Origin of the sequence: Paracandidimonas lactea, from assembly GCF_021653995.1 — a bacterium.
GTDB classification, from domain to species: domain Bacteria; phylum Pseudomonadota; class Gammaproteobacteria; order Burkholderiales; family Burkholderiaceae_B; genus Allopusillimonas; species Allopusillimonas lactea.
Window position 1 is genome coordinate 55,161 of record NZ_JAJJOZ010000003.1, and the last position, 230,686, is coordinate 285,846.

The 230,686-nt window shown below is 58.7% G+C and carries 206 protein-coding genes, 1 tRNA gene and 5 pseudogenes (2 of these 212 only partly in view); 136 read left to right on the plus strand and 76 right to left on the minus strand.

Going from position 1 to position 230,686, the window contains the following annotated elements; translation table 11 throughout:
• Positions 1–3,545, minus strand: the 5' portion of a protein-coding gene (locus tag LOL23_RS07125) for a glutamate synthase-related protein (protein ID WP_160977063.1). Its footprint begins 1,219 nt before the window's first position; the window shows 3,545 of its 4,764 coding nt (coding positions 1–3,545); it begins with the start codon at positions 3,543–3,545; its stop codon lies beyond the left edge, outside the window.
• 372 nt (positions 3,546–3,917) lie between these two features.
• Positions 3,918–4,808: a LysR family transcriptional regulator gene (locus LOL23_RS07130; protein WP_160977061.1), complete on the minus strand. Its 891-nt coding sequence runs from the start codon at positions 4,806–4,808 to the stop codon at positions 3,918–3,920.
• Between the two features lie 336 nt (positions 4,809–5,144).
• Between LOL23_RS07130 and LOL23_RS07135 the strand changes: the two genes are divergently transcribed.
• From LOL23_RS07135 to LOL23_RS07170, 8 genes are all read left to right on the plus strand, one after another.
• Positions 5,145–5,900 (plus strand): succinate dehydrogenase/fumarate reductase iron-sulfur subunit, encoded by a 756-nt coding sequence (locus tag LOL23_RS07135; RefSeq protein WP_237173360.1) that lies wholly within the window; start codon positions 5,145–5,147, stop codon positions 5,898–5,900.
• The gene (locus tag LOL23_RS07140; RefSeq protein ID WP_160977057.1) at positions 5,893–6,255 is read left to right on the plus strand and encodes a succinate dehydrogenase/fumarate reductase transmembrane subunit; all 363 of its coding nucleotides are present in this window, start codon (positions 5,893–5,895) and stop codon (positions 6,253–6,255) included. The genes LOL23_RS07135 and LOL23_RS07140 overlap by 8 nt, the downstream gene beginning before the upstream one ends.
• Entirely contained in the window at positions 6,255–6,608 is a 354-nt protein-coding gene (gene sdhC, locus LOL23_RS07145; protein WP_160977055.1) for a succinate dehydrogenase, cytochrome b556 subunit, read from the plus strand. The genes LOL23_RS07140 and sdhC overlap by 1 nt, the downstream gene beginning before the upstream one ends.
• Positions 6,609–6,744: 136 nt before the next feature.
• Positions 6,745–7,623: a fumarate hydratase gene (locus tag LOL23_RS07150; protein WP_160977793.1), complete on the plus strand. Its 879-nt coding sequence runs from the start codon at positions 6,745–6,747 to the stop codon at positions 7,621–7,623.
• 16 nt (positions 7,624–7,639) lie between these two features.
• Positions 7,640–8,248, plus strand: coding sequence for a fumarate hydratase C-terminal domain-containing protein (locus tag LOL23_RS07155; protein WP_160977053.1), 609 nt, complete (start codon positions 7,640–7,642; stop codon positions 8,246–8,248).
• 169 nt (positions 8,249–8,417) lie between these two features.
• Positions 8,418–10,148: an L-aspartate oxidase gene (locus LOL23_RS07160; protein ID WP_160977051.1), complete on the plus strand. Its 1,731-nt coding sequence runs from the start codon at positions 8,418–8,420 to the stop codon at positions 10,146–10,148.
• A complete protein-coding gene (locus LOL23_RS07165; protein ID WP_237173361.1) occupies positions 10,145–11,779 on the plus strand; it encodes a thiamine pyrophosphate-binding protein in 1,635 nt (544 codons plus the stop codon). Before LOL23_RS07160 ends, LOL23_RS07165 begins: the two co-directional genes overlap by 4 nt.
• A gap of 2 nt (positions 11,780–11,781) precedes the next feature.
• Positions 11,782–12,543, plus strand: a complete 762-nt coding sequence (locus LOL23_RS07170; RefSeq protein WP_160977047.1) for a sulfite exporter TauE/SafE family protein — start codon at positions 11,782–11,784, stop codon at positions 12,541–12,543.
• A gap of 75 nt (positions 12,544–12,618) precedes the next feature.
• Here the strand turns inward: LOL23_RS07170 and LOL23_RS07175 are convergent, their stop codons facing one another.
• The 3 genes from LOL23_RS07175 to LOL23_RS07185 all read right to left on the minus strand — a co-directional run bounded on the left by LOL23_RS07175 (position 12,619) and on the right by LOL23_RS07185 (position 15,191).
• Positions 12,619–13,614: a Bug family tripartite tricarboxylate transporter substrate binding protein gene (locus tag LOL23_RS07175; RefSeq protein ID WP_160977045.1), complete on the minus strand. Its 996-nt coding sequence runs from the start codon at positions 13,612–13,614 to the stop codon at positions 12,619–12,621.
• A 41-nt stretch (positions 13,615–13,655) separates the two neighbouring features.
• On the minus strand, positions 13,656–14,831 hold the full coding sequence (locus LOL23_RS07180; RefSeq protein ID WP_160977043.1) for a UxaA family hydrolase: 1,176 nt from the start codon (positions 14,829–14,831) through the stop codon (positions 13,656–13,658).
• A gap of 78 nt (positions 14,832–14,909) precedes the next feature.
• On the minus strand, positions 14,910–15,191 hold the full coding sequence (locus LOL23_RS07185; RefSeq protein ID WP_160977791.1) for a UxaA family hydrolase: 282 nt from the start codon (positions 15,189–15,191) through the stop codon (positions 14,910–14,912).
• 333 nt (positions 15,192–15,524) lie between these two features.
• Here LOL23_RS07185 and LOL23_RS07190 point away from each other — a divergent pair, with 333 nt between their 5' ends.
• The 8 genes from LOL23_RS07190 (at position 15,525) to LOL23_RS07225 (ending at position 24,132) form a co-directional block, all read left to right on the plus strand.
• A complete protein-coding gene (locus LOL23_RS07190) occupies positions 15,525–16,280 on the plus strand; it encodes a GntR family transcriptional regulator (protein WP_237173362.1) in 756 nt (251 codons plus the stop codon).
• Between the two features lie 52 nt (positions 16,281–16,332).
• Positions 16,333–17,322: an Ldh family oxidoreductase gene (locus LOL23_RS07195; RefSeq protein WP_237173363.1), complete on the plus strand. Its 990-nt coding sequence runs from the start codon at positions 16,333–16,335 to the stop codon at positions 17,320–17,322.
• A 212-nt stretch (positions 17,323–17,534) separates the two neighbouring features.
• A complete protein-coding gene (locus LOL23_RS07200) occupies positions 17,535–19,094 on the plus strand; it encodes an amidase (protein WP_237173364.1) in 1,560 nt (519 codons plus the stop codon).
• A 93-nt stretch (positions 19,095–19,187) separates the two neighbouring features.
• Positions 19,188–20,414, plus strand: coding sequence for an ABC transporter substrate-binding protein (locus LOL23_RS07205; protein ID WP_160977037.1), 1,227 nt, complete (start codon positions 19,188–19,190; stop codon positions 20,412–20,414).
• Positions 20,415–20,625: 211 nt separating this feature from the next.
• The gene (locus tag LOL23_RS07210; RefSeq protein WP_237173365.1) at positions 20,626–21,516 is read left to right on the plus strand and encodes a branched-chain amino acid ABC transporter permease; all 891 of its coding nucleotides are present in this window, start codon (positions 20,626–20,628) and stop codon (positions 21,514–21,516) included.
• A gap of 6 nt (positions 21,517–21,522) precedes the next feature.
• Positions 21,523–22,515 carry a branched-chain amino acid ABC transporter permease gene (locus LOL23_RS07215; RefSeq protein WP_237173366.1) on the plus strand — a complete coding sequence of 331 codons (993 nt, stop codon included), beginning with the start codon at positions 21,523–21,525 and terminating at the stop codon, positions 22,513–22,515.
• Entirely contained in the window at positions 22,512–23,261 is a 750-nt protein-coding gene (locus LOL23_RS07220) for an ABC transporter ATP-binding protein (protein ID WP_160977031.1), read from the plus strand. Before LOL23_RS07215 ends, LOL23_RS07220 begins: the two co-directional genes overlap by 4 nt.
• Positions 23,262–23,397: 136 nt before the next feature.
• Complete coding sequence (locus tag LOL23_RS07225; protein ID WP_160977029.1) at positions 23,398–24,132, plus strand: ABC transporter ATP-binding protein; 735 nt, start codon at positions 23,398–23,400, stop codon at positions 24,130–24,132.
• A 78-nt stretch (positions 24,133–24,210) separates the two neighbouring features.
• On the opposite strand, the pseudogene LOL23_RS19125 reads toward LOL23_RS07225, so the two are convergent.
• Positions 24,211–24,282 (minus strand): annotated as a pseudogene (locus LOL23_RS19125) (IS200/IS605 family transposase); the annotation flags it as partial.
• A gap of 499 nt (positions 24,283–24,781) precedes the next feature.
• Here LOL23_RS19125 and infA point away from each other — a divergent pair.
• The 10 genes from infA (at position 24,782) to LOL23_RS07280 (ending at position 35,388) form a co-directional block, all read left to right on the plus strand.
• Positions 24,782–25,036: a translation initiation factor IF-1 gene (gene infA / locus LOL23_RS07235; protein WP_160977027.1), complete on the plus strand. Its 255-nt coding sequence runs from the start codon at positions 24,782–24,784 to the stop codon at positions 25,034–25,036.
• A gap of 233 nt (positions 25,037–25,269) precedes the next feature.
• On the plus strand, positions 25,270–26,862 hold the full coding sequence (gene pgi, locus LOL23_RS07240; RefSeq protein WP_237173368.1) for a glucose-6-phosphate isomerase: 1,593 nt from the start codon (positions 25,270–25,272) through the stop codon (positions 26,860–26,862).
• A gap of 337 nt (positions 26,863–27,199) precedes the next feature.
• Positions 27,200–28,120, plus strand: a complete 921-nt coding sequence (locus LOL23_RS07245; protein ID WP_439652074.1) for a branched-chain amino acid ABC transporter permease — start codon at positions 27,200–27,202, stop codon at positions 28,118–28,120.
• Positions 28,120–29,091 (plus strand): branched-chain amino acid ABC transporter permease, encoded by a 972-nt coding sequence (locus tag LOL23_RS07250; RefSeq protein ID WP_237173369.1) that lies wholly within the window; start codon positions 28,120–28,122, stop codon positions 29,089–29,091. The genes LOL23_RS07245 and LOL23_RS07250 overlap by 1 nt, the downstream gene beginning before the upstream one ends.
• 9 nt (positions 29,092–29,100) lie before the next feature.
• On the plus strand, positions 29,101–29,841 hold the full coding sequence (locus LOL23_RS07255; protein ID WP_160977023.1) for an ABC transporter ATP-binding protein: 741 nt from the start codon (positions 29,101–29,103) through the stop codon (positions 29,839–29,841).
• Between the two features lie 3 nt (positions 29,842–29,844).
• Complete coding sequence (locus tag LOL23_RS07260; RefSeq protein WP_160977021.1) at positions 29,845–30,525, plus strand: ABC transporter ATP-binding protein; 681 nt, start codon at positions 29,845–29,847, stop codon at positions 30,523–30,525.
• Positions 30,522–31,958, plus strand: a complete 1,437-nt coding sequence (locus LOL23_RS07265; RefSeq protein WP_160977019.1) for an aldehyde dehydrogenase family protein — start codon at positions 30,522–30,524, stop codon at positions 31,956–31,958. Before LOL23_RS07260 ends, LOL23_RS07265 begins: the two co-directional genes overlap by 4 nt.
• 15 nt (positions 31,959–31,973) lie before the next feature.
• Positions 31,974–32,726, plus strand: coding sequence for an SDR family oxidoreductase (locus LOL23_RS07270; protein ID WP_160977017.1), 753 nt, complete (start codon positions 31,974–31,976; stop codon positions 32,724–32,726).
• Between the two features lie 111 nt (positions 32,727–32,837).
• Positions 32,838–33,965 (plus strand): zinc-dependent alcohol dehydrogenase family protein, encoded by a 1,128-nt coding sequence (locus tag LOL23_RS07275; protein WP_237173370.1) that lies wholly within the window; start codon positions 32,838–32,840, stop codon positions 33,963–33,965.
• Positions 33,966–34,086: 121 nt separating this feature from the next.
• Positions 34,087–35,388 carry an ABC transporter substrate-binding protein gene (locus LOL23_RS07280; protein ID WP_237173371.1) on the plus strand — a complete coding sequence of 434 codons (1,302 nt, stop codon included), beginning with the start codon at positions 34,087–34,089 and terminating at the stop codon, positions 35,386–35,388.
• Between the two features lie 249 nt (positions 35,389–35,637).
• Here the strand turns inward: LOL23_RS07280 and LOL23_RS07285 are convergent, their stop codons facing one another.
• Positions 35,638–36,534, minus strand: coding sequence for a LysR family transcriptional regulator (locus LOL23_RS07285; RefSeq protein ID WP_160977011.1), 897 nt, complete (start codon positions 36,532–36,534; stop codon positions 35,638–35,640).
• Positions 36,524–36,826, minus strand: coding sequence for a hypothetical protein (locus LOL23_RS07290; protein ID WP_237173372.1), 303 nt, complete (start codon positions 36,824–36,826; stop codon positions 36,524–36,526). The genes LOL23_RS07285 and LOL23_RS07290 overlap by 11 nt, the downstream gene beginning before the upstream one ends.
• A 189-nt stretch (positions 36,827–37,015) precedes the next feature.
• Between LOL23_RS07290 and LOL23_RS07295 the strand changes: the two genes are divergently transcribed.
• Both LOL23_RS07295 and LOL23_RS07300 read left to right on the plus strand, forming a co-directional pair.
• Positions 37,016–38,011, plus strand: a complete 996-nt coding sequence (locus tag LOL23_RS07295; RefSeq protein WP_237173373.1) for an alpha/beta fold hydrolase — start codon at positions 37,016–37,018, stop codon at positions 38,009–38,011.
• Positions 38,012–38,034: 23 nt separating this feature from the next.
• Complete coding sequence (locus LOL23_RS07300; protein ID WP_237173374.1) at positions 38,035–39,015, plus strand: tripartite tricarboxylate transporter substrate binding protein BugE; 981 nt, start codon at positions 38,035–38,037, stop codon at positions 39,013–39,015.
• Positions 39,016–39,221: 206 nt separating this feature from the next.
• Here the strand turns inward: LOL23_RS07300 and LOL23_RS07305 are convergent, their stop codons facing one another.
• From LOL23_RS07305 to LOL23_RS07325, 5 genes are all read right to left on the minus strand, one after another.
• Positions 39,222–40,538 carry an acetyl-CoA C-acetyltransferase gene (locus tag LOL23_RS07305; protein WP_237173375.1) on the minus strand — a complete coding sequence of 439 codons (1,317 nt, stop codon included), beginning with the start codon at positions 40,536–40,538 and terminating at the stop codon, positions 39,222–39,224.
• A gap of 139 nt (positions 40,539–40,677) precedes the next feature.
• Positions 40,678–43,104 (minus strand): 3-hydroxyacyl-CoA dehydrogenase/enoyl-CoA hydratase family protein, encoded by a 2,427-nt coding sequence (locus tag LOL23_RS07310; protein ID WP_237173376.1) that lies wholly within the window; start codon positions 43,102–43,104, stop codon positions 40,678–40,680.
• A 144-nt stretch (positions 43,105–43,248) separates the two neighbouring features.
• Positions 43,249–43,641, minus strand: coding sequence for a helix-turn-helix domain-containing protein (locus LOL23_RS07315; RefSeq protein WP_160977003.1), 393 nt, complete (start codon positions 43,639–43,641; stop codon positions 43,249–43,251).
• A gap of 11 nt (positions 43,642–43,652) precedes the next feature.
• Positions 43,653–43,946 (minus strand): type II toxin-antitoxin system HigB family toxin, encoded by a 294-nt coding sequence (locus LOL23_RS07320; RefSeq protein WP_160977001.1) that lies wholly within the window; start codon positions 43,944–43,946, stop codon positions 43,653–43,655.
• Between the two features lie 361 nt (positions 43,947–44,307).
• Complete coding sequence (locus LOL23_RS07325) at positions 44,308–45,246, minus strand: LysR family transcriptional regulator (protein ID WP_237173491.1); 939 nt, start codon at positions 45,244–45,246, stop codon at positions 44,308–44,310.
• Positions 45,247–45,384: 138 nt separating this feature from the next.
• On the opposite strand from LOL23_RS07325, the gene LOL23_RS07330 reads away from it, so the two are divergent.
• From LOL23_RS07330 to LOL23_RS07345, 4 genes are all read left to right on the plus strand, one after another.
• Positions 45,385–46,362 carry a Bug family tripartite tricarboxylate transporter substrate binding protein gene (locus tag LOL23_RS07330; RefSeq protein ID WP_237173377.1) on the plus strand — a complete coding sequence of 326 codons (978 nt, stop codon included), beginning with the start codon at positions 45,385–45,387 and terminating at the stop codon, positions 46,360–46,362.
• Positions 46,359–47,960 carry a sulfatase family protein gene (locus tag LOL23_RS07335; protein ID WP_237173378.1) on the plus strand — a complete coding sequence of 534 codons (1,602 nt, stop codon included), beginning with the start codon at positions 46,359–46,361 and terminating at the stop codon, positions 47,958–47,960. The genes LOL23_RS07330 and LOL23_RS07335 overlap by 4 nt, the downstream gene beginning before the upstream one ends.
• Before the next feature lie 159 nt (positions 47,961–48,119).
• Positions 48,120–48,824 carry a hypothetical protein gene (locus LOL23_RS07340; RefSeq protein ID WP_237173379.1) on the plus strand — a complete coding sequence of 235 codons (705 nt, stop codon included), beginning with the start codon at positions 48,120–48,122 and terminating at the stop codon, positions 48,822–48,824.
• A 383-nt stretch (positions 48,825–49,207) separates the two neighbouring features.
• Positions 49,208–50,458, plus strand: coding sequence for an O-antigen ligase family protein (locus LOL23_RS07345; protein ID WP_237173380.1), 1,251 nt, complete (start codon positions 49,208–49,210; stop codon positions 50,456–50,458).
• A gap of 25 nt (positions 50,459–50,483) precedes the next feature.
• On the opposite strand, the pseudogene LOL23_RS07350 reads toward LOL23_RS07345, so the two are convergent.
• Positions 50,484–51,572, minus strand: a pseudogene (locus LOL23_RS07350) (glycosyltransferase family 4 protein); the annotation flags it as partial.
• 183 nt (positions 51,573–51,755) lie between these two features.
• Here LOL23_RS07350 and LOL23_RS07355 point away from each other — a divergent pair.
• The 11 genes from LOL23_RS07355 (at position 51,756) to LOL23_RS07405 (ending at position 65,628) form a co-directional block, all read left to right on the plus strand.
• Positions 51,756–53,033 (plus strand): flippase, encoded by a 1,278-nt coding sequence (locus tag LOL23_RS07355; protein WP_237173381.1) that lies wholly within the window; start codon positions 51,756–51,758, stop codon positions 53,031–53,033.
• A gap of 169 nt (positions 53,034–53,202) precedes the next feature.
• Positions 53,203–54,624 carry a mannose-1-phosphate guanylyltransferase/mannose-6-phosphate isomerase gene (locus tag LOL23_RS07360; RefSeq protein WP_237173382.1) on the plus strand — a complete coding sequence of 474 codons (1,422 nt, stop codon included), beginning with the start codon at positions 53,203–53,205 and terminating at the stop codon, positions 54,622–54,624.
• Between the two features lie 2 nt (positions 54,625–54,626).
• The gene (locus tag LOL23_RS07365) at positions 54,627–55,424 is read left to right on the plus strand and encodes an ABC transporter permease (protein WP_237173383.1); all 798 of its coding nucleotides are present in this window, start codon (positions 54,627–54,629) and stop codon (positions 55,422–55,424) included.
• Positions 55,424–56,665 carry an ABC transporter ATP-binding protein gene (locus tag LOL23_RS07370; RefSeq protein WP_237173384.1) on the plus strand — a complete coding sequence of 414 codons (1,242 nt, stop codon included), beginning with the start codon at positions 55,424–55,426 and terminating at the stop codon, positions 56,663–56,665. Before LOL23_RS07365 ends, LOL23_RS07370 begins: the two co-directional genes overlap by 1 nt.
• A 48-nt stretch (positions 56,666–56,713) precedes the next feature.
• Positions 56,714–57,754 carry a GDP-mannose 4,6-dehydratase gene (gene gmd, locus LOL23_RS07375; protein ID WP_237173385.1) on the plus strand — a complete coding sequence of 347 codons (1,041 nt, stop codon included), beginning with the start codon at positions 56,714–56,716 and terminating at the stop codon, positions 57,752–57,754.
• 99 nt (positions 57,755–57,853) lie between these two features.
• Entirely contained in the window at positions 57,854–58,987 is a 1,134-nt protein-coding gene (locus LOL23_RS07380; RefSeq protein WP_255772724.1) for a glycosyltransferase family 4 protein, read from the plus strand.
• Positions 58,988–59,062: 75 nt separating this feature from the next.
• The gene (locus LOL23_RS07385) at positions 59,063–60,160 is read left to right on the plus strand and encodes a class I SAM-dependent methyltransferase (protein WP_237173387.1); all 1,098 of its coding nucleotides are present in this window, start codon (positions 59,063–59,065) and stop codon (positions 60,158–60,160) included.
• A gap of 20 nt (positions 60,161–60,180) precedes the next feature.
• Positions 60,181–62,490 (plus strand): glycosyltransferase, encoded by a 2,310-nt coding sequence (locus LOL23_RS07390; protein WP_237173388.1) that lies wholly within the window; start codon positions 60,181–60,183, stop codon positions 62,488–62,490.
• A 5-nt stretch (positions 62,491–62,495) separates the two neighbouring features.
• Positions 62,496–63,611: a glycosyltransferase gene (locus LOL23_RS07395; RefSeq protein WP_237173389.1), complete on the plus strand. Its 1,116-nt coding sequence runs from the start codon at positions 62,496–62,498 to the stop codon at positions 63,609–63,611.
• Between the two features lie 48 nt (positions 63,612–63,659).
• Positions 63,660–64,625, plus strand: a complete 966-nt coding sequence (locus tag LOL23_RS07400; RefSeq protein WP_237173390.1) for a GDP-L-fucose synthase family protein — start codon at positions 63,660–63,662, stop codon at positions 64,623–64,625.
• Positions 64,626–64,737: 112 nt separating this feature from the next.
• Entirely contained in the window at positions 64,738–65,628 is an 891-nt protein-coding gene (locus tag LOL23_RS07405; protein ID WP_237173391.1) for a GDP-mannose 4,6-dehydratase, read from the plus strand.
• A gap of 110 nt (positions 65,629–65,738) precedes the next feature.
• Here LOL23_RS07405 and LOL23_RS19185 read toward each other — a convergent pair whose 3' ends face one another.
• From LOL23_RS19185 to LOL23_RS07445, 9 genes and pseudogenes are all read right to left on the minus strand, one after another.
• Positions 65,739–66,155 carry a hypothetical protein gene (locus LOL23_RS19185; protein WP_500797215.1) on the minus strand — a complete coding sequence of 139 codons (417 nt, stop codon included), beginning with the start codon at positions 66,153–66,155 and terminating at the stop codon, positions 65,739–65,741.
• Between the two features lie 19 nt (positions 66,156–66,174).
• Positions 66,175–66,459: pseudogene (locus tag LOL23_RS07410) on the minus strand (IS3 family transposase); the annotation flags it as partial.
• Positions 66,460–66,618: 159 nt separating this feature from the next.
• A complete protein-coding gene (locus tag LOL23_RS07415) occupies positions 66,619–68,484 on the minus strand; it encodes a hypothetical protein (RefSeq protein WP_237173392.1) in 1,866 nt (621 codons plus the stop codon).
• 91 nt (positions 68,485–68,575) lie between these two features.
• Complete coding sequence (locus LOL23_RS07420; protein ID WP_237173393.1) at positions 68,576–69,394, minus strand: glycosyltransferase family 2 protein; 819 nt, start codon at positions 69,392–69,394, stop codon at positions 68,576–68,578.
• Positions 69,395–69,398: 4 nt separating this feature from the next.
• On the minus strand, positions 69,399–69,755 hold the full coding sequence (locus LOL23_RS07425) for an EamA family transporter (RefSeq protein ID WP_237173394.1): 357 nt from the start codon (positions 69,753–69,755) through the stop codon (positions 69,399–69,401).
• A complete protein-coding gene (locus tag LOL23_RS07430; protein WP_237173395.1) occupies positions 69,752–70,585 on the minus strand; it encodes a sugar phosphate isomerase/epimerase family protein in 834 nt (277 codons plus the stop codon). Before LOL23_RS07430 ends, LOL23_RS07425 begins: the two co-directional genes overlap by 4 nt.
• Positions 70,582–71,376 carry an NAD-dependent epimerase/dehydratase family protein gene (locus LOL23_RS07435; protein WP_237173396.1) on the minus strand — a complete coding sequence of 265 codons (795 nt, stop codon included), beginning with the start codon at positions 71,374–71,376 and terminating at the stop codon, positions 70,582–70,584. The genes LOL23_RS07430 and LOL23_RS07435 overlap by 4 nt, the downstream gene beginning before the upstream one ends.
• Before the next feature lie 2 nt (positions 71,377–71,378).
• On the minus strand, positions 71,379–72,521 hold the full coding sequence (locus tag LOL23_RS07440; protein WP_237173397.1) for an FAD-dependent oxidoreductase: 1,143 nt from the start codon (positions 72,519–72,521) through the stop codon (positions 71,379–71,381).
• Positions 72,518–73,543, minus strand: a complete 1,026-nt coding sequence (locus LOL23_RS07445) for a glycosyltransferase (protein WP_237173398.1) — start codon at positions 73,541–73,543, stop codon at positions 72,518–72,520. The genes LOL23_RS07440 and LOL23_RS07445 overlap by 4 nt, the downstream gene beginning before the upstream one ends.
• Before the next feature lie 497 nt (positions 73,544–74,040).
• Here LOL23_RS07445 and LOL23_RS07450 point away from each other — a divergent pair, with 497 nt between their 5' ends.
• Both LOL23_RS07450 and rfbB read left to right on the plus strand, forming a co-directional pair.
• Positions 74,041–75,420 carry an undecaprenyl-phosphate glucose phosphotransferase gene (locus LOL23_RS07450; protein WP_237173399.1) on the plus strand — a complete coding sequence of 460 codons (1,380 nt, stop codon included), beginning with the start codon at positions 74,041–74,043 and terminating at the stop codon, positions 75,418–75,420.
• A gap of 30 nt (positions 75,421–75,450) precedes the next feature.
• Positions 75,451–76,530: a dTDP-glucose 4,6-dehydratase gene (gene rfbB, locus LOL23_RS07455; RefSeq protein WP_237173400.1), complete on the plus strand. Its 1,080-nt coding sequence runs from the start codon at positions 75,451–75,453 to the stop codon at positions 76,528–76,530.
• Here the strand turns inward: rfbB and rfbC are convergent.
• Genes rfbC through galU (LOL23_RS07475) form a run of 4 tightly spaced genes read right to left on the minus strand, consistent with a single transcriptional unit; the run spans position 76,523 to position 79,802 of the window.
• Positions 76,523–77,068, minus strand: coding sequence for a dTDP-4-dehydrorhamnose 3,5-epimerase (rfbC, locus tag LOL23_RS07460; protein WP_237173401.1), 546 nt, complete (start codon positions 77,066–77,068; stop codon positions 76,523–76,525). The genes rfbB and rfbC overlap by 8 nt on opposite strands.
• Positions 77,065–77,964: a glucose-1-phosphate thymidylyltransferase RfbA gene (rfbA, locus tag LOL23_RS07465; RefSeq protein ID WP_237173402.1), complete on the minus strand. Its 900-nt coding sequence runs from the start codon at positions 77,962–77,964 to the stop codon at positions 77,065–77,067. Before rfbA ends, rfbC begins: the two co-directional genes overlap by 4 nt.
• Before the next feature lie 4 nt (positions 77,965–77,968).
• Positions 77,969–78,868, minus strand: coding sequence for a dTDP-4-dehydrorhamnose reductase (rfbD, locus tag LOL23_RS07470; RefSeq protein ID WP_237173403.1), 900 nt, complete (start codon positions 78,866–78,868; stop codon positions 77,969–77,971).
• A gap of 46 nt (positions 78,869–78,914) precedes the next feature.
• Complete coding sequence (gene galU / locus LOL23_RS07475; RefSeq protein WP_237173404.1) at positions 78,915–79,802, minus strand: UTP--glucose-1-phosphate uridylyltransferase GalU; 888 nt, start codon at positions 79,800–79,802, stop codon at positions 78,915–78,917.
• A gap of 233 nt (positions 79,803–80,035) precedes the next feature.
• On the opposite strand from galU (LOL23_RS07475), the gene acuR reads away from it, so the two are divergent.
• Genes acuR through LOL23_RS07500 form a run of 5 tightly spaced genes read left to right on the plus strand, consistent with a single transcriptional unit; the run spans position 80,036 to position 85,538 of the window.
• Entirely contained in the window at positions 80,036–80,638 is a 603-nt protein-coding gene (gene acuR, locus LOL23_RS07480; RefSeq protein WP_160980046.1) for an acrylate utilization transcriptional regulator AcuR, read from the plus strand.
• A 54-nt stretch (positions 80,639–80,692) separates the two neighbouring features.
• Complete coding sequence (acuI, locus tag LOL23_RS07485; RefSeq protein ID WP_237173405.1) at positions 80,693–81,679, plus strand: acrylyl-CoA reductase (NADPH); 987 nt, start codon at positions 80,693–80,695, stop codon at positions 81,677–81,679.
• A gap of 1 nt (position 81,680) precedes the next feature.
• A complete protein-coding gene (locus tag LOL23_RS07490; protein ID WP_237173406.1) occupies positions 81,681–82,838 on the plus strand; it encodes an acyl-CoA dehydrogenase family protein in 1,158 nt (385 codons plus the stop codon).
• A gap of 48 nt (positions 82,839–82,886) precedes the next feature.
• Positions 82,887–83,864, plus strand: a complete 978-nt coding sequence (locus tag LOL23_RS07495) for a Bug family tripartite tricarboxylate transporter substrate binding protein (RefSeq protein ID WP_160980052.1) — start codon at positions 82,887–82,889, stop codon at positions 83,862–83,864.
• 39 nt (positions 83,865–83,903) lie between these two features.
• Entirely contained in the window at positions 83,904–85,538 is a 1,635-nt protein-coding gene (locus tag LOL23_RS07500; RefSeq protein WP_237173407.1) for an AMP-binding protein, read from the plus strand.
• 185 nt (positions 85,539–85,723) lie between these two features.
• Here the strand turns inward: LOL23_RS07500 and LOL23_RS07505 are convergent, their stop codons facing one another.
• The 3 genes from LOL23_RS07505 to LOL23_RS07515 all read right to left on the minus strand — a co-directional run bounded on the left by LOL23_RS07505 (position 85,724) and on the right by LOL23_RS07515 (position 88,222).
• Positions 85,724–86,704, minus strand: coding sequence for a Bug family tripartite tricarboxylate transporter substrate binding protein (locus LOL23_RS07505; protein WP_237173408.1), 981 nt, complete (start codon positions 86,702–86,704; stop codon positions 85,724–85,726).
• A gap of 133 nt (positions 86,705–86,837) precedes the next feature.
• Positions 86,838–87,788 carry a PDR/VanB family oxidoreductase gene (locus LOL23_RS07510; protein ID WP_237173409.1) on the minus strand — a complete coding sequence of 317 codons (951 nt, stop codon included), beginning with the start codon at positions 87,786–87,788 and terminating at the stop codon, positions 86,838–86,840.
• Positions 87,785–88,222, minus strand: coding sequence for an MOSC domain-containing protein (locus tag LOL23_RS07515; RefSeq protein ID WP_237173410.1), 438 nt, complete (start codon positions 88,220–88,222; stop codon positions 87,785–87,787). The genes LOL23_RS07510 and LOL23_RS07515 overlap by 4 nt, the downstream gene beginning before the upstream one ends.
• Positions 88,223–88,546: 324 nt before the next feature.
• Here LOL23_RS07515 and LOL23_RS07520 point away from each other — a divergent pair, with 324 nt between their 5' ends.
• The 4 genes from LOL23_RS07520 (at position 88,547) to LOL23_RS07535 (ending at position 91,193) form a co-directional block, all read left to right on the plus strand.
• Entirely contained in the window at positions 88,547–88,903 is a 357-nt protein-coding gene (locus LOL23_RS07520; RefSeq protein ID WP_160980060.1) for a RidA family protein, read from the plus strand.
• Positions 88,904–89,016: 113 nt separating this feature from the next.
• On the plus strand, positions 89,017–89,643 hold the full coding sequence (locus LOL23_RS07525; protein WP_237173411.1) for a glutathione S-transferase family protein: 627 nt from the start codon (positions 89,017–89,019) through the stop codon (positions 89,641–89,643).
• 69 nt (positions 89,644–89,712) lie between these two features.
• Positions 89,713–90,495 carry an aldolase gene (locus tag LOL23_RS07530; RefSeq protein ID WP_160980064.1) on the plus strand — a complete coding sequence of 261 codons (783 nt, stop codon included), beginning with the start codon at positions 89,713–89,715 and terminating at the stop codon, positions 90,493–90,495.
• Between the two features lie 116 nt (positions 90,496–90,611).
• Complete coding sequence (locus LOL23_RS07535; protein ID WP_160980066.1) at positions 90,612–91,193, plus strand: helix-turn-helix domain-containing protein; 582 nt, start codon at positions 90,612–90,614, stop codon at positions 91,191–91,193.
• Between the two features lie 133 nt (positions 91,194–91,326).
• Here LOL23_RS07535 and LOL23_RS07540 read toward each other — a convergent pair whose 3' ends face one another.
• From LOL23_RS07540 to LOL23_RS07560, 5 genes are read right to left on the minus strand one after another with little or no spacing between them, the layout of a single operon-like run.
• A complete protein-coding gene (locus LOL23_RS07540) occupies positions 91,327–92,034 on the minus strand; it encodes an ABC transporter ATP-binding protein (protein ID WP_160980092.1) in 708 nt (235 codons plus the stop codon).
• Entirely contained in the window at positions 92,031–92,792 is a 762-nt protein-coding gene (locus LOL23_RS07545) for an ABC transporter ATP-binding protein (protein ID WP_237173412.1), read from the minus strand. Before LOL23_RS07545 ends, LOL23_RS07540 begins: the two co-directional genes overlap by 4 nt.
• Positions 92,789–93,688 (minus strand): branched-chain amino acid ABC transporter permease, encoded by a 900-nt coding sequence (locus tag LOL23_RS07550; RefSeq protein WP_160980096.1) that lies wholly within the window; start codon positions 93,686–93,688, stop codon positions 92,789–92,791. The genes LOL23_RS07545 and LOL23_RS07550 overlap by 4 nt, the downstream gene beginning before the upstream one ends.
• A 1-nt stretch (position 93,689) precedes the next feature.
• Positions 93,690–94,556 carry a branched-chain amino acid ABC transporter permease gene (locus tag LOL23_RS07555; RefSeq protein WP_237173492.1) on the minus strand — a complete coding sequence of 289 codons (867 nt, stop codon included), beginning with the start codon at positions 94,554–94,556 and terminating at the stop codon, positions 93,690–93,692.
• Positions 94,557–94,578: 22 nt separating this feature from the next.
• Positions 94,579–95,901: an ABC transporter substrate-binding protein gene (locus LOL23_RS07560; RefSeq protein WP_237173413.1), complete on the minus strand. Its 1,323-nt coding sequence runs from the start codon at positions 95,899–95,901 to the stop codon at positions 94,579–94,581.
• Positions 95,902–96,050: 149 nt separating this feature from the next.
• On the opposite strand from LOL23_RS07560, the gene LOL23_RS07565 reads away from it, so the two are divergent.
• From LOL23_RS07565 to LOL23_RS07580, 4 genes are read left to right on the plus strand one after another with little or no spacing between them, the layout of a single operon-like run.
• Positions 96,051–96,842 (plus strand): enoyl-CoA hydratase-related protein, encoded by a 792-nt coding sequence (locus LOL23_RS07565; RefSeq protein ID WP_160980100.1) that lies wholly within the window; start codon positions 96,051–96,053, stop codon positions 96,840–96,842.
• 1 nt (position 96,843) lies between these two features.
• The gene (locus LOL23_RS07570; protein WP_160980102.1) at positions 96,844–97,785 is read left to right on the plus strand and encodes an NAD-dependent epimerase/dehydratase family protein; all 942 of its coding nucleotides are present in this window, start codon (positions 96,844–96,846) and stop codon (positions 97,783–97,785) included.
• A complete protein-coding gene (locus tag LOL23_RS07575) occupies positions 97,782–98,522 on the plus strand; it encodes an SDR family NAD(P)-dependent oxidoreductase (protein ID WP_160980104.1) in 741 nt (246 codons plus the stop codon). Before LOL23_RS07570 ends, LOL23_RS07575 begins: the two co-directional genes overlap by 4 nt.
• Positions 98,523–98,564: 42 nt before the next feature.
• A complete protein-coding gene (locus LOL23_RS07580) occupies positions 98,565–99,455 on the plus strand; it encodes an alpha/beta fold hydrolase (RefSeq protein ID WP_160980106.1) in 891 nt (296 codons plus the stop codon).
• Between the two features lie 9 nt (positions 99,456–99,464).
• Here LOL23_RS07580 and LOL23_RS07585 read toward each other — a convergent pair whose 3' ends face one another.
• The gene (locus tag LOL23_RS07585) at positions 99,465–100,127 is read right to left on the minus strand and encodes a GntR family transcriptional regulator (RefSeq protein WP_160980108.1); all 663 of its coding nucleotides are present in this window, start codon (positions 100,125–100,127) and stop codon (positions 99,465–99,467) included.
• A gap of 238 nt (positions 100,128–100,365) precedes the next feature.
• Between LOL23_RS07585 and LOL23_RS07590 the strand changes: the two genes are divergently transcribed.
• The 3 genes from LOL23_RS07590 (at position 100,366) to LOL23_RS07600 (ending at position 103,455) form a co-directional block, all read left to right on the plus strand.
• Complete coding sequence (locus LOL23_RS07590) at positions 100,366–101,778, plus strand: amidase family protein (RefSeq protein ID WP_160980110.1); 1,413 nt, start codon at positions 100,366–100,368, stop codon at positions 101,776–101,778.
• A 5-nt stretch (positions 101,779–101,783) separates the two neighbouring features.
• Positions 101,784–102,980 carry a CaiB/BaiF CoA transferase family protein gene (locus LOL23_RS07595; protein WP_160980112.1) on the plus strand — a complete coding sequence of 399 codons (1,197 nt, stop codon included), beginning with the start codon at positions 101,784–101,786 and terminating at the stop codon, positions 102,978–102,980.
• Positions 102,981–103,263: 283 nt separating this feature from the next.
• Positions 103,264–103,455: a hypothetical protein gene (locus tag LOL23_RS07600; RefSeq protein WP_160980114.1), complete on the plus strand. Its 192-nt coding sequence runs from the start codon at positions 103,264–103,266 to the stop codon at positions 103,453–103,455.
• Between the two features lie 102 nt (positions 103,456–103,557).
• On the opposite strand, the gene LOL23_RS07605 is transcribed toward LOL23_RS07600, so the two are convergent.
• Together LOL23_RS07605 and LOL23_RS07610 are read right to left on the minus strand one after the other, a co-directional pair.
• Positions 103,558–104,235 carry an RloB family protein gene (locus LOL23_RS07605; RefSeq protein ID WP_160980116.1) on the minus strand — a complete coding sequence of 226 codons (678 nt, stop codon included), beginning with the start codon at positions 104,233–104,235 and terminating at the stop codon, positions 103,558–103,560.
• Entirely contained in the window at positions 104,225–105,508 is a 1,284-nt protein-coding gene (locus LOL23_RS07610; RefSeq protein ID WP_160980118.1) for an AAA family ATPase, read from the minus strand. Before LOL23_RS07610 ends, LOL23_RS07605 begins: the two co-directional genes overlap by 11 nt.
• A 316-nt stretch (positions 105,509–105,824) precedes the next feature.
• Here LOL23_RS07610 and LOL23_RS07615 point away from each other — a divergent pair, with 316 nt between their 5' ends.
• On the plus strand, positions 105,825–106,523 hold the full coding sequence (locus LOL23_RS07615; RefSeq protein WP_160980120.1) for a GntR family transcriptional regulator: 699 nt from the start codon (positions 105,825–105,827) through the stop codon (positions 106,521–106,523).
• Positions 106,524–106,601: 78 nt separating this feature from the next.
• Here the strand turns inward: LOL23_RS07615 and LOL23_RS07620 are convergent, their stop codons facing one another.
• A complete protein-coding gene (locus LOL23_RS07620; RefSeq protein ID WP_369414102.1) occupies positions 106,602–107,906 on the minus strand; it encodes a CaiB/BaiF CoA transferase family protein in 1,305 nt (434 codons plus the stop codon).
• A gap of 188 nt (positions 107,907–108,094) precedes the next feature.
• Between LOL23_RS07620 and LOL23_RS07625 the strand changes: the two genes are divergently transcribed.
• From LOL23_RS07625 to LOL23_RS07655, 7 genes are all read left to right on the plus strand, one after another.
• Entirely contained in the window at positions 108,095–109,504 is a 1,410-nt protein-coding gene (locus tag LOL23_RS07625) for an MmgE/PrpD family protein (protein WP_237173414.1), read from the plus strand.
• A 16-nt stretch (positions 109,505–109,520) separates the two neighbouring features.
• Positions 109,521–109,955: a Zn-ribbon domain-containing OB-fold protein gene (locus tag LOL23_RS07630; protein ID WP_160980124.1), complete on the plus strand. Its 435-nt coding sequence runs from the start codon at positions 109,521–109,523 to the stop codon at positions 109,953–109,955.
• Between the two features lie 2 nt (positions 109,956–109,957).
• Complete coding sequence (locus LOL23_RS07635) at positions 109,958–111,097, plus strand: thiolase family protein (RefSeq protein WP_237173415.1); 1,140 nt, start codon at positions 109,958–109,960, stop codon at positions 111,095–111,097.
• A gap of 101 nt (positions 111,098–111,198) precedes the next feature.
• On the plus strand, positions 111,199–112,227 hold the full coding sequence (locus tag LOL23_RS07640; RefSeq protein WP_237173416.1) for a Bug family tripartite tricarboxylate transporter substrate binding protein: 1,029 nt from the start codon (positions 111,199–111,201) through the stop codon (positions 112,225–112,227).
• A gap of 467 nt (positions 112,228–112,694) precedes the next feature.
• Positions 112,695–112,958 carry a hypothetical protein gene (locus LOL23_RS07645; RefSeq protein ID WP_160980619.1) on the plus strand — a complete coding sequence of 88 codons (264 nt, stop codon included), beginning with the start codon at positions 112,695–112,697 and terminating at the stop codon, positions 112,956–112,958.
• Complete coding sequence (locus LOL23_RS07650; RefSeq protein ID WP_160980130.1) at positions 112,955–113,914, plus strand: cytochrome c; 960 nt, start codon at positions 112,955–112,957, stop codon at positions 113,912–113,914. Before LOL23_RS07645 ends, LOL23_RS07650 begins: the two co-directional genes overlap by 4 nt.
• A 13-nt stretch (positions 113,915–113,927) precedes the next feature.
• Positions 113,928–115,631 carry a cbb3-type cytochrome c oxidase subunit I gene (locus LOL23_RS07655; RefSeq protein ID WP_237173417.1) on the plus strand — a complete coding sequence of 568 codons (1,704 nt, stop codon included), beginning with the start codon at positions 113,928–113,930 and terminating at the stop codon, positions 115,629–115,631.
• A gap of 7 nt (positions 115,632–115,638) precedes the next feature.
• Here the strand turns inward: LOL23_RS07655 and LOL23_RS07660 are convergent, their stop codons facing one another.
• From LOL23_RS07660 to LOL23_RS07675, 4 genes are read right to left on the minus strand one after another with little or no spacing between them, the layout of a single operon-like run.
• Positions 115,639–116,769: an ABC transporter permease gene (locus LOL23_RS07660; RefSeq protein ID WP_237173493.1), complete on the minus strand. Its 1,131-nt coding sequence runs from the start codon at positions 116,767–116,769 to the stop codon at positions 115,639–115,641.
• A 1-nt stretch (position 116,770) separates the two neighbouring features.
• The gene (rbbA, locus tag LOL23_RS07665) at positions 116,771–119,611 is read right to left on the minus strand and encodes a ribosome-associated ATPase/putative transporter RbbA (protein ID WP_237173418.1); all 2,841 of its coding nucleotides are present in this window, start codon (positions 119,609–119,611) and stop codon (positions 116,771–116,773) included.
• Positions 119,612–119,626: 15 nt separating this feature from the next.
• Positions 119,627–120,709 (minus strand): HlyD family secretion protein, encoded by a 1,083-nt coding sequence (locus LOL23_RS07670; RefSeq protein ID WP_160980134.1) that lies wholly within the window; start codon positions 120,707–120,709, stop codon positions 119,627–119,629.
• Between the two features lie 14 nt (positions 120,710–120,723).
• Positions 120,724–122,220, minus strand: coding sequence for an efflux transporter outer membrane subunit (locus LOL23_RS07675; RefSeq protein ID WP_160980136.1), 1,497 nt, complete (start codon positions 122,218–122,220; stop codon positions 120,724–120,726).
• A gap of 96 nt (positions 122,221–122,316) precedes the next feature.
• Here LOL23_RS07675 and LOL23_RS18965 point away from each other — a divergent pair.
• Positions 122,317–122,553: pseudogene (locus LOL23_RS18965) on the plus strand (helix-turn-helix domain-containing protein); the annotation flags it as partial.
• Positions 122,554–122,565: 12 nt separating this feature from the next.
• The gene (locus LOL23_RS07685; RefSeq protein ID WP_237173503.1) at positions 122,566–123,024 is read left to right on the plus strand and encodes a hypothetical protein; all 459 of its coding nucleotides are present in this window, start codon (positions 122,566–122,568) and stop codon (positions 123,022–123,024) included.
• 16 nt (positions 123,025–123,040) lie between these two features.
• Here LOL23_RS07685 and LOL23_RS07690 read toward each other — a convergent pair whose 3' ends face one another.
• Positions 123,041–124,573, minus strand: coding sequence for a hypothetical protein (locus LOL23_RS07690; protein WP_160980140.1), 1,533 nt, complete (start codon positions 124,571–124,573; stop codon positions 123,041–123,043).
• A gap of 338 nt (positions 124,574–124,911) precedes the next feature.
• Between LOL23_RS07690 and LOL23_RS07695 the strand changes: the two genes are divergently transcribed.
• Complete coding sequence (locus LOL23_RS07695) at positions 124,912–125,859, plus strand: LysR family transcriptional regulator (RefSeq protein ID WP_369414103.1); 948 nt, start codon at positions 124,912–124,914, stop codon at positions 125,857–125,859.
• A 17-nt stretch (positions 125,860–125,876) separates the two neighbouring features.
• Here the strand turns inward: LOL23_RS07695 and selB are convergent, their stop codons facing one another.
• From selB to LOL23_RS07710, 3 genes are all read right to left on the minus strand, one after another.
• Positions 125,877–127,811, minus strand: a complete 1,935-nt coding sequence (selB, locus tag LOL23_RS07700; RefSeq protein ID WP_237173419.1) for a selenocysteine-specific translation elongation factor — start codon at positions 127,809–127,811, stop codon at positions 125,877–125,879.
• A gap of 97 nt (positions 127,812–127,908) precedes the next feature.
• A tRNA-Sec gene (locus LOL23_RS07705) sits at positions 127,909–128,004 on the minus strand.
• A gap of 12 nt (positions 128,005–128,016) precedes the next feature.
• Complete coding sequence (locus LOL23_RS07710) at positions 128,017–128,928, minus strand: NAD(P)/FAD-dependent oxidoreductase (protein ID WP_160980146.1); 912 nt, start codon at positions 128,926–128,928, stop codon at positions 128,017–128,019.
• Between the two features lie 360 nt (positions 128,929–129,288).
• Here LOL23_RS07710 and LOL23_RS07715 point away from each other — a divergent pair, with 360 nt between their 5' ends.
• From LOL23_RS07715 to LOL23_RS07770, 11 genes are all read left to right on the plus strand, one after another.
• Positions 129,289–130,326, plus strand: coding sequence for a hypothetical protein (locus tag LOL23_RS07715; RefSeq protein WP_160980148.1), 1,038 nt, complete (start codon positions 129,289–129,291; stop codon positions 130,324–130,326).
• A 71-nt stretch (positions 130,327–130,397) separates the two neighbouring features.
• A complete protein-coding gene (locus LOL23_RS19015; RefSeq protein ID WP_305072116.1) occupies positions 130,398–130,928 on the plus strand; it encodes a UGSC family (seleno)protein in 531 nt (176 codons plus the stop codon).
• 76 nt (positions 130,929–131,004) lie between these two features.
• Positions 131,005–132,240, plus strand: coding sequence for a CaiB/BaiF CoA transferase family protein (locus LOL23_RS07730; RefSeq protein ID WP_160980154.1), 1,236 nt, complete (start codon positions 131,005–131,007; stop codon positions 132,238–132,240).
• Between the two features lie 74 nt (positions 132,241–132,314).
• The gene (locus LOL23_RS07735; RefSeq protein ID WP_160980156.1) at positions 132,315–133,316 is read left to right on the plus strand and encodes a Bug family tripartite tricarboxylate transporter substrate binding protein; all 1,002 of its coding nucleotides are present in this window, start codon (positions 132,315–132,317) and stop codon (positions 133,314–133,316) included.
• A 204-nt stretch (positions 133,317–133,520) separates the two neighbouring features.
• Positions 133,521–133,901: a VOC family protein gene (locus tag LOL23_RS07740; RefSeq protein WP_237173420.1), complete on the plus strand. Its 381-nt coding sequence runs from the start codon at positions 133,521–133,523 to the stop codon at positions 133,899–133,901.
• A gap of 276 nt (positions 133,902–134,177) precedes the next feature.
• The gene (locus LOL23_RS07745; protein WP_237173421.1) at positions 134,178–135,143 is read left to right on the plus strand and encodes a Bug family tripartite tricarboxylate transporter substrate binding protein; all 966 of its coding nucleotides are present in this window, start codon (positions 134,178–134,180) and stop codon (positions 135,141–135,143) included.
• A 110-nt stretch (positions 135,144–135,253) separates the two neighbouring features.
• On the plus strand, positions 135,254–137,317 hold the full coding sequence (locus LOL23_RS07750) for a hydantoinase/oxoprolinase family protein (RefSeq protein WP_237173422.1): 2,064 nt from the start codon (positions 135,254–135,256) through the stop codon (positions 137,315–137,317).
• Positions 137,281–139,020 carry a hydantoinase B/oxoprolinase family protein gene (locus LOL23_RS07755; RefSeq protein ID WP_237173423.1) on the plus strand — a complete coding sequence of 580 codons (1,740 nt, stop codon included), beginning with the start codon at positions 137,281–137,283 and terminating at the stop codon, positions 139,018–139,020. The genes LOL23_RS07750 and LOL23_RS07755 overlap by 37 nt, the downstream gene beginning before the upstream one ends.
• Positions 139,001–139,924: a LysR family transcriptional regulator gene (locus LOL23_RS07760; RefSeq protein ID WP_237173424.1), complete on the plus strand. Its 924-nt coding sequence runs from the start codon at positions 139,001–139,003 to the stop codon at positions 139,922–139,924. Before LOL23_RS07755 ends, LOL23_RS07760 begins: the two co-directional genes overlap by 20 nt.
• Positions 139,836–140,996, plus strand: coding sequence for a Bug family tripartite tricarboxylate transporter substrate binding protein (locus LOL23_RS07765; protein WP_237173425.1), 1,161 nt, complete (start codon positions 139,836–139,838; stop codon positions 140,994–140,996). The genes LOL23_RS07760 and LOL23_RS07765 overlap by 89 nt, the downstream gene beginning before the upstream one ends.
• A gap of 2 nt (positions 140,997–140,998) precedes the next feature.
• Entirely contained in the window at positions 140,999–142,201 is a 1,203-nt protein-coding gene (locus tag LOL23_RS07770; RefSeq protein ID WP_237173426.1) for a M24 family metallopeptidase, read from the plus strand.
• A 134-nt stretch (positions 142,202–142,335) separates the two neighbouring features.
• Here LOL23_RS07770 and LOL23_RS07775 read toward each other — a convergent pair whose 3' ends face one another.
• The 11 genes and pseudogenes from LOL23_RS07775 to LOL23_RS07820 form a co-directional block, all read right to left on the minus strand.
• Positions 142,336–143,190 carry an amidohydrolase family protein gene (locus LOL23_RS07775; protein ID WP_237173427.1) on the minus strand — a complete coding sequence of 285 codons (855 nt, stop codon included), beginning with the start codon at positions 143,188–143,190 and terminating at the stop codon, positions 142,336–142,338.
• 13 nt (positions 143,191–143,203) lie between these two features.
• Complete coding sequence (locus tag LOL23_RS07780; RefSeq protein ID WP_237173428.1) at positions 143,204–144,178, minus strand: Bug family tripartite tricarboxylate transporter substrate binding protein; 975 nt, start codon at positions 144,176–144,178, stop codon at positions 143,204–143,206.
• 31 nt (positions 144,179–144,209) lie between these two features.
• Complete coding sequence (locus tag LOL23_RS07785; protein ID WP_237173429.1) at positions 144,210–145,154, minus strand: polysaccharide deacetylase family protein; 945 nt, start codon at positions 145,152–145,154, stop codon at positions 144,210–144,212.
• Positions 145,154–146,095 carry a polysaccharide deacetylase family protein gene (locus LOL23_RS07790; protein ID WP_369414104.1) on the minus strand — a complete coding sequence of 314 codons (942 nt, stop codon included), beginning with the start codon at positions 146,093–146,095 and terminating at the stop codon, positions 145,154–145,156. Before LOL23_RS07790 ends, LOL23_RS07785 begins: the two co-directional genes overlap by 1 nt.
• Positions 146,071–146,739, minus strand: coding sequence for an isochorismatase family protein (locus tag LOL23_RS07795; protein WP_237173431.1), 669 nt, complete (start codon positions 146,737–146,739; stop codon positions 146,071–146,073). The genes LOL23_RS07790 and LOL23_RS07795 overlap by 25 nt, the downstream gene beginning before the upstream one ends.
• A gap of 69 nt (positions 146,740–146,808) precedes the next feature.
• Entirely contained in the window at positions 146,809–147,804 is a 996-nt protein-coding gene (locus tag LOL23_RS07800; protein ID WP_237173432.1) for a tripartite tricarboxylate transporter substrate binding protein, read from the minus strand.
• A 54-nt stretch (positions 147,805–147,858) separates the two neighbouring features.
• Positions 147,859–148,560 (minus strand): amidohydrolase family protein, encoded by a 702-nt coding sequence (locus LOL23_RS07805; RefSeq protein ID WP_237173433.1) that lies wholly within the window; start codon positions 148,558–148,560, stop codon positions 147,859–147,861.
• Positions 148,561–148,703: 143 nt separating this feature from the next.
• Positions 148,704–149,528: a GntR family transcriptional regulator gene (locus tag LOL23_RS07810; RefSeq protein ID WP_237173434.1), complete on the minus strand. Its 825-nt coding sequence runs from the start codon at positions 149,526–149,528 to the stop codon at positions 148,704–148,706.
• 298 nt (positions 149,529–149,826) lie between these two features.
• Entirely contained in the window at positions 149,827–150,276 is a 450-nt protein-coding gene (locus LOL23_RS07815; RefSeq protein ID WP_160980158.1) for an acyl-CoA thioesterase, read from the minus strand.
• A 358-nt stretch (positions 150,277–150,634) separates the two neighbouring features.
• A pseudogene (locus LOL23_RS18970) lies at positions 150,635–150,730 on the minus strand (helix-turn-helix domain-containing protein); the annotation flags it as partial.
• A gap of 67 nt (positions 150,731–150,797) precedes the next feature.
• Positions 150,798–151,514: a GntR family transcriptional regulator gene (locus LOL23_RS07820; protein WP_160980160.1), complete on the minus strand. Its 717-nt coding sequence runs from the start codon at positions 151,512–151,514 to the stop codon at positions 150,798–150,800.
• A 107-nt stretch (positions 151,515–151,621) separates the two neighbouring features.
• Here LOL23_RS07820 and LOL23_RS07825 point away from each other — a divergent pair, with 107 nt between their 5' ends.
• From LOL23_RS07825 to LOL23_RS07870, 10 genes are all read left to right on the plus strand, one after another.
• Positions 151,622–153,361 (plus strand): acetolactate synthase catalytic subunit, encoded by a 1,740-nt coding sequence (locus LOL23_RS07825; RefSeq protein WP_160980162.1) that lies wholly within the window; start codon positions 151,622–151,624, stop codon positions 153,359–153,361.
• A 37-nt stretch (positions 153,362–153,398) separates the two neighbouring features.
• Positions 153,399–154,283: a branched-chain amino acid ABC transporter permease gene (locus LOL23_RS07830; protein ID WP_160980164.1), complete on the plus strand. Its 885-nt coding sequence runs from the start codon at positions 153,399–153,401 to the stop codon at positions 154,281–154,283.
• Positions 154,280–155,272 carry a branched-chain amino acid ABC transporter permease gene (locus LOL23_RS07835; RefSeq protein ID WP_160980166.1) on the plus strand — a complete coding sequence of 331 codons (993 nt, stop codon included), beginning with the start codon at positions 154,280–154,282 and terminating at the stop codon, positions 155,270–155,272. The genes LOL23_RS07830 and LOL23_RS07835 overlap by 4 nt, the downstream gene beginning before the upstream one ends.
• Positions 155,265–155,984, plus strand: coding sequence for an ABC transporter ATP-binding protein (locus LOL23_RS07840; RefSeq protein WP_160980168.1), 720 nt, complete (start codon positions 155,265–155,267; stop codon positions 155,982–155,984). The genes LOL23_RS07835 and LOL23_RS07840 overlap by 8 nt, the downstream gene beginning before the upstream one ends.
• A complete protein-coding gene (locus LOL23_RS07845; protein WP_160980170.1) occupies positions 155,971–156,681 on the plus strand; it encodes an ABC transporter ATP-binding protein in 711 nt (236 codons plus the stop codon). The genes LOL23_RS07840 and LOL23_RS07845 overlap by 14 nt, the downstream gene beginning before the upstream one ends.
• A gap of 57 nt (positions 156,682–156,738) precedes the next feature.
• Complete coding sequence (locus tag LOL23_RS07850) at positions 156,739–157,986, plus strand: ABC transporter substrate-binding protein (protein ID WP_160980172.1); 1,248 nt, start codon at positions 156,739–156,741, stop codon at positions 157,984–157,986.
• A gap of 30 nt (positions 157,987–158,016) precedes the next feature.
• Complete coding sequence (locus LOL23_RS07855; RefSeq protein WP_160980174.1) at positions 158,017–159,063, plus strand: zinc-dependent alcohol dehydrogenase; 1,047 nt, start codon at positions 158,017–158,019, stop codon at positions 159,061–159,063.
• A gap of 144 nt (positions 159,064–159,207) precedes the next feature.
• Positions 159,208–160,227: a cyclase family protein gene (locus tag LOL23_RS07860; protein ID WP_160980176.1), complete on the plus strand. Its 1,020-nt coding sequence runs from the start codon at positions 159,208–159,210 to the stop codon at positions 160,225–160,227.
• Between the two features lie 4 nt (positions 160,228–160,231).
• The gene (locus LOL23_RS07865; RefSeq protein WP_237173435.1) at positions 160,232–161,008 is read left to right on the plus strand and encodes an SDR family oxidoreductase; all 777 of its coding nucleotides are present in this window, start codon (positions 160,232–160,234) and stop codon (positions 161,006–161,008) included.
• A gap of 86 nt (positions 161,009–161,094) precedes the next feature.
• Positions 161,095–162,072 (plus strand): tripartite tricarboxylate transporter substrate binding protein, encoded by a 978-nt coding sequence (locus tag LOL23_RS07870; protein WP_160980180.1) that lies wholly within the window; start codon positions 161,095–161,097, stop codon positions 162,070–162,072.
• A gap of 23 nt (positions 162,073–162,095) precedes the next feature.
• Here LOL23_RS07870 and LOL23_RS07875 read toward each other — a convergent pair whose 3' ends face one another.
• Complete coding sequence (locus LOL23_RS07875) at positions 162,096–162,998, minus strand: LysR substrate-binding domain-containing protein (protein ID WP_160980182.1); 903 nt, start codon at positions 162,996–162,998, stop codon at positions 162,096–162,098.
• Between the two features lie 161 nt (positions 162,999–163,159).
• Here LOL23_RS07875 and LOL23_RS07880 point away from each other — a divergent pair, with 161 nt between their 5' ends.
• Both LOL23_RS07880 and LOL23_RS07885 read left to right on the plus strand, forming a co-directional pair.
• Positions 163,160–164,146 carry a Bug family tripartite tricarboxylate transporter substrate binding protein gene (locus tag LOL23_RS07880; RefSeq protein WP_237173436.1) on the plus strand — a complete coding sequence of 329 codons (987 nt, stop codon included), beginning with the start codon at positions 163,160–163,162 and terminating at the stop codon, positions 164,144–164,146.
• A complete protein-coding gene (locus LOL23_RS07885; protein WP_237173437.1) occupies positions 164,143–165,423 on the plus strand; it encodes an amidase in 1,281 nt (426 codons plus the stop codon). The genes LOL23_RS07880 and LOL23_RS07885 overlap by 4 nt, the downstream gene beginning before the upstream one ends.
• Before the next feature lie 44 nt (positions 165,424–165,467).
• On the opposite strand, the gene LOL23_RS07890 is transcribed toward LOL23_RS07885, so the two are convergent.
• The gene (locus LOL23_RS07890; RefSeq protein WP_160980188.1) at positions 165,468–166,391 is read right to left on the minus strand and encodes a LysR family transcriptional regulator; all 924 of its coding nucleotides are present in this window, start codon (positions 166,389–166,391) and stop codon (positions 165,468–165,470) included.
• 157 nt (positions 166,392–166,548) lie between these two features.
• On the opposite strand from LOL23_RS07890, the gene LOL23_RS07895 reads away from it, so the two are divergent.
• From LOL23_RS07895 to LOL23_RS07925, 7 genes are all read left to right on the plus strand, one after another.
• Positions 166,549–167,526, plus strand: a complete 978-nt coding sequence (locus LOL23_RS07895; protein WP_160980190.1) for a tripartite tricarboxylate transporter substrate binding protein — start codon at positions 166,549–166,551, stop codon at positions 167,524–167,526.
• Between the two features lie 23 nt (positions 167,527–167,549).
• The gene (locus LOL23_RS07900; RefSeq protein ID WP_160980192.1) at positions 167,550–168,281 is read left to right on the plus strand and encodes an HpcH/HpaI aldolase family protein; all 732 of its coding nucleotides are present in this window, start codon (positions 167,550–167,552) and stop codon (positions 168,279–168,281) included.
• A 34-nt stretch (positions 168,282–168,315) separates the two neighbouring features.
• Complete coding sequence (locus LOL23_RS07905) at positions 168,316–169,155, plus strand: carbon-nitrogen hydrolase family protein (RefSeq protein WP_202411744.1); 840 nt, start codon at positions 168,316–168,318, stop codon at positions 169,153–169,155.
• Entirely contained in the window at positions 169,143–169,814 is a 672-nt protein-coding gene (locus LOL23_RS07910; RefSeq protein WP_237173438.1) for an RraA family protein, read from the plus strand. Before LOL23_RS07905 ends, LOL23_RS07910 begins: the two co-directional genes overlap by 13 nt.
• A 270-nt stretch (positions 169,815–170,084) precedes the next feature.
• Positions 170,085–170,624 carry a cysteine dioxygenase family protein gene (locus LOL23_RS07915; RefSeq protein WP_237173439.1) on the plus strand — a complete coding sequence of 180 codons (540 nt, stop codon included), beginning with the start codon at positions 170,085–170,087 and terminating at the stop codon, positions 170,622–170,624.
• Positions 170,625–170,651: 27 nt separating this feature from the next.
• Positions 170,652–171,752: a Bug family tripartite tricarboxylate transporter substrate binding protein gene (locus tag LOL23_RS07920; protein WP_237173440.1), complete on the plus strand. Its 1,101-nt coding sequence runs from the start codon at positions 170,652–170,654 to the stop codon at positions 171,750–171,752.
• Positions 171,753–171,818: 66 nt separating this feature from the next.
• Positions 171,819–172,754 carry a uroporphyrinogen decarboxylase family protein gene (locus LOL23_RS07925; protein WP_160980200.1) on the plus strand — a complete coding sequence of 312 codons (936 nt, stop codon included), beginning with the start codon at positions 171,819–171,821 and terminating at the stop codon, positions 172,752–172,754.
• A 106-nt stretch (positions 172,755–172,860) separates the two neighbouring features.
• On the opposite strand, the gene LOL23_RS07930 is transcribed toward LOL23_RS07925, so the two are convergent.
• The 4 genes from LOL23_RS07930 to LOL23_RS07945 form a co-directional block, all read right to left on the minus strand.
• Positions 172,861–173,832: a transketolase family protein gene (locus LOL23_RS07930; RefSeq protein WP_160980202.1), complete on the minus strand. Its 972-nt coding sequence runs from the start codon at positions 173,830–173,832 to the stop codon at positions 172,861–172,863.
• Positions 173,833–173,836: 4 nt separating this feature from the next.
• Entirely contained in the window at positions 173,837–174,700 is an 864-nt protein-coding gene (locus LOL23_RS07935; RefSeq protein ID WP_160980204.1) for a transketolase, read from the minus strand.
• Between the two features lie 23 nt (positions 174,701–174,723).
• A complete protein-coding gene (locus LOL23_RS07940) occupies positions 174,724–175,977 on the minus strand; it encodes an aspartate aminotransferase family protein (protein ID WP_237173441.1) in 1,254 nt (417 codons plus the stop codon).
• A 200-nt stretch (positions 175,978–176,177) separates the two neighbouring features.
• Positions 176,178–176,912, minus strand: a complete 735-nt coding sequence (locus LOL23_RS07945; RefSeq protein WP_160980208.1) for a GntR family transcriptional regulator — start codon at positions 176,910–176,912, stop codon at positions 176,178–176,180.
• A 166-nt stretch (positions 176,913–177,078) separates the two neighbouring features.
• Between LOL23_RS07945 and LOL23_RS07950 the strand changes: the two genes are divergently transcribed.
• The 7 genes from LOL23_RS07950 (at position 177,079) to LOL23_RS07980 (ending at position 186,460) form a co-directional block, all read left to right on the plus strand.
• Positions 177,079–179,337: a penicillin acylase family protein gene (locus tag LOL23_RS07950; protein WP_237173442.1), complete on the plus strand. Its 2,259-nt coding sequence runs from the start codon at positions 177,079–177,081 to the stop codon at positions 179,335–179,337.
• A gap of 67 nt (positions 179,338–179,404) precedes the next feature.
• The gene (locus LOL23_RS07955) at positions 179,405–180,973 is read left to right on the plus strand and encodes an ABC transporter substrate-binding protein (protein ID WP_237173443.1); all 1,569 of its coding nucleotides are present in this window, start codon (positions 179,405–179,407) and stop codon (positions 180,971–180,973) included.
• 17 nt (positions 180,974–180,990) lie between these two features.
• The gene (locus tag LOL23_RS07960) at positions 180,991–181,932 is read left to right on the plus strand and encodes an ABC transporter permease (RefSeq protein WP_202411746.1); all 942 of its coding nucleotides are present in this window, start codon (positions 180,991–180,993) and stop codon (positions 181,930–181,932) included.
• A complete protein-coding gene (locus LOL23_RS07965; RefSeq protein ID WP_160980212.1) occupies positions 181,925–182,818 on the plus strand; it encodes an ABC transporter permease in 894 nt (297 codons plus the stop codon). Before LOL23_RS07960 ends, LOL23_RS07965 begins: the two co-directional genes overlap by 8 nt.
• Positions 182,818–183,807, plus strand: a complete 990-nt coding sequence (locus LOL23_RS07970) for an ABC transporter ATP-binding protein (RefSeq protein ID WP_237173444.1) — start codon at positions 182,818–182,820, stop codon at positions 183,805–183,807. Before LOL23_RS07965 ends, LOL23_RS07970 begins: the two co-directional genes overlap by 1 nt.
• Positions 183,801–184,778, plus strand: a complete 978-nt coding sequence (locus LOL23_RS07975; RefSeq protein ID WP_160980216.1) for an ABC transporter ATP-binding protein — start codon at positions 183,801–183,803, stop codon at positions 184,776–184,778. Before LOL23_RS07970 ends, LOL23_RS07975 begins: the two co-directional genes overlap by 7 nt.
• Positions 184,775–186,460, plus strand: a complete 1,686-nt coding sequence (locus LOL23_RS07980) for a N,N-dimethylformamidase beta subunit family domain-containing protein (RefSeq protein ID WP_160980218.1) — start codon at positions 184,775–184,777, stop codon at positions 186,458–186,460. The genes LOL23_RS07975 and LOL23_RS07980 overlap by 4 nt, the downstream gene beginning before the upstream one ends.
• A gap of 46 nt (positions 186,461–186,506) precedes the next feature.
• Here LOL23_RS07980 and LOL23_RS07985 read toward each other — a convergent pair whose 3' ends face one another.
• From LOL23_RS07985 to LOL23_RS07995, 3 genes are all read right to left on the minus strand, one after another.
• A complete protein-coding gene (locus LOL23_RS07985; RefSeq protein WP_160980220.1) occupies positions 186,507–187,718 on the minus strand; it encodes a CaiB/BaiF CoA transferase family protein in 1,212 nt (403 codons plus the stop codon).
• 91 nt (positions 187,719–187,809) lie between these two features.
• Positions 187,810–188,823: a tripartite tricarboxylate transporter substrate binding protein gene (locus tag LOL23_RS07990; RefSeq protein ID WP_237173445.1), complete on the minus strand. Its 1,014-nt coding sequence runs from the start codon at positions 188,821–188,823 to the stop codon at positions 187,810–187,812.
• 140 nt (positions 188,824–188,963) lie between these two features.
• Positions 188,964–189,830 carry an HpcH/HpaI aldolase/citrate lyase family protein gene (locus LOL23_RS07995; protein ID WP_160980224.1) on the minus strand — a complete coding sequence of 289 codons (867 nt, stop codon included), beginning with the start codon at positions 189,828–189,830 and terminating at the stop codon, positions 188,964–188,966.
• Positions 189,831–189,923: 93 nt separating this feature from the next.
• Here LOL23_RS07995 and LOL23_RS08000 point away from each other — a divergent pair, with 93 nt between their 5' ends.
• The gene (locus tag LOL23_RS08000) at positions 189,924–190,793 is read left to right on the plus strand and encodes a LysR family transcriptional regulator (RefSeq protein ID WP_160980226.1); all 870 of its coding nucleotides are present in this window, start codon (positions 189,924–189,926) and stop codon (positions 190,791–190,793) included.
• 88 nt (positions 190,794–190,881) lie between these two features.
• Here the strand turns inward: LOL23_RS08000 and kch are convergent, their stop codons facing one another.
• Positions 190,882–192,207 carry a voltage-gated potassium channel protein gene (kch, locus tag LOL23_RS08005; protein WP_439652075.1) on the minus strand — a complete coding sequence of 442 codons (1,326 nt, stop codon included), beginning with the start codon at positions 192,205–192,207 and terminating at the stop codon, positions 190,882–190,884.
• 316 nt (positions 192,208–192,523) lie between these two features.
• Between kch and LOL23_RS08010 the strand changes: the two genes are divergently transcribed.
• From LOL23_RS08010 to LOL23_RS08020, 3 genes are read left to right on the plus strand one after another with little or no spacing between them, the layout of a single operon-like run.
• Positions 192,524–193,813 carry an SLC13 family permease gene (locus LOL23_RS08010; protein WP_160980228.1) on the plus strand — a complete coding sequence of 430 codons (1,290 nt, stop codon included), beginning with the start codon at positions 192,524–192,526 and terminating at the stop codon, positions 193,811–193,813.
• A gap of 17 nt (positions 193,814–193,830) precedes the next feature.
• The gene (locus LOL23_RS08015; RefSeq protein WP_237173446.1) at positions 193,831–194,640 is read left to right on the plus strand and encodes an amidohydrolase family protein; all 810 of its coding nucleotides are present in this window, start codon (positions 193,831–193,833) and stop codon (positions 194,638–194,640) included.
• Positions 194,641–194,655: 15 nt separating this feature from the next.
• Positions 194,656–195,399, plus strand: coding sequence for a GntR family transcriptional regulator (locus tag LOL23_RS08020; protein WP_160980232.1), 744 nt, complete (start codon positions 194,656–194,658; stop codon positions 195,397–195,399).
• 64 nt (positions 195,400–195,463) lie between these two features.
• Here the strand turns inward: LOL23_RS08020 and LOL23_RS08025 are convergent, their stop codons facing one another.
• Both LOL23_RS08025 and LOL23_RS08030 read right to left on the minus strand, forming a co-directional pair.
• Entirely contained in the window at positions 195,464–196,423 is a 960-nt protein-coding gene (locus tag LOL23_RS08025; protein WP_160980234.1) for an alpha/beta hydrolase, read from the minus strand.
• A 5-nt stretch (positions 196,424–196,428) separates the two neighbouring features.
• A complete protein-coding gene (locus tag LOL23_RS08030; RefSeq protein WP_237173447.1) occupies positions 196,429–197,421 on the minus strand; it encodes a tripartite tricarboxylate transporter substrate binding protein in 993 nt (330 codons plus the stop codon).
• A 148-nt stretch (positions 197,422–197,569) separates the two neighbouring features.
• Between LOL23_RS08030 and LOL23_RS08035 the strand changes: the two genes are divergently transcribed.
• Together LOL23_RS08035 and LOL23_RS08040 are read left to right on the plus strand one after the other, a co-directional pair.
• Complete coding sequence (locus LOL23_RS08035) at positions 197,570–198,517, plus strand: LysR family transcriptional regulator (RefSeq protein ID WP_237173448.1); 948 nt, start codon at positions 197,570–197,572, stop codon at positions 198,515–198,517.
• Between the two features lie 126 nt (positions 198,518–198,643).
• Positions 198,644–199,045 (plus strand): hypothetical protein, encoded by a 402-nt coding sequence (locus LOL23_RS08040; protein ID WP_160980238.1) that lies wholly within the window; start codon positions 198,644–198,646, stop codon positions 199,043–199,045.
• A 78-nt stretch (positions 199,046–199,123) separates the two neighbouring features.
• Here LOL23_RS08040 and LOL23_RS08045 read toward each other — a convergent pair whose 3' ends face one another.
• Genes LOL23_RS08045 through LOL23_RS08055 form a run of 3 tightly spaced genes read right to left on the minus strand, consistent with a single transcriptional unit; the run spans position 199,124 to position 203,782 of the window.
• The gene (locus LOL23_RS08045; protein ID WP_237173449.1) at positions 199,124–200,668 is read right to left on the minus strand and encodes a TolC family outer membrane protein; all 1,545 of its coding nucleotides are present in this window, start codon (positions 200,666–200,668) and stop codon (positions 199,124–199,126) included.
• Complete coding sequence (locus tag LOL23_RS08050) at positions 200,668–202,005, minus strand: HlyD family type I secretion periplasmic adaptor subunit (RefSeq protein ID WP_160980242.1); 1,338 nt, start codon at positions 202,003–202,005, stop codon at positions 200,668–200,670. Before LOL23_RS08050 ends, LOL23_RS08045 begins: the two co-directional genes overlap by 1 nt.
• Before the next feature lies 1 nt (position 202,006).
• A complete protein-coding gene (locus tag LOL23_RS08055; protein ID WP_160980244.1) occupies positions 202,007–203,782 on the minus strand; it encodes a type I secretion system permease/ATPase in 1,776 nt (591 codons plus the stop codon).
• A gap of 462 nt (positions 203,783–204,244) precedes the next feature.
• On the opposite strand from LOL23_RS08055, the gene LOL23_RS08060 reads away from it, so the two are divergent.
• From LOL23_RS08060 to LOL23_RS08085, 6 genes are all read left to right on the plus strand, one after another.
• Positions 204,245–205,888: a TolC family outer membrane protein gene (locus LOL23_RS08060; RefSeq protein ID WP_160980246.1), complete on the plus strand. Its 1,644-nt coding sequence runs from the start codon at positions 204,245–204,247 to the stop codon at positions 205,886–205,888.
• A 498-nt stretch (positions 205,889–206,386) separates the two neighbouring features.
• Entirely contained in the window at positions 206,387–207,811 is a 1,425-nt protein-coding gene (locus tag LOL23_RS08065; RefSeq protein WP_160980248.1) for a hypothetical protein, read from the plus strand.
• Between the two features lie 210 nt (positions 207,812–208,021).
• Positions 208,022–208,543, plus strand: a complete 522-nt coding sequence (locus LOL23_RS08070; protein ID WP_160980250.1) for a gamma carbonic anhydrase family protein — start codon at positions 208,022–208,024, stop codon at positions 208,541–208,543.
• 100 nt (positions 208,544–208,643) lie between these two features.
• Entirely contained in the window at positions 208,644–209,570 is a 927-nt protein-coding gene (locus tag LOL23_RS08075; protein WP_160980252.1) for a DMT family transporter, read from the plus strand.
• 14 nt (positions 209,571–209,584) lie between these two features.
• Positions 209,585–210,583: a lipopolysaccharide heptosyltransferase I gene (waaC, locus tag LOL23_RS08080; RefSeq protein WP_160980254.1), complete on the plus strand. Its 999-nt coding sequence runs from the start codon at positions 209,585–209,587 to the stop codon at positions 210,581–210,583.
• Positions 210,584–210,672: 89 nt separating this feature from the next.
• The gene (locus LOL23_RS08085; protein WP_237173450.1) at positions 210,673–212,010 is read left to right on the plus strand and encodes a 3-deoxy-D-manno-octulosonic acid transferase; all 1,338 of its coding nucleotides are present in this window, start codon (positions 210,673–210,675) and stop codon (positions 212,008–212,010) included.
• A 12-nt stretch (positions 212,011–212,022) separates the two neighbouring features.
• Here the strand turns inward: LOL23_RS08085 and galU (LOL23_RS08090) are convergent, their stop codons facing one another.
• Positions 212,023–212,859 carry a UTP--glucose-1-phosphate uridylyltransferase GalU gene (gene galU / locus LOL23_RS08090; protein WP_160980258.1) on the minus strand — a complete coding sequence of 279 codons (837 nt, stop codon included), beginning with the start codon at positions 212,857–212,859 and terminating at the stop codon, positions 212,023–212,025.
• A gap of 115 nt (positions 212,860–212,974) precedes the next feature.
• On the opposite strand from galU (LOL23_RS08090), the gene LOL23_RS08095 reads away from it, so the two are divergent.
• The gene (locus LOL23_RS08095) at positions 212,975–213,247 is read left to right on the plus strand and encodes a hypothetical protein (protein ID WP_237173504.1); all 273 of its coding nucleotides are present in this window, start codon (positions 212,975–212,977) and stop codon (positions 213,245–213,247) included.
• A gap of 108 nt (positions 213,248–213,355) precedes the next feature.
• Here LOL23_RS08095 and LOL23_RS08100 read toward each other — a convergent pair whose 3' ends face one another.
• Positions 213,356–214,162 (minus strand): type III pantothenate kinase, encoded by an 807-nt coding sequence (locus LOL23_RS08100; RefSeq protein WP_160980260.1) that lies wholly within the window; start codon positions 214,160–214,162, stop codon positions 213,356–213,358.
• Positions 214,159–215,037: a biotin--[acetyl-CoA-carboxylase] ligase gene (locus LOL23_RS08105; protein WP_160980262.1), complete on the minus strand. Its 879-nt coding sequence runs from the start codon at positions 215,035–215,037 to the stop codon at positions 214,159–214,161. The genes LOL23_RS08100 and LOL23_RS08105 overlap by 4 nt, the downstream gene beginning before the upstream one ends.
• A 156-nt stretch (positions 215,038–215,193) precedes the next feature.
• Here LOL23_RS08105 and LOL23_RS08110 point away from each other — a divergent pair, with 156 nt between their 5' ends.
• From LOL23_RS08110 to LOL23_RS08175, 14 genes are all read left to right on the plus strand, one after another.
• Positions 215,194–215,838, plus strand: a complete 645-nt coding sequence (locus tag LOL23_RS08110; protein WP_160980264.1) for an alpha/beta hydrolase — start codon at positions 215,194–215,196, stop codon at positions 215,836–215,838.
• Positions 215,839–215,924: 86 nt separating this feature from the next.
• On the plus strand, positions 215,925–217,166 hold the full coding sequence (locus tag LOL23_RS08115; protein WP_160980266.1) for a D-alanyl-D-alanine carboxypeptidase family protein: 1,242 nt from the start codon (positions 215,925–215,927) through the stop codon (positions 217,164–217,166).
• Positions 217,167–217,278: 112 nt separating this feature from the next.
• Positions 217,279–218,157, plus strand: a complete 879-nt coding sequence (locus LOL23_RS08120; RefSeq protein ID WP_160980268.1) for a D-amino acid aminotransferase — start codon at positions 217,279–217,281, stop codon at positions 218,155–218,157.
• A gap of 34 nt (positions 218,158–218,191) precedes the next feature.
• Positions 218,192–218,467, plus strand: a complete 276-nt coding sequence (locus tag LOL23_RS08125; protein WP_160980270.1) for a DUF493 family protein — start codon at positions 218,192–218,194, stop codon at positions 218,465–218,467.
• A 112-nt stretch (positions 218,468–218,579) separates the two neighbouring features.
• Positions 218,580–219,251: a lipoyl(octanoyl) transferase LipB gene (gene lipB / locus LOL23_RS08130; RefSeq protein ID WP_160980635.1), complete on the plus strand. Its 672-nt coding sequence runs from the start codon at positions 218,580–218,582 to the stop codon at positions 219,249–219,251.
• A 334-nt stretch (positions 219,252–219,585) separates the two neighbouring features.
• Entirely contained in the window at positions 219,586–220,344 is a 759-nt protein-coding gene (locus LOL23_RS08135; protein ID WP_160980637.1) for an enoyl-CoA hydratase, read from the plus strand.
• Between the two features lie 488 nt (positions 220,345–220,832).
• Positions 220,833–221,963, plus strand: coding sequence for a C4-dicarboxylate TRAP transporter substrate-binding protein (locus tag LOL23_RS08140; protein WP_160980272.1), 1,131 nt, complete (start codon positions 220,833–220,835; stop codon positions 221,961–221,963).
• A 106-nt stretch (positions 221,964–222,069) separates the two neighbouring features.
• Positions 222,070–224,097 carry a hydantoinase/oxoprolinase family protein gene (locus LOL23_RS08145; RefSeq protein WP_160980274.1) on the plus strand — a complete coding sequence of 676 codons (2,028 nt, stop codon included), beginning with the start codon at positions 222,070–222,072 and terminating at the stop codon, positions 224,095–224,097.
• Positions 224,090–225,781, plus strand: a complete 1,692-nt coding sequence (locus LOL23_RS08150) for a hydantoinase B/oxoprolinase family protein (RefSeq protein WP_237173451.1) — start codon at positions 224,090–224,092, stop codon at positions 225,779–225,781. The genes LOL23_RS08145 and LOL23_RS08150 overlap by 8 nt, the downstream gene beginning before the upstream one ends.
• A 9-nt stretch (positions 225,782–225,790) precedes the next feature.
• Entirely contained in the window at positions 225,791–226,318 is a 528-nt protein-coding gene (locus LOL23_RS08155; protein WP_160980278.1) for a TRAP transporter small permease, read from the plus strand.
• 57 nt (positions 226,319–226,375) lie between these two features.
• Positions 226,376–227,683, plus strand: coding sequence for a TRAP transporter large permease (locus tag LOL23_RS08160; protein WP_160980280.1), 1,308 nt, complete (start codon positions 226,376–226,378; stop codon positions 227,681–227,683).
• A 37-nt stretch (positions 227,684–227,720) separates the two neighbouring features.
• On the plus strand, positions 227,721–228,371 hold the full coding sequence (locus LOL23_RS08165) for a helix-turn-helix domain-containing protein (RefSeq protein WP_202411747.1): 651 nt from the start codon (positions 227,721–227,723) through the stop codon (positions 228,369–228,371).
• 54 nt (positions 228,372–228,425) lie between these two features.
• Positions 228,426–230,198, plus strand: coding sequence for a gamma-glutamyltransferase (locus LOL23_RS08170; RefSeq protein ID WP_160980282.1), 1,773 nt, complete (start codon positions 228,426–228,428; stop codon positions 230,196–230,198).
• Positions 230,195–230,686, plus strand: partial view of an NAD(P)/FAD-dependent oxidoreductase gene (locus LOL23_RS08175; protein WP_160980284.1) — the 5' end (the start) only. The gene runs 801 nt beyond the window's last position; only the first 492 of its 1,293 coding nucleotides appear in the window; the start codon lies at positions 230,195–230,197; the stop codon falls past the right edge of the window. The genes LOL23_RS08170 and LOL23_RS08175 overlap by 4 nt, the downstream gene beginning before the upstream one ends.

Consider the following 230,686-nt stretch of genomic DNA (forward strand, 5'->3'; position numbering starts at 1 on the left):
AGCGGCGCAGTGGCAAAGCCGAATTCGTCCGCGCCCAGCAGCGCACCGATCACGACGTCGCGGCCGGTTTTCATCTGGCCGTCGGCCTGCACGCGGATGCGGCTGCGCAAATTGTTCAACAGCAGCGTTTGCTGGGTTTCAGCCAGGCCCAGCTCCCAAGGCGTGCCGGCGTGTTTGATGGACGAAACCGGGGAAGCGCCTGTGCCGCCGTCGTGGCCGGCGATCACCACGTGATCGGCCTTGGCCTTGGCAACGCCTGTGGCCACAGTGCCTACGCCCACTTCCGACACCAGCTTCACCGAGATCGATGCCTGCGGGTTGACGTTCTTCAGGTCGTGGATGAGCTGGGCCAGATCCTCAATGGAATAGATGTCGTGGTGCGGCGGGGGTGAAATCAGGCCCACGCCCGGCACCGAGTAGCGCAGCTTGGCGATGTACTCGCTGACCTTGTGGCCGGGCAACTGGCCGCCTTCCCCGGGCTTGGCACCCTGTGCCATTTTGATCTGAATCTGGTCCGCGCTGCTGAGGTATTCGGCGGATACGCCGAAACGCCCCGATGCTACCTGCTTAATGCGCGAGCGCAGCGAATCGCCCGCGGCCAGCGGCACGTTGGCTTCGATGCGTTCGTGGCCCAGCACCGAGGCCAGCGTATCGCCCTTCTTGATCGTGCGTTTGCCGGTGCGCATCTCGTCGCGGTAGCGCAGCTCGTCTTCGCCGCCCTCGCCGGTGTTGGATTTGCCGCCGATGCGGTTCATGGCCACGGCCAGCACCGTGTGGGCTTCGGTGGAGATTGAACCCAGCGACATGGCGCCAGTGGCAAAGCGCTTGACGATTTCTTTGGCCGGCTCGACTTCGCTCAGCGCAATGGCGCGCGAAGGGTCGACCTTGAACTCGAACAGGCCGCGCAGCGTCATGTGCCGGCGCGTTTGGTCATTGATGAGCTGCGCGTATTCTTTGTAGGTGTTGTAGTTGTTGGCGCGCGCCGAATGCTGCAGCTTGGCAATGGAGTCGGGCGTCCACATGTGATCTTCGCCGCGTACGCGCCAGGCGTAATCGCCGCCGGTGTCCAATGCATTGGACAGCACCGGGTCGTCGCTGAAGGCGGCGCGGTGCGTGCGCAGGACTTCTTCGGCTACTTCGAAAATACCGATGCCTTCAATGTTGCTGGGCGTGCCGGCAAAGTACTTATTGACGAGGCTGCTGCTCAGGCCAACGGCCTCGAAAATCTGGGCGCCGGTGTACGACATATAGGTGGAGATGCCCATCTTGGACATCACCTTGTTCAGGCCTTTGCCGATCGCCTTGATGTAGTTTTTGGTGGCTTGCTGCGGCTGCGGCATGGCGGCCAGGGTCTCCAGCGCCAAATACGGGTGAATGGCCTCGGCGCCGTAGCCGCCCAGCAAGGCGAAATGGTGCACTTCGCGCGCCGAACCGGTTTCCACCACCAGGCCAGTGCCGGTGCGCAGGCCCGCGCGGATCAGATGCTGGTGGATGGCCGATGTGGCCAGCAGCGCCGGGATGGCCACATGCTCGCTGTCCATGTTGCGGTCGGTGATCAGCAGGATGTTGTAGCCGCTGCGTACGGCGTCGGCCGCGTTTGAACAGAGCGCGGCGATACAGGCTTCGATGCCGTCCGGGCCCCAGGCAACCGGGTAGGTAATGTCGAGCTCGTAGCAGCGGAACTTGTCGGTCGTCAGTGCCGAGATATTGCGGATCTGCGCCATGGCGGCAAAGTCCAGCACAGGCTGGCTTACTTCCAGGCGCAGCGGCGGGTTGACGTTATTGATATCGAGCAGGTTGGGCTTGGGCCCAATGAACGACACCAGCGACATGACAAGCTGTTCGCGGATCGGATCGATAGGCGGGTTGGTTACCTGTGCGAACAACTGCCGGAAATAGTTATAGAAGGGCTTTGATTTGTTCGACAGCACCGCCAGCGGTGCGTCGTTACCCATGGAGCCGGTGACTTCCTCGCCGTTGGCGGCCATGGGCTGAAGGATGAATTTGAAGTCTTCTTGCGTCCAGCCGAAGGCCTGCTGGCGATCCAGCAAGGCTACGTCTTTGCGCGGTGGCTCGGCCTGCTGTATGGGCAGCGACTCAAGCTTCATGCGCAGCCGCTCGATCCACTGGCGGTAGGGGTGCATATTGGCCAGTTGCGACTTGATCTCGGTGTCGTCGATGATGCGGCCTTGCTGCAGGTCGATCAGGAACATCTTGCCTGGCTGCAAGCGCCATTTCTTGACGATGCGGTGTTCGGGCACCTGCAGTGTGCCAGCTTCGGACGCCATGATGACCATATCGTCGTCGGTGATCAGGTAGCGTGCCGGCCGCAGGCCATTGCGGTCTAGCGTGGCGCCGATCTGGCGGCCGTCTGTGAATGCAACAGCGGCGGGGCCATCCCAGGGCTCCATCATGGCAGCGTGGTACTCGTAGAAGGCGCGGCGGTTTTCGTCCATGTCGGCGTGCTGCTCCCACGCTTCGGGGATCATCATCATCATGGCGTGGGCCAGCGAGTAGCCCGACATCACCAGCAGCTCAAGGCAGTTGTCGAAGGTGGCCGTATCAGACTGGCCTTCGTACACGATGGGGTAGAGCTTGGGCAAGTCGCTGCCCAGCACGGCCGACTGCATCATGCCTTCGCGGGCGCGCAGCCAGTTGAAGTTGCCTTTTACCGTATTGATTTCGCCGTTGTGGGCGATCATGCGGTAGGGGTGGGCCAGCGGCCAGGCCGGGAACGTGTTGGTGGAGAAGCGCTGGTGAACCAGGGCCAGGGCGGACACAGCACGGGTGTCGGCCAGGTCGCGGTAATAAACGCCGACCTGATTGGCCAGCAGCAAGCCCTTGTAGACGACGGTGCGCACCGAGATGGAGGGCACAAAATATTCTTGCCCGTGCGCAAGCTGCATACGCTGGATGGCATGGCTGGCGGTTTTGCGGATGACATACAGTTTGCGCTCGAGGGCATCGGGCACCATGATGTCTGGGCCGCGGCCAATGAACAACTGGCGAATGACGGGCTCACAGGCGCGGACGGTGGGCGACATGGGCATATCGGAATCGATGGGCACGTCGCGCCAACCGAGCACGACCTGGCCTTCGTCGCGCACGGCGCGTTCGAGCTCTTGCTGACAGGCCAGGCGCGAGGCGGTTTCTTTGGGCAGGAAAACCATAGCGACGCCGTATTCGTCTACCGGCGGCAATTCGACCCCTTGTGCGGCGAGGTCTTCGCGGTAGAGCTGGTCGGGGATCTGGATGAGGATGCCCGCGCCATCACCCATGAGCTCGTCGGCGCCGACGGCGCCGCGGTGGTCGAGATTTTCGAGGATCTTCAGGCCCTGCTGGATGATGGCGTGGTTTTTGCGGCCCTTGATGTGGGCCACAAAACCGACGCCACAGGCGTCGTGCTCGTTATGGGGGGAGTACAGGCCTTGCGCGGCGGGGGCGGTGGCGCGCGGGGTGCCGGCTGCGCTGGTAGCGTTGGCGGCAGGCTGGGCGGCGGCGACGCGGGGCACGACGGTGGGGGCGTGGCGGTGATCTTGAGGCATGGCGGGAGACTCTAGGAATCTTGATGATGGTGCGGTGCAATAACAAAGACCGCACTCCGAATGGTGAAGATATACGCTAACTCTCTGCCATGCAACAGAAAATTTAGTGGTGCGTCCCTAATTAAATAATTTATTATTCCTGCTCAAATTAAAAAGGGACGCATCTAAGTTATTAAATTTATTTGAGGTGTATTGTTGGTGTTAACCCCGATACGTTGTCCGCGAAGGGTAAATTTTTTGTTGTTTGGCACTGGTTTGGTGCTTGGTTAAGTGCGGGTTTTGCGACAACTTCAGCGCGGCCATGTTGCGATGCGGAAACTGTCGTGTACCACCGCTTGCGGTTTGCGCACGTTCCGTACACGGCGGCGCTGGCTAAGCAGTTTGAGCTGGCGCGTGTTTTTGCCGTGCGGCGAGCAGGGCGCACAGTGCGGCCGTCACCGGCTTTTTGTCGTGCACATGCCGCTCCAGCATGCCGACGGCGCGCATGATGGGGCGGCCGGGCAAGGTTTTGACGGCTAACTGTTGGTCAGCCCATTCGGCGTTGGCCAGATGGGGCACGATGGCCACACCATAGTGTTGCCGCACGAGCTGGGCAATGGCCTCGATAGAGTTAAGTTCCAACGTTACGTGGGGTTGGACGTCCAGCATTTTCAGGGCGTATTCCACCAGTCGGCCCGTCCATAGGCTGCGGTCGAACTGTACAAAGGGTTCGTTGTGCAGCAGGTCCATCACGCTTTGGCGGGCGAGGTCTTGATGCGCGATCAGTACCAGAGGTTCTTCATAGAAGGGGGTCCATACCAGCCCGCCGGGCGCGCCGTCGGGCGGCTCGGTGACGACGGCCGCATCCAGTTCGCCGCGCGCCACCATGTCAGCGAAGTTGCCGGATTGGCCGGCGAACAGGCGCAGATCCAGGTCGGGGTAGTTGCTCTTGATGTCGGCCAGCGCGGCGCCGAAGGAACCCATCAGTGCGGAAACCAGCGCGCCCACGTGCAGGGTGCCGCGCAGGGCGCTGTCGGGCCGCACCCGCAAGCGCTCATACTCGCCCACGATGGCGGCCAGGCGATCCAGCGCCTGCCGGCCATCGCGCGTCACTGCAAGCGAATGCGCGCCGCGCTCGAACAGCCGTAGGCCCAGGTCGTTTTCCAGGTTCTTGATCTGCAGGCTGACGGCGGCCTGTGTCAGCCCGACCTGCCGGCCAGTTTCGGCGAAGCTGCCCAGGCGTGCGGCGGCCAGTGCGGTTTTGAATTGCCGGATCGAGGACATAAGCGAGATAAAGAATGAAGCAGGCAGCCGCAAGGCAAGGACGCGTTGCGGGTGGAAGCGGCGACATATTAAAAATACTTGGCCTAGCCACAATAATTAATAGTTTTACTTTCGTCAACAAACGCGCCATGATGGCTTCACCGATAGGCTTGGCATTCGGTCGGCCGCCCGTAGCAGCCGGTGGCCGTCATCACGGACATAAAGTAAAGCACCGCCACCTTTGCGGCGGCGCGATGCGAATTGCTTCCGTCCGCGCACGGCGAGCCTTGGGTGATGCATCGGCGCGGACAGGCAGTTCACGAAGGTTTTACGTTCCACGAACTTATTACACGAAACATGCCTACTTCATCATCGATTCTGCAGGTGCAGGTATGGCGGGGTACTGATAACGGCGCATACCAGACATTCGAGGTGCCGCGTCGGGAAAGCCAGACGGTGCTGGACGTGGTTACGCACATCCAGCGCTATCTCGATCCCACGCTTTCCTATCGTTATGCCTGTCGTGTCGGTATGTGCGGCTCCTGTGCCATGCAGGTCAATGGCGTGGCGCGTTGGACATGCCGCACACACGTGTCCAGCGTATGCGCGGGCAACAGGCTCCAGTTGGCGCCGTTGTCCAATCTGCCGTTGATCAAGGATCTGGTCGTCAATATGGACGATTTCTTCGGCAAGCTGCAGGCCGCCCACGGGCGCTTCAAAGGTGAGCGCACCCGCAATGATCCAGTGGTGCCGGTCAACCCGGCCTCGCCGCAACGCCAGGAGGCCGAGGCGGGTATCGAATGCATAGGCTGCGGCGTATGTTACTCATCCTGTGATGTGGTGAGCTGGCGGCCGGATTACCTCGGCCCGGCCGCGCTGAACCGCGCCTGGACACTGATGAATGATGTAAGAGACGTCGACCGCGCCCGTCTGGCCGCCGTGGCGGGCGACGCGGGCTGCCATAGCTGCCATTCGCTCGGCTCCTGTACAGAACGCTGTCCCAAGCATATTTCGCCGACGCGCAGCATTGCGGGACTGAAGCGCGCCACCGCGCGCGCTGCCATGCGCGGGGAGCTTGCCGTGGAGACGGGCGATGGAGCCGGACATGATTGATGCACTTCACGCCGCCGTGCGCTCGGCGCAGCGCTGGTATTGGCAGCGCGTCACGGCCATGGTGATGGCCTTGTTTGTGGCGATTCACCTTGCAGTGATGATCTATGCCATCAACGGCGGCCTATCCGCGGCCGAGGTGTTGGGCCGTACGCGTGGCAGCGTGCTGTGGGCCGGTTTCTACGGGATTTTTGTGTTGCTCGTAGCGGTGCATGCATCGATCGGCATCCGCAACATACTGGTGGAGGCTACCGCCATGAAGGATGCCATCGCGGGTGCCCTTGCCCATGCGGTAGCCCTGCTGTTGCTCGGCATGGGCCTGCGCGCCGTGTGGGCTGTTACGTTTGGGGCGGCGTGATGAAAACCAATGACATGCGCGCCCGCCGCCACACGAGCTGGGTGGCCTTTGCCGTGCACCGTGTATCGGGCCTGCTGCTTACGCTGTTTCTGCCCGTGCATTTCTGGACACTGAGTCTGGCGCTGAAGGGCGAGGCCGCGCTGGATAACGCGCTGCGCTGGTATCAGGCGCCGGCCTATAAATTCGGCGAATGGGCGCTGGTGCTGCTGCTGACTGTGCATGCACTGGGCGGCATACGTATTCTGCTGCTGGAGTTCAAACCCTGGCAGGGCGCGCGCAAGAACCTTGTGCGCATGGCCTTCGGCGCCGCGGCGGCTGTGTCGGCGGTATTTGTGGTGGCGATGCTGATGTAGCGCGGCAAGCGCAATGGCGACAGCGCCAAGCACAGCGACGCCAGTCGAGCCCAAGCCTGCGGGTGTCTATATCGGTATTGATGCCGTGGTGACGCGCATGTCGCCGTGCACGACATTGAACAAATGGGATGAAGCGATGAAAACCGTAGATTACGAACAAGTTGAGGAAGCTGCCCGCAACCTATACATACGCGCGCTCAAGCTGCTGCCCGACGATATCAAGACCGGCTTTGGCAAGCTGCAGGAAATGGAAACGTCGGAACGCGCGCGATCCATCCTTGACACCATGGTGGTCAATATTGCGGTGGCCGAGCAAAACGAGAACCTGCTGTGCCAGGATACCGGTATCCCAATCTACAACGTATTGATTGGCCGCGAAGTCGTGGTGGACGGCTGGCGCCTCAAGCAAGCCATCCGCAAGGGCTGTGAGCGCGCCACACGCGAACATCCGCTGCGCTCCAGCGTCGTGCATCCTATCAGCCGCCAGAATGAACACACGTCCTGTGGCCCCGGCGTGCCTGTGATTCACATTGACTACACCGATGCGCCGGACACGCTCGACATTCAGATGATCCCCAAGGGCAGTGGTTCGGAAAACAATTCCTTCCTGCGCATGGCCATCCCCGCCGAAGGCTTGGCGGCCGTCAAGCGTTTTGTGATCGACTGTGTCATCAATGCCGGCGGCAAGACCTGTCCGCCAACCATTGTGGGCGTGGGTGTGGGCGGCACCTCTGATCTGTGCGTGCACCTGGCCAAGAAAGCGGCCACACGCCCGTTAGGCTCTGCGTGCGAAGACCCGCTCGGCGCTGAGCTGGAGCGCGAACTGTCGCAAGCGGTGAATCAACTGGGCGTAGGCCCGCAAGGCCTGGGCGGTGACGCCACTGCCTTTGCGGTACATGTGGAATTGGCCGCCACGCACATCACCATGAACCCTGTGGCCGTCAACATGCAATGCCATTCGGCGCGGCGTGCGACGGCGCATCTAGGCGGCGGCATCATCGAGTACGGTTTTTGAGAAAGGGGCATCAACCATGGCACATTACGAATTGGACATGCCCATCACCGAAGCGCAGGTGCGCCAATTGCGCGTGGGCGACACGGTTACTTTGCAGAAAACCCTGTTCGGCATCCGCGATGCCACCTACATCGCCATGTTCGACAAGGGCCGTACGACCCGTTTCGACCTCAATGGCCATGCAGTCATCCACACTGCGCCCAATGTACGCAAAGTGCAGGTGTCGGCGGAATTTCCCGCAGGCTATCAGTCCATATGCATCGGCACCACCACATCATCCCGCATGGAGCGTTTTACGCGCCAACTGATTGCGCAATGCGGTGTGCGCATCATCATCGGCAAGGGCGGCATGCACGAAGGCTCGCAGGCGGCGTTCAAGGAACTGGGCGGTGTCTACCTGGGTATCGTCGGCGGCACCGCGGCGCTTGAAACCACCTGGATCGAACAGATCGAAGATGTGGATCTGGATGACTTGAACCCTGAATCGCTGTGGAAGTTTCGCATCCGCGACTTCGGGCCGCTGCTGGTAGGCATGGACAGCGAAGGCAACTCGCTTTATGACGATGTCAACGCCGAGGTGCAAAGCCGCCGCGACGCGGTACTGAAGTCGCTGGGGGCGGCGTAATGGCAATCCTTTCACAGCACTTCGGCGGTGCCAGGGGACAGGCCGCGCAAGGCATGCAAGTCACGCGAGGCATACAGCGCTTGCGCGGCATATACGGCCTACCGGGCCATTATGCATGCGAGCACGGGGATACCCAGCCAATCACAAGCAACCCAAGCGGAGACGCACCATGGCAAAACTGGACGTCGTAACCACAGACGTACTTATCCTGGGTTCTGGCGGCGCGGGCTTGTTTGCCGCGCTGCATGCCTACGATGCCGATCCCGCCCTGGACATCACCGTGGCCGTGAAAGGCCTGCTGGGCAAGTGCGGATGCACGCGCATGGTGCAGGGTGGCTATAACGTCGCACTGGCGCAAGGTGATTCGCCTGAACGGCACTTCATGGACACGATTACAGGCGGCAAATGGCTGCCGGACCAGGACTTGGCCTGGACCCTGGTGAACACCGCCATCACGCGCATTCACGAGTTGGAAAACGAGCTAGGCTGCTTCTTTGACCGTAATGCGGACGGCACGCTGCATCAGAAAGCCTTCGCGGGGCAAACCTTTGATCGCACTGTGCACAAGGGCGACCTCACCGGCATCGAGATCATTAACAGGCTTGCAGAACAGGTGTGGGCGCGCAACATTCGCCGTCTGGAAGAGCACCGCGCCATTGCGTTGATACCGTCCGCTGATGGCACCGCCATTGCCGGCGCGCTGATGATAGACCTGCGCACCGGCTTGTACCGTCTGGTGCGCGCCAAGGCGGTTCTGTTGGCCACGGGCGGCGGGCCCACCATGTACAAGTTCCACACGCCCTCAGGCGACAAGAGCTGCGACGGCCTGGCCATGGCCTTGCGTGTGGGCTTGCCGCTGCGCGATATGGAAATGGTGCAGTTCCACCCCACCGGGCTGCTCGCGGGGCTAGACACGCGCATGACAGGCACGGTGCTCGAAGAAGGCCTGCGCGGCGCCGGCGGCTACTTGCTCAACGGCGACAACGAACGCTTCATGCACAACTATGATGAGCGCGGCGAGCGCGCCACGCGCGATGTTGTCTCCCGCGGCATCTACAGCGAAATGCGCGCCGGCCGCACCACACCCAATGGCGGCGTCTATATCAGCATGAGCCATCTGGGGCCGGACAAGGTGCGCAAACAGTTCAAGGGCATGGTGGAACGCTGCGCGGATTGCGGTTTTGACCTGGCTGGCGGGTTGGTCGAAGTGGTGCCCACTGCTCACTACATGATGGGCGGCGTGGTCTTCAAGCCTGACTGCGCCACAGACCTGCCGGGCCTGTTCGCCGCCGGCGAGGATACCGGCGGCGTGCATGGCGCCAACCGGCTGGGCGGCAATGGTGTGGCCAACTCCACCGTATTTGGCGGCATTGCGGGTGACAGCATTGCCCAGTGGGTGCAGGGCCGCGCCCTGCAGGATCACGATGCCGGCAGTGTTGAAGCCGCGATCAGGGCGGCCGAACGCCCATACGCTATGCCTGCGGGCGATTTGTACGCGCTGCGCGCACGGCTGGCCGACTGCATGTGGGATGACGCCGGTATTGTGCGCGACGAGGCAGGGTTGAAGCGTGCTGCCGCTGCGCTGGAGATCCTGCACGACGATCTGCTGCAGACCGGTGTCGACGACAGCAACCGCGCCTACAACCTAACGTGGCAGGACTGGCTCAATCTCGATAGCCTGATTCTCGTCAGCAAGGCCATCGTCAGTGCCGCGCTGGCACGCGAAGACTCGCGCGGCGCACACTTCCGTGAAGACTTCCCCGAGGTGCGCGACCTGGAAAACTCTTGGTTCTCGGTGGTGCGTATGGAGGCGGGCGCCCTGACGCTGACGCGGCGGCCCGTTGCATTCAATCGTGTGGCACCCGGCCAAACTATTCTGCAAGAGATGCACACTGCATGAGCACATCGACACCGCGCGGCGCGCAGGCGCTCGTCCAGGCCATCCTGCAATCGGGCGCTGATACTGTCTTCAGCCTATCGGGCAACCATATCATGCCGGTGTACGAGGCGCTGCGCGAAGCGCGCGTGGACTTGCTGCATACGCGGCACGAGGCCGCTGCGGTGCATATGGCCGATGCCTGGGCGCGCCTGACCGGCAAGGTTGGCATCGCGCTGGTAACGGGTGGCCCGGGCCACGCCAACGCCGTGTCCGCGCTTTATACCGCTGCAATGTCGGAGTCGCCCGTGGTGCTGTTGTCGGGCCATGCACCCGCCGCCATGCAGGGCTGGGGCGCCTTCCAGGAAATGGATCAGGTGGCCATGGCCCGCCCGGTCACCAAGGCTGCGTGGGCCGTCACATCGGCCAATACCATTGCCGATGACTTTGCCCGCGCCTGCCGCATCGCGTTGTCCGGCAGGCCGGGCCCGGTACATCTCAGCCTGCCCACCGATGTGCTGGAGGGCGATGCACGCGAAGCAAAACGGCCCGATCCCGATGCATTCGAACCGATGGTTACGCCGCTGCCCGCCGCGTTGGCCGGGCCACTCCTCCAGCGCCTGCGCAGAGCCCAGCGGCCACTGGTGCTGGTGGGTCCGCAGGGCCTTACCGGGTCGGGCCGTCAGGCCGTAGCGCAATTGCGCGTGCAGTCCGGCATCCCCGTGATCGCCACCGAAAGTCCTCGCGGCGTCAACGATCCGGCGTTGGGGGCATTTGCCACGGTATTGGCCGAGGCCGACTGCGTGCTGCTGGCTGGCAAGCGGCTGGACTTCACCTTGGGCTTTGGCCGCGACACCGTGTTTGCGCAGGACTGCGCCTTTTTGCAGGTGGACGCCGACACCTCGGAATTCGATCGCACGCGACAGGCCGTCGGTCAGCGCCTCGAAACCGCGCATCAGGCTGACTTGCTGCCCGCGTTGCAGATGCTGGCGCGCGAGGCCGCGCATGGGCCCGCGCCCCACAGGGCCTGGCTGGCACGCGTGGATGCCTGCCTGGCTTACCGCCAGCCCGATGCGCAACGCCACGCGCAGCAGGGCGGCGGCACCCACCCCACAGCGGTGTGCGCGCCCATCCAGGCGCTGTTGGATCAACACCCCGATGCGGTGCTGGTGATCGACGGCGGCGAGTTTGGCCAATGGGGCCAGGCGTGCCTGGATGCCCGGCATCGCATCACAAACGGGGCGGCTGGTGCAATCGGGGCGGCGTTGCCTATGGCGCTGGGCGCCAAGCGGGCGCGGCCCGATGCGCCAGTGATTGCATTGATGGGGGATGGGACTTTCGGTTTTCATTGCGCGGAGCTGGACACCGCGCACCGCTATGGCCTGCATATTCTGTGTGTCGTTGGTAACGATGCACGGTGGAATGCGGAATATCAGATACAGCTGCGCGACTATGGTCCGGGCAAGACATACGGCTGTGAGCTGTTGCCCTCGCGTTACGACCATGTAGCGGCGGCATTGGGCTGCCATGGCGAGCAGGTGCTGGACGCGGCGCAATTGCCGGACGCACTGGCGCGCGCGATGGCATCGGGGCGCGCCTCCTGCCTCAATGTGATGGTAGCCGGGCTGCCGGCGCCCACCTTGCGCATGGCCTGAGCATGGCGCTGGAAATCTGGCTCAGTATTGCGGTGGGTGGTGCGTTGGCGGCGTTTGTGCAGGGCCTGTCGGGCTTTGGCTTCGGTCTCGTCGCGCTATCGGTCTGGTCATGGGTGATGGAGCCCGCACTGGCGGTACCCGTGGTCGTATTCGGATCGCTGGTGGGGCAATTGCTGGCCGTGGGCTCGCTGCGTGATGGTTTCAGCGGGCGACGCCTGTTCCCCTTTGTTGTGGGCGGCGTGCTGGGTGTGCCCACCGGCATCTGGCTGCTGCGTGTATTCGACCCCTTGCTGTTCAAGTTTGGCGTCGGGTTGCTGCTGGCGGTGTTTTGCTCCATGCGTCTTTTTCTGGCGCACCTGCCCGCCATACACTGGGGTGGCCGTGCGGCCGATGGCATCGTGGGGTGGGTGGGCGGCACCATGAGCGGCTTTGGCGGCCTGCCTGGCGTGGTGCCCACGCTCTGGTGCACGCTGCGCGGCTGGCCGCGAGATCAGCAGCGCACTACGTTCCAGGCCTTCAATCTCTTTATGCACATCGTTACGCTTACGGCGCTGCTGGCGCATGGCATGATTACGCGCGAGCTGGTGGGTCCATTCCTGGTGTTGGTGCCTGCGATTCTGCTGCCTTCTCTGCTGGGCATACGGCTGTTCCGACGTTTCAGCGATAGTTCTTTCACCAGTATCGTGCTGGTGCTGTTGGCAACATCGGGCTTTATGCTGCTGGTATCCACCGCGCCGCAGGTATTCAGGTTGTTGATGGGTTGATACGTTGATGGGTATGGGGCGGCGCGGGCCGCCCCATACCCGTGGCGTTGAATCACACCTACTGCTGAATCACACCTACTGCTGAATCACGATTTTCCTTTCCTTGATGATCTTGGCCCACTGCTTTGACTCATCAGCTACTTCCTGTTTGAAGGCTTGCGGTGTGTTGCCCACGCCTTCCATACCTAATGAGGCCAGCTTCTCCTTCACTGCCGGCATGGCTAGAACCTTGGTGGTGTCCGTCTGGATTTTCTTCACAACATCGGCAGGTGTGCCTTTAGGCGCCAGAAAGCCGAACCAGCCATAGTTGGTAAAGCCTTTAAGGCCGGCCTCGTCCGCCGTTGGCACATCAGGCAGCATGGCGGCCCGCTTGGCGCTTGCCACTGCAAGCGCTTTCACGCGGCCATCCTTTACCAGTGGGGTTGCTGCGCCGATATTGCCTACGATCACATCGATTTGGCCCGCCATCAGATCCGCCAGCGCGGCCGCCTCGCCGCGATAAGGCACGTGAGTCATGGCGATGTCGGCCGAATAGCCGAAGTTCTCGCCTGCCATGTGCACTTGGCTGCCCAGGCCGGCCGAGCCCAGATTCAGTTGTTTGGGGTGATTTTCTGCGTACTCAATCAAATCCTTGAGGTTCTTGGCCTTCACTTTCTTGGCGGTGACAATCACCATCGGCCCGCGTGCCACGTTCGTTACCAACTCGAAGTCTTTCTCCGCATCAAAGGGCAGGTTTTTATACAGATGCGGGTTCACGGTAAGAATGCTGCCCGATGCCATCAGCAGTGTATTGCCATCGGGTTTTGCCTGAGCCACTGCGGCCGTGCCAATATTGCCGCCCGCGCCCAGCTTGTTTTCAATGACCACTGACTGGCCCCACATCTCTCCCAGTTTCTGGCCCACCAGGCGTGCAACAACGTCAGTGGTGCCTCCGGCGGAGAAAGGTACGACAATGGTAACCGGTTGAGTAGGCCAGCTTGCCGCACAGACAGGCGCGGCAAGGCCGGTGGAAATGGCAGCGACCGCCAGCGCGCGCTGTATGTGCCGCAAAGGGTTGCGTTGATGTTGCATGAGTCGTCTCCAATGTAGTTATGCTTGCGTGCCTTGAAGGCTCAGGCACTTTCGTACAGACGGGTTAGTACAAACTCACGATGTCCCAGCGCTTCGGCGGCGGTCCATCGGCCGTTTGCCGTGGCCAGCATGCATTCCAGCAGCATGTCTCCCGCCTTGTCCAAGTCAATGCCGCGCTGCAGCAGCGCCGATGTGTCAACGTCGATATGCTCGGACATGGTGCGCACCGTACGCGGGTTGGCGCAAATCTTGATCACCGGCAGGATCGGGTTGCCGATCACATTGCCTTGGCCGGTGGGGAAGAAGTGCACCGCATAGCCCGAGGCTGCGCACAGCGTCACCATTTCGGCGGCGGCCGACGAAGAATCCATGAACCACAGGCCGCTGCCGCTGGGTACCTCGGCCTTGTCCAGCACGCCGTCCACCTTGCACTGCTTGCCGATCTTTTGGATATTGCCCAGCGCTTTTTCCTCAATGGTTGTCAGGCCGCCCGCGATATTCCCCTTGGTGGGCTGTGATTCTGACAAATCGCTGGTCTTCCAGCGGTTGATCATCTCTTGATAGCGGTTGAACATGAACATGAAGCGCTCGCGCACCTCGGGGCTGGCGCAGCGCGCCGCCACAATGTCTTCGCCGCCTGTGATTTCCGACGTCTCGCCAAACACCAGGGTATTGCCCAGTTTGTAGAGCTTGTCGAAGGCATTGCCCACGGTGGGGTTGGAGCCGCAGCCCGAGGTGGTGTCGGATTCGCCGCATTTGGTCGACACCCAAAGCTCGCTGATGGGGCAGGTTTCGCGCTGCAGGCCGGTGGCGTAGTGCACGAACTCCTTGGCTTTGCGCGAGGCCCGCATGATGGTGTCGTGGTCGCCGTGCAATTCGATGCTGAATCCCGCCACCGGCTTGCCCGTTGCCGCGATGCCGTCCACCACCCGTTGCGTCCAGCCTTCCTCGATGCCGATCACGATCACGGCGGCGACATTGGGGTTGCTGCCGGTGCCAATCAGTGTGCGAAAGTGCAGTTCCAGATCTTCGCCGAACTGCAGGCGGCCATAGGGGTGGGGCAGGGCCAGAGTGCCCTTGATGTTGTTGGCGACGGCTTCCGTGGCCGCATTGGAGATATCGTCCACCGGCAGGATGATGACATGGTTGCGGACACCGACGCGGCCGTTGTCGCGGCGGTAGCCCATGAAGGTGGTGGAGGCGTTGATGACTGACATGCTGGGTTCCTTTTGCTGGTTCTTTGCGGCCTGCTTGCGGGCCTGACGTGGTGCGGGGTAGATGGCCGTTTGGCCCCCTTACCAGCGCTTGGTCTTGATGTTGTGTACGTGTGCGTGCTCACCGGCGGCGATCGGCGCCACCACCTTGCCGATATCGACGCCGTATTTGTAGACCGTGTCGCCTTCTTTCATGTCTTTGAGTGCAACCTTGTGGCCGATAGGGATGTCCTGGCGTGCTGTCAGGTTGATGATGCGGTCTTCGTCCATCAGCCAGGCGCGCAGCTCGGTGCCGGCCTGTATGCCTTCCACCACAGCCACGGCCACCGTGTCTTTCGGGTCGTGCAGGATTGCATGGATCATGGGAGAGTCTCCTTGGGGGGTGACGGCCGCAGGGGCGGTGTCATCGAGAACAGTGTTGCTCATGTGTATTCCTAGTGTGCGAAGCGTGCGCCGCCGAACGTCGGGCGCGAATGGCATGAGGAGATGCGAGATGCAGGATGCTGTGGCCCTACGGGCCATTTTTCTTGATACGGATTCATCTTATTTTGCGATATCATCCATGTCAAGCAGATCATCTAGATGAATTGTAAAGGGGGAGTAAAATGCTATGTTCTCGGTTCAGCCGCGCGGTCGGCACGGCATACCGGCTCGATGGCGCGCTGCTTTGAAGAAACAGATTTTTTGGAAGACCCTATGAGTGCAAGAATTTCGGCCTTGAGTCCGTCCGGTGTGCCGCTGTACCAGCAGGTAAAGCGAGCCGTGCTGGCTGCCTTGGCCAATGGCGAATGGCCGCAGGGTGAAGCCATTCCGCCTGAGAAAAACCTGGCCGAACGCTTCAGCGTGTCCATTGGCACGCTGCGCAAGGCCATCGACGAGTTGGTGCTGGAAAACATCCTGGTGCGGCATCAAGGCAGGGGCACCTTTGTTGCCCTGCATGCGCACAATCAGTACTTCTTCCGCTATTTTCGCGTCGTCCGGCATGACGGCGTTAAAGGCTACCCCACGCCCGAGCTGTTGGGCTTTCGCCGCACGCGGGCCAGCGGAGAGGCGCGCGAGAAGCTGGCGCTCGCGCAGGGTGCCTATGTATTCGAATTCGTCAACGGCCTGTCGCTGCATGGCGAGCGCGTGCAGGTCGACACCATCTGCGTGCCCGAGGCATTGTTCAGCGGCCTTACACGCGAACAACTGCGCGACCGGCCGGGCACTATCTACAGTTTCTACCAAGAATATTTCGGCGTAAACGTCATCGGCACCGCCGAAAGCGTCCGTGCAACGTCGGCCGACGATATCCACGCCGAGTGGTTGGGCGTGGAAAAAGGCACCCCGCTGCTCAACGTAAGGCGTGTGGCCTACACCTACAACGGACGGCCGGTGGAATGGCGCGTCTCACGCGTCAACACCGAACGTTATGAATATATCGGGCAGGAGCACGAACCCGGCCAAACGTAAAAAAGTACGCCGCGCGGGCACGTCACGCGGCCGCATGCCAAGGAGACCTTAGATGCCCACCTTCACCATCGAAGCGCTTGAAACCCGGGCCGCCGCCGCGCTGGAGCGGGCCGGCGCCAGCCCAGCCATGGCCCGCAGCACCGCGCGTGCCCTGGTGGCGGCCGAAGCGCAAGGCTTGGCCTCGCATGGCCTGTCGCGCGTTCCCCAGTACGCCTCGCATCTGCGCAGCGGGCGTGTCAATGGCGCCGCCGTCCCGGCAGTGCTGCGCGCCCACGGCGGCGGTGTGCTCATCGATGCGGATGAAGGCTTGGCCTTCCCCGCCTGCGATTTGGCCGTCGAGCAGGCCATAGAGCGCGCCCGCCAATATACGATCGCGTTCGCAGGCGTCACGCGCAGCCATCATTTCGGCGTCGCGGCTGGGCATCTGGATGCTGTCGCACGCGCGGGGATGGTGGGTTTTGCTTTCAGCAATTCGCCTGCGGCCATGCCAGCGTGGGGCGGCACTCGTGCATTGTTCGGCACCAATCCCATTGCCGCCGTGTTTCCGCGTCGCTCAGGCGACCCGATTGTCATTGACCTGTCGCTGTCGGAAGTCGCACGCGGCAAGCTGATGGTGGCCGCACGTGAAGGCCGCAGCATCCCCGAAGGCTGGGCGCTCGATAAAAACGGCCAACCCACCACCGATCCCAAGGCTGGCCTCGAAGGCATGATGTGTCCAGCGGGAGGCATCAAAGGCGCACTGCTCGCCCTCATGGTCGAGTTGCTCTGCGTTGCGCTTACGGGTGCATCCTTTGGCTACGAGGCCGATTCCTTTTTCCAGGCGGAGGGCAACCGGCCGCACACCGGCCATGTCTTCCTGGTTATCGACCCACGCTCATTGGCGGGACGCTCCGGGTACGAGTCCCGTGTCGAAGACCTGATCTCCGCCATGTTGGCCGATAGCAAGGTGCGCCTGCCCGGCGCCCGCCGCTTGGACATCGCCCGCCAGGCACAGGCGGGTATCAACGTCAGCGACGCCACATTGGCAGCGCTTGATGCATAAGAACCGCGCATCTCGCGATCCATCATTGACAGCGCGTATCGCGCCGTGCATCATGCCCGTACGCTGGCTTCGCAGCCAGCAAATCCGGTCATCAGATACATAACAAATCAACACCGGCGGAGACAACACGCGTAGCCCGCACCGCGCTGTAATGCGCAGGGGCGCGGCTACACGCCCCCGCCCGGTCGCAGTGTTCCGGAGGGCAGGCATCCATGGCTGTAGCGTCAGAGGTCGTCAGGCATCTCATGGGTATCGCAGGCGGCATGGCCGCACTGCATGGCTACCCGCATGCCGATCGCCAGGCCCAGTGGGTCGCGCGTTTCGGGCTCAACATCCCAGAATTGCAATACCTCGCGTCCATGGCCGACGCTCACGGCGCGCACTATGTGGCCCGCGTGGGGCCGCTCGCGGGGCAGGGGCGGCCGCCCGACAGCGAAACACAAGGCATTTCCGCCATTGCCCGCCAGGCACGCGTCGGCGGGCAGGCACTGCTTGAGCCGACCATGCAGGCCGCGCAGGCGGCACACGAGCAAGACGGGCTCAACGCCTTCACCCAATTGGTGGACGAGGCCAGCCTGAGGCAGCAACTGCAGGCTGCCGAGGCTGCGCAGCACAGCGGGCAGCCCTGTGCGCTGCTGGGTGTGCCGATTACCGTCAAAGACCTGATGCACGTACGCGGGTTCAGGATGACGGGTGGCTCTGGTGCGGATACCGCGCCTTGCGCCAGCGATGCCTTGGCCGTGGCGCGCCTCCGGCAAGCTGGTGCCAGTGTCATAGGCATGGCCAACCTTCACGAACTGGCCTATGGCATCACCAGTGCCAACCCGCACTTTGGCACGGTGGGCAACCCGCGCGGTGTGGGCCATACGGCGGGCGGCTCCAGTGGTGGCTCGGCGGCTGCCGTGGCGGCGGGCATCGTACGCGCCGCCGTGGGCAGCGACACAGCAGGCTCAATACGTATACCGGCCGCCTGTTGCGGTGTCGTTGGGTTCAAGCCCAGCTACGACGCCATACCCCGCCAGGGCGCGATGGATCTTGGGCCCTCGCTCGATCATCTTGGGCCTATCGCCCAATCGGTGGACGACGCTGCCTTGATGTTTTCTATCATGGCCGGCCTACCGCCGCAGGTGCCGCGTGCCCTGCAAACACTGCGCGGCCTTCGTATTGGCATTCCCCGCGAATACTTCTATGACCCGCTCGCGCCGGATGTACTGCGTGCCGTCCAGGCGGCGGCTGATTTGCTCGAAGCGGACGGAGCCGTCACGCGCGAGGTCAGTATTGCGGGCATTGAGCACAGCGCCGCGCTGCAGTTTGCCACGCTCTGCAGCGAGGCCACCGCCATCCACTGGAACCGGCTCGTCAATATGCCGCAAACCTTGGGGGAGGATGTGCGTGTGCGGCTGGAGATCGGGCAATTCTTTCCCGCGATCTGGTACACCCGTGCGCAGGGCGGCAGGGCGCAGTTGGCGCGCGCCATGGCCGAGGCCATGTCCGGCGTGGACGTGCTGCTGACGCCCACCTTGCGCACCACGGCGCCACGCAATGGTGTGACGGCTGTGGACATCAACGGCGTCAGCCTGCCTACACACGCCGCCATGACCAGCCTGACACTGCCCTTCAACCTGACCGGCATGCCGGCCATCACACTGCCTTGCGGTACGGGCGACAGTGGGCTGCCCATCGGCATGCAGTTCGCTGCCTTGCCAGGACAGGACTGGACAGTGCTGGAAACCGCGGCGCGGGCGGAGAAGCTGTTGGCAATGCGTACATAGCGCCGTTAGGGCGAGTGCAGCGCAGAAAAACCCATGCCACCGCACCTCGCGCGGCGGCGGCATAAAAACCGGGGTACACAAAGGAGGATGACAATGCATATCCACAACAAGTTCTATACAGCATTGGCTGCTGCGGCCGCCCTGATGGGCATGGCTGCGGCGCCAGCGCAGGCCGCTGAGCCTATCGTCATCGGCGTCAGCATCGCGCAATCGCCCCCGGGCTCGGTGGTGCAGGGTACGCAGGTGAAAGACGGCGTCGAGATCATCACCAAGATGATCAATGATGACGGCGGCGTGCTGGGTCGCCCCCTCAAGATCGTGTATGAAGACAACCAGGGCATCCCCGAAAAAGGCCGCGCCGCAGTTGAAAAACTGATCTCGCGCGACAAGGTGGTGGCCGTCACTGGCGGCCACCAGAGCTCGGTCTGCCTGGCCGAGATCGAAGTGGCGCATCGCTACAAGATCCCGTATCTCAACACCAACTGCTGGTCCGACGATATTCGCAAGAAAGGCTACGCGGAAGTCTTCAACCCCGGCAACTACAACACCCGCGTTTCCACCGCCATGGCGGAAACCATTGCCGCCATGGGCGTCAAGAACGTGGTGGCGTTTGCTGAAAACACCGACTACGGCATTGGCCAGGCCAAGCTGCTGGGCGAGCTGCTCAAAGAAAAGGCGCCGGGCGTCAAATACAAGTATGAGGCGCTGGACCGTGCAGGCAAGGACTTTACCCCCGCCGTGCTGCCGCTGCGTGCCAACCCACCCGACATGGTGGTGAACATCATGCTGCCGCCCGCCGCGTACATCCTGATGAACCAGTTGTACGAACAGGGCGTGGCGCCCAGCGCCAAGACGTGGTTCTACGATGGCGCCGGCATCGCCGACTACCCGGACTTCTGGCAGAACGTAAAAGAAGCGGGTAAGTACATGCTGGCTTTCGGCTTGTACCACCCCAAAATGCCCATGCCCGAAATGGGCCAGAAAGTAACCAAGGCCTATGAAGCGCAATACAAGCGCGAGCCCAATCGCCTGATCTTCCAGGCTGCGGATTCTGTGCTGCAGCTTGCCAAAGCGATCGAGCAGGCCAAGTCCACCGACAGCGCCGCCATCATCGATGCGCTCAAGGCTATGGACTACACGGGTGTGCGCGGCACGTTCAAGTTCTCGCAAGAGCCGGGCTACAAATACCAGCAGTGGGTAGACATCCCCTACGTCACCTACCAGCTTACCGAGATCGACCAGCCGCTGAGCAAGACCACGCTGATCCAGGTGAGCGGCGAGCCGCTACATGCGGACCGGCTCGTGAAACCCGCCAAATAGCGGTAAGCGGCAGGGCGGCAAGGCGGCTGGCGGTGCGGCTACCTTGGCGTTGCGGCAGGCTCGCCGGAAGGCTGGCGGCACTGCCCAGAGGGCTGATGTGCATCGATCGCGGCGACGTCCCGCCGCGATCAGCGCCCGCCGCGGAACACATCGGGGCAAACGAAGTGCTGGGGCATAAGGCCCCGGTGCCACGCAAACGGGAGACCGCATAGTGCTTGCGCTGGACCTGTTCGTCAACGGCCTGATCATCGGCCTGTACTACGCCCTCATGGCCGTCGGTCTGGCCATGATTTTCGGGATCCTCAAGATCGTCAACTTCGCCCACGGCGAGTTCTATATGATCGGCGCGTATACCTACACGCTGATCGCGCTGGGCCTGGGTGTCCCGCCCTGGCTGGCGCTACCGCTGGCGGCCCTTGCGGGCGCCATGACGGGATGGGCCACTGAACGTCTGCTGATGCGTCCGCTCTATGCCGGGTATGGATCGTGGGGCCTGATGAAAGACGAATACGCGGTCGTCGTCACGTTTGGCTTGTCGCTGCTGCTCATCAACTTGTTCGACAAAGTTATCGGCCCCTATCCCATGCGCGGCCCCGCACTCTGGGACGCCACGCGCATCAGCCTCGGCCCTTTCATGATGAGCGGGCAAAAGCTGGTGACGGCGGGGCTGGCCATCGTGCTGATGATAGGGTTGGCGCTGTTCCTGAAGCGTTCTTTGTGGGGGCGACAGATACAGGCCGTGGCGCAGAACCGCCTGGGGGCTTCGATTGCGGGCATCGATACGGCGCGCGCCAGCAGCATTGTTTTCATGGTGTCGGGCGTATTGGCCGCGCTGGCGGGCGCACTGCTCGCGCCCGTCATCAACCCCGCGCCCGATGTCGGCATTTTCCCCGCCATCAAGTCGTATGTCATCGTCGTCATCGGTGGCATGGGGTCTGTACCGGGCAGCATCATCGCGGCCCTGCTGCTGGGTGTGCTGGAGAGCTTTGGCGCGGTGTATATCTCGTACGACTACCGCGACACCTACGGCCTGGTGCTGCTGATTGTGATTTTGTTGTTCCGCCCCCAAGGCATTTTCGGCGAACGCGCGCGCGAGGTGTAAGCACATATGCGAAGCCATACCCACCCCAATCTTCACGCCCGCAAACTGCGCGGCGAATTCGTGCTCAGCCTGATCGTGCTTGCCGTACTGGCGGTGTTGCCGGTCGTGGTGCAGTCGCAATACTGGCTGGGCGTGCTGATCGTGAGCATGTACTTTGCGATGCTGTCGTCGGGCTGGAACCTGCTGGCGGGCTACGCCGGGCAGTTCTCCCTGGCGCCGGCGGCCTTTGCCATGCTGGGCGGCTACAGCACCGGCCTGCTGGCCCACCATTACCAGGTGCCGCTGTGGATAGGCCTGCCGATGGCCATCATCATCCCCGGCGTCATCGGGCTGGTGCTGGGCCGCATTGTGCTGCGCCTGAGCGGCGCCTACCTGGCGCTTACCACACTGTCTTTCGCCGAGATCCTGCGGCTGGTCATCTACAACTCAATCGATTTCACGCGTGGCGACCAGGGGCTCAACGTGCCGGCCATTGTGGACGGCCGGGTGGCCTATTACTACATCTTCGTGGCCGCGTTGGCGCTGGTCACCGGTGTCATCTACATTACTTTGCGCATGCCGTTGGGTCGCTTTCTGCAGGCCATACGCGACGATGAGATCGGCGCCGCCAGCCGCGGCATCGACACTGTGCGGTGCAAGACGATCTGTTTCTTCATGAGCTGCGCCATCTGTGGCTTTGCAGGTGGCTTGTACGGCACCTTCGCGCGCCTCGTCAGCCCCGAGCTGGGCCTGATCGCGCAAACCGGCCTGGTCATTGCCATGGTCGTCATCGGTGGTATGAATACCTTGGTGGGCCCGCTCATTGGTGCGTTGCTGGTGTACGTGCTGTCCGAATTGCTGCGCGATGTGGGCGGCATACAGATGATTGTGTTCGCACTGCTGGTCATCATCTTTGCGCGCTTCTTCCGCGAAGGCCTGTGGGGCCTGGTGCGGCGCCTCTTCTCCGGTAAACCTGCCGCCGGCGGCGGCACGCCCATCACCCGCAAGGAGGCATCATGACGCTGATGGTGGTAGAAGGCCTCGCCCGCAGCTTCGGCGGCTTGCGCGCCGTTGACGGCGTGAGCATGGAAGTGCATGACAGCGAACTGCTCGGCCTGATCGGGCCCAATGGCTCGGGCAAAACCACGCTGCTCAATATGCTGTCGGGCCACTTGTCGGCCGATCGCGGCGCCATCCGCCTCGATGGCGTAGACGTATTGGGCAAGAACCCCACCCAGCTCGCGCGCCTGGGCGTACAGCGCATGTTCCAGATGACGCGCGTCTTCAACCGCATGAGCGCCTTCGACAATCTGGTGGTGTGCGGCTTGGCGCAGGGCTTGTCTCAGACACAGTCATACGATCGTGCCGACGCGCTTTTGGCCGAGCTGAAACTGGAACACGTGATGTATTTGGACGCCGGGCAGTTGTCGGGGGGGCAGCGCAAGCTGCTGGAGTTTGGCGCCTGCTTTATGGTGCCGCCCCGCATCGCCTTGCTGGACGAGCCTTTCGCTGCCGTGCACCCGGTGATGAAGGACATCATGTCCGCATTCATCCGCCGCCGCAACGAGGCGGGGCAGACCTTTGTACTGGTAAGCCACGACATGCCGGTGATTGTCGACCTGTGTCCGCGCTCGGTGTGCATGAATGCGGGCAAAGTGCTGGCCGAAGGCCCCACGCACGACGTGCTGCAGTCCACCGCCGTGATCGAAGCTTACCTTGGCGAAACACCTGTGGGCGAGGCGGCGGAGCATTCCTTGACGGGGTGAGTGCAAAGCCCTATGCGGACGCAGGCGCGGGCGATGGCTTGAAAAATGCAGCAAACGTGCAACCCGCCAAGGTGCTTCAACGGGACAATAAACATCAGTTCTGGACAATAAACATCAGTCGCACAGGAAACGTGGAATGCCCGAAACAGTGCTAGAAATGGAAAATGTCACCTCAGGCTATATGGGCGACATCGACGTGCTGCGCAACGTATCGCTGGCCGTGCACGCCGGCGCCATTGCCGGCCTCATCGGCTTGAACGGCGCCGGTAAATCCACCTTGTTCAAAACAATCTACGGCTTCCTCACCCCCAAGGCAGGCGCCGTGCGCCTGAATGGCAAGCCCATTACCGGCCGCGCCCCGCACACCCTCATTGACGAAGGCCTCTGGTACATCCCGCAGGAGTCCAGCCTGTTTCCCTTCATGAGCGTGCGCGACAACTTGCGTCTGGCCCTCGAAGGCCGCAGCAAAACCTTCGGCAAGGTGCTTGAGCAGCGCTTTGACGACACCCTGCAGCGCTTCCCCATGCTGCGCGAGAAACTGAACGCCCAGGCCGGCGACCTATCGGGCGGGCAACAGAAATCCCTGGAATTCGCCAAAGCCTACATGATGCGGCCGCGCGTCTGCTTGATCGACGAGCCCAGCATCGGCCTCGCGCCCAAGGTTGCCGGGGAAATCTTCCAATGGATCCGCCAGTTCGCCGAAGACGGCATGGGTATCCTGCTCGTCGACCACAACGTGCGCCGCGTAGTCGGCATGGCCGACCACGTCTACGTCCTTAGCCTGGGCGAAATCACCGCCTCTGGCTCCCCGGACGAGTTCCGCGGTGACTTGCATGCACAGGTGAAGGAATGGCTGGGCATCAACTTTTGATTTGATCAGATGCGCGGCAAACCTCCCCCTTCAGGGCGGGGAAGGATAGCGCGGACGCCGTAGGCGTCCTACACGCAGCTAATGCGGCGTCCGCTGCTGTTCGATGTACTGGCGGATGACTTCAATGGGCGCACCGCCACAGCTACCGGCATCGACATCTGCCACGGTTACAGCACAGGCGCAGGCACGGGTTCAGGCGCAGGCACGGGTTCAGGCACGGACTTCCACGCGGGTGTTGAAGATGGGGCACTGAGGGCTGGCCTTGAAACCGGTTGCGTGGTAACATAGCGCTTCTAACTGCTTGCCCCGCAAGCAAAAAGTAGCCTCCACAAGGTTCCCTCGACACCAAGCCATCACGGTCGGCCGCAAGGCTCTCAGGCTTGTCAACCGCGTACCGCAGTACCGCCACGCGCCTTTCCGCTTCGTCGCACGGTAAACCAGCAGGTCTTGCGCGCTGCTTCGCATTTCCCTTACACGTTCGCGCCTGGCGCGAGCGCAGCATGTGGCGCTTCATTGCAAGCGCCGCACAGCATTCTACTACCCCGCATCGCGCGGTGGCGGCCCTTGCACCTGCAAGGGCCAGCCTGTGGCAATGGCACATTGCGTGCCGTGGCCGCGCACCGCTATTGGCATTTTTACAGGAGAAATTATGGCTAAAGAAGAACTCATCGAAATGGGTGGTCTCGTTACCGAAGTGCTGCCCGATTCCCGCTTCCGCGTCACCCTGGACAACGGCCACCCTATCGTCGCCTACACCGGCGGCAAAATGCGCAAGCACCATATCCGTATCCTCGCCGGCGACAAAGTTTCGCTCGAGATGTCGCCCTACGACTTGACCAAAGGCCGCATCACCTTCCGTCACATTGCAGGCCGCGCCCCCGGTCCAGCGACCCGCCGCCGCTAAGACATGGCCTGCAATCATCAGTTGGCAGGCACGCTGTTGCAGCGGTTGCCGGCCGCTTGGTGATTGCGGCGCTGTAGCCGCTACACCCCGCACCCAACACCCAATACCCGCGTCAGGGGCTGCTCGCCATCTGTACGGCGCCTGCGTCGTACCGTCTCTTTCTCTCTGGGCCTCTAATTTGCTGGCATTACAATGCCGAAAACAACAGCAAGACAGACACCCAGGGGTATGCATTGAACAGCGATTCGCTCACCAGCCAGCTCGAGAACTTTCAGCCGCTGCACACATTGCCGCAATGGGCCGCGTTTGAGCGCGCCGCTGCCAATTCGCCTATCCATACCGGCCGCTTGCGCGTGCTGAGCGCGGCCGGGCTGGATGTGGACATCAGCGGCCAGGGCTATTCGCCCGAACTGGCGCAGGCAGCGCGCGCGCTGCTCGAGGTGCGCAAATTCGAGGCCGTGCGGGCGCAATTGCTGGACGGCGGCATCGTCAATATCACCGAAGGGCGTGCCGCCTGGCATACCAGCCTGCGCGAGCCGGACCCCGACGAAGAGGTAACGACCGAGCGCCAACGTCTCACCGAATTCGTGCGCCAGGCAGATTCCGAGCGCCGCTGGCGCAGCATCGTCCACATTGGCATCGGCGGCAGTGATTGGGGTGTGCGGCTGGCCGTCAATGCCTTCGGCTATGCCCGCGCCTGGCGCACAGCCCATTTCGTTGCCAATATCGACGGCCACGCCATGCAGGGCGGGTTGGCGGGGTTCGATCCGCACGACACCCTTATCGTCATGGCGTCCAAATCCTTCACCACCACCGAAACGCTCAAGAACGGCGAACGCGCGCTGGAGTGGCTGCGCGCAGCAGGTATCCAGAATCCCCATGACCACATCGTGGCCATCACCGCGCGGCCCGATGTGGCCGAAAAATGGGGTGTGCCCAGCGCCCAGGTCTTCAAGTTGTGGGATTGGGTCGGCGGCCGCTTCTCGTTGTGGTCGGCCGTCAGCCTCACCACCGGCCTGGCGTGCGATATGGACGTCATCGCCGGCATGCAGGCCGGCGCTGCCGCCATGGACGCGCACTTCGCACAGGCCGATATCGACGACAACGCCCCGGTGCAGATGGCCATTTCGGGTATCGTGAACCGCAGCGTGCTGGGCTATGGCTCGCTCAACATCGCCCCCTACGACTTCCGCCTTGCAGATTTGGTGCCCTATATCCAGCAACTCGAAATGGAATCGCTGGGCAAGTCCGCAAACCTGGCTGGCGGTCGGGTAGAGGTGCCAACCGGCCCCGCCGTGTGGGGCATGCCAGGCACCGACGCGCAACACACCTTCTTCCAGTGGCTGCACCAGGGCAGCGACGGCGCGCCCGTCGATTTCATCGTATGCCGTCACGCGGATCACGGTTGGGCCGAACACCATCGCATCCTCTTGGCCAACTGCCTGGCCCAGCGCGAGGCGCTGCTCAAGGGCAAATCGTACGACAACGCGCTGCGCGAATGCCTGGACGCCGGCATGCCGCAAGATCGCGCTCAATGGCTCGCCCATCACAAGGTGCACGCGGGCGGCCGCCCCTCCAACCTCATTATGTTGCCCCGCCTGTCCCCCTACGCCCTCGGTGCGCTGTTGGCCCTTTATGAGCACAAGGTCTTTGTGCAAGGCTTGATCTGGGGCATCAACCCTTTCGATCAGTGGGGGGTTGAATTTGGCAAAGTGCTGGCCACGGGTATCGCCAATGAGCTGGCCGGCGCAGTTCCCGCCGATCCGGGGCACGATGCTTCAACGGCTTATTGGGTGCAGCAGCTGGCGGGCACAGCGCAGCGCTGACCGACCATTGCCGCGCCACCGCATGCAGTGGCGCGGCGCCTTGCCTTGTCCTTCAAAGCGCCACATAATGAATAACAATGGTTTGCCGCCAGACGCCGTCCTCGCGCACTTCAAGGCCTTCTCCGTGTTATCCCTAGCGTAAACAGGCCAAAAACCCCGCCTTTCAAAAAGAGAAATACCGGGCGTGGATTGATCCCTCTACACTGCGTTGAGCGAGAGGAGGCAGCGCAACAACAATAACGCAGCCACTCTCCGCGGGGGCGTGGCATACCGCACATGCATGGCCGGGCGGTACCCGCACACCCGCACACGACGACGTGCTCACAAGGCACGCATCATGGGGGGAGACACCTTGTTTTTCGACATACTGCCACTGGCGTTGATCGATGGCATTGCCTACGCCAGCCTATTGTTCCTGGTATCCATGGGCCTGACGCTCATCTTCGGCGTCATGGGCATACTCAATGTAGCGCACGGCGCCTTTTATGCCTTCGGTGGCTATGCGGCATCCACCTTTGTGATGATGTTGGCGCCCACCACAGAATCCGCCGTGCTGCCGCTGTTGACGCTATTTGCCACGGCGTTGGTGGTTGGCGTGGTGCTGGGCGGGTTGATGGAGATCGTCCTCATCCGCCGCGCGCATGGCTACGATCCTACCCTCAAGCTGCTTATCACCTTTGGCGGCTTTCTCATGCTTGAAGACATCCAGCGCCTGATTTGGGGCGCGCAGCCGTATAGCGCAAGCGAGGTTGTGAGCCGACTCGGCAACATCGAACTGGGCAATATCACCTACACCACTTACCAACTGGTCATCGTACCGCTCACGGCACTCATCGCGTATATGCTGCTTGAATACTTTCTCAAGCGCACCCGGCTGGGCAAACAGACCGTCGCTGTCACGCACAACCGTGAAATCGCTACAGCGCTGGGCATCAACGCCCGCAAAATTGGCTTTGTCACCTTTGTAATCGGCGCTGTGCTGGGTGTTATGGGCGGCGCCATGGCTGCCCCCACCACATCGCTCGTACCCGGGGCGGGCACAGACATGATTGTGCTGTCGTTTGCCGTGGTCGCCACGGCGGGTCTGGGCCAGGTCAGCGGGGCATTGGTCGCCTCGCTGCTCATCGGCATCGTCCGTGCCATCGCCGTATATATGGCGCCTGAATTCGAAGTGGCCGTACCGTACATCATCATGGTTGCAGTGCTGATCGTGCGACCGCATGGCTTATTCACGGTAGCGCAGGCGAGGACGATCTGATGCTTATTCCGGTACTCAGCATAGCTGCCGCGTTGGCGGCTCTTGCGTCGGGTCTGTTACTGCCCTGGACGATCACTCCCATTGTCATTGGTCTGACATATGCAATTGCGGCGCTGGGTGTATCTGTCATGGTGCGCGCGGGGCAAGTATCGTTCGGCCATGCCATGTATGCGTGTATCTCCGCCTATACCGTGGCGTTTCTGGCCCGCGCCTATCCTGGCCTGGATGCCGTCGTATTAATCGCAGCGGGCACGCTTGCCAGCCTGGCTGCCAGCGCTGTCATCGGCATTTTCATCGTGCGCTACCGCAGTATTTTTTTCGGTATGCTCAATCTGGCGCTCAGCATGGTGCTGTTCGCGCTGCTCGGCAAGCTTTACGAAATCACCGGTGGCACCGATGGCATCCGTGTCGTGCGCCCTACCTTTGTCGGCATGGAGCTCGACCGCGGCGGTTTTGAACAGGCGCTTCTTGTGTTCACGCTGCTACTGTGCCTGTTGCTTGCGGTATGGGTGCAGCGCTATTTCAAGTCGGGTAGCGGAGAAGCGCTGGCGGCCATCAAAACCAATGAAACCCGTCTCGAGTACTTGGGCTTTTCCGCACATCACGTCATGTGGAAGGGCTATTTGCTGTCCGCTTTTGTAGTCGGCTTGTCGGGCGCCATTCTTGCGCTGATGCAGGGTTTGGTCACGCCAGAGATTGGCGCGTGGCTGCGCTCGGGAGAGTACGTGTTCATCACGATCCTGGGCGGCGCGGGCCATGCGGCGGGCGCCTTCCTCGGGGCCATCGCGTTTGAGGCCGTTAAGCTCCTGTCGGCGGCGTATTTCCCGGGGCTGTGGCAGTTTGTGCTGGGCGCTACGTTGGTGATTGTGATTTTCATGTTTCCCATGGGGTTTGTCGGCGAAATCAGCCGGCGTGTGAAAAAAACACCCAAAGGGTTTGCCGGTAAGGTTGCCCAGCGTGTGAATGCATAGGTGCATGATATGCAACCACTCATCAAGACAACAGACCTGTATCTGGCGTTCGGCGGCGTTATCGCCGCGGACCATATCAATTTCGAGCTGCACAGTGGCGAAAGGCTGGCGGTAATCGGTCAGAACGGAGCCGGCAAAACGACATTCATCAACATCTGCACAGGCTATCTCAAGCCCGCCTCAGGCAAGGTTTACTTCGACGGCGTCGATATTACAGCCATGACGCCGCGCAAGATCGTGCGTCTGGGTGTGGGCCGATCATTCCAGTTGCCTCAGCTTTTCACCGAGCATACTGTGCGGGAGTGCATACAGATCGCGGCGGCGCGCCAAAACAAAGACCTCAGCTGGTTTCGTTCGCTGTCCAGTACAGTTGACGGGCGCGAAGTGGATGAAACCCTCGACCTTGTCGGCCTTGCACATGACGCTGATGTGCTGTCCGTTGAACTGCCCGAAGGCAAGCGCAAACTGCTTGACGTCGCGATGGCGCTTGCGCTGCGGCCCAAGCTCATCATCATGGACGAGCCTACCAGCGGCGTTGCTTCCGAAGACAAGCACGGCCTCATGCAAACGGTGATGAACGCGCTCGATCAGCGCAAGGTAACCAGTTGGTTTGTAGAGCACGATGTGGACATCGTCGCCAAATACGCGACACGGGTTGCTGCATGGATCTCGGGCGCTGTGGTGGCAGACGGCGCGCCCGCCGACGTATTAAATAACCCCCGCATCAAAAGCGAAGTACTCGGAACCTGACCCATGCTCAAGATCAGCCAACTCAATGTTGACCTCGCGGGTAACCGTATTTTGCGCAACGTCACTGCAACATTTGAACGCGCGAGCACCATTGGTATCGTCGGCCGCAACGGCGCGGGCAAAACGACGCTGCTGCGCGCCATCATGGGCCTGATTCCCGTGCAGTCGGGGCAGGTGTTTCTTGACGATATCGAGCTCACCCGCCTGCCTGGCCATGCCCGTGCCGCCCACCAGATCGGTTATTCACCGGAGGGCCGGGTTATCTTCCCCACAATGACGGTGGAGGAAAACCTGCGCCTGCCCTGTGACACGCAAAAGCTCGCGCGTGCCGACACCGACGCTCGCCTGCAGCGTGTGCTGCAAGTTGTGCCGCAACTCGAGTCCATGCTGCGCCGTTCGGGCGCAGGGCTATCGGGCGGACAGGGCAAGATGGTGGCGCTGGGCCGGGCGCTGATGGTGGGCACACGCGCGCTGCTGCTGGATGAACCCTACCAGGGCCTGGCGCCCAAGCTGGCGCATGATTACACCGAGTCGCTCGCGCGCCTGAAGGCCGTGCAGCCAGACCTGTGCGTGATCGTCACTGAATCAAATATCAAACTGTTGGGTGATATCCCTGACCAGACGTGGATGATCGAACGCGGCGCCATGGAATGCCTGACGACTACCCAAGAGGCTGAGCAATGACGCAGATGATTATCGATGGCCAGAAAACCGGCGCGCTCGATGGCGCGACGCTGGATGTACTTTCGCCTGTGGATGGGAAGGTGTTTGCCACCATCCCGCGTGGCCGCGCGGCAGACGTTGACCGCGCCGTGAAGGCGGCGCGCGCCGCCCTGAGTGGCGCCTGGGGCAAGCTTGCTGCGTTTGAGCGAGGCCGTCTTATGCAGAAACTCAGCCAGCGGATTCTCGATAACCTCGAAGAACTGGCCCAGCTTGAAGCACGCGATACCGGCAAACCGATTTCCACGGCGCGCGCTGACGTCGCGGTGCTGGCGCGTTATTTCGAGTTCTACGGCGGCGGCGCCGACAAGGTGCACGGCCAGACACTGCCTTTTCTCAATGGCTACGCTGTGCAGGTCGTGCGCGAGCCACTGGGCGTGACGGCGCACATCATCCCCTGGAACTACCCGGCCCAGATGTTTGGCCGCAGCGCGGCGCCGGCGCTGGCCATGGGTAATGCCGTGGTCGTCAAGCCCGCTGAAGATGCTTGCCTGTCAGTGTTGCGCGTGGCCGAGCTGGCGCAGGAAGTGGGCTTTCCCGCTGGTGCGCTGAACATAGTGACTGGCCTGGGTGAAGAGGCTGGTGCGGCGTTGTCCAAGCACCCCGACATCAACTTTATCTCGTTTACTGGCTCGAACGAAGTCGGCGTGCTGATCCAGCAGGCTGCGGCGGTAAATGCCGTGAAATGTACACTCGAGCTGGGTGGTAAGTCGGCTCATATCGTGTTCGACGACGCTGATATTTCGCGCGCAGTGCCCGCCATTGTCAAGGGCATCGTCTACAACACGGGGCAAACCTGCACTGCTGGCAGTCGTCTGCTGGTACAGCGATCGATCTTCGACGCTTTCATGGACGCGCTCGCTGTCGAGTTTTCCAAGGCGCGCGCGGGCACGCCCGACATGGATCTGATGTGCGGCCCGCTCGTCAATAAATCGCAGTTCGACCGTGTAAACCGCTACATCGATCAAGGTAGGAAAGACGGTCTGGAGATCATTGCACAGGGCGCGATTGCCGACGGCGTGCCTGAAGGCGGCTATTTCGTGACGCCGACGCTGTTCCGGGCGCCGGACCACAGTAGCTGCCTGCTCACCGAAGAAATCTTTGGGCCCGTGCTGGTGGCCGTGCCTTTCGATGATGAAGAAGAAGCGATCCGCCTGTCCAATGCTACGGCGTACGGCCTGATGGGCGCGGTTTGGTCCGCCAATGGCAACAGGCAGCAGCGCGTGGCCAAGGGCATGCAAGCGGGCCAGATTTACATTAATGGCTTTGGCGCGGGCGGTGGCGTGGAGCTGCCATTTGGCGGCGTCAAGCGCAGCGGCCACGGCCGCGAAAAAGGCTTCATCGCTCTGGAAGAAATGAGCACTATCAAAACCATTGTGCACTTTCACGGCGAATAATCAGCGGAGGCAGAGATGAGTCAATTAGCAGGCAAAGTAGCAATCGTCACAGGCAGCGGCAGCGGGTTTGGCGAAGGCATTGCCAAGCTGTATGCCAAGGAAGGTGCCAAGGTCGTTATCGCTGACATTAATGCTGACGCGGCCCGCCGCGTCGCAGCGGAAATTGGCAGCGATGCGTTGATGATGCACACAGATGTGGGCAAGCGCGCCGACATTGATGCGCTGGTTGCATCTACCCTGGAGCAGTTCGGTGCCGTAGATATTGTCGTCAACAATGCCGCCATTACGCACAAGAACCAGCCCATGCTGGATGTGGACGAAGAGATGTTTGACCGCATATTCACTATCAACGTCAAGTCCATTTACCACATGGCGCAGGCCGTGGTGCCCGTCATGCGTAAGCAGGGCAAGGGCGTGATCCTTAACATCGGGTCCACTGCGGGCATTCGCCCCCGGCCGGGGCTGAGCTGGTACAACGCGTCCAAGGGCGCGGTCAATGTGTTGTCCAAGTCCATGGCCGTCGAGCTCGGGCCTGAAAACATCCGTGTCAATGCCATCTGCCCGGTGATGGGTATTACAGGCATGTTCGAACTCTTCATGGGCTTGCCCGACACGCCTGAGAATCGTGCCAAGTTTGTGTCCACTATCCCCATGGGCCGCTTCTGCATGCCGGACGACGTGGCCGCCGCTGCGCTGTACCTGGCCAGCGATGCCGCCAACTTCATCAATGGTGTGGAATTTCCGGTAGACGGCGGGCGAACAGTGTAAAACGCAGGGTGTGGGCGTGCGGTGCCCGCAGGCATGCGCATATGCGCTGCACTGGAGCGTCCGTACGCATGAATATGCCGCCACTACATGAATACGACTGGAGGTTTCAACATGAAAATCAGGGCCGCCGTAATCAGGGAAATGGGTCTACCCGCTCCTTACGCCAAAAGCCGTCCGTTGGATATCACCGAGGTCGAGCTTGATCCACCAGCGTTTGGCGAGGTACTGGTCAAGATAAAGGCGGCCGGGCTCTGCCATTCAGACTTATCCGTCATCAACGGCGACCGGCCGCGCGTCATGCCCATGGTATTGGGACATGAATCCTCGGCAGAGGTAGTGGAAGTGGGCGTAGGTATCACCGATCTGAAACCGGGCGACCATGTCATCATGGTGTTTGTGCCCAGCTGCGGCTGCTGCGCGCCCTGTATGCGCGGGCGCCCGGCACTATGCGAGCCCGGCGCGGCCGCCAATACCAAGGGCACGCTGCTGGGCGGTGAGCGCCGCCTGCACGATGGCAGCGGTTATCTCAATCACCATACCGGCGTTTCGTGTTTTGCCGAGTATGCCGTGGTGTCGCGGCGCTCTTGTGTCAAAGTTGAAACCGGTCTCACGCACCGCGAGGCGGCGCTGTTCGGTTGCGCCGTGCTTACCGGCGCCGGCGCAGTGCTCAACCGCGCGCGCATCAAGGCGGGCGATACTGCGGCCATCGTCGGCTTGGGCGGTGTCGGCCTTAGCGCCTTGATTGCCGCCGTGGCGGCGGGTGCGCGCCGCGTAGTGGCAGTGGACCTCAGCAACGAGAAGCTTGCGCTAGCGCGCGAGCTGGGCGCCACGCATGTCATCAACCCGCGCAATATCGAAAGCGACGCGGCGCTGGTCGACGCGGCCGGGGGGCGCGTGGACTACGGCTTTGACATGGCCGGTGCCGTGCCTGCCTTCACCACTGCCTACACACTGACAGACCGAGGCGGCTCAACCATCACGTCGGGCTTGCCTAATCATAAGATGGGCTTCACGCTGCCGCTGGCACAAATGGTGGGCGAAGAGCGCGAGATTCGCGGCAGCTACTTGGGCTCGGGTGTTCCGGCCATTGATATCAACCGCTACATCGGGCTTTACAAACTCGGCCGCCTGCCGGTCGACAAAATGCTGGGTCAGTCGTTCACGCTCGATCAGGTGAACGAAGGCTTTGATCACCTTGCGTCGGGCAGCAGCCTGCGCGACGCGATTGTGTTTGATTGATAAAGCATTCATTGGCAAGACCAGGCTTCAGGGCGCCGCCCGTTGTAATCAGTGGCACATGCCCTGTCCAGAAGTGGACCGCTTATTTTTCACCGTTTACCACGGAGAGGGGAGACACCACATGTTGAACAAAAAACTCGCCACACTTTCACTGACCATCGCTGCTCTACTCGGCAGTGGCACCGCCAATGCGGCCGAGAAACCGCAGGAACTCAAGCTCGGCATCTCGACATACCTGTCGGGTTCGGCCTCTGTATTCGGCGTACCTGCGCGCGATGCGGCGGATATCCTGATTGCCGACCTGAACGCCAAGGGTGGCATTGGGGGCGTCAAGATCAGCCATACCTATATCGATGAAGGTGGCGGCGGTGAAAAACTGCTGTCCGAATATCGGCGCCTGTCAGAGGGTGGCACCGATGTGATGCTTTCCGCGATTTCCAGCGGCCACTGCAACATCGTGGCCCCCGTCGCCGAGGATCTCAAGCAGCTTACCGTGTTGTGGGACTGTGGTACCGAGAAAGTTCTGGAGCAGAAAGAATTGAAGTATGCGGTGCGCACCGGCGCCAATGCCACAACCGAAATGATGGCTGCCGTGCTTTACTTGATGAAGCAAAAGCCCGATTTCAAGACGTTGGCCATCGTCAACCAAGACTATGCCTGGGGCCGCGACTCACGCGAGATCTTCCTGGCCGCGCTCAAGAAGTTCAAGCCGGATGTGAAGGTGGTCGCCGAGATGTTCCCCAAATTTGGTGCCGCGGATTTTTCGACCGAGATCAGTCGCCTTCAGGCCTTGCGCCCCGATGTGATCCTGTCCACCTCTTGGGGGGGTGATCTGGACAACTTCGTGCGCCAGGCCGCGCAGCGCAACCTGTTCAAGAACTCCACCTTCGTGCTGCCGCTGGCCGAAAGCTCGCTCGAGCGCCTTGGCAATACCCTGCCTGAAGGGGTGATCGTCGGCGCGCGCGGCGACCACTACTTCCTGCATCCCGAAACCGCCAACGATGCCGCGCATCAGGCCTTTGTCAAGAAATTCCACGATAAGACCGGCGCCTATCCCATCTATCCGGTTTATCACATGACGCAGGCGCTATACGGCCTGAAAGCGGGCTACGAAAAAGCAATCAAGGAAAATGGCGGCAACTGGCCCAGCACAGAGCAAGTCGCAGCGGCCATGCACGACATCACCTTCAAGGGCTTCGGGCGGGAAATCTCGCTCACCCGCAAAGATGGCCAGGCACTGGAAGCGCAACTGTTCGGCATCACCAAGGCCAGTGACAAGTATAAATTCCGCGTGCTCGAGAAAATGGCCATCATCCCCGCCGAACTCATCACGCCGCCCGTAGGTGAAAACTCGCTGGCCTGGATCGACAAAAACGTCGGCCCCGACATGCTCAAGAGCGACAAGATCACTACGTTCAAGTAAGCAAACAAGCAACAAGACAGGGCGCCCCAGCGCGCCGAATTACCTGTCGAAACCTTTACCCCCTGCCTTCACAAGCAGGGGGTTTTTTTACATCATTACGCAATGCCTGCCGCGTTGCCTATTGCGGAAGATATTTGCCGCCAGGTTGATACCTTGCCGTACGGTCGCCAATGGCAAGTGCGATATGTAGTCGCTAGCGTCGGTGTAATACCGGCTCGCCCGCAAGGGCGAATGGGGCGGCAACAGCATCTACCCCAGCACCTCCCAAATCACTCGCACTATCGTCTTGGGGTTGCGGCGCGCGCGATACAGGCGGATTTCCATGTCGATGTCGGATGACGCAGTATCGGCGCGTACGAGCGTGCCATTTTCGAGATCGCCTCGCACCAGCGATAGCGGTAGCCAGGCCAGGCCGGCGCCTTCGCGGGCCATGGCGTGGATGGCTTCGGCCAAGTCTGATTCGTACACTGCGTCGAGCCGCTCGCTGGGGCAGATGGCGTGCAGGCGGCTGCGCAGGATGCGTCCCAGTGACATGACGGGGGCGAAGTCCAGGAAGGGCACGGCGGCGTCGTGGGCGCCGCGTGGCACGCGGTAGCGGGGATGAGCGCCTGGCAGCGGGGCGCTCACGGCCACTAGTTTGTCGCGGCCCACGCGCAGGTAGGCGTAGTCGCGCGTGTCCACCTTTTCAGGCAGGGCTTCGTGCGCATGGCACAGCAGAAGATCGGCGCGTCCGTCCATCAGCATGTCGATGCCATATTGAAGGCTGGTAGTGGTGACCTGGGCCTGGAAAGTGGGCATGGCTTTGCGCACACGGGTAAGCAGCGGCGGCAATACAGAGTGCGACAGCGTGCGGCCCGAGGCAAAGTGCACCTTGCGCACGCGCTCGTGCGCGGGTTCGTGCAGCGCGGCGCGCGTGTCGCGCAGGATATCCAGTATCTCGGTAGCGGATGCCAGAAATGCGCGGCCCGCGGCGTTCAGGGCCACGCCCTGTGGCCCTCGATCCAGCAGGGGCACACCGGCCCATTCTTCCAGTGCTCGTATGCGTCGCCCGAACGCCGGGTGCGTTACGTTGCGCGCCTGCGCGGCGTGAAACAGCGAAGGCGAGTTCGCCAACGCCACGAAGTCGTCCAGCCATTTAACTTGCATGATGAGCGTGAATGATTGTGGGGGATTGACGATGGTTGTTGGGAGGATTCATGGCGTCTTTGGGGCCTGCCGGATCGTTGGGGTGTATCGCGCTTGCGAAAATTACCGGGTTGTTGGGGCAGGAGGGCAGAGAAGAAAAAGGTGAAGTGCCGAGCTTGTCATTGTGCCATTTTGGCACAGCCAGGGTGTAAAAAGCACAGTCGCCACGCATCGACGCATTAGCATGTTGATACATTTTGTTCGCCCGCGAATCGTTCATCGTGAGGCAAATCACCAGGGCCATCACCGCCATATGAGGTTCCCAGTGGCAACTGCCGCCACAGCCAAAACAGTGGCGGCAGCTATTACAGCAACAGCAGCTATTACAGCGATAACAGACATCACAGCGCCTTTACTCGAAATGCCCCCGGAAACCATCACGCTCCGCAGTGTCAAAAGCTTTTACGTCGGCGGAACAGATCTCACGCTAAGCGGCTTGCCTGTGCAAAAACGGCAGATCATCCCTGCGGCGCAGGCGCGCGAAGTAGACATGAACGGCAGTTACGTCGTGGGTCAGCTTTACGTGCAGGAATACCGGTTGGCAAACCCCCGCTATCCCTATCCCATCCTGCTTTGGCACGGCGGCGGCATGTGCGGCAGTCAATGGGAGGCGACCCCCGACGGCCGCGATGGCTGGCTGTGGCATTTTCTGCAGATGGGTTTCGACGTGCTGGTGTCCGATGGCCCCGAACGCGGCCGCTCGCCCTGGCTGATACCGCCGCAGGGCGCCGTGTGGGCGCCTGTCCACACGCAGGCCGACGCTTCCGCGAGCATGCCGCCTACCGAGATGCCATCCACCGGGACGCCACGTGCCAAGATGCCGCCCGCCAAGATGCCTGTCGTCACACTCACTGACCTGCCTGTGTACCGCAGTCGCCAGGAAGCGTGGTCACTGTTTCGGATCGGCGCGCCGGAGCAATATGCGGACGATCCGCGCGCCGGCGTACCTTATGCCGGCCAGCAGTTCCCCGTGGGCGCTTTCGACGCGTTCGCCAGTCAGTTTGTGCCGCGCTGGCTCGGCCGCGCCGACATGGAGCAGCACGCCTACGAGGCGCTGGTGCGCAAGGTCGGCCCGTGCATTGTCATCGGCCACAGCCAGGGCGGCGGCTACGCTCTGCGCGTGGCTCAGGCCTGCCCGGCCCAGGTTCGCGCCGTCGTGGCGCTGGAGCCTACCGGCATGCCAGAAACTGTCGACTACGCCTACGCGCCACATCTGGCTATATGGGGCGACCACCTCGCGCAGAGCCCCGTCTGGACGGGTTATCGCAATGACGCGCAGGTTTTCTGGGCCCGTCTGGCGCGGCACGCGCCAGCGTCGCAGATCGACCTGCCCGAACAAGGAATTCGTGGGAACTCCCACTTCATGATGCTCGACCGCAACAGCCGCGATATTGCCCGCCTGGTCGGCGAGTGGCTGCAACGCAGCATCCAGGACTGACGCACAACCACCAAGGAGATCACATGCTGTCCAAAACCCTTTCCACGCTGATGCTGGGCTGCCTGGGCGCCTTGAGCCTTGCCGCGCCGGGCTCCGCCGCCGCGGCCTATCCCGAGAAACCCATCCGCATGATTGTGCCGTTCGCCCCGGGCGGTACGGCCGACATCATCGGCCGCCTGTTCGCCGACCGCCTCGGCGCAGCGCTGGGCCAGAGCGTGATCGTCGAGAACAAGGCTGGCGCCGGCGGTTCTATCGGCACGCGCTTCGTCGCCGATGCCGCGCCCGATGGCTACACGTTGCTGTTGGCCTCGTCCAGCACCCATGGCTCCAACGCGGCGGTTTACAAAAAGCTACCCTATGACCCCGTGGTGGATTTCACGCCGATTACCTTGATCGAGACCATTCCCGGCGTGTTGAGCGTTACCAAGAGCTTTCCCGCCGACGATATGGCCGGCCTGATCAAGGAATTGCAAGCCAAGCCCGAAGCCTACACCTACGCCTCCTCCGGTGCGGGTGGCCTGGGCAACCTCGCTATGGAACTGTTCAAGTCCATCGCCGGTGTTAACGTGCTGCACATTCCATATAAGGGCGCGGGCCCCGCGTTCACCGACGTGATCAGCGGCGAAGTCGTCATGATCTGGGAACCCATCGCGGCCGAACTGCCCTTCATCCGCAATGGCCAGCTAAAGCCCATTGCCATCGCGGCCGAAGCGCGCTCCAGCGAACTGCCCAACGTGCCTACCTTCAAGGAAGCCGGCATCGCCAACTACAACGCCCAGGCGTGGAACGGTTTGCTTGCACCTAAAAGCCTGCCCGCGGATGTCCAGGCCAAACTGCATGATGCGTCAGTGAAGGCGCTGAAAGACCCTGCCATGGTGGAAAAACTCGCCCAACTAGGCGGCACCGTCGTTGCAAACACCCCCGACGAATTCCGCAAGGTCATCGTCAGCGACATCGCCAAGTGGAAGAAAGTCGCAGCCGAATCCAACATCAACTTGGATTGATAGGCGCGGCAGCGTCACCAAAGTACGCAGCAAAAAAAGCGGCGGCCCGCTCACAGAGCGGCCGCCGCTTCGTCATTGGAGCATAACGCGGGGATTGAAGACGCATGTGAAATCATGCAGACTATTGCGCAGCTCACGCAAGGTGAGACACATACGCCATTGCGCCACGGCCCACGCTTTGGCCGTGGCGCAACGAACTGTAGCGATTAAACCCGCTCGAAAATCCCCGCTGCGCCCATGCCGGTGCCTACGCACATGGTCAGCATGCCGTAGTCGAGCATGCGGCGGCGGATGCCGTGGATGACGGTGGCGGCGCGGATGGCGCCGGTGGCGCCCAAGGGGTGGCCCAGGGCGATGGCGCCACCCAAGGGGTTGACGCGGTCGGGGTCCAGGCCCAGGTCGCGGATCACGGCCAGAGATTGGGCGGCGAACGCTTCGTTAAGCTCTATCCAGCCCATTTGGTCCAGCTTCAGGCCGGCGTGCTTCAGGGCTGCCGGGATGGCTTCTTTGGGGCCGATGCCCATGATCTCGGGCGGTACGCCGCGCACCGAAAACGACACGAACCGCGCCAGGGGCGTCAGGTTGTGGGCCTTCAGCGCGCGCTCGGACACCACCAGCAGCGCACCCGCGCCGTCCGACGTCTGCGAACTATTGCCCGCCGTCACGCTGCCCCGCGCCGCAAACACCGGCCGCAGCTTGGCCAGCGCTTCCAGGCTGGTATCGGGGCGCGGCCCCTCGTCCAGCGTTACAACGCGGCGGGTTTCAGTGACCAAGCCGTCATGGCCTGAGGAAGCGCCAGCCGCGCGGCTCGCACGCGTCGTGCGGCCATCCCGCGAAGCCGATTGTTCAGTAGCGTTTTGCGCGGCGCCGGCGCTGGAACCGCCACCGGCATCAGACGCCGCCAGATTCGGCGTGCGCCGCACCACCTCCACGGGCAGGATCTCGTCCGAGAACTCCCCGGCCTGCTGCCCCGCCAGGGCCCGCTGGTGCGAGCGCAGGGCGAAGGCATCCTGGTCTTCGCGCGACACCTTCCAGCGCCGCGCCACCTCTTCGGCGGTCAACCCCATGCCGTAGGCAATGCCCAGGTTTTCATCGTGCTCGAACAAAGCAGGACTGAAGCTGGTATTGATGCCCATCGTCGGCACCAGGCTCATTGACTCCACGCCCCCGGCGAGAATCACGTCGGCCTCGCCCACACGGATGCGATCGGCCGCCATGGCAATCGCCGTCAGGCCCGAGGCGCAAAAGCGGTTTACCGTCACGCCCGCCACCGACGCGGGCAGGCCGCCCAGCAACACCCCCATGCGGGCCACATTCAGCCCCTGCGGGCCTTCAGGAATGGCGCAGCCGATGATGGCGTCTTCGATCGCGGCGGGGTCCAGCCCCGGCGCCTGTGCCAGCAGGCCGCGTATCACCGTGGCCAGCAAGTCGTCTGGCCGCGTATGCGAAAAGAAACCGCGGGGCGCCTTGCCGATGGGGCTGCGCGTGGCGGCGACGATATATGCCTGTTGAAGAGCGCTCATGGTTCAATCCTTTCGCGGGCAACGCCCGCTGCGTTTCGATACTGATGAATGCATCGCAATAACCATCGTGGACCAAGGTTCGGTAGATAAGTAAACGCAGTACGCCAGGCAGCCTGCCTGCCAGCCCCAGCACGGCAACTCAATTCCGCACCGGCTTCCCCGTCTTCAACATCCCGACCACACGCTCCAGCGTCTTCGGGTGCGCCAGCAAGGTCAGAAACGCTTCGCGCTCCTGCCGCATCATCCATGCCTCGTCCACCAGCGATTCGGGGTCGACATCGCCGCCGCAGATCGCTTGGGCAACATGGCTGCCCACCAGGAAGTCGTGATCCGAAATAAACCCGCCCACTTTCATATTCAGCAGTTGTGCCTTCAGCGTGGCAATGCCGTCGCGCCCCGCCACGGGAAAGCGCGCCGGCAGGGGTGGGCGCCAATTGCTGTCGGCCAATTGCCGCGCCAGCCGAGCCGCCACATACACGACCTCGTGCCGGTTCATCACCACCGGGTCGGATGGCAGCAGATACCCCATCGCCTTCGCCTCCAGCGCAGAGCGCGATACCCGCGCGCTGGCCACCGACAGCGCAAACCCCTTCAGAAAAGCCAGCAGCGGCGCCTCGGGTGCGCCCAGGGCACGCAATTCAGCCGCCCGCCGGGCGCAGTACGTCAAGCCGCCCGCGCCCGGCACCAGGCCGATGCCCACTTCCACCAGCCCGATATACGTTTCAAAATGCGCCACCCGCGCCGCGCAATGCACAGACAGCTCGCAGCCGCCGCCCAGTGCCATGCCGGCCAGCCCCGCCACCACCGGCACCTGCGCATAGCGCAGCCGCAGCACCATCTCCTGCATCTCGCGCTCGATGGGCGCCACCGCCGCCGCGCCGCCTTGCTCGAATACCGGCAGCAGCGCCTTCAAATCCGCCCCCGCGGAAAACGGCTCGCCCTGCTGCGCAATCACCAGCCCCGCGTACGAGGCCTCGGCAAGGCCCACCGCCTTCACCAGCCCGCGCACCACTGCCGGGCTCAAGGTATGCATCTTGGTCTTGAACGACACAATCAGCACATCGGCGGGGTGTGGCGCGGGCAGCGTCCAGCACACCACGCCCTCGTCCTCGTGTACCACCGTGCGCGCCAGCGCAGGTGCCTCGCCTACCAGTCGCGGCGCATCCACCTGCCGCGCATACACCGGCAGCGTATTGCGCCCTTCATATCGCCCCGCACGCGGGTTCCATGAACCTTGCGGCGTATGCACCGCCTGCGCCTCCCATACCGGACCGCTCAGCGCCCAGTCGGGCAAGGGCGCATCAGACAGTGCTTTGCCCGCCGCGATATCCTGCTGTATCCACTGCGCTACGTCGCGCCAGCCCGCTGCCTGCCAAATCTCGAACGGCCCCTGCGCATGGCCAAAGCCCCACTTCATCGCCAGATCCAGTTGCGCCGCCGTATCCGCGATAGCCGCCAGATGCACCGCGCTGTAATGGAAACTGTCGCGCAGCACGGCCCAAACAAACTGCGCCTGTGGGTGATCGGAATCGTGCAGCGCCTTCAACCGCTTGGCCGGATCGCGTTCGGCCAAGATCGCCGCCACGGCGTCGTCCACCTTCGCGCCGGCAGGCACATACTGCTTCGTGGACGGATCAAGCCGCAGTATCGCCTTGCCTTCCTTGCGGTAAAAGCCCGCGCCTGCCTTCTGCCCCAGCGCGCCCTGGCCGATCAGCGCCGTCAGCACGGGTGGTACCGCAAAATGCGTATGGAAGGGATCATCGGGCAATTGCGCTTGCATCGTGCCGATCACATGCGCCAGCGTATCCAGCCCCACCACATCCGCTGTGCGGAAGGTGCCCGACTTGGCCCGCCCCAGCCGCGTGCCCGTCAGCTCGTCCACAAGATCGTACGGCAGCCCAAAGCGCTCGGCCTGCGCAAACACAGACAATATCCCGAACACCCCGATGCGGTTGCCGATAAAGTTTGGCGTATCCTTGGCCCGCACTACCCCCTTGCCCAACTGTGACACCAAAAAGCTTTCCAGCTCGTCCAGCATCGCCGGCTCAGTGTGCGCCGTGGGGATCAGCTCCACCAGGCTCATATAACGCGGCGGGTTGAAAAAATGCACCCCGCAAAATCGCTGCCGCAGCGCCTCGGGCAAGGCATCGGACAGACTGGTAATGGACAGCCCCGACGTATTGCTGGCCACATAGGCATCGGCCCGCAGCGCAGGCGCCAGCTTGTGATATAGATCGCGCTTCCAGTCCAGCCGCTCGGCAATCGCCTCAATCACCAGATCGCACTGCGCCAGCAGGGCCAAGTCATCCTCGTAGTTCGCGGCCGTAATCAGCCCCGCCAGCTCGGGCGCGCCCAGCGGCGCCGGGTTCAGCTTCTGTAGATTGGCAATCGCCTTGTTGACGATGCCATTTTTGTCGCCTTCTTTGGCGGGCAGGTCGAACAGCACAACCGGTATGCCGGCATTGACGCAATGCGCCGCAATCTGCGCCCCCATCACCCCCGCGCCGCACACCGCCACCTTGCCAATACGCGCCCGCGGCGCCGCCATCGATGAACTGGACTGCATAGCACTCTCCGTAGAAAAGTCTTGCGCAGCGCACGCACCCGCGCCGCGCGCGTTCGTTAGAGAGTAGAGTAGTGGATTCCCGCGCGGCATGCACTAAGCCGCGACAAGGACTGGATAACCGACGGGCCGCGTGAGCCCCTGATTTCAGGCGGTAAGCGCTTCTTCGTTTTCTTGGCGCAGCCGGTAAGGGCGGATCAACACCTCGGCGGGCAGGTTCAGGCCTTCCGCCAGCTTGCGGATCATGTCCAGCGTTAGTGGACGAACACGGTTCAGGATGTCCGACACCCGGCCGCGTGGCCCGATGTAGGGTTCCAGATCCTTGCGTGTCAGGCCGCGTGCCTCCATGACATGAGCCAGGAAGTCAATGGGATCCGGGTCGGCAATCGGAAAATGCGCGCGCTCGTATTGTTCGATCAGCAAGGCCAGCACATCCAGTTTGTCACCGTCTGGCGAATTGGCAGGGGCGTCCCACAGGCGATCCACCTCAGCCAGCGCCACGTGGTACTCCTTCCTGGTTCGAATCAGCTTGAATTCCATTGCTGGCCCCTTCAAATCGTTTCCACGTTGATCTTGTCGTACTGGCGATGCGTACCGACAAAACGAACGTACATCAGCCCCTTGTCATAGCGCACCGCCACGACCAGACGGTAGTCGTTCCCTTTGATATTGAATACCACCCGGCTGTTGCCGACAAAGCTGGCGTTTCGGTAAGCCGCTTTGATGTCTGCCGGCGTCTTCCAGTTTGCCCGGCTTGCCAAGGCATACCACGCCCGCAGTGGTGTTTCAGCGTCCGGATGGGACTCCCAGAACATCCGCAAGGAGGAGTGGGTAATGATGCGCATGATGTACCGTGAATTATGATACCAAAATGGTAGCGAAGGAGCCAGCTATATGTGTTTTGCAACCACCCTGGCGTCGACAAATGTGACCTTGAACGCCCCCAAAGAACGGCTGCCCACCGCGGGTGGGCAGAACACGGCAGATTTCACAGCCTGGGGCCGATCACGTATCAGCCGCAGAAAAGTTGTTGGGCTTAGCGTTTCGGTATTGGTGATGGATGCACTAATTTGCACCCGGTTTGGGCAACACCGAGCGAGCGCGGTATGGGAGCGGGCATGGACCATAGCAATCTACCTGTATGTCGAACGTAATGGTTCAGCGAAATATACAGGCTTGTTGAGCACGTTACGACTGTAAGTTTGTTCACGCTTGCGGCGCGCGCCCAAACAACGCCCGCAAGGTCTCGATCACCAACCGCAGCGGCGGCGTGTGGACGGGGTCCTTGCGTGTCAGCATCTGGACGTTGCCGAAATTGATACGGGTATCCACAGGCAGGATATGGACGCTGCCCTGGCGCTGGAAATGTTCGGCAATCACGCGGGGCAGGGCGGTTACCCAGGGGTGCTGGTTGATCAGCGTCAGGTTGGCCAGAATTGCATTGGATTGCACATGCCGCGCCGGCCGTGTCATGCCCAGGCGGGCGAACATCTCGTCCATGCGGTCATTCAGCACCGACGTGCGCACCGGCAGTATCCACATCGCCGTCTCAAGTTCCGCCACAGACACCGCCGCTTGGCGCGCAAGCGGGTTGCCCACCCCGCACACCAATGCAATCGGGTCTTCGTACAGAAACATGCCTTCGATCTGCGTAGCGTCGATGCGGCTGGTGGTGCGGCCAATCACGCAATCCAGACGGCCCGCTTGCAGGCTGTCGATCAGTTCGTGCAGCAGGCCCTCGTGGATCGTGATCTCTAGCTCGGCGTCGCGCTCGATCAGGGCGCTGACCAGGCGCGGCACGATATGGATGGCAGCCGACGGCAGAATACCAACGTGTAGCAGGCGCCGGTGCTGGCTGTGCTGTACCTGCAGCGCGGTCGCCATGCGTTCGGCCGCACCCGCCAGGTTGCGAGCATGGGCCACCACCATCTCACCCAGCGCCGTGGGCACCGTCCCGGTGCCTGTGCGCTCGAACAGCGTATACCCCACTTGCGTCTCCAACTGCGCCAGCGACTTGGACGCCGCCGGTTGACTCATGTGCAGTGCGGCCGCCGTCTGCCCCAAGTGCCGGGTGCGGTCCAGAGACAACAACAGATCGATATGGCGCGGCTTCAGGAAAACCGACGCAGGCGTGCGCTCCGTCATAACCAGCAAGTTATGTTTTATAAAATTTAATTCATTATACGGAAACATCTCACGGTGGCAGACTATTGATCCATATCAAGAATATCGAGCCAACCATCGTCCGTTCGCCTCCGCAGGCGCGGGCCGCAGGAGACAGCCATGAAGAATCCCCTCGCCATCCTGGCAGCCCTCCTGGCCGCGCTGGCCTATGCAGCCGCGCCCGCACAGGCAGCAAATGCCTATCCCTCCGCCCCGATCTCCATCGTCGTGCCCTTTGCCCCCGGCGGCGCCACCGACATCACTGCACGCCTGCTAGCCGAGCAAATGGCCAAGCAGACCGGCTATGACTTCATCGTCGAAAACAAGGGCGGGGCGGGCGGCAGCATCGCCGCCGGCTACGTGGCCCGCGCCAAGCCAGATGGCTACACCATCCTCTTTGGCACCACCAACACCAACGGCATCAACACCTACATCTACCCGCAAACCAGCTACGACGCCGTCAAAAGCTTTGCGCCCGTGGGCCTCGTTGCCGAAAACATCGTCGTGCTGCTTGCCAATGCCAACTTTCCTGCAAACACCTTCGGCGAAGTCATCAGCGTGCTCAAGCAACACCCCGGCCGGTACAGCTATGCGTCGCCCGGCCAAGGCACCTCCCACAACCTCGCCATGGAACTGCTTAAGAAATCCCTGGGCCTGAACGTGCTGCACATACCCTACAAAGGTGCCGGGCCGGCCATGATCGATCTGGTCGCCGGCACCGTGCCGCTCATGATGGGCGGCATCGCACCCGCCAAGCCCTTCATCGCTTCGGGCAAAGTCAAAGTGCTGGCTGTCGCCAACGACCGCACGTTCAACAACGTGCCGGCGAGCGTCACATACTTCAACGACGCCGCACCGGGCACTGCCATCAGCTCGTGGATGGGCCTGCTTGCGCCTGCCGGCACGCCCACCGACCGCATCGCCAACCTTAGCGCCGCCCTCAAGAACGCGCTGGCCGAGCCCGCCTTGCAGCGGGCACTGGAAGAGCAGGGCATGCAGGCCAACTACATGGCACCCGAGGAATTCAGCCGCCATATCGCTGACGGCATGCCATTCTGGAAGGCCGCCGTCGAAGCCTCCGGGGGCGCAAACAAATGACGCGCTCCCATGCTGACGCCGCCCCGGTCAATTTCCTGCTCATCATCACCGACCAGCACCGCGCCGACCACCTGGGCTGCTATGGCAACCCCATCGTGCAGACGCCCAACCTGGACAGCCTGGCGCGACGCGGCTGGCGCGCCGGCAACATGCACGTCGCCACCCCCATCTGCATGCCTAACCGCGCCAGCCTCATGACTGGCCGCTACCCGTCCACCCACGGTGCGCGGCACAATGGCATCCCCCTGTCGCTGCGCTCAGCCACTTTCGTGGACGCTCTGCGCGGCGCCGGCTATCGCACCGCGCTCATCGGCAAAGCCCACCTGCAGAACATGACCGACATCCCGCCCAGTTGGCCGGTGCGGGCCGAGGACCGCCTGGCGCGAGAAGCCGTCGCCCCTGAGCCCGGCAACTACAGCCAGGAAAAGCGCAAGCTTTGGCTGGAACGCAACGACTACGACCTGGACTACCCCTATTACGGCTTTGAGCAGGCCCGCCTGGTAGACGACCACAGCGACGACGTGCACGGCCACTATCGTTACTGGCTGCGCCGCAACCACCCTAAGGTGGAAGCCTTGATTGGCCCCGATGCCGCCATCCCAGCGCCCGACTACGTACTGACCGGCATCCGCCAGGCTTGGCGCACCCGTGTGCCCGAGGAGCTGTACCCCAGCGCATACATCAGCGACGAAACCATACGCGAGATCCGCGCTGGCATCGCCAGCGACAAACCCTTCTTCATCCAGTGCTCCTTCCCCGACCCGCACCACCCCTTCGCCCCACCGGGCAAATACTGGGACATGTACCGGCCGGATGACATCCCTTTGCCGGCCTCCTTCAACGCCAGCACCCACCCGCCTCCGCACGTACAGTGGCTGCGCGAAAAGCGCGACAACGGCACCGCCATCAAACACACCCCCGCCATCTTCGCCTGCAATGAACGCGAAGCACGCGAGGCCATCGCCCTGAACTACGGCGCCATCTCCAACATCGATAACCAGATCGGCCGCATCCTGGCCGCGCTGCAAGAAAGCGGCCAGGCCGATAACACCGTTGTCATCTTCACCAGCGACCACGGCGACTACCTGGGCGATCACCAACTGCTGCTTAAAGGCCCCATCCACTATCGCGGCCTCACACGCGTGCCCTTCATCTGGGCCGACCCTACCGGCCGCGCCGCGGGCATCGCCAGCGAGCACGCCCTGGCCAGCACCATAGACATTGCCCCGACCATCCTGGCGCGGGCCAGCGTCGCGCCGTTCAACGGCATGCAGGGAAAGAACATGCTGCCCCTGATGGATGGCACCCAGGCAAGCTTGCGCGACGCCCTCATCGTGGAAGAAGAAGGGCAGCGCGTCATCCTCGGCTTTGACGCGCGCATACGCTGCCGCACCCTGCTGAGGGGATCATTACGCCTTACCGTCTACGACGGCACCTCATGGGGCGAACTGTACGACCTGGACGCCGACCCCCATGAAACCCGTAACCTATGGGCCGACCCCGCCGCCGCCCCGCGCAAAGCTGCCATGCTTGAAAGGCTGAGCTACGCCATGCTGGCGCATGTGGATACCTCGCCGTATCCGACCGCACTGGCGTGAGGTGGGGTGTGGCCCCTGGTTCAGTGGCCACCGAAAGCGTTAAGGGCTGTAGGGGTCACCGGTAGGTTGCCCGGCCCTGCGGGCCACAATGCACCCGGTGCAGCCCATCCGGACGGTAGAATTAACAATTAACGTTCGCTGCGCCGCTCCTCAGCCACCATGGCCCGCCTTCCCCGCCTATACGTACCCGACACCCCGCAACTGGCGCAGGCCGAGTTCCTGCGGCCGCTGGCTGGCCCGGCCGAGCCTACACCTGCCGCCGCGCTGGATCAGCTGCTGGCCTGGCTGCGCGATGAAGCACGTGCCAACGGCGTCCCGCTGCACGGCTGGCTGCTGCTGAACGACCGCATCACCGTGCTGGCCACCCCGCGCGATGCGCGGGCGATTTCACGGCTCATCCAGGGCCTGGGCCGCCGCATGGCCGCCGGCATGCGCCATGGCCGCGTGTTCAAAGGCCGCTACCGCAGCGCCCTGATCCAGCCGGGGGCGTGGCTGCTGCCCGCCCTGGTGTGGCTTGAATCCCTGCCCGTACAGGGGCATTACGTTGACACCGCCACCCGCTGGCCCTGGTCGTCTGCCGCCCCACACGCTGGCCTGGCCTCGCCGGCTGCAGACCTCGCCACCGACCACGCCGACTACTGGCAGCTCGGCAACACCCCTTTCGCCCGCCAGGCCGCCTACAGCGCCCTGCTGGAGCGCGGCCTGAGCCAGGCCACCCGACAGCGCATCGAGCGGGCCTTGTTCGGGCAATGGGCATTGGGGGAAGAGCGCTTCATGCAAAGCATAGGGGCAAAGGCCAGCCGAAGGGTGGCGCCGGCGGCGCGGGGGCGGCCGAGGAAGGCGGCTGCTTCATCCGACGCCTGAAGTGTCCGTTGCCGGGCCCGGCTTCGCCGCGTCGTGTTACAGAAAGTCAGTGCGTGGCCAGCAGGCTTGCCTTTAAAAAGCACCGCCTCCAATACAGCCAGCTCGTGTGCTGGCGCGCGTAACGCAGGCCAAAAAACCCCCAGCGTGTCCCCTGGATCGATACACGCCACGCGCCCAGAGCCAGCCATGGGCGAAGCAGTTTGATGCAAAAACCGAGCCCAGCCCTACATCTGCCAAACAAAACAGCGATAATCACCTCGCCAGCATGCCCAGCACATATCCATATGTGGCACCGCGGGGCGCCAAACTTGCGCACACCCGCCGCGTGCGGCCAAGCAACCTCTGCCTATAATTATTATTTTCCGTAAGTTTTGTATCGCCATATGAAAAGCCAGCCGCTACCGCTATTGACCATTGCATCAACAGGCGGTGCCGCGCTCTTCTTCGCCTCCATCATGGCGGCATCGCAAGCCTATGCCCTCGGCGCCGCCATCCTGCTGCTGGGCGGCCTTGCCTGTCTGGCGCGCATCCCCGCCGCGCGCCTGCGCCGGCAAGACACCATCCTCATCACCCTGTTGTGCGCCATGTTCGGCGTCGGCCTGTTCAGCTACCTGTACCACCGCGATATCCCCCGGGTGCTGGATTTACCCAGCCGGTACCTGCTGAGCGTACCCGTGTTGCTGCTAATGCTGGCCTACCCGCCACGCCGCGCCTGGGTATGGGCCGGCATCATCGCCGGCAGCGCCCTTGCCGCCGGCATCGCGGCCTGGCAGCTACAGGTACTGGATACAGGCCGCGCCATGGGCGTCACCGGTGTCATCCAATTTGGCAACATGGGCCTGATGCTGGGCACCTTCTGCGTGGCCGCCCTGGCTGAAGTGGGCAGCTACCCGCGCGCCACCCTGTGGCGCATCGCCTGTGCCATCGGCGCCCTGTGCGGCGTGTACACCTCGCTGGCATCCGCCAGCCGCGGCGGCTGGCTCGCCGTACCTTTCATCCTCATCATCTTCGCCCTGGCCTTCATCAACCGCCGCAACATCAAATACGCGGCCGGCGTAGCCGGGGTCGTCATCGTCGCCCTCGTCATCGCCGCGTTCAGCATCCCCACCATCGAAGAGCGCTACGACCAGGCCGTCTCCGACATCACCCTGTACGAAGCCGGCCAGCCCAACACATCCCTGGGCCTGCGTTTCGACATGTACAAATCCCTGTCCGCCATCATCCCGCAAAAACCCTGGCTGGGCTGGAGCACGGCCGACTACGCAGCGGAACAGCACCGCCTGGTAGAAGAAAAATTCGTATCCCCCGTCATCCTGGACATGGCCAACACCCACAATACATTCCTGGAGCTATGGGTCTTCCAGGGCATATTCGCCGTTGTCATCTTGCTGGCCCTGCTGTGCTGGGCGCTGTACCAGTTTGTGCGCCTGCTGCGGCACAGCGACGCCCGAGTGCAAGTGCCAGCAATATGCGGCGCGTCGTTGGTGGTGGGCTACACCATTTTCAGCCAGTCGCAGGTCATGCTGGGGCGCAATAACACCTTGATGTTTTTTTTGATTGCGTTGGCGGTGATGTGGGCCTGGTGCCGCCCGTCGCAGGCTGACGCCGTCAGCCTGCCGCAGCGCGATTCTTGAACTGAAAAAACGCAGCCGCCTTTTCATCTACAAACGCTTTTAGCTCCGCGCGAAACCGCTCGGGTGAGAAGCGCAGGGCGTGCGCCCGGATAGCGACAGGGTCGCTTTCAAATGCCGCTTCGAAGCGCTCAACCGCAGCCTGGATCGCGGCTTCGCTTTGTTCCTCGAAAAACACCCCCGTTTTCCCATCCACAACCGTTTCGCGGGCGCCGCCCTTGCCAAATGCAATCACGGGTGTGCCGCAGGCCTGCGCCTCGATCGGAATGATCCCAAAATCTTCTTCCGCCGCAAACACAAATGCCCGAGCGCGCTGCATATGGTCGCGCAGCACTTCAAAGGGTTGATAACCCATTACCGTCACATTGGGCCCCGCGTCGCGCAATACCTTCTCATACTGAGGGCCATCGCCAATCACAACCAGTTTGCGATCTGGCATTCGAGAAAAAGCACGTACGATCAGGTCTATTTTCTTGTATGGCACCATCCGCGAGCCGGTAAGATAGAAATCTTCTTTTTGCGGCTGCAGGGTGAAATCATCGACAGCAACGTTTGGGTAAATTGTTGTGGCAGAGCGACGGTACGCCTTCAGGATGCGGCGGCCAATATAATCGCTGTCGGCAATGAAATGGTCGACCCCATTGGCGGTGCGCACGTCCCAGTTTCGAATCCGGTGCAAGATCAGCCGCGCCAACCAGCTTTTGGGGCCGCTGACCAAGCCTGATTCGGCCAGATACTGGTGCTGCAAATCCCAGGCGTAACGGATAGGGCTGTAGCAGTAGCAGATATGCAACTGGTCAGGTCCAACCAGCACCCCCTTCGCAACGGCATGGCTGCTGCTTAGGATGATGTCATAGGCAGAAAGATCCAGTTGCTCAATGGCGTAAGGCATTAATGGCAGGTACGAGCGGTATTTTTCCTGCGCTTTCGGCAGCTTTTGTATAAAGCTTGTGGTCGCGCGTTTACCAAGCAGATGTCGCCGGTCGGCATCAGAAAAAAAGTCTACCAACGTGAAAAGATCAGCATCAGGCCACATACGCAGCATCTCAGCCAGCACCCGTTCGGCGCCGCCAAACGTGACCAGCCAGTCGTGCACAATTGCGATTTTCGGGGGCTTTATGGAAGAGGCCTGTTCACTGGTCTGCATAGAATATCAACGGTTGTTCTGCCTTGCGCTGCGACAGTAGCCCATATCAGGCTGCACTGATCGCAGCGGGTAGTATCGCAGAATCAGCCGCGTGCAGGCCGGTGGCATACCTTAACCTCATCTTGTAGGGTTACGTCGTCGTAGCACGCCTTTATGTCTCTGAAACGCAATTCAACCTGGAACCTGGCAGGTGCTGGCCTGCCTCTGCTGATCGGCGCAATTGCCATACCGTACCTTGTCCAGCGTCTAGGGGTAGAGCGATTCGGCATATTGTCACTGGTCTGGTCGCTAATCGGGTACTTCAGCCTGTTTGATTTTGGCATGGGCCGCGCCCTTACTCAGCAGCTTGCCAAGCGTATAGGGACGCCCATGCAAGACGAGATTCCACAGCTAGCCAAGGCAGGTATGGTTTTTATCGGCGCCACTGGCGGGGTTGGGGCGCTATTGCTTGCCGGGCTGTCGGGGCCATTGTCGGCTGATTGGCTCAATATCAGCCCTGGTCTTCAGCAAGAAACCGCGTCCAGTCTGCTGATTGCCGCGCTCGGCATCCCATTTACCACGGCAGCCACCGGGCTGCGCGGTGTTTCCGAAGCGTACGGGGATTTCAAGGCAGTCAGCCTGCTGCGCATGGCCCTGGGTGCTGGCACCTTTGCCTTGCCGGTGATTTGTGTATGGGTAGCCGGCCCGAGCCTGCCGATTATTGTTACTGCATTGGCAGGTGCGCGTGCGGTGGCATGCGTGGCCCAATTCTGGCTGGCTGGCCGGTGTCTGCCAAATCGTTGGTGGCGCGCTACACGCCAGCCAGGTTATCTCAGGCAACTGCTTGCGCAAGGTGCTTGGATGACAGCATCCAACATTATCGGCCCGGTTATCGTCAGCATGGATCGCTTCGTGATCGCGGCCGTGGCCGGCGCATCCGTTGTCGCGTATTACTCAGTACCGGCGGAAGTGATGTTGCGCCTGCTAATTGTGCCGGGGGCGCTAACTACAGCGCTGTTTCCGCAATTGACAACGGTGCTGGCATCCAGCCGCCCCGAAGGCGTTTACCTCTATCACCGCAGTATTCGAGCACTGATACTGATCCTTGCGCCCGTGTGCTTGGTAATGGCGGTATTTTCTTACCCGGCGTTGGCATGGTGGATCAACCCCCTATTCGCCGCCCAAGCCTGGCCAGTAGTCGCTATCTTGAGCCTGGGCATTCTCTGCAATGGCCTCGCCTTTGTTCCGTTTACGGCCATACAGGCTGCCGGCAGCGCGCGGGTTACCGGGATGATAAATATTGCCATGCTGCTGGTGTATATCCCTATTGTGTTTATATTTGTGTCATGGATGGGGATTGTGGGCGCCGCCATTGCATGGCTGATCAGAGCGGCGCTGGATGCGCTATTGCTATTCTGGGCCGCCAGAAAAATCCTTCATATGGCCGTCTGACCACATATGCCTTGCATAGTATGATTCCGCCTGCAAGAAATATGAATGACCGTCAGGTTTATGTTACAAATAGACAGAAGCGAAGATTCAGATTTCCAGCGTAGCGCATACACTGAGACGAAATCTCGATTCTGCAAAAAATCAAAGACTTACTGAAGGTAAACTCCTCATGGCATCCCAATTGATCCCCACCATCCTGTGTGGTGGCGCTGGCTCACGTCTGTGGCCGGTATCGCGCGAGCAGCATCCCAAGCCATTCATCAAGCTGGCAGATGGGCAAAGTCTGCTGCAGAAAGCGTTTGTTCGCGGCGCCAAACTGCCCGGGGTTCAAGAAGTCCTCACGGTGACGAACCGCGAATTGTTCTTCAAAACCGAAGAAGAATTCAGCGACGTCAATAAGGGCGGGGTGGCTGCAAGTTATATTCTGGAGCCGTTTGGCCGCAATACCGCCGCCGCGGTCGCAAGCGCAGCGCTTTATGCCAGCACGCGGCATGGCAACGACGCTATTTTGCTGATCCTGGCGGCAGACCATCTGGTAAAAGACCAAGCGGCATTCCAGCAGGCCGTGCAACGTGCCACGGCATTAGCCGGGCAAGGCAAGCTCGTCACCTTCGGTATCTGCCCAGAGGGCCCCGAAATCGGCTATGGCTATATCGAGGCCGATGGCGAGGCAGTACTGCGCTTTGTGGAAAAACCGTCGCTGGAACGCGCACAAGAGTATGTGGATTCTGGCCGCTATTTCTGGAACTCCGGCATGTTCTGCATGCGGGTGGATACCGTGCTGGATGAGTTTCGCAAACATGCACCCGAGGTGCTGGATGCCGTCCAGGCCTGCTTGGAGCAATCCCGCCAGGCAGACGGCAAAGGCTTTACCCAGGTTTCACTAGACGCACAGACCTTCAATGCCGTGCCCGATATTTCCATTGACTATGCGCTCATGGAAAAATCCAGCAATGTTGCGATGATCTCCTGTGACATGGGGTGGAGCGACATCGGATCTTGGCGCGTGCTTGGCGCCTTGGGCGAGCCTGATGCAAACGGCAACTGCGTTGAGGGCAGCGCACTGCTGCACGACGTGAAGAACTGCTACATCCAAAGCCCTGACAGGCTGGTGGGTGCGGTTGGTGTCGATAACCTTATTATTGTCGACACCCCCGATGCCTTGCTCGTGGCCAACAAAGAGTGCAGCCAGGAAGTCAAGCATATCTATAAAGCGCTCAAAGACGAAGGCAATGAGATCTACAAGCTGCACCGCACCGTGTATCGCCCCTGGGGCAGCTATACCGTGCTGGAAGAAGGCGAGCGCTTCAAGATGAAGCGCCTGGAAGTAAAACCGGGCGGCCGCCTTAGCCTGCAGATGCACCACCACCGCAGTGAACACTGGATTGTGGTAAGCGGCATGGCCAAGGTGGTGAATGGCGAAGCGGAAATGCTGGTGGCCACCAACGAATCCACCTATATCCCCGCCGGCCACAAGCACAGGCTGGAAAACCCGGGTGTTGTACCGCTGGTGTTGATTGAAGTGCAAAGCGGTGAGTATCTGGGAGAGGACGATATTGTGCGGTTTGAAGACGTTTACGGACGTGCTTGATAATGCTCTTCGCGATAAGCAGATCGGTCTGGTCCTATCGTGGGTTTATCCTTGGTAGTGTCAAACGAGAATTCCAAACAAAATATCGGAACTCGTTATTGGGCGCTGCATGGAATATTCTCAATCCCTTAGCAATGATAGTGGTGTATACCGTTATCTTCTCTCAAGTTATGCGAGCAAGATTGCCGGGAATAGATAGTACGTTTGGGTATAGCATTTTTCTTTGCGGAGGGCTTTTGGTTTGGGGGTATTTCTCTGAGATCGTGGGCCGTTCCCAGAACGTCTTTCTGGAAAATGCTAATTTATTGAAAAAGATTAGTTTCCCGAGAATGTGCCTGCCGGTTGTGGTGGTTGCAAATGCGACGCTCAATTTTTGCATAGTGTTCGGGCTGTTCACGATATTTTTAATCTTATCCGGAAATTTCCCTGGCGCGTCATATGTGGGAATTTTGCCTATTGTAGCGGTAATGATTGTGTTTGCTGTAGGGCTCGGTATAACACTTGGGATATTAAATGTGTTCTTTCGTGACGTTGGGCAGTTTTTTGGAATTGTATTGCAATTCTGGTTTTGGTTGACGCCAATCATTTATCATATTGATATTCTGCCAGAGCGCTTACGCCCACTAATGAGCTATAACCCCATGATGGGCGTTGTTGTTTCTGTTCAAAATATTTTGTTAAAAAATATCTGGCCAGAGTGGTCGTCGTTAACATATGTTGGTCTGCTTGGAGCGTTTTTTTGTATTTTGGGGTTGAGGCTTTTTCGCAAGCATGCAGGTGAAATGGTGGATGAGCTTTGATGGGCGCTATTACAATAAATAATCTAGGCAAGGCTTATAAGCAGTACGAAAATAGATGGAGTCGCCTAGCTGAATGGATGATTCCTAGTGGCAGAAAGCGACATGCTTTGCACTGGGTGATAAAAAATGTGAATTTTTCAGTGAAACAAGGAGAGGCAGTCGGGATTATAGGCATTAACGGCGCAGGAAAAAGCACCTTGTTAAAGATGATCACGGGAACTACTCTACCCACTGAAGGCTCGGTTGTGTGTACGGGAAGAGTGGCGGCTATGCTGGAGTTAGGAATGGGCTTTCACCCTGACTTCACCGGTCGACAAAATGTCTTTATGGCCGGACAGCTCTTGGGTCATACCGTCGACCAGATTGCCCAATTAATGCCTAACATTGAAGCATTTGCAGAGATAGGCGATTATATTGATCAGCCTGTACGTGTGTATTCAAGCGGGATGCAAGTGAGGTTGGCTTTTAGCGTTGCGACTGCAATTCGTCCGGATATCTTGATTATCGATGAGGCCTTGTCAGTAGGTGATGCGTATTTTCAACACAAAAGCTTCGATCGAATTAAAAGTTTTGGCCTCGAAGGTACAACTCTATTAATAGTATCACACGATAAAAGCGCAATACAAAGCATTTGTGATAGAGCTATTCTATTGAATGGTGGTCGCGTTGAAATGGAGGGCGAGCCCGAAGCTGTATTTGATTACTACAACGCGCTGATAGCCGGCGGTCATAACGAAATTGTCCGTCGCGAATTGCCAGGTTCAGATACTATTCAGACCATTTCTGGAAATAGGAATGCCGTAGTTGAGGAAATTGAGTTGCTCGACGAGCATAGTAAGCGGGTTGAATTAATTAACGTTGGACAAAGAGTAACGCTTAGATTTATCGTTAAAGTGCAAGCCGATTTACCAGAACTGGTGCTTGGCTACATGATTAAGGATCGCTTGGGACAAGCGGTTTTCGGGACAAATACTTATTATCTGAACAAGAAATTAGAACGCCTCTCTCGAGGGGCACGACTTGAGTATTCTTTTACGTTTTTCGCGAATTTGGGAGCTGGCACCTATTCGGTCGCGTCTGCACTGCATTCTGCCGAAAATCACTTGGTTAATAATTATGAATGGCGTGACCTTGCACTGATATTTCAGGTAGTAAACTTCGATAAAGAGCAGTTTGTAGGCTCGGCATGGTTGCCGCCTATTTTGGAATATACTCACAGACCTAACATGAAGTGTGATTAGGGCTGAATCGCACGCTTTTTTTATTAATTTTTTAAGAGGGTTCATGGAATGGCAACCAAAGTGGCTATCGTAACTGGGATAACTGGCCAAGACGGCGCGTACTTGGCCGAGCTCCTGCTTGCAAAAGGATATGTTGTATATGGTACCTATCGGCGAACCAGTTCGGTCAATTTTTGGCGCATAGAAGAACTCGGAATTGACACGCATCCATCTCTTCATTTGGTGGAGCACGATTTAACGGATCTTTCTGCAAGCATCAGACTCTTACAAAATACGGGTGCGGTGGAGGTATATAACCTCGCTGCTCAGAGTTTTGTTGGAGTTTCCTTTGATCAGCCATTGACGACTGCAGAGATCACCGGATTAGGTGCCACTAATTTGTTGGAGGCAATTAGGATCGTAGATCCCAAGATACGCTTTTATCAAGCATCGACATCGGAAATGTTTGGAAAGGTGCAGGCAATTCCTCAAAACGAGGATACGCCGTTTTATCCAAGAAGCCCTTATGGGGTAGCGAAACTTTACGCGCACTGGATGACCGTGAATTATCGTGAGAGCTATGGAATATTTGGATGTAGCGGCATACTTTTTAACCATGAGTCTCCGCTGCGTGGGCGTGAGTTTGTCACTCGAAAAATTACCGATGCGGTGGCAAAGATAAGGCTCGGTATGCTGGATGTGTTGGAATTGGGAAACCTCGATGCAAAGCGGGATTGGGGTTACGCCAAGGAATATGTTGATGGAATGTGGCGCATGCTGCAGGTGGATGAGCCTGATACATATGTTTTGGCCACCAATCGTACTGTACCGGTGCGCGACTTCGTCGCTATGGCATTTAAGGCTGCTGGATACGAAATACGATTTGAGGGTAAGAATCAGGAAGAGGTCGGTATTGATTCAACTACTGGGCGCCTCTTATTGAAGGTAAATGCAAAATTTTATCGACCAGCAGAGGTCGATCTTTTGATTGGTGATAGCACTAAGGCTAAGCAGAAGTTGGGTTGGGAGCCTACAACTACCCTAGAGCAGTTATGTCAAATGATGGTGGAAGCGGACCTGCGTCGAAATGAACGAGGCGTGTCATTTTAGGCAAGTTTGCACGTATACAAAATAAGGGACTGTAGAATTCTGCGCCGCCCACTGACGGATGTGTGCGGCGCAATTACTTTATCGCGATCAAGGTTAGAGATGGTAGTGGGATTTGGTTCTACAGTTCTCGCAAAGGGTGGGGCGGGCGGTATTCTTGATGGTATTGGGTCGTATACCCAAGAACTAGGTGCGGCGCTTCTAGATATCGATGTCGATATACGCCCGGTCACTTTTGGTGTTGATGCAGGGAATTTAATCTTTGATCGTAGAGTCACATGTCTACCTAATTTTGCGTACGGATTAGGTTTTAGTAGCTTTCTCGGAAGGAGCTTCCCCTCCTCTGGTGACTTATGTAAGAATATTGATATATTTCATGCTACCGACCATCATATTCCTCGCTTGAAGCAGACGCCGGTGGTTGCCACCCTAATGGACGCCATTCCGCTCGCGCACCCAGAATGGGCAAGTCAGCGCTTACGAAGAATCAAAAATTTGTTGTGGAAGCATACCACTACATGGGCTGATAGGGTAGTCACGATATCTGAATACTCGAAATTAGACCTAATTAAATTTTTTGACGTCCCGCCTGATAGGATAAGAGTCGTTCCGCTGGGCGTAGATACGAGATATTTTGAAAAAACAGATGATCAAAGAACCTGTGAATATCTACGGAGCCAAGCAGTGTCCGCGAAAGGATTCTTCTTGTTTATTGGTACGCTGCAACCCCGCAAGAACGTTGACGCAATATTAGACGCATATTGCTTATTGCCTGAAGATATCGCGAGTGATATCCCGTTAGTTATCGTCGGACGTATGGGCTGGGGATGTGAGCAGTTAGTTGATCGCATCAACAGTTTCACTACCATCAAGAATCGGAGAGTTATCTGGCTGAAAGCTGTTTCCGATATCGAGAAGCGGATGCTTTTGAGAAGTGCACTCGCATTGGTTTTTCCATCTTTATATGAAGGGTTTGGCCTGCCTGTCCTTGAGGCATTTGCGAGTGGTTTGCCAGTTATTACTTCTAACTCCACCGCTCTTTACGAGGTGGCGCAGGGTGCGAGCTTATTAGTTTCACCTACTTGTATAGAAGAAATTGCACAAGCTATGAGTAAATTGGTAACCAACGAGCCGTTGCGTGATGAATTACGTGAACTCGGTTTAGAGCGAGCAAAGCAGTATACTTGGGAAAATTGCGCTCGCCTTACGCGCGATACTTACGGCGAGCTTTTGTAATTTTTATAGATAAGACTATCGTAGTAATGTTCAATTTATTAGCAAATATGGAATTTCAGCGCGCGGGGTACGTAAATGCAAGATGAGTTTTATCGTGCGTTTGAGGATAGGTTTCGTGGCAGTCGTGATTTGATTAAGCAGCGTCTTCAAGTTTATTTGCCTTTCGTGCTACCGTTAGCAAAGGTATACCCGGGTACCAGAGCTGTCGATCTTGGGTGTGGACGGGGAGAGTGGCTGGAAGCTTTAGACGATGCGCACATCAGTGCTATAGGAGTTGATCTAGATAACGAAATGCTAGAGGCTTGCCGAGTTAGAGGTTTGAATGTAAAAACAGAGGATGCTGTTACATTTCTGAAAAGCTGCGATGAGAATAGCGCTATTGTCGTATCTGGATTTCATATAGCCGAGCACCTTTCATTTGCAAGTTTGTACAGATTGATAGAAGAGGCGCTGAGGGTGCTGGTGCCTGGAGGAATATTGATCTTAGAAACGCCAAACGCTGAAAATGTCACGGTTGGTACTTCGAGCTTCTATACGGATCCAACACATCAACGCCCGCTGCCTATGGCGTTATTAGCTTTTCTTGTGGAGCACGTCGGATATTCGTTCGTTAAAGTACTTCGACTGCAAGAGGCTTCGGATCTGACTCAAACAACAAGAATTTCCCTAAGCGACGTAATCTACGGTGTGAGCCCCGACTATTCCGTAATTGCACAAAAGAAAGAGAGTGTATATCGGGACGTGTTGCCTTCAGAAAATTTGCGTATAGAATACGGAGTATCACTTGCTCAGCTTACACGGCGTTTTGATGATCAGGCCGCTAAAGATAATGCTTTGATTAATAATGGACTCAAATGCGTTGATGAAAAGATATCTCGTTTCCAGACAGAAATGTCAAATATCTTTGATGATGCACTTCGTTGCTATAACGATATAGTTAGTAATAATGTTGCTCCTCTCAACGATAATGAGAGGAGGAGTGCAGACGAGCCGACCACACTTCTCAACGGTGATAAAAAGCAACAAGCATTGATTAAGTTCTCCGCAGAGCTGGCACTGCTAAGACGAGATTTTGATCGAGTAAAAGCAAGACGCTGGTGTGCACTTAAGATCTGCACCGCCTTGTTAGTATTTGGGTTTCTGATTCTGATTCTGATTCTGTTGCAGATATGAGCTCACCAAAGATACCTAGCGTGGCGCTGGACATGTATGTCTTAGGTCAAGGCATCAAAACCGGCGTATATCGCGTGTGTGACGAGCTATTCCCGAGACTACTTCAGTCTGATGTTCTGAGGCCGGCGTATTTTATCCGGCCTGGATTTGAGGAGCGAATCACGGAGTATGTGAAAAATAAGTGCCTGCCGCAAGATGTGATGCGTGTTCAGGGTTCAGCGTCGAACACAATTGATGCCCTGCTCTCTCCATTTGGGGTTGCTCCGGCTGAATGGACTGATGATTTACGTATAGTCAACGCTCATATTATTTACGATCTTATAGCGATAAATAAGCCTGAATATTTTACTCAGGAAGCGATTGACGAAGTGCATAATATAATTTCGAGCTTAGATCGAGATTCCGTTATTTTCGCCATTTCTGAATATACCAAGAAGGATCTGTTGAGTTATCGGTGGGATTTAAGTCCCGAGCAAGTTACGGTCATACCGCTTGGTGTCGGAGATAGATTTTACCCATGCGACGATCTGGAGGGAAAGCGAACGGTCCGGCAACGCTATAGAATTCCTGAGAATGTACCTTACATATTGAGCTTAGCTACCCTAGAAATTCGAAAGAATCTTGATGGCGTAGTTGCGTCATTCGTCAGATATCTAGATGTAAACCCAGAATCAGATTTGCATCTTGTGCTTTCTGGTATGACGGGCTGGAAGCTCGACTCGCTTGATAAAGCGTTGGCTACTTCGGGGCGTTGGCGACAACGCATCATATTGACGGGATTTGTCGAGGATGAAGATCTAGCTGCGTTATATAGTGAGGCTAGGTGCTTTATTTATCTCTCGCGATATGAAGGTTTTGGTCTACCACCATTAGAAGCTATGGCGTGCGGCACGCCCGTGATCTGTGCTAACAACTCATCTCTACCAGAGGTGGTCGGTGATGCTGGCGTGATGGTTGGAGAAGATGATATTGAAGGAGTGGCCCAAGCAATCCGACGCATATTGTCTTCAGATGCATATCGTCATTTGTTATCAACTAAGGGGATCGAACGTGCACGTCTGTTCGATTGGGATAGCTGTGCACGGATAGTTCGAGACAAACTGATTGACGCAATCGATGCGAAGCGATCTCCGCTGCGGGAGAATATTAGTGTCAGGCAAGCGAGTTTCTTGGGATACGATAACGGGAGTAAAGGACCAATCTTTCAGTTTTCTAATCTTGAGCAACAAGAAAATCAACGGCTACTATGGCCAAACTGGACAGATCGATTGCCTCCGAGCCCATCGCCCGAAAGGCTGGAAGGTGGCTTGCGATGTGTCGGCCAGTTTAAGTTTGATACACCAGAAAAGCCGTTGATATCTTACGTGACCGTCGTTCGTAATAATGCCTCAACACTTGAGAGAACAATAACTAGTGTTCAATCGCAGACCTACACTAATATAGAACATATTGTTTTAGACGGCGCGTCAAGTGATGGGACTATTGAGGTTATAGAGCGCTATCGCGACAAGCTGGATTACTATGTATCTGAGCCGGACAACGGCTTGTACGACGCACTAAACAAGGCCATTCCACTTGCACGTGGGCGGCTTATATGTGTCCTTAATTCTGATGATTGGTTGGAACCGGACGCCGCTGAGATAGTGGTAAGTCATATGCGGAATGAAATGGGATCTGCTCTACTACTTTCCGGAGCGCGAGTTTTGGACGGGTCTATTGTTCATGAGTGGATGCCCGCATTTGTGCATCCGGGCTCTTATTTTATGTGTGCTAACGATTGCCACAATGCAATATATGCTACTAGGAAGGCTTATGAAGAATCAGGGCCATATGATGCAGGTTATAAGATAGCGGCAGACTTTAAATGGATAATGGGCTGTTTAGTAAAAGGGGTCAATTTCATTTATACCACCGAATCTACCGTTAATTATTCGCTTGGAGGCACATCCAGTGATCAAAGAAAACATGGCTTGGAATGCATGAGAGTTGTTCATGATCGTTTTCCATTCTTATCGTTGACCGAAATAAAAGGTTTATTTTATTGTTTTTTTGTTTTCAGAAATTCGGTCGCTTTGATTGAAGAAACGAGGCCGATGAACTGCGCCGCATTTATTAGGCAGTTATTCGTACGGCACGTAAATCAGCCTGATTTCTTAGCTGCGCTATCTTGGGCCTCTATAGTAACGATGGATCATGCATCGGATCGGATAAGCGTTGTATACGATAGCGAGCAGCCCTCATTTGTTAAGGCGGTACAGCGGCGATTAATCCATTATCCAAGGCTTTATGGTATATCCAAGCGTCTTTACATGCGAATAAAGAGAGGCTGAGGGGAATGGCTAGAATTGCATACGTGGATCATTCTTTTCATCGTCAAACTCTGTCGACCGGGTTTTTGCTTGATATATTGCAACGTAACGGCCATATCGTAGATTATTTTTGGGATGACGGTTGGATGGGCGGACAGCGCGTTCAATGGGATAGCGTGAAAAATTATGATGTCGTAATAATGTTTCAGGCTTTCTGCCCTATCGATAAACGATATTATAGAACGTTGCACCCGAATGTGATCTTCATTCCAATGCTAGATCAGTTTGGTGTTTGGCAAGGGCCATTGTTTAATTTGAGGGATTTTTGGGAGCCCTTCCAAGGTAGCAAGATATTAAGTTTTTCCAATGCGGTTCATGGAATGGTTATGGGCTTTGGCATTAAAAGTCACTTTTTGCGATATTATCAATCAATCCCAAAAAATTGTGCAATACCAACAAGTGGTTTACACGGTTTCTTCTGGCTTAGGCGTGAACAAGAGATTTCTTGGGTGATAATTAGAAAGTTAATATCTGATTTCAAGTTTGATAGCTTTCATATACATCTTGCTAATGACCCCGGTACATCAAATCCCTCATTGCCGAGTCCAGAAGATATATCGAAGCACAACATAACAACTTCTACTTGGTTTGATAATAAACAAGACTTTGTCGATGTATTAGAGAGGGCGAACGTTTTCTTTGCTCCGAGAATGGAAGAGGGAATAGGACAGTCATTCTTGGAGGCAATGGCAAGAGGGCAGTGCGTTGTTGCCCCCAATCAGGGAACAATGAATGAATATATTATCCCAGGGTTGAATGGACTGTTATATGATGCTAATAATCCAACTGCTTTGGATTTTAGCGACGCAATAAAGCTCGGGAATGTAGCTCAAATGGGTGTTATTCAAGGCCGTCGTTTTTGGGAGCGTAGCGAAGCACAGCTTGTTGACTATATACTCACTCCGAGTGCGGATTTTTACTCCGGAAAATATCAACACAATCTCAACTCGGTGCGCGTAGATCGATCTGTCATGTTCAAATTAAGGTACCTCTGCTGGAGGTTTCCGATATTGCGCCATGCCCGACCGTTATGGATTTCGGTCAAGAAGTGGAAATCCATTCTTATCGCACCAAAGCGCTGAGGTCATGTTCTGTATAATTGCGCTCAAATTTAACGAAAGGATAGTTGGATGAAGAAAGTATTTATCGCCGGCCATAGGGGGTTAGTGGGTACAGCAACCGTGGATGCATTGTCGAAGGCACCTAGAAATTACGAACTCGTAACCGCCTCGCACGCTCAGTTGGATCTAGAAGATCGTGCTAGAACTAGAAATTTTATCCTGGAGAGTAAGCCGGATTATATTGTTATGTGCGCGGCGAAAGTGGGTGGGATTTTGGCTAATGCTACATTGCCAGTTGATTTCTTGCATAGCAACTTGCGCATTCAGCTGAATGTCTTTGATGCTGCATTTGAAGCGGGTGTGCAGCGAATGATATTCTTAGGTTCTTCTTGCATCTATCCTCGTGAATGTCCGCAACCAATCAAAGAAGAGTATCTACTTACGGGTCCTTTGGAGGCGACGAATCGACCTTATGCGTTAGCGAAGATTGCGGGTGTAGAATCATGCTGGTCTTTTAACAGGCAGTTTGGAACACAATATTTAGCATTGATGCCAACCAATATGTACGGCCCAGGCGATAATTATCACGCTGAGCATTCTCACGTATTACCTGCCTTGATACGTCGATTCCATGAGGCAAAGGTAAACGACGAGCCATCAGTTGTTGTTTGGGGGTCAGGTAATCCACGGAGAGAATTTATGTATTCTTCCGATTTGGGCAAGGCGATAAGGTTTTTATTGGAGCTGCCCAATGCTGACTTCAGTAAATTAACTCATCCAGATGTTGCCCCGTTGTTGAATGTCGGTGTTGGAAAAGATATCACCATTGGTGAGCTTGCGCTGTATGTTAAAGAAACTGTCGGATACAGGGGGGAGTTAACATTGGATCGCACCAAACCAGATGGCACACCGAGGAAACTTCTTGATGTAACGAATTTGAATAATCTCGGCTGGAATGCGGAAACGGATTTACTCGAAGGATTAAGACTAGCGTATGCGGATTTTTTAGAGAATCATGCCACCGCAAAGCATTGATGCAATTGAATACTCTACTTAAATTTATTTGCTTAACCTAATGTTTTCGATAATTGCTATGAAATTCTGTATGAAAAATGCATCGAATTAGAATAATGAAAGGTGACATTCGATGAATGTGGCGCAGAGAGTGGTATTGATCACAGGGATCCATGGGTTTACTGGCCGCTATATGGCTGCAGAAATGAAATCAAATGGGTACCGAGTAGTCGGTATTGGCTCGCGTCCCAACAGAGATGTGGATTATTATCAGGCAGACTTAACTGATCGTGCCCGAGTTTATGAGGTTTTGGAGGCGATCAGGCCTAACGTGATAATACATCTCGCGGCCGTTGCTTTTGTTGCCCACGGGGATGCGGATGCCTTCTATCGTGTGAATTTATTGGGAACTAGAAATCTTCTGGAGGCGGCTGCGGAGATCAAGCCGCCAGAGGCTATATTGCTCGCCAGTAGTGCGAATGTATATGGGAACGCATCTATTGGTGTATTGAGGGAGGATACTCGGCCTGATCCTGCAAATGATTATGCAGTTAGTAAACTTTCAATGGAGTTTATGGCTAGGTTATGGATGGAAAAATTACCCATAGTCATTGCTCGTCCATTTAATTATACGGGTGTCGGACAAGCTGATAATTTCTTATTGCCTAAGATAGTAGCACATTACCGTTCTAATGCAAGGCAGATCGAATTAGGTAATATCGATGTATGGCGTGACTTCAGTGACGTCCGAGCTATGGTGGAAGCTTATCGAAGACTGTGTGAAGTAGATACTGCAGGGAAGGTTGTGAATGTATGCTCCGGCAGCGCTCACTCTGTTCGTGAAATTCTTGATATGTGTGCAAAAATTACCGGCCGAGCTTTGCCAATAGCTATTAATGATGAATACGTTCGACCCAACGAAGTAAAGAAACTATGGGGCGACTCAAGCCTTTTGAGAAGTTTGATTGGGGATTGGCGAACTCCGAAGTTGATTGAAACTCTGAACTGGATGTTAACGAGTTAAGATATATTACGTTAGATGGTAAAAATGGTTTAATGCAGTCTGGCTTTTAAATAATAGTTTTTGTTCAGCGACAATTAACTAGTCCGGTCGTGTTGCCTCATCTGAGAATGTTACCCGCGATTGGTCGTCGTTTGTTGCTGCCTTAACCCTGAGGAGGCCGCCATGGCGGCCTCCTCAGGGTTAAACGTGCTCTGAAGGTGCCCCAGCACCAGGGCGTTAGCCCGCATTGCCCGCCAGTCCTTTATTCGGCGCTGCAGGGTGCGCAGTTGCGTTGTACCAACGTAGACGTCAGGCATTGTTGCCGCCAATCGTTCCATCAAATCTCTCGCGTTGGCTGTAGGCTCGCTCTCTAGCCAGTATTCGATAAGCGGCCATACTTGCTCGAACGGATCGGTACGGGTCCTCCACCAATGACGGGCGCCGGCTTGCTTGCGATGCGTAGGCCTTACCTCACCATTCTGCCACGCCCTCGTTAGGCTTTCCAAAAAAGTGGCTATCGGCGCCTCGGGTGGACATGCATCGGCCACGCCGTGTGCCGCGAAATCGGCCAACGCACGCTGCGCGGCTCGGATAACCTAGGCATCGGATCGTGTGAATTAGGCTATGCCCTTGCTCAGCGTAGTGATCCACCGCCCGGTGTTTCTGTTCATCGGTGTACCGGTTTTCCCGTTGATAGCCTCTGCGAAGATCTCGATTCTGTTCGAACTCCGCACACCAGGCCTTGAGTGAATTCTTGTTGGGATACCCCAGTTGGCGCAACGTGGCATTTATCCGACGGCCGGGCTTCAGATACAGCCTCACGGCGCGCAGACGGTTTTCGTATGAATACATGAACCACTCCAAAGTAGTCCAAGTTTTTGTCCGCACCCCCCTGAGCAGAAAATCAGTGGGTCATTACACGCGGGCGCTCAAGATGGGTTTACCGGACGCATACATTGGACCAGCGCCGACTCGCCACCCATCGACCTCTTCGCTCTGCGGCACCCCATACTACTGCGCACAGCTAATTTTTATCGAATGAAATGCCAATGCCAGAATCCTAGGGTCACCATTTCCTGGAACACGAGCTGTAGGCAATAAAAATTCAAGCTTCACCCGACCATCGTGTATCACAGAGAATGGGAGAGAAACCAATCTAGAAAACGGCCCTTCAATTTCAGCACCCAAAACCGTAATGCCATTTACCAAAACCTCAACAAACTGCTTTCCAAGTGTAGATCCTCTAATTGTGAGGAATGGAGAGCATCTCACAGTTTCATCTATCCCAAAAACCAAAACCGATTTTTTACCATCAGTCCAGCGATGCGTTGGTTCTACATGAGACCAACCGTTCCGAAAAAAAATATCAGCCGCGGCATGATTGTATTCAACACCTAGCTCGATGCGAGGAAGATCAGTTATTTCTTTAAAATGGCAAAGATAAGGATTCCACAGGGTATTAGTTGTTATTTCTACGCACTCGTAATATTGATCCGGAAAATCACTATCTAGATACCCGCTTCGCGCTCTTGGATCAAATCTCGAATATTGAAGAAAGTAGACTTTTTCGAAATCATTAATATTAAATCCATTGGGATCGACAGAGTAGTCTGAGTCAATAGTACTCTTCCCACGCTCTCCGTCCCACCACTGCTGAGAATACAAATTGGCAAACTTTATCCCAGCTTCGTCTAGCTCGGGAGCAAGATAGGAAACGCGTTGATCAGCAAATAAAACAAGAGAATTCTTGTCGGCAGATACCAGATCTACAATATTGCTAGTTGCGAAATTTTCGCTCCAGGGTCGACGCCCCCAATCCGGATAATAGGTAACATGCCATAGGAATGGCAAAGCCATAACCGCCACAAGTAAAGGCATTTTTTCAGAGGCCCGCTGAAAAATACAACTAAGCCCGACGACTAACAAAACCCCAGATAGCGCCTCAAGGACAATAAGATATCGATAGATTCTAAAAGCTACAATCCAAGCCAAAAACGAAAAAACAAAAAAAACAACTAGGGCGAGCTTCTGCCGGTCAATCTTTTTAGATATAAAAAAATCAATATTGATAAGCAAGATGCCCAAATAGGCAAGAAGCAACCGCCCATCACGTACCGTAGAGGCCTCTGAAAAATCTCCGGATGACAACCAAACAACGGGAAGAGATAAATAGTATAAAATTTTCGAAGGTTCGAACTTCGAAAAAGATTTCCAGCCTTCAGCGTAGTACGGTGAGTTGAAAATATTATTCGCCAATGGAAAAACGGGGTTTTCCGTCAAACTCCAACGCAAATATATGAAATATCCATCCGCCAGGAGGAAGCCCAATCCTATGCCGACTAAAAAAAATAAGACGGGCTTTAGTCTGAAGGAAGAAATGATACAAGCAAAAAAAGCACCTACTATGTAATGAGCAGCTGTAAGCTTAAGGCCTGCTGCGACACCAAATGAAATGCCCGCAAACAAAAACAAGAGAAGGGCTTCTTGCTTAATACCCCTAAGTAATGCGTAAAGTCCAATCAGAACTGGAACAGCCACTATGTTCTCATTGGTCCACGACCCAAAAAGAGATATTGTCATCGCGCCGGTAATGCCCACGACGCAACCAATCACAGCCAACGGAGAAAGTTTTGCGTTTTGAGAAATCAGCTCATTGATAACTTTAAAAATTACATATGCAAAGACAAGATAGAATACCGAGTGAAAGGCTGCGCCGAGATATGGGTGAGCCGAAAATAATAAATAATTCACCCCATCTATCAATGGGTTTAAATAGGAATGATATTGAGCTGCAGCGCCGAATTCACCATACCTCAATTCCAACTGCGACCAGCCTAGAAAAACGTGATAGTTGGCAGTATCCCAAAAACTATCCATACCCAGCTTCGCGTGCAAAAATGCTGAAAAAATCAAAATACACGCAGAAAAAGTTGACCAGAGTAATACCCTGCTATTCGATTGGAAAAACCTATGCATCAACATCAAACCTACCAAAACATGCATTCAACAAGGTAATCAAAACAGCAAGATTCCCTTTAAATACACTGATTTTTGTTGGCACACTACCTTCTGGATATCGTCTGATGGTCGGAATCTCTTTACATACATATCCAAGCTTGGGCACTCGATACGACAAGTATGCAAGAAGTTCATAAGTCACAAAAACATCTCGAAAAGTGGCAATTTTGGGATCTAGCAGCATCCTGCGACTGTAGGCCCTAAACCCTTGCGTGGTATCTGTCCATTTAAACCCAGATGCCAGACTTAAGCATGGTGCATGGATATACCTGATCGCGAAGTCTCGTGACTTTGGCGTGTTCACAGCCACGCCTCCCGGCAGAAAACGCGAGGCCTGAACAAAATCAACCCCGTCCTCTAGTGCCTCGATGAATCGCGGTATCGCTTCAGGGTCATCCTTATCATTTCCATCGATGGTGACAATGCCCTCGTATCCTTGATCGAGGGCAAAAGCATAGGCACATCTAAGCTGGGCGCTCAGCTTTCCCGGGCCTTTCTTGACAACAAGCCCCCTGACACCTACTCGCCTCAGGGCATCCAGCTCTAAGGAGCCATCTGTACTGCCGCCATCGACAATGATGATGTCTGCAATCGCAGGAATCTGGATAGCTTCCATCCGTTCAAGCAAACTTTTTATACGTTCGCTCTCGTTAATCACAGGGATCACAACGCAGTAAGGATGTTGCTTGCCCAACCACAGCGGTGTCTCCATGGCGGGTACTTGCCACTTTGCCCGCTCTTTCGGAGAAATATCTTGTGTCGTATTCATTTGTTTATGCAACCCGAGCTGTGATAAGCGCCACGCCTGCAATCACGAGCAAGATGCCGGCACCTGTGGTCCAGTGAAAGGGTTCACGGAAGATCAAAACTGAAAAGAGTGCGACCGTTGCTACCGCCCCGGAAGTCAGTACCGGGTGGGCAACATTCAAGGGCAACCTGGCCAGTGCAGCGGCATAGAGCAGGAAAGCCCCACCGTATAGACCTAAGCCGAGCCAGAAGGGCCAGTTGCTAAAGGCTGCCAACGGATCTGCAAGGGAGGGGAACCTCCTCGGGGGCATCATGGCCATCTTGACCAGTACGCTGGCAGATGCGTTTGCGGCGATACCAAGCACCAAGATCAACCATTTCATCTGGCCACCCCGTGTTTAGTCCGGTAGCACTCTACGGCACAAACCAGCGCCCGTTCAATCGACTGGAGGTGAGGTTCTTCCTTTGTGGCGACCATCTCTATCGAAACTAGGTGTTCTGGAAGGTGTTGACTCAGGGCCTTGTGCATCAACTGATGATCAGTCCCGCCATCACCCAAAGGCACCAGATCCGGCTCACTCGCATGAACGTGCCCGATAAGTCTGGAACTGCACTCCAGCACAGCTTCGGGAGATTCTCCATTGATCGTTAAGGCCCCAGTATCAAACTGCATCCGAATAGCCTCGTGACCAACCGCTGCGACGACATGGGCTGTCTCTTCGCTGGTGGTCATGAAGTTCGCCCCATATTGGGTTGGATTGGGCTCCAGGCACACGATAACGTCATGTTCCTGTGCAACATCACCAAGACGTCGAAAAAAGCTAACCGCCTGCTCGAGTGCTTGTGCGTCACTCAAGCCTGAGCGGTCACGATTCTTGGGTGAGCCAAATACCAATCGCGTTGCACCCAGGCCGGCACCGATGCGACACACCGCTCGCAGATGCTCCAGCATCGCCTGTTGGCTCTTGCTATCACCAAATACATTTAGTCCTGTCGTACCAAACAGTAAGGCTTGCATGCCAGTGATCTCGATGTCGTGACCTGCCCACCATCGTCTGACATTTGCGATGTCCTCATCTTTAGCACTGGCAAGGTCAGGAAAGTACTTGCCGGGCGCTACATCAATGGCATCAACGCCGAACTTGCCCAGTAGCTTTGCGACGGAAGTATCCTCTGCGATGTCCCAGGCAATGTTTGAAATCGCTAGCCTCACGATGCCGCTCCGTTTTCATTCTTCTGGGTCATGGGTTCGGACTGGGCATAGGCTCTAATCGCCTGAATGGTTTCGCGGGCACTGTACTGATACTGACCAAGCGAACCGAAGATTTGCGCGTGCCGCGTTTGCATGTCGTAACGAGCGGGCGGGTTTCCCAGTGTCTGAATAAACGGTCTTCCGAAGCCCTGCAGCGAGACATCCGCAACGCTGATCGGTTCGGCTGTCAGGTGGACCAGTGATAGGCCAGCCTCCAGTGCCCTTTGGATGTCGTACCAAAGGTTGATCATGGGATAAAACTGGAAAATGCCTCGACTCTCAATAGCGTGAAGATTGTTGTTATTAAGAAAGTCAAAAATCACGTTCTTGCGTAAGCCAGGCCCAACCAAGCCAGGCAGCCGAACAATCAAATAACTGGGGAAATACTGCTCGACAAACTTTTCCAGCAGTCGGCGATGAAGTCCGTAGGCATGCAAGCCTGACCCATCAACCGGCGTAGATTCATCAACGCCAATCGGCTCCTTGAATACATCGACAGTGCTGATCAATATGAATGTTTTGCACTTGATAGTTCGAAGGTGATCGATCAGAGAGTCGATTTTTTTTCGATCATTTGCCGGATCACGATTGGCAATCCACTTCTGCGCCGGTGCGCCGGCACACACCACTACATCGAATTCACCATTCTCAATTTCGTGGATATTTGTCGAACGGAAAAGCGCAGAAAAATGTGCCTGCTTAAGGAGCGTGCTTCCAACAAAACCAGAGAATCCAATCAGCGCGTTTTCCATCATCACTCCAGCAAGCTCTTGAACTCTTCTGTTTCGAGCTTTTCAAGAACATCGTAAATATTGTCTATCTTTCCACCCAACACCGAATAGCAGCCAGGCAGTTCCACATGTTTTTCGAAGAGGATCGGGCGACCATCATCTCCTTCGTTCTTGACCAAAACTGTTTTGACCTCGAATAGTGAGTCGACATACTTCGCTTCAAGTACGGCGGGTAGATACCGGCCTACATCCCGGACCATGCGATCGACACGAGTAGCACGATCGTATTCGTCGAGCCTCTTGTACGGGTCAACGCCCTGTTCGTCCTTCCAGCTAAAGTGTGGGGTGTAACGAACGTGCGACAGCGTGTGCAGGTCACGAGCAGGGAACGGCATCATCGAGAAAAATGGACCGTCCATGACTGTGACCCCAATTTCCTTGAGCACGCCTGGCGCTTGCATAAGCGCCATTTCAGTAACCTCCTGCTTGAGACCCATTTTGGTGCCAGGAAAGTCGCCTGAAAACTGATTCAGCCCACTGTAGGTGCAGTTGAAGACGTACCGACAATTTATTGACGAAGCATCCCCAGAATTCGACTGGATGGCTACGCTCAAGCTTTTGTCGGTTGGCGAACGGGAAATCGTTAAAGCACGGGTTGAGTAATGGATCTCGACACCTGCACCCTGAAGCTCTTTGACTGCCCATTCAGCAAGTCGAGTTGAATCGAAAGCATACTCTTCGACGAGAAAAACATCTTCAATCAGTCGAGGCTCAAAAAGCCGTTTTAAACCGGCTTCAGCAGGCTTGATCTTCGCTCCGATCTCATGGCAAAAACGCTCAAATTGCTTGGATGTTACTTTAGAGTTGCGTCTTGCAATAGCGTAAAGCTTTACAAAATCCTGCTTAACGGCGTGCGGCCAATCCCGCACAAAGCGAGGCAAATTCACTCGGCTACGAAATGCCGTCGTAAAGCTTCTGGGATAGTGATATCCATTGTGAACACGTGCCTGGTTGTTATACGAGGCACGGAGCAGCAGCTCCGGCTCCCGCTCAAGGAGGATCACCCGGCGCAATCCACGGGGCTTGGCAAGGTAGATCGCGATTGCAGCCCCGTAGAAGCCACCCCCAATGATGACTGCATCCGCAGTGCAAGATTGCACGGTCATGCAACAACTTGATCTGAATTGGGCAAGTCACGCGTTGCTGACGACGAGACATCCTCAATGTTCAGCTTCTCCCGGCGGGTCATACGTGCGCTCGTAAACTCTTGGCCAACATGATATAGCGGCCCCTCATTACTGAGGCTCGCCATATGCAATATGTATTCCCCGAGCACTAAAAGCACCAGTGAAATCAGGAAAAACATGCCTGACTGTTGCAATGACATACTCACCCAACCTGGCGCCACGTCAGTTTTGAAAATCCCAATGGCTACAACATAAACCGAATAAATTAAGTTGGCCGCAGCCCCAAACAAGGACAACGATGTCACAAGTCGCATTGGTGCTTGTGTTGTCGAAACGAGGAGGCGCGTCCCTCTATCAATGCTTTCCCCCAATTTTTTGGTATTCCTTGCAAGTGGTTTGCTGCTGTACTCCATGTTGATACGCGCAAAACCACCAGTTGCCGGCAAGTGCCGGTAAGTAACGGCTGGCTGGGGGTGCTGCAAGATAAAGTTAACGACACGTTTACTCAGCAGCCTGTACAGAGGCGCCTCTTTGGCCAGATGTATTCCATTGAACGATTTGTACAGAAAATTGAAGGCTGCATAGGCCGCTCGGTAAGCGAGACTTTGGCGTGGTTTCTGATGGTTATTTGCGAAAACCACATCTGCCCCCATCACTGCTTTATCGAGCATTTCAGGCAAGAAACCGATGTCGTCGAGCTGGGGATCAATGACAGCGACGAAATCACCAAGCGCATTCTCGAGCCCCACCCATGAAGCTGTGTCACCATCAACTTCCTTGGTAAGAGCATAAACTTGTAAGTTTGGATAGCCCGATTGACCGGTTAGATTTTTGAGTACATTGATGCTTTCATCATCAGACGCGTTGTCAACAATAATCAACTCGTAATCGGTGACGAGTGATGACAATTTTTCAGAGGCATTGTGAATAATGCTCTCTAGCTGATGGCCTTGATTGCGTACAACATACACAACAGACAGAAATACCGGGAAAAACGCCATTCTTATGGTCCCCACAACACGCATCTTTGCGATCCGATTGCATTTATCTACAAAATCTTGTCATTTTAAACACTGGGGGGGAGGTACGTCACCCTGTTCGGGCTTCCTCAATTGAATCTTTATCAATTTTCATGCCAGCACAAGGTTCAGAGGCGTAAGCAAGCCCTTCTGCCTGCCGGCGACGGACAAGGCCTGGGAGTTTTTTCCCCGCCGCCCACACCCATGCAATGACCCAGCAGTTTCTGCTCAGTTTATGCGGCTAATGCAAAGGCTGAAGGACGTGCTCTCACGCCTGCCCACGCGACCGGCTAGCCGTATCAGCGAATTGTTGCCGCATAACCGGACGCCCCAAACGACGAACTGAAAGACGGCGGCCGCTAACGCGGCCGTGTCAATGTGTGTTCCGCGGGCGCTTACCAACCATTCTGCGCTTGCTATGGTGCTCTTGTCGAATAGTACAATCTTTCTTTTTCAGTATTTAGTTTAGGCGTCGTTCCTTGACCCGCCCCTCCTATCACCCCCCCATAGCAGAACGCTATCCGCTGGCCTTTTTCGCAGGCGTCCTGGACTTCCTGCTGATCGTCGCCGGCAGCTACATTGCGCACTTCCTGCGCTTCGGCGACCTGTACATGACCGACTATTACCTGGTCGCCACCTTCATCATTGCCTTGATCGTGGTGATGTGCCAGGTGATGGTGGGCAGCTATCTGTCGTGGCGCGGCCGTTTTTTCTTTCGGCAACTCGGGCGGGTATACCTGGGGTGGTTGATTGCGCTGGCGGTTATTGCTGCGGCGGCGGTGCTGCTTAAGGTGTCGGAAGATTATTCTCGTATCTGGCTGGTGACCACGACTGGCGCGGCGCTGGTGCTGGTGACGGCGTTCCGTTTCTTGTTCTTCCTGCTGCTGCGCTACACCAGGCTCAAGGGGCGCAACCTGAAGCGGGTTATCCTAGTGCAAAGCGAGGGCGCGGGCGAAAATTTGCGGGCGCGGCTGCCTCTGTTGGCAGAATATGGCTATACGGTTGTTGAGACAGTTCCGTTGCAAAAGGCGGATGCCTGGCTCGATGGATTGGTACCCTTGGTAACCAAGGCTGGCGCTCACGAGCTATGGATAAGCTTGCCTTTGGCGCAGGGGCAATGGATCAAGTCGGTATTGCATGCGCTACGGCATCAGATGGTGGAGATCCGTTACTTTCCGGATTTTGCGGATTTGCCGCTGTTGAACCACCAAGTGGGCGAAGTGGCGGGGTTGTATACGCTGGATCTTAACCGCAGCCCGATGATGGGGCCGGCCCGGGTGCTGAAGCGCCTGGAAGATATTGTGCTTGGTGTACCCATCTTTTTGCTGACCTTGCCGGTGTGTCTGGCGATTGCAATTGCGATTAAGTGCACATCGAGCGGGCCGATCATCTTTAAGCAGTATCGTACGGGCATCAATGGCAAGCGGTTCAAAGTGTACAAGTTCCGTTCGATGGAGGTTCATGAAGAAGCATCCGGCCAGGTAACCCAGGCTAGCTTTGGTGATCCACGCGTGACGAAGCTGGGTGCGTTCTTGCGGCGCACCAGTTTGGACGAGCTGCCGCAGTTTTACAACGTGCTGCAGGGGCGCATGTCGATCGTCGGGCCGCGGCCGCATGCCTTGGCACATAACGAGTACTACAAGGACGAGGTAGAGTCGTACATGCAGCGCCATAAGGTCAAGCCGGGCATTACAGGCTGGGCGCAGGTAAATGGTTTTCGGGGGGAGACGGATACGCTGGAGAAAATGGAAAAGCGCGTCGAGTACGACCTCTGGTATATCGATAATTGGTCGCTTGGGCTGGACCTGCGCATCATCTTCCGGACCATTTACAAGGGTTTTTTGAACGGCCAGCCGTAAGGCACCCAGGCTCGTTTTAGGGCTATCAGCATGAAACTCCTGATCACAGGCGGCGCAGGTTTCATCGGCTCGACGCTGGTAAGGCATATCCTCCAGTCCTCGCCAGACAGCGTCGTCAATGTCGATGCGCTGACCTATGCCGGCAATCTGGAGTCGCTGGCGTCGGTTGCTGGGCACCCGCGTTACGCTTTCGAGCAGATAGATATCTGCGATCGCGCCGCGCTAGACCGTGTCTTTGCCCAACATCAGCCCGATGCGGTCATTCACCTTGCCGCTGAAACGCACGTGGACCGTTCCATCGACGATCCGGCGACGTTTATCCAGGCAAATATCCTTGGGACATTTACCTTGCTGGAGGCCGCACGGGCATACTGGCTGGGCCTGGATGCTGCACGGCGGCAGGCATTCCGCTTTCATCATGTATCTACGGACGAGGTGTACGGCGATTTGGCGCAGTCGGGTGACTTGTTTCGCGAAACGGCCCCGTATGTGCCTAGCTCGCCGTATTCTGCCAGTAAGGCAGGGGCGGATCACCTTGTGCGAGCGTGGCAGCGCACCTACGGTTTGCCTGCGCTGGTGACAAACTGCTCCAACAATTATGGCCCTTGGCAGTTTCCTGAAAAACTGATCCCGCTGATGATCTTGAATGCGCTGGAAGGCAAGCACCTGCCGGTGTATGGCCATGGCTACCAGGTGCGCGACTGGCTGTTTGTGGAGGACCATGCACGTGCGTTGTACCAGGTTGTGCGCGAGGGCGTGGTGGGCGAAACCTACAACATTGGTGGCCACAACGAAAAGCGCAACATTGATGTGGTGCGGGCGGTGTGTGCGCTGCTGGATGCGTTGCACCCCCAAAGCCAACCCCTTGATATCGATGGCCGCCGTATGTCGCATGCAGTGCTGATCAAGCACGTGCCGGACAGGCCGGGGCATGATCTGCGTTATGCCATCGATGCGTCAAAGATTAAGCGTGATCTGGGCTGGGTGCCGCAGGAAACATTCGCCACCGGTCTTCGCAAGACGGTGGCGTGGTATCTCGATAATCTGGACTGGTGCCGCCGGGTGCCAGATGGCAGCTACCGGCGCGAACGGTTGGGCACGTTCAAGTAAACAGTTCCGCATCGCGAAAGGGGCTGCCTTGCCTATCCTTGGGCGAAAGCTCAAGGGTATCGTTGGAAGGCCAGCGTATGCCCAGGTCGGGGTCGTCCCACGCGATGCAGCGTTCGTGCTGGGGGGCGTAGTGGTCGGTTGCCTTGTACAGCACGTCTGCGTGGTCGCTCACCACCATAAAGCCGTGGGCAAAGCCTTCGGGTATCCAGAGCTGGTGCTTGTTTGCGGCGCTGAGCAGGGTGCCTATCCATTTGCCGAAGGTGAGCGAGCTTTGGCGCAAGTCCACAGCCACGTCGAATACTTCGCCTGCAACGACGCGGATGAGTTTTGCCTGTGGCTGTTTTACTTGGTAGTGTAGGCCACGCAGCACGTTTTTCTTTGAGTGCGAGTGATTGTCTTGAACGAAGGAGGCGGCCCGGCCTATTGCTTGCTCAAAGCGTTCCTGGTTATAGCTTTCGTAAAAGTAGCCGCGTGCGTCGGTGTGGACATCGGGCTCGATCAGATACACACCGGGTAGGGATAGCTGCCGTGCTTTCATGGCTGTGTTGATGGGTTGTGGGCGCTGTCGAGCAGGCGCAGCAGATACTGGCCGTAGCCGTTGCTGGTAAGCGGCTGCGCCAGTTGCCGGAGCTGGGCGTCGTTGATCCACCCATTGCGGTAGGCGACCTCTTCAGGACACGCTACTTTAAGGCCCTGGCGCTTTTCAAGGGTGGCAATAAACTGACTGGCGTCGAGCAGGGTGTCGTGTGTGCCTGTATCTAGCCATGCGTAGCCGCGCCCCATTATCTCTACATTAAGCCGCCCTTTGGCCAGATAGTGCTGATTGATGTCGGTGATTTCCAGTTCGCCACGGGCCGAGGGCTTGAGTGTGTGGGCGATATCGATCACTTGGTTGTCGTAAAAGTATAGGCCAGTGATGGCGTAGCTGGATTGCGGCTGTATGGGTTTTTCTTCGATGGACAGTACGGTGCCGTGCTGGTCGAATTGTGCGACGCCATAACGCTGTGGGTCTTGCACATGATAGGCAAAGACGCTTGCTTTATCGGTGCGTGCCATGGCGCGCATCAGCAGTTTTTGCAGATCGTGGCCATAAAAGATGTTGTCGCCCAATACCAGCGCGCAGGGCTGTTTGCCGATAAAGCCTGCGCCAATGATAAATGCCTGTGCGATGCCTTCGGGCTTGGGCTGCACGGCATACTGTAGTGCGATGCCCCACTGGCTGCCATCGCCCAGCAACTGCCGGAAGCGCGGCGTGTCCTGCGGGGTTGAAATGACGAGGATATCCTTGATGCCCGCCAGCATCAGTGTGGTCAGGGCATAGTAGATCATTGGCTTGTCGTACACGGGCAGTAGCTGCTTGCTCACGGCCAGCGTTGCCGGGTAAAGGCGGGTGTTTGCGCCGCCGGCCAAAATAATGCCTTTGCGGTATGTCATGGGCTTAATCGTAGCAGGCTAGCTCGTCCACCAGGCGTTCAACACCAGTTTGCCAGCGCGGCAGGTACAGGCCAAAGGTGTCCGTGAACAAACTGGTGTCCAGGCGCGAATTGTGGGGGCGGCGGGCGCGGGTGGGGTAGCCTGCGCTATGCACTGGGCATATGGCGTCTGGGCCAGCGTTTGTGGGTGGGCCTTTTGTATGCGCGTGCTGCAGCAAGTAGCGGGCATACCCATACCAGCTGGTTTCGCCTGCTGCTGCCACATGGTAGATGCCGCCGTGGTCGGGGTGTTGTTGCAAGTGTGTAATAGCGTGGCTTGTTACGTCGGCCAGCAGATCGGTGCTTGTAGGCGCGCCGATTTGGTCGTCGACGATTGTCAGGTTGCCGCACTCTCGCGCCAGACGCAGGATGGTGGTCGCAAAATTCTTGCCGCGTGCTGAAAACAGCCAGCTCGATCGCAGGATCAGATGCTTGCATCCCACTGCCTGTATCGCCTGCTCGCCTTGTAGCTTGCTCTGGCCGTATACATTGAGCGGCGCGGGGCGGTCTGCTTCGCGCCAGGCCGTGCTGCCTTCACCATTGAAGACATAATCCGTTGAGTAGTGCACCAGCCAGGCATCCAGACGTTTGGCCTCTTCAGCCAGTATGCCGGGGGCGGTCGCATTGACGGCGTGGGCGACGTCTGGTTGGCCTTCGGCCTGATCTACGGCCGTGTAAGCAGCCGCGTTGACGATGATGTGTGGTGCGAGCTTGCGCACGGTATCGCGTAGCGCATCGGGCTGGGTCAGGTCACCGCAATAGGCGGTGCTGCGCCGGTGCAGCGCAACAAGCTCGCCCAGCGGCGCCAAGCTACGCTGCAACGCCCACCCTAGCTGGCCCTGGCTGCCGAAAAGCAGGATCTTCATGGTTATAAGTTATAAGGCGGGCTTTGGGTGCGACGCTAGTCAGGCGCTAGCTGACGCCGACTTCGTGCTGGCTGCGCTGCTGCAGCCAGGCAGTAAACTCCGCGCCGACCTCATCATGCTGTTCGCCCAAGTCTACCGTGGCCTGCAAAAAGCCCAGCTTGCTGCCGCAATCGTAGCGCTTGCCCGTGTACCGATAGGCAAACACTTTTTCTTTTTGCAGAAGCTGCGCAATCCCGTCCGTCAATTGGATCTCGCCGCCCACCCCGCGCGGCAGGTTCTCCAGTTCTTTGAAAATCGCTGGCGTCAGGATATAGCGGCCCGCTACGGCAAGCGTCGTGGGCGCAACATCGGGCGAGGGCTTTTCTACAATGCCTGTGATGTCCACAACATTGTTTGCCCCCGGCTGGCCACTCACAATCCCATAACGGCGGGTATGCTCGCGCGGCACATCCTGCACCGCAAGAATGCTGGCCCGATGCTGCGCAAACTGCGCCACCATCTGCGCCGTAATCGACGGCTTGCCCACCATTAGATCATCCGCCAACAACACCGCAAACGGATCATTGCCCACAAGCTCCTTGGCGCACAACACCGCATGCCCCAGCCCCAACGCGCGAGGTTGGCGAACATACGAGCACACCATGTCGTCGGGTGCAATTCCGCGCGCCACATTCAGCAGCGCCGTTTTGCCGGCCAGCTCCAGCTCATTCTCCAGCTCATACGCTGTATCGAAGTGATCCTCCACACTGCGCTTTGTACGGCCCGTCACAAAAATCATATGCCGGATGCCAGCGGAATAGGCTTCCTCGACAGCATATTGGATGAGCGGCTTGTCCACGACCGGCAGCATTTCCTTGGCAGACGCTTTGGTGGCGGGGAGGAAACGGGTGCCCAGGCCGGCTATGGGGAAGAGGGCTTTGGTGATGGGAGGCATGGGTGGTGCTATGCGCGTTACGCGGATTGAGAGATTGCTTGTAGTGTACTGCGAGGACTGTATAAATCTGGAACTCCCCTGTGGATAGGTGCTCGCGGTAGGCGTGTTTCCAACATATCAACGCGAACCCCTCAGCGTGCCAAACTAGCTGTTAATAGTTGTTAACCCTGATTGAGCCCAACTAATAGACTGGTCTAGTATTCCGTACCATACCAGTTAAAAAAGCGCCCGTAATGCCACAAGCCATTCAAAAGCCCGAACGCGGCACTGCCCGCGATAGCCTTATCCGCGTAGGGGTAGAGCTGTGTACCCAGGCGGGGTTCCAGGCAACCGGGGTTGAGCAGGTATTGCGCGGCGCGGGGGTTCCGAAAGGCTCCTTCTACCATTACTTCCCCAGCAAGAAAGAATTTGGCCTTGCTGTCATCGATGCCTACGCCGAATATTTCTGTACCAAGCTGCAGCGGCTTCTCGAAAATCCAGACGTGGCGCCGCTGGAGCGCCTGCGTAGCTTCGTCGCTGAGGCTGAGCGGGGGATGGAGAAGCATCAATTCCAGCGAGGCTGTCTGGTGGGCAACCTGGGGCAGGAGATGGCGGGGCTGGATGATGAGTTTCGCGAGCGGCTGGAGGCGGTGCTGAAGCTTTGGCAGGCGCAAACCAGCCGGTGCCTGAAGGCGGCGCAAGAGGCGGGCGAGCTCAACGCTGCGCTGGACGCAGATGGGCTCGCGGAGTTTTTCTGGATTGGCTGGGAAGGCGCGATCCTGAGGGCCAAGTTGACGCGGTCGTCTCAGCCTATGCGCGCGTTTGCGGATGGATTCTTTGCTTATCTTGGTCGATAAAAATTTTGTTCGGAAATAAACCGACCGGTCTAATTGTTAACGGAGGTGTACGAGATGTTCAAGGCAGTCATGTTACGCAAGGCGGAGGATGGATCGACCGTCGCGGCAGTGGAATCGGTGGATCCCACAGCATTGCCGGAAGGCGAGGTAGAGATCCGGGTGGCGTATTCGACCTTGAACTACAAGGATGGCCTGGCGATTACGGGCCGCGCGCCGGTAGTGAGGCAATGGCCCATGGTGCCGGGTATCGACCTGGCGGGTACGGTGACGAAAAGCAGCAGTGCTGACTTCCCTGAAGGCACTGAAGTGATCGTGAATGGCCACGGTATGGGGGAGATCCATTGGGGCGGTCTGGCCCAGGTGGCGCGTGTGCCCGCGAAGTGGCTGACACGCAAGCCGGCCTCGCTGACGGCGAAAGACACGGCAAGCATCGGGACGGCGGGGTATACGGCCATGCTGTCTGTGTTGGCATTGGAGCGCCATGGCGTGAAGCCGGGCGATGGCCCCGTACTCGTCACGGGGGCCAATGGTGGGGTGGGAAGTTTTGCGCTGGCCTTGCTGGCGCGGCGCGGCTATGAGGTATGGGCCTCCACAGGGCGGCCGGCCGAGAGTGCTCGCCTCAACGCCCTCGGCGCCAAGGGCATCATCAATCGCGATGAGCTGTCCGGTAAAGGCAAGCCGCTGCAAAAAGAGCAGTGGGCGGGCGCGGTGGATTGCGTGGGCAGCCACACGCTGGCGAATGTATGCGCCCAGACGCGGTATGGCGGCGTGGTGACGGCGTGCGGCCTGGCGCAGGGCATGGATTTCCCGGCCACGGTTGCGCCCTTTATCTTGCGAGGCGTGACGCTGGCGGGCATAGACAGTGTTTATGCGCCTCAGGCGCTGCGGAAACAGGCCTGGCGTTGCCTGGCGAGCGAGACCGACCAGGCGTTGCTTGCCGGGATCGCGCACACGATAGGTCTGGGCGACAGCATCGAATACGCGTACAAGCTGATGGGCGGGGACATCAAGGGCCGTGTCGTGGTTGACCTGGCGGCCTGACATGGACGCCAAAGCCACTTTTGATGCGGGGCTGGCGCCCGGGGAACGGGCGCTGGTGCAGACGGCGCGCGAGTTCGCCGCGCAGCATCTGGATATCGATACGCCATACGACATTGCTACGCACCGCCGCCTGCTGCAGCAGGCCTGCCGCCGCGGCTTGGCGGGCATCGAGGTGCCAGCCCGTTTCGGCGGCGCGGGGGCATCGTACTCCACGAGGATGCGGGTTTGCGAGGCGCTCGCCAGCCACCATGCGGGGTTTGCATTTTCGCTGGTGAACCACCACAACATTGTGTCTCGCATCGCGCAGTCGGGCGGGGCCGTGTTGCAGGACGCACTGGTGGCAAAAATGCTGGATGGCGGCGCGATAGGCTGCACCGCCATGACAGAACCGCAATCGGGCAGCGACTTTGCCACGATGCGCATGAATGCGGTGAAAACGCAGGACGGCTGGGTGCTGAACGGCGCCAAGGCGTGGATTGCCAATGCGAGCCTGGCCGACGTGTTTCTGGTTTACGCGCAGACGGATCCCGACAAGGGTGCCGCGGGCGTGGCGGGGTTTATCGTGCTGGCGGACGATGCCGGGTTCAGGCGCGGGCAGGCGTATGACGCGCCTTCGGCGCAGGGGATGGGAGTGGGGCAGTTTGCGCTTGAAGACTGCCTCATCCCGGACGCGCGGGTGCTGTATCCGCCGGGGGATGGGTTTCGCGCAGCGATGCGCGGGGTAAACCAGGCGAGGGTGCACGTGGCGGCGATGAACGCCGCCATGGTGGAGCGTGCATTGAATGCGTCGTTGGGCTATGCCGAGTCGAGGCAGGCGTTCGGCAACCCTGTGATCGAGTTCCAAGGGCTGGGCTGGTCGCTGGCCAATGTGGCGACGCATCTGCAGGCGATGCGCCTGCTGGCCTATGCTGCTGCGCAAACGATAGACGCCGGCGAAGACGCGCAGGTCATTGCCGCCATGGCCAAGAAGTACGCAAACGACCACGCGATGCAGGCCATTTCGGCGTGCATGCAGGCGATGGGTGCGCACGGCATTACCGAAGAAGCAGGCCTTGCCAGGCTGCTGGGCTGGGCAAAAGCGTTCTGCTACACCGACGGCACGCCGGAAATGATGAATGAACGCATTGTGCGTTGCATGCGCAAGGTACAGAGGAAGTAACGATGAAGGACTGAGCAGGTCAACAAAATCCGAAAAGGAGGAGACATCATGAAAACACATCGCATACTGTCGGCAGCTGCTTTGGCGCTTGGGCTGGCCGCCGCTGCGCCGCATGCGGCATTTGCCGAAGACGGCTATCCCTCGCGCCAGGTGCGCATGGTCGTACCCTTTCCCCCCGGGGGCTCTGTGGATTACATCGCCCGCATTGTGATCCCGGAATTCGCGAAGAAGCTGGGCACCAATGTATTCATCGAGAACAAGGGCGGCGCCAGCGGCGCGATAGGCACCGCGGATGTAGCCCGGGCCGATCCGGATGGCTACACCCTGCTGATGGTGTTCGACACGCATGCCGTGAACCCGCACATCAACAAGAGCCTGCCTTACGACACCTTTGAGTCGTTTGACTACATTACCGGCATGACGAGCGCGCCCATGGTGCTGGCAACGCGCAAGGATTTTCCGGCGGAATCGCTTTCAGGGCTGATTGACTACGCCAGGAAGAACCCCGACAAGGTGACGTACGGATCTTCCGGCGTGGGTGGCTCGAACCACCTTACCGCGCTGGCCTTCTCCAAGGCCGCCAAGGCGTCCACGCTGCATGTTCCCTATAAAGGCGGCGGGCCGATGCTTACTGCTGTCATTGGCGGCGAAGTCGATTTCGTGGTGACCACGTTCCCGCTGGTGGTCGAGCGCATCAAGGCCGGGCAGCTGAAGGCCCTTGGCATGGGCAGCACTGAGCGCGTGAAGCAATTGCCCGATGTGCCGACCGTGTCGGAGCAACTGCCCGGCTACACGGCGACGTCGTGGATCGGTCTGGTGGGGCCGGCAGGCCTGAAGCCCGACGTAGCGAAGAAGATCAACGAGGCGATGCGGGACGCGCTGAATTCGCCCGAAGTAAAGGACAGGCTTACGGGCGAGGGCTTTGCCATCATGGCCGGCACACCGGAAGCGTTCAAGACCTGGGTGAAGGAGCGGTACGCCGAAGCCGAGCAGCTTATCAAGGTCGAGAAAATCGCCATGAACTGACCTCCGCGAGGATCCGCGGAAACGTAGAAGAGGGGCAACATGGAAGACAAACCACTGCATGAATACCTCAGGCAGCATGCCCGGGCCACGCCAAACAAGACGGCACTGGTGTGGTACGGCCATGAGATGAGCTATGCGGAACTGGACAGCCTGACGGACAAGTGCGCGGCATTCCTGCACAGGCTGGGCGTGCGCAGGGGCGAGCCAGTAGCGCTTTTCATGCAGAACTGTTGCCAGTACGTGATTGCGCACTTCGGCATCCAGAAACTGGGGGCGATTGTCAGCCCATGCAGCCCTCTCTTCAAGCATCACGAGCTCGGGTATCAACTGCAGGATCTCGGCGCCCGTGTGATTGTCGCGGCCGATGGCTTGCTGCCCGTGGTGCAGGCGGCACGGCCGCAGACGGCGCTGCAGCATGTGGTAACGACACGCTATAGTGACTTCCTGCCGCAGACGCCCGCGTATACCGCGCCGGAGGACATCAAGCCGCATGGCGGTGGCTTGGCGCAAGGCGTTTTGGACCTTTGTACTGAACTGGAAAAGGTCGATGCCGCACGGGCTACCGAAAGCATGGGTTTGGAAAACGCCGACGCCGCGCCGGCTGCCGAAAGCATAGGCCTCGACGACGTTTCGCTGCTGGCGTATACCTCTGGAACGACCGGCCGTCCGAAAGGCGCCATGCTTACCTACCGCAACGCCTTGTTCAAAGCCCGCGGGGGCGCCATGGCGGGTGGCCTGACGCAGGAGGACGTGCACCTGGCGATACCGCCGCTTTATCACATCTCGGGCATGCTGTGCGGTATCAACATCCCCATCTACCTGGGCGGCACGATCGTTCTGCATTACCGCTTCAATACGGTTTCTGCTGTTGAATCGATTGCACGATACCGCCCCACCTACTGGAAGGCGATTGCACCCATGCTGCAATCGATCATGGACGATCCCGCTGCACAGGGGTTCGACCTTTCCAGCCTGCGCAAATGCCCCGCCACCAGCTTCGGGATCCGCACAACGCCGGAACTGGCCGAGCGATGGCGCGTATTCACAGGTGACGCGCTGGTATACGAAGCGGGCTACGGCCTCACCGAGACGCATACCTTCGATTCGGTGACACCGCCCGATGCCGTGCGCTGGGGCAGCAACGGCAAGCTGCTGCCCGGAGTGGAATGCAGGATCATCAGCATAGAAACCGGGCAGGAACAGCCGCCCGGCGCAACGGGCGAAATCGTGCTGCGCAGCCCTGGGAACTTCAAGGGATACTGGAAGCAACCGGAGAAGACTGCGGAAACACTGTCTGACGGCTGGGTGCGGACGGGGGACCTGGGCTCGGTGGACGCGGACGGATACTTGACGTTGTCAGGCAGGATGAAAGAGCTGATCAAGGTGTCGGGCTATAGCGTGTTTCCCGAAGACGTCGAGTCTATTCTTGTCGTGCACCCGGGCATCTCGCAGGTGGCGGTGATCGGCGTGGACGATCCGGCGAAGGGGCAGGTGGTGGCGGCGTTTGTAGTGCCCAAGCCGGGATACGATCTTGATGCGGAAGCATTGATTGCCTGGTGCCGGGAGAATATGTCGGCTTACAAGGTGCCCAAGATGATTGAGTTCTGTGAATTGCTGCCCATGACTGCGTCTGGGAAGGTGAAGCGGAATATGCTGCGGGTGGCGGTGGCGTAGTGTCAGGGGAGCCTTGCACAATAAGTCGTTTGCAACCGTCGCTCAACATGGTCGGTCGGCACTCTGGAGAACCACGGCGGCTGCGGAGCCTGGTTTACGTAAACTGACCAGCCTCCACGGAACCGGAGTGATTCACTTCTAGAGTTTACGGAAAATTTCCATAGCTCCACGTGCAGTCTGGTGACCTACTGAACTTTTATCTCCGCCTCTTTGACAATCGTTTTCCATTTTGCCTTTTCCGCATCGATAAAGCTTTGGTATTCAGCCATATCGCCCTTATACACTTGACTGCCTTGTGCCTCGAGCGCCTGCTTGAATTCAGGTTCGCCTAGTGCCTTGATCAACGCCGCATTCAAGATGTTGACCACATTCGCAGGCGTGCCTTCAGGAACAAACAGGGCATTCCACGAGCTTATCTTGAGGTCTGGGTTACCTGCTTGTGTGCTGCTAGGCACACTGGGTGCGGCATCGGAGGCTGTCTCTGATGCCAGCGCCAACGCCTTGAGCTTACCGGCCTTCACGTGCGGCATGATGACCGGAATAGCATCCATGACGACATCCACTTGGGCTCCGAGTGCCGCGTTGACGGCCTCGCCGCCGCTTTTGAACGGAATATGAAGCAGGTTGATGTTGCTGGTGTACTTCAGTAGCTCAATGCCCAGTTGCGGTGAACTCCCAACACCAGCCGAGCCGTGGGTCAATTTTCCCGGGTTTGCTTTTGCGTACTTCACGAGGTCTTGCAGGCTGTCAATATTGAGCCCAGGGCGTATTGCCAGCACATAAGGTGAGCCCGATACCATGCCGACTGGCTTGAATCGATCGGGGTTGTAGTTGATGGATTGCATGATCAGTGGATTGACGACCTGCGTGCCCACGGTCCCCATAAAGACTGTGTACCCATCAGGCGTCGCATTGGCCAGCGCCATAGCACCAATTGTTCCCCCTGCACCCGGTCGGTTCTCTACCACTACGCTTTGATCAAGTACATTCGCCAAGGTTTTGCCGAGGTGGCGAGCAATAATGTCGGTGATGCCGCCCGCGCCGAAGGGAACAATCAGCCGGATGGGGGCCTCGGGATATGCGGCTGTCGCTGGCATCGATAAAGTGGCAGCGGACAGCGCGATGGCAGCCAACACGGAAGCCATGGGTTTCGTAAGCGTGTTCATAGTCTCTCCTCCATTATTGTTCGCGGGTCCGTTTCTGTATAAGTAACTGGTACCGCGCAAACGGTTTAGATTTTTTATTTCCGAAAAGTACCGACCAACCGAGCTGGCCGCATACAAGCACGGTATGGAACCGCTATAGGTCAATCACCAAGCCTGCGCCGGCACAGCCACTGACACAGGGGGTAAAGTATTCGGTGCGTTCCTGATCTGTCAGGCAGAGATCCTGGTGTTTGGGTTCACCATCCAACCAACGCACCATACATGCGCGACAGATACCGCCCTCACAGGAAGAGGCGACGGATACGCCGGCCCGCTGTAATGCATTCAACGCCGTTTCTCCCGCCCGCACGTCTATCCGGCGTTTTGACCTTCTGAGTGTCAACGTATAAGCGTTGCCCGAGACGGGTATCTCAGGAGGGGCGAAGAATTCTTTATGGACATTTCCGGGTGCCCAGTTTGTGGTGGCTGTAGTGAAATCCTGCAACATCGCCAATGGGCCGCAGAAGAAGGCGTGGGTGTCGTCATCGGGTTCGCATAGAAGGTCTGCAATTGTTGTGTTGTGGCTGTTGGCGCGATCATGCAACACAAGATCGCCACTGTTTCCCAACTTCACCAACATATCCCGTAACGGCGGTTCGTTCCGGTAGAACAGATGCATCTGGTATGGTGCCCTCATATGCTCGAGCTGGAGCAGCATCGGAATGAAAGGTGTCACGCCAATGCCGCCGGCGATAAAAATATAAGAAAGACCTGGCTTGATCGGCGGAAAAGTATTGCGGGGTAAGGAAATGCGCAGGTTATCTCCCGCACGCAGCACATCATGTATATAACGCGAGCCACCTCGTCCGTTGTTCTGTCTCTTCACCGCCAAGGTGTACTCAATGTTCAATGAAGAGTCGCCGCAAAGCGAATAGGATCTGGTCAGGCCATTATTCAAGTACAGATCTATATGGGCCCCTGGACTGGCGGCGGGAAGCTCCCAACCGTCCGGATCACGCAAGCACAGAACACGTATGTTATGTACATCATAAATTGCATGGATGACCGTTTGCACATAACGTATTGGGGTTGATTGCTCAATCATGGCTCGTTCTTATTCCAAAACGCGCCTGCGGGCCTGACTGTGTCACCAACATGGATAACACCTGTACGCAGGATCTTGCAGTTCAATCCTGCTCGATTGATCAGCGTCGCAAATACCTGCTTTCCCGTGACCTCTTCCAGATGCTTGCAAGGTGTCGATAGCCGGGTGGCCTGGAGCAAAGCATCGCCAATCCAAAATTGCCTGCCTACGAGATGATTGAGTGCAACGCCACTGACTGTGATGTTGCGTCTATGCTCGTGCGGTTCGAGGTCGACACTGTGATCGCGTTTCAAAGCTTCGAGTGTTTCGATCTCGAACAGCGTTACCTGACGTCCCTCTTCGGGCCGGTCCGAGTAATACCCCATGCCGCTTGCGTAGCGATCGCCCTCTATGCCCACGCCTTCGATCAGCTTCAACGAATCGAAGTACCGCATGGGCAAGTAAGCCCTAGGACAGCTGCACAAGTGTGTTACGCGCCCGAACGTGGAGGAGTCCATCACCATAATGATTGTTATCCATGGATGCTTGTTAATTTCCAGTCAGCTGCCATACGGGGCAACCTTTAAAACTCTAAAACTGCGCTGTTCCAGAAATCATCAATAAGATATAGAATATCTTATAAGACACGATGTGTCCATACAGACATGAAGATTCTAATCTTGTTTCATGACCCTGCACAACAGCGATTTCAACCAACAAGCACCGAAACATGTCGCGACGTTCTTTTTGGATGCGTCGCCGCCCCGAGGAGAAAAACCATGGCAAACCTATTGCGCATCGATACCAATGAAAGAATGAGTCGCGTCGTAATTCACGGGAACACCGTTTCAGTGGCCGGCTTGACGGCACATGACGGCACTCTCGATATCAAGGGGCAGACGCGGCAAGTGCTTGAGCGCATCGACGGCTATCTGCTGCAGGCTGGCACCGACTGGGATCACATTGTGTCTGCTCAAGTGTGGCTCAAGGACATTGCCCGAGACTATAGCGGGATGAACGAGGTATGGGAGGCATGGTTCAAGCCGGGCAGCACCCCTGCCAGGGCGACATGCCAGGCGGAGCTTGCACAGCAAGACCGTCTCGTAGAGATCATTATCACTGCCGCACTGCCTTGAGTACGCCAGCGAAATGCCACATTTCTGATTATTCTTTTATGGGTTTCGATATGACGCTCCCCGCTCCCTTGAAGTGTAGCGACGTTACACGCAATGCCACTTCGGCTTCAGGCGTGCCACCATTAGAACTGGTCGATACGCTGCTATCCGGAAACGGATGGAAAGTGCGTCTGTTGGCAGGTTACTGTGGCATACCCCTGAAACGACGCTCCTTGTCTATTGTTGATGGGGATCTGGAAACCGCTGAATTTTCGGCAATCAATCCGCTGCGCCAAGTTCCCGCACTGAGAACTCGTGAGGGAATATGGCTGGCCGAGTCGTCGGCCATCTTGTGGTATCTCGGGGAGGGATCCGCATTTTTGCCCGATGACGTGCTGAAACGGGCACAGATCCTTCAGTGGATGATGTTCGAGCAAACCAAGCTTATGTGGAACCTTGCTCAGCCGCGGCTATGGATTGCCTTGCGTCAGAGCATGGACCAAGACGATCCACGGGCGCAACGCTGGCGCGCTCGAGGCTATGCTGCCCTGGAAGTGCTGAGCAAACAGCTTGGGCACCATGCGTTCGTAGCTTCGGATCAACCAACCATCGCAGATGTCGCACTGTATCCGTACATCCGAATGGCGCACCAAGGCGGCTATGATCTGGCGCGGTTTGACCAGATGTCGGAATGGCTATTGAGAATGCGCAGCCTGCCCGGCCACACGCCGCTTATCGAAGGCGATTCAGCCAGCGCTTGAATCAACGGTTTTTGTTCAAAGAAGCAGTAACCCTTTACGTTATGTATGAGCTGCTATGGAGAGGCGATTATGGCAAGCACAATGGAAATGACCAAGCAGGAACTGGTGGCCCAGGCTCAAACTCGGATGCAGAACTCTTTCACGATACCCGAGCGCAGCATTCGCGAAAAATTGGCGATAACCAGCCGGGTGCTGTACGACGGTGGACACGATTCGGGCTTGGCGGGCCAGCTCACCGCACGCGGCACAGAACCCGGCACGTACTATACGCAACGGCTCGGTTTGGGATTCGACGAAATTACAGTCTCCAACATCCTGTTGGTTAATGAGGACCTCGACGTCCTTGAGGGGCACGGCATGCCCAACCCTGCCAACCGTTTTCATTCATGGATTTATCGGCATAGGCCAGATGTGCAATGTATCGTGCATACCCATCCACTTCATGCCGCCTCGCTATCGATGCTGGAAACGCCGTTGGTGGTGTCTCATATGGATAATTGTCCCTTGTATGACGACTGTGCCTTTTTGCAAGAGTGGCCCGGCGTGCCAGTCGGCAACGAAGAGGGTGAGCTGATCTCCCAGGCGCTGGGCGACAAGCGGGCCATCCTTTTGGCGCATCATGGGCTGCTAGTCGCGGCAACTTCAGTAGAAGAGGCTTGCATTCTGTCCTTACAGTTCGAACGGGCAGCAAAAATGCAGCTTCTGGCAATGGCTGCGGGCTCTATCAAGCCCATACAACCGGAACTTGGCCGCGAGGCGCATGACTGGATCCTGAAGCCGCGCCGTACGCAAATCGGCTTTGAGTACTACGCCCGCAAAGCCTTGGCGCGCCACCCCGACGTACTTCGGTAAGATGATATTGCGCGCCAGCGCCGGGCCTGCGGTCCGGTGTGCTCTTCGAGAGGCGTAGACGCACGGAAATCAGGCATACTTTAATAGTTGGAGTCATCCCTGTATCCGTTCCGTCCATGCAAAACCTGCCATACCGACTAAAAGCCCTGCGTAGACAGCACCAGCTCTCGCTTGACCAACTGGCACAGCGCAGTGGCTTAACCAAGAGCTATCTTTCCAAGCTGGAGCGTGGTATCAGCGAACCCTCCATTTCAACGGTTCTCAAACTTGTGGAGGCCTACGGTATCGGTATCGCCGAGCTTATGGGCACGGGCGAGGAAGGCAGCAATAACATATGTGTCGTTCGCAGCCACGAACGTACGCCCCTTGATCGCCATGGGTCGAAAGCAGGCTATCGTTATGAGGCGGTCGCCGGCAAACGTCTCGTCAAATCGATGAACCCGTTCATCGTCCATCCCCCGCGTGAAAACCAGGCTGCTCCAGACTCCTTCCCTCACTCGGGGGAAGAGTTCATGCTGATCCTGAAAGGAAGCGTGTCGATCTCGATCGGTGGCGAGCAGTTCGACCTTGCAAAGGGCGATTCCATCTACTTTGATGCCGAGCTTCCACACCAGCTCCGCACCACCAGCAAAGGTGACGCGGAAGTGCTTGTTGTTACAACGCGAGAAGACAATCCGTATATACGAAGCGCTGAATAATAAAATGAGCACACAACGAGCGCTTAGCGGGGGGGGCCTAACACGCACGCTCAAGTGCGAGCGCAACCGGTCGCAGGTGCGTCATAAATTTCGCTTGCAGGGTGTTTGCGATAAGGGGGTAGCGACTCATCTCTTACTCTCCGTGTCCCAAGTAAAGTCGCGCCATATCCTCATCATTTAGTAATTTCTCGGCTTTCCCCTGCAGCACCACTCTCCCGCCATCAAGAATATAGCCGTAATCGCTGAACGCGAGAGCGTGGCGGGCTCGTTGCTCGACCATCAGGACGGATACGCCGAGATCAGGTAATGCGCGCACGCGAGCGAATACTTGCTCCACAAGCGTAGGTGATAGGGCTGCAGAGGGTTCATCAAGCAGTAGCAAGCTAGGAGACGATATCAATGCTCTTGCGAACGCGAGTTGCTGTCTTTCTCCACCCGAGAGATAACCGGCGGGTACCCGTGCGCGAGCTTTGAGTGCGGGGAAAAGATCGAACATTCGCGCAATACTTTGAGATGAGTTATCGACATGCTCGATAACTTGAAGATTCTCAAGTACGGTCAGCGACCCGAAGACGTTGTGTACTTGTGGTACGTAGCCTATGCCTCGCAGCAGGCGCTTTTCCGCAGGCTCCTGCAAAATATTCTGGCCGTTGACAATGACCTCACCCCGGGTGCGAGGCAAAAGTCCCATGATGGCTCGGATTAACGATGACTTACCTGCGCCATTGGTTCCGGCAATCGTGACGATCTGTTTTTCTTTTACGTGCAGGTCTATGGCTTTGATAATATCAATTTCACCATACCCGGCAAATAGATCTCTTACTGTAAGCCTGTCGCTCATACTACTCCGCCCATGTATGCCATGCGCACAGACTCGTCCTCCAGCAGCGTGTTGGGGTTGCCATGTGCTAGTATTTGCCCGCGATCCATTACATACATATCCGATACCAGACGCGAAAGTGCGTGAAGGTTGTGTTCGATGATCAGTATGGATATGCCGCGGGTATTCAGATCCGTGATTCTTTCCGCAAGTTCCTGGATAAGAACGGGGTTGACGCCCGCGAAGGGTTCATCCAATAGAATGCATGTGGGCTCTAGCATCAGCAAGCGGCCTAACTCCAGTAGCTTCTTCTGCCCACCAGATAGGCGGCCTGCATTCTCCCCCGCGACTTTAGACAGGTTCAGGAACTGTAGTATGCCTTCGGCGCGTTCGCGTAGCGTCTCTTCATGATGCCGTACAAGTCGGGGGCGAAAAAACACGTCAAGCAAATTTTCGCCGGGCTGATTTTTTCCTGCCGCCAGAATGTTTTCAAGCACGCTGAGGTGGGAGAACTCGCGGGGCACCTGGAATGTGCGCACCAGGCCGCGGTGAGCGCGGGTGTAATCAGGAGCGGCATGCACGTCTTCATCGTTGAACATGACCTTCCCCGAGTCGGGTCTGATCAGGCCACAGATCACGGAGAACAGTGTGCTTTTGCCTGCGCCATTCGTACCGATCAATCCGGTAAGTCCGCCACGCTTCAGAGAGAGGGAAACACCGTCCAGCACCTTGATGCCGCCAAATGAGACGTGTATGTCTTGAGTTGAAAGAATGGTCATGATTTGGCCTTTCGCTGGGTAAAGTCACCGAACATGCCATGCGGCCGGTAGATCATGAAGAAAATTAGCGCAATGCCGATGATCCACAGTCGGGCGCTTGCCATCTGATATTCAGCAATACCCGGAAGAAAGTCCCGGATGAAGCGGGAGCCTTCGAGAAATACCATCAGCAATACAGTGCCTACGACCATTCCGCCCAGCCGTCCGGCGCCACCCATGATAACGACTATCCATACGTAGAAAGTTACCAAGGGCAGAAACTGCTCAGGTACGATGAAGGTCAGATAATGCGCGTAGAAGAAGCCCGCGATACCGGCTAGCCCCGCACCCAGCATGAGCGATCGCAGCTTGTAGCTGGATGGGTTTTTGCCAAGTGCTCGCACCGCAATCTCATTGTCTCGTATAGATGCAATGATCCGGCCAAATGGGCTGGTGACAATACGATAAATCATGAATAGCGCCAGGGCGTTGACGGCAAACAAGGCCATCATGATCCAGAAGTCCGCGGACTCATTGGCTGCTGTATTGGCAAATAGCCTGGGTATCCCCGGGATGCCGTGCACGCCCCGCGTGAGCCAGCTTTCCTCCTGAAGCAGCATACGCAGCGATTCGGAGAATCCCAGGGTAACGATGGCGAGATAATCGTCTCGCAGTCGTAATGCGACCAGACCGATGGGATAGGCACACAATGCCGCTGCCGTGGCTGCACATACAAGACAGATAATCAACGGCACGCCTTGGAGAGATAGCAGAGCGGATGTATAAGCACCGATCGCGAAAAAGCCTACGTGTCCAAAGTTGATGAGGCCGGTGAATCCATATTGAAGATTGAGTCCAGATGCCAGCAGCAGGTAAATAAGCGTGATTATGGATATGGCAATAAAGTAATCAAGCATGTCAGCGCTCCACGCTGATTTTTCCGAACAGACCCCTGGGCCTGATCAGAAGCAGAACGAGTACGACGAAGAATGACAAAGGCAGGCGATAAGAGGGGCTGAACAAAGCAGTTGCAAGTTCCATCGCTACACCGAAGGCGCACATCCCAATGACGGCGCCGATCGGGCTGCCGATACCCCCGACAATTACACCGGCGAAAATGGGCATGAGCAGTTCCCACCCAAGCTCGGGAATCACGACCGCTTTGGCTCCCATAAGCACTCCACCCAACCCCGCAAACGCGCCAGAGATTGCCCACAGGACGCACATCACTTTTCGTCGACTGATGCCACTTACTCGCGCCAGCTCAGGGTTGTCGGCTACAGATCGCATATGGCGCCCTATTGACGTGCGGTGCAGGATAAAGAACGCCACACCAAGGCAGATCAATGCAACAGCGACCAAGGCTAAATCAGTGGGGAGGATCACGAAGCCATTGAAGTTCCATGCTCGCATCAGTGGCAGATCAAGGGAGTACTGGTTGTAGCCTAGAAAAAAGGTAATTGTGCTGCGGGCGGCAAATGCCACTCCAATTGAGGCAACAAGGTTCGAAACGGGAGATCGGCCTTCGAGCTTGCTGAAAACAACGAGATAGAACAGAACAGCTAGCAGGGCGCTTGCAAGCGTTGCGAACGCCGCGCCGGCCACGAGTGATGCGCCCAAAGACAGCTTCAAGGCTAGTGCGGTGTAGGCGCCGACTGTCATCATGTCGCCAGTTGCTGCATTCGGAAACCGGGCGACACCGAATATGAGTGTCACTGCAATGGCGGGAAGCGACAGCAGGCAACCGAGGACCAGGCCGTTCCATATCGCATTGGCTAAGGTCACAAGTTCCAACGCGTTCCCCTTCTTAGCTGCCGCTGGTGTTCTGATAATGGATCGTGTCTTTTCGGACAAGCTGACCATTCTCTATTTCATAGACACCGAAGTCTGGTACGGTGAAGCCTTCGTCGCTCATTTCGACGCTGGACGATACGCCTTCATAATTGATTTTCTTGCCTTCCCGCAGCAGCTTGGCTCCTTCTTCGAAAGTAGAAACTTTGACGCCCGGGGCATTCGTGACTTGCTTGATGGCTGCGTTTATTTCTTTGTTGCTTGCACCAGGTCCCGCTGCCTCGATAGCCAATGCCAGACTGATGATTTCATCATAGACTTCGGCCGAATAGATGTGCGGCTCGACGCCCTTATTCGCTTTCTTGTAGGCTTCGTTGAAGCGGTCATAGGCGGAGCCACTGGCGGGCACGTTTTGAACCGACAATATACCGTTCGTTACGGTGGGGCCGAGCGCTTTGATCAGATCCGGGGAGGCTGACCATCCCGGCATGATGAATTTCGCATCCTGGCCAGACTGATACCACTCGCGCAGGATAATCGTGGCGTCGGGCGTATAGCTCGCCAGGACGATGACGTCGGGCTTGGTGGAGAGCACGCGTTGCAGCTCGGTGCGATAGCTCGTCTGGTTAGGCTCATAAACGACTTCAGCGACAAGTTTGTTGCCGGCCTTTTCCCATGCATTCTTGAAGTATTCAGCTTGTCCAAGTGCCGATGCGTTGTTATATGACAGTGTCGCGGCGCGTTTGAAGCCATACTTGAGTGCGGTTTGCGCGAATGTCCAGCCGAAGACGGTGTTTGGCGATTGGAACCCCCAAGCCAGCCCCGCCTTGTTGGCGCGCATGATTTCGGGAGCGCCGGAACTGTGCATCTGGATAATGTTCGCGGCGCTTGCAATGGGCATGACTGCCAGGGTAACCGACGACGCCCACATGCCGGCAATGGCATCGACCTTGTTAACTTCAATCAGCTTCTTGGCTGCCAAGACTGCGGCGTCTGCCTTGGTTTGCGAATCTTCGGCAAATAATTTCAATGTACGGCCACCAGCGCCGCCGTGGCGATTGACGTCCTCTATTGCAAGCTTGATGCCGGCAAACATGCCTGCACCGTAAGGCCCACCTGCGCCAGTGATCGGATTGAGCGCGCCAATTCTGTACTCAGAGGGTGATTGCGCTATTGCGTTGGAATAGGCCCCCGCTGTCGCTAGCGTAATTGCGGCTGTTGCCGCCAGGCGCGCATAGCGGGCCGATAGGTGCTTAAGCACTAGTTTTTTCATATGTCTCCTCCGTGCAGGGTTAGCAGCGGTGACGCCGATGATTGGTACCACTGCCAATGCGGCCATTTTTTATGGCTGTTCGGATTCTACATATTTTTTTATAAAAAAGAAATATATTTACAACTATTAAAAAAATACTAATAATGAGGCATAGTCAAGATTGATGTGGCTGTAAGTATATGGCGTTATGTACAGAAAAGCGCTAGGGGAGTCATATGTCAGATATAGGTGTATTGCCCGATGGCATCGCACTGCACGAAGTTGCGCCGGGAATTCTCGCTGTGGTGTTTGATCGCGTGGCCAAGCGAAATGCCTTTTCGCTGAACATGTGGCGCGGCTTGGGACGTGTGTGCAAAGCGCTCGCGGGGCGCAGCAGTATGCGCGCGGTGCTGGTGTATGGGCAGGGTGGGCACTTCTGCGCAGGCGCGGATATAAGTGAATTTTCGACGTTGCGGGCGACTCCGGAGCAGGCGCTGCAGTATCAGGCGACCGTGGAACAGGCTATACAGGCGTTGCTTGATTTACCTGTTCCTACAATCGCTGCCATTGGTGGTGTTTGTGTGGGTGGCGGCGTCGATGTGGCGCTGGCTTGCGATATACGTATTGCGCAACGGGACGCTAGGTTTGCCGTGACGCCGAGTCGGATAGGGTTGGTTTATAGCGCCTGGGAAGCCAGGCTACTAGCCGATGCGGTGGGTCATGCATGGGCCAAGCGTATTCTTTTCACAGGCGAGATCTTGTCCAGCGACATGGCGTTGCGCATTGGCTTGGTAGATGAACTAGTCGAGTCCGATGCCTATTCGTCGGCGCTGGCACTGGCGGAGGCGACTGCGCGGAATGCACCAATGTCTGTAAGGGGGGCCAAACTCGCTCTGAGGGCTGCTCAGTGTCAGTCCACCGCGGTTGATGTCGAGCGCATGTCATATGCCGCCTTGCATAGTGATGACTACAAGGAGGGTGTTTGTGCATTTATGGAGAAGCGTTCACCCAACTTCGTGGGATGCTGATATGAGCCAAGAGCGCTGTTCAACGGTGTTTATAACGGGGGCCCAAGGGATGATAGGCCGTGCATGTGCAGATGCGCTGCACGGTCGGGGATGCCGCGTGGTGGCGACGGATATCAATCCGACGTCAGAGCCGCTCCCTTATGCCTTCGAGCGCGTTGATGTACGTGACCGGAACGCATTGTCCTCACTTATGGACCATTATCGGCCTGATGGTGTGATCCACGCTGGCGGATACTCGGGGCCGATGCAAAGTGTGGATGATCCGTTGGCGCTGGTCGATGTGAACGTCGGCGGGTTGGCTAATCTGGTCGATTGCGCAAGGCGAATGAACGTCACGCGGTTCGTATGGTTCTCATCGATACTCGCGTATGGCGACCAGTCTGATTGTGCGATGGTTCCGCCCAGCCAACGCCTCCGTCCCAATACCCTTTATGGTGCCACCAAAGCCGCCGGGGAGTGTCTGCTGGACACATACGCTGCGCTGTATGGAATTAGTGCCATTGCGTTGCGGCCCACCGGTGTGTATGGGCCTGGGCGTACCACCAGATGTTTAGTTCGAACGTTGCTTACCCACGGATTAGCGGGGACCGCGCTCACACTGAATCCGGCACCTGTATTCACTCGCCAATTTGTTCATGTCGACGATGTGGTAACGGCAGCAGTCGCGGCGCTGGGTCTGCCGCTGAGGCCCGGGCTTCGCTCTTATAACGTGGCCGATGGGCATGGCTGGACTACGCAAGAGGTGGTAGCTTATGCGCAGCGACTTCTTCCGTCGTTGCGTGTCGAGTACGACGATAGGGTAGAGCCGATCGGCGGTTTCAGAATGGGTGTGCTGGATGTCCGTAGCACCCGCAAAGATCTGGATTGGGCGCCACGCATTGGCTTGGATGCCGGCATGGCGAGTTACCTCGAGTATTTACGTCAAAAGGAATGTACGGCATGACAGATTTCGTCGATCTGCTGCGTTTCGATGGTAAGCACATTGTGATAACGGGCGGTGCAAATGGTATTGGTGCGAAGGCAGCCGAGCTATTTGTCCGGCAGGGTGGTAGGGTGACGATCTGCGATGTGGAAGCCGAGGCCGCCGCCGAGATGGCAGCGCGAATCGGTGCGCATGCGCTGGTCTATGACCAGGCCGATCCGGAGTCAGTAGAGTACCTGGTTGAACGGCTAGGTGATGTCGATGTGCTGGTGAACAACGCAGGTGTGTTGTTGGCGAAGCCTTTGTTGGATTGCGTACCGCGTGATGCCGCCAGGATCTTTGGGGTCGATGCGCTGGGGGCGCTTGGGCTATCTATGTTGGTCGGCAAGAAAATGGTAGCTCGCCGTACAGGTGTGATCCTCAATGTCTCTTCACAAACAGCATTATCTGGAGGTGAAGGGCGTGCATTATATGCGTCCGCAAAGGCCGCAATGATCCAGTTCACGCGATCAGCCGCAGCTGAATGGGGGCCAGCTGGCGTGCGAGTAGTTGGTATCGCCCCGGGCAGGTGTTATACGCGCATGACAGCCGAGACCGCCAAGCAAGGTGGTCCGGGGCGTGGAATCGAACGGGTTCCCCTTCGTCGCTGGGGGCAGCCCGAGGAGCCTGCCTACGCCATGGTTTTCCTGGCTTCCGAGGCGGCTTCCTATATCACGGGCACGACGCTCTTGGTGGATGGGGGCTACGTGATCGGTTGATGACGTCGGGCTTGAACCATTTTTCTTATTCATATGGCATACATGAAAACTATTACGACATCTGATCAAGTTCGACTCGCTGTGACCGAGCACGGTTCGGGCGACGCTATTGTGTTCGTCCATGAGTTTGCAGGCGACATGCGAAGCTGGCATCTGCAGATACGCCATTTTGCGCGCCGCTACCGTTGTGTGGCGTTCAACGCGCGTGGGTATTCGCCCTCTGACACGCCTGATGATGTTGATCTGTATTCGCAAAGCCGGGCAAGAGACGATATTCGCGATGTCATGAATGCCCTGGGCATTGAGCGAGCCCATGTTGTGGGACTGTCTATGGGAGCCTTCGCGACGTTGCATTTTGGCTTGGAGTATCCCGAACGGGCGGTTTCACTGTTACTGGCTGGATGTGGATATGGTGCCGAGCCCGCGCGCCGCGCCGCGTTCCAGAAAGATGCGCAGACGCTCGCACAGACGCTGGAGGCGCAGGGCATGAAAGCCATTGCACCGCAGTATGCTCGCGGCCCTGCCCGCGTTCAGTTTGAAGGTAGTGATCCGCTCGGATTTGCTGAGTTTGAGCAGGCATTGGCGACGCATTCGACGATAGGCTCTGCTCGGACAATGGCTGGTGTCCAGGCGATGCGACCGTCATTGTGGGATATGACCGATCGGCTTCGTGCATTGACTGTGCCGGTATTGATCGTGAACGGCGATGAAGATCAAGGATGCCTGACACCGGGTTTGTTCATGAAGGAACATATCGCTTCATGCGGCATGGCTACGTTGCCCTGCACAGGCCATACGCCGAACCTGGAAGAGCCAGCACTGTTCAACATGCTTGCGGAGGATCTCTTCCATCGCAGCGAGCTGGGCAAATGGCCTATGCGTGATCCACGCTCCATGAGTGGATCTGCATTGGGAGACATAGCGCCGCGTTGAGGCCGCGCCTCATTCTTTCAGCATAGAGCGAGGAAGGTTGATCAGGAAGTTGGTGAGACCGCGTGCGCCGTGCGCCAAACTAATATGATGCATCATCATTTCATATGCTCGTTGCGAGTCTCTGTTTTGGATGGCATTGACGATATCGCCGTGCTGTTCAAAAGACTGCCGCGTGCGTCCAAGAGAACCGAAGGCGCGTCGCAAGTAGGCGCCGGTTCTTGCTCTCAATTGCAGAATTTCCTGGCGCAGATACGGGTTGCGGCAACCGCTATACAGAATTTCGTGAAATGCCTCGTTGGCAACGTGCCAATCATCGGCATCAGCTTCGCTGGCTATTTTCTCGGATTCTTGATGTACGCGTACCAGATCGGCAACTTCTTCGTTGCTCATGCGTTCGCAAGCCAGCCGCACGCAGATGCCTTCCAATTCGGCCAGCAGTTCCCACATGGCAAGGAGCTGTTGAACATCCATCTTGGCAACGACCATGCCCTGCCTGGGCTGGCTGACCAACATGCCTTGAGCTTCCAGTTGCAGCAGGGCTTCCCGTACTGGCGTGCGGGAAACCTTGAGCTTTTTGGCGATTAGGGTTTCGTCGATGACATCGCCGGGGAGCAGGTTTCCGCTGCGAATATCGTCTTCGATGGAACGGCGAATGGTTTCACTGATTTTCATGTGCTAATTATATTGTATGGAACTAAAAATATATCTGTTTGGTGTCATATGAACACAGCTAAACGAGGAGGAGACAATGAGCTGGAAAAGCTTGCGTGTGCTGTGCACCAGGTATTGGAACTGCAGGGAATCACTGTGAGCGTTGAGGAGACAAGACTGGTGGCTAAGCTTCTGGAACGCTTGAATCCTGATGCTGCAGAGTTGTGCCCGGCGGGCAGCCGGTAATGGGGACAATGTGATGGATTCGGTATTGTCCTTGCGACGTCGGATTCTGGCCGGGGATATCACCGTTGATCAAGCCAGTACGGCGCAGTACGCCATAGTGCGTGCTGACTCAGCGCGGCAGTGGGGCTGTCTAACGCACGTTTTTGAGCAACAAGATAGTGTGGACCACCGTCTGCCCTTGGCCGGAGTAGGCTTGGCGCATAAAGATATCTTTGCTATGCGGGGGCGGTTGCCGCTGTGCGGAACACCGCAGGCGCAAGCGCTTGAGCGAAGGGGTAGTCCTGTCATCGCAGCGCTCGAGCGTGCTGGCGCGATGACGCTGGCGGCACTTGCGCTGGCGGAGTTCGCCGCAGGGGTAACGGGAGAAAATCCGCACCTGGCTAGACCAGTCAACCCTATCGACCCGAGAGCCGCCGTTGGCGGATCCTCAAGTGGTTCTGCGGTAGGAGTTGCCGCAGGACTGTGCTACGGATCCGTGGGAACGGATACCGCCGGCTCCGTACGCATTCCCGCGGCCAGTTGCGGTATTGTCGGATTGAAGCCCACGCATGGGGCATTGTCGACGTCGGGCTGTTTCCCCTTGGCGCCTACGTTGGACACCGTGGGAGTGCTGGCGCGTTCGACACTCGACGCAGCCTATATCTATGCTTGTTCGCTAACTGATCATCGGCGAGAGAAGGCGCTTCCGCGATATGACATACCCCGCTCGATCAAAGATATTGATGCGTGGCCTGCACACATTGCACAGCAGATGCCTGCGAGGGAACGAATCGCCTTTGCATTTGAGCATGCATATCCACTGTTTGATCCCGCGCCAACACAGCGCAAAGTTCTGTTAGATTTTGCGCATACATATGCTGCGCACGCGTTGCCAACTCTTCCTGGATTGCAAACGTTGATCCGAAGCGCCAGTACGGTATTGCATACGGAATCAGCCGTTGTTCATGCCCGTGCGCTATGCGGTGCAGCGCCTGGTTTGACCCCCATAACTCGGGCCGTAGCCCTGCCCGGGGCGGCTATACCTGCAGCCTGGTACAGGGCGGCGCTTGCGAACCAAGAACAATTGCGCGCGAACTTTCTTGAAAACGTGTTGCATGACCACGATATCCTGCTGACGCCGGTATTGCCGCACGGCGTGCCAGATTGGGACATGGTGTGTACAAACTCGCCACACTACCGTTCAAGTGCATTGTCCGCTTTGTTTAGTTGGACTTCCTTTGTCAATTACCTTGGCTTGCCAGCTATTGTCTTCCCCATCGGGAAAGATGAAAAAGGGCGGCCAATCAGTATCCAGGCCATTGGTCGCCCTTGGGCCGACGCCACACTTATTGCATTCGCTTGTAACGCGCGGTGTGCGGATCTGCATGCTCCGAATAACGGCATGCCTGTAACAGGCGCCAATTCTCCCAATCTATTCACTGTATAAAAACTATGCCCGCTATTCATGCTTCCCGTGCCTTGCAGCCCTTCAGGGTTCTTGATCTTTCTCGTGTCCGCGCCGGCCCGACATGCGTGCGCATATTGGCCGACTTCGGCGCGGATGTTATTCGTGTAGAACCTCCTCAGGGGATTGATCCGAACGAGGCGATGTTCGCTGCCGATCGTACGGGTGGAGACTTCCAGAATCTCAATCGCAACAAGCGGTCAATGACGTTGAATCTAAAAAAAGCCGATGGCTTGCAGATCTTCCGCAAGATGGTGCGGGACGCCGATGTAATTGTTGAGAACTGGCGGCCCGACGTCAAAGACAGATTCGGGCTGGACTATGAGTCATTACGTTCGATAAACCCGCGCATTATCCTGGCAAGCATTTCTGGCTTCGGGCAGACGGGGCCTTATGCTAAGCGACCGGGATTTGATCAGATCATTCAAGGTATGGGCGGGTTGATGTCGGTTACCGGCCTGCCGGGCCAGGGTCCGGTTCGCGCGGGGCTCGCAGTCGCAGACTCCAGTTCTGGGCTGTATGCTGCCGTTGGCATACTCACCGCGCTGCTTGAGCGTGAGCGTTCGGGTGTGGGGCAATGGGTTCAAGTTTCCCTTCTACATGCGCAGATAGCGATGATGGATTTTCAGATGGCTCGCTATCTGAATGACGGTGACACGCCGGTACAGGTGGGTAATGACCATCCGACGAGCTGCCCGATGGGACTTTTCCATGCCTCGGATGGCCCAATTAACCTGGGCGCGGCCGGCGAAGGAAACTGGGTGCGTCTATGCACTGCATTGGGAAAGCCGGAATGGCTCGACGAGCCGACCTTTCAGACTGAGAAACTAAGGGTGGCCAATCGTAGTAGCGTCAATGCAAAGATACAGGAAATTTTCGCGGGCAATACTATGGAGCACTGGGTATCGCTGCTGAATAGCGCTGGTGTGCCGGCGGGCCCTGTATATACCGTTCCGCAAGTATTTGATGATCCGCAGGTGCGTCACTTGGACGTAACTGCGAGCCATGTGGCGGAAGACGGAACACCGTGTGTTTTCGTAAAACAGCCCGTTGTGCTGAGCCGCACTCCAGCGGAAGTGCGTGAGCCCGCACCGGGTTGGGGTACCCATACCGATGAGATACTTCAGGCGCTAGGCTACTCCGAACCCGAGATCTCCGGTTTGCATGACGCGGGTGTCGTATAACGGTCGGGGTGCGGGGGCAGATGCCGCGCCATAGCCCGCGTTGACGGTGGAATATTGCGCTACTGAATGATTGAGCGTTATGGCGGGTGTGGCATGCACCCCATATTCTTCGAAGGTGCTTTCGATGAGTTTTGTATAGGGAAGGCTGGCTCGGTGTGCGACCAGGGGTATCTGATCGAAGACGACTGTCGCATGACCCTCAGCAACGTATCACGTGTACACTCCGTACCGTGGGGTGTAGACGGTGGCGGTGCCGGTACTGGAAGTTCGGTTGATCTGTATCGTGATGGCGTTCGTCTTCCAGACGGCCATCGCGAGTTCACTAGGGGGTGACGTTATCGAAATCGTTACGCCCGGCGGTGGAGGCTACGGTACGCCCGAGGCCCGCATTACGGCCGAGATCGACCAGGACATCCAGGAACGCGTAATCACCCGGGCTCAGGCGGAACTGGCTTACGGCAGGGTGATAGTGTGAAACCGGCCTCCAGAATGGCCGCCAGATTCAGGTGTTAAACACTGCGAATGGCGAGGCAGAAACGGTCGGCCAGGCGGTTACTGTACCGATCCGAGCGCGGGCTCACCTTATTGCCAGAGCCTGTATCGCTCTTATCAGCTCATCAACATTTGTTGCCGGATTGATGCTACCGATGGTTGCGCCTTGTCTTCGCAGGCGTTCTGCATGGATAAACGCATTGGCCAGTTTTTCCTTCAGCTTGCCGTAAACCCCTTTCTGCCCTTTACCGTATTTCTCAAACCCTGGCATGGTTCTCAAGACTGAAACGACCTGGTCACCAACTGACTTTCTTCCAGCAGCATGGAACGGCTGATCAGAGTAGCGAAAATGCAGCAACAGCCAAACCTCAAAACAAGGTGTTGAGGTGATCGCCGCAAATGGTTTTCCGGCAGCAGCTAAATCCTTGACGCGCGTCACAGCACCGTCGAAGGTGCTGTGACGATCCCGATCAAACATGCAATACACTTGGTCAAAGACATCACCGGTGAGCGCATCTTCGTCATATAGCGACAGTGCATGCGCTACCACGCGATCAGGTGATGCGCCATCATTGGGGGCAACGCGAACCAACTGTGGGCGGATACGCAAGTCGTGCAGCAATTCTCGCAGGTATTGAGGCTCTGTTTTCGTCCCTTCGCAGACGATCAGGTATCGTTTGCTTCGCTCACGTTCGCGCTTCCTACGCTGCAACGCAGTGCTGGTACGCGCCTTGCGTTTGCGAAACAGATCGTCATGCCCCATAAAAGTCCAAGTCTTTCAAGAACGGAATACCGCCGTAACGCCCGTTCAGGTAGCCGCGTTCAATAGCTTCATTGTCGCGCGGGCTGAAGTCGGATAGCGGGTACAGACGAGAGGCACTGTTTTCGTCTTTTTCCATAAACCACACTTGGTCTCGGCGTAGCAGTTTTTGACTGAGTAGTGTTGTGTCGTGCGTCGTGAAAATTAGTTGCGCCTGCGTGCCTTCGTGATGCAGCCGCTTTACCAAGTGGTGCACTAGCAATGGGTGCAGGCTGGTGTCCAGTTCATCGACAACTAAAACCCGTTCGTTTTCGAGCACGTCCATCCAAGGGCCTGCAAACGCAAACAACGCGCGAGTGCCGTCAGACTCTTCTGTCTCGTCAAACTCCACTGTTTCTTGCGTGTTTACATCCTTATGGAAAAAGCGTGGCTCGACCAGTTTCTTGTCGGCCATATTTTTGACAAACTCATCTCGAATAGAGGCGGGCATGTCTTTGGGAAGAAGCTCTGCGGAAAAGACTGTTTCCTTCACCCGAATGTCGGTGATCGACAAATCAGCTGAATTCATGAATGCAACAATACGAGACCGGTCTGCCTCATCGGCACAGCGCCGCAGGGTGTAGCCGGCATTAAACCCACTCACGGAACGAAGCACCCGCAATCGCGACTTAAACCAGTCAAATGCCGGTTTGAGTTGTTCGTTGTTTAGCTGAATCGCGGTTGAAAAGAAAAGCGCATTTGAGCGTGTTTGCGTAGCCCAGGTATGGCGTTGGCGCCCACCATGGAACGATGTGGTGAACTTGTAGACATCTTTTCCGGCCTTAACGTCAAAGACACGGTGAAACCATTTTTGTGCGCGCCCCAGTGGGTAGGCAATGAGCCATTCTTCCGTAAAACGTTTACGGTTGCAGGTGAAGCCGTATTCGTAGCGCACCCCTTGTTCGACAAAGGTGACTTCAAACTCACTATCCGCCTCCCGTGACGCTGCCGTCAGCTTGAATGGCACTACGTCGATCTCGTCGCCGGCCTGGCTTTCCTTCTGGGAAGTAAGCACTTGGCCTTCCACAAATTGCAGTGCTTGAATCAGCGTACTTTTGCCAGAGGCATTGGGGCCATACAACGCAGTGGAGCGAAGCAAGCGGGGTAAGCCGACGTGCTGATCGGGGACAAAAGTATTGAGGGTTTCCAGTTCTTTGAAATAGGTGGACGCGACCATACTGAGCGTCTGACGCTCCAGAATAGATCGGTAATTGGCGACTGAAAACTCGATTAGCATTGATAAATTTTACGTCAAGATATAGTTTTTGCACAAGATACGCAAAAAATATTCTGTAATCTACTATTTATGCTTGCCGTGATGTGGGGCATGAGTTATCAGCCGCTCCTGTGGGAAGCGCACCCCACAACCACAACACAAGGAACACCTCCCAATGCGGCGGATATCGCCTATTACACAGAGGCAGCGCTATTAAGTTGCTTCGCACCAGCATCAAAAGCATGGCCGCGAGCACGCCTGAGTCGTGTCATCGACTAAAATCCGATATTTGATCAATTATCGACGTCTCATGATGCGACCAGGGGAGGGCAAGCGCATGAATGCAGTTCAGAGTGGTTTGCCGCCGCCCACTACTAAGACAGAGTATGTGTATCAGGTGCTGCATGCCGAGATCATGGCTGGCGGATTGCAGCCTGGTCAACGCTTGCGGCTTGCGGAGATCGCGGCGCGCTATACAACCAGCGAGATGCCTGTGCGCGAGGCGTTGCGGCGCCTGCAGGCGGACGGGTTGGTGAAGTTCGAAACGCACCGGGGGGCGACGGTGACCGCTGTGCCGCTGGCGCGGGTGGTCGAGATTATCGCAACACGGACGTTCCTGGAGGTGCTGGCTATTTCCGAGGCGATGCAGCATCACACGCCGGCGAGCCTTCAAAAGGCTGAGCGGATCAATAAACAGCTCAGCAAAGCGACGGATTCAAAGCGGGCGAGTGAATTGAATCGTGAGTTTCATGTGCAGCTCTATACGCCTTGCCGTAACGCCTTCCTGAAGCAGGAAATCGATGCGCTGTGGGACAAGGTATGGAGCACGCAACAGCGTTCTGTGTTTGAGCGCTCGTCGGTTCGCATGCCTGCTGCGGTCGAAGAGCATGCGCAGATTTTGGCTGCGCTCCGCTCAGGTTCCATCGAGCAAGTTCGCCATGCACTACTTATCCATAGGCAGCACACCATGGACAGTTGGGAGAAGCAGATAGCGGAAAGCCAGCTCCCGATGTTGGCGGAGCCTGATGCGGGTTGAATGAGTTGGGCGGGGAGCAGGCGTGCGTGTCGGCCTGCGTCTCCCGTGTTTGTGGCGGTTATGGCTGTTTACGAAGGCTCAGGCCGGAAGCTGGGTGTCATGGTCGATCAGTGCCCCTCTTTCGCGCATGCCAGTAATCACGTCCCCGCCGAAGCCCAACTGCTGCAGGATATCGACGGTATGCTCGCCAAAGTAGGGTGCGCGAGCGCGTACGCCACCCGGGGTTTCGGATAGGTGGATGGGCGTGTTTGCCACGATCGAGGGCTGGCTGGCTCCCGGGTGTTCCACTTCTGCCAGCATGCCTCGTGCGTGCACATGCGGGTCTGCGAAGATGTCTGTGACCGTATGCACGGGCCCAAACGGTACTTTTCCTCCCAGCAGTGTGGCCAATTCTGATTTCGTATATTGGCGCGTCCATGTTTGCACGATGTCATTGACGAAGGATGCGTGCCGGGCGCGCGAAACCTTGAGTTTGGTTCGTTCATCGTCCACGAGTTCTGGGCGGCCCATAGCCTGGGCCAAGGTTGCCCAGAATCCATCGTTAGGGCAGGCAATGGTGACCCATCCATCCGCTGCTTCGTAAAGCCCAAAGGGGCTGAAGAAGGGGTGGGCGCTACCTTCGGGCTGCGGCTCAATACCGGCGAAAGAATGCTGGTAAACAATACGTTCGCAAAGCGCAAGGACGGCGTCATACATCGCTACATCGACGAACTGGCCCTTTCCTGTTCGTTGCGCGCGATGCAGTGCGCAGAGGATGCCGACGGTGGTGAGGGTCCCGGGGAAAATGTCTCCGACCCCGGGACCGATTTTCACGTGTTGGCCAGGCCCCGGCCCGGTGATGCCGATGATCCCGCCCATTGCTTGTGCGACGACGTCATAGGCGGGCCAAAACTCATACGGGCTGGCGCCGGAGCGTGCGTCACCGAATCCGCGAATGGCGGCATAGACGAGCTTGGGGTTGATCGCGCGTAGGTCTTCATACCCCAGTCCGAGACGTTCCATGACGCCTGATCGGTAGTTTTCCACCAGTATGTCAGCGGTCGCGACGAGCTTGCGTAGTACGTCTCGCGCCTGCTCGTCCTTGAGGTTGAGCACAATGCTTTTCTTGTTGCGATTGACGCTTTGGAAGTAGCCGCCAAATCTGTGGTCGGGGTCGTCGGTGCGATAGGGGCCATGGCCGCGGCTCGTGTCGCCATCCAAGGATTCGACTTTGATTACTTCGGCCCCTTGATCGCCAAGCAGCATTGTGCAGTATGGGCCCGACAGCATTCTTGTTAAGTCGATCACCCGTACACCGGCAAGCGCGCCTTCGCCTTCATGTGCGTTTGTTGAAGGTGGTTGCGGCGGTGCCTCAGTGTGCGTCATGCCGGGTAGATCTTTCATGCTTGGTGCTCCTCTTGAAGGTGATGCGTGCGGGTGCGGGATGATGCGCGGAGGGCGCGCCATTCATGCCGCACGAGCTTTGATGTGATTGGAAAACGATGGATCTTTGATTGTCTGTAGATGTTTGATATTTGATCAAATATATTATATGCTAGCAAGCATAAGAGAAAACCACGGGTCAAGACGGTATGGGGCATGCGCTACAGCAACTGGCTGCGTTCATTGTTCATTTCCCGCGCCACGCTGTTTCGGCGGAGGCGCGGGCGATTGCACGAGAAAGCCTGATCGATACGATTGCGGTATCGATTGCGGGGTGCCGCGAGCCAGCAGTAAAGCTGGCGGCCGCGTACGTGTCGTCCGCACGCAGTCAGGAGCAGGGCGGCGTTCTCGGCTGGGCTGATGGCGCGTATTATCAACCTGAAGCGGCCGCGCTCTTCAATGCCGTCAGTGCGCATGCACTTGATTACGACGATGTGACCCAGGCTTGGCGAGGGCACCCGGGCGCGGTTATGTGGCCGGCACTCTATGCGATGGCGTCCGGGCAGGCGCCCGATCTTCCATCCGGGCGTTTGCTCGTGGACGTACTGGATGCATACGTGCTCGGCTTTGAGCTTGGTGCGCAGATAGGTGGCTGTTTAAAACCGGGGCATTATCTCGCTGGTTGGCACGCAACTTGTACCGTAGGCGTCATCGCTGCAGCGGCTGCATGTGCGCGTATTGCAAATCTTGATGTTACCCAGACGCGCCATGCGCTCGGCTTGGCCATCGCGCAAGCGTCGGGTGTGCAATCCAATTTCGGCACGTCGACAAAACCATTCCAGGTTGGGTTTGCGGCATCTTCCGCAGTGCGTGCAGTACGGCTGGCAGCCTTGGGGGTAGAGGCGTCCAGCGATGCATTGACGGGGCGCGCGGGGTTCTGTGCGCTTTATAGCGGTACGTTGCCGCTTCAGCTGTCGTTACCCACTGAAGAAAACGGAGCCTTCGCGGTTCTGAGCCCAGGGGTCGATACCAAGCACTATCCATCATGCTATGCCACACATCGGGCGATTGAGGCAGCGTTGGCACTGCGCATGCCTGTTGCAGTAAACGGGTCGGATATTGTCGGTATTTGTGTGGAAGGCAGTCCCGGATCACACACGCCCCTGCGCGCGGGGGCGCCGGAGAATGCGGACCAGGCAAGGTTCAGCGCGGCGTTCTGCGTTGCCAGTGCGCTGGTCGATGGTTCGATCCGTTTGCAAAGCTTTACCGGTGCGTCGATTGCGCGGGAGGCAATCCAGCGATTGATGGCGCGAACCCTTGTGAGCGAGACGCCGAACCTCGGTCCGGATCGCAGCGCGCGGGTTTCAATCAGCCTGGCTGATGGCACGCGATTTTCAGAAACGATCACGGCACTGCCCGGAAGGGGGCTGGGTTCGGCGTACTTTGCGCGGTTGAGATCCAAAGTCGACGGCTGTTTGGAACACGCAGGGCTGGGCGAGTATAGCGCGCGCTTATGGGATGAGATCGTGAACACGTCACTGGATTGCCCCGTATCTGCAATCGGCCTGGCGATGTTTCAGCATCAGCACTCTGTGTCCGGCGTTGTGGAATCGAAATAATCACTTAGGAGATGTAATGCAGTCAAAGAACACCCCAACAGAGCCGGGCACACGCCGATTGCACGGTGAGTACTGGTCGCCGTCGAAGGCCGGGCAAGCTGTGTTGACGGCGAAGCAATGTACAAGTTGCGGCGCCGGCTATTTGCCGGCGATCGCGACATGCGTACAGTGCAGCGGAACGACATTTCGCGATCTGCCGTTATCGCATCAAGGGGCGTTGTACACCTACACCATTGTGCATGGCAGCGGCGGCGTTTGGCCAAAGGTCTATGCGATTGGCTATGTCGATTACCCGGAAGGCGTACGGGTATGCGGCCATATCAGCGAAACGGAGTCGGGCGCGCTGCAAATCGGCATGCCCATGAGCGCTCACGAGACGACGCTTTACAAGGATAAGGAAGGTGTGGACGTGAAGTGTTTTCGTTTTGAGCCCGCGCAGGAGGAGAAGTGAGTATGCGACAGGTTTATGTCATCGGCGCGGGAATGGTTCCGTTCGGTAAGTACCCCGATACACCGCTGTCAGAGCTGGCCGCCAGGGCCATCAACGCAGCCCTGGCTGATGCCGGTATGAGCGGGGATGAAGTCACCGCCGCGTATGTCGGCAGCCAATGGGGCGGCAGCATGGTTGGTCAGCGTGCGCTCAAGCACACGGGCATGCTTGGTATTCCAATCATCAATGTGGAAAACGCATGCTCCAGTGGCTCCACGGCGCTGCATCTGGCAAAGGCTGCCGTTGCCACAGGCATGCACGATGCGATACTGGTGGTCGGGGCCGATAAGCTGAGCACCATCGCAGGGCCTTTGCCGCGCCACCCAGAGGACTTCGACGGGACGCTTGGCATGAGCCCGCCTGCCGCCTATGCCTCGCGCGCGCGCAGGTATATGCACGAGTTCGACGCGCTGCCTGAGGATCTTGCGCAGGTATGTGTAAAGAATCGGCGGCACGCGCGCGAGAACCGGATGGCGTTATTCCAGGCTGAGGTGTCGATAGAAGAAGTACTCGCATCGCGCCCCGTCGCGGATCCTTTGACGCTGCTGCAATGTTGCGCAAGAGCCGATGGTGCGGCGGCCGTGATTGTCGCGAATGAGGATTGGGCGGGAAAATCCCAAAACGCGCCGGCGCGCATTCTTGCATCGCAGCTTTGTTCCGGCCGCTATCGTGGCGACTTTCGTGACATGACCAGCCCCGAGATAAGTGTGCGCTGCGCGGAAAAGGCGTATGCCGAAGCTGGCCTGACAGCCGGCGATATCCATTTGGCCGAGGTTCATGATGCATTCAGCATTGCTGAGATGCTTTATTACGAAGCATTGGGTTTCTGTGATCGCGGGGCAGCCAAATTCCTGATTCGTGAAGGGGCAACAGCCATCGGCGGCACGCTGCCGGTCAACCCGAGTGGCGGCCTGATGGCAAAGGGGCACCCCCCGGGCGCTACTGGCGTGGCCCAAGTGGTCGAAGCGGTCGAGCAGCTGCGCGGACATGCCGGTGCGAGGCAGGTGAAAGGCGCCAAGAACGCACTCACGCACTGCACCGGAGGGGGCGTATCCGGGCTGGACCATGGCGCCTGCACTATCCATATTTTGTCGGTGGCTTGAAAAAAATGCGGCCAGCTTGAAAGGAGGGGCGGGCCGCGACCTCAACCCGTTGGTGTGAGCCATCAGGAATCTACTTACATAATCAATCAAGAGAGAAGACGATGAACCACGATGAATACAAGAAAACCGCGGCAGGCAGCACTGCGCACCCTTCCAGGCGTTGGGTCACACGCGCTGTTGCCCTGTTGGCGGCTGCATCGGCCCTGTTTCTCGGTGGCAAAGCAATGGCTGCCTACCCTGAGCGCCCCATACGTATGCTGGTCGCTTATGCGCCGGGCGGCTCCACAGATGTACTGGCTCGCATGTTTGCCCAAGAGCTGAGTACCAAACTGGGGCAGTCTGTTGTGGTAGAAAACAAGGCGGGAGGCGGCACGCTGATCGGCACCCAGCAGGTTATTCGTGCGAATTCTGATGGCTACACATTGTTGTTTGGTTCCCCCGCCACCGTCATTACACCGCTGCTTTACGCCAACCCGCCCTATGATGTGCTGGAAGATCTGAGCCCGGTCAGTATGGCAACGGTGCAATCCATGGGTGTGCTGGCCTCTTCCGCAAAGGGTTTCAGTTCAGTCGCCGATCTCATTTCCTATGCCAAAGCAAATCCAGGCGCGGTGAACTTTGCGTCGTCGGGAAACGGCTCCGCACAGCATCTTTCCGCCGAGGCGCTTAGTGAGGCGACTGGAATCAAAATGACGCACATCCCTTACAAGGGGGCAGGGGTGGCGATTACCGACTTGCTGGCGGGGCGTGTGGATCTGATGATCACATCTCTGGTAGACAGCATGATGGAGAACGTGAAGAACGGCACTATAAAACTGCTTGCCACGACTGGCCCCGCTCGCGCGGCGGCAATGCCCAATGTGCCTACCGTGGCCGAAAGCGGTGTACCGGGCTTCAGCGTGACAACATTTACCGCGATTTATGGCCCCAAGGGAATGCCGCAAGAGGCGGCTGATACGATAGGCGCAGCCATGAAAGAGATCCAGGCCGAGGGCAAGATTCAGAAGCTGATCGAAACACAAGCCATGGACGTACGCGCCTCTTCCACCGCGCAAATGGCGGAGTTCATGGCCAAGGAAAAAGCCTTCTACAGCGGCATTATCGTGCGCACCAAGGCCTCCCGCGATTGATGCTCATGGGTGCTGCGCCATTGATTGGCGCGGCATTTTAGCCAACGCCTCTTCCGCCGTGCGGCGCCAGCTTTGTTATCCATGCAACCGGGGGAAAATCCCGATTCGGCGTCGGGCTTAATGCAAATTAAGGCGCCAAAGAATAAAACTGTTTCGGTGCAGCGGCCTTCCGTGCTTGCTTAGACAAAACGGAAGAACCCTCGCGCGCCTTTCGATGCCGCGTATGCCCCGCGTAATGCCTTGAAAATAATGATCAATGTAATCTTATCCCGCATATGGGCGAGGCGGCGCGGGCTGATTCTTTTCTCTCGTGCCCTTCGCGCCAAGACGAAGAAGATCATCGCCGGATGTTTTACGCCTGACATGGCGCTGCCGACATATCCCGCATTCAGCGTGGTGGATTAACAGCCGGCGCCCGTCTCGGCTCCTAGACTATGACTGCCGTCCACATCCTGAGGGAGGCAGTTATGGCGCAACGCATCATCGATGGGGTGTTGTCAGCCCTGGCGGCTCTGGTCAGCGTTTTGCTGTCCTGGCCTTTCTGGCGGGATTTCCAGTATTGGCCCGAATCCCGCACCATGTGGTGGTTGTACTTCGCGGCGGGCTATGTCCTGGCGGTCTATGTGTTCTATGTGTTCCTGGGCAGCCTGCGTACTTTGTTCCTGCATGACGAACAGGTGCGGCCCTCCGCTGCCAGGCGCGACAGCCGCGTTCGGGAGGAACGGCCATGAGTTGCCTGAACGGAACCGACTGCCGCGAACCGGCCCAGCGTCGGCTTGCCCTGGCTGTGCTGGCATTGATGCTGGCTATTTTCCTGTTGCTGTCTTTCTGGTCATTCCTGCCTTCGCGCAAGCAGATCATCCCCGACACGATCCAGTACAGCGGCATCGACGCCGTGGAAGGCAAGCGAGTATTCCAGGCCTATAACTGTATGGGCTGTCACACCATCGTTGGCAATGGCGCCTACCTCGGGCCCGACTTGACACGCATTCACGCCGACGCCGGTGCCGCATGGTTGGCGGCCTTCCTACCTTCAGCGGGCGGCTGGCCGACGTCGGCCGCCATACAGGTGCAACTGCAGAATCCGGCGATCAAGGAAGACGCGGGTACCGCCGACCTGCAGGCATACCGCCAGCGCTATCCCGGTGCGGCCGAACGCCTGGACCGGCGCGGCGGCCAGCACACCTTGATGCCGAACCTGCCACTGAACGCCCATGAGGTATCGGCCTTGATCGCGTTCCTGAAATACACCTCGGCGATGAACACCGAGGGCTGGCCGCCCAAGCCGCGTGAAGCCCGGCGGATGCCGAGCCAGATGCGGCAGGCTGGCGTTGTGGAAACGGCGTCTGTCCAGACGGCGGCTGTCGCATCCGCTACCGTGCAGGCACAGGGGCTCGATCCCGTGGCACACGGCAGAAAACTGGCCGCCGATCTGGGTTGCACGGCCTGTCATGCCACCGACCAGAAGCGCGTGGTGGGCCCCGGTTGGGGCGGCTTATCCGGTCGGGAGGTGCACCTGGCCGATGGCACCACTGTCAAGGCGGATGATGATTACCTGATCCGAGCGATCCGCCAGCCCGACGCCCAGGTTGTCACGGGCTACCCGCCGCACGTCATGCCGTCCTATGACGCGCTGGTCGGCGAGGCCGACATAAAGGCCCTGGTGGCCTATCTGCGCAGCCTGTGAAAAGGAAGCCATCATGATCAAGATCGACTATCAAACGCAGCGCCTGAGCCTGCGCTTCTTTGTACTGATGCTGGTTCTCTTCGGATTCCAAGTCGCGCTCGGCCTGGTGGTTGCTGTGCAGCACATGGATCCGACGCTGCTCTCGGGCGTCGCCAACTTCAACGTCCTGCGCGCCGAGCACACCAACCTTGGGATTCTCTGGATTCTGTCGGGTTTCATCGGCACCATCCTGTTTGTCGGCCCTCTGCTGTCGCACCGTGAACTGGCCGCCCCTTGGCTGATCCGCTTTCTGTTCTGGGCACTGGTGGCTGTTACGCTGTGGAACGCTGGCACGCAATTCCTGGCGACGCGAGGCATCGCGGGCTGGTGGCTGGGGCAGCCCTGGCTGCAGGAAGGGCTGGAGTATTTGGAAGCCGGGCGGGCCGCTGATGTGATCATCTTTATCGGTTTCGCCATTCTGGCCTGGGTGGTGCTGCGCACCTTCCCGCCGCGCCGCGAGTGGAATGAGATCCACTGGGGGCTGGCGATAGGCGTCTGCGCGCTGACTTTCGTCTGGCTGTTCGGCGTGTTCTTCATCGAACGCCTGGACCTACAAGAGTATTTTCGCTGGTACGTGGTGCACTATTGGGTCGAGGGCGTGTGGGAAGTCATCCATATCAGCCTGGTCGGCTTCCTGCTGGTGCTGATGTTCAAGGCCGACATCAAGACGGTGGGCTATGCCGTGTTCTGGGGTGTCGCGTTGGTCTGGCTCTCGGGCCTGATTGGCAACGCGCATCATTATTTCTGGATCGGCACGCCGGAGTTCTGGCAATTCTGGGGATCACTATTCAGCGCCCTGGAGCCGTTGCCTCTGGTGTTCTGCTTCTGGCACATCTATCTGGATGCGCATCAGGATCGCCGTCCCCTGGAAAATGCCCCCGCGTTCTACTTTATCCTGGGCTCAGTGGTGCTTGAGCAAGTCGGCGCTGGCATCCTGGGTTTCACCATGACTTTCGCCCTGACCAATGTCTGGTCGCACGGCACCTGGGTCACCCCTGCGCATGCTCACCTGGCGCTGTTCGGCACCTTCGGCATGCTGGGTATTGCGGCCGCTTACTATGCGATCCCGCTGTTGCGTGGCCTCAACAGCTTTGATCAGCGGTTGGGCCGCATCGCCTTCTGGCTTGTGTTTGCCGGCATGCTCGGCATCGCTTTCGCCTTCGCCATCGGCGGCACCATTCAGGTCTTCCTGTATCGATCCATGGGGCTGAGCTGGTTCGGCGGCGAGGTGTTTCCCGCGATGCAGTTCTACAAAGTGTTGGTACCGTTGTTCGGCTTGATCTTCCTGGCTGGTGCAGGCCTGCTGATCTACGACCTGCTGACCCTGGGGCTGCGCAGCCGCAATGCAACAGGACAGCGCACGGATGCCACGAGGGCGGAACCGCGCGGCTGGGGCCGCCTGCTGCAGGGCACGGAAGCAGGCCTATGGCTGACAAGCATGTGGATTTTCGGCGCCTTCATTACACTGGGCCTGCTCAGCTTCAACCTGGATACGGTCGCCCTCGGCGATCCTACTATTCCCTACGTGCTGGCCGGTATGGGCTATCCCGGCCTGTTGCTGGCCACGCTGCTCTTCGTCTGGCGTTTCCTGGCCTCGCTCGAAGCCCGGCCCGCTATCGAACCAAGCCCTGCAAGCCTGGCCAGCCAGCAGGCGGCCGGCCAGGCAGTTGGAATGTGAGGCGGCTTTAGGCCATGCCGCCGATCGCGGACCGGAAGCGGCGTAACGACAGATAAAACATGATGGAGCCGATGAGCAACAGCGCCAGGAGCGAGGGCCAGACGACGCCGAACCCCGCGCCCCGGTACAGGATCGCCTGCCCCAGTTCGACGAAATGCGTGGTGGGCGCGGCCAGCATCAGATCCTGAGCGAGCCAGGGCATGCTTTCGCGGGGCGTCGTCCCGCCAGAAAGCATCTGCATGGGAAGCAAGAGCAGGATCATCAGCATGCCGAACTGCGGCATGTTGCGCGCGAGCGTGGCCAGGTAGATGCCCATGGCGGTCATGGCGAACAGATGCAGGGTTGCGCCGGCGAAGAACAGCGGCAGGGATCCTTCGATCGGCACATGCAGCAGACCCCGCACGATGCCATTGAGCGACAGCGCGGCGGCGGCCAGCACGACCAGACTCATGGACCAGACCTTGGAAAGCATGATCTGGGTCGGCGTTACAGGCATCACCAGCAGATGCTCGATGGTGCCGTGCTCGCGCTCGCGAATCAGGGCCGCGCCAGTGAGGATTAGCGACAGCATGGTGATTTGGTTGATGATCTCCATGAGGCCGCAGAACCAGGACTTTTCCAGACCAGGGTTGAAGCGCGCCCGCAGGACCAGATTGACGGGCGGGCTGACGGCCTGGCCGCGCCCGCGAAGGAAATTCGTGATCTCGCCCCGGATGATTTGCTGGATGTTGCCGTTTCCGGTAAAGGCCTGGCTCATGCGGGTCGCGTCGACATTGATCTGGATCTCCGCGTCCCGCCCTGCCAGCACGTCGCGCTGAAAATTGGGCGGGATGTTCAGCACGAAGGAATACCGGCCGATGTCCATGCCTGGATCGACCTGTTTGTGGCTGATCATGGCAGGCGGCATGAACTGCGGCGGGTAAAAGGCGTTTGTGATCTGCTGAGACAGGGGGGAGACATCTTCATCCACGATGGCGATCGGGACGTGGTGCAGAGTTTCGGGGATGGCCGTGGCGGCGGTGTAGACCGACACGGTGAAGGAAAATGCGATCAGCACCAGCATGACCGGATCGCGCCACAGGCTCCAGAGTTCTTTTACGCCCAGATGCCAGATGGTTCCGAGGGATCTGATTTTCATGTCAACGGTCCTGCTTGCGAAGCAGCGCGATCGCGCCACCCAGGATCACCGGGATCGACAGTGCCAGCGGCCAGATGGATGGCCAGAGTTCCTGGAATCCCAACGCCTTGTTGAAGACGCCGCGGCTGATGGTGAACATGTAGGCGGCCGGGTAGGTCTGGCCAATGAGTCGGCCTGGCCCCTCCAGAGAGCTGATCGGATCCAGCAGCCCCGAAAACTGGACTGCCGGGATCAGGGTTGCGATCATGGTGAAGAACATGGCGGCGATCTGGCTGCGCGTCATGGCGGATGCCAACAGGCCCAAGCCGGTCGATGCGATGCAGAACACCACAGCCGCCAGTGCCAGCGTGGGCAGGTTGCCTTTGATCGGGACCCCGAACACCGTCACCGCCAACAGGCACATGGCGACGAAGTTCACCAGGGCCAGCCCGATGTAGGGGATCTGCTTGCCCAGCAGGAATTCAGCGCGGGATACCGGTGTGACATACAGGTTGATGATCGAGCCGATTTCCTTTTCCCGGACCACGGCCAAGGCCGTGAGCATGGCAGGCAGCATGATCAGCATCAGTGGGATCACCACCGGTACCATGGCTGGCAGGCTGCGCACGTCCGGGTTGTAGCGGAAGCGGGTTTCCAGGCTGACTGGCTGGGCGATTGACATGCCCAGGCGCTCGCGGGCCTGTTGTAGCAGCCACAGCTGGTGCATGCCTTCGACGTAGCCTTTGATGGTTTCGGCACGTTGCGGCATGGCGCCGTCGATCCAGGCGCTGATGTCGGCGGTGCGCCCATGCAGCAGGTCGGCGCCAAAGCCGGGCGGAATTTCGATGGCCAACGACAGTTCGCCGCTGCGCATGCGGCGGTCCATGTCCGCGTCGTTGAGGATTGGGGCGTGCTCCACGAAATAGCGCGAACCAGAAAGGTTCAGTGCATAGTCTCGGCTGATCGTGCTGTTGTCGCGGTCCAGGATGGCGAAGCGCAGGTTTTCCACGTCCATGCTGATGCCAAAACCAATGACGAACATCAGCACCAAAGATCCCAGCAGGGCCAGCGTGCCGCGCACGGGATCGCGGCGCAATTCCATGGACTCGCGTCGCATGGTGCTCAGCAGTCGGGCCAGGCTGAAGGAGGGGATGTGGGGCATGCTGCCGGCGGTGTGCGCTGTTGGCGCAGCGGAGTGTTGGCTGTTGATGGCAGACGGGGCGTCGGTGGCCTTAGGTGTTGTGCCGACGGGTGTGGCCGCGGGGGCCTTCTGCGTATCGGCCCCGGGCGTTTCGGGCGCAGCGCCTCCCGGGTGTTGCGCCGCTTCGCCGCTGGCCTCTAGCAGATAGCCGATGAAAGCCTCTTCCAGCGTCCTGGCGCCGCGCTTGCGCACGAGTTCGGCGGGCCGGTCGCTGTCGAGTACGCGCCCCGCGTGCATCATGGACATGCGGTCGCAGCGCTCGGCCTCGTTCATGAAATGGGTGGAAATGAAGATCGTTACGTGGTCGCGGCGTGAGAGGGTGATCAGCAGCCGCCAGAAATCATCGCGGGCGATCGGGTCCACACCGGACGTCGGTTCGTCCAGAATCAGCAATTCGGGCTCGTGCACCATGGCCACGGCCAGCGACAGGCGCTGGCGGATGCCAAGCGGCAGGCTGTCGGGCAGCATGTCCAGCGCTTCGCCCAAGCCGAAGCGCTCCACCATCGCCTGGACCCGATCGGGGATGCGTTCGGACGGAACGTGGAACAGACGGGCATGCAGGATCAAGTTCTGGCGCACCGTCAGCTCGCTGTACAGCGAGAACGACTGGGACATGTAGCCGACCCGGCGGCGCACGTCCAAGTCGTTGGGATCGATCTCATGGCCGAACAGCCAGGCGCGGCCCTCGCTGGCGGGCAGCAGCCCCGTCAGCATCTTCATGGTGGTGGACTTGCCGCAGCCATTCGAGCCCAGGAAGCCGAAGATCTCGCCGCGCCGAATGCGGAAGCTGACATGATCGACGGCGACGAAATCGCCGAACCGCATGGTCAGGCCCTCGGCCTCGATGGCGATGTCATTCTCGCCACCCCCGGGCAGCGGCGGGATTTCCACCGGGGCGTAGCCTTCGCGCCGGGACTGCGGCAGCAGGTGGATGAAGGCCGATTCCAGGGTTTTCTGGCCGGTGGAAGCCAGCAGCTCAGCGGGCGTGCCGGTGGCCAGGACATGGCCCTGGTCCATGGCGACCAGCCAGTCGAAGCGCTGTGCTTCGTCCATATAGGCCGTAGCCACGATAACGCTCATGCCAGGTTGACCGTCGCGGATGCGGGCGATCAAATCCCAGAACTGGGCGCGGGCCAGCGGATCCACCCCTGTCGTCGGTTCATCCAGGATCAGGAAGTCTGGGTCGTGGATTAACGCGCAGCACAGGCTGAGCTTCTGCTTCATGCCGCCTGACAGCTTGCCCGCGGGGCGCGACAAGAACGGCTGCAGGCCGGTGCTGCGCGTCAGGTCGTCGATGCGCCGGCGCCGTTCGGCGGCGTCGTGGCCGAACAATTGGGCAAAGAACTGCAGGTTTTCCTCTACCGACAAGGTGGGATACAGGTTTTTGCCCAGACCCTGCGGCATGTAGGCGATGCGCGGGCAAGCGCGGTTGCGGTGGGCACGCTGCGCCATATCGCCGTCCAGCACGTCCACCCGCCCCTGCTGGATGACCCGCGCGCCAGCCAGGATCGAGAGCAGTGTGGACTTGCCCACCCCGTCCGGGCCGATCAGCCCCACCATCTGGCCAGCAGGGATCCGCAGATCGATCCCGTCCAACGCCCGGGTCTTGCCGTAGTGGTGGCTTAGTCCGTGGACCTGGGCCGCGAAAGCAGACAATGTCATGGGTACTTACTCGGGCTACTTGACGTTGGGCAGGCGAATAGCCAAGGATTCGGGCCAGGGTTGAGTGGGATCCGTGCGCACCCAAGCCACGCCAGGAAGGCCGGTCTTGACCTGCTCCAGGTTCTTCAACAGCAGATCGACCGGCAGGCGGGCTTTGATGCGGAACATCAGCTTCTGGCGTTCGCTCGCGGTTTCCACGGTTTTCGGGGTGAACTGCGCCTGGCTGGCCACGAAAGACACTTCGGCTGGGATCACGTATTGAGGAGCGGCATCCAGGATAATGCGGACCTCGCTGCCCATCGCCAGGCGTCCAGCGGCGGCTTCGGGCATGAAGAAGGTCATGGAGACGTCGGCCAGGTCCAGCATGTTCAACACCCGGCCGCCGGCTGCCAGAACCTCGCCTGGCTGGGCCACGCGCAGCTGGATGCGGCCGTCGCGCGGGGCTTTCAGGCTGCTGTCCTTCAGATCGGCCTCGATGCGGGCCGCAGTTGCCGCCGCTGCCGCCACGGCGGATTCGGCGCCAACGAGATCGGCCTTGGCTGCTGCTACGCCTGCCTGTGCGGAGATCACCAGAGCTTTGGCTGCCGCCAAGCCAGCCTCGGCGCTGTGTTGCCGGGCTCGGTCGTCATCCAGTTCCTGCTGCGACGAGGCGCCTCGTTGCGCGAGGGACTGCGAGCGCTTCAGGCGCTGCCGGGCGGCGAACAGATCGCTTTCGCGCTGCTTGACGACCGCCTGTTGTGCCGCGACGTCGCTTTCCCGCAGGGCGACTTGTGCCTGGCCAGCGACAACGGCATGCTCGGCCTGGCGCTGGCGGGCCTGCGCCTCGTCAAGCTGCGCCTGCAGGGAATCCGCGTTCATGACGGCCAGAACTTGCCCGGCCTTGACGAAGTCGCCCTCGTTGACCAAGATCTGGTCGACCCGGCCGGGTAGCTTAGTGGCGATGTCGATTTCCGTTGCTTCGATGCGGCCGTTGCCGTGCATGAAGCCGGCGCCCGGTCCGCTGTCCTGAGTGCCGCGCCAGATACCGTAGGCGCTGGCTGCCACAGCAATGACAAGGATCAGCGGGAGCTTTTTCTTGATATGTTCGGTCAGGTTCATGGTTGATCTGATTTTCAGTTGGCAATCCCGGCTTTCGGGGCTGATGCTTTCGGGGCTGAAGTTCGAAGGTCCACCGATGTTGGGTCCGCTCCGCCACCGAGGGCAGCGAACAGCGCCACCTGGCTGGACAGCCAGGCGCTTCGGGCCTGCACCAGTTGTTGCTGCGCGATCAGCAAATCGCGCTTGGCATCGAGCACTTCCAGGTAGGGCGCGGCCCCACTGTCATAGCGCAACTGCGCCAGCGCGGCGCGTTCGGCCTGGGTCTGTGCCATGCGGGCCCCGATTTCCATCTGCTTGGCCAGCCCCTGACGCGAGGACAAGGCGTCCGACACTTCCCGGAATGCCGTCTGGATGTTTCTTTCGTAGGTGGCCACGGCCATGTCGCGGCGAACCTCCGCGACATCCAGGTTCGCCTGCAGCCGGCCCGCCGTGAAAATCGGCACTTCGATGACGGGGGTGAAAAGCCAGGCGCGGCTGCTGCTTTCGAACAGGTTGTTCAGGTCGGTGCTGGCGGTCCCCACGGACGATGTCAGGGAAATGCGTGGCAGGAACGCCGCCCGCGCCGCTCCGATTCTGGCGTGGGCTGCCCGCAGTTGGTATTCCGCAGCCCGGATGTCAGGGCGGGCCAGCAGCACGTCGGCCGGCAAGCCGGGCTGAAGGACACCCAACGGGGTGGTGTCCAGGGTGATGCTGACGGGTTGCAGCCCTGGGTCGGTGCCCACCAGCAACGCGAGCGCGTGCTGGGCGGCAGCGCGCTCCTGGTCGATCTGGGCGCTGAGTGCCTGCGCCTGGATCAGCAGGGTGCGAACCTGGGTGAGTTCCAGTTCCGAGGACGAGCCGATTTTTCGGCGCTGCTCGAAGATGTCCAGCGACTGCTGGCGGTTGGTGACCGCATCCTGGGCGAGAAGCGCCCGTTGCTGCAGTTCGCGCAGCGACAGCACAGCATCGGCCACCTGGCGGATCAGTGCGATCTGCACACTCTGGCGGGCTGCATCGGTTGCCAGCCAGTCGTCCAGGGCGGCATCTTTCAGGTTGCGGATGCGACCCCAGAAATCGATTTCCCAGCTTGTCAGGCCGACAGCGGCCTGGTACTTGGAGTGCGTCACCGTCTGGTCCGGTATCGGCGCCGCGATGTCGCGCGTGCGGACCCCTTGTCCCTGGGCGCCCATCGTGGGCAATAGCTCCGAACGCTGTATACGGTACGCGGCTTCGGCCTCGCGCACACGCAGCACGGCCAACCGAAGATCACGGTTGTGTTCCAGCGCCAGGCCGATCAGCCGGCGCATCTCCGCGTCCTGGAAATAGTGGGACCAGTCCAGGTCAGCCAGCGCCTGGGCGGTATTAGCGTTCGTGTCGGTTGGCCAGGCGTTGGCCACCGGCAGCGGCGGAACCTCGGTTTGCGGGGCCAGATTGACGCATGCCGCCAGGGCCAGCAGCAGACTGGCGGCGCCCAGGGTTCGGATGGCGGCGGCCCGGGTGCCGATGCAATGTTCAGTCGCAAAAAATGCCATGTCAGATCTCCTTAACGACTTTTTAGTCGATAATAGGAAAATGCTTCATGACCCAGATCAATGAGGCACCCGAATCACCCCCGAGAGTCTCCTTTGATGCCAGAACGCCAGTCTTCCACAAAGCCTGTACTTGAATCGCCGGTGGCGCCCGCCCGTCGCATCCCCAGAAATCGGCGCTTGCAGGCCCATGAGCGCCAGGAACAGATCCTGGATGCTGCACTTTACGAGTTTTCCAGGCAGGGGTACGGCGCTGCGCGGATGGACGACATTGCCGCACGGGCAGGCCTTTCCAAAGGAGGGCTTTATGCGCATTTTCCAGGCAAAGCTGCGTTATTCGAGGCGCTCATGCAGCGCATGATGCAGCCTGACCTGTTGTTCGAGGAGCAGTCACTGAACCAGTCTTCGTTTCGGGGCGGGCAATCGCCGCAGGCGTTGGCAGTGCTGATTGATGATTTTCTCGATCGTGCCTATGCAAGGTTGCGGGATGACCGTTTCATTCGTACCTTGCATCTGCTGATTTCAGAAGGGCCGCGCGCGAACGATTTGCTGGAGGCGTGGCGCCGGCGCCATCTTGAACTGCTGCAGCAACAACAGGGGGCGCTGCATCTGGCCGTCGATCAGGGGAAGCTGCGCGACAGTGCGCTTACGGACATGGTGCAGTTGATCCATGCGCCGATTTTGCTGGGGGCTGTCTTGGTTATGTTGCAGGACGAAAAGCATGCGAATGACGTGCTGCCCCGATTGCGATCGGCACATCGCCGCCTGTTGCTGGAGATGCTGCCGCGCGAGACGGATTCCGCTTGATCCGCAGCGCTGCCAGTCACCGGCAGTAGTAATCCATCATGCCGCCGGCCCAACTGCGGCCATTGGCGCCGCGGGGGCTTCCGGGGTATTCGCAGGCGGCGTACGTGTATGCACTCTTAATTGCTGAAATGGAAACGGTTGCGCCAGGCTTGATCCCGTCTATGGCCCAGTCGGTGCCGCAACCTTTGTTGTCGCACCATTTCACAAGTACGGGAAATCCGCATCCGTTGTATATGCGATTTGGATACTTGCCGTGCGCCGTTTTAAAACTGACGCATTGCGCCGCCAGGCGATATTCTTTCTGATTACTGGGTGAGGGCGCATCTTTGCCCTTGGCGGACGTGCCGCCGCTGCTTCCCGCAAGGCTTGCTCCCGAGGCTTGCGTATTGGCCCCTTGGCCGCCAGGGCGCACGCCCGATTTCCGCCCGTTATCACTCCCCGATTTCCCGCCAGAACTGTTTGTTGTGGAGGAGGGGGAAGCGGCCGCCACCAGATTGGAACCGGTTTTCTTTGCCTGTCGCAGGCATTGCATGGTTTTTGCGGTGAGTTGGCGTTCTGGAGAGGTGCTTGCTGCGTCGGCCTGGATGGTGTCTGTGAAGTACTTATCCTCCAGGTCATAGTTGGCCCAACCCGCAGCCAGGCCAAGGCATTCATCGTAAGTCAAATTTATGTAATCGTGCGGTCTTCTGCGCTGGCCATCCATGCGCGCTTGGCAATAGTTTGCGATTTCAGTCCGGCAACCTGAACTGGACGCGGTGGCATCTTTTCCTTGCTGTACCTGGGTTTTCTGGGCGGTTAGCGGCGGTTTGTTTGCAAGAATCAATGCCAGGTTTTCAGATGTGCGCGCTCGGGCGGTATCGCCATAGCCCAAACGCCGCAGCTCTTGCGCATATGTGAGATTAAAAACCTCCGGGTTGCATGTATTGGCTGGACAAGCCGCGGCTACCGCTTTGCGTTCGGCTGAAAGAAGGATCGGCCTCAATTGCTCCAATTGCGTCTTTTTTGTCCGGAACAACCTGGACAGCGGCGTGTTCGAATTGGCGTTGGCGATGTTTATATACTCGTCGAGCCTGGCGACAAAGCTTATCCCGCGCTCTATTGCTATATCAAATAGCTGCCGCGCGTGCTCGGCGTTCACCTTTTGGATCCACTCAATATGCGTTGTGTCGATTTGCGTGGACGCATAGGGGTATCGATTTACGTAATCCAAGTAAAGTTTGGTGATGGCTTGGGCTTCGTGGGGCAGAAAATGCGCCAAATGGACTGCTGAGTTCAGCAGATGCCCCGGCGAGAGGCGCTGGTCGTCACAGTACGGCGCGGTGGCTTTCAAGCCGGATACTGCCGCTGATACTTTTTGCCTTGACGACTTATCGCTACCATTGGCTCCCGAGCCCGATGCGGCGTTGGACAATACTGCTTCGTAGCCTGAAAGCTTTTGCTCACAACTCGACAGGGCGGCGGCTTCGGTGCCACCATGGACGGTGAACAAGCATGCACTCGTCAGCAATAGTGCGACTATGGAACAGCTATTCATGTGTTTTTTATTCATGTCAGCCTGATTTTTTGGATAGCAAAGCCACAGCGTATATATCGCAATCGCGCAATTATGCAGATTATCCACGAACGCGGTGCATATGGTAGAGGGGGGCGCGGGTTTAAAGTGCGGTTTTTGCTTACCCCGGTCGATCAGTATCCTGCCCCGAAATAGTGCTGCCAATTAATTCGACGGGCATATTTTGACAGCTGATCGGAATATGCCGTGGCTATTGGCATTTTTGCGGTCGGCGCCTATAGTGTCGTATCGCTGGCCCACCGTTTTCGGTAGCTAACGGGCGGGTCCTGTCCAGTCCGTCCAGCCCATCAACCCTCGACAAGAAATAATAGTAGGTGCCGCAAAAAACCACGACAAGCACAAGCCTGCTACAGCCTGGCACTGTTCCTGATCTCAGCTCGCGCGAATTGCAGGCAATTTGCACCGTCGCCGAATGCGGCAGTTTCATGGCGGCCGCGTTAACGCTGAATATCTCGCAGTCGGCGTTGACCCGTATTGTTCAACGGGTCGAAAGTGCATTGGGGCTGGAGTTGTTCAGACGTTCGACGCGCAGAGTCGAAATCTCGCCGGCGGGACAGGAGTTCGTCGATCTGGCAAATCGTGTTCTGTCCGATTTGCGTATTTCGTATGAGAACATGCAGGCCATCTCCGACGAGCACCGGGGTAGCATTATTATTTCCGCAGTCATGTCGGTTGCTTATACGCAAATGCCAAAAATCGTGGCAAGTTACAGGCTCCGCCGGCCCAATATCGAGATTCACCTGCGCGAAGGTATCCATGGCACCGTGATGGACGATGTCCGAAGCGGCGTAGCGGATCTTGGCATTACGTATCTCGACAGCATCCCGAAAGAATTTGCCGCAGTTGAACTGGGCAGCGAGGTGTTTCACCTGGTGATGCCTCGAAACCACCCATTGAGCGGCAAGGATGGCGTACGCATTGAAGACCTTGCCAATACCGCGTTGGTGTCTATGCCCAGGGCGGCTCATATCCGCAAGCTGCTCGACGGTTTGGCCTCACTTGCCGGTATGCGGCTTCATCATGCCATTACGGTGAATCAGTTCGCCACGATGATGCAGTGTGTGCGGGCAGGGGTTGGCATTGCCCTTGTGCCCAGCGGCGCTGTGCCCGCTGCGTTGAGCGTCGGGCTTATCTCGCGCCCACTGATCGAGCCGCAGTTGAAACGCGCCATTGGTGTTCTATCGCTCAAGCACCGATCACCCGCGCCGGCGGCGGCCGGCTTTCTTGCGCACTTGCGGGCTAACTGGAACGACGGGCAATAGCGTAATAAAGCCATTGGCTACACCGAATCGGTGTCGCCAGGCATCAACACTTTGCGAAAGTCGATGCCCATGCTCCGGCGATCCCCGGATCGCCGTGTGATGCCAACGCGATCAAAGAACTCCAGGTAGTGAATGGCGAGCCCTCGCCCTGTGCCGATCACGTCCCGAAAATCGGCGGCCGAAAATAGGCCGTCGTCTTTCTCCGCCGCCAGTTCGGCGGCAGTAGCAGCAAGTGATACAAGCGTTTCCTGGAGGCAGAAGCGTGCATCTGTAACACGCCAAATCAGCCCGGTGCGGCTTTTCCGGTGCAGAAAGTCCCGTACAGCATGCTCCGCGAGGCCGAGGTGTGCAGCGAGCTGGGCGAGCGAGAGCGAGTGTGCGCCCAGTGGATACAGTGCATCATGGACACGCTTCCACAGCTGGTCGTCCATTGGATTAGAGGATGCCTCGTGGCTTTGCAGACGCACCACATCGTTCGATAGAACGATAAGCTTGCGGTTTGCCAAACTGCGCACGAACGCCTGGAATGCTGTGGCCGGCATGCGCGGCGCAAGGCTCGCGTGAAGGCTTGCCATCGCTGCGCCCGCCGCTCGCGGGTTTTGTGCGTGGTACGTGCGCAGCGCTGCCATCAGCCGCGCCGTAAGTGCCTCGGCCATGGTACGGCTGATGGTGACGGGGCTTTCCTTGCCCAACTGTATGGCGCCTGCGCCACGCCGCACAGCCTCGGCGGCGGCAGGTGTTAGATTCATCGCGCGCACAAACGCCGGCCAGGCGACGCCACGCTCGGTCAGCTCGAGCAAGCCTGCAAGCGTTCGCTCGGGGGTGGCGCGTTCGTATGCCTGTAGTTCGGCCATCCTTGTGCCGCTGCGCGGCTTGCGCGCGGATACATATGGGTTGAGCACCACACCGCCCGCTACCGTAAGGTGTGCATCCTGGCTGCGCACGATAAACCGATCCGCGTGCCACACCGCCACGGGCCTCTCCATAAGCAGTCGGGCAAACCCGGTTTGGCCGGGGCCAATCCGCCCCGCACCCGGCAATACGACACGTGCCGGCATACTACCCGCGCCGTGGTGAAACTGTATTGGTGTCCTGTGTTCAAGCGGGTGCGCGGCACTGGCGAGCACATGTATCCGAACATCAAATCGTTCGGTTAGTTCATGGGCGGCTGGGTGCACAACCCAATCGCCTCGCTTTATCTGGTCTAGGCCGATGCCTGCCAGGTTTAATGCGCAGCGCTGTCCGTGTGATGCCGTCTCCGTCGCCGCGCCGTGAATCTGTATGCCTCGCACACGTGCGGCTTCCTGGCGCGGCGACACAAGCAAATGATCGCCGACCGAGACCGCACCCGCCCGGACCGTGCCGGTCACGACAGTACCACTGCCGGAGATCGTAAAGGCACGATCCACCGGCAGTCGAAAGTAATGATCTTCATCCTTGACGTGCGCCTGTTGCAAGGCAAGGCTTTTCATCCAGACGATCAGCGCGTCCAAGCCGTGCCCGCACGCTGCGGACACGGGAAACACCGGCGCCCCCGCAAGCCCGGTACCCGCCAACACTGCCCTGATTTCAGACGCGGCCGCATCCACATGTTTTGCGGGCACCAGGTCTGTCTTGCTGAGCGCGACTGCGCCGCGGCGTACGCCGAGCAGATCCAGAATATTAAGGTGCTCCAGTGTTTGCGGCATGACGCCGTCGTCGGCTGCCACCACGACCAATGCAGCGTCAATGCCTGAAACCCCCGCAATCATGTTGCGAATGAATCGCTCATGGCCTGGTACGTCGATAAAGCTGATGCGCAGGCCAGCGCCAAGGTCAAGATGCGCGAAGCCCAGATCAATGGTGATTCCACGCGCGCGCTCTTGAGGGAGACGATCGGTATCAAGACCCGTCAGCGCTTTGACGAGGCGTGTTTTCCCATGATCGATATGCCCCGCGGTAGCGATAATCACGTTCAGGCCTCCCGCCGAACCGCCTGCGAAACGCCGTGCCAAAGCAAGTGCATCGGCGTCATCATGCCGTCAACGGCCGTGCAGGCCGCTTGATAAGTGGCGGAAGAGAATGGGAGTCGAACCCACGCAAGATTGCCACGCAACCTCAACCGGATTTGAAGTCCGGCCGTCCCACCGGGAACGTATCCCTTCCTTCATGATCAGCCTAGCCAGCCAGGACCCGGATACGCTGTGCCGCGCGCTGCCCATCGGACACCGCGTCATTCAGCCATCCGGGAAACCCCGACCGCACCTGGCCTATTGCAAACAGGCCAGCAATATTCGTTTCCATGTCGTCGTTCACGATCAGGAAGCGAGCCCCGTCGCGCTGGGCTTGGACCGGTGCGATATCGCCGTTGGGCACCAGCTCCGCCATTGCGAACAACCCCGACGCGGCGACTTCTGTCTCTGCGCCGCGCGCATCCCGTACACGCACGCCCGTCATGCCGGCTTCGTTTCCAACGATCTCCGTGATACTGAGTTCTGGGTAAAGACTTATTTTGGGATCAGCGTTCACACGTGAAAGGTATTCCTCGCACGCGTCCGCGCCGGCGCGCATGTCCATGATCGACACCGCATCGCATTCCTCGGCGAGCAGCAGCGCGCTTTGCAGTGCCCAGTTTCCACCGCCCGCCACCACGACGGCCTCGCCGGTAAACATAGGCGCATCGCAATCGGCGCAGTGCGATACGCCCCGGCCGTTGAATTCTGCCTCGCCGGGAATGCCCAGCGTCTTCCAGCGTGCGCCGCTGGCAATGACGACGAACCTTGCGGCATACACGCCAGTTTCTGTCCGCACTTCGAACCCGCCATCAACGGCGTCGATGGCGGCCACCTCGGCAGAGATGCTGTGCACCCCCGCTTTTTTGTTGGCTGTCGCGAGCATGCCCGCAAACGTCATCCCCGATTCGCCCTGCGCGGCCTCGAAGTTTTCCAGTGTGTTGATGTTCACAACCAAACCGCCGAAGAACTCGGCCTCGATTGTTGCCACGTCAAGCCCCGCGTTTACCGCGTGGGATGCGCATGTCAGGCCGGCAATGCCTTCGCCCACAACAACCAGATCAAATTTCTGTGCCATATTTTTCTTTGAGCAAGGGTGCGCAAAAATCAACGCGTTGGATGCCATGTGTTCATGGAACACAGCGTATTGAGGTTCGATATTTTTTACAAGAACAGATTATCTCAATGTTCAATTGCATTACTGGCAATTATTCTTCGCTTGGATCAACCGCCGCGGCCTGGCATGTGGATCTGGTACCTGGCGTTTCTTTCGCAGCATATGCCTGAATCTGCCACCGTTATCGGCTGCATCTCGGTTTATGCGGAAAGCGCAATCGTCAGCGGAAATAGATTGTGCTTGTCGCCTGTATCCCGAGCGTCTACGCTTGATTGCACGATGGCTACGCCGCCTCTCTCTACGACCTTCAGCGATCAACGTATGAACACATCTGTCACCAGCGGCATCCTGGAATTTGAGGATGAAACCGAGGCAAATGAACGTTTCCAGCAGGAAGGCTGGACGGATGGCCTGCCCATCGTGGCGCCCACCGAAGCGCGCATGTTGCGCTTCGTCCAGGCGATGGGGCTTGATCCAGACTATGTGATTGGCACCGAACCTGTGCGGCGCCGAAATCTCACTGCTGAAAAGGTGGCAATCGCGGCCGTCATGGCTGGCTGCCTTCCCGAGTACATGCCGGTGGTGCGTGCCATCGTCGAAGCGATCTGCGAACCGCAGTTTGGCTTGCACGGCTCCACTGCAAGCACGGGTGGCGCGGCACCCATGATCATTGTCAATGGCCCGGTCCGCAAACAGATCGGGATGAATGCCACACATAATGCGCTGGCTAATGCCAGCCGTGCAAACGCAACGATAGGGCGTACGCTCCGGCTGATTCTGCTGAATGTGCTTGGCGGCATACCAGGGCAGCTCGACAGGGCCACATTTGGACACCCCGGCAAGTTCACATTTTGCCTGGCCGAAGATGAGGAAGACAGCCGCTGGCTGCCGCTGGCGCAGGAGCGGGGCATTGCTGCGGGCGCATCCGCGGTAACCGTCATGTCTGCTGTGTCTCCACATCAGGTCATGAATGAATGGACGCATGATCCGAAGGAGCTGCTGGAAACCTACGCCGCCGCCGTGCGTAGCAATATGCTCGAATACTCGATCTGGGCGGGCAACTATGCCATGGTGGTGGCCAAGCAGCATCGCGATGTTTTCAACAACGCGGGCTGGACCAAGCAAGACATACGGGAATATATGTTCGAGCGCTGCCGCGTACGACGAAAGCAGTGGCGCGACGTTGGCAAAGCGTCCATTGCCTCACTCAAGGACGAAGAGAAGGAGTATTGCGCCTTGCGCTCGCCGGACGACTTGCTCGTTGTCGCCGCGGGTGGGCCGGCGGGCGGCTTCGGGGTGATTGCGCCCCCCTGGATAGGCAGCAGATCTCTGGCGGTCACTGTGCAGGTGTCCGACTGAGCCGCATGACGATTCCCCGCATAGCTAGACGTTTTACACATCGCTAGACGTTTTACATAAAGGAGAACACCATGACACTGCGAGTTCTAGACCCACGCGCGTCAGCGGAAGGGGGTGCGCTTCGCCTGGCCCCGCCGCTCAAGTCGCTTGCGGGTGCGGTGATCGGGATGATTGATAACGGCAAGATCGGCACCGCCCAGTTTTTCACGCATCTGGCGGAAATCCTCCGTTCGCAGTACGGGGCGAGGGAGTTCTTGCGCGTGCGTAAACCCGATGCAACCAAACCCGTTCCTCCCGACCTTTTGGCGAGCATTGCCGGCGCGGACGCTGTCCTCGCCGCCATGGGTGACTGAGGCTCTTGTTCGTCGTGCAGTCTGCATGACGCCATTGAAGCTGAGCGGTTGGGGATTCCCGCCGTCGGCATAATGACTGATCGCTTCGTGCGTAGTGCGGAGTTGATGGGTGAGCTTAACGGCTTGCCGGGGTATCCATTTGCTGTTATCGATCACCCCATTTCCAACAACAGCGACGAGGTGCTTCGTCAGAAGGCTGAAGTAGCGGCCAAACAGATCGTGTCTCTTCTGACCGAGCGGGCCTCATGATGCCGCCGTATGAGTACTCCCTCATCAACGAGGGGATGACGCGCACGGTAACGCTTACGTTGAGAAGAGGTGCTCTGTGGGTGCACTGACGCATTTGCGCGTACTGGATCTGACACGGGTCCTGGCTGGCCCCTGGGCCAGCCAGATTCTGGGTGATCTGGGGGCTGACATCATCAAGATCGAACGCCCGGGCCAAGGCGATGATACGCGTGCATGGGGGCCGCCCTGGATGGATGTGCCGCACCAGGAATCCATGCCGCAATCGGCCTATTTCGCCGGTGCGAATCGCAACAAACGTTCCATGGCCGTTGATCTGTCTAGCCAGGAAGGCCGTCAGATTGTCAGCCAGCTTGCCGCGGAAAGTGATGTCGTCATCGAAAACTTCAAGGTTGGCGACCTGAAAAAATACGGGCTTGATTACGCAAGCTTGTGCGAGGCCAATCCTCGCATCGTGTACTGCTCCATCACTGGTTTCGGACAGTCAGGGCCTTATGCGGAACGCCCTGGATACGATTTATTGATTCAGGCGATGGGCGGATTGATGAGCATCACTGGACGTCCCGATGAGGAGACGGGCGGCGGGCCGCTCAAGGTGGGCGTCGCGGTCGCCGACATCCTGACGGGGCTTTATGCCACGGTCGGCATACTTGCCGCGCTCGCGGAGCGAGATCGATCTGGAATAGGCCAACACATTGATGTTTCACTGTTGGATGTGCAGGTCGCAACCCTTGCCAATCAGGCTATGAACTACCTGGCAACGGGAGAGCAGCCTCGTCGCTACGGCAACGCCCATCCGAATATCGTGCCCTACCAGGATTTCCCGACTTCAGACGGCTACGTCGTTGTCGCGGTGGGAAACGACGGCCAGTTTGCGCGTTTTTGCGACGCCCTCGGGGCGCCGGAGTGGGCTGACGATCCACGCTTTCGAACCAACACCGCACGCCTGGCGTCGCGGCAAGTGCTTATTTCGTTGATCTCTCAGCGCATGCGCGAAAACCCGTCAAGCCACTGGCTGCGTGTGCTGACCGACCACGCCGTACTGTGCGGGCAGGTGAACGAACTGCGAGAGGTGTTCGACCATCCGCAGGTCATACACAGAAAAATGAAGGTGCCCATTCCAGGTTGCACAGAGACCGAAGCGGCTATGGTGGGCAGCCCTTTGCATATGTCGCGCACGGGCGTCGAATATCGCAGGGCACCGCCCACACTCGGCGCACATACGCATGAGGTGCTGAGCACCGTGCTGGGTTTGAACCCAGAGACGATAGACGGTTTGCGACAACGCGGTGTGATCGGTTTGCATGAGGCGTAGCACTCCCTTATGCAAGAAGGGATGTCATACAAGAAAGCAAGATAGATGAAAGCAAAATAACCATCGGAGACATTATGCAATCCCAAACCCCCAAGCGGACGCTCTTCACGCGCCGCCACTTTCTTGCAACGACATTGGCCACGGTGGCCAGTGCAACAGGTGCGGTAGCCTACGGCGCCAACCCGCGCGGCAAGCCGGTGCGCGTCGTCGTTCCCTTTCCTCCGGGCGGCCCTACGGACATGATCGCCCGCATCGTGAGCCTGGCCATGGGCGAACAGGTGGGCAGCGCTTACGTCATCGACAACAAATCCGGCGCGAGCGGCATGATAGGCGCCAATGCCGTCGCCAAGGCGCAAGCAGACGGCTCAACGCTTCTGATGAACGTCTCCGCGCACGTCATCAACCCGCTGATCTATAAAGAAGTGCTGGACGATCCCTTGAAAGATTTCACGCCGATCACCAAGCTTGCTTCCACGCCCATCCAACTGGTCGTCAGCGCGGATTCGCCCTTCAAGACATTCGAGGATCTCGTCACGGCCGTTAAAGCCAATCCCGAGAAATATACGTTCGCTTCCTCAAGCATCGGCGCGCCCGGTCATCTGACGGGAGAGCTTTTCAAACAGGCCATTAAACGCAACATTACCCACGTGCCGTATAAAGGGTCGGCACCGGCCCTGACCGATGTCATCGGCGGCCAAGTAAGCTATATGTTCGACTCCATGCCATCGTCGATCAACTTCGTGCGCAGCGGAAGACTGCGGGCCCTGGGCGTTACCGCCCACGAGCGGGTTCCCAGCCTGCCCGACGTACCGACATTCGCGGAGCTCGGCTACCCCACCTTGAATCTAAGCACGTGGTACGGCCTGTGGGCACCCGCCAATACCCCTGAGGCTATTGTGCAGGCGGTGTACGCCAACGCAAAGAAAGCGTTGACCGCCGCGGCTGTCATCAAGCAGCTGGAGCAGATACAGGCCTACCCCGGCGGCGAGGATCCTCAGGCGTTCTCGAACTTCTGTCGTGAAGAGACCACGCGTTACGCATCCATCATCCAGGCGGCCGGCATAAAACCGGTATGATCGCTGGCGGCCAGCTGTAGTGGCGGACGGAGGACGGTGGACGGCGGACTTGGGCTTTGCCGCCCACGCTCACGCGACGCGTGCCATGGGATTGGCGAGTATCATTTCAGCCATTCAGGCGGGGATCATGCCGTTCGATGCGCTACTGGGATGGCATTGGCGACTGCCTGGCCCGGGCGTATGCAACGCTGGAGCACATTGATAATGATTGACCACCTGGATCACCTGGTTCTAACTACCACGGACGAGCAGGCCTGCATTGATTTCTACAGCGGCTTGCTGGGGATGCGGCTGGAGACATTCGGCGGCGGGCGCAAGGCGCTTATTTTCGGCAGGCAGAAGATCAATATCCATGTCAAAGGCCATGAGTTCGAGCCCAAGGCTCACACGCCCGTTCCGGGCGCGCTGGATTTATGTTTCATCGCCAGCCAGCCGCTGAATCAAGTGATTGCCACGCTGCACCAGCGCGGTGCGCACATTATCGAAGGCCCCGTCATGCGCACCGGTGCCACAGGCCCGATTAGGTCAATTTATCTGAGAGATCCAGACTTGAACCTGATAGAGATATCCGAACTGTGTGCATAGTTGGCTGCTTGCCGGGCATCCTGGTGCCCGGCGCCAACAAAGCAACGATGGCGAGCCGCCGCTCTGAACGTCCAGGATGCCCGCCGCAGCTTACGCCATCGCGTTTATTAGGCCGCATGATGGTTTTGATGGTATGAGGGGATTGGTCCGTCTGCATACCCGCTCTTCAAAAGTATTCGAAAACGGAATAGTGCATTAACACACAATCTATATTGTTCACCGGACTTGCGCCACTTAATATGCGCAGGCATAAGCACATTGATTCCGGAGACTTTCATGCGATTGGCCCGCGCGCTGTTCTTAACCTCCCTTCTGCTCGGTGGCGGTGCCGCCAGTGCACAGAGTTATCCTGATGCTTCCGTAACCATCGTTGTGCCATATAGTCCTGGCGGTGGAACAGACATCATGGCGCGGTTGATCGGACAGGAACTCAGCGCGGAGTTTGGTGTTTCCGTTGTCATCGACAACAAGCCGGGCGCCTCCGGCAATATCGGCACAAACTATGTGGCCAACAGCAAGGCCGATGGCTACACCTTGCTATTCACGTCGAGCGGCCACGTCATTAATCCATCCTTGTTCAAGAAGCTGCCATTTGATCCAGTCAAAAGCTTCGAGCCTGTTGCCCACTTGGCCAGTGGGCCGAGTGTGCTCGTGGTGAATGCCCAAAGCGGCTACAAGTCCACCGCTGATCTTGTGGCAGCGGGCAAGGCAGGCAAGGATCTCGCGTTCGGCTCGGCCGGCCTGGGGCAGCCGACACATCTCGTCGCTGAAAAGTTTGGCGTCGCCACAGGCTTGAGACTGCTTCACATACCTTACAAAGGCAGTGGCGCTGCCGAGATAGCGGTGGCCGGCGCGGAGATAGATTTTCTCATCGACAGCATCCCCGCGGCGCTGCCTTTCATCCGTTCCGGAAAAACCCGCGCGCTGGCAGTCACAGGACAACAACGCTTTCCCATTGATGCGTTGACCTCGGTGCCGACCCTGGCTGAAACTGGCCTCGGAGATTTCAGCTTTGTCACATGGTGGGGTGTCCTTGCCCCCGCACATACCCCTAAAGACCGCATTGCCACCTTGAGCCGCGCGCTTGAAAAAGCGATGCAGTCGCCTGCACTTAAACAGCGCTTTATCGAAATCGGCGCAACTCCCGAGGTCATGGCACCCGAGGCATTCAATGCGTATATCACCACTGAACTGCGCAGCTATCGCCAACTGATCTCAGACTTGAACATCCAGGCGCAGTAGGCGGCCGCCAGCGCCGCCAGCACCTGTCTCACGTTCGCTGCGGCGAGGCGTTCGGACGCGTGCGCGTTCCACCCACTACCTGATCACGTACAGCAATACAAAGGTTCACCATGCAGCCCAGCTATCGCGTCGGCATTGACGTCGGCGGAACATTCACAGATCTTTTTCTTCTTGAAGAAACTTCCGGAAGAACCTATAGCCATAAAGTGTCATCAACCCCGTCGCACCCCCACCTGGCACCGTTGCGTGGTCTGCAAGAACTGTTCGGGCGAGTCGGCATACGTGGGAATCAAGTTTCTTTCGTAGGCTTGGGGACTACTGTTGCGACCAACGCACTGCTTGAATGGAAAGTCGCGAAAACCGGCCTGATTACCACGAGTGGTTTTCGTGATCTGCTTGAGATTGCGCGACAGAAGCGCCCCGCCGTATACGATCCGCTTCAGCGGAAACCCCAGGTTCCGGTGCCGCGTGAGCTACGGCTGGAAGTGAATGAGCGCATGGGCCATGACGGTCGCATCATTACGCCTCTGTCTGAAGCTGATGTCAGCCATGCCGCGGATACATTGCGCCAAGCCGGGGTCGATAGTGTCGCCATCTGCTTTCTGAATTCATACAAAAACCCGGATCATGAGCGCAGTGCTGCGGAAATTGTGAAATCCGACTGGAAAGATGTGCACGTAGTGACCTCTTTCGATGTGATGCCGGAATTTCGGGAGTACGAGCGTTTTGTGTCAACCGCCATCAATGCTTCGCTCATTCCTGTTACCAGCAGCTATTTCGAGAAATTCAGTCATGCCATTTCGGAACTGGGAATCAAGGTCGCACCGAAAGTGATGAGCTCCAGCGGAGGCGTGTTCAGCCCCGAAATGGGAGGGCGGCGCCCTATTGATACGCTGTTCTCCGGCCCCAGCGGTGGTGTCAGCAGTGCTGAGTACATGGGCGCGCTGACCGGTTGTGGCGACTTGATCACCTTCGATATGGGTGGAACCAGCACCGAAGTGTGCCTGATTCATCATGGCAAAGCACAAAAGACCTATCAGCGCAGCATCAAGGGGTATCCGATCCGGGTTACATCCCACGATATTCACACGATAGGCGCCGGCGGCAGCAGTATTGCTCATGTTGATGAAGGTGGTTTGCTCAATGTTGGCCCTGAAAGCGCGGGGGCCAACCCAGGGCCTGCGTGCTACGAAAATGGCGGCAACCATGTTACGGTGACCGATGCCAATGTTGTGCTGGGGCGGCTGAATCAGCATTATTTGCTGGACGGGGCGTTGGCGATCAATGCCACGCGTTCGCATGAAGTGATCGCCAACGATATCGCTCAAACGAAAAACACGGGAGTGATCGCGGCCGCAAATGCGGTGGTTGCGTTGGCCGAAGCCAATATGGCCCAGGCGCTGCGTGTGGTATCGGTCGAGCGTGGCATTGACCCGTCCGGCTTCACGCTGATCGCGCTGGGTGGCGCGGGCCCGCTGCATGCCGCATCCGTTGCGCGCGAAGTAGGCATGGCTCGCGTGCTGATTCCGCGCAATGCGGGCGTCTTCTGCGCGCTTGGCGTGCTGACCAAGGACATTCAACAGAATCTGAGTCAGACGATTTTGCTTCAGCAGTCCGATCCCGCTGTCCATAAGATCATGAATCACACCTTCGTCTCCATGGAGGCACATGCGCGTGGCAACCTCGACGCTGATTACCTCGATCTTTCGACCTTGTATTTTGAACGCCATGCCGATGTGCGCTACTGCGGACAGAATCATGAAATTACGGTTGCTGTCCCCAGCGGCCCTATTGATTGCGACAGCATCGAACACATACGTCAGAACTTTCATTGCGCACACGAAGACCTGTACGGCTATCGACAACCCGAAGGGCACATCGATATTGTCACCCTGCGGCTGGATGCCATCGTACCCGTTCCGCGGCCTAGCCTGGAGCAAGGCCAAGCCGATACGGCGAGCCTGCCCGCCGCAATAAGCTTTCGAGAAACAGTCTTTGACGGCGAATCGCGAGTGCGTTGCCCGGTATATCACCGGGATATGCTTCAGCCGGGACACCGATTGACCGGACCCGCCATCATTGAGCAGATGGACAGCACCACGATCATACCGCCGGGATTTTATGCCTGCGTGGATCCGTGGCTCAACCTGGAAATAACCTGGGAACGCGCCTAGGTGGCGCCGCCACTGTACTCTTTGGATCACGAAACATGCAGACCGGAACAACCGAGATAATTTCAAGCGCGCTGAATGCGGGTACAGCGGAAATGCTTGCCAGCCTTATCAGAACCGCCTATTCCCCCAACATCAAAGAGCGCGGCGATTGCTCGACCGCAATTTGCGACATTGGAGGGCGCACACTTTCGCTGGCGGCTAATGCGCCCGCGCATCTAGGCGCGACACTCAGACTGGTACCGCAGATACTCAAACGTTTTCCTGCGGACGCGCTGCGGCCCGGCGATGTGTTTCTGGCCAATGATCCTTATATCGTGGGCGTTACTCATCTGAATGACTGTACCGTGGCCGTCCCCGTCTTTGTTGGCGAGCAGCCCGTCGCGTTCGCCATTGCTGTGGCGCACCACTCTGACGTCGGCGGGCGCGTGCCCGGCAGTGAGGCAGGAGATTCGGTCAGCATTTTTCAGGAAGGAATACGAATTCCGCCGCTGCGCATCTACACGGCAGGCGTTCGCAACTCCGATGTGATTGAGTTGTTCTTGCTGAACTCGCGCACGCCGCACTTCAGCCGCGGCGACTTGGCTGCGCAGGTGGCGGCAGTGGAGCGCGGCGCCGGCAGGCTGGGGCAGCTGTATGCCAAGTATGGCTGTGATGCCATGGGCAGCTCGATCGACGATATGTTGAACAGTACCGAAAAACGTGTCACGGAGCGTATTCGAAACAGCATGCGCCCCGGTACGTACTCCGCAACTGACTGGCTGGATGAAGACGGCGTATCCGACGAGCCCGTCCTGCTGGCCGCCGAAGTAACTATTGACGAGGGGCATATTCTGGTGGATCTGTCGGGCTGCGCTCCCCAGATAGGAAGCGGCAAGAATGTACCCTGGCCGCATACCCTAGCCACCGTGTATTACATGCTGAAAAGCTTTGTCGATCCCCGTGGGCCGATCAACGAAGGCTTGTTTCGGGCGGTGCAGGTGCTCGCACCCGAGGGGCGGGTGGTTAACCCGATTGCGCCGGCGGCGGTTAGCTCGCGTAACGTTACCTCAATGATTCTGGCTGACGTACTGATGAACGCCATTGGTCAGGCATGCCCACCTAGGCAGATGGCGTTCAACGGGCCGTTTCAGGGGACGATTCTTTCGGGCAATGACCCTAGAACCGGTGCGTTCTTCATTGATTATGAGAATTTCTGTGGAGGGCAGGGCGCAAGTCGTTATGCCGATGGCATGGATGCCGTGCACGTGCATATGACCAACACCTCGAACTTGCCGGTTGAGTCGATGGAATTGGAATTCCCCGTGATTGTGGAACGCTATGCGCTTGCGGAGAACTCGGGCGGCCCGGGTCAGTACCGAGGTGGTATGGGTATCGTGCGCGATCTGCGGCTCTACGGAGAAGATATGACCGTGGCGCTGCGCAGCGCCCGGCAGAAATTTCATGCCAAGGGCATAAACGGCGGCCGACCCGGCGCATTGGGCGCGTTCATTTTGAACCCTGGCACGGCCCGGGAACAACGGCTGCCATCCACCAGCTCAGCGACACCCTTACAAAGAGGTGACCTCTTACGTATAGTGACACCAGGTGGAGGTGGTGCGGGCGAACCCGCATTGCGGACATCCCAAGCCATACGTTCTGATTGCCTGCAAGGAAAAATTTCGGCAGACGCCGTGGTAGACCACTATGGGCAAAAAACATCTTGACGTCATGGACCTCCAAATATTTCAGGCGATTATGTCCGAGGGCAACGTCTCGCGGGCATCCAACAGCCTGCGGTTAAGCCAGTCGGTTGTCAGCAAAGGACTTTCCAACCTGCGGCTGATTTTCCGAGACCCACTGTTCGTTCGCTCCGGAACCTGCATGCTCCCGACGCACAAGGCGCTGGAGATCCATCATAACGTCAGCCAGTCGGTCAGCCTGTTGGAAGATATTCTGTCGGATCACCCCCACTTCGAGCCAGGCTCGGCGACGGTGCATTTTTCGGTGGGTATCTCCGATTATGGCTCGTATGTGCTGCTCCCGGACTTGATCAAGTCGTTGGCGAAGAGTGCGCCTAACGTCACGCTGAAGACGATAGACATCAATACCTATACTGCAGAAGAACTTTTGCTCACCAGCAAGGTTGATCTATGCCTGGCGTCGGATGCGTCGTTCACACACCCCATCCGTCACGCCGAGCTTTTTCGGGATGAATTCGTGTGCCTTATGCGCGCTGACCACCCGTTGGCGAATGCTGCCATGGGTGTCAATGAATTCCTGGGGTGCAAACACTTGGTCATGCCGCGGCAAGGCGGCGGCGCCACAGGCGTGGTTGAACAGGCGCTTGCCGCGCTGGGCAGGCAGCGGCAGGTGGCGGCTCGGGTTTCTTCATTGCTTTCCATACCCGATATTCTTGCTGGCACAGATCTGCTTTTGACAACGACCTCCAAGGTCGCAATGAAGCTTCAGAAACATGCCGATCTGGTTCTCTGTCCGCATCCGCTTTCTTTGCCGACGCTGCGATTCACGCAGCTATGGCATGCCAGAAGCGATCGCAGCGCGTCGCACAGGTGGCTGCGTGAGCAAGTATATGCGTGCGCGAACCACTGCGCTGCCGCGCCTCATTGAGGTGCGGCAACACGCGCATATGCCCATACCGCTTGTGAAAACTCACGAGCGTTTTAACTTCAGCACCTGGAGAAAGATCATGTCCAATGTTCGCCGTACATTTCTGATTCGCTTGATCGCCGGAGGCATCGCGCTTGTGGGGCTTGCTCCCACAGTTACAGTCGCGCAAACCAGCTATCCCGATCGATCGATTACGCTGGTTGTGCCATACCCCGCAGGAGGCGGGAGCGATAACGTGGCGCGTCTGGTTGCTGCCAAGCTGGAGCAGACGCTGGGCCAACCCGTTGTTGTGGAAAATCGCAGTGGCGCAGGCGGAAACATCGGTACGCGGCTGATCGCCAATGCCAAGCCTGATGGCTATACCATTGGGCTGGCCACGCCGGGGCCGGTTAGTGTAGGTAAGTCGCTGTATACGAACCTCCCCTATGACCCGACAACCGCACTGATACCTGTAATTCTGCTGAACGAAAGTCCCTTGATTATGGCGGCGCACGGGAAGTTGCCCATCACGGACAATCAATCATTCACGAGATGGGCTGCGGCGCGGGGCGATGGCATCAATGCCGGCATCGGAGGCACGGGCTCGGTTAATCACCTGATGACAGCACTCTATCGCATCGAATCAGGTACGCGTTTGGTCGATGTACCCTATAAAGGCGGCGCTGAAGCAGTTACTAATACCATTGCAGGACATGTCGACGTGCTGTTTATTCCAGTTTCCGCCGTACTTTCGGCCGTCAGCGTCAAGCAGCTTGTTCCGCTGTTCATAACGTCGGCAGCGCGCAGCCCGCTGATGCCCGACGTTCCCGCGGCCCCCGAAATGGGTTTGAAAAACGTTGTAGGTAGCGCATGGAATGGCATAGTAGTGCCAGCGGGTACGCCACGCGAGGTAGTCGAACGCTTGAACAATGCACTGAACGCCGTGTTGCAGCGTGACGATGTGCGCGAATCTTTCAGAAAACAAGGTCTGGAAACCAAGGGTGGCAGTGCGCAAGACTTCAAAATATTCATTGAAGCCGATGCCAAGAAATGGCGCGAGGTGATCACCACCGCTAAGATTGAGAGGGTTTGACCATGACACCCACGAAGTGCTGTCCCCCTGGCCATTTGCGTGAACGCATCGCCATCCTTGAATCGGAATGTGTGGATCGAGGGCTTGATCTGGTCATTGTCTACGGCAAGGGGAGTAACCTCGGGCCTGCGACTAAAAGCCACGGTTATATGCGGTACCTGTGCGACTGGAACGGATACCAGAATGACTCTGTGCTGATTCTGACGCCTGGCAAGTCCCCGGTTCTTCTTGTTGCGGGCATCTTTCTTAAATTCCGCGCCGACCGCTATTTCTGGATAGAAGACACCCGATTCATAAAAGCCGCAGACACCGGCGCTTACCTGGGACGTCTATGCGCAGATATATCGCGGCCCACGGGATCAATTGGCGTCATCGGCTTTGGCGAGATGCCTGCCGCTGCATGGAATGCCTTCAATGATAAAGTGCCAGGCCTAGAACTTGTGAACTTGGAAGGGTTTGTAGATCGGCAACGATTGATAAAAACGGATGCACAGTTGGGGCGGCACCAAGCCGCCGCGGCACTATGCGACCGGATGTTTGAAACATTGCGCCAGGAAATCAAGACACCGCGGCCCAGCTTTCAACTACAGGCGGAACTGGAACGTACCGCGCGCTATGCCGGTGCGGAGTACTGCATGACCTGGCTGACTGTTGGCCCCCAAGCGGATTATTGCCGTTTCTTCAACGATGAGTGCGAGCGAACGCCACAGCCGGGCGATCAGGTATTGCTGGGCATCTATCTGATGCTCGATGGACACTGGGGGCATGCTATCCGAAGCGGAACGATGGGCCGCGCTACAAGAAATCAGGACACTGTTTTCGTTTCCGCCCAAAAGATGTGGGAGGCCATGAAGCAACAACTAATCCCTGGCGCGGATCTGGCATCGGTTCATCAGGCGGCAGAAGACGTCATCATGGGCGATTATCCAGCATTGAGCGGCCAAATCTTCCGGTTTCGCCATGGGCACGGCCTGGGGCATTCATATGAAGATCCCATAGCCAGCCTTTCGTTCCCGCAAGCGTATGACGGCGGAGCGCAACCTCAATCGTTTGCTGCGCAGCCGGGCATGTTATTTGAACTGCATCCGAATCTGTTCGTGCCAGAACTGGGAGGCGCCGCCATTGGTGACATGGTTGCTACGCTGGAAACCGGCAATCGTACACTGACCAATTACCCCCGGGATCACATCAATTGGCTTGAGTGAGTGCAGCCTGCCTTGTATCGCCAGCCATACAGGAAGTGTCACAACCACGTGTGTTCTTTGTATGGCGGGGCTACGCCCGAACTATAGGGGCGGGCTGCGCTGATAGTCACCATTGCTGCCCCAAAAAATTGCCGCTAGATGTTGAGCAGCCGCTTGGCATTCTGGCCAAATGCGCGGGCGAGCGATTCGGGCCTGAACGGAAGTTGGGCGAAATCCTCAACAGTGGCCTTGAGGTTGCGCAAAGGATAAGCCGTGCCGAATAAGTACTGATCTTTCATAAAGGAGTTAGCCGCCTCGATATAGGGGGCAGTCCCGGGACGAAACTGCATGGAGTCGGGCGATACGTAGACGTTAGGATGCTTCATTGCAATGGCCACCGTTTTCATTACCTCAGGCCACGCACCATGCACGATAATGATCTTTAGATTTGGGAACTTTGTGGCCACACGGTCAATAGGCGTGGGGTCGGCATAGCTGACATCTGCGCCCGCAAGCGGGCCTGACATGATCGCCACTGGACAATCCAGCTCTATGCATTTTGCGTAAATTTTGTCCAGGCGTTCATCATCAGGGTGCCCAGGAAGCGCCCGGCAGGGTTCGATGAATATCCCTTTCAGGCCTCTGCGGCCGACGAACTCGTCGATTTCATCAATAGCGTTGTGCAACACGTTCGAGACGTCGATGCCCGCAAAACCTACGATTCTGTCTTTGTACGTACTCTGAAGTTCGCAGATATGGTGATTGGACAGTACGCCAGCGGGAAAATGTAATGTACCCATGTTCACAGCTGGACTATTGCGGCCCATTGCAACGCCTACTGAAATGCCGGCCTCATCCATTTCTTTAATGAACAGATCTACCGAGTCCGCCATGAACGCAGGTGAGGGCTTTGCGCCGCTGCGCGCTTGCAGGCTGGAAACAAAATCCTTTCGAAAATACGCATTGAACTCTGGCGTGGGAGGGCGGCAGCGGAAATCAACGATATACATTTCTTCTCTCTCTTTATTGCATCTGAATATTGGCGCCTTTTATCACCTGTGCCATACGGGTTCGCTCTTCCGCCAAATATGCCGCAAGCGTCTCTGGGGAACTGTTATCAGGTGTGAGCCCCTGCGCGGCGAGGCTCGAAATGACGCCGTCCGTGCGAAGGGTAATGCCGGCGTCGTGACGCAAACGCTTCAGAACCTCACGCGGCGTTCCGGCGGGGGCCAACAGCATGAGCCTAGAGGTAATGTCGAAACCGGGGAAGCCCGATTCCGCCAGGGTGGGAACATCGGGAAGTGCGGCGAGCCGCTGCGGCGTGGTCACAGCAAGCGCGTGCAAGGTACCCGCGTTGATCTGCCCGATTACGGCAGTCGTTGTCGAGCAGCTAAGCGCGACTTCGCCCGCCACTAGCGCGCTCATAAGCTGTGATCCACCCTTATACGGAACATGGGTAAAGCTTACGCCAGCGCGCTTGGCGAGCAACTCTATACAAAGATGGGCGCCTGTGCCGATGCCGCCGGTGCCATAGAATGTCCTGCCTCCCGCAGTGCGCGCCTGCCTTATCAACTCATCCAGCGTCTTGTATAGACTGGATGTCACGACGAAACCCGTCGATGCGACACCGCTTACCGGCACAAGATCGGTGCCGATGTCATAGTTGAGCTTGCTGTAGAGTGACGGGCTTGTCGTCAGCGGCCCGCTGGATCCCAGCAATAAGGTATGGCCATCCGGTGCGGATCGAGCGACATAGTCTGCGCCGAGATTACCCCCGACGCCGGGACGATTCTGCACCACAACAGCCTGCCCAAGAAGCGGAGCCATGCCTTGCGCCATCACGCGCGCTGCACTGTCGGTGGCTCCGCCCGCAGGAAACGCATCCACGATCAGTACGGGCCGGCTAGGGAACTCATCTGCCAATGTGATACACGGCAACATTGACGTCGTTAATAGCATGCCTAAAACGATGTGTTTGAGCTTGAGCGTGCGCGCCATTGCTTTCTCCCTGGATTCAAGTCTGGTATGGCTAGCCGTGCTGGTTGCGGGCCATCATCGGGTTAGCGACAAAATCTTTGATGAGGCTCGATGCGGTCGCGCTGTATACTTCTTGGCGCCCTGTAAGATTCTCGAGCACGTGCTCCAGATGCTTGATCCGGTGCGGCTGTCCCATTAACCATGGGTGTAACGACAGCGAAAGGATTCTCCCTCCCTGCCTGCGCGCCTCTTCAATCAGCATATCGGCTGCATCGATCACCTGCTGTCCCCAAGAGACTTCCGAGTGCAGGTTGTCCATGATGACTGTCTTGTCCTCAAGCTCCGCGGACAGCGGCATCGCCCATAACTCACCAGCACTCGTATGAAAGCGGTAGGGCATGTCATCATTGACCCAATCGCAGAAATACTCAATGCCTTCCGCTCGAATAAAATCTGGCGTTTTCCAACTTTCAAAACGACCAGGTGACAGCCATCCGCGTACGTGGGCGCCGTGATTGCGCAACGCATCGATGGTGCGTCGTATCACATCTTTTTCGACTGCTTCATCCAGGCCGGTCGCATGGGGTGTGTCCATATTCCAGGAATGCGCAATCACCTCGGCACGCCTGTCGACGATCTCGGTTAGTAAACGCGGATAGCGCTGCGCCATCTGCCCGTTTATTGCGAAGGTGGGTTGTATGCCATAGCGATCGCAGGCCCGGAGTATGCGGAAAACACCGACCCGGTTGCCATAGTCGCGCAGACTGAAATGCCGCAGATCTGGATACGGCATCGTCATATTGCCGGAGACAGCCACCGGTTTGAGCGCCGGATTTAGAGGGTAGCATTGCAATGACACATTGACCCACAATGCAAGCATTTTTCCGTCTGGCCACGCGACCTTCGGTCGGTCTGCAAGCATCGACCATTTGTAGCGGTCATGATCCATGCCATATTGGCGCGATGGGTGTTGTCGGATCCCCTTGCTCTGAGTCATCAGAGAACTCCTTGGGGCACTTTGGAAATAGCCCGCGAACTGTCGCCGTAGTGATGCTGAAGATAATATTCAGCAATCTCGCGCCCCGTCGTAATCCAGACGTCAGGATGGCCGGTAATATATTCAAGCGCTTCTTCAAACGCCTTGATCCGATGTGGGCAACTCACTTGATAATTGTGGGTTGGAATACACATAACGGTGCCCGACTCTGCGCCCTCCTGATACAGACGATCGAAGCAATCCTTTAGAATCTGGCCGTAGCGCCGTGGTTCCAATCGGGAGACGGTCAACGCTATCGTGTCGTTCATCTCCAGCGAGTAGGGCACGGAGATAAAGGGTTTTCCGCTGCGTGTGTGGATGGGCGTGGGTTGATCATCATGGAATAGATCGCATGTATAGAGACCGCCGAGCTCGGCAAACAAATCGATCGTGACTTCGCTGTGTGACAGCGCAGGCGCGAGATACCCCACAGGCCTCTGGCCGACATGGCGCTCGATAATGTCCATAGACTCCTGAATCATGTTCCGCTCCTGTGCTTCCGAGAGCCCATATGTATAGCGGGTGTTGTAGATCCCATGCGTGAAGAATTCCCACTCGCGCTCGCGGCACATTGCGACGATCTCGGGATGGTGCTCGCATAGCGCCGCCGATAGTGAGACTGATCCGCGTATCCCATATTTGTGCAGCAACTGCATTTGTCGCTGATGACCCACTCGGTTTCCGTAATCCCGCAGGGAGTACCCGGGCACATACGGTGCCGCATGGGGCCATGGCGCCCGATATGAATTGGACGGGGGATCTAGCTCATAGAACTCGATATTCGGTGCCACCCAAAATGCCACTCTCGCCTTCTTTGGCCAGACGATGCGAGGGCGCCCTTCGTAGGGCCAGTAATCGTAATAGCCCGGATCGCTTTTCATCGGACCTTCCCTTCCAGCCATGCTAGAACCTCGGCAATATCGAGGACATCCGCATACTTCAGCATCATGTCAGCAAGGTTGGCAAAGTGCGGGCTTTCATGTTTATCAGCTACGCATTGTTCGGGCACGATCGTTCGATAGCCGCGCGACAGCGAATCGATGACCGTCGCTCTCACGCAACCCGACGTGGAGCCTCCAGTTACAACCAGCGTGTCGACTTTGTGCCAGGTAAGCAGCGACTGTAGTGGTGTCTCGAAGAATGCCGATGCCATACGTTTGTTGTAAATGATATCCTGGTGCCGATCAATTTCAGCGCGACTGTCAAACTCCGCGCGTCGGCTTCCCACCTTTATGTTCTGCAAAGAGTCGGGGGTGTTAGTTCGAGTTCCCCATACACCCGCGTCTTCTCCGGAAGGCAAATAGGCAACATAGGTCCACACCACAGGCCAATTCAATGCGCGAAAGCCACGCGCCAGCGCATTCACATAATTGATCTGCCCAGGATCCGTTTCATACGCGCTATGAAACTCGTCCACCCGCGTGTAGGCATTTTGAAAGTCGATATTGATGAGTGCGGCCTTCTGGCCAAACCCGAACCGCGCGCGGTGAGGGTTTGCCTTGACTTCGTACCATATCTCACGTGCTGTCTTGCTCGATAACTCCATCGATCGCTCCCGCTTCATTACATTCCGGTGTGGCTGTCCGAAGCTCAGCTACCCCATTTCGCTATGTTGTCAGTGCACGGTAATCGCGCCTTGCCGAATTACTTGGTTCCACTTCGCAAGTTCCGTTTCCACAAATTTGTGAAACTCCTGTGGCGTGCTGCCTACTGGCTCGATTACCTGTTGATCCAATAGCTTGCGCACCTCTGAGTCCTGCAGTACTGAAGCGATGTCCTGGCTCATGTTATCGATGACGCTTCGAGGGGTTCCGCCCGGCGCCCAGAGCGAAAGCCATGAGCTGACGTGAAAACCGTGAACACCTGCTTCGATCATGGTCGGAATACTCGGCAGTCGTCCGATCCGCTTGTCGCTCGGTGTGGCTAAAGCCCGGAGCTTCCCGCTCTCTACCAGAGGAATCAGTCCTTGGGCCGAATCAATCATCACCTGAATTCGTCCCGCCACAAGCTCCGCTGTCGCCGGGCCAGCGCCCCTGAACGGGATGTGCACAATGTCGGTTTTTGTGGTTTGCTTGAACAGCTCACCTGCCATGTGTGGACTGGTCCCCAGGCCTCCAGATCCGAAGTTCAGCTCGCCCGGGTGGGCTTTAGCATGCGCAATCAGGCCCGCTATGCTGTCAACGGGCACGGTGGGAGAAACCACCACCAAGAACGGCAGTTCGGCCAGTAAGGAAACGGGCTCCAGTGTCTTCATTAACTGATACGGGACATGCTCCTGCAGCGCTGCATTGATGACAATAGATGTGCCTGCAAGCAAAAACACCGAGCCATCGGCTGGCGCCCGAGATACGAACTCAGCGCCAATGTTTCCGCCGGCTCCCGGCTTGTTTTCAACGATGACGGGTCGCTGCCATCGTTGAGCAAGTTTTTCAGCGAGCACTCGCGCAACCATGTCGGTCACGCCTGCTGGCGTGAATGGCACCACGATCTTCACCAGTGGCGCGGGAGCCGCCTGCACTGCCTGTACGGCACCTATATTCAGCACGACAAGCAATGACGCGAACTGCGCTGCAAGCCACGCACACACGAATCGCGACGGGTTCCGTTTCATATGTTTCCCCTTGTAGGCATCAATACCAGCGGCTTTTGGCGCCGCCTATTGTGTTCAAATATCGAGCTTCATCAGCCGCGCAGCGGTCGACCGGAATATTTCCTCAAGCACCTCCTCCGGCAACCCGAGGCTCTGGTAGCCCCGCACGGCAATCTCCAAGGGTCTGCTCGGGTAGGCCGAAGCAAACACGAATCGTCGCCGTGCGATGTTTCGGGCTGCCTCCGTATAGTCCTGATGCCCTGGCATACCCACGTGATACATATCCGGCATGAGGTATACGTTCGGCCTGCGTGCCGCTACGCCACACATTTCAGTGACATAGGGCCAGCATCCGTGCGATACCACGATTTTCAACTCGGGAAACTTCGCCGCAAGCCTATCGACCTGCAGGGGGCCGCCGAAATGCACGCCTGCTCCGCCCATCGGGCCCAGCGTCAATACCGCTGGGAAATCATGCTTCAGGCAAAGTTCGTAAAATGGGAACAGCCGCTGATCGTCCGCAAACATCTGTTCCTCGTATCCGCCAGGATCAAGCGCTATGCCTTTGAAGCCATACTCTCGAATGAAGGTTTCCGCCTCCTGCACGCTGGCTTGGCCCCGGAATGGATTGGCACCTGCCAGGGCGTAGAAGCGACCAGGATACTTGGCGCATACATCTGCCATGTCTGCGTTGCTCACTTCGCCGCGAAAATCCGTGCATTGGCGGCCGTTCATGACACCTGCGGCGATTCCTGCACGATCCATCTCTTCGAACATGAGGTCAACGGAGTACGACCTCACGGAATCTGCAACTGGCACTCCTTGTATGGCATTGAAATGCGTATAACCTTGTTCATTCCATATCGCGGTTTGGAGATAGCCCTGCACGGGTGGGCGCAGGCGAAAATCGATGATGTGACTCATGGTTTTTTGTCAGTTGAAGGAAAGCTGTTGGAAGATTCTTCTAGTTGCGTCACGGACTCGGCGCCCGCAACCCATATTATTGTTTCCCCATCCTGCGCGCCGGATAGCAGCATGTCGTACTGATAGCGATCTGGGCGGAATTGCCCATACAGCAACATGACAGGCCGATCGTTCTGATCGAATACGATGCGACGAGCGGTCAACAGGGCTGCCCCAACGCTGACCTCCAGCAACGGAGCCACGATGGAATCAGCCAAACGGGCCGATAGGGTTTGCCGCACCACGCCGATCTGGACACCTGCCTTTTCCAGCAAACCCATGACGGTGTGGTCGCGTAATGCGTCTGCATCAATGTGTTCACCCAAGACGGGTGGCAGGTAAGTGATGATGAACGAACGAGGCCCTTGGCTGATGCTGCGTACCCGTACTATCTTCTTGACCTGATCATTTGGGCTCAGCGCCAGCGCGTCCGCAACAGCATGCGAGGCGCACACGTAGCCGCACTCGATCACACGTACGGTGGTATTGCGCGTAGCGGTTACGACGTTTGTTAGAAAGCCGCTGCCATTCTGTATGGATCGAGCGGCATGCCCCTTGCGGTATTTTGGGCTCGGCCGCGTGACTTTGCCGCGTCCGCGCTCAATAATGCCTTCCACCGCCAACTGTTCCAAGGCTTTACGGATGGTCACGCGAGCAACGCGGAACTGCCCGGTCAGATCAAGCTCACCCGGCAACCCGTCTTCATAGTGCCCCTCTTCCACCTGCTCTTTAAGCAGGAGGTAGATGTGGTGGTACTTTGGTAGTGGCAAGTGCGTAGACATGCCTGCCACTCTATGGTTATCAACATGTATCGTCAATGGGACAAGTTGCGAACAAAATGTTCCATAGGGATATCGATACTGTCCATCTGTTCAAGTCGTTTGCATGCCGAGAGATCCGATTCTTTCGAGATTAGACCGTTATCGCGAAACAGAATTGGCAGAGCGTTCTATTGATCCACGCTGTGAAGTTTCTGACAGACGGGCGGGCTAGCCTGAATAAAAGCATTACCCAGTCACCGGAACAGGTTGTATCTGTCTTCTGTAATTGTTGAGTTGCCACACGAACGCCTGCAAGGCTTTACAGCGGCGCATCCACCAGCATAATTCTCCCCAGCGTCTCCCTGAGCGCTGCGGGCAGCGGCGTAGGCTTTCGGGTTTCGCGGTCGACGTATACGTGCACAAAATGCCCGCACGCTGCCGCCGCCTCTTCGCCTTGTTTGAACACCCCGATCTCATATCGCACGCTGCTGTTGCCCAGATGTGCAACCTTCAGGCCGATATCCAGCGTGTCCGGAAAGGCCACTGATGAGAAATACCGGCAGCCGGTCTCGACCACCAAGCCAATGACTTGGCTGCGCGCGATATCCAGCAGCCCGTTATCGACCAGATAGCGATTCACCACCGTATCGAAGTACGAGTAGTAGGTGACATTGTTCACGTGCCCGTATACGTCGTTGTCCATCCATCGCGTGCCCAGGGACAGGAAGAACTTGAAGGCGGTTCGTTTGGGTGGGTTTTTGTCTTTCATGGATGAGAATAATAGTCTTGGGCTGCGCACGGGTACAGTGGCAGTCCGCTCGCGCGGAGGGACAGGTAGCTTGGTCTAGGGCATACGCTTTCTCCCGTTGCACGCCATGTAGCAGAGCTATCGTCCCGTGACCGCCTCCCCGTGCTCCTTGCACATCTGCACAAACGCTGCTGCTGCCGGCGGGCTTGTTCGTGTCTTGGGCCGGCTGATGCATATTGTCCAGTAAGGTGTCGGGGTATGCTGCCTTGTAGTGCATCAGGATGCCGGGCAATGCGTGGGTGGCGGTTGACGGCGCTACGGCAATCCCAAGCTGTCCGTGCTTGCCGGCCACGATTTCCCTCATGCGCGCGCCGATGATTTATTCCAGCCGGCGGATATTTGCGCTCAAGGCCGGCTGCGAAAGATGGATGAGTTCCGCGGCGTGATTGAAGCTGAATGTACGTGCGACGGCAAGAAATGCCTTGAAACCGACACGATGCCCCTTTCGGCAACTAGCGCTGTGTGCCGGCTATGATCGACCCTTATCCCTCTTCCGCAGAGGGCAACGCATCCAGTATTGCTCTTCCGCCGTCTAGGATGTCGTGGCGAATTGCAGCTTCTGCCATGTCTGGGTCGCCCTGTGTTAATGCATCTAGCAGGGATTCGTGGGGGTGTGCCCCGTTGGCGGCGGGGCCTGCTTTCTCGTACAGAAAATTCAGATAGGGCCCGGTTCTGGCCCAGAGTGACTGTATCGTGGCAACGAGTTCGTGGCGCCCGCTGAGTTCGTACACGGAAAAGTGGATGGCACGGTTCAGCCTCAGGGTTGTACGATAATCCCGGCGCTTCTTGGCGGCCATCATCTGACGGTGGAGCACGGCGATGGCGCCGATCTGCTCTGCGCCCAATCCGGTTTCGACACAGCGCTGCACAGCGCAGCGGGCAGCCAAGCCCTCGAGTGCTACACGCATATCACGTAGCTCAATGAACTTCTCACGATCCAGCATGGGCACCGTGACGGACCGGTTCGGATTCATATTGAGTGCACGTTCGGCCACGAGTTGCAGCATTGCTTCGCGTACGGGGGTTTGGCTGACGCCAAGCCGCTCAGCCAGAACGCGCCCCGTCAGTTTTTGTCCCGGCAGCAGCTCACCTCCTGAAAGCCATTCGCGCACAGTTTGATAGACGGTGGCGGAAAGGCTGAGGTGGGTGATTCGCCCTTCAACAGGCGCTGGCAGGGAGTGCTGTACGGAAGTCGACAAAATATGCCTCGTTTGCTTTGCCCAGATTCTACTCCATGCATGTCTTGGTTGACAGAATTATATATTTTATAGAATATACGAAAAACCACTTAGATCAGGAGACAAGTATGCGTTCCCCCGCCGCCGAAATAGCGCTTCAATCCCGAGGCCTGCTCTATCCGCACAGCGTTGCTCACCGGATCGCGGAGAGTCTGGCCCGGCATGAAGTCACGCACATGTTCGGCCAAAGCCTTCCCTCGCTCATACACTTGGCTGGCAAGAAGTTTGGTATTAAACAAGTTGCTTACCGGCAAGAAAACACCGGCGGCTACATGGCGGATGCTTATGCGCGCATAAGCGGCAAGGTGGGGGTGGTGACGGCCCAGAACGGCCCGGCTGCGGCCTTGCTGGTGGCACCCATGGGTGAGGCGCTTAAGGCGTCTATTCCACTCGTGGCCCTGGTTCAGGATGTGAACCGCGACCAGACAGATCGCAATGCGTTTCAAGAGCTGGATCATGAGTCCATGTTCCGGCCTGTGACGAAATGGGTGCGCCGTGTCATTGATCCCAATCGCATCGATGATTATGTCGATATGGCCATCACTGCGGCAACCTCGGGTCGCCCTGGGCCTGTGGCGCTACTGCTTCCGGCGGATCTTCTGCTGCAGGAGCCCACGACGGCCAAAAATGTACGCAAGAAGGCGTTGGGTCGATATCCCCTCGACAGAGCAGCCCCTGATGAGGCAAGCATCAAGCAGGCTGCCGACTTGCTTGCAAGCGCGCAACGCCCCCTTGTGATTGCGGGGGGCGGGGTGCATTTGTCGGGCGCGGCGGAAACATTGGCGCAACTGCAAGAACTCGCGCATCTGCCGGTTGCTACCACGGTGATGGGCAAAGGTTCCGTGGATGAGCAACATCCACTTTCAGTGGGCGTGGCGTCATACTTTATGGGACATAACGGCAGCACCCGGCACTTGAAGCCGCTTATCACCGATGCCGATGTTGTCGTCCTCGTGGGCAATCGAACAAACCAGAACGGCACGGATTCATGGGCTCTTTATCCGCGCAATGCCCGGTACATTCACATCGACATCGATCCGCAGGAAATCGGGCGCAACTATGAGGCAGAGGTGCGTCTGACAGGCGATGCCCGCGTGACGCTTGAACGGCTAATTGCGGCACTCAGGGACACCAACCTGGCGACGAGAGCGTCCGCCCGCGCATTGGTTGAGCAGCAGATCGCCGATGGTAAAGCCGCGCATCGCAAGGAAGCCGCCGACTTGACAGGGAGCAATGCGTCGCCGATTCGACCAGAACGCGTCATGGCCGAGATCGATCGCCGCCTCACAGCCAACTCTATCGTGGTGGCAGACGCGAGTTACTCCTCCATTTGGATCGCGAACTATTTGCAATCGCGTCGGGCCGGCATGCGTTTCATCACACCACGCGGCTTGGCGGGGCTGGGATGGGGACTGCCCATGGCGTTGGGGGCGAAGGTCGCCGAACCGGATGCTACGGTCTTTTGTGTGGTGGGCGATGGCGGTTTTGCACACGCCTGGGCGGAGCTCGAAACGGCAGTGCGCATGCGCCTGCCGGTGGTGTTGGTCGTGCTCAACAATGGAATTCTTGGTTATCAGAAGCACGCGGAAAACATCAAGTTTGGGGAGTTTACCGATGCCTGCGCATTTGTGCCGGTCGACCATGCGGCGATTGCGCGTGCAGTCGGCGCGGTTGGTGTGCGCGTTGAAAACTGCACCGATCTTGGCCCCGCACTGGACGAAGCCGCTGGCAGCGGCCGCGTTACGGTGATCGACGTGGTCACTGATCCGGAAGCGTTCCCGCCCGTAACCTGGTACGAAGCCAACTGACGGGCGACAGAAGCCTGTGGGGTAGAGGAGGGCGGCTATGCAAGCGACGCTTCAGTTGGTGATATCGGGTCTGTTGTTGGGCGGCATTTACGCGCTGGCCGCAATGGGTTTAAACCTGATTTTTGGGGTTGCCAAGGTGGTGAACTTCGCCCACGGGGAGTTTCTAATGCTGGGGATGTATGCAGCATATGGGTTCTCCGTGTATTTCGGTATCAACCCATACTGGGGCGCAGTGCTAGTGTTCGTGCTGGGGGCGCTGGTCGGTGTGGTGTTCTATTTGGGGCTGATACGATTCACCATATACAAAACCGAGCTCACCCAAGTGTTTGCAACGTTGGGCGTCGCAATACTGCTGCAGAATCTCGCGTTGATGGCCTTCTCCGCCGATTACCTTACTGTGCAGGTGTTTTCAGCTGGCAATGATTCCATCCCGTTCATGGGTGCATATATAAGCACGACCCGCCTCATGTCGTTTCTGTTTGCGATGGCGGCCATGGCCCTGGTCATGTTGTTCCTGAAGAAAACCTACATAGGCAAGGCCATCGAGGCAGTGTCTCAGGATCTGACCGCCGCCCGGCTGGTAGGGATCAATGTTCACAAGGTGTTGATCGTGGCTTTTGCGATAGGTATTGGCCTCACCGCGCTTGCCGGATGTGTACTGGTGCCGAGTTTCTATGCGTTTCCCACGGTTGGCTCCAGCTTCGTGCTGATCTCCTTTGTGGTCGTCGTGCTGGGCGGGCTGGGTAATGTGCCGGGCACCGTCGCAGGGGGCTTGCTGCTCGGTGTGATCGAAACGATCGCGGGGTACATAGAGCCCGACTTGAAAGAGGCCACCTACTTTGTTCTGTTGATACTGCTGCTTGCGTTCCTACCCAGCGGGATGTTCGGCATCAAAGGCGCGGAGAAGGAGGGGCTGAAATGACCTGTTCCTGGCTGGATTGGAAGCGTGCGGACGCCATCGCCGCAGCTGGGCTGGCCGGGGCAGTGATTGCCGTCCCGCTGTTTCTGGATGACAAGTTCTTCCTCAACCTGGTCTTCCTGGTATTTTTGTACGCTGGCCTGGCATCTGCATGGAATCTGCTGGGCGGCCTTGCGGGCCAGTTTTCGCTGGGGCATACGGCCTTCTTTGGCATCGGTGCCTATGCGTCCACACTGCTCTACACCATGGCTGGCGTTTCACCGTGGTTTGGCATGTGCCTCGGCGTACTGTTGTCGCTTCTGCTCGCGTTTCTGATTTCATACCCGGTTTTCAGGTTGCGGGGCGTGTTCTTTGCCATGGCGACAATTGCAATGGGAGAAACCGTCAGAATCACGCTGTTGTGGGCCCGCGCCAGGCTGGATCTGCCCTATGGGTTGAGCGTCAACTTCGAACCCGCGTTCGCCAACATGATATTTGCCGACACCCGTGGCTATGCGTGGCTCGGCGGCGCATTCATGCTGCTCAGCTCGGCCATCTGCTACATGCTTATGCGGACCCGGACAGGTTTCTATCTGCGAGCCTTGCGTGATAACGAAGAAGCGGCGCAGTCCGTCGGTATTGACTTGCGCCGCTACAAGTTGATCGCCTTCTTGCTGAGTGCGGGGCTGACGTCGATTGGGGGCACGCTGATGGCGCAATATGTGCTCTACATCGAGCCGGCTACGGTTTTCAGCCTGACCATATCCATCGACGTGGCGCTGATGTCCATTCTCGGCGGCATCGGTACCATCTTCGGCCCGCTCATTGGCGCGGTGGTCACTTTGCCGCTGCAGGAGTTTCTCAAAGACTGGCTGGGCCCATACGGCGCCGGGGCGCACCTGGTGGTCTATGCGCTGATCCTCATCGTCATCGTCATGGTGCTTCCCGAAGGCGTGATGGGTGTATGGCGCAAACTGCGCAGATTCTCGGTAGGAGGCCGACGCCATGCTTGATGTTCGCAATGTCGTCCGCCGTTTTGGTGGTCTCACCGCAGTCAACGATGTGTCCATGGGAGTTGCCGAGAACGAGATCGTGGCGCTGATCGGACCGAACGGTGCGGGCAAGACAACCCTCTTCAACTTGATTGCAGGGGTATTGCCCGTAGATCAGGGCGCCATCACATTCAATGGGTGCCACATATCTGGATTGGGCAGTGCCCGGATCAGCCGACTGGGCCTGGCACGAACGTTTCAGATCCCCCAGCTGTTTGCAAGCATGACTGCACTCGAAACGGCGATGATTGGTGCGCTAACAAGAACACGGTCTATAGACGAAGCGGGCAGGAACGCAGCGCAGGTGCTAGACCTTGTGGGGTTGGGAGACAGAAAGAACGATGCGGCTTCCACGCTGACCATCAGTGGTAAGAAGCGCCTCGAAATCGCCCGCGCGCTGGCAACCCGGCCGAGCATGATTCTTCTGGATGAGGTTATGGCGGGCCTGAATCAACCAGAGGTGCACCGGCTGCTGGATCTGATACGCAAGCTGCGTGAAGGCGGCATGACGGTGCTGCTCGTGGAGCACAACATCGAAGCCGTGCTGAATGTAGCGGATCGTATCGTTGTTCTGGACCAGGGAAAGAAGATCGCCGATGGGCCTCCCCGCCAGGTATTGGGTGAAAAGGATGTGATCGGCGCATACCTGGGGGAAGCGTATGCCTTTGCTTGAAGTCAGTGGCCTGCATGTCTCTTACGGAGACACCGACATTCTGTTCGGGGTGGATCTGAACATATGCGAGGGCGAGATCGTTGCGATTGTGGGGTCGAACGGCGCAGGCAAGACAACGTTACTGAAGGCGTTGGCCTGCCTGCATCACGGCAAGCAGGGCGTGATCAAGCTGGACGGAACAGATATGTCTGCCATGCCGGCGCACCGTGCGGTGGAGAGTGGCGTCGTCTATGTGCCGGAAGGGCGCCGCCTGTTTCCGCGGCTCAGCGTACGCACCAATCTAGAGCTAGGCGCCTATGCGCAGCATGCGCGCCCGAAGATGCTTGAAACCCTCGAAACCGTCTATGGCCTGTTTCCCAAACTGGCGGAGCGTGAGGGGCAACTGGCCGGCACGTTATCCGGCGGCGAACAGCAGATGTGTGCGATTGGAAGAGGCCTTATGTCTCGGCCACGCCTGCTCCTGATTGACGAGGTGTCACTGGGGTTGGCGCCGGTCATTGTCTCGAAGGTGTACGAGGCGATTGCGGAAATCCGCCGTTTAGGAACGTCTATCATCCTGGTCGAACAGAACGTCAGGCTGGCGTTCCAGGCGGCCGATAGAGGGTATGTAATCAATCATGGAAAGGTTGCACTGGAAGGCCCGAGCAAGGACCTGAACGACAACCCGGAAGTAAAGAGGGCCTATCTGGGGATGTAGTACAGCCCCGCTGCACAAGACCCCGATAAGGGGCCATCAACAACAAGGGAGACATATATGTACAAGAAAGTGCTGCTTTACATGGGGCTCGCCATGGCGTGCGCCGCAGCGCCCGCACAGGCGGAAATCAAGCTCGGCGTTCTGCTGCCGTTGACGGGGCCCTTGGCATCTCTGGGTAACGACGTCAACATGGGCTTCGAACTGGCGCGTGATCTGATCAATGCAAAGGGTGGTGTCAACGGCGAGAAGGTGACGTTCGCAACCGCGGATGTGCCTGGCTCCAACGAGGCGACGTCGCAGGCCAATAGGCTCATTACCCGCGACAAGGTTAACGTGATATTGGGCTCGTACGCGAGTTCGATCTCGTTTGCGGCGAGCCAGGTTGCTGAACGCAATGGCGTCATCTATATCGAACAGGGGGCTGTGGCTGACGATATCACCAAGCGCGGATTCAAGAATCTGTTCAGATTCATTTACCCCGCAACAGAGCTGGGGAAGGGCGGCGCGCAGTATGCCACAGACAAAATTGTGCCCCAATTGGGCATTCCGCTCGAAAAGGTGCGTTTTGCGATCATGAACGAGGACAGTTCGTACGGCGCAGCGGTGGCCGAAGGGGCGCGAAAATGGTTGCAGGAAAAAGGCGCGCAGGTCGTTGCGCAGGCTGCGTACAGCTACAAGACGACGGACCTTTCCTCGATCGTGCAACGGCTGAAGTCTGCCGAGCCTGACATACTGATCGCCTGCTCCTATACGCCGGACGGAATTCTCTTCTGGCGGCAGGCGCGTGAAGCCAATCTCAATCTGAAGGCGTTGGTGGGGAACGGCGGCGCGCATAACATACCTGACTTTGCGAAGGCTCTGGGTAATGACGTGAACGGCATTTTTAATGCGGGCACATCGGCTTACTTCAGCGCCGAAGGCCTCACGCCTGAAGCAGCTGCGCTATTCAAAACCTTCCATGCCGAATACGAGAAGAAGTTCAATCGCAAGCCTTCGGCTCACTCGGCGATGGGGTTCAACGCTATGTGGGTTGTGCTGTCGGAAGTTTTGCCGGCCGCGGGCGGAACCGACCCGAAGAAGGTGCGCGAGACGCTGCTGGCGTTGGACAAGCCCGTGGGGTCGACCATTGTGGGATGGGGCGTGAAATTTGATCCAGCCACTGGAAACAATACCCGGGCGTTCCCGATGATCGATCAATGGCAGGATCAGGAGATCAGGACAATCTTTCCTGAGACCTTCGGGCTGACCAAGAAGATCACTGTTCCGCTTCCTGCCTGGGGAGAACGTGCAAATGTCGGGCATTGAAAACGTAGGGTGCGGAACAGGGGAGTAACTATGCTTGCTGTGAGGAAAATCGGTCCTGTTCCGGGCATCAGTGTCGAGAACGTGGCGGCGCCTGCTGCACCGGAAGTGGATGAAGTGACGATAAAGGTTCATGCGGCGGGAATTTGCGGCTCGGACCTCCATGTGTACGAATGGAGCGCGGGTTACGAGTTCATGCGCTCACGGCTGCCTGTGACGCTGGGGCACGAGTTTTCCGGCAAGGTCGTGGCCATGGGCGCTGGTGTTGGCAGTGTTTCCATGGGGGATCGGGTGGCCGTCATGCCGACCAGTAGTTGCCTGCGTTGTGCGCGTTGCCTGGCCGGCAACGCGCACCTGTGCATGGACCGCAAGACGGTGGGGCTGACACGTGACGGCGCCTTCAGCCAGTACGTGAATGTGCCGGCCATAAGTTGTATCAAGCTCGCTACTGGCACCGACCTTGTCCTTGCCGCATTGATCGAACCCTTGAGCGTTGGTGACAACGCAGCTGAGGTTGGTGGCGTGGCCTCTGGTGACACAGTTATTGTGCTGGGGCCAGGGACGATTGGCCAGGCCATCATACGCGCGGCGCGATGGCGTGGCGCCACGCGTGTCATTGCTGTTGGCATGAACGACGAGGCCAGGCTGCGCACCGCAGCGGCAATGGGTGCGACAGACGTCATTGATCTGGCAGCGACGCCTTCGCTAAAGGAAGGCGTGCTGGCGCTGATGGATGGTGCCTTGGCTGATGTTGTGATAGAGGCCACAGGTCGCGCATCCAGCATCTCTGACGGTCTGTCTGTACTGCGCAAGGGTGGGGTATTGGTCACCGCGGGTATTCACTCACAGCCTGTCTCCTTTGATTTGACGATGTTCGTTCGCAACCAGCAGCAGTTGCGCGCCGCACATGGGTCGCGTCGGCGATCCTGGGAGGTGATCGCGCAACGCATCGCTAACGAGCCAGAGTCTGTGAGGCCAATGATTTCAGCCGAGCTTGACCTCAAGGATGCGGAGGAGGGTTTCCGGCGCTGTTTGGAACGTGAAGTTTCGAAGGTGATACTTCGGCCTGCGGGCGCCTAAGTGACGCTTAAGTGACGCCTAAGTGACGCCTAAGTGATGCTTAAGTGGCGCCTGAGTAGTGCCTGAGTAGTGCCGTGATGCCATAGCACGAACATCTGAACGGCATTAGGGTTGGATAGGGAAACCAAGCAAAAGGGGGCATTTATGCTGGAGCGTTGGAAGGTTCGTCCTGAGAATTCGAACTGGGGGGATTTCGGGCCTGATGATGAAATTGGAAGGTTGAACCTGATTACGCCCGACAAGCGGGTCAAGGCAGCCAGGGAGATCCGAACCGGGGAGGCATTTTGCCTGAGCTTGCCGCTGGACCTGCCGGGTGGTACAGACCTGAACCCAAATCGCAAACCGCCAGTCAGGCACGTGGCCATCCGTAAGCAGGGTTTGCCTAGCGTCAACTACCCCTTGCATTTGGAAGATGCGCGTTATGTTGACTGCTCATGCGATGATTCCGTTACCTTGTTCACGCAGTACTCAACCCAGTGGGATGCCCTTGCGCATGTAGGCCAGCATTTCGACGGTATGGGTAACGGTAATGCGCAGCCAACCTATTACAACGGGTTTCGCGGTGGCCTGGACATCCTTGGCCCGGATGACAGGCAGGGGCCTGTGGCGTTGAGGCTGGGCATTGAAAAGATGGCGGAAACCGGGGTGCAGGGTCGCGGCGTGTTGCTGGACCTGCATGCGCATTTCGGCGACGCCCGTACGCTTGTGGGTATGGATCTGCTGAAGCAGGTTATCGACAAGGATGGTGTCGTTATCGAGGAGGGCGACATGTTGTGCCTGCACACAGGCTTCGCGCAGAAGCTTGTCGATATGCAGGGCAAGCCTGACCCTTATGTTCTGCATCATAGCTGCGCGGTTCTGGATGGACGTGATGAGGCATTGAAGCAATGGATTGCCGACAGCGGGATATCAGTATTGATTGCGGATAATTTCGCGGTTGAGGCATACCCTTACGATCACGGTGACTGTGTCAGTTGCGAAGGTTTGCCCCTGCACCAGGCGTGTCTCTTCCGTCTTGGTATCAATCTTGGCGAGTTGTGGTATCTCACACCGCTTGCCCGCTGGTTGCGCCAGAGCAAGCGGCACCATTTCATGTTGACGTGCCCGCCCCTCAGATTGCCAGGGTCTTTCGGATCTCCTGTAACTCCTGTTGCAACGGTATAAGAACATGGATGCTATTCAACAAAGGACCACGCCGAGAACAGCGTTCGTTACCGGCGCTGCACGCGGCATAGGCTTTTCGGTAGCTGAGCGACTGTATGCCGAGGGCAACAATTTGGTGCTGCTTGATGTTGACCTAGAGCACGCGCAGCAAGCCGCTTCGCGTCTCGATAAATCGGGTACTCGTGTATTGGCGATCGCGGCGGATGTGTCGAGCCAGGAGCAGGTCGACAACGCGGTGCGGCAGTCGCTGGATCGATTCGGGCGTATTGATATTCTGGTCAATAACGCCGGAATATCACCCAAGCACGATGGCAAGAGTGCGACGGTCGCGAGCGTTTCGGTTGATGAGTGGCGGCGGGTCATTGATGTGAATCTCACCGGTGTATTCCTGTGCGCTCAGGCGTGCTTGCCGTCGATGAAATCCAGTAGGTGGGGCAGAATCGTCAATATGTCTTCCCAAGCGGGCAGAACGGTGTCGACCATCGCGGGTGCGCATTACGCCGCATCGAAGGCGGGCATCATTGCGTTCTCCCGCACCCTGGCCGCAGAGGTCGGGGTCTTTGGCATTACGGTCAACTGCGTTGCGCCAGGCCGCATCATGACGCCGATGGCGGCGGAAGCGGGGGAGGAAGCCAATGCACAGTACCTCAAACGGATCCCGGTTAATCGGCTCGGTCTGCCGCAAGACATCGCCGAAACGGTGACGTTTTTAGCGTCGGATGGCGCGGGGTTTATTACCGGTGCAACGATCGATGTAAATGGTGGGTCTTTTATGAATTAGTGCTGTAAGGGTCCTGCACGGAAAACGTTTTATCCATGCAGCGTTGTGCATACGAAGAATTTCACGAAAACAGTGAGGAGACATAAATGAAAACGCTCAAGGTACTTAACGCTTTACTCTGTGGCATCGGCTTCGCCTATGCCTCGCAGGTATCCGCTGAAAAGTTCCCGTCCAAGGAAGTCCAAGTGGTCGTCAACTATGGTGCGGGTGGCGTTACTGATGTGGCAACGCGCTTGCTCGCGAAGGCGCTCGAGAAACAGATCGGTACGTCGGTCGTGGTGGTCAATAAGCCTGGGGGGCAAGCCACGCTGGGGCCGGCTTTTGTGGCCAGGCAAAAGCCTGACGGCTATACCCTGGGGGTAATTACATACTCGGCCATCGCTATTACGCCGCACCTTATCGACGTTCCCTACACTGCCAAGGATTTTGACTTCATTGGTGGGTTTGGCCGATATCGATATGGTTTTGCGGTGCAGGCCGACTCGCCATACCACTCGGTCAAGGACTTCGTGGAGGCAGCCAAACGCTCGGACAAACCGCTGTTCTTTGGTGTGCCGGGGGCGCCCAACAACATAGCGTTCTTCGAATTAGCCAGTGCTTCGGGTGCCAAGCTCGAACAGGTGCTCTACAAATCAGGCACGGAAAGTGTGAGCGCTGTCGCTGCCAAACAGGTCGACGCGACAATTCAAACCCCGTCGGAGATCAAACCGTTCGTTGAGTCCGGGAAGGTTAGGCTGCTTGCCTCGGTTAGCCCTGATCGATGGCACGACCGCCCCGATATGCCTACCATGGGCGAGGCGGGCTACAACATCAAGATTGAATCATGGCTGGGCCTCGCGCTGCCAGCGGGAACCCCCACCGCAATACGTGCACGGCTTGAAGCGGCGCTGAAGGCGGCCGCCGAGGATGCGGACCTGGTTGCAAGCCTGAGCAATATGGGGATCGACCCTGTCTGGCTGTCAGGAAATAGCTATGCGAAAAAACTGTCACAGGGCTACAAAGAAATGCGGCCTCTGCTGGAGCAAACTGGTCAGCCCTTGATTGCGGAAAAGACGGTGCGTTAAAGGAAACCACTAAGCTCATTCCGCTACGCCCCTAAGGCGCACTCATGCAGCAAGGCTTCCAGCGCATGCACGGCCGCGCGGGGTTCGCCTTGCTTGCGTACGCTGAATAGCTCCACCATGCACAGCGGGCTGTCCTCTGCGAGGGGCCGGTACTGGATTTCTTTGCTGTACAGCACCTGCGCGGAAGCCGGCACGAGTGCCAGGCCCACGCCGGCAAGCACCAGTGCGAGTACGGTGGGTATGGCGCTTTCGGTAACAATGGTGGGGTGAACCTGGTAGTGCGCGAACAGGCTGTGCGTGCGTTCGCGGAAATACATGGCGGTGTGGCCTTGATAGTCGATGAACGGTTGCCCATGCAGGTCATGCACTGATAATGTAGGTCGGCGTGCCAGGGGGTGCCTCGCAGGTAGCGCGACATAAAAGGGTTCGCGTTCGACCAGGTTGAAGATCATGCCTTCGATGCTGGCTGCCGCGGGCCTGCGCAGCAACGCGATATCAAGCCGTGAATCGTGGATGTGTTCGATCAGGCTTTGTGAATGCCCTTCGTGCAGGATGACGTCCAGCCCGGGCTTGGCGGCATGTACGGCACCCAGCAGGCGGGGCAGCAGCCGGTAGGCGACGGAGCTGCTGAATCCCAACTCCACTTTCCCACTTTCGCCGGCGGCGACGCGCTGCAGCTGCCGTATTAGTTCAAGGCTGTCCGCATTGTGCCGCCTGGCCCATTGCTGAAGCAGTTCGCCCGCCGGCGTAAGCTGTACGGCACGGGTGCTCCGGGTAAAAAGCGCTACGCCGAGTTCAGCTTCGAAGCGCCGTATCATCTGGCTAAGCGGTGGTTGGCTTATGTTGAGCCGCTTGGCGGCATTGCCGAAATGCAGCTCTTCGGCCACGATCAGAAAAGCGTGCAACGCGCGAGAATGAAAAAACACGGCGGTCTCCAACTATTATTGTGTTCAAAATAGATATTAATACGTCTATTTAATAGTATTGGACGACAATATCGAACACCGTTACGCTGTCACAGAATCCATACCTTTGCCAATGCGCCGTTGCGAACGAATCGCATCATTGTTCCAAGGAGGCCTGCGCCATGCGTCGATGTTTTGCCCCTTTTCGGGCGCTGGGCGGTGCCTGCCTGCTTGCGGTGCTGCTGGCCGCGGCGGCCGTCGCGCAGGCGCAGGCCGCCTATCCGGCCCGCCCCATTACCTTGATCGTACCTTTCGGCCCCGGCAGTACAACGGACACGCTGGCTCGGGTGGTTGCAGATGGCCTTGCGGCGCGCCTGGGTGGTACGGTGATCGTCCAGAACAGGCCCGGCGCGAGCGGCAATATTGGTGCTGCCGAGGCAGCTCGGGCAGACCCCGACGGCTACACACTGCTGGTGGGGCCCACCAGCACGAACGCGGTGAATCCAAGCCTGTTCAAGAATCTGCGCTTTGAGCCGCTCAAGGATTTCCGGCCCATCACCAACATCGCAAAGTCGGCAAATGTGCTGGTCGTGCATCCTGATGTCAATGCGCAGGACGTGCGGGGGCTGATCAAGGTGGTGCGCCAGCGCGAGCTGTCGTATGCCTCGACAGGTAATGGGGGCAGCATGCATTTGTCGGGCGAACTATTCAAAAGCATGGCCGGCGGCAAAATGCTGCATGTGCCCTATAAAGGCGGTGGTGATGCCTTGGCCGACTTGCTTCCCGGCCGCGTCCAGATGATGTTCTGTAATGTGCCGCTGTGCCTGCCGCATATCCGGTCAGGCAAGCTGCGTGCCCTGGCGGTGACCACGGCGAAGCGTTCAACGCTGCTGCCCGATGTGCCCACCATGGATGAGTCTGGTCTTACCGGTTACGACGTATCAGGCTGGTTTGGCCTATTCGCGCCGGCTGGCACCGATGATGTGGTGATCGAGCGCTTGAACAACGCGGTGCAGGAGATCCTGAGGGCACCGGCAACCCGGGAAAAGCTGCTGACGCTTGGTGCCGAGCCGGATGGCGGTTCCAGCCAGGCGTTCGATGCGTTTGTACGACGCGAACACAACAAATGGGCGGCATTGATCAAGCAGGCGGGGATTTCACTGGAATGACGACATACCTGGAATTGAATGAGCTGGGGGCGCTGGAGACGGCGCTCGCGATCAAAAACGGTGAAACGACGGCGACAGCGGTTGCGCAGTCGCGCCTTGATCTCATCGAGGCATGCAACGACGAGGTCAAGGCCTTTGTCGCGATCGATCCGTCCAAGGTGCTGGCGGAAGCCGCACGCGTTGATGCGGGGTCGTGCCCCGACGGCCTGTTGGCTGGCGTACCATTTGCAGTCAAGGATGTCATCGATACCAGCGATTATCCGACCGCCTACGGCTCGCCTATCTACACCGGGCATCAACCACGTTTGGACGCGGCATGCGTCAGGCTGGCGCGGAGGCAGGGGGCGGTGGTCATGGGCAAGGTGGCAACCGGCGAGTTTGCGACACAGACGCCCAGCCTTGCGCGCAATCCCTTGCGCACTACACATACGCCCGGCGGATCCTCCAGCGGGTCGGCCGCTGCTGTGGCGGCTGGCATGGTGCCGGTGGCGTTTGGCACCCAGACTACCGGATCGATCGTGCGGCCCGCCGTTTATTGCGGTGTGGTGGGTTACAAGCCCAGCTTCGGTATGATCGGCGCCGCAGGCATGAAGACGCTGAGCCATACACAGGATACGATTGGCGTCATCGCGCGCGATGTGGCCGATGTAGCATTCTTTACGCTCGGCCTGCACGGTACGCGTCCTATCATGCAAGGTGTGTCCAGGCCGCGGATCGCGCTGTGCCGCTCGCGCCAATGGGATTACATTTCTTCCGACACATATAACGCGATCGAAAAACTGGCTACGCGCATCGAGATGGCGGGCGGGCGCGTGGAGCAGCTCCGTTTGCCTGAAGAGCTGGAGCTGCTTGCCGAGAGCCAGCCGCGCTTGTTTATGTTCGAGGCACGCCAGAATCTGGCTTACGAGTACGAGACATGTCGCGAGCATTTGAGCCCGCGCCTGCGAAGCCGGCTGGAGGCAGCCGACACTGTCTGCATGGAAGAATATATGTCGCTGCGACAGCAGGTAGAGCGGGGACGGCAGCAGTTCGCGCACCTGACGCGCGGCGTCGATGCGATCCTGTACCCCGCCGCGGCCGGCGAGGCCGAGGCGGGCCACAATGAAGCCGGCGATCCCCGTTTTGGCGCGTTGTGGACCATGCTGCATGTACCCACCGTGTCGTTCCCCTGCGGCACCGGGCCTACCGGCCTTCCGCTGGGGGTGCAACTTGTTGGCGGGTTTGGGGAAGATGCCTATCTGCTGGCTGTTGCCAATACGGTGTCGGGGTTGGTCTAGCGCCGTTGTGGCCGTCGTGTGGCCAGGCCAAGGCGGCCGCCGCGCTACACCACCCGTACGAGGTCCGAGCTGAACTGCGCCATTAATCGGCCCGCTGACTCCGATGCGAGATATGCAACCGCTTCGGTATTAGGGTTGCGCGAGGATTGCAGCCACACGGCGGCGTAGTCTGTCGGTGGAAATATGGGGCTGGTTTTGAGCATGACCAAGCTGCCAGCGGCAAGCTCTGACTGCACGAGTGCTGCAGGCAACACGGCGGCGCCGATTCCTCTGATGGCCATATGAATCGACGTGCCCAACGAATTGGACGTCATCAGTTGGCGGATATCGTGCATGTGCGCGCCAAAGAAGGCGTTCGTACGTGAGGCGTTAAGGGTGCCGGCGGCGTAGGTAATGATGGGCAGCATGCTCAGATCGGCCGCCGTATAGGTGTAGTTCGAGCTCGAAACCAGCGAGGGCGATGCGACCCACACCATATCCAGGCTACACAGCGGCTGGATCTTCAGATGATCCTTTACATTGAAATGGTTGGCCATCAGGCAGATATCGATACTGCCGTCGGCCAACATGGCCAGCTTGTCGTTGGTGTCGCCCGTGAAGACTTCGAGGCGGACGTCAGGGTGTTGTTCACGTAGCTGCTGGATGATGTCGGGCAGCAGCAGATGGGCCATGCTGGATGCCAACCCCATGCGCACCAGGCCATCGAGGTTCTTGGCGGGGCGATGGCGACTCATTAAGGTTTCATACCGGCGCACGACCTCTTGGGCGTCGGCGACGAACGCCTCTCCCTTTGGCGTCAACGTCACTTCGCGCCCTTGTCTTTCAAATATCCGAAACCCCAACTCCTGCTCGATCTGCTGGATACGGCTGGATATTGCCGGCTGGGTCAGGTGCAGGCGCTCTCCCGTGAGGCGGAAGTTTCTGTAGTGCGCGAGCCAGACGGCTGTCTCGAGGAAGCGAATATTCATGGCTGGGGCCGGGATGGCGTGGCGATTTATGACTCAATAAAAATAACTGTTTGGACGCCGCCGCCGCCGGTCTATAGGATGTGGCTTCTATTCAGAAAAACGTTGACGAGCCCATGACAAGACGCGGCGCTCGGGTTTATTTTCCAAAGGGGCAAACATGAATTCTTTCGGCCGATACCTTGGGCGGCAATTGGCCTGCCTGATAGCAGCAGTGGCGGCATTTTCAGCCCACGCCCAGGACAAACATTTCCCGGACAAGCCATTGACTATCGTGGCGCCCTACGCCGTCGGCGGAACGGCCGACGCACTGGCGCGAATTGTAGCCGATGTACTGCGTAAAGAGGCCGGGCAGCCAGTGGTGGTGGAAGTAAAGCCCGGTGGGGGCGGATCGATAGGCGGAAAGCAGGTGGTGCGCGCCCAGCCCGACGGCTACACACTGCTGCTGAACTCCAGCGGAGTGAATTCGGTTGCGCCCGCTGTTTATAAGGACTTCAAGCCGAACGAGACCCTGGCGCATGTAACGGTGCTGGTGGATGTCCCGTTCGTCATGGTGGTCAATAACAACTTCCCGGCCAAGAACCTGTCCGAGTTTATCGAGTATGCGAAGAAGAATCCGGGCGTGGTGCGTGTTGGCAATGCCAGCCATGGCAGCCATGGCCACCTTACCCAGGTGCTCTTCGACAAGGCGGCGAGTATTCAGTTGGCTTCCGTGCCCTACAAGGGCAGCTCTCAAGCTATCACCGATCTGTTGGGCGAGCACGTTGACGCAGTGATCACAAACGTCGAGGCGTTGAAGCAGCTTATCGATTCGAATCGTATTCGTCCGCTGTTCATTACAAGCAAGGTTCGTTCGCCCGCACTGCCGCAGGTTCCAACCGCCACAGAGTTGGGGTTGCCGTTTGAGTCGGTGGCCTGGTTCGGCGTGTCGGCGCCCAAGGATACGCCGCCTCAGATCGTCAATGCCCTGTACGGCATGCTGACCAAAGGTTTTGAAGACAAGGTCGTGCGCGACCGGCTGATCCAAGCGGGCATGACACCGGTTTTTTCCACGCCCGAGGATACGACGGCGCGCCTGCTGGCCGAAGGCAAGGTGCTGACTGCGGTTGCCGAGTCGCTGGACAAGTCTCAGAAATAGTCTTACCAATCTGGAGAAGCAACATGCTGCCTTATTCGCTCTGGTTGTCGGAGCCGCACTTTGTCTATGTCGAGATCGCTCATACGTGCGGCGTCCGCAACCTGGTGATCGATATCGAACACGGGATATTTCCCTTGGATGCACTGGATCGCTTCCTCGCATTCACCAAATCCAAAGGGATGCGTGTTCTGGCAAAAGTGGCGGGCCCGCAGCCCGAGGCCATTCAGCAGGCGCTGGACTGTGGCGCCGACGGGGTGATCATTCCTCATATTCTTGACGCTGCGCACGCCGCCGAGATATGTGCGGTCGCAAAGTTTCCGCCACGTGGGGTGCGCAGCTATTTCGGCGGACGTCCCGTGAACTACCGCCGCCCCGATAGCTCGTTCTATGAGAATGAAGATCGCCGCATCCGCTGTTATCCGCTGATCGAAACCCCCACCAGCCTGGAAGACATTGAAGCGATTGCCGCCCTGGACGTGGTGGATGGCCTGTTTCCGGGGCCCAGCGATCTATGCCTGTCCAGCGGCCGCGGCAGCTACCGCTTCGACGAGGTTGACCAGGCCGCCATTATCCGCTGTGCCAATGCGGCACGCCAGAACGGGAAAACATGGATCATGCCCGGCTGGACACCTCAAGAGCGCGCCTTGGCCGTCGCCCACGGAGCGGAGGAGGTGGTTGTGTCTACCCAGTTCATGCTGATCAGAACTGGCATCGAGAACCTGCAACGGACATTGCAGGCGGAAGGAATTGCCTGAGTACGGCGATCGCCTCCCAGGAACAAGGAATGCCATGAAAGACGAATTGAAAGTTACCCTGATTCAGACCAACTCCGGCGCTGATCGCGCCGCAAATCTGGATCAGGCTGCCCGTTTGATGGAAGCGGCTGTGCAAGCCGATCATCCGGATCTCATCATCCTTCCCGAATACTTCGATTTCTATGCCGGCGAGAAAGAAGGGAAGTTGACGCTGGCGGAAGATGCGCCGGGCGGATCGGCCTATACGCGGATGCGCGATTTCGCCATTCGGCACAAAGTGTGGGTTCATGCCGGTTCGCTGGTGGAGCGGATTCCCGGCGACGCGCGGGTGTACAACACGACCGTGGTGTTTGACCGTGAGGGTCGCGAGGTTGCCCGCTACCGCAAAATCAACATGTTCGATATCGTGGCGCCGGACGGTACGCAGTATCGTGAGTCCGCAACTGTGAAGCCCGGTACGGAGATCATGACTTACGACCTCGAGGGGTTTCGCATTGGCGGGGCAATCTGTTTCGATTTGCGCTTTTACGCCATCTTCGAAGAGATGATGCGGCGCAATGTAGACATTATCGCGCTCCCCGCAGCATTCACGTTGCAAACCGGCAAGGATCACTGGGAGGTGCTTTGCAGGGCGCGGGCGATTGAAACGCAAACATATTTTCTCGCGCCTGGCCAGACCGGCACCCATCTGATCAACGGCGAACGCCGCATGACGTACGGCCACTCGCTGGTTTGCGATCCTTGGGGGCATGTGGTGGCCAAGGCATCCGATGGCGTGGGGTTTGTGTCCGCCCGGCTCGAGCGCGCCCAGATTGCCCGGGCCAGATCGCTGATCCCCATGCACGCAATTCAGGAGGCGTCATGTACACGCTGAGGGAGATGCCGCCGCCGCTTCCCACCGAACTGGCCGAGCTGCTGTCGCGGGTCGAAACCGCGACGGTGGGCCATTGGCATCTGTACGGTTTCATGGATCCGGGGGTGCAGCCTATGCTTCCCCGAAAACGCGTCGTTGGCACTGCCGTGACGGTCGCGATCCCGGGTGCCGATTCCACCCTTCTGCATCACGCCACAGGGCTGTTGCGCCCCGGCGATATCGTCGTGGTCGACCGTATGGGTGATCAGCGGCATGCCTGTTGGGGCGGTGGTGTCACCATTGCGGCCAAGGCCGCCGGTGCACTCGCCGGCGTGGTAGACGGGCCTTGCACCGATCTACCCGAAATCCAGGAGTCGGATTTCCCGGTATGGTCGCGCGGTATCTCGCCCATTACAACGCGTCTCTACAATCTTGGCGGCGGTTTGAATATTCCGGTTTCCTGCGGTGGCGTACCGGTATTGCCCGGCGATGTCGTGCTGGCCGATGAGAGCGGCGTGCTGGTGTTGCGCCGCGACGAAGCCGAGGCAATCGCCCGCGAAGCGCTGCGGCGCCAGGCAAACGGCGCCGAACGTGAAGCTGCCGTGCGGGCCGGCGCGAAACTCGGTGAGCTCAGCGGCGCCAGCGCAAAGATACGCTCGGCGATGTCCGCCGGGGGGTGACGAACGCCTTCATACAAAGACGACATTCAGAACGAAAAGGCTCGCCAATTACGCATGCCGCTCCCGATTGAAGTACGGGCGCGGCATGCGTTTTTGAGCCGTCGTCAGGGCAACAAATAGATTGGTTTACGCTGCAAAGAAAAATAATCCTGCTGGAACTTTATATGTGGAAAATAATTTCGCCTGCGCTGTGTTGGTGATCAATATTGGTAATTAATTTTCCTTCCCCTCTTGCTATTCTGTTTTCATCGATTAAGAACGGAGAAAAAAATGATCGAGATTGGAAACGAGGATGTGGAGACGTCGTCGTTGCTGCGAGGGCTCGTGGAACGAGTGGAGGCGGCGTGTATGGGGGCGGTGGCAAGTTTGCCGGCGGAAGTTGGCGGCGCGTTGATTGAATGCAGTGCGGCGGGATCGCTGCTGCGGCCCGAGCATCGTATAGGCTCTGCGTCGTCGTATACCAGGCATATTCTGCATGCCGATCCGAAAGGGCGGTTCGCCATCGTTGCGCTGGTATGGCAGCCAGGGCAGTACACGTTGGTGCACGGGCACTACACCTGGTGCGCCTATTGTGTTGTTCAAGGCAGCCTGCAGGAAGAGCAGTATGCATATGATCGCGTTACGCAGCAAGCGCAGCTCACACGAACGGTTGATCGTTCAGTCGGCGCGTGTGGCTACGGCCACGGTGGAACAGAGCAAATACATAGGCTGGGCAACGGGGGCAATGAACCTGCGGTGTCTATACATATATACGGCGTGGACGGGGAACGCGTGTCGACGCATGTAAACAGGCTTGTCAAAGCCGCATAAGGCCGTCCATCCGCCTACGTGACGGCGGTGTCTAACTGGCAGGTAATCAAGGGCCGCGAAGAAAGGCTCGGGAATAGGCTGTACGTCCGATTCGAACAATTACAACTCACAGCAATCAACAATCGAGGAGTCAAGAAAGTGAATAGATATACGCGTCTAATTCGATATGCAGGCTTTGCCTGTGCGATGGGCTTTTTGGCCGCGCCGGCCTGGGCCCAAAATTTCCCCGAAAGCAGTCGTCCGATAAAAATTGTTGTGCCGTACACCGCTGGCGGCTCCTCGGACTACGTGGCGCGTACGCTTGCCGCCAAGATGTCCGAAAACATGAAACACACGGTCATGGTGGAAAACCGCCCCGGCGGCAGCACTGTTATTGCGGCAGATGCCGTGGCCAAGTCCAAACCGGATGGCTACACCATGTTGCTGCTTGGTGAGTTGACCCACGCATCCCTGACATCGTTGAACAAAGAGCTTCCGTTTGACCCTTTGAAGTCTTTTGCGCCGATCACCAACATCGTTGAGTCACCGCTGGTAGTGGTCGTGCATCCTACTGTACCTGCCAAGACCCTGAAAGAGTTCATCGCATACACGAAAGGAAACTCCGGGAGCGTCAACTATGGCTCCGCTGGTCTGGGTAACACGCTGCATCTCGCTGGGGAGTCTTTCCAGACCGCCACTGGCGTCAATATGACGCACGTGCCATACAAGGGGGCGTCTCAGGCTGTCGTGGATCTTCTGGCCGGCCGCATACAAGTCATGTTCGACTTGCCCCAAACGCCGTTGCCCAACATCAAAGAAGGCAAGCTCAGGGCGCTGGCGATCACCGGATCGAAGCGCCTGGATGCGCTGCCCGACGTGCCTACTACCGCCGAGGCTGGTGTGCCTGAATATACCTTCACGACTCGAATCGGCCTGGCGGCGCCGGCCAATACACCGGATGGCGTAATGAAGGTGCTCTACACCGAGATCGTCAAAGCGCTTCAGGATCCGAAGGTAAAGCAGGAGCTTGCGAATAAATCAATGTTTGTGTTGACGAGCGAATCATCCGGCGCGTTCAAAGCAACATTGGAGAAAAGCATACAGCAGGTGACTGACATTCTGACGAAGGCCGGCGTGAAAGCGGACTGATCGCGTGGAGTCCGAGCGATCGAGAAATTAATAGTTCATGTCTTGACGTATTTACGAGGAGATGCAGTGAATAAGAAAGCGAGATTTATGGCAGCAGTCAACGGCGGCCCCGTTGATAGGCCGCCCGTAACAGCATGGGTGCATTTTCTGTCCGATCATCTGGATAGCACCCGCGTCGCGGATTTACATCTGCAATTTATGGATGCGTACGATTGGGATATCCTGAAAGTCATGAATGACTATCGCTATCCTGTCCCGGAGGGCGTGGATACGCTGGAGTCACCTGAGGACTTCCGCAAGTTCACACGACTGAGCATGGATGAGCCTTGTTTTGCGATGCAATTGGACTGCTTGCGCCAATTGCGCAGCAAGCTTGGCCCCGATGTGCCTATCCTGGAAACCGGATTCGAGCCTTATCAGCAGATTGTTCGCAACGTTGGGTTTGATCAGGCGGAGAACCTGCTCTCGCATAAATCCGCAGTGCTGCCGGCACTCGAAGCTGTGACAGAGACCATGTGCGATTACGTAAGAGCTGCCCGCGATGCGGGTGCCGATGGACTTTTCCTGTCGATCAACGGTGCGATCCCGGAAGGCATGGCGCGCGGCGTTTCCAGCGAGCAGCATGAATATTTCCAGAAGCCGTACACGCTGGAGGTACTGAAAGCGGCAGAAGGGATGGTGCGAGTGCTGCACGTCCATGGCAACAACTTGCAGATGGATCGCATCAAAGACTATCCCTACGAGGTATTGAGCGTATCAGACAGGCTAGGCGGCAACCCCAGCTTGGCTGACCTCAGGAAAATGACGGACAAGTGCATTATGGGTGGACTGGATGAAACGCACATCCAGGAACGTTGCCTGCCCGAGCTGGCCCGCGAGATTGATGACGCCATAACGCAGGCGGGGCGTGAGAAATTCATTCTTGCACCCGGCTGCACGATCCCTTCCTTCAGCCCCCAGCGCAATCTGGCCTTCGTCAGAGAATACAGCAAGACTGTTTAGCTGTAGCAAGGACGCGGCCTCGCCTGCCAAGCGGCTCGCCGAGCGCTGGTTGGCGAGGCGCCCGCCCCGGCTGATCGGCGGCGGGGCGAAGCGCGCATGTTTGCGATCAGCGATTTAACTGTCGAAGCAAGGCGCTTGCGACCGCATCGGCATCCATCTTGAACGTTTTCAACAGATAGGGTGTGGTGCCACCATATGCAAACGTATCGCGCAGCCCGATTCGCTCAAACTTTACGCGTGTGCCATCCTCAGCCAGCATCTCCGCAACGGCTGAGCCCAGGCCGCCTATGATGGAGTGATTCTCAACGGTGAGCACGGCGGGTACGCTGCGCGCAAGGCCGATGATTTGTGTGTTGATGGGCTTGAGGCTGGAAACAGCGCACACTGCCACTTGTATGCCTTGCAGAGCAAGCGACTCTGCCGCTTTCTCTGCGATCGGAACCATGAGGCCGCTAGCGAGCAATAAACCGTCCGCTCCGCTGCGAAGCAACGTCAGGCCATCCTTGGGCGCCGGGTAGGCACGACCCTCGGCTGCGGGGTTTGCGCGCGCGAGGCGCAGGTATACCGGCCCTTCAATACGCAACGCCTCCTCTACGGCCTCGGCTATCTGGCCCGGTGCGGGCTCCAGGATATGCACATTGGGCAGGGCGCGCATGAGTGCGACGTCGTCTATGGCCTGGTGGCTCACGCCAAGCAGCGTATCCACGCCGGGAATGAAGCCGACGATTTTTGCGTTCAGGTTCGGGTAGGCCAGCTGCATCGCAATCTGGTCATAGCTGCGGCGGGTTGCGAAGACGCTGAACGTATGGATGAAGGGGATCAACCCGCAACGCGCCATCCCTCCCGCCATACCCGCCATGTTTGCTTCGGCGATGCCCACTTGGAAGAAACGGTCTGGAAATGCCTGGCGCAGCAACCCTGTTTCGGTTGGTCCGGTCAGGTCGGCGGTAAGCGCCACGATACGCGTGTCGCGTCGCGCTGCCGTCAACAGTGCCTGGCCGTATATCTGGCTGGATGCCGTATCGCCACTGCGATTAGTGAAATCTTGAACTTCTAGAAGCTCGTTGTTCGTGGCCATATGATCAACCCTCCGCGCCCGAAAGTTCGTTCAGTGCCTGCATCGCTGTGCTTGGAGGCAGCCTCAGGTTATGGCCCAGTATGCCTTCGAGCGATGGCGCACCTTTGCCTACCAGCGTGCGTGCAATGATGCAGTGTGGCATGCCCTTCATCGTTCGCGCGGTATCGAGCGCGCGCTGTATCGCGGGGATGTCGTGCCCATCGATATCCTGGGTATGCCAGCGAAAGGCCTGCCATTTGTCGGCCAGCGGCTCGTTCGGCTGTACCGCGTTGACGTGTCCTTCAACTTGCATGTCGTTGGCGTCGATGATGAGACATAGATTGTCGAGTTGCCAGTTGCCAGCCGCTGTGGCGGCCTCCCACACCTGCCCCTCTTGTAGCTCGCCATCGCCGAGCATGACGTAGACGCGGCTGTCACTGCCGCGTTGCTTGAGCGCTGCGGCCATGCCTGCCCCTACAGACAGCCCCTGCCCCAATGATCCGCAGGTGGCTTCGATCACCGAGCCCAGTCGTTCCGATGCGTTGATCTCCAGGGGAGAGCCATCTTCGCAATAGGTGTCGAGTAATGTGGTGTCGATGAGGCCGCGGGCGGCGAGCGTGGCATAGAAAACCGCCGTATTGTGCGCCGTGGAAAGGATAAAGCGATCTCTCCCGGGCCAGTTTGCATCCTCGGCGCGCAGCCGTAGTTCTGAAAAATACAGAACCGTGAATAGATCGGCGGCCCCCAGGCCCTGCTGTACATAGCCTTGCCCTGTTCGTGCCACCATGCGCACCACTTGTTTGCGCAGCGCAAGCGCGATGCCCGCGAGTGCTTCAGGCGCCCTTGTCGGGGAATGGGACAGCTTGGCGGTTGCGAAAGACGTATGCATGGCAGATGCCCTTTTCAGTTCTTTTATTGCCTGGCAACGACACCGAACGCGTGGTCGGTGACTTGCAGCGCGTGGTCGATGTCCTGTTCGGTATGGGCCAGACACAGAAACATATTGTGGCGGGGATGTAGATAGACCCCTTGCCTGATGGTTTCAGACGTAAACACGCTGCCTTTGGAAAAATCCGCATCATCGTCGAACAGAATAAGCGGCATCTGGGCTGGACCAGTCTGGGTTATCGCCACGCCATGCCGAACGGCTTGTTGTGCCAGGCCGGCGCGCAAGCGCATGCCCATGCTTTCCATGTGCTCGACGGCTTGATTCTGCTCTAGTACATCCAGCGTCGCCAGCGCGGCCGCCATTGCTACACCGCCCATCCAGAAAGATCCCGTGATATAGATTCGCTGAGCTGCGCTGCGGAATTTATCGTTGCCCGTGACGGCCGCCAATGCATATCCGTTGGCAATGGCTTTGCTCCAGGCGCATAGATCAGGACGTACGCCCAGTGCCTCCCAACTGCCGTGCAAGGACAATCGGAAGCCGGCACGCACTTCGTCCAGTACCAGGGCGGCGCCTTTGGCGTCGCACAGCGCACGCGCAGCTTGAGCAAAAGCCGGATCGGGCAGTGCCTGCGGTTTGCCCAGATCATGCCTGAAAGCAGGCAACAGAATGGCGGCGAAGTCGTCGCCCGCCTCATGGACGGCCTGCTCCAGGCTCGGGATATCGTTGAATGAAAAGTAGATGAGATGAGCGCGGTCTTCTTCGGTAACCCCGGCAACTGAGGGGGTGCACCAAGGCGCCGCACCGTGATAGGCGCCGCGGCACAGCAGAATCTTGCGTTTGCCGGTGCCTGCGCGGGCCAGCGTCAACGCAGCTGTCGTGGCATCGGTGCCGTTTTTCTGGAACATGGCCCAGTCTGCATGCGGCAACAGCTCAACCAGCCGTTCCGCCAACTCGACGAGTCTGGCCGTAGGGCCATTGAGGCAGTCGCCCTGCAAGGCTTGCCTGTGTGCTGCTTCGTCAATGAGCGGATGGCGGTGGCCGGCAATAACGGGGCCCCAGCTACACATGAAATCGATATATTCGCGCCCGTCGGCATCCCACACTCGGCAGCCTTGCGCGCGTTCGAAAAACTGCGGATAGCCCTGCGGCAGCGACAACGCGTTGAGGTGGCCATACATGCCGCCGGGAATGACGGACTGGGCGCGTCTGCGCAGCGCGGCGTCGGTATGCACACGATGGTCGGGTTGAAGCGCTACCCGGGTGTTAGCGGCCATGCTAGGTTCTCCTGACTATCTTGTGTGTGATTCAGGCGCGGAGCAGATAGGATTATCTTGATACATGATATATGATGATTTACGGCGAAGTAAAGCGGATGTGTGTCTGCATAACGACGAAGCTGAAAGTATGCGAAACGTGTCGCTAGCTTGTGCGACGCTGTGTTGTCTGCTGCGGCGGCCCGGTATTGTCTATGTACTCACGCCTCAGGCTTGCGCTGTTTTGGCGATCTGCCTGCGGATTTTTTTATGGGCTCGGCCGGCAGCGTGTCGAGCTTTTTGAGGTGTTCGACAAACTTGCTGCCGCCTTCGATCAGGTCTTGCTCCACCGCGTGCCGCAGTGCCAGGGCGTCGCCGTCGCGCAGTGCCTTGATGACGCGCATGTGCTGATGCTCGCCCGCATAGGTGGGATGGCCGTTGGGATACAGATGATTGAGGAGTGGGCCCGCCTGAATCCAGAGGCGTTCGAGGATCTCGGTGAGTTGCGGCATGCCGGAGCGCCGATAAAGGGAAAAATGGAAATCGAAGTTCGACTGCAACGCTTGCGGGTAGTCTTTTTCTTCTTCTGCACGGATCAGCGTGCTGTGAATACGCATCAGCTCATCAATGAACGCTGCGTCGATGTGCGCCAGTGCCTCGGTGGCGGCGAGCGGCTCCAGGATTAGGCGCAACCGGCGGATTTCCATGTATTCCGCAAGGCTGAGATTGCGCGTCAGGAAATAGTAGCCGGCTTTCATTTCGATGGCGCCGTCGTTGGTGAGCAGCAGCATGGCCTCGCGCACCGGTGTTTCGCTGACGCCAAGCTGCGTCGCCAAGTCGCGGATCTTGATGCGTTCGCCAGGCTGGAAGCGGCCCGACATGAGCCTGTCGCGCAGTGTTCGGTACACCTGGCCCGTAAGGCTGGTGCGGACAATATCGGAGGTAGTGGATGCCATGGTTCTATGCGTTGCGCCGGGTTGCGGCCATTGTAGAAAAACTCTCCACCCTTTCGGTTGCTGACCTAGTAGAACTACTGATATGGCGCGTCTCAAAGCTAAATATATTATATATCGTGTTTAACGCAGTCATTTCATCCAAGCGGGTGAGATCGGGAGGGCGGTAATGTCGTTCGACGTGGAAATCCTGCGTGACCGTTGGGGAGTACCGCATGTCCGAGCCGGCAGTATGGAGGCCGTTTTTTACGGCAATGGCTATGTACATGCGCAAGACCGCCTGTGGCAGATGGATGCAGCGCGCAGGCGTGCGATAGGCCGTTATGCAGAGTGGGTAGGCGCCGCGGGTGTAGCGGGCGACGTCCTGGCGCGTCGGCTCGGAGTGATGCAGGCATCTCAGCGAGACTACGCTCGGCTGTCGCCGGAAACGTGCCGTATGCTCGACTGCTACACGCGCGGCGTCAATGATGCGATGGCTCAACTTGCATTGCCTGTGGAGTACGAGCTTCTGGAAGAAAAGCCAGAACCCTGGGAGCCCTGGCATTGCGTGGCCGTCATGCGTCAGCGTGGCCTGCTGATGGGTTCGCTTTGGTTCAAGCTGTGGCGCGCGGCGGCGCTGCGAACCATAGGACCGGATTGCATCTCTCTGCTGCGTTACGACGATGGCGGACGCGAACGCTTCGTGGCGCCCCAGACCGACAGCGATGCTGCGCGCTGGGTAGCTGCATTGCGCGATCTTGGCCCCGCTGTCGAAGCCTTGCTGGCGGCCGGCGCGCCGCTCGATGCGACAATAGCGGGGTCGAACAATTGGGCGCTGGCGGGGGCGCGGACATACAGCGGTAAACCTCTGGTTGCGGGCGACCCTCATCGGGTGTTTGAAGTGCCAAGCATGTATGCGCAGCTTCATCTTAGCTGCGATGTGTTCGATGCCATCGGATTCTCGGTGCCCGGCGTGCCGGCGTTTCCGCATTTCTGCCATACAGAGCAAGTGGCTTGGTGTGTTACGCATGCCTTCGCGGATATACATGACCTGTATCTGGAACGTTTTGATACGGCAGACCCGATCCGTTATGAAACCGAAGACGGGTGGCGGCAGGCTGAGTTGAGAACCGAGGCGGTTTATGTGCGAAACGCCCAAGAGGTAAGCGTCGATGTGGTGACGACGCGCCACGGGCCGCTGATTGCAGAGCCTACAGCCTCAGGTTATGGCGTCGCTTTGCGCTCTGCGCAGCTCGACCCTGTAGATTTGTCGCTCGATTGCTTGTTGCCCATGCTGCGGGCGCGGGATGTGAATGCGTTCAATGACGCATGTCGCCCATGGGGGGTGATAGACCACAGCGTGGTCTCGGCGGATACGAGCGGACATATCAGTGTCAATGTACGTGCCAAGGTGCCCGTGCGGGATCGGCTCAATGGCTGGCTTCCGGTGCCCGGTTGGACTGGTAGGCACGAGTGGCGAGGCTACATTCCATGGGAAAGAATGCCGAGGGTGATTGACCCGGAAGATGGCAAGATCGTGACGGCCAACAACCGCATTTCGCCGGAAGAGCATGGCGACTATCTTTGCACCGACTGTCATCCTTCGACGAGAGCGCGCCGGATCTCCGAACGATTGGATGCGCTTGGCTCGGCCACTGTTGATCATATGCAGGCTGTGCTTGGTGATGTGAGCAGCGCCAGGGCACGCGAGATTGCAGCCCAGATTGCGGCGACGCCTGTGTCTGGCGAGGCGGCGCGGAAGCTGCAGGACATGTTGTCCGGGTGGGATGGCTGTATGACGCCCGACGCGCTGGCTCCGAGCGTCTACTACTTGGTACGGCAGGCGATGACGCGCATTCTTGCCAGCCGCTCTGGTCTGGATCGTGCGCGGCACGATCTATTTGCCGTAATGGCCGCGCCGGGTGTCATCCCTGTTAACCAGTTGTGGTGGACGCTGCCCGAGCTATTGCGCCGAAACGATACCAGCTTGCTGGGTGGCGCGACATGGCAGGATGTGATTGGTGAGGCGCTGGCTGATGTCGCCCAACACAAACAGCCGCTGAAACCCTGGGGGGTGTTACATCGCCCGATTTTTGCGCATCCGTTGGCCGGGGCACATCCTGAATGGCAAGAGCGGTTGGCGCTCCATTCCCATGAGGTTGCGGGCGATGGCGATTGCGTGAATGCCAACGGCGCGTATCCGTCGGGCGGGCCCAGTGCGAGCTACGGGCCGGTGGCACGATATGTTTTCGATACAGGCGATTGGGACAACAGTCGCTGGGTTGTCTTCCATGGCTCGTCGGGTATGCCCGCAAGCCCACATTACAACGATCAGAACGAAGCGTGGGCGCGGTGCGAGCTTGTGCCTGCGCCTTTTACACGGGCCGCAGTCGATGCCGCCGCCATTGCGCGAAGTGTGTTGCAGGTGCGGGATATTAAAAAGAACTGATCGTCAGCTGTCTACCAGCGCGTTGGCGCCGCGATAGCGCATGATGTCCATTCGAGAGGAAGAAAAGATGAAAATGCATAGAGAGCAAAGAACCCTGGGCATGACGGCTGTTCTGTCTATGACCGCATTGGTTGCTGCATTATCCGCCGGCTCGGTGCTTGCGCAAGAAACGCCCAAACGCGGAGGCACTCTGGTTTACGCCAGCCTTTCGGGCCCGGGTACGCTCGATCCGCAGATGGCCGCGAGCATGGTGGATCTGGAAGTGATCCACCATCTGTTCGAAGGCTTGGTGGGCATGGACGGCAAGTATGGCACGCAGCCTATGCTTGCCAAGAATGTCGCGGTCAGCGAGGACGGCAAAACCTATACATTCGTGCTGCGAGAGGGCGTCAAGTTTCACAACGGTAAGGTCATGACCTCCGAGGATGTGAAGGCGACGTTCGAGCGGTATGCGCGCATCAGCCCCAACAAGGCGGCGTTGAAGGATGTGGTGGCATACGAAACGCCGGATGCCAATACGTTCATCATCAGGCTGCGCGAGATCAATGCGGCGTTCCTGGATGTGTTGAAGACGCCGGTTTATCCGTTCGTGATTCTGCCGGCGGATCAGCGTGAGAAGGCGCCCCGCGATATCGATGTCGTCGGCACGGGCCCCTTCATGTTGAGCGAATGGCGTAAAGACAGCCATCTGATCATCAAGCGTTTTGACGGCTACGTGGCGGATGAAAAGTCCAGTGGGCCCGATGGCTTTACCGGCAAGCGAACGGTATACGTCGATGCGGTGCGCTTCAATTTCGTCCCTGAAGCGAACGCGCGCTTGGCTGCGATGCAGACGGGTGAGGCGGCTTTCACCGCATCGATTCCACCCGAGCTCACAAGACGCATCGCGGGGCAGAAACACCTTGAAAAGGTAACGATCTACCCCTATTGCCAGCAGTATCTGATCGTGCATTCACAACAGCCGCCAACGGACAATACGTTGGTGCGGCAGGCAATACGCACGGCGGTTGATGTGGACGACATCATGAAAGTTGTGGGAGAGGCGCGCAAGAATCATTCCATGGTGTATCCGGAAGGCGCCTACTATGGCGGGGATATCACGGCAGGGCGATACGACCAACACGATCCGAAGAAGGCACGGGAGCTGCTGGCGACGGCAGGCTACACGGACCAGCCCATTGTGCTGCAGACAAACAGTAATTATGACTACATGCGCAATGCCATACTGGTGCTGTCCGAGCAGCTCAAGGCGGCCGGCATGAACGTCAAGATTGACGTCACAGACTGGACCACTAATGCATCGAATATGCAGACGGGAAAAGGAAACTGGAACGTCTCGACCACCAGTTTCTGTTCGAATCCAATTCTGGGCCCACAGCAGTGGCAGGGGATGATCTACAACTTCCCGCACGTCAAGAACGACACCGTGCTGGACGATTCCTATAAGAAGTTCTATTCGTCTCCCAAGCTGGAAGATCGCAAGGACGCCTGGCTGACCATCGAGCAACGCGTGTTGGACGAGGCGTACATGATCAAAGTGGCGGATCGCGGAAATGTACAGGTCGTCAATACACGCAAGGTTGGCGGGTTCACGCCCTACTACATGAACCATTTCTGGAATGTGTGGTTGCGGTAGAGCCGTGTTGATGCGTCATGAATAAATTCATTTTCCGTTTTGCGCAAGCGCTGCCTGTCATGCTGATCGTGGCGGTGCTGACCTTCTTCTTGATGCACTTGCTTCCGGGCGATCCCGCAGTGATTATTGCGGGTGACCAGGCCAGCCCCGAGGCAATCGAGGAAGTGCGCCGTGCGCTTGGCCTGCACAAGCCGGTGGCCGAACAGCTCTGGCTGTGGATGGTTCATTTGTTTCAAGGCAACTTCGGCGATTCGCTGATTCTGCATCAGCCTGTATTGGAGGCGGTCGTGGAGCGCTTGCCAGTGACGTTATCGCTGGCGGCTGTTGCGTTCGTAATTACCGTCCCGATAGGTATTGGGCTGGGCATGATTGCCGCATACTGGCGCGACTCCTGGTTTGATTCCGCAGTCATGGGGTTCGCGCTGCTTGGGGTCTCTGTTCCCAACTTCTGGATCGCGACGTTGTCCGTCATTCTGTTCAGCGTGAATCTGGGCTGGCTGCCGTCGGCGGGCTATGTCCCGCTGTCGGACGGGTTCTGGCAGTGGCTTGCTGCGTTGGTTCAGCCGGCTATGGTGCTGGCTTTGTTTCAGATCGGCTATCTGGCCCGCATGACACGTTCCGAGATGCTTGAAATCCTGGATCAGGATTTCGTACGTACGGCCCGCGCTAAAGGCGTATCGGAGTTCAAGACGGTCGGCAAGCACGCATTTCGCAATACGCTGGTTTCGGTGGTTACGGTAAGTGGGTACATCTTGAGTCTGATGGTAGGCGGCTCTGTCGTGGTGGAGCAGGTGTTTGCCCTGCCGGGCATTGGTCGGCTATTGGTTCAGGCGATTCTGGCACGTGATTATCCAACCGTGCAGGGCACTATGTTGCTGCTGGGATTTGCCTTCGTCCTGATCAACGTCATGATCGACATTCTTTACACCTATATCGATCCCAGGGTGCGCTATGACTGAGATGGTTGCCGAGTTGAAAGCCGCTGCAACGGTGCCGCCGCGTTCCGCAAGATCTGTTGTGGTGCGCAGGCTTTGGCGGCATCGTTCCTTTCGTGTCGGCGCGCTTATTTTTATGCTGATCGCGGCCAGCGCGTTACTGGCGCCATTCATTACCTCGGGTGATCCGATGGCCATGAAGATGGCGGATCGCTTCCATGCTCCCTCGTGGGAGTATCCCTTCGGAGCGGACATGTATGGCCGAGACGTGTTCACCCGGGTTCTATATGGCGCGCGGATGTCGCTGTGGATAGGGCTTTCGGTGTCGGTGTTGGCAGCGATCGGAGGGGCGTTGATCGGGATGGTCGCGGGCTATTTTTCGCGGCTGGATTCATTATTGATGCGCGTCATGGATGCTCTGCTGGCATTTCCCGCTATTCTGCTGGCAATAGGCATCAATGCGGTATTGGGGCCGCAGATTCATAGCGTGATCATCGCGCTGGCAAGCGCATATGTTCCGCGTACCGCCCGTATTGTGCGTGCGTCGGTGCTGGTGATTCGGCGCATGGATTATGTGGATGCCGCCCGTATCAGCGGTGCTGGTGCGTGGCGGATCATCTCCCGGCACATCTTTCCAAACACATTGGCGCCGCTCCTGGTGACACTGACGTTTATTTTCGCTTACGCGATACTGGCCGAGGCAACCTTGAGCTTTCTAGGCATAGGCCCCCCACCGCCTTTCCCCAGTTGGGGAAACATTATTTCGGAGGGACGGGATTATGCCATCGAGGCATGGTGGATCATGTTGTTTCCCGGGTTAGCCATCAGCCTTGCCGCATTTGGCATCAATCTATTGGGCGACGGCTTGCGCGACGTGCTGGATCCGCGGCTCAAAGTGGAGGGGGGTTGATGGAGACGCCATTGCTGGAGGTCGTAGGCCTGAATGTCGATTTTCGAGGAGACTCGGGCTGGACGCGTGCCGTAAGCGATGTCAGTTTCTCATTGGGGCGCCATCGTTCATTGGGGCTGGTGGGTGAATCGGGCAGCGGCAAGAGTGTGTGCGCCCTGTCCATCTTGCGGCTGCACCATAAACGCATGGCGCGTATGCCGGGCGCCGAAATCCGCTTCGAAGGCCGCGATCTGCTCGCCATGCCTGAGCGCGAGCTTCGCCAGGTGAGGGGTGCGGAGATCGCTATGATCTTCCAGGATCCCATGACTTCCTTGAATCCAGTGCTGACCATCGCGGATCAGATTGGCGAAACCCTGCGTATACATCAAGGGCTGGGCGGTGCGGCCGCGCGACGTCGGGCGGAGGCGCTGCTGGATATGGTTCGCATACCGGATGCCCGGCGCAGGCTGGATGAGTATCCGCACCGTTTGTCGGGCGGGATGCGGCAGCGCGTCATGATCGCCATGGCAATCGCATGCAGGCCAAAGTTGTTGATTGCCGACGAACCGACAACCGCATTGGATGTCACCATACAAGCGCAGATTATGCAGTTGCTGCGGGAGCTCCAGGAAGAGATAGGCATGTCGGTCATACTTATTTCGCACGATCTTGGGCTGGTTGCCGAGTTCGCAGAGCGTGTGGTCGTGATGTATGCCGGACAGGTGGTTGAGCAGGCGGATGCAAGGGCGCTGTTCGATCTGCCCATACATCCTTATACCGAAGGCCTGCTCAAAGCTATTCCAGATCTGGAGAATGAGCGCGAGCGTTTGCTGGCTATTCCAGGGAGTATTCCCGCGCCGGGAGCGTGGCCGAACGGGTGCCGTTTCGGTGCGCGCTGCGCATTTGTGCAGCCCGCCTGTATCGCGCAAGCGGTCCCTATTGTTTCCATGCCAGAGGGCAGGGCACTGCGTTGCCCGCCACGTCAACGCATGTTGGAGGCAGTATGCTGAATGCGCCGATTGTGGAGGTTTCCAGGCTGACGCGAGATTTCGAGCTTGCCCGCCGCAAAGGTGAGGCCACGCTGCGAGCGGTGAATGATGTCAGCTTCGATATCAAGCCTGGAGAAACGGTGGGGCTGGTGGGCGAGTCCGGTTCGGGAAAATCGACAATAGGCCGGATGGTGATCGGTTTGCTGCCGCCCTCCGCAGGTGAAATTCGTCTGTTCGGGCAGGCGATCACCGGGCCTGATGGGCGTGAAAATCTCGCGACAGTCCGAAAACGTGTGCAGTTCGTATTCCAGGATCCGTATTCCTCATTGAATCCGCGTATGCGTGTCGGTGATGCTGTTGCTGAGCCATTGGATATTGCGGGAGGCATTTCACGCAGCGCGCGTCGGGAGCGTGTGGCGGAATTGTTCGAGATGGTGGGGCTGCCATCCGCGTTTATCTCTCGTTTTCCGCATGAATTTTCAGGCGGGCAGCGGCAGCGTGTAGTGATTGCGCGCGCCTTGGCGCTGAATCCGAGTTTTGTGGTTTGCGACGAGGCGGTTTCCTCCTTGGATGTTTCCATGCAGGCGCAAATTGTGAATCTCCTGATGGATCTTCAACAGGCCCTGGGCGTGAGCTATCTGTTCATTGCCCATGACCTTGCAGTGGTCAAGACGATATCGCACCGCGTTGCAGTGCTTTACGCGGGAGAGGTCGTAGAGTTTGGTGAAAAACGTCGTATTTATTCGTCGCCGCGCCATCCCTATACCGAAGCGCTGCTTCACGCAGTGCCGCGGCCTGTGGTGGGTCGCCAGCGGCCCGTCCCCATAAAAGGCGAGTTGCTGAGTGCACTGAACCGGCCGGTCGGGTGTAGCCTGAGTCCGCGATGCCCGCGCGTCATGGAACGCTGCTATCGGGAGAAGCCACTGCTGCGTGAGGTGGAGCAAGGCTGGCATGTGGCCTGTCATTTACATGATCAAGGGGTGTCCGCATGATTGATGAAATTCCTGATTCTCGCCCCGAATTTGGCACCATCAATCAGCGCCCGCGACAGACTGGTGTCATGCATCCGGATGATGGCTGGCATTTGTCTCATTGGTATGAGGCGCCGCGCGAGAATGCTTCCTTGCCTGAGGTCTATGTATATACGGACGAGATCTCGTACGAGGCAGGTGAGGAAGTATGTTTTCATGCGTCGAGCAACGCATCCTCGTGGACACTTGAGATCTGGCTGGACGGCGCCGATCCTGTACGTGTCCATAAAGCCGGCGCCATTGCGGGTGTTTTCTCACCCATGCCAGAACGCGCCTATCGCGAGGGCTGCGGTTGGCCGGTGGCCTACCGATGGCGCATCCCTGATGATGCGAGATCCGGTTTTTATCGGGTTGCTTCCTGGTGCGAGCGAGAGGACGGATCGCGCTTTCTACAGCACCACTTTTTCGTCGTGCGCCCGCAGTCGGGCGTCGCCCAGCAGCACGGCAGGTTTCTACTTCTGCTGTGTACCGCCACATGGATGGCCTATAACGACTGGGGAGGCGCCAATGCATACGACGGCATTGATGGACCGCAAGCAAACCAGTTCTCGCCCGTGCTGAGCTATCAGCGTCCCTGGACGCGAGGGCTGGTGTGGCTGCCGCCGGGGGCGCCTCGCCTCTGCGACCCGCTTCCTCGGGCACCCTGGGAAGCGCCCAGGTACCCGACCAAGGAGTGGGCCTATACCAATGGCTTTGCACAGTATTTCGCGTCCGCGGGTTGGGCGCAGTTCGAGCGGCATTTCGTCGTGTGGGCGCAGCGTGCGGGCTATGATTTCGACATCATGACGCAGACTGATCTGCATTATCGTCCCGAGCTGCTTGATGCTTATGGGACAGTGGTTATTGCGGGCCACGATGAATACTGGACGCGAGACATGCGGCTGAGCATCGAGCGTTTCGTCGAGCAAGGTGGCCATGTCGCACGTTTTGCGGGTAATTTTCTATGGCAGATCCGCATGGAAGAGCAGGGTCGGCGACAGGTCTGCTACAAGGCGCGTGCGCGGCAGGAAGATCCGGTTGCAGGTGGGCCGGACAAGGCGTTATTGACGGGTGCCTGGGAATCGTTGGCGGTCGGCTGGCCGGGCGCGACCACGTTCGGGGTGAATGGCATGCGGGGTGTCTACTCGTCCTGGGGCGGGTTTGCACCGCGTGCAAGCAGAGGCTTTACGGTTTATCGGCCGCGGCACTGGGCGTTTCAGGGGCTGGATGTGCACTATGGCGACGTCATGGGTGCCCAAGCGGGTATATTCGCCTACGAGGTCGATGGGCTGGAATACACCTTCCGTCATGGTCTTCCATTTCCCACGCACGAAGATGGTGCCCCCGAAAGTGTGGAAATCCTCGCCATGTCTCCTGCTCTGTATGCCGAAGAGATGCACGACGGCGAGGGGTTTCGCTACTACTTGAAAGACAGTGGCCTGGCGCGCAAGGCGGAAGCCTTGAGTGGAGACAGTAGCGCTGAAGCCATCGCGCGACATCAATACGGATCCGGCATGATCGTTTCAATGGTGCGCGGCCAGGGCGAAGTGTTTACGGCAGGCAGCTGTGAATGGGTGATGGGCCTCGTCAAAGGTTGTTACTACACAGAGGGTGTAACGCGCAACGTGTTGGATCGATTCCTCGGAGCCAGCACGCGTCCGTAGGCGTAGGCACTGCACAAGGGTGGCCGCTCACCCTTAACGTGTGTGCTTACTGCGCATTCGAATCGCTGACAGCCCCATTACCTATCAATGCTTTAATTTCTTTCTCTCCATACCCCAGCTTCCGCAAAGTCTCCGCACTATGCTGGCCCAGTAATGGCGCTGGCCGTGGCGTGGCGGCGGGCGGTGTGTCGGCGTTACCGAATTTCACTAGCCGCGCCACGCCGTGGTAAGGGCCTGCTGTTGGGTGTTCGAAGCGGGCAATGAAGCCTTGCTGTTTGACTTGAGCATCGTCGAACATGTCTTCGACGCGGCGTACTGCGGAGCAGGGTACCTGTGTGCCGAACAAGGTTTCCCATTCGCTTGCGGTTCTGGCCCGCAGGGCAGCGCGAAGGATCGGGACGATTTCGTCGGCGCGCTCCGCTCGTTTGCGCACGCTGTCATAGCGCGCGTCGTTGGCCAGTTCGGGCAGGCCGGCCAACGTGCACAGTGACTGCCAGAAGTGGGGTGTATTGGCAGAGAGATAGAGATGCCCCTGTTTGGTGGGATGGATGCCGGTGATCCCGCCCGAACGCATATCGCGGTTCACGTCGGGGGGCTCGCCATCGGCGTAGACAAGGCGGGCCGATTGCATGGCGAGGGCGCTGCCGAGCAGCGAAACGTGAATCTCCTGGCCTGTCCCGGTGTGCTCTCGCTGGTAGAGCGCCGCGCTGACACTTGCGCTGAGCATGGAGGCGGCATAGTAGTCGACGGCCGAGCCGTAGACGATCTCAGGGGCCTCGGGCGTGCCTTGCGAGGCGCAGATGCCGGTGCGCGCCTGCAGTACTTGATCGTAGCCAGCCATATCGGCCAAAGGGCCAGTGGCGCCATAGCCGGTGACAGCGCAATAGATCAGCCTGGGATTGATGGTGCGCAGTGTTGGATAGTCTATACGCAGCCGCGGGGGTACGCTGGGCCGGAAGTTGTGTACCAGGATATCGGCCTGCGCGACAAGCTTCACCAGCACTGCATAGCCGTCGGGGTGTTTCAGGTCCAGGCACAGCCCGGTTTTGCCACGATTAACGCCCAGGAAGGCACGGCTTTCCGAAGGCAGGGTGGATGGGTAGCGGCGCAGGTTGTCGCCATCGGGCGGCTCGATCTTGATGACGTCAGCCCCCATGTCGGCCAGCAGCGCACATCCGTAGGGGCCGGCGATGTAGGCGCTGAGATCAAGCACTTTGATGCCCGAAAGCGGGGCTGGATGGGAGGTGTTCTGCTGCATGGCGTACCTGGTTTTCGCGGGCTATTGCGGGCTATTTTGGGCCGTCGCATCGGCCCGTGATATGGATCATGAAAGTGCGTGAATAACGGGCTTACTTCTGCGTTGTGATGTTCGCTTCGGCGGCGACCTTCTTCCAGTGAGCGATGTCGCTCCGGATCATTTTCTGATATTCGCTTGCGCTGCCGGTGGCGTATTCCGCGCCTTCGCGCACGAAGAAGTTTTTCATCTCGGGCGTGGTAACGATATGCTGGACCGTCTTATTGAGTTTTTCGACAATGGCATCGGGCGTGCCGGCGGGCGCGAGAATGCCCCACCAAAGGTTGAACTCATAACCCGGAACGGCTTTGGCAGCGGGCGGCAGTTCGGGAGCGATAGGGCTGGTTTCACGACTTGTGATCGCAATGGGGCGGGCCTTGCCGGTGGACAGGGCCGGCAGGATAGATGGGCCGCTGGCTACCAGCACGTCGACCTGGTCGCCCATCAACGCTGCGGCTGCTGGGCCCATACCGCGGTAAGGCACGTGCGTCATTTTGATGCCTGCCGCAGTGTTGAGCATTTCGGTGGCGAACTGGTTGCTGCTGCCTGGGCCCGAGCTGGAATAATTGATGGCGCCCGGTTGCCTCTTGGCCAAGGCGATCAAATCAGGCAGTGTCTTGACGGGCAGGCCGTTGCGCACCGCCACGATAAAAGGGCCTTTGGCCATCAGGGCCACGCCTTTGAAATCTTTCTCGGCGTCGAAGGGTAGGTTGTCCTGTATGGCGGCGTTCGTGGTGAAGCTCGACGATACGGCCACCAGCGTGTAGCCGTCCGGCGCGCTGCGCGCCACTTGTGCGGCGCCGATGCTGCCGCCCGCGCCGCCTTTGTTGACGATCACGACGGATGTGTTCAACGCTTGGCCCAGTTTGTCGCCCACTGCGCGTGCAAACGAATCATTGGAACCGCCGGGCGGGTAGGGAACCACCATCGTGATGGGCTTTCCACCGGGGTAGTTCTTGGCCGCGTCCGCGTCCGGGTTGGCGGCCGATGCGGTGCCGCTGGCGGCAAGCGCCAAGGTACTGGCAGCGAGCAGCATGCCGAGTGAAGAAACTGATGAAAGCACGCTCATGGTCATGTCTCCGTTCATGGATGGTGTGTTGGTTATGGGGTATGCGTTATCCGCTATGCGTTGGTTGTGTACGGTTAGTGCATTGACGCCGCGTTGGTGCCGCGCTGGTTGATGTATGGCGTAGCCCTGATGGTTTGGCGCTAGCGCGCGTGCTTGATAATGTCCCGGGCGCGTGCAACAAACGGCGCATCGATCATGACGCCATCGACCAGGTATGCGCCGTTGATGTTGTTCTTCGACGATGCCTCCAGAACCTTACGGGCCCACGCGATCTCTTGTTCATTGGGTTGGAACACATCGTTGGCGACAGCGATCTGGCTCGGATGGATGCATGTCTTCCCAAGAAAGCCCAGGCTTCGAGCCTGCAGGGCTTCCCGACGGTAGCCATCCAGGTTGCCGACATCGGCATAAGCCGAGTCATACACCATGCAGCCCGACTGGGCGGATGCGATGCGCAGCGCGAACATGGTGGCATGTACGTTCCGGTCATCGTAGCGCGCGATGTTCAGCGGTTCGAATAGATCGCCCAGCCCCAGTTGGAGGCCCCACACGTTCGGGTGTGCACCGGCGATGGCGGCGGCATTTGCCAGCGCCGCCGGTGTCTCGATATTGGCGAGTATGCCGATGTTGGCCACACGCGCGGTGCCGCTGGCGGCGTGTTCTGCGCGGTCAAGCAATTCTGCGAAACGCCGCACATCGTCGGCGGACTCCGTTTTGGGCAGATTGATGATGTCGACATTGCGGTGACAAGCGACGCGCAGATCCGCATCGAAGTGCTCACTGCCGAGCGGATTGATGCGGACGATGATTGTCTGGTGTTTGTCGTGTCGACGGGCGGCTGTAAGCAACTCGCCGTTTAAAAAATCAGAGAGCGCCTCGCGGGCGTCCGCTTTCTTCGCCGGCAAGACAGCATCTTCCAGGTCGAAGCTGAGTGCGTCCGCTGCGCTGGCGAGGGCCTTGGGGAAAAGCTCCGGCCGAGATGCTGGAACAAATAACTTGCTGCGCATGAATAAGGTCTCCTGTTGCGTGGATTATGCATACATGGTGCAGCGGCGAGTGCCCTATTGACTCGTATTAAAAGATAGTTAATCTATCGTTTTATGAATACAGACTTTCTTTCCACGCTGGTCGCTGTGCATCGTTACGGTTCCATGGCCGAGGCTGCGCGTCGGCTAAATATCACGCATGGCGCCGTCGCGCAGCAGCTAAAGGCTTTGGGCGAGCAGTTGGGTGCACCCGTAGTGGCTCGATCCGGAAAGACGGTGCATCTGACAGAATCGGCGCATCGCATTCTCGAAACATCGCAGAAAATATTGGATGACGTCGGGTCGCTTTCCGCACTGGCCAACGCGCGGGGCATTCAGGGTGAGCTGCGGCTGGGGGCGGGCAACACCTCGCTCAACAGCACCGTGCCACATATTCTGGCGAAACTCGCGGGGCGCTATCCTGCTTTGAGGGTGTCCATACGCTCTGGGCTGTCGTCCCAGTTTTACCCTTGGGTTGAAACCAACGAGCTTGATGCGGCCATCGCGCTGGAGCCACCGTTTGATATGCCCAAACGTTTGGGTTGGCGCGTGTTGAGCGAAGAGCCATTCTGTTTGCTCGCGCCGGCTCAATACGCAGGACGGGATGCGCTGGCGCTGCTGAGACGCGAGCCCTTCATCCGCTATGACCGCGAAAGCTGGGTGGGTCGGCAGATTGAGCATTATCTGCGCCGCGCGGGCATCGCCCCGCAAGAGCGGTTTGAGCTGGCATCAACAGAATCGATTTCCCTGATGGTTCATAACGGCTTGGGGGTGGCGATTGTGCCCAATGCATGGAATCTCTGGCGCCAGGGTCTGAACGTCATCAGTCTGCCTTTGCCTGGCAATTGCCCGGCTCGCCGGTTTGGCCTGATCTGGTCGCGCTCGTCACCGCGCCTGCAGTTGGCAGAGGTGTTTTTGCAAGCAGCGATTGAGGTTTACGCATAGAAAAAAGGCACAAAGGGCCGTATCGGATGACGGTGCCCGCTGGGTTATTGCACATGCGCCCCGGATCGATGTGTGGGCGTTCCCCCGCCTAGGTTGTGGGCTTCTCGCCCTTCGGGGGGGAGAACAGCATATTCGCGAGCAAGGCATCGTCTATGCTTTCTCCCGTTACCATGCGCGTGAGAATCTCGGCGCCTAGGGACTGAAGCGAGAAAACGATATCAGGGTTGACGCGCTGGATTTTCTTTACGTGAGTAAGGGTGTTGGCCAGTGCAACGCTGCGTGTGCCCGGGCCGCCAGCTTCTTTGGCCGCCAACACAATGAAGGCGTTTTCCGAGTCGTCGCTGTGCAGCGCCATGATGTAGCGTGCATGCTCCGCGCCTGCTTCTTTCAATGCTTCGGCGTCCGTGGCATCGCCCACCAGGATATCTGTGGTGTCGGGATAGTCGTGGCTGGCGCCGTTCGGCACAATGACCGTGGCTTCATGGCCGCGGGAGGTCAGTGCACGGTAGGCGTTTTGGGCAAGCGGCGTGACGCCCGCGATGATGATATGGTTCTTGCGCATAGGTTTGTGTAGCTTTCCGTGTACCAGATGCTGGATTCTTCCGCCGATGACAGGGCCAGCGATGGCGCTGATCGATGTCGCGAACACAGTAATACCTAGGATGATGACGGATGCAGTGAACAGACGGGCGGCAGCGGTGTGGGGCGTGATGTCGCCGTAGCCGACGGTGGACATTGACACAATGGAAAAATAGAACGCCGTGGCTGCATCTTCGATTGGCGGCTTGAACTCGCTACCCAGATACAGCGACCCCAGCACGGCATAAATAAGCAGAGACGTGATGCCAAGCGTGGCAAACAGGCTGCCCGCGGCGACGCTGGATCGGTCGAAGCGTCGCCAATAGAGCAGCAGGATGACCACCAGGATGACCGTGTATCCGACCAACCCGGCATAAGTATGCGTGCGCAGCAGATAATAAATGACGCTGCCGATAAGCAAAAGCAGCGCAGCCGCCCACGCTATACGCGCGCGCAATATCAGGCCCAGCGCCATGACGGCCAGCACCCCGCCCAGCACAATTCGCAACAGCATGGGCAGGCCCAGCGACCCCATGAAAGCCTGCACATTGGCGGCATCGAGCCATCCTGTCCATGACGTCGGGTGCTGCACATAAATGGCGTCCAGGCCTGGCCGCAGCAGCGCCAGCCCGTTGATGGCCACCAGCACCGCCAGCACCCAATGCAGCGGCAATTTGTCGTGCCACGCTTTTATTCTGTTCTGGATGCGGCGTATGTCCATCGGAGATTGTTGGCTTGCGAGTAAGTCAGCCGCGCCCTGGCTGGCGCCTGCCAATGTGGTGGCGCGAACAAAAGGCAGATCCGTTTGCACATGCCGAGCAAAACGTGTCGACATCGTGCACGGATCTGGAGCATCCCTTTAACGGACTTAAGACGAGGCCGGTAGAGATACGACAAGTAAAAGAAATTATTTTACCCGCATCCATCGCCCGCCCGGCGGCTGTTCTTCAGGTCGGCCGTCGCACGTGCCGCAAGGGTCGGTGGTGTGTTTGCGTGATGTGTTGGCTTCGTGAGCTTATGCGTTTTTCCAGCGTTCGCGGAAGTTAGGGCGTGCCCTCTATTTATAAAAAAGCAAGGGTATACCCTAATATTATCATATGATCATATATATAACTAGATGATAGAATTCGTCCGCTATTAAAGGATGCACTATGACGCTCGTTATCATTGGCGCGATTCTGCTGTCTATCGCGGTCGGCTACAAAACCAAGATAAACATTGGTTTCTTCGCCATTATTTTTGCCTACCTGATCGGCAGTTTCGGCATGGGGATGAAGTCTTCCCAGGTCATCGAATTCTGGCCCATTAAAATCTTCTTCATCATTCTGGCTGTCACGCTGTTCTACAACTTTGCGATGGCCAATGGCGCCCTCGAAAAACTGGCCAATCATCTGCTATATGCCTGTCGGCGTTTTCCGGCAGCGCTGCCCTTGGCGGTTTTCGCGGCGGCCACCCTTATTGCCGCGCTGGGAGCCGGGTTCTATACGGTGCTGGCTTTTATGGCGCCCATGACGCTGCTGCTGTGCCAGAAAACCGGAATGAGTAAGGTGATTGGCGGCATGGCGGTCAACTATGGAGCCCTGGCAGGCGCCAACTTCATGACCTCGCAAAGCGGTGTGATCTTTCGCGGCTTGATGGAGCGGGCCGGCGTCAGCGCACCGGATGCATTCGCCAATGCGACGGCGGCCTTTGCAGCGACACTCTTGCTGCCTATAGTGGTCATTGGCGGCTACCTGCTGCTGCGTCGCGGCGGGCTGAATATCCAGATTGCCGCCGAAAAACCGGCACCGTTTGACGGCAAGCAGAAGCAATCGTTGATATTGATTGTGACGCTGATGGCGATCCTCCTCGTGGTGCCAATGCTCAGCATCCTGTTTCCGGACAGTGCTCAGATCAAGTACCTGAACTCGAAGATTGATATTGCGTTCCTGGCTATTATTTTTGCGGTGATCAGCCTGTTTCTGAAGCTCGCTGACGAGAGGAAAGTAGTTGCCGCCGTGCCTTGGGGCACGCTCATCATGATCTGCGGGGTGGGCATGTTGATCGAGGTGGCTATTAAAGCAGGTGTGATCGATGTGTTGTCGCACTGGGTGTCGGCCACAATTCCGGTCATGATGATTCCGCTCGCCATGTGCATCATCGGCGCCATCATGTCGCTGTTCTCCAGCACGCTGGGCGTCGTGACGCCAGCATTGTTCCCGATTGTGCCGGCCATCGCGGCGGCCACTGGCTACAACCCCATGATTCTGTTCGTGTGCATCATCGTCGGTGCGCAATCGTCGGCCATCTCGCCTTTCTCGTCCGGCGGCAGCCTGATCCTCGGTTCGGCACCGCAGGATGCGGACAAAGCCGCGCTTTTTAATGATCTGCTGTTCCGTGCTGTGCCGCTGGGCTTCGCGGCAGCGCTGGTTGCTGCAGTGATTCTCCAGGCTATTCTGTGACAGGGCGAATCCAGACAATGAAAATAGTAGATACGCACGCCCATATCTTTTCTAGGCACGGCGCATTTATTGCAGATGCCCGCTATCGTCCGTCCACGGACGCGACGGTGACCGAATACCTGACCAACCTTGATCGCCACGGCATTCAGTATGGTGTCCTGATCCAGCCCAGCTTCTTTGGCGTGGACAATAGCGAAATGCTGGCCGCGATCACTGCGCATCCCGATCGCTTGAAAGGCATTGCCGTGGTGCCAACGGATATCGATGCAGCGGCGCTGCAGTCGTTGACGCGCCAGGGCATCGTGGGTGCGCGTCTGAACCTGTTTGGCAAGCCGCTGCCGAATCTGCGCGATCCGCGCTGGCAGGCCTTCCTGTCTCGCGCGGGGCAGCAGGGCTGGCAATTGGAACTGCATTGCCCACCTGATTACCTGCGCACATTGTTGTCTGGTCTTGCCGACTACGCAGGGCCAGTTGTCATCGACCACCTGGGACGCGTTGATCCTGCCAAGGGCATCGCGGATGCTGATTATCGAGCCGCGCTCAGCATGCTGGACCCTGAGCGCCATTGGGTGAAGGTTTCAGGTTATTACCGTCTGGGCCACGGCGATCAAGGCGAGCGTCATGCGCATGAAGCATTGCAACTGCTGCTGGAGCGCGGTATGCATGAACGGCTGGTATGGGGCAGTGACTGGCCTCATACCCAGCATGACGATCAGGTACACTACGACGCAACAATAGGCTTCCTAAACTCGCTGATCCCTAACGAGGCTTTGCGTATGCGGGTCCTGGGGGATAACGCCTTGAAACTGTTCGGCTTCGCGCCATGATTCCTTTATCCGTCCATGCACCCGCCCGCAGCCGTTTCCACGTCTCTGGATGATCTCAGCGTTCCACGCTACGAGCGGGTTCGCCTGGCCCTGCAGGCGCGTATTGCAGACCATGTCTGGGACGCCGCCGCGCCCATTCCCACAGAGCAGGTCTTGTCTGCGGAGTTCGACGTGTCGGTCGGGACCATTCGCAAAGCGGTCGAGCGCCTTGTCAAGGACGGGTTGCTGGTAAAGGTCCAGGGTAAGGGTACGTTCATCAAGCGCCCCGATTTCAAGAATTCTCTGCTGCGCTTTTTTCGCTATCGAAACCAGGCTGGCGAACCGGTTGTGCCTACAGGGGTGGTCAAGCAGGTCGACATTGCTGATCCGGTGAGTTTCATCAATCAACGGCTTGGCTTGGGCCCTGCCGATCGCCTCATTCACCTGCAGCGCGTACGATTGGTCGAACATGCGGCGGTGCTGAGCGAAAGCATCTGGCTTCCGTACGCGCTGTTCGCCAAACTGGCCGACATGCCGCTCGAGCGTTTTGGCAACCTGTTGTATCCCTTTTACGACCAGGTCTGCGGCCAGTTTGTGTCGTCCGCAGTCGAAACTCTATCTTTTGTCAGCGACCATACTGACGAGTACCTTGGCAGCAGACGGGGCGAGTTGCTCGTCAAAATCGAGCGCATCGCCCGTAATCTACAAGGCGGTCCAATCGAATACCGCGTGTCTTACGGCCGGCCCCAGAATTTCCGGTATGAGGTACGGATCAACTGACGGTGCCGCAGCATACGCTTTGCGGCTAAAGCTGCTCCATCAATTGGTATTTCAACCGGCGGTTTTATGTTCTTGCAGCCAGCCATTCGTGAACCATACCGGCGATATCATCGCTGTTATTGTCCAGCATCATGACATGAGAGTTTCCTTCGATGCCTTGTTTTTCAAGCCACAGCAGGCTTGCGTTGGCGTGACAGTCGATAAATGCCTGTATTTGCGCTGCGAGTATGCTCCAGCGGTCATCGGCCGCTATATTGCCACCTAGTACGATCAGGGTGGGGAGGGCGCTGAGCGGGCTGCGCTCATGCGGGATGCCGGCCGGTTCAATGGCGACCAGGCTGCGTACTAGATGGGGGTGCTGCCAGGCAAGCTTGAGCGCCAGGGGGCCGGATTGTGAATGGCAGACAATAGAGGCGGGGCCGATGCGTTCCAGCAGGGCCTGAAAAGCAGCAATCATCGCGGCGTTGGTATGCGTCCAGCGCGGCACCATCTGCTTGCAGAACTGGTCAAAATGGTTAACCGGAAAGCGAGTGTTTGGGTATGGCCTTCGCAGTGCGGGGTCGGTGTGGTAGCTGCCCGGGCCGTATCCAATGCGAAAACGGGTGTACACATCATCCGCGGTCTGGATGATCGGCGGTGCCGGCCAGATGGTCGGGGTGGGGGCGAAGCCTGAGCGGCCGCGTTCGACAGCGTCGCACAGATAAACGTCCCAGCCCTGCTGCAGAAAGTAGTTGAGCCAGCCGTCGCGGCCATCGGGGGTGGTTTCCCAAGCCGCGCCGGTCATCGCGCCACCATGCCAGAGCACCAATGGCCCCTTGCCGTTCGGGGCGTGGGGCAGGAAGTACTGCACGTACATCTGCTCGACCACATAGGTGCCGTTCAGGTCGATTTTCACCGGCTGCCCGCCTTCGCTCATGATCTGTTCGAAGCTCGGCTGCCCCGAAAGCTGAACCTGCCGCCCGCCGATATGAAACGAGCCTAAGGCGCGCAGGCAGATAGGGCGGTGTGTGGCACAGTGCGGCATCGAGCTTATTCCGCGGTAATGCTGTTCTCTTTGATCAATCGGGCGTTGTTCCGGGTTTCGGTGTCCAGAAACTCGCCGAGAATGCGGGGTGCGCCGCCGGCCAGATCCACGCCCAGACTGCCCATGCGGGTTTTGACATCGGGGTCGTTCAGGGCCGTGTTCAGGGCGTGGTTCAATGCTTCGATAGCTGCGGAAGGCGTGCCCGCGGGTGCCAGGATCCCGAACCATGGATAAACCTGCATTCCTGGGTAACCCGCCTCAGCAAAGGTGGGGGTATCAGGAATGGCTTTGGCGCGCTCCTTGCCCGCAACGGCAATGGCGTTCAGGCGACCGTCTTTGATGCTGGCCAGCGACGCGGGAAGGTTGTCGAAATACATATCGACTTGGCCGCCCAGCAGATCGCCCGCTACCTGTCCCGCGCCTTTATAGGGGATATGGGCGATATCGACGCCAGCCTCACGCTTGAGCAACTCCAGCGCCATATGCGCGGAGCCGCCTATGCCCGACGATGCCGCGTTCAGTGTATTGGGGTTGGCCTTGGCGTGAGCGATGAATTCTTTTACGGTTTTTGCGGGCACCTTGGGGTTCACAACTAGTACGCTGGGTACGGTGCCGACGAGCATCACCGGGGTAAAGTCTTTTGTAATGCTGTATGGCGCAGGCGTATAGAGCGATGGTGTAACCGCGCAGCTATAGGCGCACATGACCAGTGTATAACCGTCGGCCTTGCTGCGCGCTACATACTGTACCCCTATGCTGCCGCCTGCACCGCCCTTGTTCTCGATGACGACTGACGTACCCAGCGCCGTGCGTGCCTTATCGGCGAGGGCGCGCGCGATGATATCGGGCGTGCCGCCCGCGGGGAAGGGAACCACAATCGTCACCGGTTTCTGCGGAAATGCTTCGGCCGATTGGACGGTCGGGGACGCAATAAGGACTACAGTGGCCGCCACAGCGGCAATTGCCTTGCTCGAGTATCGGGTGTGGTTGAGTGTCATCGTCTGTCTCCGCGTATGCATGTATGGATCAGGGCATTCTAGTCAAGCTCCATATATTTCAATAATGATTGTTTCTGATAACATGCATACCAAAATCGATATGCATAGACGATGCCGTTGCTGTTCCGCAGGCACTGGAGCACGTACCTTGAATACGCCTATACTCTCTTCGTGGGTGCCGTCTGGTTTTTCAATGCTGCGGCGGGTAAGCATGCCGCTGCTGCTGTGTTTCGATTCGCTGATGCAAACGCGCAGCGTTACTGTCACCGCACGGGATTTAAACAAAAGCCAGCCGGCAATCAGTCGCGACTTGGCGCGCCTGCGAGAGCTGTTGGGCGATTCCTTGTTTGTCGTGATCAGAAAACAGTTGGTGCCCACAGAGCATGCGCGTGCACTTCACGCGCACGTGCACGCAGCTTTGCGTCGTCTGGAAGACGCGCTGGGCTCGGATGAAATCTTCCAGCCAGAAAAGCTGTCTGGCGTGGTGAACATTGGCGCTGCCGCACACATCGAGCTTTTGCTTGCGGCACCGCTAACCACGGCTCTGCAGGCCGCCGCGCCACGGCTCACCGTACGCTTTCAGCCAGTGCATGGCGATTTCTCCCCCGATGATCTGGATTCGGCCCGGATGGATCTTGCGATTGGCTTGTTTCAGGACTTACCCGCTCGGTTTCCGTCGCGGGTGCTGTTTGACGACGAGCGCGTGTGCGTGGTGTCCCGACACCACCCGCTGAGCGGCAGGCGCCAGTTGAGCTTGGGTGATTTGTCTCGCGTGAAGTGGCTAGCGTTCTCGCACATGTACGGGAAGCAAACGAATTTTGACCGGGCTTTGGCCAACACCGGCTACGCTATGCGTTTCAGCGCATATGTATCCAGCTTTGGCCTCGCGCCCTATGTTCTGGCTGAGTCCGATTACGCCACTACTATGCCCAAGCAGATGGCCGATAAATACCAACAGCACTTCGACCTGGTGCAGATCAAGCTGCCAAAAGCGCTGCGAACCGCGCGCATGATTATGGCCTGGAGTGCGCAGAACGAAGCTTCGAAACTGAACCAGTGGCTGCGGGACACGATAGTGCGATTGGTGTCGAAGTAGCCACGAGGCAGGTCGGCAGGCGCAGGGCTGCGTAGGCTCACCCTTTGTAGCACTCTCCCGACGGGTGCTCAGCCCATGTTGTACCGCTGCAGTACGATGGAATGAACGACTCTGCAGGTGCATGTGATGAGAATCTTCAGGAAACTTCCGGGATACGGCCGGCCGGGTGAGCCGGCGGGGTTGGAGCGTACGATTTTGCGTTGGACGCCCGGCGCGGCATTGCTGGGGATCGTGGTGTTCATGGGGCCCTCGCTGCTGGGCTGGCTGCAGGCCGGTGGCAGCAGCTCGATGAGCTATTTGCTTTACTTGTCCAAGTACGCCGTGTATGCGGTGGGAACGCTGATTCTGTATCTGAATGCGGTGTTCATGGTGGCCACGGGGGCGCTGATCATCAAGTTGATGAAAGGGCCTGCGTATGTGGCCGACGCCTATCCGCTGACCGATGCGGATCGTCCGCGCAGCATTTCAGAACGGAAAGATGAGGCTGAGGGCAGAAGCGAGCGTCCTGATGTAGGCAACGGCCGATAGTGGCGGGCACACGGCCACGACGCCATGGGTCTTGGCATCTGATATCGGTGTCGATGCGCCGATATTGGCGTGCGCAGTTTACGAGGCAGGCGTCGGCGCTACCGTGGGCTGCGGCGCGCGTGCGCTGTTGACCCTGCAATCGGGGCATTGAGTGCGCCCTGGCGTCAATGCCGCCCACGCATCACCAAAATACTGGGTGCTCGCTTCATTGATGGCAGCGTCATCCAGCCGCCCCGCAGCGCCTGCGAGCATCAGCCTTGCCTGTACATACTCCAGCCGCGCCTGCACAAGATCCAGACGCGATTTGTACAACTGATCTTGTGCGTCGAGGATGTCTGTCAGTGTGCGCGTGCCGGCCTGATAGCCGGCTTCGATCGCTTGCACCGCCTCTGCGCCGGATTGCTCGGCCGCGATGAGCGCGTCGATGCGCTGGGCCCCGCTGAGAACGGCGTGATACTGCTTGGTGACTTCGACGGAGGTGTTTTCACGGGTGGCGGCCAGTTCCTGGGTGGTGCGATCGCGGTTGTGTTCGGCCTGATCTACCTGGGCGCTGGTCAGGCCGCCGGAATAGATGGGCAGATTGAGCTGAAAGCCAACGGCGGTGGTGTGGCTGTCCTGGTTGCGTGTGGCGATGGTTTCATTGCTGACCACGCGGCGAGCCGCGATCAGGTCCAGGGTAGGCAGGTGGCCGCCGAACGCTTTGTCAACCTCCGCGGCGGCGACGCGTACGTTCTGTTTTCCGGTGCGGATTTCTGCATTGTTGGCAAGGGCCGCAGCCTGCCATTCTTCCAGCGTGGGCGGGGACAATGGCCGGGGCTGGAAGCCTGGCGTTAGTGTTGCCAAGCGCTGGGGCGCGGCGCCTACCATTTCTTGCAGCTCTCGTTGTGCGACCACCATGGCGTCTTCGGCCGCGATTAAGTCGGCGCGTGAAATGTCGCGTCGCGATGCGGTCTGGCGGATATCGGTAATGGTGCCTTCGCCGTTGTCGAAGCGGCGCTGGGCGGCGTGCAGCTGCTTCTCGTCGGCGTCCAGTTTATGTTGGGCGAGCCGCACGTTCTCATACGTGAGCAAAGCCTGAAAGTAGCGATTGACCAAGCGGGCAGCGGTGTCTTTCGCCTTGGTGTCGAAGACGGCCAGGCTGTGGTCCGCACGCGCGTGGCCCTGACGGTATTCGGCATAGCGGCTCCAGTTGAACACCGTCTGCGTAGCGCGGATTTCATTGGTTCTGATGGTGTAGTTCAGGTCCTCGCTACGCGTTCCGCCGCCGAAGGGGCTGGGGGTTTCAAGCGTGCCCCGCATCTTGCTGCGGCCCAGCGATGCGCTGATCTGCGGCAGCAGTCCGGCTCGCCCCATTGCACGGTGGGCCTGGCCAGCTTCGCGTTCGCTGATCGCGGCCTGGTATGTGGGATCGTGGTGCAGGGCCGCCTGCCAGGCCTGCGCCAGCGTCAGCGTGTCTGCGGCGGATGGCGTCGATGTCTTGTTGGCGCCAGTCGCAGGTGCGGTGCCGCCGCTGGCGCGGGTTTCCGCCGAGGTCGGCCCGGCTGCATGGCTGGGCGCGTGTGCCAGGGCCCAGGCCAGCGCAGCAAGGGGCAACGCCGTGCGCATCAGTAGCGATCCTCGCATCATTGCTCCTTGAAGGATTTGTCCAGACGATCAAGGAAAGGCTTGAGCAAGTAGCTGAGCATGGTGCGCTCTCCTGTGCGGATCATGACCGATGCCGGCATCCCGGGGCGTATCGTGTTGGCGCTGAGCATATCCACGCCTTCCGGCGTCACTTCGATCTGGGCCAGGTAGTAGGGCGTTCCGGTTTCTTCGTCTTCGAGGCGGTCGGCCGACACGGTGCGCACCTTGCCCGGTATGTTCGGTGTGTGGGCGTGGTTGAAGGCGGGGAAGCTGATTTCCACGTCCAAGCCCGGCGCCATGCGGTCGATGGCGTGCACAGGAACTTGCGCCTCAATCAGGTAGCTGCGGTCTTGGGGAACCACTTCCATGAGTGACGCGCCAGGCGCAATCACGCCGCCGACCGTGTGCACGCTGACGTTTTGCACATAGCCGTCCACCGGCGACTGAATGTCCGTCTGCGTCACGGTATAGTCCAGCGCGCGCAGGCGGTCATGCAAGGTGGCTGCTTCCTTGTGGAAATCGGAAAGCTGCGACTGCACTTCCTTCTGGTATTCCTGTTCGCGCTGCAGGATGCGCAGTTTCAGTTCGGCGATCTGGTTCTGCGTGCGGCTGGCCTCGACCGCGTCGGATGAAAGCGCCGCCCTCAACTGGGCCGCGTTGCGTTCAAGCTCAAACATGCGGTTGCGGGGCAGGTAGCCTTCTTTGGCCAGGCTGCGCACGCCTTCCAGTTCGCGGTTCAGGTAGCCGATCTGTGATTTGCGGCTGGACTGTACTTTGTTCAAGCCGGCCAGTTGTTGTCGCGCACCATTCAAGTTTTCTTTCAGGATGTCGATCTCGCCTCGCAGTGCCTGTTGGCGGGTCTCGAACAGCCGCTGCTGGGCCTGCATGGCACGCACAAAGCGCGGGTCATTGCTAAAGCGTTCTTGCGCGGCAGACAGCGGCTCGACGCGGTCCAGGCCGTCGCGTTCGGCGATCAGGCGGGCCTCGATGGCGGCGGCGGTAATGTACTGGGCGCTCACCGCGCTTTGCTCGGACTGTGCGCGGGTGGCGTTCAGCCGCACTACAGTCTGGCCCGCTTTCACGTGGTCTCCTTCGCGCACCAGTATTTCATCGATGGTGCCGCCTTCTTGGTGCTGGATGGCCTTGCGGTTGCCTGCCACCTTCACTGAACCATTGGCGGTAATGCCCGCATCCAGGGGTGCGAAGGCGGCCCATGCCGCGAAGCCGCCGAAGCCGAGCAGCAGCACGGCCAGGCCCCAGCGCAGCGGCGCGGTGAAGTCAGTATCGACGCGGGGCAGTGCATCGGCGGCGGGTGCGTTTTCTATGTATGCGGTCATGTCAGGCCTGCGGGTTGCCAACGATATGCAGGGGGGCGCCCGGAATGGCGGGGCCCGTGCCAGCGATGTTGCGCTGCCCCGTGGACGAGGCGGCTTTGATCTGTTGCTGGCGCAGCGCATTCAATACATCGTCGCGCGGCCCGTAAAGGGCCAGCGCGCCGTCCCGCAGCACCAGCAGCTTGTCCATGGCGTTGAGCACGTTCATACGATGTGTAATCAGGACAATCGTGGCGCCGCGCCGCTTCGCATCGGCGATTGCCTTTACCAGCGCGGCTTCGCCGCTATCGTCGAGATTGGAGTTGGGCTCATCCAGCACCAACACCGCAGGGCTGCCGTACAGTGCCCGCGCCAGGGCAATGCGCTGCTTCTGTCCGCCAGACAGAGATGCGCCATCGGTGCCCAGCCTGGTGTCGTAGCCGTGTGGCAGATGCAGGATCATGTCATGCACGCCTGCGCGCTGAGCGGCCTCGATCACCCGCTCATCATTCACGGCGCCAAAGCGTGCGATGTTTTCAGCGATCGTGCCCTCGAACAATTCGATATCCTGAGGCAGGTAGCCGATGTGCGGGCCAAGTTCGTCCTTGTTCCACAGGTAGACGTCGGCGCCATCCAGCCGTACAGTGCCCGCGCGTGCGGGCCACACGCCAACGAGTATGCGGGCCAGTGTGGACTTGCCCGCCGCCGATGGGCCGATAACGCCGACCGCATCGCCGGCGGGGATGTCGAAGGACAGGCCCTTGAGTAGGGCGTTCTGGCCGCCCGGCGCGGTAGCGATGACGTTTTCGAGGCGCAAGTGGCCGGTGGGCGCGGGCAGTGTCAGTGTATCGCCGCGGGGCGGCGCGTCGATCAGCATTTCGTCCAGGCGTGCATAGGCCTGGCGGGCGCCGAGCATCTGTCGCCATGCACCGATGGCCTGTTCGACGGGCCCCAGCGCCTTGCCCATCAGGATTGAACAAACAATCATCATGCCAGCGGTGATGCTGCCTTCAATCACGAGCAGTGCACCTGCGCCGAGGATAAGCGATTGCAGCGAGATGCGGACAAAGCGGCTGAAGGTGCTGATGCGCGCGTTGCGGTCGGAGGCCTGGGTTTGCAGCGCGAGCACGCGGTTGTGTTGGCCGAACCACCTGGCGCGCAGGCCCGGAAGCATGCCCATGGCTTCGATCACTTCCGCGTTGCGCAGGTGGTTGTTGGCGAAGGCGGCGGCCGAGATCGACGCTTGGTTGGCCTCGGCCAGCGGCTTGCGCGTGACAACGTTGGTGATATAGGCCAGTACGATCAGCACGAGAGAGCCGAGCAGCGTGATGAGCCCCAGCAGCGGGTGCACCATGAAGGTCACAGCAATATAAATGGGCGTCCATGGTGCGTCGAAGAAGGCGAACAGCGCGTTGCCGGTGAGAAACTGGCGCAGATTGGTCAGGTCTTGCACCGCCTGCGCGGGGTTGCCGCCGGCGCGGCGCAGATTGCGCTCGAAGGATGCGGTGAAAATGCGCTGGTTGAGCATCATGTCGAAACGGTTGCCAACGCGTATCAGTACCTGCGAGCGGGCGAACTCCAGCAATGCCGAAAGCAGGTACAGCCCTACCACCAGCAGTGTGAGCATCAACAGCGTGGTTTGATTGGCGCTGGCTAGAACGCGATCGTACACCTGCAGCATGTAGAGCGCGGGCGTCAGGCCCAGAATGTTGATCACGCAACTGAACGCGGCAAGACTGTAGAAGATCTTGCGAAACCGGTATAGCGCTTCGCCAAGTTCGGTGCGGCGGGATGATGTCATTGATTACCTTGTAATGCGCTTGTCATGCGGCCCGGTGACATGCCGGAAAATGTGCTGATCCACTATATCCGCCGAATGGTTAATGTTCCGTGGCAATGTGTGGCCCGATGTTGCTGTTGCTTCTGTTCCTTACGCGACCCTTATGCCGCGAGATGCGCGCAAGACGGTGCGGACGTTTGTAACAACGGCACCGGCGCGAACATAAGCGGCTGTTTCCACCAGCGCCACAGTTGCGAACGTATAACAAACGTAACGTTTGCGCGCCTGGATATTGCTGCGGCTGTAATAACGTGCTGCTTCACTTTGCTTCTTTTCACCGACCAACCGGCGCCTTGCAGGCGTCGATCTTCAAGGTGCTGGATGTCTGTATTGGCCAATCGTGAACTGCATGCCGGTGACGCGGAGAACGCGTTGCCAGCTTGTGTGCGCGCGGGCCGGGCGGGATGCATGCGGAACATGTTCATGTTTTTGCGAGCCTTGCTGCTCGCCTTGTGCGTCGGTATGGCGCTCAGCGCGCTGACAGCGGTCCTCGCGCATGCGCAGGATGTGCCGGCGGCGCTTACGCTGCAAGGGTCGGCGACACTTTCCGATGCCCGCAAGGGGGCCGGCGCGGCGCCAGCTGCGGCGCAGGCGCGGCCAGCGGTGCAGCCGGACGCGGGCGTGCTCGACCTGTCCCAGGCATGGCGCATGGCGCTGGATTACGACCCGAGCTACAAGGCAGCCATCAGCGAGCGCCTTGCGGCCGATACGCTGCGCAGGCAGGGTCGTGCCGGCCTGTTGCCACAGATCCAGGCGGGCTATGTACGCAGCCGTATCAATGGCGATATCGAGCAGCCCGATTTTCTGGGGCGACGTACGTCGTCGGACGTGAGTTATGACTCATCCAATGCCTACGTACAGTTGCAGCAGCCTCTGTTGGATTATGGGCGATATGCTGGCTACAAGCGCGGCGCGGCCATGGCGCGCGAAGGGGCGGAAACCTTTACCGTGCGGCAGCAGCAAATGGGGGCACGTGTGGCTACCGCCTATCTTGAAGTGCTGCTCGCGCATGAGCGCGTTGCGTTGCAGCAGGCCCGTGTGGCAACGCTGCAGGATCGCCACAAGACACAGCAGGCGCGATTCGCGCGTGATGCAGGCACGGCCACAGATGTAAAAGAGACCGCTGCCAGGCTTGCGGTTGCGCGCGCGGACGAAATCGCCGCGCGGGATGAGCTGCTGGTGGCGCAGCGTGAGTTGCAGGCCATGATCGGGTTTGCACCCGACGCGATTGCTGGGCTGGGCGAAGCCTTTACGCTACTGCCGCTGGAGCCAGCAAACCTGCGGGAATGGCTGCGGCGCGCCAGCGAGAATAATCCTTCTGTGCAGGCTGCGCGCGCGTCGGTGGATGTTTCGCAGGCAGGTGTGGAGCAGGCCCGGAGCGAATACTGGCCGTCGGTGAACTTGGTTGCCAGCTACAGTAATGCGGACAGCGAGAATCTGTCTACGCTCAGCCAGCGGTCCAATACCTATGTAGTGGGCCTGCATGTTGCCATACCGATTTTCACGGGCGGGTATACCTCGGCCAATGTGTCGCAGGCGCGCAATGAATACCGCCAACGGCAGTCTGAACTGGATGCGGCGCGGGAAAAGGCGCTGGCCGATGCCACACGCCAATACAGCAATGTCACCAATGGTGCCGAACGGATCCGCGCCCTGGAATCTGCCGTGGCCTCGGGCAAGCTGAGTGTGATGGCCGCCCGGAAGGCGTTTTCCTACGGTGTGGGCAGCAACCTGGAAGTGCTGGATGAGCAGGATCTGTTGTTCAGGGCCCAGGCGGCGTTGGCACAGGCGCGCCTGGAGTACCTACTGGCCTGGCTGCAGTTGGCACATGTTGCCGGTGAGTTGGATAGCGCGGATTTTGATGCCATCAGCAATGCCTACCTGACCCGGACGATTGCGCTGGATCCCGCCAGACAGGCGGCGGTGGCGCCGCACGCGCGCCCGTGGCCCCGGCCTTCCGCCAGTATTCAAGCCGCCGGTGTGCAGGCTTCCGATATGCAAGTTGTCAGTGCGCAAGACACCTTTGTTGTCGCAGATTCTCTGAGCCTGTCGGCAACGCTGAACTGAGATGCGTAACGAAAGCGGGTGCTGTCTGAGTTTCGTCTGATAACCGTATGATTCTCGTTTGCGTCGCGGGCAGTTGTGCTTCGATATCTCTTTCCCCGCCATCCAGGCAACCAGGCTACCCTGCTTACCGCCATGGGCGTCCATCGCCCTTCCCGCCCCAGGGCGCCCGCCGAGCCCGCCTTCAGGCGCTTGCCCACCGACTGAAAACCACCCGGGCTCATCCACCGGAAAGCCTTCTCTGCTTGTCATATGCGGTCGTCAATCTGACGTACATGCAACGAGGCTTTTCCTGGGTTGCGGCGCCTGTTCTGATACAAACGGCCTAGGCCATCGGTATATGGTCGATTGCGTTGCGAGCCGCATGGATGTGTCTTCTGCGGCTTTTACATTTAAACCAGAACAAACTCCTATCGAAACCGGATTGTCATATGTGCACGTGTGCGCGTTGCTAGCATCGAACCTCCCATTCGTTTGTTGTAAACCCTTCGGGAGGTAGTAATGGCATTACGCTTCGATAACTTCTTTGACAAGGCCCTGACCTCGGACTTCGCGTCCACAGTGAAGGATTCCCTCTTCAGCGCGGTCCAGAATGTTGGCACCACTGCGACAACAGTGGCGAATGTCGACGACATCAAGCTCGGCCCGCCACATGGCGAAGCCAATGGAAACCCCAACGTACTTCGCGCCGATCTCGATGACGCGTCGGGCACGATGACCTTTGTGACCGACTTCGGATCGGTTCCATTCACGTGGAGCGCCGATGCCAAGGCCCAGGCATTCCGTACCGGCGACCGCATGACGCTTGCGTTGACGGGCGAAGTGCTGCTTACCAGCCCCGACGGACAGACGACGTTCGAGATTACGCCGTCGGACCTGCTGCGCCTGCGCGACGGGGCTGGCGATACGGGCCTGACGCTTGAGACCATCAAGGAGGCTGCCGCGCCGCTCATCGCATACTTGGCCGAGCGCGGCATTGTTGTTCAGGGCGCAAGCCTGGATGGCGAGGTGATCAATTTTGATCTGGACGTGTCGCAGTCGGCCGCGCTGCAACCCGGCATCCCGCTGGAAGAGGCATTTACCAACAGCACGGTCAATCTGTCCGTGCTTGCCCAAGTCATGCAGAACATTGCGCTCAAGACTGTGACGGAAGGTGAGATCGACCTGGGCCCCAATTCGCCTATCGGCCAGCATCTGCAGCAGATCATCATCGATGGCGAGGGCACCACGCATGTGGGCCCTATCACTGTGGAAGCCGACGGCGCGGCTACGTTTGACACTGCGACGACCACGACCACGGTCAACAGCGACATCAAAATCATTGAGGACAAGGATGCATCGCTGCCGGGATGGACTGTGACGCTGGGCGGGGGCGACGACGTCCTGGGCGTTTCGGTGGAACTGGCTGACGACACGCAAATTGTCCATACCAGTGCCGAACGCATTCTTGATCTTGGCGCGGGTAACAATACCCTGTACCTGGATGGCGACCTGGGTATGACGATTCTGGCCGACAAGGGCGACAATTGGATTCAGTTTACCGAGGAAGTTTCCAATCTGAAGGATGTCTCCAGCGAAGCAGGCGTGCTGGGCAGCGCAATGCGGGTGGTTGATTTCAATACCGGCGACAATCTGGCGTTCAGCTCACGCGGCGAAGGTGCTACGCCGGGCGAGTTGACAGGCGATGTGCTTACGGGTGCGCACGTGGATGTTGCGGTCGACGCCAACGCCACGTTGATGGCCAAGCTGGAAACCGCGAGCGCCAATGTCGAGGTCGATAGCTGGACGTCCTTCCAGCACAACGGCGATACTTTCGTCTTTGTGCAGAATGACGATATGGCGCTCCAGGCCGGCGACGGCCTGATCCAGCTCGTCGGCTATACCGGCGAACTGAACAACATCAACTTCGTCGTCCCCGCCGCCTGACGGGTTTTTCCGCACAGGTCTTGCAAGAGGCCGGGCCGGCCGCCTTTTCTGCGGGGCGGTCGGCCCATTTTGCATTGTGTGCATACCGGGACGCCGAGCCTGGGAACCACGCGCGGATGTGTGGCCCGCCGCCCATGGGGCGGCTGGGTACGCGGCCGGTGTATCATCCCCTGCATACGGGATATCCCGCTTATCCGACGACAAAGAGACATGACCTGCTATCAACTCGGCGATCGCGCCCCCAATATTGATGACTCCGCTTTCGTGGCGAAAGAAGCCACTATCATCGGCAGCGCGGTACTGCATCCGCGCAGCAGTGTCTGGCCTGGCGCGGTCATACGCGGTGACAACGAGCCTATTGTCGTGGGCGAGGGCTCTAACGTGCAGGAGGGTGCGGTGCTACACACCGACCCGGGCTGCCCGCTTACTATCGGCAAAGGCGTCACCATCGGCCATCAGGCCATGTTGCATGGCTGTACGATCGAAGACGGCGCGCTGGTCGGCATCCAGGCCGTGGTGCTCAACAAGGCCGTGATCGGCGCTGAAAGCCTGGTCGGCGCGGGCGCGGTGGTTACCGAAGGCAAGGTCTTTCCGCCGCGTTCGTTGATCCTTGGCGCGCCTGCCAAGGTGGTACGCACGCTGTCCGACGAAGACGTGGCTGGCCTCAAGAAAAACGCCAGCGGCTATGCCGAACGCGCCGCATACTACAAGACTGCGCTCAAAGCGCTTTGATGCCGCTTCCAGGCCTTGACATGCCGTACCTGATCCGATCACGCCGGAGCGAGGGCTGCCGCTGCCTGGCCGCCGTGTCGTCACGCACCGGGGGGCAGCCATGGCTCCGCACACGGTAAAGGGCACCGGCACCCTGGTCAGTGGCGCGGTGCAGCCGCTGGCCGGTGTGCTGTTGCTGTTGGCGTCGATGTGGGCGTTGTCGGGGCTGGACGCCAGCGGCAAGTATGTCATGGGGGCGGGTGTGCCATTGCTGGTGCTATGCCTGGTCCGGTATGTCGTGCATCTGGCGCTGGTGCTGTTCCTGTTGGTCCCCAGGCGTGGCTGGGCCGTGGTGCAATGCTCGCGGCCCGGCGCGCAGGCGTTTCGGGGCGCCGCCATGCTGGTCGCCACCATGTCCTTCTTCACGACCCTGCATTACTTGCCGCAGGCCGAGGCGACCGCCATCAATTTCCTGGCGCCCCTGATTGTGCTGGCCCTGGCGCCATGGGTACTAAACGAGCCGGCGCGGGTGTCGCGCTGGGTGGCCGCCGGTGTTGGCTTTCTGGGTGTGATGTTGGTGGTTCGCCCCGGTGCGGGGCTGGACCCGGTGGGCACGTTGTTTGGCCTGCTGACGGCCTGTGTGATGTCGGCCCAGTTTATTGCCACGCGGCGCGTGGCGGTCGACGATCCCTATACCACGCTGGTGTGGAGCGGAGGCGTAGGTAGCGTCGTGTTGCTGCTGGCGCTGCCGTTTTATTGGCAAGATGTCTGGGCCACCTTCAGCCAGTTGGGGCCGCTGCACTGGCTCGTGTTGGTGGGCACAGGGCTCTGGGGCTGCCTGGGCCATCTGCTGCAGATTCTTGCCTATCGCCGGGCGCCGGCCTCGCTGCTGTCGCCGTTCATGTACTTTCAGATCGTCAGCGCTTCCACATACGGCTGGCTGATCTGGCGCCAGTTTCCAGACGGGCTGTCCTGGGTCGGCATCGGCATTGTCTGCCTGAGCGGCATTACCATTGGGCTGATCGAATGGCGGCGGCGCAATGCGTAACTTATAATCCGCGCATGACGAAACGCATTCTCATAGTCCGCACGTCTTCGCTGGGCGATCTCGTACACATGCTGCCCGCAGTGTCCGATATCGCACGCCATGTACCGGGCGCGCAGATCGACTGGGTCGTCGAAGAGGGCTTTGCCGAAATCCCCGCGTGGCACCCGGCTGTGCACGAGGTTATACCTGTGGCGCATCGCCGCTGGCGCAAGCACTGGTGGGCAGCGGATACTCGGGCAGAGCGCCTCGCGCTGCGCCAGAACCTCGGCGCCCGCAGATACGATATTGTGCTGGACATGCAGGCCTTGATGAAGTCCGTCTGGTTGGTCCGGCAAACCCATGGCCAGCGCCATGGGCTGGATTTCCGCTCCGCGCGCGAACCGCTCGCTTCTTTCTTCTACGATGTCAAACATACTGTCAAGTTCTGGCAACCTGCCGTAACCCGGCAGCGCGAATTGGCCGCCGCCGCGTTGGGCTACCAGTACGAGGGCGAGCCCGATTTCGGCCTGGACGGTTTCACCGAAGGCATCGCCATCCAGCCCTATGCGGTGATCATGCCCTCGGCCAGCCGCGACGACAAGCTCTGGCCCGAGGCCAACTGGAAGCGCGTCTTTACCTCCCTGCACGATTGCGGGCTAAGCCTGAAACTCTTGTCCGGCAACGCCGCCGAAACCGCGCGCGCGATCAGCCTGGTGGCAGGCGACGCGCAGGCAGAAGTGTTGCCACGCATGTCGCTCACCGAGGTGGCCCGGGTGCTGGCTGCCGCCCGTATCATGGTTGGCCTTGATAGCGGCCTTACACATCTGTCGGCGGGCCTGGGCCGGCCCACCATCGGCATCTACAAGGCATCCACGCCGGTGCGCACGCCACTCGAAGGCCCGGCCTATACGGCCAGCCTGGGCGAGCGCGGCAGCGAGCCTTCCGCCGAAACCGTGCTCAGCGCCATAGCGCAGGCGCTCGATTTCGACGATACGGCGCATGCCGATTTGCCGGGCGGGCGGCTGGATGCCTGAGCGCATCATCCGTCCGTCGAATGCCGGGCACGGGCGGGGTGCAACCCGTCGTAACATACAATCTTTCCCTTGACGGGGTGGGGTCAGTCTTGAACCGCTATCTCTACACTGCACTCATACGGCTGCTGTCGCCAGGCCTGCTGGCCTGGATGGCGATGCGTGCCCGCCGCGCGGGCGGCGACTGGGGGGTGGTGTCGGGCGCGCGTTTCGGCCATTACGGCAAGGCCCCGTTGCTGCAGGCGCCAGTGTGGGTGCATGCCGTCAGCCTGGGTGAAACACGGGCCGCGCAGCCGCTGGTGCAAGCGCTGCTCGACAGCGGTGAGCGTGTGCTGCTTACGCACATGACGGTAACGGGCCGTGAAGAAGGCGCGCGCCTGTTTGCCGGCCCCATTGCCGAAGGCCGGCTCGTGCAGCAATGGCTGCCTTACGATTTTCCTGGAGCCACCCGGCGTTTCATTGCTTGCTACCGGCCGCGTGCCGGCATACTCATAGAGCGGGAGGTCTGGCCCAACCTGCTGCATGCAGCCGAGCACGCCGGCGTCCCCATGATGCTGGCCAGCGCGCGGTTCTCGGACCACGCCTTGCGCCAGAGCCTGCGTCTGGGCAGCGTGATGCGCCGCGCCTATGCCACTTTCGACGCCGTCTACGCCCAGACGCTGCAGGACGCCCAGCGGCTTGAACAGGCGGGGGCGCCGGGCGCCCGGGTATCGGGTAATTTCAAGTTCGACATTTCGCTGCCACTCGACAAAATCGCGCGCGGCCGCGAGTTTGCCGCGCGGCTGCACCGCAAGGTCATCTTGGTGGCCAGCACGCGCGAGGGCGAAGAGCCGCTGTTCATCAACGCTATTCTCAAGCATATGAAGCGCGCCAAAACACAAGGCCGCAACTTGTCCGAACAGGTACTGTTTTGCATTGCGCCGCGTCACCCGCAGCGTTTTGATGAAGCTGCTGCACTGCTTTCGCAGGCAGGGCTGAATTTTGTGCGCCGCTCCGAGTTGCTCGCCGCCGGCGATGCCAGCTCTACTGCGCTGAACGCATGCGCCACTGCCTCGGTGCTGCTGGGTGATACGTTGGGTGAAATGCCCTGGTATTACGCGCTGGCACACGTGGCTGTGGTGGCCGGCAGCTTTCAGCCATTGGGCGGGCAAAACCTGATCGAAGCGTGCGCCCAGGGCACACCGGTTATCGTAGGCCCGCACACCCGTAATTTCGAGCAGGCGGTGGTCGATGCGCTGGATGCGGGTGCCGCCCTGCGCGTGCCCAACGCCGAAGCCGCGCTGCAGCTCTCCCTGCAGCTTATCGACGATGCCCCGCGCCTGGCCCGCATGGGCGAGGCCGGCGAGCATTGGGTACGCCAGCATACGGGCGCAGTCGCGCGCGTGGTGTCTGGCTTGCACGAACTCGCCAACGGCCGGCCGCAGGGCTGAGGCCGCCGCAGTTCAGGGCTCCAGCCCGTGGTACTTGCGACCAAACTCGATCGTGGCGCGAAAGAACCCATCTTTGCTGCCGCAGTCGTAGCGGATGCCATCGTACCGCAGGCCATACACCGCTTTGGCCTTGAGCAGGCTGGCGATGCCGTCCGTTAATTGGATTTCGCCGCCTACACCGCTCTTGGTATGACGCAGGTGCTTGAAGATTTCGGGTTCCAGCACGTAGCGGCCTACTACGGCCAGGGTGGACGGTGCGTCGGCAGGCTGGGGCTTTTCGACGATGCCCGAAAGCCGCGTGGTGCGTTCGTCGGCTGCTTCGCCCGAAATGATGCCGTATTTCTGGGTTTCTTCGTGCGGTACGTCTTGGATGGCCAATACACTGCCATTGTGCCGGTGCGCAGCGTCGACCAACTGATGGGTAACGGAGACCGGCGCATCGATCAGGTCATCGGCCAGCAGTACTGCGAACGGCTCGTTGCCGACGATAGGCGCGGCGCATAGTACCGCGTGGCCCAGGCCCAGCGGCGCGGGCTGGCGTGTATAGATGCAGTTCACATGCGCGGGGATTACATTGCGCACGATTTCCAGCAGTTTGGTCTTGCTTTTGGCTTCCAGCTCTGCTTCGAGCTCGGGCACGTTGTCGAAGTGGTCTTCAATCGCGCGCTTGTTACGGCCCGTAATGAAAATGAGGTCGGTAATCCCGGCCGCAATCGCTTCTTCGACGGCATACTGGATCAGCGGCTTATCGACGATAGGGAGCATTTCCTTGGGCATGGCTTTGGTGGCGGGCAGAAATCGGGTGCCCAAGCCTGCAACGGGAAAAACGGCTTTGCGAATTGGCTTCATCGGTGGGTGTCGGCGCCTTGCGGCACCGCATCAATGGAAAAGAGAGATATTAAACTGTCGTGACGCTTAAGGAGCGCAGCCGCACGAATGCAGCCGCACGAATCCAGCCGTACGAATGCAACCTCACGAATGCAACCGCAAGTATCATGCCTGGGCCTGGCAAAGTGAGCGGCGCTATACTGCCCCCACTTTGTCGCATCGTTTCTTTCCTGTCATGCGTTTTCTGTTTTTACTTCTCGTGCTGGCGAATCTGGGCGTCGCCGCTTATGGCGAAGGCCTGTTCGGGCCCCCGCCCAGCGAAGAGGGGCGCCAGAGCCGCCGCCTGACAGAACGCCAGCAGCACACCATCGCCATCGGCACGCCGTTGCCCGTTACGCAGGCACGCTAGGCGGCACCGAGGCGCATGCGCAATTCCCCGTGGTAGCCGCGGCTGCGCAATGTGTCGGTTGCTGTGTCATGGCTGCAATGCTGCGGGAGCCATGCCGCCGCCGGCTTCTCAGGCCCCGCTGGCCGCCAGCCGCGCCAGGCCATCCAGTACCGGTGTGGCCAGCCAGTTGATTTCTTCGACTTCCAAGCCCATGTCCGCCTGCGCACGCGCCAGCACACGCGCGGCCTCGGGTTCCACCAGATGCCATCCCCCTCCACTGCAGAACACCTGCGGCGCCTGCCCATAGCGGGCCAGCCCCTCGCGCCATTGGCGCAGGAGTGCGCCCGTTTGTGCCGCTGCGATGCCGCTGCTGATGGCTTGGTGCGTATGCTGAGGAAACGCCGCGGCCGGCCCCTCTGCCAGGGGTAGATTGGCCGTGGCCGCTTTCAGGCTGGCGCGCATGAGCTCCGGCCCGGGCATGATGAGGCCGCCGGCAAATACCGGCGTGCCGGTGTCGCCGTAGGCCAGGGTATCGATGGTGGTGGTAGTGCCGAAGTTGGCCAGCATCAGCGGCCGGGTGCCCTGGGCGTGGGCCACCATGCCCACCATGGCCAGCCAGCGATCCGCACCCAGTTGGGCGGGGTGGTCGTACGTATTGCGCACGCCGGCTGTTTCGGCCTGGCTGCTGATCCATTGCGGCGCGGGGGCTGCCAAGGCGTGCAGCGCGGCATGAATGCGATTGGCGGCTTGCTGGCCAGCGACATTGGTGCCGATTGCGCGCGTGATCTCGGGCGCCAGGTTGCGCAGCCATGCGTCCAGCTGGGCCAGACTGTCGTGGCCAATGGCGAGTGCGGCGGGCTCTCGTTCTCCCGTGGTGGTGTCTACCCAGCCAAACTTCACGCGTGTGTTGCCCGCATCGATGAGCAGTGTTTTCATTGTGGATACGCCTGTCGCGGCCGAACCGAAATCTCGCCCACCGTCACCAGCGATTCTCCTGCCGGAGTGCGCAGCCGCAGTTGACCGCTTTCGTCAATGCCGCAGGCAATGCCTGCCTGCACCATGCGGTCGTTGTCTATGACGTGCACATGCTGCCCTGCCAGCGCATCCACCTGGGCATACCGTTCGGGCAGCGAGGAGAAGCCATAGGCGGTGGCGTAGTTCAGGCTGTCGTACCAGGCGCGAGCGATACTGACCACGATGTCGGCATAAGGGACGTGGCCGGCGTCAGGGTCGGCCCGGCAGATTTCGGCCCAGTCGGCGACACTGCGATTCAGTGATTGGCTCAGTGCGCGCGCGTCATCAAGGTTGATGCCCATGCCGATGATGGCCACATAGTGGTCTGGCGATTGCGGCGAGGTGCCGGCACGGGTGGTTTCGACCAGGATGCCGGCCAGCTTGGCTGAATGCCACAGCAGATCGTTAGGCCACTTCATGGTGAGGTTCAGGCGTTGCGCAGGCGCCAGCAATGCGCGCATGGCTTCGCAGGCAGCCAGCCCGACGAGCGGCGAGAGGGTGGGCAGGCGGCGCGGCGGCAGGAAAACGTCGAACGCACAGGAGAACATCAGGTTGGCGCCGGCGCGATTCTGCCAGCTGCGGCCCGCCCGCCCGCGCCCGCGCTCCTGTAGATGCGCGCCAAGGATCCAAGGCCGTGCGAGCTGGCCATGGTCGCTGCGGGCCAGCGCCAATAGGTCGGCGTTGGTGGAGCTGGTTGAGTCCACCCACCTTACCTGCCACGCAGGAGGCAGCGCTGCGGCGATCTGGTGCTGGAGGGTTGCAGGGTCGGGCAAGGCGGGAGGCAGCGAAGTATCCATGAATGTTACACAGTGCGGCACACGATATATGGCATGCAGGCGCCATGTATATCGCATGGTTGCGGGCGCGTTTTGCATGTAAGTGGCATGTTAACGGAAGCGTTGCCTGTGTGGCGTAAAATGGCCGGGGTCGCAAACACCTAACTGTATTCCTCCATGGCGCTACGTACGCAAACCCGCAGCTTCGAAGGCCAGGCCGGCCCCATCGACTGTATCCTCGATTGGCCCGATGGCACGCCGCAGGGCTGGGCGCTGGTGCTGCATCCCCACCCGCTGCATGGCGGCTCCAGCAACAACAAAATCGTTACCACGATTGCGCGCGCCTGTGTGCAGCGCGGCCTGTTGGCGGTGCGCCCAAACTTTCGCGGCGTGGGGGCGTCGGCGGGTGCGTTCGATGCCGCCCGTGGCGAAACAGCCGATATGCTCGGCCTGGCCGAACAGTTCGCTGCCGCGTATCCCGCCGAGGCCGCGGGCAAGTGGGTGTTGGCAGGCTTTTCGTTCGGCACTTCGGTGGCGGCACAGTTCTATTCGGCGCGGGCCGACGCTGAACAGCCCGTGCCCGATGCGCTATTATTGTTCGGTTCCGCAGTCGAGCGGTTCAGGTTCCGCGATGTGCGGGTGCCGGCACATACCATGCTGGTGCACGGCGAGGCAGACGAAGTCGTGCCCCTCGACGAGGCCATGTCGTTTGCCCGCGAGCACGACCTGCCCATGGTGGTGGTGCCCGACGCTAGCCATTTTTTCCATGGCAAGCTGATCATCCTGAAGAATCTGCTGCAGCAAAGGCTGCAGGCGCTGTGATATCCGGTGCACCTGATGCCGAACTTTTACCGCCTGCCCTTGTCCCTCATGATGTTTACCCAACACATACAACCACACTATCTCCGATGACTGTTCGCTCTACCCGCTCCTCCGTCCGGCTCACGCAACTTGCGCTCGCCGCAGCCATTGCCCTGTCGCCCATGTACGTGGGCGCGCAGTCGGCCGCCCCCCAAACAGCGCCTGCGCAGGCGTCCAGTGCCGCGCCCGCTGTGCCCGGCGTGGCTACGGTGGGCGATCTGGCAACTGTGCCGCCGCCATCAGTCAATGCGTCAGCCTGGCTGACGCTGGACGCGAACAGCGGCCAGATCATCGCGGCGCAGCAGGCCGACACCAAGATCGAGCCCGCATCGCTCACCAAGATCATGGCGGCCTACGTGATTTTCGATGCGCTCGAGAAAAAGCGCCTGACGCTGGATCAGAAGGTGCACGTGTCCGAAAAGGCCTGGAAGACCGAAGGCTCGCGCATGTTCATCAAGGTGGGTTCCCAGGTGTCGGTGGATGACCTGTTGCAGGGCTTTATCGTGCAATCGGGCAACGATGCCACTGTGGCGCTGGCCGAAGCGGTGGCGGGCAGCGAAGGCGCTTTTGTGGCACTGATGAACGACGAAGCCGCGCGCCAGGGCCTGAAGGACACGCACTTCACCAATGCACCAGGCCTGCCCGATCCGGCCCACCTGACGACGGTGCACGACATTGCGATCCTCGCGCGCAACCTCATCCAGCGCTTCCCGCAGTACATGCACTATTACAGCCAGAAAGAATTCACCTACAACAACATCAAACAACCCAACCGCAACCGCCTGCTCTGGACAGACTCGACGGTCGATGGCCTGAAAACCGGCCATACGGCGTCCGCGGGCTATTGCCTGGTGTCTACGGCGTTGCGCGACGGCCGCCGGGTGGTATCGGTGGTCGTCGGCGCGCCCAGCGACGCCGCCCGCTCCGAAAGCAGCCTGAAACTGCTCAACTGGAGCTTCCAGAACTTCGATACGGTCAAGCTGCTCGATGCCGACAAGCCCGCCGTCACGGCCCGTGTCTGGGAAGGCACCGCCGAGACCGTTGGCCTGGGTACGCCCACGGCAACCTGGGTGACTGTGCCGCGCGGAAAGGGGCAAGAGATCAAGCCGGTGGCGCAGTACACGCAGCCGCTGATTGCGCCGCTGTCGCAAGGCGCAAAGGTGGGTGTGGTCTCCCTCACTCTCGACGGCAAGGTGCTGCGCCAGGAACCCCTGCAGGTGCTGGCCGATGTGCCGCAGGCAGGGCTGTTCAGCCGGCTGTACGACAAGGTTCGGTTGATGTTCCAGTAAGCGGCAGCACGGGGCGCCCAACCTGCGGGCCGTCGGCAAACCGCTTGTTTATCAATCATTTTTCGGCCAGGTCGGCGATGCCGGCCTGGATTACATTTCAGGGCTACACACTATGATTCCCGATGTCGATAACGACAGCATTGCCTATCTGAATGGCGAGTTCGTGCGCCTGGGAGACGCCCGCGTATCCGTATTGGATCGCGGGTTTATTTTTGGCGACGGCATATATGAAGTGGTGCCGGTATATCAGGGCAAGCCATTTCGCATGGATGGCCACTTGGCGCGCTTGTCGCGCAGCCTGGCGGCAATCCGCATTCCGCTTGAGCACACGCGCGCGTGGTGGGAATCCCTGGTGCAGCAATTGATCGAGCGCAGCAGCTTGGGCGACTGCATGGTGTATATCCAGGTGACGCGCGGTGTGGCCCGGCGCGATCACGCCTTTCCGAAACAGGCTGTGCCCACGGTGTTCGCCATGGTGTCGCCATTCAAGCGCCCATCGGCCGAACTGCGCGCGCAGGGTATGTCGGCGGTGGCCATTCCCGACATCCGCTGGCTGCATTGCGACATCAAATCGGTATCGCTGCTGGGCAACGTGCTAGCCAAGCAGCAGGCGGTGGATGCCGGGGTAGACGAGGTGTTGCAGTTCCGCGATGGCTTCCTCACCGAAGGGGCGTCGTGCAATATCTGGGTAGTAAAGAACGGCACACTGCTGGCGCCGCCTCGCAACAATCTGATTTTGGAAGGCATACGCTACGGCCTTATGGAAACGCTTGCCGCCGAAGCGGGTGTGCCGTTCGAGGCCAGGCCCATTTCCCGTGCCGAGGTGGATGCGGCGGACGAATTGCTGCTGACGTCGGCAACGAAAGAGATCTTGCCGATCACCCGCTTCGAGGGCAGGCCGGTGGGTACGGGCGAGGGCGCGGGCAAGCCGGGCAAGGTTTTTGCCGCGCTGCGGGCGGGCTACGATCGCGCCATTGCCGCGCTATCATGAGCCTGTGCCCTGTTTATTGCCAAGGGTGAATACAATGCGAGAAATTCCGCCCGAAGAATCCCTGATCGAATATCCCAGCGACTTCCCCATCAAGGTAATGGGCAAGTCGCACCCGGATTTCGCCCAGGTCATGACTGAGCTCGTGCTCCAATTCGATCCCGGCTTTGATGCCGCAACTGTTGAAATGCGGCCCAGCCGCAATGGTACCTACATTGGCCTCACATTTATCGTACGCGCCACCTCGCGCGAACAGCTGGACGCGCTCTATCGCGCGCTGCATGGGCATGAAATGGTGGCCATGGTCCTATAAGCGGCAAGCCTTGGCGCAGCGGCCCGCGCCAGAGGCCGATGCGCCGCGCACAGCGCAGGCTCAACCCGTGGTGCTTTCGCACGCGGTGTATGCGGCAGGAGAACGGCTGAACATGATCGAAGTGAAATGGCTGCCGCGGCCCAGCGCCTATCTGCCGGTTTGGGAGGCCATGCGCGATTTCACCGAGCGGCGCGATGCCGATACGCCAGACCAGATCTGGCTGGTCGAGCATGAGCCAGTCTACACGCTGGGGCAGGCGGGTAAGCCCGTCCATGTGCTCAATGCCGGTAGCATCGATGTCGTGCATACTGATCGCGGCGGCCAAGTCACATACCACGGGCCCGGGCAAGTGGTGGCATATTGCCTGGTCGACCTGCGCCGCCATGGTCTGTTCGTCAAAGAGTATGTCGCCCTGCTCGAAGATGTGTTGATCGCTTATCTCGACAGCGCCGGTGTGCCGGGCGCCTGCCGCAAAGCTGGTGCGCCGGGTGTCTACGTGCCGGGCGAGGGGGGCGAGCTGGCCAAGATCGCCGCCTTGGGCATCAAGGTGCGCAATGGTTGCACTTACCACGGCCTGGCGCTTAACGTCGATATGGATCTCTCGCCTTTTCTGGGTATCAATCCCTGTGGCTACGAGGGCCTGGAAACCGTGGATATGCGTAGTCATGGGGTGTCCATGGGGCTCGAAGACGTAGGCAATCAACTGGCCAATCGGCTGGCGGTCGCCTTCAACGCCCGCATGAAGGCGGCACATGCCGCTTTGGTTGGTGGCCACACCGCTTGATGGGTGAAGAGGCCGTCCGATGGGCGAGTCGTGGTAAAACCGGATTCATACAAGCATTACAACTGAGTTAAGGGCTTGTCCGGTGCTGGCCGGCTTGGCGGAGCGCGTGGGCAAGCATGTCGCGTATCACCCATGCGGTGCGGGGCAGCCATGTGTGCATGCCCCACGCCATGGCCATGAAAAGGAGGCCCCAATGCCAGACAGCAATGCACGCCACTCCTCCGCTGCCGCGGAGTCGGCACGCAACCCCGCGACAGCGTCCGCAGCTCACACGGTATCAACCCCGGCGCCTGTGGTCGGTGGCGTTGATGGCGCCGACCCCGCACCCGTGCTGATGTCCGTCACGCAAGGCGTCGTCACGCTGACGCTCAATCGCCCGCAGCAGTTCAATGCCTTGTCCGAAGAGATGCTGGCTGCGCTCGAGCAAGCCCTGGATGATATTGCCGCCAACGACCAGGTGCGCTGCGTGATTCTGGCCGCCAACGGCCGAGCTTTCTGTGCCGGGCATGACCTGAAGCAAATGCGCGCCAACCCGGACCAGGGCTATTACCAAACACTGTTCGCCCAGTGTGGGGGCGTGATGCAGCGCATCGTCAACCTGCCTGTACCCGTCATCGCCCGTGTCCACGGCACCGCTACGGCGGCGGGTTGTCAACTGGTCGCATCCTGCGACTTGGCTATTGCTGCGGATGCCGCGAAGTTCGCCGTCTCAGGCATTAATGTTGGCCTGTTCTGCTCGACCCCAGCCGTTGCACTCACTCGCAATGTGCCACTCAAGAAGGCCTTCGAAATGCTCGTCACGGGCGAGTTCATCAGCGCCGACGATGCCGCGCAAAGCGGCCTTATCAATCGCGCCGTTCCGGCGGAGCAGCTGGATGCTGAAATCGCCCGTCTGGTCGAGGTGATCTGCGCCAAGAGCCCGGTGGCCGTACGCACCGGTAAAGCCATGTACCGCACCCAACACGCCATGGCGCTGCCCCAGGCCTACGATTACGCCGGCAAGGTCATGGCTGGCAACATGATGGCCGACGACGTTGCCGAGGGCATCGACGCTTTCATCCAGAAGCGCCCGCCGGTTTGGCAGGGGCGCTGAGCCGCACTGCCGCAGCGCCGCGCCGGCATCAATACCAGCGTTTGCTTGTTGCCCCATCGTGTCCTCGCCCGCTGCGCAGCGGGCGCGTTGGCGTCGCACCTTGGTATTGCGCGGCACTGCGCTGATGCGGGGCTGTCACCGTTCCCTCCTTCCTGTTGCGCTCAAACAGCCGGTCGCATAGGCGCTCGTGTTTGCGCGAGCGCCTATGCGGCTGGCCTTGCCCATGGCTGTATGAAATGCTCGCCGTGGACATGGAACGAGTACTGTGTCGGCGACGCTAGAGGTGCGGGATTTCACCTATGTGGAAAAAATCCAGCCGTAATTAAACTTCCATTGAAATTATTTAACGAAAATTATTTTCGCCGCAGACCGATCCGGATGTGGAGCGCGCCGTACCGAGCGCGCGGCGAAGGTGAGTTGCGAGCTGGATTTCATTAACGGGTTGCCGCACCACGATCGATGCGGCCGCACCACATGGAGGATTGATCATGCGCATTCAAAAGCTCTGGTCCACTGTCGCCCTGGCCGCTGCACTCGGCTGTGCGCAGGCAGCCGTCGCCAAAACCGAACTCAACGCCAGCATCTGGTTCCCCGAAAGCCAGCCGTTGACGCGCTATGGCTATATGGAATGGGCCAAGAAGGTCGATAAGGCGTCAAACGGTGATCTGAAAATCAATGTCTTCACGGACACCACCCTGCTGCCTGTCGTGGCGCACCTGAGCGGCCTGCGCGACGGCATTGCCGACATCACCTATCATGCCGGCACCTACACGCCGTCAGACCTGCCCGAAGACAACGTGTTGGCGATCCTGGCCATCGGCCTGAGCGATCCGATGCTGACCACGTTTGCCGTGGCTGACTTCTACATGAACGACCCCGACATGCAGGCGCTGTGGAAGCGCCAGAAGATCGTCTTCCTGGGTGCGTACGCCAGCGTGCCATACAACCTGATTTGCAACCGCAAGGTGGCCGATATTGGTGACCTGAAGGGCCTGAAGCTGCGTACACCGGGGCCCGTGCATGCGGAATGGAGCAAATCGGTTGGCGCGGTGCCGGTCAACGTGCCGTCCAGTGAGATGTTCACGGGTCTGGACAAAGGCCAGCTCAATTGCGCGCTGATGGGTGCCAATGAACTGAAGACCCGCTCGCTGTGGGATGTGGCCAAGAATCTGAACACCGCCAATCTCGGCCCTTATTTCGCGGGTTGGGAATGGGCCATGAATCGCAATAGCTGGAACAAACTGACCGATGCGCAGCGCCGTATTCTGCTCGACACGATCGCCGAGTCGACGGTTGAGACGGAGCTTAAATATATCGAGGCGGGTGAACAGGCGAAGAAAGAGGCAGCGGCTCATAACGTGACGATCGTCGAGCCCACTGCGGCTCTTGCGGCGTCCATCACGTCGTTCTCCTCGCATGCGCGCGCCATGGCTATCAAGGAGGGCAAGGAGCGCTTCAAGCTCAAGGATCCCGAAGGTTTGGTGTCACGCTTTGAGGCCACCTTGGCCAAGTGGGACAAGCTCTTCGAGGGCGTGGATCGCAACGACGCCAAGGCGCTGACGACGCTGCTCAAGACCAATCTTTATAACAAGATCGACGCGAAAACCTACGGCAAATAGTCCATGGGCGGATCACTGTCGGCTGGTGGAAAGACCGCGAATAGTTGATGGATGGCTGCTGGATGGCTGCTGGATGGAAGGGATATACAGGGAAAAGGTGTAGAAAATGCGTATCGGTGTGGAAGTTGGTGGAACGTTTACCGATTTGGTGGCCATAGGCGAAGCGGGCATTACCGTGCTGAAAGTTCCCAGCACGCCCGCCAGCCCCGACGAAGGGGCGTTCAATGGCCTGATAGCCAGCGGCATCGCGCTCGATCAGGTGCGCGATCTTGCACACGGCTCAACCGTGGCCACCAATGCGGTGCTGGAGCGCAAGGGGTTTCTGACCGCCTTCGTAACCACCCAAGGGTTTCGAGATATCCTGTCGCTGCAACGGCATGGCCGACGCAATATCTACGATCTGGAATATCAGAAGCCCGAGCCAGTGGTAGAGCGCGCCGACAGCTACGAAGTGGCAGAGCGCATTCTCGCCGACGGGAGTGTGCGGCAAGCACTGGACACCGAGGCCGTGGCGCAGGCGCTGATTCCCGCCTTGCGCGACGGCGGCTACCAAGCTGTTGCAATTTGCCTGCTCAACGCGTACATCAACCCGGCGCACGAACTGGCGCTGCGCGACCTTATCCAGCAGCGACTGCCTGATTTATTTGTCGCGATCTCATCGGACATCACACGCGAATTCCGGGAGTACGAACGCGCCTGCACAACCAGCCTGTCGGCTTATGTGCAGCCGGTGATGGATCGCTACATCACGCGCTTCATGGAGCGCCTGGAGGCCGCGGGCTTCAAGGGCCGGTTCAGCGTCATGCAGTCCAATGGCGGCAAACTGCCGGCCAGTGCGATGCGGGCCAATGCCATCACGGCGCTGCTTTCGGGCCCCGCTGCGGGGGTCATGGGCGCCGCGCGCCAGGTAGCGCGTTCTGGCTATCGTAATCTGATCACGCTTGATATGGGCGGCACGTCCACCGATGTCTGTGTGGTGGTCGATGGCAAGCCACAACTCACCAACGAGTTCTCTCTGGACGGCCTGCCTGTTCGCATCCCCATTCTCGACATCAACACCGTCGGAGCGGGCGGCGGAAGCATTATCTGGATCGATGAAGGTGGCATGCTGCGTGTGGGGCCAAAATCCGCCGGCGCGGTGCCGGGCCCGGCTTGCTACGGCAAAGGCGGGGAGCAGCCCACCGTCACCGACGCCCACGTGGTGCGTCGCAGTATTCTGCCCGAGACCTTTCTGGGTGGGCGCATGCCCATCGATGTAGAGCGCGCGCGCGTGGCGCTCAAGAAAGTGGCCGATCATTTCGGGATGACGCTCGAGCAGGCGGCCGATAGCGCGATCCAGATATCCAATGCCAATATCGTGCGTGCGATTCAGGTGATCTCCACCGAGCGCGGGCTTGATCCGCGCGACAATGTGCTGGTGCCCTTTGGCGGTGCGGGCCCGCTGCATGCGGCCCAGGTGGCCGAAGACCTGGGCGTTGAGACCATTGTCGTGCCGCCCAATTCGGGTGTGATCTCCGCCTATGGGTTGCTGGCCAGCGATTTCATCCAATTCGAAAGTCTTACCCGCCGCGGATTGGTGGACGATGGCGCGGGTGATGTGATCCGCGCGACGTTCAAAGAAATGAGCGAGCGCGCCATTGCCCGCGCGCGCGATATGTCGCTTGAAGGCGAGCTTATCCTCAGCTTTGTGGCAGACATGCGCTTTGTGGGCCAGGCGTTCGAGGTTCCAGTCGAGCTGATGAGCAGTGAGATGGCTGCGCTCGATGGAAAGCGCCTGCGCGATCTGTTCGGTGCCATGCACCAGAAGCTGTATTTTTTTGGTGCGGACGACGACAAACCGATCGAGTACGTGTCGTTCAGGCTGGGCCTGACCGCGCCGCTGAAATCGGTGCCGCAGTTGCAGGAATCCGAGGCTCACTTTACTGAGCCTCGAACAATTGAACTTTTTGACCGTGGCCAATGGCGCCAGGCCACGCTGATCAGCCGTTCGGCCATGAAGCTCGACGAGCAATTGTGCGGCCCTGCACTGCTGGAAGATTCAACCTCAACCTTGCTGGTGCCTTCGGGTTGGCAGGCGCGCCGCGATGCCAATGACAATATGATATTGACCCTCGTGAGAGAAGAAAATGCCTGATACCGTCAATTCATCGAGCCTCGAGTTGTCGACGCTCAACCCTGTGGATTATGCGGTGATCAGCCAGGGGCTGATCGCGGCCGCGCGGGAAATGGGCGTCAAGCTGATTCGTTCCGCCTACTCCACAATCATCCGCGAGGCCGCCGACGCCTCCGCTGCGCTGTTCGACCGCCATGGCAATGTGGTGGCGCAGGCTGAGCTTATCCCCATGCAGCTCGGGCCAATGTCAGAGATATTCCGGGCCTGCGCCGCGGCCGATCCAGTGGAAACTTTGCAGGACGGGGATTTCTACATCACCAACGATCCCTATTCGGGCGGCCAGCATCTGCAAGACGTGTTTATTTACTCGCCGATCTTCCACGAAGGCGAGCTGATTGGCTTCGCAGGCACCGTGGCGCACCACCTCGATCTGGGTGGCGGAAACCCCGGGCTGACGACCGAAGCGGTGGATGTGCACGCGGAGGGCCTGATCTTTCCGCCCACACGCTACAACCATGCGCGCGACTGGGAAGGGCGAGGCCCGCTCAAACGCTTGGTGGCCGCCAATATCCGAGTGCCGGGCCAAACCATCGGCGACTTTGATGCACAGTTCGCCGCTAATTCCGTGGGCGCCGAACGCATGCGCCAATTGTGCCGCAAGTACGGTTCACAAGCCCTTCAAGCCGCCATGACCGAGCTTGTTGATTATTCCGAGCGCCGTTTCAGGAAGGCGCTGTCGCAGCTGGCCGATGGTGTGTATTACGGCGAAGATGCGGTCGATGACGACGGCATCACCGATGAACCGCTGGTGGTCAAGGTTACGGTGAAGGTTGAGGGCGACAGTATAGACATCGACTTCGACGGCACATGCCCACAGGTCTCACGAAATCTGAATTGCCCGTTCTCGTCCACCATCTCGGCCGCGTTGTCGGCGGTAAAGTCGGCGCTGACCAGCCCCGATATCCCATTCAACGAAGGCTTGAAGCGGCCGGTGCGCATTCGCGCGCCCAAGGGCTCACTCGTCAATCCCAATTATCCGGCGCCGGTGCGCGCGCGCATGGAGGCGGGCTATCGCTGCTTCAACGCGGTGCTCAAGGCACTGGCACACGTGGCGCCTGATCGCGTGATTGCGGGTGGCAACGATGCCACGCTGGTCACGTCGCTGTCGCGCCAGGAAGGCGGTAAATACAAGGTGTACCTGGAGGTGTATGGCGGTGGATTTGGTGCATCGCCGCGCACTGATGGCTGTGACGCGGTGGATTCGCCGTTGTCCAACTGCACCAATACGCCGGTCGAGGCGACGGACATGGACTTCGATCACTTTCGCATCATCGGCTACGGCCTGCGGCAGGATTCGGCGGGTGGCGGGCGGCACCGTGGCGGCCTGGGGTTCTATCGCAGTTTCGAGATACTGAAGGATGACGTCAACTTCGCCATGTATGCCGACCGCTTTCGCGTCGCACCCTACGGCTTGTTTGGGGGCAAAGATGGCAGCCCGGGATCGGGCGAAATCCTGCGCGACGGCAAGATCATTCCGATTGGCAGCAAGGACAGCAGGCAGTTGCGCAAGGGCGATGTGGTAACCATCTATACAGCGGGTGGCGGTGGGTATGGTCCGCCGGAAGAGCGCAAGCGCGCGGATATTGATTACGACATTCGCCATGGCTACGTGTCGGAGAAGGCATCGAAAGCCCTTTACGGCTGAGGAGCGCGTATGTATCGCATCGAAAAAGTGGTCCGGGGTTTTGCCTGTGCGCTGACATTCATTGCGGGCGTCAGTCTCATGCTGATGATGCTGCAGACGGTCACGGATGTCGTGCTCAATAATTTCGCCGGCGCGCCCATCGAAGGAAACCTGGAGATTATTTCCGCCTATCACATGGTCCTTGTGGTGTTCCTGCCGCTGGCCTATGTAGAGTTGCGCCACGAGCATATCAACGCAGATCTCTTTGTGCGGCTGATGCCGCGCAAGGCGCAGCGCATCATCTATGTGTTCGGCTCGCTGGTCTCGGTGGCGTTTTTTGGCGTGCTGGGTTGGCAAACTCTGCTTGATGCGATCAGTTCCTACGAGATCAACGAGGTGATCATGGGTTCGGTCTATGTACTGGTCTGGCCGTCCAAGTTCTCGCTGCCGATCGGTTTCCTGGCCATCGTGCTGGTCCTGCTGCTGCATATCTGGAAGACCATCGTCGATCCGGATTTCGAGCCTGTGCCGGAAAGCCCTGAAGCAGAAGGCATCTGAGACGCTGAGGCGTCCAGACGCTGAGACTCCGCGAAGAAACAAGCACGGATAACAAGCATGGATAATGTGACGATTGGTTTTATCGGCCTGACGGCAGGGCTGATATTGGTGGGCCTCAGAGTCCCGATCGGGGTGGCGCTGGGATCGGTGTCCTTCATCGGCATTGCGGCGATCCTTAACATGAAGGCCGCCTGGGGCATGGTGACGGCGGTACCGTTCAACTTCGTGGGCGACTGGAACCTCACGGCCATTCCCATGTTTCTGCTCATGGGCTACGTCGCGGGCTCGACGGGGTTGTCCAAGGGGCTGTTCGAGGCGGCGCGCATTTTTCTGTCGCGTCTGCCAGGTGGCCTGGCGGTGGCCAGTGTAGGAGCCTGTGGTTTGCTCTCCGCCGCCTCGGGCTCAAGCGTAGCGGTGTCGGCTGCATTTGCGCGCATAGCCACACCAGAGATGCTGCGCTATCGCTATGACCCGGGCCTGGCGAGCGGGGTCATTGCATCGGCGGGTACGTTGGGTTCGCTGATTCCACCTAGTATTCTGATGATTCTGTATGGCTATGTGGCCGAGGTCTCGGTGGCCAAGATATTCATGGCCGGCTTCCTCCCCGGCCTGGTGTCGGCACTGATGTTCGCGTTCATGATCATCATCCGCGTCAAACTCAAGCCTTCGCTGGCGCCGCCAGTCGGGGAGCGCTTCACGCGGGCTCAAAAGGTTGCAGCAATCAAGAATGTATGGCCGCTGCCGGTCCTCATCATAGGCGTGCTGGTTGGCATTTTCGTGGGAGTGTTCACGCCGACCGAGGCCGGTGCGGTTGGTGCGGCGCTCTCGATCGTTCTCGCTATTGTTCGGCGTTCGCTCACGTGGGAGAACCTGCGCAAATCCGTGGTGCTCACGCTGGGCGGCACGGCGGGCATTTTCATGGTGGTGATCGGCACCGTGCTGTTGGGCCGTTTTATGGTGCTGAGCGGCGTGCCCACGTTTATCACTACATGGTTCATGGATTTTGGCAGCAGCCAGTTGGCGGTGGTGCTGGCGGTGGCCGCGCTATATCTGATCCTGGGTTGCTTTCTTGATTCGATTGGCCTGTTGCTGCTCACGCTGCCGATTGTGCTGCCGCTGGCGCGCGAGTCCGGCATGGATTTGATCTGGTTCGGCATTATCCTCGTGAAGCTGCTCGAACTGGGGCTGGTGACGCCGCCCGTCGGCCTGAATGTCTATGTGACCAAGAGCGCCTTGGGCAACTTGGTCAGCCTGACGACGATATTCAAGGGGGTTGGCTGGTTTGTGGTGACAGACTTGCTGACGCTTGCCATCCTGGTGGCATTCCCGTGGATATCCCTCGTTCTGCCATCCATGATGCAGTAGCATCGTAAAGTAGCCTGTAGCGGAAAGGAGGATGTGGGTGACTGCCTACAAAAATGAAGGTACCTCGCGGCGCGAAGACATGCACGGAAGCGATGTGGATGCCGCATACATGGATATGACATGGACAGAAAGCATCGGCCAGAAGTTGCGCCAACGGCGCAAGGTGAAGCGCATGTCGCTCAAGGATGTCGCGGGTAAGGCGGGTCTGTCCATTGGCCTGCTCAGCCAGATCGAGCGCGGTGTATCCACACCTTCGCTGCGCTCATTGAATCAGGTCTGCCAGGCGTTGGCGATGCCGGTGTCGTGGCTGTTTGACCGCAATCAGTCCGGTATAGGTGCGGCGGCCGAATCCATTGTGGTAAGGCTGTCGCAGCGCCGGCGTATGGATTTGGGCGCTGGCGGCATGATCAAGGAGATTCTCTCTCCCGATGCGGTCAATGGCATCCAACTGATGCGGTTTGTCATTCATCCCGGTGGCAAGTCGGGCAACAGTCCGGCCCAGCACCCCACCGGCGCCAAGTGCGGTACCGTTCTGGCAGGCTGCCTGGGGCTGGAGGTGAACGGTCACGAGTACGTCATCAAACAATTCGATTCGTTTGCGTTCAAGGCAAGCGAGCAATACCGTTTCTGGGCGATCGGCGACAGCGACTGCGAGGTCATTTGGGCGACGACGCCTGCCTTGTACTGAAACCGTGGCTGTCCGTGCTTGCTGGCGCAGGTGGCCGATGATGAAGAGGGGCGGATGAAATCCAGGCAAGTCATCACAAGAACCGCCGCGTACGGCACGCGGGGCGCAATTGCCACCGCGCGAGAGCTCAGTGCGGCCGCAGCCGCTGGCATGCTGGCAGCGGGTGGAAACGCTATGGATGCGGCGGTGGCGGCAGCGTTTGTCGCCGGCGTCATCGAGCCTATGGAAACCACGCTGGCAGGCTCGGGGTTTCTACTGGTCGGGCTGCCGGACGGCGCCGCGCACAGCGTTGAGTTCGGCCCGCGCGCTCCAATGGCTGCCCGCCCCGGTATGTTCACGATCGATGAGAATCGTGTGGTGGACCTCGGTCTGGGTGTGTCGGTGGTGGTGGGCGATGAGAACATCCAGGGCGCTCGTTCGGCGGGCGTGCCCGCCACAATAGCTGGCTTGATCCGCGCGCATGATTGCTTCGGCAAGCTGCCGCTGAAGACGGTAATGGGCCCCGCGATCGCAGCTGCATTCGACGGTTTCGCGGCCGACTCCTACTTTGCGCTGGAAGCACTTGAACATATCGATGTGCTCCGGCGCGACCCAGGCGCTGCTGCCTTGTTCTTGCCGGGAGGCCTGCCCCCCGCCAGCGCCCACCTCGGGCGCGCCACGCTGGGTGTGCCCGCACTCATCCGCCAGGCGGCGCTGGGAAAAACCCTGGAACAGATCGCCGAGCAGGGTGCCGCAGCGTTCTATGGGGGCGAGCTGGGCGACGCGTTTCTGCAATCGCATCGGGAACGCGGCGGCATTCTTGCGCGCGAAGATCTGCTGGCAGTGAACCCGGTGATCGCAAGCCCGCGGCGTCTGCGTCTGCGCGATTGCGAAGTCCTGGCGCCCTGCGCCCCCTGCGGTGCGCTGACTGAACTGCAGATACTCAACACTTGGCAAGCTTTGTTCCCCGAAGTGCCACGCGGCGGCGACGAAACCGGGCGGCTTGATATGTTAGCGCAGGCAAGCTGGCATGCTTTTGCCGATCGCTACCATTGGCTGGGTGATCCAGATTTCGTACCGGTGCCCGAGGCAGCGCTGTTGTCCGATGCCTATGCACGGGAGCTGGCGGCGTTGATTCGTGCCGGTGCCGTGCCGCCGCGCAGTGCGGGCAGCGGCGAAATGCCCTGGAATTATTTCGCTCGTAAGCCTGCCCATGATCCCTGGCGGTACGACGACTGTGGCCGCGATGGGGTGGTGTGGTCGCCGGAAGGCGCCACCACACCGCCTGCGGGTACCACGCATATCTCGGTAGCCGATACGTCGGGCATGTGTGTTGCCATTACGCATACCGCCGCTAACCACTGCGGCGCCAAGGTGGTCTGCGAACGCACAGGCCTGCTTTTCGATGCTGCCATGGGCTGGTTCAACGCACGGCAGGGCGCCGCCAATAGCATCGAGGGCGGCAAGCGGCCGCTTGCGAACATGGGGCCGGTGCTGCTGATGCGCGGAGGGCGGCCGCTGGCGGCTGTTGGCGCACCTGGCGGACGGCGAATCATCAACGCTGTGGTACAGGTTGTGCTCAACCTCGTTGAACGCGGCATGACACCGGATGAGGCCCTGCAGGCGCCGCGCATCGACGCCAGCGGCAATACGCTGCTGGCGTCTGAACGCTTGGAGCAGGCCATTTTGCCTCTGCGCAGCCAATACGGAAACGCCGCCCTGGTGTCTGAGCAGCATGAAGGCTACGGCTACGAGCTGGCGCGCCCAATTATCGCAGTACTGGACGGTGGCGTGGCCTATGCCGCCGCGGATCCTTTCAGCAGGGGCTACGCCCAGGGAATCTCATGAAGCAAGCGTATTCGGATCGGCCTTTTCCGCCATCCCTTTGGCAGGCTACCGCCTGCGCCGCGCCGGATACGCCCGCGCTTGCCGATAGTGGGCAGGCCGATGTGGTGATCGTGGGCGCGGGCTTTACGGGGCTGTCGGCAGCGCTGCATCTGGCGGAGCAGGGCGTGGATGTGGCGGTGTTGGAAACGGCGCAGCCAGGCTGGGGTGCGTCAGGCCGCAACGGAGGCCAGGTTATTCCGGGCTTGAAGTACGACCCCGATGAACTGCTGCGCAGGTTCGGCGCCGAGCGCGGTGAGGCGATGACTGCAATGGCTGGCTCTGCGGCCGATCTGGTTTTCGACCTCATCGATAAGTATCGGATGCGGTGTGACCCGGTGCGCAAGGGCTGGATACAGACGGCGCATTCGGCGCAGATGCTGCGCACGGTGACACAGCGGGCGGAGCAATGGGCGCGGCGGGGCGCACCGGTCGAGATACTGGAAGGCAAA

Excerpts from the sequence above, each read along its gene's own strand:
- LOL23_RS08065 (WP_160980248.1), top strand. The coding sequence starts at position 206,387 with ATGGCATTACGCTTCGATAACTTCTTTGACAAGGCCCTGACCTCGGAC.
- LOL23_RS07250 (WP_237173369.1), top strand. The coding sequence starts at position 28,120 with ATGCTTATTCCGGTACTCAGCATAGCTGCCGCGTTGGCGGCTCTTGCG.
- LOL23_RS07630 (WP_160980124.1), top strand. The coding sequence starts at position 109,521 with ATGCAGTCAAAGAACACCCCAACAGAGCCGGGCACACGCCGATTGCAC.
- LOL23_RS07395 (WP_237173389.1), top strand. The coding sequence starts at position 62,496 with ATGGCTAGAATTGCATACGTGGATCATTCTTTTCATCGTCAAACTCTG.
- LOL23_RS07360 (WP_237173382.1), top strand. The coding sequence starts at position 53,203 with ATGGCATCCCAATTGATCCCCACCATCCTGTGTGGTGGCGCTGGCTCA.
- LOL23_RS07835 (WP_160980166.1), top strand. The coding sequence starts at position 154,280 with ATGACCTGTTCCTGGCTGGATTGGAAGCGTGCGGACGCCATCGCCGCA.
- LOL23_RS08050 (WP_160980242.1), bottom strand. The coding sequence starts at position 202,005 with ATGACCGCATACATAGAAAACGCACCCGCCGCCGATGCACTGCCCCGC.
- LOL23_RS07370 (WP_237173384.1), top strand. The coding sequence starts at position 55,424 with ATGGGCGCTATTACAATAAATAATCTAGGCAAGGCTTATAAGCAGTAC.
- LOL23_RS07175 (WP_160977045.1), bottom strand. The coding sequence starts at position 13,614 with ATGCAACATCAACGCAACCCTTTGCGGCACATACAGCGCGCGCTGGCG.
- sdhC (WP_160977055.1), top strand. The coding sequence starts at position 6,255 with ATGAAAACCAATGACATGCGCGCCCGCCGCCACACGAGCTGGGTGGCC.
- LOL23_RS07545 (WP_237173412.1), bottom strand. The coding sequence starts at position 92,792 with ATGACCATTCTTTCAACTCAAGACATACACGTCTCATTTGGCGGCATC.
- rfbB (WP_237173400.1), top strand. The coding sequence starts at position 75,451 with ATGAAACTCCTGATCACAGGCGGCGCAGGTTTCATCGGCTCGACGCTG.
- gmd (WP_237173385.1), top strand. The coding sequence starts at position 56,714 with ATGGCAACCAAAGTGGCTATCGTAACTGGGATAACTGGCCAAGACGGC.
- LOL23_RS07715 (WP_160980148.1), top strand. The coding sequence starts at position 129,289 with ATGAACACATCTGTCACCAGCGGCATCCTGGAATTTGAGGATGAAACC.
- LOL23_RS07400 (WP_237173390.1), top strand. The coding sequence starts at position 63,660 with ATGAAGAAAGTATTTATCGCCGGCCATAGGGGGTTAGTGGGTACAGCA.
- LOL23_RS07825 (WP_160980162.1), top strand. The coding sequence starts at position 151,622 with ATGCGTTCCCCCGCCGCCGAAATAGCGCTTCAATCCCGAGGCCTGCTC.
- LOL23_RS07805 (WP_237173433.1), bottom strand. The coding sequence starts at position 148,560 with ATGTTCGAAGAGATGGATCGTGCAGGAATCGCCGCAGGTGTCATGAAC.
- LOL23_RS07640 (WP_237173416.1), top strand. The coding sequence starts at position 111,199 with ATGAACCACGATGAATACAAGAAAACCGCGGCAGGCAGCACTGCGCAC.
- galU (WP_160980258.1), bottom strand. The coding sequence starts at position 212,859 with ATGAAGCCAATTCGCAAAGCCGTTTTTCCCGTTGCAGGCTTGGGCACC.
- rbbA (WP_237173418.1), bottom strand. The coding sequence starts at position 119,611 with ATGACATTGTCTGCTTTCGCGGCCCAGGTCCACGGACTAAGCCACCAC.
- LOL23_RS07895 (WP_160980190.1), top strand. The coding sequence starts at position 166,549 with ATGAATTCTTTCGGCCGATACCTTGGGCGGCAATTGGCCTGCCTGATA.
- LOL23_RS08145 (WP_160980274.1), top strand. The coding sequence starts at position 222,070 with ATGCGTATCGGTGTGGAAGTTGGTGGAACGTTTACCGATTTGGTGGCC.
- LOL23_RS07500 (WP_237173407.1), top strand. The coding sequence starts at position 83,904 with ATGGAAGACAAACCACTGCATGAATACCTCAGGCAGCATGCCCGGGCC.
- LOL23_RS07170 (WP_160977047.1), top strand. The coding sequence starts at position 11,782 with ATGGCGCTGGAAATCTGGCTCAGTATTGCGGTGGGTGGTGCGTTGGCG.
- LOL23_RS08140 (WP_160980272.1), top strand. The coding sequence starts at position 220,833 with ATGCGCATTCAAAAGCTCTGGTCCACTGTCGCCCTGGCCGCTGCACTC.
- LOL23_RS07940 (WP_237173441.1), bottom strand. The coding sequence starts at position 175,977 with ATGGCCGCTAACACCCGGGTAGCGCTTCAACCCGACCATCGTGTGCAT.
- LOL23_RS07690 (WP_160980140.1), bottom strand. The coding sequence starts at position 124,573 with ATGAATAAAAAACACATGAATAGCTGTTCCATAGTCGCACTATTGCTG.
- LOL23_RS07275 (WP_237173370.1), top strand. The coding sequence starts at position 32,838 with ATGAAAATCAGGGCCGCCGTAATCAGGGAAATGGGTCTACCCGCTCCT.
- LOL23_RS08160 (WP_160980280.1), top strand. The coding sequence starts at position 226,376 with ATGGATAATGTGACGATTGGTTTTATCGGCCTGACGGCAGGGCTGATA.
- LOL23_RS07285 (WP_160977011.1), bottom strand. The coding sequence starts at position 36,534 with ATGCAAGTTAAATGGCTGGACGACTTCGTGGCGTTGGCGAACTCGCCT.
- LOL23_RS07150 (WP_160977793.1), top strand. The coding sequence starts at position 6,745 with ATGAAAACCGTAGATTACGAACAAGTTGAGGAAGCTGCCCGCAACCTA.
- LOL23_RS08125 (WP_160980270.1), top strand. The coding sequence starts at position 218,192 with ATGCGAGAAATTCCGCCCGAAGAATCCCTGATCGAATATCCCAGCGAC.
- LOL23_RS08055 (WP_160980244.1), bottom strand. The coding sequence starts at position 203,782 with ATGACATCATCCCGCCGCACCGAACTTGGCGAAGCGCTATACCGGTTT.
- LOL23_RS07880 (WP_237173436.1), top strand. The coding sequence starts at position 163,160 with ATGCGTCGATGTTTTGCCCCTTTTCGGGCGCTGGGCGGTGCCTGCCTG.
- LOL23_RS07365 (WP_237173383.1), top strand. The coding sequence starts at position 54,627 with ATGCTCTTCGCGATAAGCAGATCGGTCTGGTCCTATCGTGGGTTTATC.
- LOL23_RS07850 (WP_160980172.1), top strand. The coding sequence starts at position 156,739 with ATGTACAAGAAAGTGCTGCTTTACATGGGGCTCGCCATGGCGTGCGCC.
- LOL23_RS07935 (WP_160980204.1), bottom strand. The coding sequence starts at position 174,700 with ATGCATACGTCTTTCGCAACCGCCAAGCTGTCCCATTCCCCGACAAGG.
- LOL23_RS07625 (WP_237173414.1), top strand. The coding sequence starts at position 108,095 with ATGGGGCATGCGCTACAGCAACTGGCTGCGTTCATTGTTCATTTCCCG.
- LOL23_RS07645 (WP_160980619.1), top strand. The coding sequence starts at position 112,695 with ATGGCGCAACGCATCATCGATGGGGTGTTGTCAGCCCTGGCGGCTCTG.
- LOL23_RS08100 (WP_160980260.1), bottom strand. The coding sequence starts at position 214,162 with ATGAAAACACTGCTCATCGATGCGGGCAACACACGCGTGAAGTTTGGC.
- LOL23_RS07635 (WP_237173415.1), top strand. The coding sequence starts at position 109,958 with ATGCGACAGGTTTATGTCATCGGCGCGGGAATGGTTCCGTTCGGTAAG.
- LOL23_RS07325 (WP_237173491.1), bottom strand. The coding sequence starts at position 45,246 with ATGACGGAGCGCACGCCTGCGTCGGTTTTCCTGAAGCCGCGCCATATC.
- LOL23_RS07910 (WP_237173438.1), top strand. The coding sequence starts at position 169,143 with ATGTACACGCTGAGGGAGATGCCGCCGCCGCTTCCCACCGAACTGGCC.
- LOL23_RS07560 (WP_237173413.1), bottom strand. The coding sequence starts at position 95,901 with ATGGCCGCATTGGCAGTGGTACCAATCATCGGCGTCACCGCTGCTAAC.
- LOL23_RS07830 (WP_160980164.1), top strand. The coding sequence starts at position 153,399 with ATGCAAGCGACGCTTCAGTTGGTGATATCGGGTCTGTTGTTGGGCGGC.
- LOL23_RS07980 (WP_160980218.1), top strand. The coding sequence starts at position 184,775 with ATGATTGATGAAATTCCTGATTCTCGCCCCGAATTTGGCACCATCAAT.
- LOL23_RS07255 (WP_160977023.1), top strand. The coding sequence starts at position 29,101 with ATGCAACCACTCATCAAGACAACAGACCTGTATCTGGCGTTCGGCGGC.
- LOL23_RS07220 (WP_160977031.1), top strand. The coding sequence starts at position 22,512 with ATGACGCTGATGGTGGTAGAAGGCCTCGCCCGCAGCTTCGGCGGCTTG.
- LOL23_RS07380 (WP_255772724.1), top strand. The coding sequence starts at position 57,854 with ATGGTAGTGGGATTTGGTTCTACAGTTCTCGCAAAGGGTGGGGCGGGC.
- LOL23_RS08110 (WP_160980264.1), top strand. The coding sequence starts at position 215,194 with ATGGCGCTACGTACGCAAACCCGCAGCTTCGAAGGCCAGGCCGGCCCC.
- LOL23_RS07995 (WP_160980224.1), bottom strand. The coding sequence starts at position 189,830 with ATGCGCAGCAAGTTATTTGTTCCAGCATCTCGGCCGGAGCTTTTCCCC.
- LOL23_RS07565 (WP_160980100.1), top strand. The coding sequence starts at position 96,051 with ATGTCAGATATAGGTGTATTGCCCGATGGCATCGCACTGCACGAAGTT.
- LOL23_RS07785 (WP_237173429.1), bottom strand. The coding sequence starts at position 145,154 with ATGACTCAGAGCAAGGGGATCCGACAACACCCATCGCGCCAATATGGC.
- LOL23_RS07990 (WP_237173445.1), bottom strand. The coding sequence starts at position 188,823 with ATGAGCGTGCTTTCATCAGTTTCTTCACTCGGCATGCTGCTCGCTGCC.
- LOL23_RS07945 (WP_160980208.1), bottom strand. The coding sequence starts at position 176,912 with ATGGCATCCACTACCTCCGATATTGTCCGCACCAGCCTTACGGGCCAG.
- LOL23_RS08105 (WP_160980262.1), bottom strand. The coding sequence starts at position 215,037 with ATGGATACTTCGCTGCCTCCCGCCTTGCCCGACCCTGCAACCCTCCAG.
- LOL23_RS07445 (WP_237173398.1), bottom strand. The coding sequence starts at position 73,543 with ATGGCGTTTTTCCCGGTATTTCTGTCTGTTGTGTATGTTGTACGCAAT.
- LOL23_RS07520 (WP_160980060.1), top strand. The coding sequence starts at position 88,547 with ATGGCAAACCTATTGCGCATCGATACCAATGAAAGAATGAGTCGCGTC.
- LOL23_RS07540 (WP_160980092.1), bottom strand. The coding sequence starts at position 92,034 with ATGAGCGACAGGCTTACAGTAAGAGATCTATTTGCCGGGTATGGTGAA.
- LOL23_RS07245 (WP_439652074.1), top strand. The coding sequence starts at position 27,200 with ATGGGGGGAGACACCTTGTTTTTCGACATACTGCCACTGGCGTTGATC.
- infA (WP_160977027.1), top strand. The coding sequence starts at position 24,782 with ATGGCTAAAGAAGAACTCATCGAAATGGGTGGTCTCGTTACCGAAGTG.
- LOL23_RS07865 (WP_237173435.1), top strand. The coding sequence starts at position 160,232 with ATGGATGCTATTCAACAAAGGACCACGCCGAGAACAGCGTTCGTTACC.
- LOL23_RS07355 (WP_237173381.1), top strand. The coding sequence starts at position 51,756 with ATGTCTCTGAAACGCAATTCAACCTGGAACCTGGCAGGTGCTGGCCTG.
- acuR (WP_160980046.1), top strand. The coding sequence starts at position 80,036 with ATGCCACAAGCCATTCAAAAGCCCGAACGCGGCACTGCCCGCGATAGC.
- LOL23_RS07160 (WP_160977051.1), top strand. The coding sequence starts at position 8,418 with ATGGCAAAACTGGACGTCGTAACCACAGACGTACTTATCCTGGGTTCT.
- LOL23_RS08155 (WP_160980278.1), top strand. The coding sequence starts at position 225,791 with ATGTATCGCATCGAAAAAGTGGTCCGGGGTTTTGCCTGTGCGCTGACA.
- LOL23_RS08170 (WP_160980282.1), top strand. The coding sequence starts at position 228,426 with ATGAAATCCAGGCAAGTCATCACAAGAACCGCCGCGTACGGCACGCGG.
- LOL23_RS08070 (WP_160980250.1), top strand. The coding sequence starts at position 208,022 with ATGACCTGCTATCAACTCGGCGATCGCGCCCCCAATATTGATGACTCC.
- LOL23_RS08060 (WP_160980246.1), top strand. The coding sequence starts at position 204,245 with ATGTTTTTGCGAGCCTTGCTGCTCGCCTTGTGCGTCGGTATGGCGCTC.
- acuI (WP_237173405.1), top strand. The coding sequence starts at position 80,693 with ATGTTCAAGGCAGTCATGTTACGCAAGGCGGAGGATGGATCGACCGTC.
- LOL23_RS07130 (WP_160977061.1), bottom strand. The coding sequence starts at position 4,808 with ATGTCCTCGATCCGGCAATTCAAAACCGCACTGGCCGCCGCACGCCTG.
- LOL23_RS07675 (WP_160980136.1), bottom strand. The coding sequence starts at position 122,220 with ATGGCATTTTTTGCGACTGAACATTGCATCGGCACCCGGGCCGCCGCC.
- LOL23_RS07300 (WP_237173374.1), top strand. The coding sequence starts at position 38,035 with ATGCTGTCCAAAACCCTTTCCACGCTGATGCTGGGCTGCCTGGGCGCC.
- LOL23_RS07195 (WP_237173363.1), top strand. The coding sequence starts at position 16,333 with ATGCCCACCTTCACCATCGAAGCGCTTGAAACCCGGGCCGCCGCCGCG.
- LOL23_RS07620 (WP_369414102.1), bottom strand. The coding sequence starts at position 107,906 with ATGAAAGATCTACCCGGCATGACGCACACTGAGGCACCGCCGCAACCA.
- LOL23_RS07745 (WP_237173421.1), top strand. The coding sequence starts at position 134,178 with ATGCGATTGGCCCGCGCGCTGTTCTTAACCTCCCTTCTGCTCGGTGGC.
- LOL23_RS07950 (WP_237173442.1), top strand. The coding sequence starts at position 177,079 with ATGTCGTTCGACGTGGAAATCCTGCGTGACCGTTGGGGAGTACCGCAT.
- LOL23_RS07135 (WP_237173360.1), top strand. The coding sequence starts at position 5,145 with ATGCCTACTTCATCATCGATTCTGCAGGTGCAGGTATGGCGGGGTACT.
- LOL23_RS07670 (WP_160980134.1), bottom strand. The coding sequence starts at position 120,709 with ATGAACCTGACCGAACATATCAAGAAAAAGCTCCCGCTGATCCTTGTC.
- LOL23_RS07215 (WP_237173366.1), top strand. The coding sequence starts at position 21,523 with ATGCGAAGCCATACCCACCCCAATCTTCACGCCCGCAAACTGCGCGGC.
- LOL23_RS07140 (WP_160977057.1), top strand. The coding sequence starts at position 5,893 with ATGATTGATGCACTTCACGCCGCCGTGCGCTCGGCGCAGCGCTGGTAT.
- LOL23_RS07775 (WP_237173427.1), bottom strand. The coding sequence starts at position 143,190 with ATGTATATCGTTGATTTCCGCTGCCGCCCTCCCACGCCAGAGTTCAAT.
- LOL23_RS07345 (WP_237173380.1), top strand. The coding sequence starts at position 49,208 with ATGAAAAGCCAGCCGCTACCGCTATTGACCATTGCATCAACAGGCGGT.
- LOL23_RS07385 (WP_237173387.1), top strand. The coding sequence starts at position 59,063 with ATGCAAGATGAGTTTTATCGTGCGTTTGAGGATAGGTTTCGTGGCAGT.
- LOL23_RS07155 (WP_160977053.1), top strand. The coding sequence starts at position 7,640 with ATGGCACATTACGAATTGGACATGCCCATCACCGAAGCGCAGGTGCGC.
- LOL23_RS08010 (WP_160980228.1), top strand. The coding sequence starts at position 192,524 with ATGACGCTCGTTATCATTGGCGCGATTCTGCTGTCTATCGCGGTCGGC.
- LOL23_RS07615 (WP_160980120.1), top strand. The coding sequence starts at position 105,825 with ATGAATGCAGTTCAGAGTGGTTTGCCGCCGCCCACTACTAAGACAGAG.
- LOL23_RS07815 (WP_160980158.1), bottom strand. The coding sequence starts at position 150,276 with ATGAAAGACAAAAACCCACCCAAACGAACCGCCTTCAAGTTCTTCCTG.
- LOL23_RS07310 (WP_237173376.1), bottom strand. The coding sequence starts at position 43,104 with ATGCAGTCCAGTTCATCGATGGCGGCGCCGCGGGCGCGTATTGGCAAG.
- LOL23_RS08025 (WP_160980234.1), bottom strand. The coding sequence starts at position 196,423 with ATGCCGCACTGTGCCACACACCGCCCTATCTGCCTGCGCGCCTTAGGC.
- LOL23_RS08095 (WP_237173504.1), top strand. The coding sequence starts at position 212,975 with ATGCAACCTCACGAATGCAACCGCAAGTATCATGCCTGGGCCTGGCAA.
- LOL23_RS07405 (WP_237173391.1), top strand. The coding sequence starts at position 64,738 with ATGAATGTGGCGCAGAGAGTGGTATTGATCACAGGGATCCATGGGTTT.
- LOL23_RS07435 (WP_237173396.1), bottom strand. The coding sequence starts at position 71,376 with ATGGAAAACGCGCTGATTGGATTCTCTGGTTTTGTTGGAAGCACGCTC.
- LOL23_RS07320 (WP_160977001.1), bottom strand. The coding sequence starts at position 43,946 with ATGCGCATCATTACCCACTCCTCCTTGCGGATGTTCTGGGAGTCCCAT.
- LOL23_RS07900 (WP_160980192.1), top strand. The coding sequence starts at position 167,550 with ATGCTGCCTTATTCGCTCTGGTTGTCGGAGCCGCACTTTGTCTATGTC.
- LOL23_RS07315 (WP_160977003.1), bottom strand. The coding sequence starts at position 43,641 with ATGGAATTCAAGCTGATTCGAACCAGGAAGGAGTACCACGTGGCGCTG.
- LOL23_RS07205 (WP_160977037.1), top strand. The coding sequence starts at position 19,188 with ATGCATATCCACAACAAGTTCTATACAGCATTGGCTGCTGCGGCCGCC.
- LOL23_RS07710 (WP_160980146.1), bottom strand. The coding sequence starts at position 128,928 with ATGGCACAGAAATTTGATCTGGTTGTTGTGGGCGAAGGCATTGCCGGC.
- LOL23_RS07225 (WP_160977029.1), top strand. The coding sequence starts at position 23,398 with ATGCCCGAAACAGTGCTAGAAATGGAAAATGTCACCTCAGGCTATATG.
- LOL23_RS07740 (WP_237173420.1), top strand. The coding sequence starts at position 133,521 with ATGATTGACCACCTGGATCACCTGGTTCTAACTACCACGGACGAGCAG.
- LOL23_RS07610 (WP_160980118.1), bottom strand. The coding sequence starts at position 105,508 with ATGCTAATCGAGTTTTCAGTCGCCAATTACCGATCTATTCTGGAGCGT.
- LOL23_RS07505 (WP_237173408.1), bottom strand. The coding sequence starts at position 86,704 with ATGAACACGCTTACGAAACCCATGGCTTCCGTGTTGGCTGCCATCGCG.
- LOL23_RS08015 (WP_237173446.1), top strand. The coding sequence starts at position 193,831 with ATGAAAATAGTAGATACGCACGCCCATATCTTTTCTAGGCACGGCGCA.
- LOL23_RS07685 (WP_237173503.1), top strand. The coding sequence starts at position 122,566 with ATGCAGCGCATGATGCAGCCTGACCTGTTGTTCGAGGAGCAGTCACTG.
- kch (WP_439652075.1), bottom strand. The coding sequence starts at position 192,207 with ATGTCGACACGTTTTGCTCGGCATGTGCAAACGGATCTGCCTTTTGTT.
- LOL23_RS07510 (WP_237173409.1), bottom strand. The coding sequence starts at position 87,788 with ATGATTGAGCAATCAACCCCAATACGTTATGTGCAAACGGTCATCCAT.
- LOL23_RS07290 (WP_237173372.1), bottom strand. The coding sequence starts at position 36,826 with ATGGCGGTGATGGCCCTGGTGATTTGCCTCACGATGAACGATTCGCGG.
- LOL23_RS08120 (WP_160980268.1), top strand. The coding sequence starts at position 217,279 with ATGATTCCCGATGTCGATAACGACAGCATTGCCTATCTGAATGGCGAG.
- LOL23_RS07330 (WP_237173377.1), top strand. The coding sequence starts at position 45,385 with ATGAAGAATCCCCTCGCCATCCTGGCAGCCCTCCTGGCCGCGCTGGCC.
- LOL23_RS07185 (WP_160977791.1), bottom strand. The coding sequence starts at position 15,191 with ATGATCCATGCAATCCTGCACGACCCGAAAGACACGGTGGCCGTGGCT.
- LOL23_RS07420 (WP_237173393.1), bottom strand. The coding sequence starts at position 69,394 with ATGAATACGACACAAGATATTTCTCCGAAAGAGCGGGCAAAGTGGCAA.
- LOL23_RS07530 (WP_160980064.1), top strand. The coding sequence starts at position 89,713 with ATGGCAAGCACAATGGAAATGACCAAGCAGGAACTGGTGGCCCAGGCT.
- LOL23_RS08020 (WP_160980232.1), top strand. The coding sequence starts at position 194,656 with ATGCACCCGCCCGCAGCCGTTTCCACGTCTCTGGATGATCTCAGCGTT.
- LOL23_RS07890 (WP_160980188.1), bottom strand. The coding sequence starts at position 166,391 with ATGAATATTCGCTTCCTCGAGACAGCCGTCTGGCTCGCGCACTACAGA.
- LOL23_RS07655 (WP_237173417.1), top strand. The coding sequence starts at position 113,928 with ATGATCAAGATCGACTATCAAACGCAGCGCCTGAGCCTGCGCTTCTTT.
- galU (WP_237173404.1), bottom strand. The coding sequence starts at position 79,802 with ATGCCTCCCATCACCAAAGCCCTCTTCCCCATAGCCGGCCTGGGCACC.
- LOL23_RS07780 (WP_237173428.1), bottom strand. The coding sequence starts at position 144,178 with ATGGCGCGCACGCTCAAGCTCAAACACATCGTTTTAGGCATGCTATTA.
- LOL23_RS07975 (WP_160980216.1), top strand. The coding sequence starts at position 183,801 with ATGCTGAATGCGCCGATTGTGGAGGTTTCCAGGCTGACGCGAGATTTC.
- LOL23_RS07955 (WP_237173443.1), top strand. The coding sequence starts at position 179,405 with ATGAAAATGCATAGAGAGCAAAGAACCCTGGGCATGACGGCTGTTCTG.
- LOL23_RS07860 (WP_160980176.1), top strand. The coding sequence starts at position 159,208 with ATGCTGGAGCGTTGGAAGGTTCGTCCTGAGAATTCGAACTGGGGGGAT.
- LOL23_RS07760 (WP_237173424.1), top strand. The coding sequence starts at position 139,001 with ATGGGCAAAAAACATCTTGACGTCATGGACCTCCAAATATTTCAGGCG.
- LOL23_RS07970 (WP_237173444.1), top strand. The coding sequence starts at position 182,818 with ATGGAGACGCCATTGCTGGAGGTCGTAGGCCTGAATGTCGATTTTCGA.
- LOL23_RS07810 (WP_237173434.1), bottom strand. The coding sequence starts at position 149,528 with ATGTCTACGCACTTGCCACTACCAAAGTACCACCACATCTACCTCCTG.
- LOL23_RS07765 (WP_237173425.1), top strand. The coding sequence starts at position 139,836 with ATGCCAGAAGCGATCGCAGCGCGTCGCACAGGTGGCTGCGTGAGCAAG.
- LOL23_RS07985 (WP_160980220.1), bottom strand. The coding sequence starts at position 187,718 with ATGCAGCAGAACACCTCCCATCCAGCCCCGCTTTCGGGCATCAAAGTG.
- LOL23_RS07590 (WP_160980110.1), top strand. The coding sequence starts at position 100,366 with ATGGATTCGGTATTGTCCTTGCGACGTCGGATTCTGGCCGGGGATATC.
- LOL23_RS07280 (WP_237173371.1), top strand. The coding sequence starts at position 34,087 with ATGTTGAACAAAAAACTCGCCACACTTTCACTGACCATCGCTGCTCTA.
- LOL23_RS07750 (WP_237173422.1), top strand. The coding sequence starts at position 135,254 with ATGCAGCCCAGCTATCGCGTCGGCATTGACGTCGGCGGAACATTCACA.
- LOL23_RS07490 (WP_237173406.1), top strand. The coding sequence starts at position 81,681 with ATGGACGCCAAAGCCACTTTTGATGCGGGGCTGGCGCCCGGGGAACGG.
- LOL23_RS07840 (WP_160980168.1), top strand. The coding sequence starts at position 155,265 with ATGCTTGATGTTCGCAATGTCGTCCGCCGTTTTGGTGGTCTCACCGCA.
- LOL23_RS07415 (WP_237173392.1), bottom strand. The coding sequence starts at position 68,484 with ATGGATAGTTTTTGGGATACTGCCAACTATCACGTTTTTCTAGGCTGG.
- LOL23_RS08135 (WP_160980637.1), top strand. The coding sequence starts at position 219,586 with ATGTCCGTCACGCAAGGCGTCGTCACGCTGACGCTCAATCGCCCGCAG.
- LOL23_RS07845 (WP_160980170.1), top strand. The coding sequence starts at position 155,971 with ATGCCTTTGCTTGAAGTCAGTGGCCTGCATGTCTCTTACGGAGACACC.
- LOL23_RS07915 (WP_237173439.1), top strand. The coding sequence starts at position 170,085 with ATGATCGAGATTGGAAACGAGGATGTGGAGACGTCGTCGTTGCTGCGA.
- LOL23_RS08040 (WP_160980238.1), top strand. The coding sequence starts at position 198,644 with ATGAGAATCTTCAGGAAACTTCCGGGATACGGCCGGCCGGGTGAGCCG.
- LOL23_RS07570 (WP_160980102.1), top strand. The coding sequence starts at position 96,844 with ATGAGCCAAGAGCGCTGTTCAACGGTGTTTATAACGGGGGCCCAAGGG.
- LOL23_RS07800 (WP_237173432.1), bottom strand. The coding sequence starts at position 147,804 with ATGAAACGGAACCCGTCGCGATTCGTGTGTGCGTGGCTTGCAGCGCAG.
- rfbC (WP_237173401.1), bottom strand. The coding sequence starts at position 77,068 with ATGAAAGCACGGCAGCTATCCCTACCCGGTGTGTATCTGATCGAGCCC.
- LOL23_RS08000 (WP_160980226.1), top strand. The coding sequence starts at position 189,924 with ATGAATACAGACTTTCTTTCCACGCTGGTCGCTGTGCATCGTTACGGT.
- LOL23_RS07605 (WP_160980116.1), bottom strand. The coding sequence starts at position 104,235 with ATGGGGCATGACGATCTGTTTCGCAAACGCAAGGCGCGTACCAGCACT.
- rfbD (WP_237173403.1), bottom strand. The coding sequence starts at position 78,868 with ATGAAGATCCTGCTTTTCGGCAGCCAGGGCCAGCTAGGGTGGGCGTTG.
- LOL23_RS07190 (WP_237173362.1), top strand. The coding sequence starts at position 15,525 with ATGAGTGCAAGAATTTCGGCCTTGAGTCCGTCCGGTGTGCCGCTGTAC.
- LOL23_RS08075 (WP_160980252.1), top strand. The coding sequence starts at position 208,644 with ATGGCTCCGCACACGGTAAAGGGCACCGGCACCCTGGTCAGTGGCGCG.
- LOL23_RS08115 (WP_160980266.1), top strand. The coding sequence starts at position 215,925 with ATGACTGTTCGCTCTACCCGCTCCTCCGTCCGGCTCACGCAACTTGCG.
- LOL23_RS07550 (WP_160980096.1), bottom strand. The coding sequence starts at position 93,688 with ATGCTTGATTACTTTATTGCCATATCCATAATCACGCTTATTTACCTG.
- LOL23_RS07855 (WP_160980174.1), top strand. The coding sequence starts at position 158,017 with ATGCTTGCTGTGAGGAAAATCGGTCCTGTTCCGGGCATCAGTGTCGAG.
- LOL23_RS07535 (WP_160980066.1), top strand. The coding sequence starts at position 90,612 with ATGCAAAACCTGCCATACCGACTAAAAGCCCTGCGTAGACAGCACCAG.
- LOL23_RS07595 (WP_160980112.1), top strand. The coding sequence starts at position 101,784 with ATGCCCGCTATTCATGCTTCCCGTGCCTTGCAGCCCTTCAGGGTTCTT.
- lipB (WP_160980635.1), top strand. The coding sequence starts at position 218,580 with ATGATCGAAGTGAAATGGCTGCCGCGGCCCAGCGCCTATCTGCCGGTT.
- LOL23_RS07770 (WP_237173426.1), top strand. The coding sequence starts at position 140,999 with ATGACACCCACGAAGTGCTGTCCCCCTGGCCATTTGCGTGAACGCATC.
- LOL23_RS08150 (WP_237173451.1), top strand. The coding sequence starts at position 224,090 with ATGCCTGATACCGTCAATTCATCGAGCCTCGAGTTGTCGACGCTCAAC.
- LOL23_RS07870 (WP_160980180.1), top strand. The coding sequence starts at position 161,095 with ATGAAAACGCTCAAGGTACTTAACGCTTTACTCTGTGGCATCGGCTTC.
- LOL23_RS07960 (WP_202411746.1), top strand. The coding sequence starts at position 180,991 with ATGAATAAATTCATTTTCCGTTTTGCGCAAGCGCTGCCTGTCATGCTG.
- waaC (WP_160980254.1), top strand. The coding sequence starts at position 209,585 with ATGACGAAACGCATTCTCATAGTCCGCACGTCTTCGCTGGGCGATCTC.
- LOL23_RS07340 (WP_237173379.1), top strand. The coding sequence starts at position 48,120 with ATGGCCCGCCTTCCCCGCCTATACGTACCCGACACCCCGCAACTGGCG.
- LOL23_RS07165 (WP_237173361.1), top strand. The coding sequence starts at position 10,145 with ATGAGCACATCGACACCGCGCGGCGCGCAGGCGCTCGTCCAGGCCATC.
- LOL23_RS07180 (WP_160977043.1), bottom strand. The coding sequence starts at position 14,831 with ATGTCAGTCATCAACGCCTCCACCACCTTCATGGGCTACCGCCGCGAC.
- LOL23_RS07270 (WP_160977017.1), top strand. The coding sequence starts at position 31,974 with ATGAGTCAATTAGCAGGCAAAGTAGCAATCGTCACAGGCAGCGGCAGC.
- LOL23_RS07965 (WP_160980212.1), top strand. The coding sequence starts at position 181,925 with ATGACTGAGATGGTTGCCGAGTTGAAAGCCGCTGCAACGGTGCCGCCG.
- LOL23_RS07515 (WP_237173410.1), bottom strand. The coding sequence starts at position 88,222 with ATGCGGTACTTCGATTCGTTGAAGCTGATCGAAGGCGTGGGCATAGAG.
- LOL23_RS07260 (WP_160977021.1), top strand. The coding sequence starts at position 29,845 with ATGCTCAAGATCAGCCAACTCAATGTTGACCTCGCGGGTAACCGTATT.
- LOL23_RS07335 (WP_237173378.1), top strand. The coding sequence starts at position 46,359 with ATGACGCGCTCCCATGCTGACGCCGCCCCGGTCAATTTCCTGCTCATC.
- LOL23_RS07305 (WP_237173375.1), bottom strand. The coding sequence starts at position 40,538 with ATGAGCGCTCTTCAACAGGCATATATCGTCGCCGCCACGCGCAGCCCC.
- LOL23_RS07795 (WP_237173431.1), bottom strand. The coding sequence starts at position 146,739 with ATGGAGTTATCGAGCAAGACAGCACGTGAGATATGGTACGAAGTCAAG.
- LOL23_RS07885 (WP_237173437.1), top strand. The coding sequence starts at position 164,143 with ATGACGACATACCTGGAATTGAATGAGCTGGGGGCGCTGGAGACGGCG.
- LOL23_RS08030 (WP_237173447.1), bottom strand. The coding sequence starts at position 197,421 with ATGACACTCAACCACACCCGATACTCGAGCAAGGCAATTGCCGCTGTG.
- LOL23_RS07200 (WP_237173364.1), top strand. The coding sequence starts at position 17,535 with ATGGCTGTAGCGTCAGAGGTCGTCAGGCATCTCATGGGTATCGCAGGC.
- LOL23_RS07425 (WP_237173394.1), bottom strand. The coding sequence starts at position 69,755 with ATGAAATGGTTGATCTTGGTGCTTGGTATCGCCGCAAACGCATCTGCC.
- LOL23_RS07575 (WP_160980104.1), top strand. The coding sequence starts at position 97,782 with ATGACAGATTTCGTCGATCTGCTGCGTTTCGATGGTAAGCACATTGTG.
- LOL23_RS07495 (WP_160980052.1), top strand. The coding sequence starts at position 82,887 with ATGAAAACACATCGCATACTGTCGGCAGCTGCTTTGGCGCTTGGGCTG.
- LOL23_RS07930 (WP_160980202.1), bottom strand. The coding sequence starts at position 173,832 with ATGGCCACGAACAACGAGCTTCTAGAAGTTCAAGATTTCACTAATCGC.
- LOL23_RS08045 (WP_237173449.1), bottom strand. The coding sequence starts at position 200,668 with ATGCGAGGATCGCTACTGATGCGCACGGCGTTGCCCCTTGCTGCGCTG.
- LOL23_RS07440 (WP_237173397.1), bottom strand. The coding sequence starts at position 72,521 with ATGACCGTGCAATCTTGCACTGCGGATGCAGTCATCATTGGGGGTGGC.
- LOL23_RS07905 (WP_202411744.1), top strand. The coding sequence starts at position 168,316 with ATGAAAGACGAATTGAAAGTTACCCTGATTCAGACCAACTCCGGCGCT.
- rfbA (WP_237173402.1), bottom strand. The coding sequence starts at position 77,964 with ATGACATACCGCAAAGGCATTATTTTGGCCGGCGGCGCAAACACCCGC.
- LOL23_RS07735 (WP_160980156.1), top strand. The coding sequence starts at position 132,315 with ATGCAATCCCAAACCCCCAAGCGGACGCTCTTCACGCGCCGCCACTTT.
- LOL23_RS07580 (WP_160980106.1), top strand. The coding sequence starts at position 98,565 with ATGAAAACTATTACGACATCTGATCAAGTTCGACTCGCTGTGACCGAG.
- LOL23_RS07585 (WP_160980108.1), bottom strand. The coding sequence starts at position 100,127 with ATGAAAATCAGTGAAACCATTCGCCGTTCCATCGAAGACGATATTCGC.
- LOL23_RS07660 (WP_237173493.1), bottom strand. The coding sequence starts at position 116,769 with ATGAAAATCAGATCCCTCGGAACCATCTGGCATCTGGGCGTAAAAGAA.
- LOL23_RS07265 (WP_160977019.1), top strand. The coding sequence starts at position 30,522 with ATGACGCAGATGATTATCGATGGCCAGAAAACCGGCGCGCTCGATGGC.
- LOL23_RS07790 (WP_369414104.1), bottom strand. The coding sequence starts at position 146,095 with ATGGCTGGAAGGGAAGGTCCGATGAAAAGCGATCCGGGCTATTACGAT.
- LOL23_RS07650 (WP_160980130.1), top strand. The coding sequence starts at position 112,955 with ATGAGTTGCCTGAACGGAACCGACTGCCGCGAACCGGCCCAGCGTCGG.